Annotated in this window: 229 protein-coding genes, 3 tRNA genes and 1 pseudogene (1 of these 233 cut by a window edge); 131 read left to right on the top strand and 102 right to left on the bottom strand. The window is 64.8% G+C overall.

Going from position 1 to position 224,451, the window contains the following annotated elements; genetic code table 11:
- Positions 1-44 precede the first annotated feature (44 nt).
- Positions 45-1,355, bottom strand: a complete 1,311-nt coding sequence (locus EJ067_RS15045; protein WP_126086441.1) for a sugar ABC transporter substrate-binding protein — start codon at positions 1,353-1,355, stop codon at positions 45-47.
- A 172-nt stretch (positions 1,356-1,527) separates the two neighbouring features.
- On the bottom strand, positions 1,528-2,436 hold the full coding sequence (gcvA, locus tag EJ067_RS15050) for a transcriptional regulator GcvA (RefSeq protein ID WP_126086442.1): 909 nt from the start codon (positions 2,434-2,436) through the stop codon (positions 1,528-1,530).
- A 110-nt stretch (positions 2,437-2,546) separates the two neighbouring features.
- Here gcvA and EJ067_RS15055 point away from each other — a divergent pair, with 110 nt between their 5' ends.
- Positions 2,547-2,732: a hypothetical protein gene (locus EJ067_RS15055; protein ID WP_126086443.1), complete on the top strand. Its 186-nt coding sequence runs from the start codon at positions 2,547-2,549 to the stop codon at positions 2,730-2,732.
- A 61-nt stretch (positions 2,733-2,793) separates the two neighbouring features.
- Here the strand turns inward: EJ067_RS15055 and EJ067_RS15060 are convergent, their stop codons facing one another.
- Complete coding sequence (locus tag EJ067_RS15060) at positions 2,794-3,753, bottom strand: sugar-binding transcriptional regulator (RefSeq protein WP_126086444.1); 960 nt, start codon at positions 3,751-3,753, stop codon at positions 2,794-2,796.
- A 203-nt stretch (positions 3,754-3,956) separates the two neighbouring features.
- On the opposite strand from EJ067_RS15060, the gene EJ067_RS15065 reads away from it, so the two are divergent.
- Positions 3,957-4,589 carry an HAD family phosphatase gene (locus EJ067_RS15065; protein ID WP_126086445.1) on the top strand — a complete coding sequence of 211 codons (633 nt, stop codon included), beginning with the start codon at positions 3,957-3,959 and terminating at the stop codon, positions 4,587-4,589.
- Between the two features lie 3 nt (positions 4,590-4,592).
- On the opposite strand, the gene EJ067_RS15070 is transcribed toward EJ067_RS15065, so the two are convergent.
- From EJ067_RS15070 to ureC, 9 genes are all read right to left on the bottom strand, one after another.
- The gene (locus tag EJ067_RS15070; RefSeq protein ID WP_126086446.1) at positions 4,593-5,360 is read right to left on the bottom strand and encodes a class II aldolase and adducin N-terminal domain-containing protein; all 768 of its coding nucleotides are present in this window, start codon (positions 5,358-5,360) and stop codon (positions 4,593-4,595) included.
- Positions 5,361-5,443: 83 nt separating this feature from the next.
- Entirely contained in the window at positions 5,444-6,076 is a 633-nt protein-coding gene (gene ureG, locus EJ067_RS15075; RefSeq protein WP_126086447.1) for an urease accessory protein UreG, read from the bottom strand.
- A complete protein-coding gene (locus EJ067_RS15080) occupies positions 6,073-6,513 on the bottom strand; it encodes a DUF3995 domain-containing protein (protein WP_126086448.1) in 441 nt (146 codons plus the stop codon). The genes ureG and EJ067_RS15080 overlap by 4 nt, the downstream gene beginning before the upstream one ends.
- Entirely contained in the window at positions 6,510-7,181 is a 672-nt protein-coding gene (locus EJ067_RS15085) for an urease accessory protein UreF (RefSeq protein ID WP_126089624.1), read from the bottom strand. Before EJ067_RS15085 ends, EJ067_RS15080 begins: the two co-directional genes overlap by 4 nt.
- Complete coding sequence (locus tag EJ067_RS15090) at positions 7,174-7,737, bottom strand: urease accessory protein UreE (protein WP_126086449.1); 564 nt, start codon at positions 7,735-7,737, stop codon at positions 7,174-7,176. The genes EJ067_RS15085 and EJ067_RS15090 overlap by 8 nt, the downstream gene beginning before the upstream one ends.
- 70 nt (positions 7,738-7,807) lie before the next feature.
- On the bottom strand, positions 7,808-8,443 hold the full coding sequence (locus EJ067_RS15095) for a glutathione S-transferase family protein (RefSeq protein ID WP_126086450.1): 636 nt from the start codon (positions 8,441-8,443) through the stop codon (positions 7,808-7,810).
- 45 nt (positions 8,444-8,488) lie between these two features.
- Positions 8,489-9,082, bottom strand: coding sequence for a hypothetical protein (locus tag EJ067_RS15100; RefSeq protein WP_126086451.1), 594 nt, complete (start codon positions 9,080-9,082; stop codon positions 8,489-8,491).
- Between the two features lie 25 nt (positions 9,083-9,107).
- Complete coding sequence (locus EJ067_RS15105) at positions 9,108-9,506, bottom strand: hypothetical protein (protein ID WP_126086452.1); 399 nt, start codon at positions 9,504-9,506, stop codon at positions 9,108-9,110.
- A 68-nt stretch (positions 9,507-9,574) separates the two neighbouring features.
- Complete coding sequence (ureC, locus tag EJ067_RS15110; RefSeq protein ID WP_189510763.1) at positions 9,575-11,290, bottom strand: urease subunit alpha; 1,716 nt, start codon at positions 11,288-11,290, stop codon at positions 9,575-9,577.
- Positions 11,291-11,466: 176 nt separating this feature from the next.
- On the opposite strand from ureC, the gene EJ067_RS15115 reads away from it, so the two are divergent.
- Together EJ067_RS15115 and EJ067_RS15120 are read left to right on the top strand one after the other, a co-directional pair.
- A complete protein-coding gene (locus EJ067_RS15115; protein ID WP_126086454.1) occupies positions 11,467-11,847 on the top strand; it encodes a hypothetical protein in 381 nt (126 codons plus the stop codon).
- Between the two features lie 132 nt (positions 11,848-11,979).
- Positions 11,980-12,471 (top strand): hypothetical protein, encoded by a 492-nt coding sequence (locus tag EJ067_RS15120; RefSeq protein WP_126086455.1) that lies wholly within the window; start codon positions 11,980-11,982, stop codon positions 12,469-12,471.
- Between the two features lie 20 nt (positions 12,472-12,491).
- On the opposite strand, the gene EJ067_RS15125 is transcribed toward EJ067_RS15120, so the two are convergent.
- The 5 genes from EJ067_RS15125 to EJ067_RS15145 are packed head-to-tail and all read right to left on the bottom strand — an operon-like array spanning position 12,492 to position 14,897.
- On the bottom strand, positions 12,492-12,797 hold the full coding sequence (locus EJ067_RS15125) for an urease subunit beta (RefSeq protein WP_095799089.1): 306 nt from the start codon (positions 12,795-12,797) through the stop codon (positions 12,492-12,494).
- 8 nt (positions 12,798-12,805) lie between these two features.
- Positions 12,806-13,399 carry a HupE/UreJ family protein gene (locus tag EJ067_RS15130; protein ID WP_126086456.1) on the bottom strand — a complete coding sequence of 198 codons (594 nt, stop codon included), beginning with the start codon at positions 13,397-13,399 and terminating at the stop codon, positions 12,806-12,808.
- A 31-nt stretch (positions 13,400-13,430) separates the two neighbouring features.
- Positions 13,431-13,685, bottom strand: a complete 255-nt coding sequence (locus EJ067_RS15135) for a DUF1272 domain-containing protein (protein ID WP_126086457.1) — start codon at positions 13,683-13,685, stop codon at positions 13,431-13,433.
- Between the two features lie 40 nt (positions 13,686-13,725).
- Positions 13,726-14,028: an urease subunit gamma gene (locus EJ067_RS15140; protein ID WP_059188709.1), complete on the bottom strand. Its 303-nt coding sequence runs from the start codon at positions 14,026-14,028 to the stop codon at positions 13,726-13,728.
- Positions 14,029-14,063: 35 nt separating this feature from the next.
- Positions 14,064-14,897, bottom strand: a complete 834-nt coding sequence (locus EJ067_RS15145) for an urease accessory protein UreD (RefSeq protein ID WP_189510766.1) — start codon at positions 14,895-14,897, stop codon at positions 14,064-14,066.
- 195 nt (positions 14,898-15,092) lie between these two features.
- Here EJ067_RS15145 and EJ067_RS15150 point away from each other — a divergent pair, with 195 nt between their 5' ends.
- The 3 genes from EJ067_RS15150 (at position 15,093) to EJ067_RS15160 (ending at position 17,481) form a co-directional block, all read left to right on the top strand.
- The gene (locus tag EJ067_RS15150) at positions 15,093-15,347 is read left to right on the top strand and encodes an acyl carrier protein (protein WP_126086459.1); all 255 of its coding nucleotides are present in this window, start codon (positions 15,093-15,095) and stop codon (positions 15,345-15,347) included.
- 4 nt (positions 15,348-15,351) lie between these two features.
- A complete protein-coding gene (locus tag EJ067_RS15155; RefSeq protein ID WP_126086460.1) occupies positions 15,352-16,560 on the top strand; it encodes a beta-ketoacyl-[acyl-carrier-protein] synthase family protein in 1,209 nt (402 codons plus the stop codon).
- A 216-nt stretch (positions 16,561-16,776) separates the two neighbouring features.
- A complete protein-coding gene (locus EJ067_RS15160; protein ID WP_126086461.1) occupies positions 16,777-17,481 on the top strand; it encodes a glutathione binding-like protein in 705 nt (234 codons plus the stop codon).
- Positions 17,482-17,487: 6 nt separating this feature from the next.
- Here EJ067_RS15160 and EJ067_RS15165 read toward each other — a convergent pair whose 3' ends face one another.
- The 4 genes from EJ067_RS15165 to EJ067_RS15180 form a co-directional block, all read right to left on the bottom strand.
- On the bottom strand, positions 17,488-17,811 hold the full coding sequence (locus EJ067_RS15165) for a hypothetical protein (protein WP_126086462.1): 324 nt from the start codon (positions 17,809-17,811) through the stop codon (positions 17,488-17,490).
- A 153-nt stretch (positions 17,812-17,964) separates the two neighbouring features.
- Positions 17,965-18,576, bottom strand: coding sequence for a nucleoside triphosphate hydrolase (locus EJ067_RS15170; protein WP_126086463.1), 612 nt, complete (start codon positions 18,574-18,576; stop codon positions 17,965-17,967).
- A 78-nt stretch (positions 18,577-18,654) separates the two neighbouring features.
- A complete protein-coding gene (locus EJ067_RS15175; protein ID WP_126086464.1) occupies positions 18,655-19,761 on the bottom strand; it encodes a hypothetical protein in 1,107 nt (368 codons plus the stop codon).
- A 245-nt stretch (positions 19,762-20,006) separates the two neighbouring features.
- Positions 20,007-21,815, bottom strand: coding sequence for a methyl-accepting chemotaxis protein (locus EJ067_RS15180; protein WP_126086465.1), 1,809 nt, complete (start codon positions 21,813-21,815; stop codon positions 20,007-20,009).
- A 169-nt stretch (positions 21,816-21,984) separates the two neighbouring features.
- Here EJ067_RS15180 and EJ067_RS15185 point away from each other — a divergent pair, with 169 nt between their 5' ends.
- Positions 21,985-23,037 (top strand): D-alanyl-D-alanine carboxypeptidase family protein, encoded by a 1,053-nt coding sequence (locus EJ067_RS15185; protein ID WP_126086466.1) that lies wholly within the window; start codon positions 21,985-21,987, stop codon positions 23,035-23,037.
- A 301-nt stretch (positions 23,038-23,338) separates the two neighbouring features.
- On the opposite strand, the gene EJ067_RS15190 is transcribed toward EJ067_RS15185, so the two are convergent.
- Positions 23,339-23,788, bottom strand: a complete 450-nt coding sequence (locus tag EJ067_RS15190; protein WP_126086467.1) for a universal stress protein — start codon at positions 23,786-23,788, stop codon at positions 23,339-23,341.
- A 337-nt stretch (positions 23,789-24,125) separates the two neighbouring features.
- On the opposite strand from EJ067_RS15190, the gene EJ067_RS15195 reads away from it, so the two are divergent.
- From EJ067_RS15195 to EJ067_RS15235, 8 genes are all read left to right on the top strand, one after another.
- Positions 24,126-25,046, top strand: coding sequence for a DUF1003 domain-containing protein (locus EJ067_RS15195; protein ID WP_126086468.1), 921 nt, complete (start codon positions 24,126-24,128; stop codon positions 25,044-25,046).
- 263 nt (positions 25,047-25,309) lie between these two features.
- Positions 25,310-25,386 (top strand) — tRNA-Arg (locus EJ067_RS15200).
- A gap of 101 nt (positions 25,387-25,487) precedes the next feature.
- Positions 25,488-26,513 carry a site-specific integrase gene (locus EJ067_RS15205; protein WP_126086469.1) on the top strand — a complete coding sequence of 342 codons (1,026 nt, stop codon included), beginning with the start codon at positions 25,488-25,490 and terminating at the stop codon, positions 26,511-26,513.
- On the top strand, positions 26,510-26,914 hold the full coding sequence (locus tag EJ067_RS15210) for a hypothetical protein (protein WP_126086470.1): 405 nt from the start codon (positions 26,510-26,512) through the stop codon (positions 26,912-26,914). Before EJ067_RS15205 ends, EJ067_RS15210 begins: the two co-directional genes overlap by 4 nt.
- Positions 26,915-27,140: 226 nt before the next feature.
- Positions 27,141-29,009: a hypothetical protein gene (locus tag EJ067_RS15215; RefSeq protein WP_126086471.1), complete on the top strand. Its 1,869-nt coding sequence runs from the start codon at positions 27,141-27,143 to the stop codon at positions 29,007-29,009.
- Positions 29,010-29,689: 680 nt separating this feature from the next.
- Positions 29,690-29,772: transfer RNA gene (locus EJ067_RS34315), tRNA-Ser, on the top strand.
- A gap of 489 nt (positions 29,773-30,261) precedes the next feature.
- Positions 30,262-30,573: a metalloregulator ArsR/SmtB family transcription factor gene (locus EJ067_RS15230; protein WP_126086473.1), complete on the top strand. Its 312-nt coding sequence runs from the start codon at positions 30,262-30,264 to the stop codon at positions 30,571-30,573.
- A 3-nt stretch (positions 30,574-30,576) separates the two neighbouring features.
- Positions 30,577-31,062 (top strand): SRPBCC family protein, encoded by a 486-nt coding sequence (locus tag EJ067_RS15235; protein WP_126086474.1) that lies wholly within the window; start codon positions 30,577-30,579, stop codon positions 31,060-31,062.
- Positions 31,063-31,193: 131 nt separating this feature from the next.
- On the opposite strand, the gene EJ067_RS15240 is transcribed toward EJ067_RS15235, so the two are convergent.
- The gene (locus EJ067_RS15240; protein WP_245468270.1) at positions 31,194-32,669 is read right to left on the bottom strand and encodes a PLP-dependent aminotransferase family protein; all 1,476 of its coding nucleotides are present in this window, start codon (positions 32,667-32,669) and stop codon (positions 31,194-31,196) included.
- 522 nt (positions 32,670-33,191) lie between these two features.
- On the opposite strand from EJ067_RS15240, the gene iolE (EJ067_RS15250) reads away from it, so the two are divergent.
- The 9 genes from iolE (EJ067_RS15250) (at position 33,192) to EJ067_RS15290 (ending at position 41,502) form a co-directional block, all read left to right on the top strand.
- Positions 33,192-34,103 carry a myo-inosose-2 dehydratase gene (gene iolE, locus EJ067_RS15250; protein WP_126086475.1) on the top strand — a complete coding sequence of 304 codons (912 nt, stop codon included), beginning with the start codon at positions 33,192-33,194 and terminating at the stop codon, positions 34,101-34,103.
- A gap of 27 nt (positions 34,104-34,130) precedes the next feature.
- Entirely contained in the window at positions 34,131-35,228 is a 1,098-nt protein-coding gene (locus EJ067_RS15255; RefSeq protein WP_126086476.1) for an ABC transporter ATP-binding protein, read from the top strand.
- Positions 35,225-36,538 carry an extracellular solute-binding protein gene (locus tag EJ067_RS15260; protein WP_126086477.1) on the top strand — a complete coding sequence of 438 codons (1,314 nt, stop codon included), beginning with the start codon at positions 35,225-35,227 and terminating at the stop codon, positions 36,536-36,538. Before EJ067_RS15255 ends, EJ067_RS15260 begins: the two co-directional genes overlap by 4 nt.
- Entirely contained in the window at positions 36,538-37,443 is a 906-nt protein-coding gene (locus tag EJ067_RS15265; RefSeq protein ID WP_189510622.1) for a sugar ABC transporter permease, read from the top strand. The genes EJ067_RS15260 and EJ067_RS15265 overlap by 1 nt, the downstream gene beginning before the upstream one ends.
- Positions 37,440-38,258 (top strand): carbohydrate ABC transporter permease, encoded by an 819-nt coding sequence (locus EJ067_RS15270; RefSeq protein WP_126086479.1) that lies wholly within the window; start codon positions 37,440-37,442, stop codon positions 38,256-38,258. The genes EJ067_RS15265 and EJ067_RS15270 overlap by 4 nt, the downstream gene beginning before the upstream one ends.
- Positions 38,259-38,323: 65 nt before the next feature.
- Positions 38,324-39,316 carry an inositol 2-dehydrogenase gene (gene iolG, locus EJ067_RS15275; RefSeq protein ID WP_126086480.1) on the top strand — a complete coding sequence of 331 codons (993 nt, stop codon included), beginning with the start codon at positions 38,324-38,326 and terminating at the stop codon, positions 39,314-39,316.
- 30 nt (positions 39,317-39,346) lie between these two features.
- Complete coding sequence (locus EJ067_RS15280; protein WP_126086481.1) at positions 39,347-40,285, top strand: sugar phosphate isomerase/epimerase; 939 nt, start codon at positions 39,347-39,349, stop codon at positions 40,283-40,285.
- Positions 40,282-40,479 carry a hypothetical protein gene (locus EJ067_RS15285; RefSeq protein WP_126086482.1) on the top strand — a complete coding sequence of 66 codons (198 nt, stop codon included), beginning with the start codon at positions 40,282-40,284 and terminating at the stop codon, positions 40,477-40,479. The genes EJ067_RS15280 and EJ067_RS15285 overlap by 4 nt, the downstream gene beginning before the upstream one ends.
- A gap of 74 nt (positions 40,480-40,553) precedes the next feature.
- A protein-coding gene (locus EJ067_RS15290) for an IS630 family transposase (RefSeq protein ID WP_126086483.1) occupies positions 40,554-41,502 on the top strand; the annotation gives its coding sequence in 2 pieces (ribosomal slippage) (positions 40,554-40,889 and positions 40,891-41,502; 948 coding nt in all).
- Between the two features lie 89 nt (positions 41,503-41,591).
- Here the strand turns inward: EJ067_RS15290 and EJ067_RS15295 are convergent.
- Both EJ067_RS15295 and EJ067_RS15300 read right to left on the bottom strand, forming a co-directional pair.
- A complete protein-coding gene (locus EJ067_RS15295) occupies positions 41,592-42,392 on the bottom strand; it encodes a class I SAM-dependent methyltransferase (RefSeq protein WP_126086484.1) in 801 nt (266 codons plus the stop codon).
- Between the two features lie 140 nt (positions 42,393-42,532).
- Positions 42,533-43,648, bottom strand: a complete 1,116-nt coding sequence (locus EJ067_RS15300; protein WP_189510625.1) for a LacI family DNA-binding transcriptional regulator — start codon at positions 43,646-43,648, stop codon at positions 42,533-42,535.
- A 598-nt stretch (positions 43,649-44,246) separates the two neighbouring features.
- On the opposite strand from EJ067_RS15300, the gene EJ067_RS15305 reads away from it, so the two are divergent.
- From EJ067_RS15305 to EJ067_RS15315, 3 genes are all read left to right on the top strand, one after another.
- The gene (locus tag EJ067_RS15305) at positions 44,247-45,209 is read left to right on the top strand and encodes a sugar-binding protein (RefSeq protein WP_126086485.1); all 963 of its coding nucleotides are present in this window, start codon (positions 44,247-44,249) and stop codon (positions 45,207-45,209) included.
- Between the two features lie 123 nt (positions 45,210-45,332).
- Positions 45,333-46,898: a sugar ABC transporter ATP-binding protein gene (locus tag EJ067_RS15310; protein WP_126086486.1), complete on the top strand. Its 1,566-nt coding sequence runs from the start codon at positions 45,333-45,335 to the stop codon at positions 46,896-46,898.
- A complete protein-coding gene (locus tag EJ067_RS15315) occupies positions 46,895-47,890 on the top strand; it encodes an ABC transporter permease (RefSeq protein ID WP_126086487.1) in 996 nt (331 codons plus the stop codon). The genes EJ067_RS15310 and EJ067_RS15315 overlap by 4 nt, the downstream gene beginning before the upstream one ends.
- 153 nt (positions 47,891-48,043) lie before the next feature.
- On the opposite strand, the gene EJ067_RS15320 is transcribed toward EJ067_RS15315, so the two are convergent.
- From EJ067_RS15320 to EJ067_RS15365, 10 genes are all read right to left on the bottom strand, one after another.
- Positions 48,044-48,997 (bottom strand): IS5 family transposase, encoded by a 954-nt coding sequence (locus tag EJ067_RS15320; RefSeq protein ID WP_126086488.1) that lies wholly within the window; start codon positions 48,995-48,997, stop codon positions 48,044-48,046.
- 206 nt (positions 48,998-49,203) lie between these two features.
- Positions 49,204-49,830, bottom strand: coding sequence for a phosphonate metabolism protein/1,5-bisphosphokinase (PRPP-forming) PhnN (phnN, locus tag EJ067_RS15325; RefSeq protein ID WP_189510628.1), 627 nt, complete (start codon positions 49,828-49,830; stop codon positions 49,204-49,206).
- Positions 49,827-50,966, bottom strand: a complete 1,140-nt coding sequence (locus EJ067_RS15330) for an alpha-D-ribose 1-methylphosphonate 5-triphosphate diphosphatase (protein WP_126086489.1) — start codon at positions 50,964-50,966, stop codon at positions 49,827-49,829. The genes phnN and EJ067_RS15330 overlap by 4 nt, the downstream gene beginning before the upstream one ends.
- A 51-nt stretch (positions 50,967-51,017) precedes the next feature.
- Positions 51,018-51,725, bottom strand: coding sequence for a DUF1045 domain-containing protein (locus EJ067_RS15335; RefSeq protein ID WP_126086490.1), 708 nt, complete (start codon positions 51,723-51,725; stop codon positions 51,018-51,020).
- A 148-nt stretch (positions 51,726-51,873) separates the two neighbouring features.
- Positions 51,874-52,686 carry a 5-deoxy-glucuronate isomerase gene (iolB, locus tag EJ067_RS15340; protein WP_126086491.1) on the bottom strand — a complete coding sequence of 271 codons (813 nt, stop codon included), beginning with the start codon at positions 52,684-52,686 and terminating at the stop codon, positions 51,874-51,876.
- Between the two features lie 15 nt (positions 52,687-52,701).
- Positions 52,702-52,914: a DUF3329 domain-containing protein gene (locus EJ067_RS15345; protein ID WP_126086492.1), complete on the bottom strand. Its 213-nt coding sequence runs from the start codon at positions 52,912-52,914 to the stop codon at positions 52,702-52,704.
- Positions 52,915-52,978: 64 nt separating this feature from the next.
- Positions 52,979-53,896: a myo-inosose-2 dehydratase gene (gene iolE, locus EJ067_RS15350; protein ID WP_126086493.1), complete on the bottom strand. Its 918-nt coding sequence runs from the start codon at positions 53,894-53,896 to the stop codon at positions 52,979-52,981.
- 42 nt (positions 53,897-53,938) lie between these two features.
- Positions 53,939-55,783 carry a 3D-(3,5/4)-trihydroxycyclohexane-1,2-dione acylhydrolase (decyclizing) gene (gene iolD / locus EJ067_RS15355; protein ID WP_126086494.1) on the bottom strand — a complete coding sequence of 615 codons (1,845 nt, stop codon included), beginning with the start codon at positions 55,781-55,783 and terminating at the stop codon, positions 53,939-53,941.
- 49 nt (positions 55,784-55,832) lie between these two features.
- Entirely contained in the window at positions 55,833-57,761 is a 1,929-nt protein-coding gene (iolC, locus tag EJ067_RS15360; RefSeq protein WP_126086495.1) for a 5-dehydro-2-deoxygluconokinase, read from the bottom strand.
- Positions 57,762-57,917: 156 nt separating this feature from the next.
- Positions 57,918-58,763, bottom strand: coding sequence for a MurR/RpiR family transcriptional regulator (locus EJ067_RS15365; RefSeq protein WP_189510768.1), 846 nt, complete (start codon positions 58,761-58,763; stop codon positions 57,918-57,920).
- A gap of 158 nt (positions 58,764-58,921) precedes the next feature.
- On the opposite strand from EJ067_RS15365, the gene EJ067_RS15370 reads away from it, so the two are divergent.
- A complete protein-coding gene (locus tag EJ067_RS15370) occupies positions 58,922-60,031 on the top strand; it encodes a Gfo/Idh/MocA family oxidoreductase (protein WP_126086497.1) in 1,110 nt (369 codons plus the stop codon).
- A 12-nt stretch (positions 60,032-60,043) separates the two neighbouring features.
- Here EJ067_RS15370 and EJ067_RS15375 read toward each other — a convergent pair whose 3' ends face one another.
- The gene (locus EJ067_RS15375; RefSeq protein WP_126086498.1) at positions 60,044-60,745 is read right to left on the bottom strand and encodes a YafY family protein; all 702 of its coding nucleotides are present in this window, start codon (positions 60,743-60,745) and stop codon (positions 60,044-60,046) included.
- Positions 60,746-60,872: 127 nt separating this feature from the next.
- Between EJ067_RS15375 and EJ067_RS15380 the strand changes: the two genes are divergently transcribed.
- Entirely contained in the window at positions 60,873-61,508 is a 636-nt protein-coding gene (locus EJ067_RS15380) for a LysE family translocator (protein WP_126086499.1), read from the top strand.
- Positions 61,509-61,530: 22 nt separating this feature from the next.
- Here the strand turns inward: EJ067_RS15380 and EJ067_RS15385 are convergent, their stop codons facing one another.
- From EJ067_RS15385 to EJ067_RS15415, 7 genes are all read right to left on the bottom strand, one after another.
- A complete protein-coding gene (locus tag EJ067_RS15385; RefSeq protein ID WP_126086500.1) occupies positions 61,531-62,622 on the bottom strand; it encodes a 3-deoxy-7-phosphoheptulonate synthase in 1,092 nt (363 codons plus the stop codon).
- A 201-nt stretch (positions 62,623-62,823) separates the two neighbouring features.
- Entirely contained in the window at positions 62,824-63,618 is a 795-nt protein-coding gene (locus EJ067_RS15390; protein ID WP_126086501.1) for an SDR family oxidoreductase, read from the bottom strand.
- Between the two features lie 26 nt (positions 63,619-63,644).
- Positions 63,645-64,637, bottom strand: coding sequence for an inositol 2-dehydrogenase (gene iolG, locus EJ067_RS15395; protein ID WP_126086502.1), 993 nt, complete (start codon positions 64,635-64,637; stop codon positions 63,645-63,647).
- Between the two features lie 80 nt (positions 64,638-64,717).
- Positions 64,718-65,488, bottom strand: coding sequence for an ATP-binding cassette domain-containing protein (locus EJ067_RS15400; RefSeq protein WP_126086503.1), 771 nt, complete (start codon positions 65,486-65,488; stop codon positions 64,718-64,720).
- 2 nt (positions 65,489-65,490) lie between these two features.
- Positions 65,491-66,567 carry an ABC transporter permease gene (locus EJ067_RS15405; protein WP_126086504.1) on the bottom strand — a complete coding sequence of 359 codons (1,077 nt, stop codon included), beginning with the start codon at positions 66,565-66,567 and terminating at the stop codon, positions 65,491-65,493.
- Positions 66,568-66,758: 191 nt separating this feature from the next.
- Positions 66,759-67,700 (bottom strand): sugar ABC transporter substrate-binding protein, encoded by a 942-nt coding sequence (locus tag EJ067_RS15410; RefSeq protein ID WP_126086505.1) that lies wholly within the window; start codon positions 67,698-67,700, stop codon positions 66,759-66,761.
- Between the two features lie 373 nt (positions 67,701-68,073).
- Positions 68,074-69,105, bottom strand: a complete 1,032-nt coding sequence (locus tag EJ067_RS15415; RefSeq protein ID WP_126086506.1) for a LacI family DNA-binding transcriptional regulator — start codon at positions 69,103-69,105, stop codon at positions 68,074-68,076.
- Positions 69,106-69,279: 174 nt separating this feature from the next.
- On the opposite strand from EJ067_RS15415, the gene EJ067_RS15420 reads away from it, so the two are divergent.
- From EJ067_RS15420 to EJ067_RS15435, 4 genes are read left to right on the top strand one after another with little or no spacing between them, the layout of a single operon-like run.
- Complete coding sequence (locus EJ067_RS15420; protein ID WP_126089628.1) at positions 69,280-70,386, top strand: fatty acid desaturase family protein; 1,107 nt, start codon at positions 69,280-69,282, stop codon at positions 70,384-70,386.
- Positions 70,387-70,427: 41 nt separating this feature from the next.
- Positions 70,428-70,742, top strand: coding sequence for a MocE family 2Fe-2S type ferredoxin (locus EJ067_RS15425; protein WP_126089629.1), 315 nt, complete (start codon positions 70,428-70,430; stop codon positions 70,740-70,742).
- A gap of 5 nt (positions 70,743-70,747) precedes the next feature.
- On the top strand, positions 70,748-71,977 hold the full coding sequence (locus EJ067_RS15430; RefSeq protein ID WP_126086507.1) for an FAD-dependent oxidoreductase: 1,230 nt from the start codon (positions 70,748-70,750) through the stop codon (positions 71,975-71,977).
- A 36-nt stretch (positions 71,978-72,013) separates the two neighbouring features.
- Complete coding sequence (locus EJ067_RS15435) at positions 72,014-72,823, top strand: 3-methyl-2-oxobutanoate hydroxymethyltransferase (RefSeq protein WP_126086508.1); 810 nt, start codon at positions 72,014-72,016, stop codon at positions 72,821-72,823.
- A gap of 14 nt (positions 72,824-72,837) precedes the next feature.
- On the opposite strand, the gene EJ067_RS15440 is transcribed toward EJ067_RS15435, so the two are convergent.
- The 5 genes from EJ067_RS15440 to hslV form a co-directional block, all read right to left on the bottom strand.
- Positions 72,838-73,797 (bottom strand): DUF1402 family protein, encoded by a 960-nt coding sequence (locus EJ067_RS15440; protein ID WP_126086509.1) that lies wholly within the window; start codon positions 73,795-73,797, stop codon positions 72,838-72,840.
- Positions 73,798-74,050: 253 nt separating this feature from the next.
- A complete protein-coding gene (gene hslU / locus EJ067_RS15445; RefSeq protein WP_126086510.1) occupies positions 74,051-75,364 on the bottom strand; it encodes an ATP-dependent protease ATPase subunit HslU in 1,314 nt (437 codons plus the stop codon).
- 5 nt (positions 75,365-75,369) lie between these two features.
- Positions 75,370-75,969 carry a DUF2585 domain-containing protein gene (locus EJ067_RS15450; protein ID WP_126086511.1) on the bottom strand — a complete coding sequence of 200 codons (600 nt, stop codon included), beginning with the start codon at positions 75,967-75,969 and terminating at the stop codon, positions 75,370-75,372.
- 4 nt (positions 75,970-75,973) lie between these two features.
- Positions 75,974-76,498, bottom strand: coding sequence for a GNAT family N-acetyltransferase (locus tag EJ067_RS15455; RefSeq protein WP_126086512.1), 525 nt, complete (start codon positions 76,496-76,498; stop codon positions 75,974-75,976).
- 50 nt (positions 76,499-76,548) lie between these two features.
- Complete coding sequence (gene hslV / locus EJ067_RS15460) at positions 76,549-77,100, bottom strand: ATP-dependent protease subunit HslV (protein WP_126086513.1); 552 nt, start codon at positions 77,098-77,100, stop codon at positions 76,549-76,551.
- Between the two features lie 205 nt (positions 77,101-77,305).
- On the opposite strand from hslV, the gene hisB reads away from it, so the two are divergent.
- The 9 genes from hisB (at position 77,306) to coaA (ending at position 83,147) form a co-directional block, all read left to right on the top strand.
- A complete protein-coding gene (gene hisB, locus EJ067_RS15465; RefSeq protein ID WP_126086514.1) occupies positions 77,306-77,905 on the top strand; it encodes an imidazoleglycerol-phosphate dehydratase HisB in 600 nt (199 codons plus the stop codon).
- A gap of 4 nt (positions 77,906-77,909) precedes the next feature.
- Positions 77,910-78,386 carry a DUF2628 domain-containing protein gene (locus EJ067_RS15470; RefSeq protein ID WP_126086515.1) on the top strand — a complete coding sequence of 159 codons (477 nt, stop codon included), beginning with the start codon at positions 77,910-77,912 and terminating at the stop codon, positions 78,384-78,386.
- A gap of 1 nt (position 78,387) precedes the next feature.
- A complete protein-coding gene (gene hisH / locus EJ067_RS15475) occupies positions 78,388-79,038 on the top strand; it encodes an imidazole glycerol phosphate synthase subunit HisH (protein ID WP_126086516.1) in 651 nt (216 codons plus the stop codon).
- Between the two features lie 2 nt (positions 79,039-79,040).
- Positions 79,041-79,331, top strand: coding sequence for a DUF1330 domain-containing protein (locus EJ067_RS15480; RefSeq protein WP_126086517.1), 291 nt, complete (start codon positions 79,041-79,043; stop codon positions 79,329-79,331).
- Positions 79,332-79,333: 2 nt separating this feature from the next.
- On the top strand, positions 79,334-80,080 hold the full coding sequence (hisA, locus tag EJ067_RS15485) for a 1-(5-phosphoribosyl)-5-[(5-phosphoribosylamino)methylideneamino]imidazole-4-carboxamide isomerase (RefSeq protein WP_126086518.1): 747 nt from the start codon (positions 79,334-79,336) through the stop codon (positions 80,078-80,080).
- Positions 80,077-80,916: an arginase family protein gene (locus tag EJ067_RS15490; RefSeq protein WP_126086519.1), complete on the top strand. Its 840-nt coding sequence runs from the start codon at positions 80,077-80,079 to the stop codon at positions 80,914-80,916. The genes hisA and EJ067_RS15490 overlap by 4 nt, the downstream gene beginning before the upstream one ends.
- The gene (gene hisF, locus EJ067_RS15495) at positions 80,913-81,707 is read left to right on the top strand and encodes an imidazole glycerol phosphate synthase subunit HisF (protein ID WP_189510772.1); all 795 of its coding nucleotides are present in this window, start codon (positions 80,913-80,915) and stop codon (positions 81,705-81,707) included. The genes EJ067_RS15490 and hisF overlap by 4 nt, the downstream gene beginning before the upstream one ends.
- 72 nt (positions 81,708-81,779) lie before the next feature.
- Positions 81,780-82,103, top strand: coding sequence for a phosphoribosyl-ATP diphosphatase (locus tag EJ067_RS15500; RefSeq protein ID WP_126086521.1), 324 nt, complete (start codon positions 81,780-81,782; stop codon positions 82,101-82,103).
- Positions 82,104-82,187: 84 nt separating this feature from the next.
- Positions 82,188-83,147, top strand: a complete 960-nt coding sequence (gene coaA, locus EJ067_RS15505) for a type I pantothenate kinase (protein WP_126086522.1) — start codon at positions 82,188-82,190, stop codon at positions 83,145-83,147.
- A gap of 115 nt (positions 83,148-83,262) precedes the next feature.
- Here coaA and EJ067_RS15510 read toward each other — a convergent pair whose 3' ends face one another.
- The 4 genes from EJ067_RS15510 to EJ067_RS15525 all read right to left on the bottom strand — a co-directional run bounded on the left by EJ067_RS15510 (position 83,263) and on the right by EJ067_RS15525 (position 87,296).
- Positions 83,263-84,357, bottom strand: a complete 1,095-nt coding sequence (locus EJ067_RS15510) for a phosphatase PAP2 family protein (protein ID WP_189510631.1) — start codon at positions 84,355-84,357, stop codon at positions 83,263-83,265.
- An 89-nt stretch (positions 84,358-84,446) separates the two neighbouring features.
- The gene (locus tag EJ067_RS15515) at positions 84,447-85,067 is read right to left on the bottom strand and encodes an alpha-ketoglutarate-dependent dioxygenase AlkB (protein WP_126086524.1); all 621 of its coding nucleotides are present in this window, start codon (positions 85,065-85,067) and stop codon (positions 84,447-84,449) included.
- A gap of 87 nt (positions 85,068-85,154) precedes the next feature.
- Positions 85,155-85,592, bottom strand: a complete 438-nt coding sequence (arfB, locus tag EJ067_RS15520; RefSeq protein ID WP_126086525.1) for an alternative ribosome rescue aminoacyl-tRNA hydrolase ArfB — start codon at positions 85,590-85,592, stop codon at positions 85,155-85,157.
- Positions 85,593-85,685: 93 nt separating this feature from the next.
- Positions 85,686-87,296, bottom strand: coding sequence for a phosphoenolpyruvate carboxykinase (locus EJ067_RS15525; protein ID WP_126086526.1), 1,611 nt, complete (start codon positions 87,294-87,296; stop codon positions 85,686-85,688).
- 342 nt (positions 87,297-87,638) lie between these two features.
- Between EJ067_RS15525 and EJ067_RS15530 the strand changes: the two genes are divergently transcribed.
- The 13 genes from EJ067_RS15530 to EJ067_RS15595 all read left to right on the top strand — a co-directional run bounded on the left by EJ067_RS15530 (position 87,639) and on the right by EJ067_RS15595 (position 105,669).
- Positions 87,639-88,340 carry a response regulator transcription factor gene (locus tag EJ067_RS15530; protein ID WP_006201274.1) on the top strand — a complete coding sequence of 234 codons (702 nt, stop codon included), beginning with the start codon at positions 87,639-87,641 and terminating at the stop codon, positions 88,338-88,340.
- Between the two features lie 146 nt (positions 88,341-88,486).
- On the top strand, positions 88,487-90,271 hold the full coding sequence (locus tag EJ067_RS15535; RefSeq protein ID WP_126086527.1) for a sensor histidine kinase: 1,785 nt from the start codon (positions 88,487-88,489) through the stop codon (positions 90,269-90,271).
- A gap of 33 nt (positions 90,272-90,304) precedes the next feature.
- Positions 90,305-90,766, top strand: a complete 462-nt coding sequence (locus EJ067_RS15540; RefSeq protein WP_126086528.1) for an HPr kinase/phosphorylase — start codon at positions 90,305-90,307, stop codon at positions 90,764-90,766.
- 163 nt (positions 90,767-90,929) lie between these two features.
- On the top strand, positions 90,930-91,331 hold the full coding sequence (locus EJ067_RS15550) for a PTS sugar transporter subunit IIA (RefSeq protein ID WP_126086530.1): 402 nt from the start codon (positions 90,930-90,932) through the stop codon (positions 91,329-91,331).
- Positions 91,328-91,624, top strand: a complete 297-nt coding sequence (locus EJ067_RS15555) for an HPr family phosphocarrier protein (protein ID WP_067323867.1) — start codon at positions 91,328-91,330, stop codon at positions 91,622-91,624. The genes EJ067_RS15550 and EJ067_RS15555 overlap by 4 nt, the downstream gene beginning before the upstream one ends.
- A gap of 211 nt (positions 91,625-91,835) precedes the next feature.
- Positions 91,836-93,236, top strand: coding sequence for an adenosylhomocysteinase (gene ahcY / locus EJ067_RS15560; RefSeq protein ID WP_126086531.1), 1,401 nt, complete (start codon positions 91,836-91,838; stop codon positions 93,234-93,236).
- Between the two features lie 188 nt (positions 93,237-93,424).
- Positions 93,425-95,989: a PAS domain-containing sensor histidine kinase gene (locus EJ067_RS15565; RefSeq protein ID WP_126086532.1), complete on the top strand. Its 2,565-nt coding sequence runs from the start codon at positions 93,425-93,427 to the stop codon at positions 95,987-95,989.
- 6 nt (positions 95,990-95,995) lie between these two features.
- A complete protein-coding gene (gene tsaE / locus EJ067_RS15570) occupies positions 95,996-97,507 on the top strand; it encodes a tRNA (adenosine(37)-N6)-threonylcarbamoyltransferase complex ATPase subunit type 1 TsaE (RefSeq protein ID WP_126086533.1) in 1,512 nt (503 codons plus the stop codon).
- Positions 97,504-98,226: a nucleotidyltransferase family protein gene (locus EJ067_RS15575; RefSeq protein WP_126086534.1), complete on the top strand. Its 723-nt coding sequence runs from the start codon at positions 97,504-97,506 to the stop codon at positions 98,224-98,226. The genes tsaE and EJ067_RS15575 overlap by 4 nt, the downstream gene beginning before the upstream one ends.
- On the top strand, positions 98,223-101,342 hold the full coding sequence (gene addB, locus EJ067_RS15580; protein WP_126086535.1) for a double-strand break repair protein AddB: 3,120 nt from the start codon (positions 98,223-98,225) through the stop codon (positions 101,340-101,342). Before EJ067_RS15575 ends, addB begins: the two co-directional genes overlap by 4 nt.
- Positions 101,339-104,851 carry a double-strand break repair helicase AddA gene (addA, locus tag EJ067_RS15585; RefSeq protein ID WP_126086536.1) on the top strand — a complete coding sequence of 1,171 codons (3,513 nt, stop codon included), beginning with the start codon at positions 101,339-101,341 and terminating at the stop codon, positions 104,849-104,851. Before addB ends, addA begins: the two co-directional genes overlap by 4 nt.
- Before the next feature lie 74 nt (positions 104,852-104,925).
- Positions 104,926-105,249 (top strand): thioredoxin, encoded by a 324-nt coding sequence (gene trxA, locus EJ067_RS15590; protein WP_126086537.1) that lies wholly within the window; start codon positions 104,926-104,928, stop codon positions 105,247-105,249.
- Positions 105,250-105,387: 138 nt separating this feature from the next.
- Positions 105,388-105,669, top strand: coding sequence for a cupin domain-containing protein (locus EJ067_RS15595; protein WP_126086538.1), 282 nt, complete (start codon positions 105,388-105,390; stop codon positions 105,667-105,669).
- A 6-nt stretch (positions 105,670-105,675) separates the two neighbouring features.
- Here the strand turns inward: EJ067_RS15595 and EJ067_RS15600 are convergent, their stop codons facing one another.
- From EJ067_RS15600 to EJ067_RS15625, 6 genes are all read right to left on the bottom strand, one after another.
- The gene (locus EJ067_RS15600) at positions 105,676-106,095 is read right to left on the bottom strand and encodes a VOC family protein (RefSeq protein ID WP_126086539.1); all 420 of its coding nucleotides are present in this window, start codon (positions 106,093-106,095) and stop codon (positions 105,676-105,678) included.
- Positions 106,096-106,263: 168 nt separating this feature from the next.
- Positions 106,264-107,589 carry a folylpolyglutamate synthase/dihydrofolate synthase family protein gene (locus tag EJ067_RS15605; protein ID WP_126086540.1) on the bottom strand — a complete coding sequence of 442 codons (1,326 nt, stop codon included), beginning with the start codon at positions 107,587-107,589 and terminating at the stop codon, positions 106,264-106,266.
- Between the two features lie 125 nt (positions 107,590-107,714).
- A complete protein-coding gene (gene accD, locus EJ067_RS15610) occupies positions 107,715-108,641 on the bottom strand; it encodes an acetyl-CoA carboxylase, carboxyltransferase subunit beta (RefSeq protein WP_126086541.1) in 927 nt (308 codons plus the stop codon).
- Positions 108,642-108,677: 36 nt separating this feature from the next.
- A complete protein-coding gene (gene trpA / locus EJ067_RS15615; RefSeq protein ID WP_126086542.1) occupies positions 108,678-109,517 on the bottom strand; it encodes a tryptophan synthase subunit alpha in 840 nt (279 codons plus the stop codon).
- Between the two features lie 2 nt (positions 109,518-109,519).
- Entirely contained in the window at positions 109,520-110,740 is a 1,221-nt protein-coding gene (gene trpB / locus EJ067_RS15620) for a tryptophan synthase subunit beta (protein WP_126086543.1), read from the bottom strand.
- 33 nt (positions 110,741-110,773) lie between these two features.
- Complete coding sequence (locus EJ067_RS15625; protein WP_126089630.1) at positions 110,774-111,433, bottom strand: phosphoribosylanthranilate isomerase; 660 nt, start codon at positions 111,431-111,433, stop codon at positions 110,774-110,776.
- Positions 111,434-111,544: 111 nt separating this feature from the next.
- Between EJ067_RS15625 and EJ067_RS15630 the strand changes: the two genes are divergently transcribed.
- Entirely contained in the window at positions 111,545-111,763 is a 219-nt protein-coding gene (locus tag EJ067_RS15630) for a hypothetical protein (protein WP_126086544.1), read from the top strand.
- Positions 111,764-111,793: 30 nt separating this feature from the next.
- Here EJ067_RS15630 and EJ067_RS15635 read toward each other — a convergent pair whose 3' ends face one another.
- From EJ067_RS15635 to EJ067_RS15650, 4 genes are all read right to left on the bottom strand, one after another.
- On the bottom strand, positions 111,794-112,552 hold the full coding sequence (locus EJ067_RS15635; protein WP_126086545.1) for a M48 family metallopeptidase: 759 nt from the start codon (positions 112,550-112,552) through the stop codon (positions 111,794-111,796).
- 119 nt (positions 112,553-112,671) lie between these two features.
- Positions 112,672-113,154 (bottom strand): DUF2852 domain-containing protein, encoded by a 483-nt coding sequence (locus EJ067_RS15640; protein ID WP_126086546.1) that lies wholly within the window; start codon positions 113,152-113,154, stop codon positions 112,672-112,674.
- A 116-nt stretch (positions 113,155-113,270) separates the two neighbouring features.
- A complete protein-coding gene (locus EJ067_RS15645) occupies positions 113,271-114,413 on the bottom strand; it encodes a benzoate/H(+) symporter BenE family transporter (protein WP_126086547.1) in 1,143 nt (380 codons plus the stop codon).
- A 2-nt stretch (positions 114,414-114,415) separates the two neighbouring features.
- Complete coding sequence (locus tag EJ067_RS15650) at positions 114,416-115,186, bottom strand: alpha/beta hydrolase (RefSeq protein WP_126086548.1); 771 nt, start codon at positions 115,184-115,186, stop codon at positions 114,416-114,418.
- A 214-nt stretch (positions 115,187-115,400) separates the two neighbouring features.
- Between EJ067_RS15650 and infC the strand changes: the two genes are divergently transcribed.
- From infC to EJ067_RS15690, 8 genes are all read left to right on the top strand, one after another.
- Complete coding sequence (infC, locus tag EJ067_RS15655) at positions 115,401-115,937, top strand: translation initiation factor IF-3 (protein ID WP_081482097.1); 537 nt, start codon at positions 115,401-115,403, stop codon at positions 115,935-115,937.
- Positions 115,938-116,146: 209 nt separating this feature from the next.
- Positions 116,147-116,794, top strand: coding sequence for an isoprenylcysteine carboxylmethyltransferase family protein (locus tag EJ067_RS15660; RefSeq protein WP_126086549.1), 648 nt, complete (start codon positions 116,147-116,149; stop codon positions 116,792-116,794).
- A 411-nt stretch (positions 116,795-117,205) separates the two neighbouring features.
- A complete protein-coding gene (rpmI, locus tag EJ067_RS15665) occupies positions 117,206-117,409 on the top strand; it encodes a 50S ribosomal protein L35 (protein ID WP_027166935.1) in 204 nt (67 codons plus the stop codon).
- A 39-nt stretch (positions 117,410-117,448) separates the two neighbouring features.
- A complete protein-coding gene (gene rplT / locus EJ067_RS15670) occupies positions 117,449-117,850 on the top strand; it encodes a 50S ribosomal protein L20 (RefSeq protein WP_042637600.1) in 402 nt (133 codons plus the stop codon).
- 97 nt (positions 117,851-117,947) lie between these two features.
- Positions 117,948-119,033: a phenylalanine--tRNA ligase subunit alpha gene (gene pheS / locus EJ067_RS15675; protein WP_126086550.1), complete on the top strand. Its 1,086-nt coding sequence runs from the start codon at positions 117,948-117,950 to the stop codon at positions 119,031-119,033.
- Positions 119,030-119,482 carry a GFA family protein gene (locus EJ067_RS15680; protein ID WP_126086551.1) on the top strand — a complete coding sequence of 151 codons (453 nt, stop codon included), beginning with the start codon at positions 119,030-119,032 and terminating at the stop codon, positions 119,480-119,482. Before pheS ends, EJ067_RS15680 begins: the two co-directional genes overlap by 4 nt.
- Positions 119,479-121,887, top strand: coding sequence for a phenylalanine--tRNA ligase subunit beta (pheT, locus tag EJ067_RS15685; protein ID WP_126086552.1), 2,409 nt, complete (start codon positions 119,479-119,481; stop codon positions 121,885-121,887). The genes EJ067_RS15680 and pheT overlap by 4 nt, the downstream gene beginning before the upstream one ends.
- Before the next feature lie 45 nt (positions 121,888-121,932).
- A complete protein-coding gene (locus EJ067_RS15690; protein WP_126086553.1) occupies positions 121,933-122,535 on the top strand; it encodes a nucleotidyltransferase family protein in 603 nt (200 codons plus the stop codon).
- 209 nt (positions 122,536-122,744) lie between these two features.
- Here EJ067_RS15690 and EJ067_RS15700 read toward each other — a convergent pair whose 3' ends face one another.
- Positions 122,745-123,740, bottom strand: a complete 996-nt coding sequence (locus EJ067_RS15700; protein WP_126086554.1) for an aldo/keto reductase — start codon at positions 123,738-123,740, stop codon at positions 122,745-122,747.
- 97 nt (positions 123,741-123,837) lie between these two features.
- Between EJ067_RS15700 and EJ067_RS15705 the strand changes: the two genes are divergently transcribed.
- The 9 genes from EJ067_RS15705 to EJ067_RS15750 all read left to right on the top strand — a co-directional run bounded on the left by EJ067_RS15705 (position 123,838) and on the right by EJ067_RS15750 (position 135,700).
- A complete protein-coding gene (locus EJ067_RS15705) occupies positions 123,838-124,728 on the top strand; it encodes a LysR family transcriptional regulator (RefSeq protein ID WP_126086555.1) in 891 nt (296 codons plus the stop codon).
- Between the two features lie 184 nt (positions 124,729-124,912).
- The gene (locus EJ067_RS15710) at positions 124,913-125,485 is read left to right on the top strand and encodes a cytochrome b (RefSeq protein WP_126086556.1); all 573 of its coding nucleotides are present in this window, start codon (positions 124,913-124,915) and stop codon (positions 125,483-125,485) included.
- A gap of 67 nt (positions 125,486-125,552) precedes the next feature.
- Positions 125,553-126,128, top strand: coding sequence for a YceI family protein (locus EJ067_RS15715; RefSeq protein ID WP_126086557.1), 576 nt, complete (start codon positions 125,553-125,555; stop codon positions 126,126-126,128).
- Between the two features lie 278 nt (positions 126,129-126,406).
- On the top strand, positions 126,407-127,393 hold the full coding sequence (locus EJ067_RS15720) for a Gfo/Idh/MocA family oxidoreductase (protein WP_126086558.1): 987 nt from the start codon (positions 126,407-126,409) through the stop codon (positions 127,391-127,393).
- Between the two features lie 37 nt (positions 127,394-127,430).
- On the top strand, positions 127,431-129,086 hold the full coding sequence (locus tag EJ067_RS15725) for an FAD-binding dehydrogenase (RefSeq protein ID WP_126086559.1): 1,656 nt from the start codon (positions 127,431-127,433) through the stop codon (positions 129,084-129,086).
- A 304-nt stretch (positions 129,087-129,390) separates the two neighbouring features.
- Complete coding sequence (locus EJ067_RS15730) at positions 129,391-133,431, top strand: Pls/PosA family non-ribosomal peptide synthetase (protein WP_245468323.1); 4,041 nt, start codon at positions 129,391-129,393, stop codon at positions 133,429-133,431.
- Between the two features lie 135 nt (positions 133,432-133,566).
- Positions 133,567-134,214, top strand: coding sequence for a 4'-phosphopantetheinyl transferase superfamily protein (locus tag EJ067_RS15740; RefSeq protein WP_126086561.1), 648 nt, complete (start codon positions 133,567-133,569; stop codon positions 134,212-134,214).
- Positions 134,215-134,266: 52 nt separating this feature from the next.
- Positions 134,267-134,476: a hypothetical protein gene (locus EJ067_RS15745; RefSeq protein WP_189510636.1), complete on the top strand. Its 210-nt coding sequence runs from the start codon at positions 134,267-134,269 to the stop codon at positions 134,474-134,476.
- A gap of 27 nt (positions 134,477-134,503) precedes the next feature.
- Entirely contained in the window at positions 134,504-135,700 is a 1,197-nt protein-coding gene (locus EJ067_RS15750) for a caspase domain-containing protein (RefSeq protein WP_126086563.1), read from the top strand.
- Positions 135,701-135,899: 199 nt separating this feature from the next.
- Here the strand turns inward: EJ067_RS15750 and EJ067_RS15755 are convergent, their stop codons facing one another.
- Positions 135,900-136,265 (bottom strand): VOC family protein, encoded by a 366-nt coding sequence (locus EJ067_RS15755; RefSeq protein ID WP_126086564.1) that lies wholly within the window; start codon positions 136,263-136,265, stop codon positions 135,900-135,902.
- A gap of 146 nt (positions 136,266-136,411) precedes the next feature.
- Here EJ067_RS15755 and EJ067_RS15760 point away from each other — a divergent pair, with 146 nt between their 5' ends.
- From EJ067_RS15760 to EJ067_RS15810, 11 genes are all read left to right on the top strand, one after another.
- The gene (locus EJ067_RS15760; protein WP_245468271.1) at positions 136,412-136,732 is read left to right on the top strand and encodes a hypothetical protein; all 321 of its coding nucleotides are present in this window, start codon (positions 136,412-136,414) and stop codon (positions 136,730-136,732) included.
- 46 nt (positions 136,733-136,778) lie between these two features.
- The gene (locus tag EJ067_RS15765; protein WP_126086565.1) at positions 136,779-137,666 is read left to right on the top strand and encodes a sigma-70 family RNA polymerase sigma factor; all 888 of its coding nucleotides are present in this window, start codon (positions 136,779-136,781) and stop codon (positions 137,664-137,666) included.
- Positions 137,667-137,826: 160 nt separating this feature from the next.
- On the top strand, positions 137,827-138,414 hold the full coding sequence (locus EJ067_RS15770) for a TMEM175 family protein (RefSeq protein WP_126086566.1): 588 nt from the start codon (positions 137,827-137,829) through the stop codon (positions 138,412-138,414).
- Positions 138,415-138,555: 141 nt separating this feature from the next.
- A complete protein-coding gene (locus EJ067_RS15775) occupies positions 138,556-138,861 on the top strand; it encodes a helix-turn-helix transcriptional regulator (RefSeq protein ID WP_168247432.1) in 306 nt (101 codons plus the stop codon).
- The gene (gene hyfB / locus EJ067_RS15780; RefSeq protein WP_189510780.1) at positions 138,861-140,876 is read left to right on the top strand and encodes a hydrogenase 4 subunit B; all 2,016 of its coding nucleotides are present in this window, start codon (positions 138,861-138,863) and stop codon (positions 140,874-140,876) included. Before EJ067_RS15775 ends, hyfB begins: the two co-directional genes overlap by 1 nt.
- The gene (locus tag EJ067_RS15785; protein ID WP_126086568.1) at positions 140,867-141,823 is read left to right on the top strand and encodes an NADH-quinone oxidoreductase subunit H; all 957 of its coding nucleotides are present in this window, start codon (positions 140,867-140,869) and stop codon (positions 141,821-141,823) included. Before hyfB ends, EJ067_RS15785 begins: the two co-directional genes overlap by 10 nt.
- On the top strand, positions 141,823-142,485 hold the full coding sequence (locus EJ067_RS15790; protein WP_126086569.1) for a hydrogenase-4 component E: 663 nt from the start codon (positions 141,823-141,825) through the stop codon (positions 142,483-142,485). Before EJ067_RS15785 ends, EJ067_RS15790 begins: the two co-directional genes overlap by 1 nt.
- The gene (locus EJ067_RS15795; protein WP_126086570.1) at positions 142,482-143,927 is read left to right on the top strand and encodes a hydrogenase 4 subunit F; all 1,446 of its coding nucleotides are present in this window, start codon (positions 142,482-142,484) and stop codon (positions 143,925-143,927) included. Before EJ067_RS15790 ends, EJ067_RS15795 begins: the two co-directional genes overlap by 4 nt.
- 20 nt (positions 143,928-143,947) lie before the next feature.
- The gene (locus EJ067_RS15800; RefSeq protein ID WP_126089633.1) at positions 143,948-145,459 is read left to right on the top strand and encodes an NADH-quinone oxidoreductase subunit C; all 1,512 of its coding nucleotides are present in this window, start codon (positions 143,948-143,950) and stop codon (positions 145,457-145,459) included.
- Positions 145,460-145,471: 12 nt separating this feature from the next.
- Positions 145,472-146,011 carry an NADH-quinone oxidoreductase subunit B family protein gene (locus EJ067_RS15805; RefSeq protein WP_126086571.1) on the top strand — a complete coding sequence of 180 codons (540 nt, stop codon included), beginning with the start codon at positions 145,472-145,474 and terminating at the stop codon, positions 146,009-146,011.
- A 113-nt stretch (positions 146,012-146,124) separates the two neighbouring features.
- Positions 146,125-146,484: a VOC family protein gene (locus tag EJ067_RS15810; RefSeq protein WP_126086572.1), complete on the top strand. Its 360-nt coding sequence runs from the start codon at positions 146,125-146,127 to the stop codon at positions 146,482-146,484.
- Between the two features lie 109 nt (positions 146,485-146,593).
- Here EJ067_RS15810 and EJ067_RS34585 read toward each other — a convergent pair whose 3' ends face one another.
- The 3 genes from EJ067_RS34585 to EJ067_RS15825 all read right to left on the bottom strand — a co-directional run bounded on the left by EJ067_RS34585 (position 146,594) and on the right by EJ067_RS15825 (position 148,999).
- A complete protein-coding gene (locus EJ067_RS34585; protein ID WP_189510639.1) occupies positions 146,594-146,908 on the bottom strand; it encodes a hypothetical protein in 315 nt (104 codons plus the stop codon).
- Between the two features lie 159 nt (positions 146,909-147,067).
- Positions 147,068-147,499, bottom strand: coding sequence for a hypothetical protein (locus tag EJ067_RS15820; protein WP_126086573.1), 432 nt, complete (start codon positions 147,497-147,499; stop codon positions 147,068-147,070).
- Positions 147,500-148,093: 594 nt separating this feature from the next.
- Entirely contained in the window at positions 148,094-148,999 is a 906-nt protein-coding gene (locus tag EJ067_RS15825) for a LysR substrate-binding domain-containing protein (protein WP_126086574.1), read from the bottom strand.
- 106 nt (positions 149,000-149,105) lie between these two features.
- On the opposite strand from EJ067_RS15825, the gene EJ067_RS15830 reads away from it, so the two are divergent.
- Positions 149,106-150,503, top strand: coding sequence for an FAD-binding oxidoreductase (locus EJ067_RS15830; protein WP_245468272.1), 1,398 nt, complete (start codon positions 149,106-149,108; stop codon positions 150,501-150,503).
- Positions 150,504-150,513: 10 nt separating this feature from the next.
- Complete coding sequence (locus EJ067_RS15835; protein ID WP_245468273.1) at positions 150,514-151,704, top strand: MFS transporter; 1,191 nt, start codon at positions 150,514-150,516, stop codon at positions 151,702-151,704.
- Between the two features lie 129 nt (positions 151,705-151,833).
- Here the strand turns inward: EJ067_RS15835 and EJ067_RS15840 are convergent, their stop codons facing one another.
- Positions 151,834-154,659: a winged helix-turn-helix domain-containing protein gene (locus tag EJ067_RS15840; protein ID WP_245468274.1), complete on the bottom strand. Its 2,826-nt coding sequence runs from the start codon at positions 154,657-154,659 to the stop codon at positions 151,834-151,836.
- Positions 154,660-154,910: 251 nt separating this feature from the next.
- On the opposite strand from EJ067_RS15840, the gene EJ067_RS15845 reads away from it, so the two are divergent.
- From EJ067_RS15845 to EJ067_RS15855, 3 genes are all read left to right on the top strand, one after another.
- Positions 154,911-155,327 carry an organic hydroperoxide resistance protein gene (locus EJ067_RS15845; RefSeq protein ID WP_126086576.1) on the top strand — a complete coding sequence of 139 codons (417 nt, stop codon included), beginning with the start codon at positions 154,911-154,913 and terminating at the stop codon, positions 155,325-155,327.
- A gap of 72 nt (positions 155,328-155,399) precedes the next feature.
- Positions 155,400-156,446 (top strand): alpha/beta hydrolase, encoded by a 1,047-nt coding sequence (locus tag EJ067_RS15850; protein ID WP_126089636.1) that lies wholly within the window; start codon positions 155,400-155,402, stop codon positions 156,444-156,446.
- A gap of 97 nt (positions 156,447-156,543) precedes the next feature.
- Positions 156,544-157,320: an alpha/beta hydrolase gene (locus EJ067_RS15855; protein ID WP_126086577.1), complete on the top strand. Its 777-nt coding sequence runs from the start codon at positions 156,544-156,546 to the stop codon at positions 157,318-157,320.
- 332 nt (positions 157,321-157,652) lie between these two features.
- Here the strand turns inward: EJ067_RS15855 and EJ067_RS15865 are convergent, their stop codons facing one another.
- The 3 genes from EJ067_RS15865 to EJ067_RS15875 all read right to left on the bottom strand — a co-directional run bounded on the left by EJ067_RS15865 (position 157,653) and on the right by EJ067_RS15875 (position 160,126).
- Positions 157,653-157,925, bottom strand: a complete 273-nt coding sequence (locus tag EJ067_RS15865; RefSeq protein ID WP_126086578.1) for a hypothetical protein — start codon at positions 157,923-157,925, stop codon at positions 157,653-157,655.
- A 351-nt stretch (positions 157,926-158,276) separates the two neighbouring features.
- A tRNA-Arg gene (locus EJ067_RS15870) sits at positions 158,277-158,353 on the bottom strand.
- 279 nt (positions 158,354-158,632) lie between these two features.
- Positions 158,633-160,126, bottom strand: coding sequence for a HAMP domain-containing sensor histidine kinase (locus EJ067_RS15875; RefSeq protein WP_126086579.1), 1,494 nt, complete (start codon positions 160,124-160,126; stop codon positions 158,633-158,635).
- A 255-nt stretch (positions 160,127-160,381) separates the two neighbouring features.
- Here EJ067_RS15875 and rpmH point away from each other — a divergent pair, with 255 nt between their 5' ends.
- The 5 genes and pseudogenes from rpmH (at position 160,382) to yihA (ending at position 164,298) form a co-directional block, all read left to right on the top strand.
- Positions 160,382-160,516 carry a 50S ribosomal protein L34 gene (gene rpmH, locus EJ067_RS15880; protein ID WP_008833937.1) on the top strand — a complete coding sequence of 45 codons (135 nt, stop codon included), beginning with the start codon at positions 160,382-160,384 and terminating at the stop codon, positions 160,514-160,516.
- A 16-nt stretch (positions 160,517-160,532) separates the two neighbouring features.
- Complete coding sequence (gene rnpA / locus EJ067_RS15885) at positions 160,533-160,886, top strand: ribonuclease P protein component (protein ID WP_126086580.1); 354 nt, start codon at positions 160,533-160,535, stop codon at positions 160,884-160,886.
- Between the two features lie 14 nt (positions 160,887-160,900).
- On the top strand, positions 160,901-162,721 hold the full coding sequence (yidC, locus tag EJ067_RS15890) for a membrane protein insertase YidC (RefSeq protein WP_126086581.1): 1,821 nt from the start codon (positions 160,901-160,903) through the stop codon (positions 162,719-162,721).
- Between the two features lie 271 nt (positions 162,722-162,992).
- Positions 162,993-163,630: pseudogene (locus EJ067_RS15895) on the top strand (CatB-related O-acetyltransferase).
- Positions 163,631-163,716: 86 nt separating this feature from the next.
- The gene (gene yihA, locus EJ067_RS15900; RefSeq protein ID WP_245468325.1) at positions 163,717-164,298 is read left to right on the top strand and encodes a ribosome biogenesis GTP-binding protein YihA/YsxC; all 582 of its coding nucleotides are present in this window, start codon (positions 163,717-163,719) and stop codon (positions 164,296-164,298) included.
- A gap of 68 nt (positions 164,299-164,366) precedes the next feature.
- Here the strand turns inward: yihA and EJ067_RS15905 are convergent, their stop codons facing one another.
- Both EJ067_RS15905 and EJ067_RS15910 read right to left on the bottom strand, forming a co-directional pair.
- Positions 164,367-166,760 (bottom strand): DNA translocase FtsK, encoded by a 2,394-nt coding sequence (locus EJ067_RS15905; protein ID WP_126086583.1) that lies wholly within the window; start codon positions 166,758-166,760, stop codon positions 164,367-164,369.
- A gap of 216 nt (positions 166,761-166,976) precedes the next feature.
- Positions 166,977-167,675 (bottom strand): TetR/AcrR family transcriptional regulator, encoded by a 699-nt coding sequence (locus EJ067_RS15910; protein ID WP_126086584.1) that lies wholly within the window; start codon positions 167,673-167,675, stop codon positions 166,977-166,979.
- 135 nt (positions 167,676-167,810) lie between these two features.
- Between EJ067_RS15910 and EJ067_RS15915 the strand changes: the two genes are divergently transcribed.
- Positions 167,811-168,995: an HlyD family secretion protein gene (locus tag EJ067_RS15915; protein WP_126086585.1), complete on the top strand. Its 1,185-nt coding sequence runs from the start codon at positions 167,811-167,813 to the stop codon at positions 168,993-168,995.
- Positions 168,996-169,127: 132 nt separating this feature from the next.
- Complete coding sequence (locus EJ067_RS15920; protein ID WP_126086586.1) at positions 169,128-170,732, top strand: DHA2 family efflux MFS transporter permease subunit; 1,605 nt, start codon at positions 169,128-169,130, stop codon at positions 170,730-170,732.
- Between the two features lie 190 nt (positions 170,733-170,922).
- Here the strand turns inward: EJ067_RS15920 and msrB are convergent, their stop codons facing one another.
- The 4 genes from msrB to EJ067_RS15940 form a co-directional block, all read right to left on the bottom strand.
- Positions 170,923-171,426 (bottom strand): peptide-methionine (R)-S-oxide reductase MsrB, encoded by a 504-nt coding sequence (gene msrB / locus EJ067_RS15925; RefSeq protein ID WP_126086587.1) that lies wholly within the window; start codon positions 171,424-171,426, stop codon positions 170,923-170,925.
- 195 nt (positions 171,427-171,621) lie between these two features.
- Positions 171,622-172,179 carry a fasciclin domain-containing protein gene (locus EJ067_RS15930; RefSeq protein WP_126086588.1) on the bottom strand — a complete coding sequence of 186 codons (558 nt, stop codon included), beginning with the start codon at positions 172,177-172,179 and terminating at the stop codon, positions 171,622-171,624.
- A gap of 195 nt (positions 172,180-172,374) precedes the next feature.
- On the bottom strand, positions 172,375-173,097 hold the full coding sequence (locus EJ067_RS15935) for an anti-sigma factor (protein WP_126089637.1): 723 nt from the start codon (positions 173,095-173,097) through the stop codon (positions 172,375-172,377).
- Positions 173,094-173,633, bottom strand: a complete 540-nt coding sequence (locus EJ067_RS15940; RefSeq protein ID WP_126086589.1) for a sigma-70 family RNA polymerase sigma factor — start codon at positions 173,631-173,633, stop codon at positions 173,094-173,096. The genes EJ067_RS15935 and EJ067_RS15940 overlap by 4 nt, the downstream gene beginning before the upstream one ends.
- 164 nt (positions 173,634-173,797) lie before the next feature.
- Between EJ067_RS15940 and EJ067_RS15945 the strand changes: the two genes are divergently transcribed.
- From EJ067_RS15945 to EJ067_RS15955, 3 genes are all read left to right on the top strand, one after another.
- Positions 173,798-175,294 (top strand): amidase, encoded by a 1,497-nt coding sequence (locus tag EJ067_RS15945; RefSeq protein WP_126086590.1) that lies wholly within the window; start codon positions 173,798-173,800, stop codon positions 175,292-175,294.
- A gap of 87 nt (positions 175,295-175,381) precedes the next feature.
- Positions 175,382-176,275, top strand: a complete 894-nt coding sequence (gene argB, locus EJ067_RS15950; RefSeq protein ID WP_126086591.1) for an acetylglutamate kinase — start codon at positions 175,382-175,384, stop codon at positions 176,273-176,275.
- A gap of 377 nt (positions 176,276-176,652) precedes the next feature.
- Positions 176,653-177,714 carry a class I SAM-dependent methyltransferase gene (locus tag EJ067_RS15955; RefSeq protein ID WP_126086592.1) on the top strand — a complete coding sequence of 354 codons (1,062 nt, stop codon included), beginning with the start codon at positions 176,653-176,655 and terminating at the stop codon, positions 177,712-177,714.
- A 269-nt stretch (positions 177,715-177,983) separates the two neighbouring features.
- On the opposite strand, the gene EJ067_RS15960 is transcribed toward EJ067_RS15955, so the two are convergent.
- Together EJ067_RS15960 and EJ067_RS15965 are read right to left on the bottom strand one after the other, a co-directional pair.
- On the bottom strand, positions 177,984-179,963 hold the full coding sequence (locus EJ067_RS15960) for a GGDEF and EAL domain-containing protein (RefSeq protein WP_126086593.1): 1,980 nt from the start codon (positions 179,961-179,963) through the stop codon (positions 177,984-177,986).
- Positions 179,964-180,313: 350 nt separating this feature from the next.
- Positions 180,314-180,787, bottom strand: coding sequence for an Lrp/AsnC family transcriptional regulator (locus tag EJ067_RS15965; RefSeq protein ID WP_126086594.1), 474 nt, complete (start codon positions 180,785-180,787; stop codon positions 180,314-180,316).
- A 139-nt stretch (positions 180,788-180,926) separates the two neighbouring features.
- Between EJ067_RS15965 and phhA the strand changes: the two genes are divergently transcribed.
- Positions 180,927-181,760 (top strand): phenylalanine 4-monooxygenase, encoded by an 834-nt coding sequence (gene phhA, locus EJ067_RS15970; RefSeq protein ID WP_126086595.1) that lies wholly within the window; start codon positions 180,927-180,929, stop codon positions 181,758-181,760.
- Between the two features lie 102 nt (positions 181,761-181,862).
- Here the strand turns inward: phhA and EJ067_RS15975 are convergent, their stop codons facing one another.
- The gene (locus EJ067_RS15975; protein ID WP_126086596.1) at positions 181,863-182,354 is read right to left on the bottom strand and encodes a MarR family transcriptional regulator; all 492 of its coding nucleotides are present in this window, start codon (positions 182,352-182,354) and stop codon (positions 181,863-181,865) included.
- A 95-nt stretch (positions 182,355-182,449) separates the two neighbouring features.
- On the opposite strand from EJ067_RS15975, the gene EJ067_RS34590 reads away from it, so the two are divergent.
- The gene (locus EJ067_RS34590) at positions 182,450-182,617 is read left to right on the top strand and encodes a hypothetical protein (RefSeq protein WP_189510642.1); all 168 of its coding nucleotides are present in this window, start codon (positions 182,450-182,452) and stop codon (positions 182,615-182,617) included.
- Positions 182,618-182,698: 81 nt separating this feature from the next.
- Here the strand turns inward: EJ067_RS34590 and EJ067_RS15980 are convergent, their stop codons facing one another.
- From EJ067_RS15980 to EJ067_RS15985, 3 genes are all read right to left on the bottom strand, one after another.
- The gene (locus EJ067_RS15980) at positions 182,699-184,138 is read right to left on the bottom strand and encodes a GMC family oxidoreductase (RefSeq protein WP_126086597.1); all 1,440 of its coding nucleotides are present in this window, start codon (positions 184,136-184,138) and stop codon (positions 182,699-182,701) included.
- Positions 184,135-184,308: a hypothetical protein gene (locus EJ067_RS34595; RefSeq protein ID WP_168247429.1), complete on the bottom strand. Its 174-nt coding sequence runs from the start codon at positions 184,306-184,308 to the stop codon at positions 184,135-184,137. Before EJ067_RS34595 ends, EJ067_RS15980 begins: the two co-directional genes overlap by 4 nt.
- Positions 184,309-184,474: 166 nt before the next feature.
- Positions 184,475-185,236: a GGDEF domain-containing protein gene (locus EJ067_RS15985; RefSeq protein WP_126086598.1), complete on the bottom strand. Its 762-nt coding sequence runs from the start codon at positions 185,234-185,236 to the stop codon at positions 184,475-184,477.
- Between the two features lie 150 nt (positions 185,237-185,386).
- On the opposite strand from EJ067_RS15985, the gene EJ067_RS15990 reads away from it, so the two are divergent.
- Positions 185,387-186,094 carry a pyrimidine 5'-nucleotidase gene (locus tag EJ067_RS15990; protein ID WP_126086599.1) on the top strand — a complete coding sequence of 236 codons (708 nt, stop codon included), beginning with the start codon at positions 185,387-185,389 and terminating at the stop codon, positions 186,092-186,094.
- Between the two features lie 61 nt (positions 186,095-186,155).
- On the opposite strand, the gene EJ067_RS15995 is transcribed toward EJ067_RS15990, so the two are convergent.
- The 3 genes from EJ067_RS15995 to EJ067_RS16005 all read right to left on the bottom strand — a co-directional run bounded on the left by EJ067_RS15995 (position 186,156) and on the right by EJ067_RS16005 (position 187,716).
- Complete coding sequence (locus EJ067_RS15995; protein ID WP_126086600.1) at positions 186,156-186,674, bottom strand: hypothetical protein; 519 nt, start codon at positions 186,672-186,674, stop codon at positions 186,156-186,158.
- Positions 186,674-187,126 (bottom strand): hypothetical protein, encoded by a 453-nt coding sequence (locus EJ067_RS16000; protein ID WP_126086601.1) that lies wholly within the window; start codon positions 187,124-187,126, stop codon positions 186,674-186,676. Before EJ067_RS16000 ends, EJ067_RS15995 begins: the two co-directional genes overlap by 1 nt.
- A gap of 173 nt (positions 187,127-187,299) precedes the next feature.
- Positions 187,300-187,716, bottom strand: coding sequence for a hypothetical protein (locus EJ067_RS16005; protein WP_189394111.1), 417 nt, complete (start codon positions 187,714-187,716; stop codon positions 187,300-187,302).
- A 281-nt stretch (positions 187,717-187,997) separates the two neighbouring features.
- On the opposite strand from EJ067_RS16005, the gene EJ067_RS16010 reads away from it, so the two are divergent.
- Positions 187,998-188,672, top strand: coding sequence for a sensor histidine kinase (locus EJ067_RS16010; RefSeq protein ID WP_126086602.1), 675 nt, complete (start codon positions 187,998-188,000; stop codon positions 188,670-188,672).
- Positions 188,673-189,142: 470 nt separating this feature from the next.
- A complete protein-coding gene (locus tag EJ067_RS16015; protein ID WP_245468275.1) occupies positions 189,143-189,763 on the top strand; it encodes a response regulator transcription factor in 621 nt (206 codons plus the stop codon).
- 15 nt (positions 189,764-189,778) lie between these two features.
- Here EJ067_RS16015 and EJ067_RS16020 read toward each other — a convergent pair whose 3' ends face one another.
- On the bottom strand, positions 189,779-190,618 hold the full coding sequence (locus EJ067_RS16020; protein WP_126086604.1) for an LOG family protein: 840 nt from the start codon (positions 190,616-190,618) through the stop codon (positions 189,779-189,781).
- A gap of 143 nt (positions 190,619-190,761) precedes the next feature.
- Here EJ067_RS16020 and dapD point away from each other — a divergent pair, with 143 nt between their 5' ends.
- From dapD to EJ067_RS35820, 5 genes are all read left to right on the top strand, one after another.
- Entirely contained in the window at positions 190,762-191,616 is an 855-nt protein-coding gene (dapD, locus tag EJ067_RS16025; protein ID WP_126086605.1) for a 2,3,4,5-tetrahydropyridine-2,6-dicarboxylate N-succinyltransferase, read from the top strand.
- A gap of 73 nt (positions 191,617-191,689) precedes the next feature.
- Positions 191,690-192,052 carry a DUF805 domain-containing protein gene (locus EJ067_RS16030; protein ID WP_126086606.1) on the top strand — a complete coding sequence of 121 codons (363 nt, stop codon included), beginning with the start codon at positions 191,690-191,692 and terminating at the stop codon, positions 192,050-192,052.
- Positions 192,045-192,422 carry a DUF805 domain-containing protein gene (locus EJ067_RS16035; protein WP_126086607.1) on the top strand — a complete coding sequence of 126 codons (378 nt, stop codon included), beginning with the start codon at positions 192,045-192,047 and terminating at the stop codon, positions 192,420-192,422. Before EJ067_RS16030 ends, EJ067_RS16035 begins: the two co-directional genes overlap by 8 nt.
- 9 nt (positions 192,423-192,431) lie before the next feature.
- The gene (locus EJ067_RS35815; protein WP_348639537.1) at positions 192,432-192,809 is read left to right on the top strand and encodes a hypothetical protein; all 378 of its coding nucleotides are present in this window, start codon (positions 192,432-192,434) and stop codon (positions 192,807-192,809) included.
- 3 nt (positions 192,810-192,812) lie between these two features.
- Entirely contained in the window at positions 192,813-193,115 is a 303-nt protein-coding gene (locus EJ067_RS35820) for a hypothetical protein (protein WP_348639538.1), read from the top strand.
- Here the strand turns inward: EJ067_RS35820 and EJ067_RS16045 are convergent.
- Entirely contained in the window at positions 193,107-194,141 is a 1,035-nt protein-coding gene (locus EJ067_RS16045) for a 2-dehydropantoate 2-reductase (RefSeq protein WP_126086608.1), read from the bottom strand. The genes EJ067_RS35820 and EJ067_RS16045 overlap by 9 nt on opposite strands.
- Before the next feature lie 116 nt (positions 194,142-194,257).
- Here EJ067_RS16045 and dapE point away from each other — a divergent pair, with 116 nt between their 5' ends.
- From dapE to EJ067_RS16065, 4 genes are all read left to right on the top strand, one after another.
- Complete coding sequence (gene dapE, locus EJ067_RS16050; RefSeq protein ID WP_126086609.1) at positions 194,258-195,457, top strand: succinyl-diaminopimelate desuccinylase; 1,200 nt, start codon at positions 194,258-194,260, stop codon at positions 195,455-195,457.
- A gap of 2 nt (positions 195,458-195,459) precedes the next feature.
- Entirely contained in the window at positions 195,460-196,065 is a 606-nt protein-coding gene (locus EJ067_RS16055) for a transporter (RefSeq protein ID WP_126089638.1), read from the top strand.
- A gap of 83 nt (positions 196,066-196,148) precedes the next feature.
- Positions 196,149-196,430, top strand: a complete 282-nt coding sequence (locus EJ067_RS16060) for a type II toxin-antitoxin system ParD family antitoxin (protein ID WP_126086610.1) — start codon at positions 196,149-196,151, stop codon at positions 196,428-196,430.
- A complete protein-coding gene (locus EJ067_RS16065) occupies positions 196,427-196,744 on the top strand; it encodes a type II toxin-antitoxin system RelE/ParE family toxin (protein ID WP_126086611.1) in 318 nt (105 codons plus the stop codon). The genes EJ067_RS16060 and EJ067_RS16065 overlap by 4 nt, the downstream gene beginning before the upstream one ends.
- Here the strand turns inward: EJ067_RS16065 and truA are convergent.
- The 4 genes from truA to def all read right to left on the bottom strand — a co-directional run bounded on the left by truA (position 196,714) and on the right by def (position 199,575).
- Complete coding sequence (gene truA, locus EJ067_RS16070) at positions 196,714-197,508, bottom strand: tRNA pseudouridine(38-40) synthase TruA (protein WP_126086612.1); 795 nt, start codon at positions 197,506-197,508, stop codon at positions 196,714-196,716. The two genes, EJ067_RS16065 and truA, sit on opposite strands and share 31 nt — an antisense overlap.
- Before the next feature lie 92 nt (positions 197,509-197,600).
- Positions 197,601-198,107, bottom strand: coding sequence for an N-acetyltransferase (locus EJ067_RS16075; protein WP_126086613.1), 507 nt, complete (start codon positions 198,105-198,107; stop codon positions 197,601-197,603).
- Entirely contained in the window at positions 198,104-199,039 is a 936-nt protein-coding gene (fmt, locus tag EJ067_RS16080; protein WP_126086614.1) for a methionyl-tRNA formyltransferase, read from the bottom strand. Before fmt ends, EJ067_RS16075 begins: the two co-directional genes overlap by 4 nt.
- Before the next feature lie 5 nt (positions 199,040-199,044).
- Entirely contained in the window at positions 199,045-199,575 is a 531-nt protein-coding gene (def, locus tag EJ067_RS16085; RefSeq protein ID WP_126086615.1) for a peptide deformylase, read from the bottom strand.
- A 103-nt stretch (positions 199,576-199,678) separates the two neighbouring features.
- On the opposite strand from def, the gene EJ067_RS16090 reads away from it, so the two are divergent.
- Positions 199,679-200,929 (top strand): DNA recombination protein RmuC, encoded by a 1,251-nt coding sequence (locus tag EJ067_RS16090; RefSeq protein WP_126086616.1) that lies wholly within the window; start codon positions 199,679-199,681, stop codon positions 200,927-200,929.
- A 12-nt stretch (positions 200,930-200,941) separates the two neighbouring features.
- Here the strand turns inward: EJ067_RS16090 and EJ067_RS16095 are convergent, their stop codons facing one another.
- Positions 200,942-201,346 carry a GFA family protein gene (locus EJ067_RS16095; protein ID WP_126086617.1) on the bottom strand — a complete coding sequence of 135 codons (405 nt, stop codon included), beginning with the start codon at positions 201,344-201,346 and terminating at the stop codon, positions 200,942-200,944.
- Between the two features lie 33 nt (positions 201,347-201,379).
- Positions 201,380-202,339 (bottom strand): cation diffusion facilitator family transporter, encoded by a 960-nt coding sequence (locus EJ067_RS16100; RefSeq protein ID WP_126086618.1) that lies wholly within the window; start codon positions 202,337-202,339, stop codon positions 201,380-201,382.
- A gap of 255 nt (positions 202,340-202,594) precedes the next feature.
- Here EJ067_RS16100 and EJ067_RS35675 point away from each other — a divergent pair, with 255 nt between their 5' ends.
- Together EJ067_RS35675 and sugE are read left to right on the top strand one after the other, a co-directional pair.
- Positions 202,595-202,720 carry a hypothetical protein gene (locus tag EJ067_RS35675; protein WP_082953831.1) on the top strand — a complete coding sequence of 42 codons (126 nt, stop codon included), beginning with the start codon at positions 202,595-202,597 and terminating at the stop codon, positions 202,718-202,720.
- 289 nt (positions 202,721-203,009) lie between these two features.
- Positions 203,010-203,324: a quaternary ammonium compound efflux SMR transporter SugE gene (gene sugE / locus EJ067_RS16110; RefSeq protein ID WP_126086619.1), complete on the top strand. Its 315-nt coding sequence runs from the start codon at positions 203,010-203,012 to the stop codon at positions 203,322-203,324.
- Positions 203,325-203,389: 65 nt separating this feature from the next.
- Here sugE and EJ067_RS16115 read toward each other — a convergent pair whose 3' ends face one another.
- Positions 203,390-203,818 (bottom strand): DUF6481 family protein, encoded by a 429-nt coding sequence (locus tag EJ067_RS16115; RefSeq protein ID WP_126086620.1) that lies wholly within the window; start codon positions 203,816-203,818, stop codon positions 203,390-203,392.
- A 226-nt stretch (positions 203,819-204,044) separates the two neighbouring features.
- Here EJ067_RS16115 and EJ067_RS16120 point away from each other — a divergent pair, with 226 nt between their 5' ends.
- The 5 genes from EJ067_RS16120 to EJ067_RS16140 all read left to right on the top strand — a co-directional run bounded on the left by EJ067_RS16120 (position 204,045) and on the right by EJ067_RS16140 (position 209,182).
- The gene (locus EJ067_RS16120; protein WP_126086621.1) at positions 204,045-205,106 is read left to right on the top strand and encodes an LLM class flavin-dependent oxidoreductase; all 1,062 of its coding nucleotides are present in this window, start codon (positions 204,045-204,047) and stop codon (positions 205,104-205,106) included.
- A gap of 108 nt (positions 205,107-205,214) precedes the next feature.
- Positions 205,215-206,381, top strand: coding sequence for an AI-2E family transporter (locus EJ067_RS16125; RefSeq protein ID WP_126086622.1), 1,167 nt, complete (start codon positions 205,215-205,217; stop codon positions 206,379-206,381).
- Positions 206,382-206,398: 17 nt separating this feature from the next.
- On the top strand, positions 206,399-207,313 hold the full coding sequence (locus EJ067_RS16130; protein WP_245468276.1) for an arylamine N-acetyltransferase: 915 nt from the start codon (positions 206,399-206,401) through the stop codon (positions 207,311-207,313).
- A 3-nt stretch (positions 207,314-207,316) separates the two neighbouring features.
- Positions 207,317-208,315: an LLM class flavin-dependent oxidoreductase gene (locus EJ067_RS16135; protein ID WP_126086623.1), complete on the top strand. Its 999-nt coding sequence runs from the start codon at positions 207,317-207,319 to the stop codon at positions 208,313-208,315.
- 72 nt (positions 208,316-208,387) lie between these two features.
- Positions 208,388-209,182, top strand: coding sequence for an inositol monophosphatase family protein (locus tag EJ067_RS16140; protein ID WP_126086624.1), 795 nt, complete (start codon positions 208,388-208,390; stop codon positions 209,180-209,182).
- Positions 209,183-209,227: 45 nt separating this feature from the next.
- Here the strand turns inward: EJ067_RS16140 and EJ067_RS16145 are convergent, their stop codons facing one another.
- The gene (locus EJ067_RS16145) at positions 209,228-209,848 is read right to left on the bottom strand and encodes a L,D-transpeptidase (protein ID WP_126086625.1); all 621 of its coding nucleotides are present in this window, start codon (positions 209,846-209,848) and stop codon (positions 209,228-209,230) included.
- 568 nt (positions 209,849-210,416) lie between these two features.
- Here EJ067_RS16145 and dnaK point away from each other — a divergent pair.
- From dnaK to EJ067_RS16175, 6 genes are all read left to right on the top strand, one after another.
- Positions 210,417-212,333, top strand: a complete 1,917-nt coding sequence (gene dnaK / locus EJ067_RS16150; RefSeq protein ID WP_126086626.1) for a molecular chaperone DnaK — start codon at positions 210,417-210,419, stop codon at positions 212,331-212,333.
- A 221-nt stretch (positions 212,334-212,554) separates the two neighbouring features.
- Positions 212,555-213,685: a molecular chaperone DnaJ gene (gene dnaJ, locus EJ067_RS16155; protein ID WP_126086627.1), complete on the top strand. Its 1,131-nt coding sequence runs from the start codon at positions 212,555-212,557 to the stop codon at positions 213,683-213,685.
- Positions 213,686-213,798: 113 nt separating this feature from the next.
- A complete protein-coding gene (gene pmtA / locus EJ067_RS16160; protein WP_126086628.1) occupies positions 213,799-214,404 on the top strand; it encodes a phospholipid N-methyltransferase PmtA in 606 nt (201 codons plus the stop codon).
- 139 nt (positions 214,405-214,543) lie between these two features.
- A complete protein-coding gene (locus EJ067_RS16165; protein ID WP_126086629.1) occupies positions 214,544-215,140 on the top strand; it encodes an NADPH-dependent FMN reductase in 597 nt (198 codons plus the stop codon).
- On the top strand, positions 215,140-215,853 hold the full coding sequence (gene pyrF, locus EJ067_RS16170) for an orotidine-5'-phosphate decarboxylase (protein ID WP_126086630.1): 714 nt from the start codon (positions 215,140-215,142) through the stop codon (positions 215,851-215,853). The genes EJ067_RS16165 and pyrF overlap by 1 nt, the downstream gene beginning before the upstream one ends.
- Before the next feature lie 22 nt (positions 215,854-215,875).
- A complete protein-coding gene (locus tag EJ067_RS16175) occupies positions 215,876-216,163 on the top strand; it encodes a DUF1330 domain-containing protein (protein ID WP_126089640.1) in 288 nt (95 codons plus the stop codon).
- Positions 216,164-216,412: 249 nt separating this feature from the next.
- Here the strand turns inward: EJ067_RS16175 and EJ067_RS16180 are convergent, their stop codons facing one another.
- The 6 genes from EJ067_RS16180 to EJ067_RS16205 form a co-directional block, all read right to left on the bottom strand.
- Positions 216,413-217,471 (bottom strand): D-alanine:D-lactate ligase-like protein, encoded by a 1,059-nt coding sequence (locus EJ067_RS16180; RefSeq protein ID WP_126086631.1) that lies wholly within the window; start codon positions 217,469-217,471, stop codon positions 216,413-216,415.
- A gap of 94 nt (positions 217,472-217,565) precedes the next feature.
- A complete protein-coding gene (locus EJ067_RS16185) occupies positions 217,566-218,441 on the bottom strand; it encodes an SMP-30/gluconolactonase/LRE family protein (protein WP_126086632.1) in 876 nt (291 codons plus the stop codon).
- Entirely contained in the window at positions 218,438-219,076 is a 639-nt protein-coding gene (locus EJ067_RS16190) for a 2-dehydro-3-deoxy-6-phosphogalactonate aldolase (RefSeq protein ID WP_126086633.1), read from the bottom strand. Before EJ067_RS16190 ends, EJ067_RS16185 begins: the two co-directional genes overlap by 4 nt.
- On the bottom strand, positions 219,073-219,999 hold the full coding sequence (locus EJ067_RS16195) for a 2-dehydro-3-deoxygalactonokinase (RefSeq protein WP_126089641.1): 927 nt from the start codon (positions 219,997-219,999) through the stop codon (positions 219,073-219,075). The genes EJ067_RS16190 and EJ067_RS16195 overlap by 4 nt, the downstream gene beginning before the upstream one ends.
- A gap of 5 nt (positions 220,000-220,004) precedes the next feature.
- Positions 220,005-220,772, bottom strand: a complete 768-nt coding sequence (locus tag EJ067_RS16200; protein ID WP_126086634.1) for an SDR family oxidoreductase — start codon at positions 220,770-220,772, stop codon at positions 220,005-220,007.
- Between the two features lie 151 nt (positions 220,773-220,923).
- Positions 220,924-222,273, bottom strand: a complete 1,350-nt coding sequence (locus EJ067_RS16205; protein WP_126089642.1) for an EAL domain-containing protein — start codon at positions 222,271-222,273, stop codon at positions 220,924-220,926.
- A 238-nt stretch (positions 222,274-222,511) separates the two neighbouring features.
- Here EJ067_RS16205 and EJ067_RS16210 point away from each other — a divergent pair, with 238 nt between their 5' ends.
- The 3 genes from EJ067_RS16210 to gshB form a co-directional block, all read left to right on the top strand.
- Positions 222,512-223,519 (top strand): glycosyltransferase, encoded by a 1,008-nt coding sequence (locus EJ067_RS16210; protein ID WP_126086635.1) that lies wholly within the window; start codon positions 222,512-222,514, stop codon positions 223,517-223,519.
- Positions 223,519-223,893, top strand: coding sequence for a GtrA family protein (locus EJ067_RS16215; RefSeq protein ID WP_126086636.1), 375 nt, complete (start codon positions 223,519-223,521; stop codon positions 223,891-223,893). Before EJ067_RS16210 ends, EJ067_RS16215 begins: the two co-directional genes overlap by 1 nt.
- A 132-nt stretch (positions 223,894-224,025) precedes the next feature.
- On the top strand, positions 224,026-224,451 hold the 5' portion of the coding sequence (gshB, locus tag EJ067_RS16220) for a glutathione synthase (protein ID WP_126086637.1). 516 nt of this gene lie beyond the right edge of the window; the window shows 426 of its 942 coding nt (coding positions 1-426); the start codon lies at positions 224,026-224,028; its stop codon lies off the right edge, out of view.

Raw genomic sequence — 224,451 nt, forward strand, 5'->3', positions numbered from 1 at the left:
TGCCGGTCATGATGCGCTACCGGCGTTCGGCACCGGGAGGAGCCTTACTTGATGTAGCCGCCTTCGGTCATCGCCGCGGTGGCGGCGTCCTGGGCCTGCTTCAGCGCGTCGTCGACGCTCGACTGGCCGGCAAGAGCGGCAGAGAAGAGCTGGCCGACGGTGGTGCCGAGGCCCTGGAATTCAGGAATGGCTACGAACTGCACGCCGACATAGGGCACCGGCTTGACGGTCGGATGCGTCGGATCGGCGGCGTTGATGGAGTCCAGCGTCATCTTCGCGAAGGGCGCCGCCTTCTGGTACTCCGGATTGGCGTAGAGCGAGGAGCGCGTGCCCGGAGGAACGTTGGCCCAGCCCTCCTTCGAGGCGACCAGGTCGGCATAGTGCTTGCTGGTTGCCCATGACACGAACTTCTCGGCGGCGTCCGCCTTCTTGGTGCCGGCGGGGATGGCCAGCGACCAGGCCCACAGCCAGTTGCCGCGCTTGCCGAGGCCGGTGTCCGGCGCAAGCGCATAGCCGACCTTGTCGGCCACCTGCGAGGCCTTCGGGTCCGAGACGAAGGAAGCGGCGACCGTGGCGTCGATCCACATGCCGCACTTGCCCTGCTGGAACAGCGCCAGGTTCTCGTTGAAGCCGTTGGACGAAGCGCCTTCCGGACCGTCGGCCTTCATCAGGTCGACATAGAACTGCAGCGTGTTCTTCCATTCCGGCTGATCGAACTGCGGCTTCCAGTTCTCGTCGAACCAGCGGGCGCCGAAGGAGTTCGACATGGCGGTGAGGAAGGCCATGTTCTCGCCCCAGCCGGCCTTGCCGCGCAGGCACACGCCGTTCACGCCGTTGGCGCGGTCGGTCATCTTGTCGGCGGCCTGCTTGATGAAGTCCCAGGTCGGCGCGTCGGGCATCTTGAGGCCGGCCTTCTCCATCAGGTCCTTGCGGTACATGACGAAGGAGCTTTCGCCGTAGAAGGGCGCGGCATAGAGCTTGCCGTCGACCGAGAGGCCGCCGGCGATGGCCGGGATGATGTCCTTGACGTCGTACTCGTCGCCGAGCTTGTCGAGCGGCAAGAGCCAGCTCTGCTTGGCCCAGATCGGTACCTCGTAGGTGCCGATGGTCATGACGTCGTACTGGCCGCCCTTGGTGGCGATGTCGGTGGTGACGCGCTCGCGCAGCACGTTCTCTTCGAGCGTGACCCAGTTGAGCTGGATATCGGGGTTAGCCTTGGTGAAGTCGTCCGTCAGCTTCTGCATGCGGACCATGTCGCCATTGTTGACGGTGGCGATGGTGATGGATTCGGCATGCGCGGCGAGCGCAAGGGCGCTGGCCGACAACATGCCCAGGGTGAGCGTGCGAAGTTTCATCAATTCCTCCCTAAAACCAAGATGAGCATTTGCCTTGGCTGTGGGCAATTACTCACTAAGTGTGAATTATGTCAAGCGGAATCGATGCTGCAACGCAGCACAAATCCGCGCCGCACCCGGTCGGGGCGGCGCGGCGAAGCTCCGGCCTGGAGGTTGCTTTGCCGTGTCCCGGCTACTGGCAGGCGATCTCGGCGAGGATCCAGTCGCGGAAGGCGCGGATCTTCGGCACGTTGCGCCGGGCCGTGGGATAGACCAGCCAGTAGGCATGGCCGTCGTCGCCGACCAGGTCGAAGGGCTGGACGAGGCGGCCATCGGCGAGCTCGTCCTTGAACAGCGCCCTGGTCAGGATCGCCACGCCGTGGCCGGCCATCGCGGCATTCGCCTCGTAGGCCTGCGCGCCCATGCTGGAGCCGGGCCGGCTGGCGAGGTCATGCCTGGCGACACCGGCCGCCTCGAACCATTGCGTCCACCAGACATCGCCGGGATCGAGGATCGGCAGCCGCAAGAGATCCGCCGGCTGCTTGACCCCGCCAATGCTCGCCGCAAGCTTCGGGCTCAGCATCGGCGTGAAATCGGCGTCGAGCAGTTTGTGCGCCTCCAGGCCCGGCCATTTGCCGCCGCCCGAGCGAATGGCGAGATCGACATCCTCGCGCGCGAAATCGGTCAGGCGGCTCGAGGTATCGAGCCGCACGGCAAGCGCGGGATGGGCAAGCTGGAAGGAGCCCAGATGCTGCGCCAGCCAGTTCGAGGCAAAGGTCAGCACGGTGGTTACGCACAGCAAGCCGTCGGCGCCGCCACGCGCGGCGGCGTAGGCCTGCCCCAGGATGGCAAAGGCCTCGCTGACTGCGGGCGCCAGGCGCCGGCCGGGCTCGGTCAGCTCGATCTGCTTGGGACGGCGCAGGAACAGCGGCGCGCCGATGCGTTCCTCGAGCAGCTTGATCTGGTAGCTCGCGGCGGCCTGGGTCATGCCGAGTTCCTGCGCTGCCCTGGTGAAGGAGAGATGCCGGGCCACGGCTTCGAACACCCGGATCGCCTGCAGAGGCGGTAGCGGCGCAAGCTGCGGGGAGCTCAGATCGGGCATAAAACCTCCTTATGGGTCATGATCGAGGTTTAATTGGAAGCGCGAAGCCGCCAACCCGATATTTGGGGTCGACGATCAATCCAGTTCAAGCATGGCGAAGGCTGACGATCATGACCACGATGCAGGAAAAATTCGTTTCGACCCCGGCACGTAGTTGGATTTCGCTGCTGGCGCGTGAATTTTCATGGTTCGCCAGCCGCAAGCGCGGTTATGTCGATATCCGGGAATTGTCGCCGCATCTGCAGCGCGACATGGGTTTCCTCGACGGTAACGATCCGCGCGATCGCTACGAATAGCCGGCTCTCTTTTTATCAGTAAGCGCACCGATCATGGCGGATGGGCCCGGCGTGCCTCTGGTCATGTGCCGCCGAGCAGTGCCGCGGCCGTCCGCTCATCGGTGATCAGGCCGTTGACCAGCCGCCGGTTCGCGGCGGCCAGGATGCCCGGCAGCTTGCGCTCGCCCATGGCCAAAGCAATGACCAGCGATTTCTCGCGCGACGGCAAGGCGGCGGACGACACGCGGTCGTTGGTGATGCCTTCGATCATGCGGCCCTCGCGGTCGAACACCCAGCCGACGATCTCGGCGACGCCGCCGGCCTTCTGCAATGCCTTGAGCTCCACTTCCGAAATGAAGCCGTCCTCATAGAGCGGCGCCTTCGGGCCGAGATCGCCGATGCCGACGAAGGTGACGTCGGCCTCGGCGGCAAGCGCCAGCGTCGGCTGGATCATCGGCTGGCTGAGCAGCATGTCGCGCTCTTCCGGCGAGGAGGCGATGACCGGCAGCGGCATCGGGAAGGAGCGCGCCTTGACGCGGTCGGCCATGGTGAAGATGACGTTGTAGAAGGCCGCCGAGCCGTCGGGCGAGATGTTGCCGGTCAAGGACACGACCTTGTGCTGCGGACACTCCATCGGCGGCAACTGCTCGATCGCCGCCTTCAGCGTGCGCCCGGTGCCGATCGCCATGACGATCGGCGCGGCCGAACGCAGCCGCCGCTCGATCTCGGCCGCGGCCGCCTCGGCGACGCCGATCGTCGTCGAGGACGAGGTCGGGTCGCTCGGCACAACTTCGACCAGGTCGAGCGCGAAGCGCGACTTCAGCCGCGCGGCAAGGTCGAGGCAATTGGCGATCGGATGATCGACGCGGACCTTGATCAGGCCTTCCGACATCGCCAGCGACACCAGCCGCTGCGCCGTCTGCCTGGAAATGCCGAGCTTGGCGGCGATCTGGTCCTGCGTGTTGCCGGCAACATAGTAGAGCCAGCCGGCGCGCGCGGCGTCGTCCAACCTGGTGCTGCCGGTTTCCTGTCGCGAGTTCACATCCTGCCTCCCCAGCCCGCGCTTTGGCGGGCGCTCTAGATTACAGCGAATGCGTCGACGCGCAATTGCCAAATGAAAGGGCAATTGCTTGCGGCGAGCACTCGTCCCGGGCGGACCGATCAGCGCTTGCTTCAACCATTTGCCGGCGGGGCGGTTTATCTCGGCGGGGAAAGGCATTATGGGATCGGCGAAAGGAGCCTTGCATGACGCCGAAAGCGGTTTTCTGGGACATGGACGGAACGCTGGTCGACAGCGAGCCCCTGCATGAGGCGGCGCTGGTGGCCGCGTTGCGCAGCGTGGGCATCGCGCCGCCGACCGACCTGCATGAGCGGGTGCTTGGCGTCGCGGCATGGCCGGTCTACGAAATGCTGCGCGACCAGTTCGGCCTTGCGCTACCCTTCGACGACTGGATCGTGCGCAAATACGACCATTACCTGCCGATGGCCGAGACGCTGAGGCCGCGCCACGGCGCGATCGAGGTGTTCAACGAATTGCGGGCGCGGGGGGTCGAGCAGGCCGTGGTGTCCAATTCCGACCGGCTGATCGTCGACGCCAATCTGAGCGCCGTCGGTCTCGTCTATCCCGGCATGCACACGGTGAGCCGCAACGACGTGCGCCAAGGCAAGCCGCATGCGGAGCCCTTCCTGCGCGCCGCCTATCTCGCCGGCGTCGATCCGGCCGATGCGGTCGCGGTCGACGACAGCGTGACCGGCGCCATGGCCGGGCTGGCTGCGGGCATGAAGACGATCTTCTGGCCGGAGGCGCCGATGGAGGGGCCGCCCGGCGCGATCGTCATCAGCAGCGCCGATGAGCTGCGGGAAAAGCTGGGGCTGTAGGTCTCAGCTCCGGTAGACCGGCTCTTCCTCGTCGAGGATCGCCTTGAGTTCGGCGAGATGGCGCTCGGCCTGGCCGGGATAGTGGTCCATCTCGCTGGCCGTCTTTTCCGCGATCTCGTCGGAGAGCGTGCGCAGCGGCCGGCCGGTCCACAGCGCCTTGATATAGGTTTCGGCGGCGCGTTCGAAATAGAACATGCGGTTGAAGGCGTCGGCGACGGTGTCGCCGATGACCATGACGCCGTGATTGCCCATGACCATCACCTTGACCTTGGGATCGGTCAGAAGCTGCGAGCAGCGCTCGCCCTCTTCCTCGAAGGCGAGCCCGCCATAGTGCGCATCGACGACATGGCGGTTGAAGAACATGGCCGAGTTCTGGTCGATCGGCGGCAGCGTCGAGTCGGCCAGCGAAGCGAGCACCGTGGCGTGGATCGAATGCACATGCATGGCGCAGCGCGCGTGCGGCACGTTGCGATGGATGGCGCCGTGCAGGCCCCAGGCGGTCGGGTCGGGCGCGTTGGGGCCTGATAGCGTGTCGGGATCGTTGGCGTCGATCAGGAGCAGGTCGCTCGCTTTGATGCGCGAGAAATGCACCTGGTTCGGGTTCATCAGGAACTTCGTGCCGTCCTCGTTGACCGACAGCGAGAAGTGATTGGCCACCGCCTCGTGCATGTTGAGCCGCGCCGTCCAGCGGAAGGCGGCGGCGAGATCGACGCGCTCCTCGTAGTAAGGCAGGTTGGTCAACGTTTCCTTCTGCAGGCGGGCGATACTCATCGGCAATCCTCCGGTTTTCCAAAGAATGCCGCGCATGGCGGCGGCCAGCAACCGCAAACTGGTGGGTCAGGCGGCCCGGTGGATCAGGCCGCAGGCCGCGCCGACTGCAGCCCGCCCTGCTCGACGATGAAGTCGATCACCTCCTGCAGGCCCTTGCCGCGCGACAGGTCGGTAAAGCCGAAAGGCCGCTTGCCGCGCATGCGGGCGGCATCGCTTTCCATCACGTCGAGATTGACGTTCACATAGGGCGCGAGGTCGCTCTTGTTGATGATGAGGAAATCGGAGCGGGTGATGGCCGGTCCACCTTTCCTCGGGATCTCCTCGCCCTGGCAGACCGAGATGACATAGAGGGTGAGATCGGCGAGATCGGGCGAGAAGGTGGCGGCAAGATTGTCGCCGCCGGATTCGATGAAGATCACGTCGAGGTCGGGGAATTTGCGGTTCAGCTCGGCGATCGCCCGCAAATTGATCGAGGCGTCCTCGCGAATAGCCGTATGCGGGCAGCCACCGGTCTCGACGCCGACGATGCGTTCTTCCGGCAGCGCCTGCAGCCGGGCCAGCATCATGGCGTCTTCCCTGGTGTAGATGTCGTTGGTGACGACGGCGATCGAGAAGTGGTCGCGCAGCGCCTTGCAGAGCTTTTCGGTGAGCGTCGTCTTGCCGGAGCCGACGGGACCGCCGATGCCGATGCGCAAGGGACCGTTGGGCTGGGTCATGCCGGAAACTCCGTGATGGCTAGGATGGCGAAGCTCAGCCCGATCAGCAGGCAGAGCGGCGAATAGAGGCGCCGGTCCAGCCGCGCGAAAGGCTGCTCCGGCGTCAGCCGGCGCCACCAGGGCGTGAAGCCGGCAATGCCGCGGCCGAGGAAGACGAGGCCGATGAGCAAAGCGGTGGCCGCCAGCCCCTCTTTCGGGAAAGGCGCAGCGAAGACGCCGGCGAGCGCCAGCGGCCACAGTGTGGCGAGCGCCAGGCAGGCGGCGACGGCAAAGCTCGCAAAGGCCGAGGGCATTTCGTCGACGCCGCGAAAACCGACGACCGCACGCGCGCAGGATGCCTGATCGGTGCCGGGCCAGATGCCGCCGATGCCCCAATAGACATGCAGCGTGGTGATCAGCAGCAGGACGAAGGAGAGGATGAAGGCGAGGAGTATCATGTGCGGAATAGCCGCGAATACTGGGTTTCGTGCTTCATCGCCACGACGTCGGACATGAGGGCGCATCCGCCGAGGTCGTCGAGCGTGGACGTCGCGGCACGAGCGGCCGTCGCCAATGCCAAGGATTCGAAGCCGGCTAACAACGCGGTGGTATCGACCTGCCCCACAATGCCGAGCCGGATCGCGGCCTGCACGAGGTTGGAGAAGAAGGCCTGCATGAAGGCGGACAGCGCCTCCGCCAGGCCGATGCCGTGGCTGCCGGCAATCGCGCCGACGGCAACGCAATAGGGGCAATCGGCAGGCAGGCGCTGCAACGCCAGACACGGCCAGGCGGACGCCGCCTTGAGGAAAGCCGCGCCCTGCAGCATGGTTTCCATATGCCGCTCCCGCGAGCCGGCAAGCGCCTCGGCAAGTGCCGCAACCTCGCTGAGATCGCCGCCGTCATGCGCTCGGCGCCAGCTCTCGGCGAACAGCACCGCATCGTTCCAGCCCGAGCCCATCTCGACCAGCGTCTCCAGCCATTCGGCGAGTGTCTCGCGATCGGCGACAAGCCCGTCATGCACGGCGCGTTCGAGGCCGTGGCTGTAGGAGAAGCCGCCGACCGGAAAGGATGGCGACAGCCAAGCCATCAGGCGCAGAAGCGCTATGGACGACGGCTGGTCAGTCATGGTGGTGGTGTTGATGGTGGTCATGGTCATGGTGGTGATGATCATGATGGCCGTGGTGATCATGCGCATGGTGATCGTGGCCATGCCCATGGCCGGAATAGGCGCCGCGCACCGGGTTGAACGGTTCCGACACCTCGCTCACTCTTGCGTCGAGCCCTTCCAGCATCGCCTTGATGACATCGTCGCGCAGGATGAGGATGCGGTCCGCCTCGATCGCCGCCGCGAGATGACGGTTGCCGATATGCCAGGCAAGCTCGGTGAGATGCACGGCATCACGGGCGCGAATGTCGTAGACCTCTTCCGGCGCCGCGACGATTTCGAGCTGACGGCCATCCTCCAGCACCAGCCGATCGCCATTGCCGAGCGCCACCGGCTCGGGCAGATCGACCAGAACCTTGTCGCCGGCCGCCGTTTCGATGGCGCGGCGGCGCAAGTGCCGCTCGTCGTGCGGCAACACCGCCTTGTCGAAAGGTGTCGCCGCTCCGGCCCCTCCGGCTGGCAGCACCGAGACGGCGCGGGGGAATTTGGTGAAATCGGTATTGATGTTGAGCTTCATCTCATGGCTCCGCCATTAGAGCGCCGCGCGTCCCCTTGGACGCGCAAAGGACGCTCTAACACTTTTGAATCTATGCATCGTGCTTTCCGAAAATCGATTCCGATTTTCGGGCCGATGCATTGGCCTGCGCCCGCGCACGGGCAGGACGCTGCAACACACGATCGAAATAGGCATTGACCCGCTCGGATTCGATCGGGAACCGTCCGGCGCGGGCCCAGCCGCCCATGTCGCCGAGCAGCACGTCGACGGCTGAAAAGCGTTCGCCCAGAGCAAAGGACCGGTCGCCCAGCCGGCGATCCAGCGCCTTCACCTCCGAAGCGAAATCATGCGCCGCGGCACGGCCAACATCGACGCGCACCTCCTTGGGCAAGAGGAAGCGGTGGCGCAGCTTGTTCCACAGCGGCGCTTCGAGCTCGCTCTGGGCGAAATGCATCCAGGAATCCATCTCGGCGCGGCCGGCGAGGCCGGGATTGGCCCCCATGCCCTTATCGGCATGCTTGTCGGCCAGGTAGACGCAGATCGCCGCCGAATCCGTGATTTTCAGATCGCCGTCGATCAGGATCGGCACCTTGCCGGAAGGGTTCAGCGCATAGGCCTCCGGCGAGCGCAGCTTGACCTCGACGAACTCATAGGGCTGCCCGAGTTCCTCGAGCATCCAGAGCACCCGGCTGACCCGGGAACCTCGCGATCCGACGGCCTTGTACATGGTTGAACCTTGCCTTTCCCGAGGACCCTAGACCATAGCGCTCGCTCAGACGATGGTGTCGAAGAGCCGCAGGATGAACGAAACCTGGTAGATCAGCACGACCGCGACGAAGGCGATGTGGAAGCGTTTGTCGCGCACCAGGATCGCGGCGATGCAGAGCGCGACGAAGACCGGCGTGCGGAACAGATACTCGTTGCCGAAGCGGGCAAAATGCTCCGGCCCCTTGAGCAGCGTGTCGATGACGTCGAGCAGATAGGTCGCCGCCAAGAGGCCGAAGAACCAGGCGCGGCGCGAGTAGAAATAGTCCTCGTAGCTGGTGTAATCGAGCATCGAATCCGGGAACAGCAGCGCGCACATCAAAAACAGCGTGATGGCGTAGAAGATGATGAAAAGATATTTGCCGAAGGTCCATGATTCGATGGCGTAGAGCCCGAACTCCCACCACCAGAAATGCACCAGCATCAGAAGCACCGAGCCGACCCAGGCGACGTGCACGGGATAGAGCTTGTATTGGCCGGGATGCTGGACGATGCGGGCAACCCCGGACAGCAGCCGGGTGACGCCAAGCCCAATCACCATGCCCATGACGATGCGGATATGCGGGAAGATGTCGTGCGGAGAGGCGATTTCGGTGGCCATCTACGAACAGACTCGATCGTTGCCGTCAGTCATACCAGAGCCATAGCTTTCGGTAGCCCGCCGGAATCTCGACCTGTTCGGCCGGCAGATGATCTACGTCGCCTTCCCAGGTTTCGTCCGGCTCAAACCCGGGCGGCAGCCAATCCATGACATCTTCTTCGCCGGCGCGCGTTGTGATGACGACCTTGTCCGAGAACGGCCATTCTCCATCATCGCACTGAACAATCGCTATCCGAACGTCATGGACGGCAGGCCTTTTTCGTATCGCCTGGAATGTGGCCAGAATTGCATCATTGTCCGGCGCCTCAGGACTGTTGCACAACAATCCTGCCTCGCCTTCGGCCCCATCGAAATACTCTTCCAGCGTGACAAGCGGCATAGTAAGCGGTGCGACGCCACCATTGTATTTCTTCAGCGCGCCCATCCTGGATATCAGGGTCTGTCTCTTTTGTTGATCCATGGTGGGTCCAATGCTTTGCGGGCGCACCGACTCTAGAACAGAAAATACCTCTGCGCCATCGGCAGCACGGTCGCCGGTTCGCAGGTCAGCAACTCGCCGTCGGCGCGCACCTCGTAGGTTTCCGGATCGACCTCGACGTGAGGCGTGGCATCGTTGAGCACCATGGAGTGCTTGCCAATGCCGCCGCGCGTGTTCTCGACCGCGACCATCGCCTTGTCGACGCGCAGCCGGTCCTGCAGGCCGGCATCGAAGGCGGCCTTCGAGACGAAGGTTACCGACGAGTTGGTCAGCGCCTTGCCGTAGGCGCCGAACATCGGCCGGAAGTGCATCGGCTGCGGCGTCGGGATCGAAGCGTTGGGATCGCCCATCGGGGCGGCGGCGATCGAGCCGCCGACCAGCACCATCTCCGGCTTGACGCCGAAGAAGGCCGGATTCCACAGCACGAGATCGGCGCGCTTTCCCGCCGTCACCGAGCCGATCTCCCTCGACAGGCCGTGCGCGATGGCCGGATTGATGGTGTATTTGGCGATGTAGCGGCGAACGCGGAAGTTGTCGTTGTCGCCGCTCTCCTGCGGCAGCGCGCCGCGCTGGCGCTTCATCTTGTCGGCGGTCTGCCAGCAGCGAATCGCCACCTCGCCGACGCGGCCCATCGCCTGGCTGTCGGAAGAGATGATCGAGAAGGCGCCGATGTCGTGGAGGATGTCCTCGGCCGCGATCGTTTCCTTGCGGATGCGGCTTTCGGCGAAGGCGATGTCCTCGGGGATCGACGGCGACAGATGATGGCAGACCATCAGCATATCGAGATGCTCGGCGAGCGTGTTGACGGTGTAGGGCCTTGTCGGGTTGGTCGAGGACGGGATGACGTTGGGCAGGCCGCAGACCTTGATGATGTCGGGCGCATGGCCGCCGCCGGCGCCCTCGGTGTGGAAGGCATGGATGGTGCGGCCCTTGATGGCTGCCACCGTGTTCTCGACGAAGCCGGATTCGTTCAGCGTGTCGGTGTGGATCATCACCTGCACGTCATAGTCGTCGGCGACCGACAGGCAGCAGTCTATGGCGGCCGGCGTCGTGCCCCAGTCCTCATGCAGCTTCAGCGAACAGGCGCCCGCAAGCACCATTTCCTCCAGCGCCGCCGGCCGCGAGGCATTGCCCTTGCCGGACAGGCCGATATTCATCGGGAAGGCGTCGAAGGACTGGATCATGCGCGCCATGTGCCAGGGGCCCGGCGTGCAGGTGGTGGCCAGCGTGCCATGCGCCGGACCGGTGCCACCGCCGAGCATGGTGGTGATGCCGCTCATCAGCGCTTCCTCGATCTGCTGCGGGCAGATGAAGTGGATATGCGCATCGAAGCCGCCGGCGGTAAGGATCTTGCCCTCGCCGGCGATGATCTCGGTGCCGGGGCCGATTATGATGGTGACGCCGCCTTGCGTGTCCGGGTTGCCGGCCTTGCCGATGGCCGCGATGCGGCCGTCCTTCAGGCCGATATCGGCCTTGACGATGCCGGCCAGCGCATCGACGACCAGCGCGTTGGTGATGACGGTATCGACGGCGCCCTCGGCCCGCGCGACCTGGCTCTGGCCCATGCCGTCGCGGATGACCTTGCCGCCGCCGAACTTCACCTCCTCGCCATGGACGGTGAAATCCTTCTCGACCTCGATGAAAAGCTCGGTGTCGGCCAGCCGCACCTTGTCGCCGACCGTCGGGCCATACATCTGGGCATAGGCGGCACGGGTAATTCTGGCCATCAGCGATTGCTCCCGAAAGTGAGGTTGCCGAAAGTGGGGATTGGGCGTGGGGCGCACATTCTCGCCATCCAATGGTCACGCAATGACCCGCCCGGCGACACCTTCCGATCCCATTTGGCGGTTGAGGTGGCCGAGTCAGCCCAAAACCACCGTTTGCCAAACCGATGGAAGGAATATCCATGCGTAAAGCGATATTTTTCGCCGTGACCGCCACCTTGATAATGGCGGGCGCTGCGAGCGCCCAGCAGCAGCCCCAGCCAAGCCCGGCGCCGGCCGCACCTGCTCCCGCCGCGCCCCAAGGCCAGACGCCCAAGCCGCCGACGATCGAGAGCGTCAGCATCGTCGACATCACGGAACTGCCGAAGGACACGCAGACGCAGGTCAACCAGATCGTGGCGCAGCGCGGCGACGCCGGCCTGCAGACATTGCGCAAATCGATCGACGCGACGCCCAAGGTGAAGTCGGCGCTCGAAGCCAAGGGCATAACCTCGGCGCAGGTGATTGCCGCCAGCCTGCAGCCCAACGGCGCGCTGACCCTGATCACCAAGAAGGCAAGCTGATCGGGACATTTCGTCCGGGAGGCGCTGGCGAGCCGACTCCGGGCCTGCCGGCGCCAAGCCTGAGGGAACCTCCGCCCAATAAGAGTCGTTTCGCCTTTTTCGCCCCGCCGGAAGTTCAGTCAGGAGCGATCGATGACGGACACTGTGGGCATTAAAATCGCGATCCGTGCCATGACAGCGGCGGCGCTTCTGATGGCCGCCGTCCCGCAGTCCGCGTTCCCGGCGCAGCCCCTCGAGAGCAACAAGCCGGGTACGATGATCGTCGATTCCGACATCCGGCAGGAGGAAGCGCTGTCGAAGACGGAAGCGGGCAAGGTCATCACCGCGATAGACCGCACGCGCGAGAACATCGGCACGGTGCGCAAGACGACCAAGCTCGACAGCGTCGACATCGTCTTCCTGACCGATGCCGCGCGCAGCGAGGGCGGACCGCCGCCTGCGATCGAGAACAAGGTGAAGCAGCATCAGGACGATGTCGCGGAACTGCGCCAGGAGATCGAGGCCAACGCGCTGCTCTTCAATGCCATCGATTCGCGACGCGTGCTCGCCGAGGACGTGCTCGCCGTCGAGTTCGACAATCCGGGCAAGATCGTCATCTACGCCGCCGCCAAGCCGCCGAAGTGATTTGAGCCGGGCGCCGGACCTCACAGCTTGCCCATCACCTTCTGCTGGAATCCATAGACCTCGCGCTTGCCGCCGAGCGGCACCAGCGTGACGTCGCGTTCCTGGCCCGGCTCGAAGCGCATGGCCGTGCCGGCGGCGATGTCGAGCCGCATGCCGCGGGCGCGCTCGCGGTCGAATTTCAGGCCTTCGTTGGTCTCGAAGAAATGATAGTGGCTGCCGACCTGGATCGGCCGGTCACCGCTGTTGGCGACCTTGAGCGTCACCGTCGGCAGGCCCTTGTTCAGCTCGATATCGCCTTTGGCGGTGATGACTTCGCCGGGGATCATCGTCGTCCTCACAGCATGCCGAAGGCAAGGCCGACGCCGACCGCGGCGCAGGCGGCGCCGGCAGCACGCGCCAGGCCGCGGAAACGCAGGCCAAGGCCGAGCGCGGCGGCGATGCCGATGGCATGAAGGAGCGCCGTCGCAACAGCGAAACCCGCCATATATTCGAGGCCGCCGGCATTCTCCGGCACTTCGGCGCCGTGCGCGTGGCCGTGGAACAAAGCAAACAGGCCGATGATGGCCACACCCGCGGAGACCGGCAGGTCGACCGCCAGCGCGACCAGCAAGCCGAGCGCCACGACCGAGGCAAGGATGGCCGGCTCGACGAAGGGCACCGGCACATACAGCATGCCGAGCGCGCCGCCGACCAGCATCACGCCGACAAAGGCGAGCGGCCATGCCCACACCGCCCGGCCGCCCTTCATCGCCGCCCACAGGCCGACGGCGATCATCACCGCCAAATGGTCGAGGCCGGACAGCGGATGCGCGAAACCGGCAGCGAAGGAAGAGGTGGTGCCGATGCCGACATGGGCGTAGGCCGGCATGGCGGCTGCCAGGAAGAGGATCGCGGCGAGCGTGGTGCGTTTCGTCGAAGCGGAAATCATGTGCGCGTCTTTCCTTCTGTAAATTGCCGGGTCAGGCGACCTTGCGGGGGCCGCAGCCTTCCGCCTTGAGCACGCGCTTGGCCGAGGCCCGGTATTTCCTCAGCATTGCCGCGGGCCGGACCGGCCGCGGCGCAAAATTGCCGCCGCAGTTCGGGCACACGCCGGCAAGCAAGCCCTCCGCGCAACTGATGCAGAACGTGCATTCGAAGGTGCATATCCGCGCATCCGTCGCCTCGGGCGGCAGATCCCTGTCGCAGCATTCGCAATTGGGCCTGAGCTCCAGCATCGGTCCTCCCTTCGCCTGATGGCCCTCACCTGATCGGCCCTCACCTGATCGGCTCGTGCACGGTCACCAGCTTGGTGCCGTCGGGAAACGTCGCCTCGACCTGGACGTCGTGGATCATCTCGGCGATGCCGTCCATGACCTGGGCGCGGGTGACGACATGCGCGCCAGCCTCCATCAGCTCGGCCACCGAGCGGCCGTCGCGGGCGCCCTCGACGACGAAGTCGGTGATCAGCGCGATCGCCTCCGGATGGTTGAGCTTGACGCCGCGCTCCAGCCGCTTGCGCGCCACGATCGCCGCCATGGCGATCAGCAGCTTGTCTTTTTCACGCGGCGTCAGATTCATGCGTCTTCCCGGTATTCAAGATCAACCATTCGAGGTCAGAGTGACCATAATTTGGGCAGGCCCGCCCGTCCGTTGAGCAGTTCGACGAGCGGAACCAGCCGCTTGCGGAGCTGGTAGCCGTCGCCGGCGGTGAGCCTCGCAAGAAGCTTGCCAGATTGCCCGACGCTCCAAAAGCTGGCGCCGCCCTGATCAGCGATGATCGCGCGCGCCGGCTCCAGCAGGGCTTCCGCCCGCGGGGACACGAGAAGCAGCGTTGCGATTGCGCGCGCACCGCCGGCCACCGCCCGGCGCTGAAGGCCGGCCGCGATATCCGGCCCGATGCGAAAATCCTCGGCATGGATGAGCCTGCCGTCCTGGCGGACCCGCCAGCGGTCGTGGAAATTGCCCAGAACCGCCTGCTCGCCCATCGCCAGCCGGCCGAACAATGTCGCCTCCAACAGCAGCACCTCGGCGCTTCCCGCAAGCGTCACATCGAGCGTCCTCGCAAAGGCCGCCCGGTCGAAGACGATCGTCTCCTGCGGCAGCCAGGCAATCCCGCCGCCGGCGCCGACATCCAGGCTGACTGTCGTCTCGGCGCGATCGGAGGCGGCGCGATAGATTTTCTCACAGGCCTGGGTGGTGATGGAGGCCGAAGCACCATCGCCGACCTCGATCTCCCAGCCAAGCCGGTCGCCGCCGGTCAATCCGCCGGCCGTGTTGATGAGCACCGCCTCCAGCGGGTCGCCTTGCACCGCGGGCATGCGAATCTTGGCCGATCCGTCCTGGTAGAGACGTTGAAGGCGGGTCCGGCCGCCGCTTTTGCCGCAGAAAAGCCTGCCTCGCCCGGCAACACGTTGGGCGGCAAGCGGAGTATCGTCGATCATGTCCACGACGCCAACGTTAAGCACTCCGGCGGCTTTGTCGATATATAGCTTGTTGCTTGACATCGTTTCGGTTTCTATAGAGGGAGCCACCTTGGAGCGGTCACGCGATGCCTGGCGAGGTAGGGGCGACGACGTCAGTGACTCCAGGGACTAAGGGGCGCTGATCAGTTGGCGTCGGAAAACGACAGGGGAAGGAACCGAATGGCTGACCAGCTGACGACCGAAATCATCGAAAAGATCAAGGCCCATGCCGAGCCCGGCGGCGAGGAAATCACCGCCAGCACCGATCTCAACACGCTGGGGATCCATTCGCTGGAGCTGACCGAGATCATCTTCGATCTCGAGGAGAAATACGGCATCGAGATCGAGATGAACACGGTCGACGCCTGGAGCAACCTCAAGAACGTCGGCGACATGGTCGAGGCGGTTCGCGAATTGATTGCGAAAAAAGCCTGACTGCATGCTCAAGCGCGTCGTCATCACCGGCATTGGTGGAATATGCGGGCTCGGCAACGATGTGCCGGCCATATGGAGCGCCATGCGCGAGGGCCGCTCGGCAATCGGCCCGATCGACAACCCTTCGCTGCATGACCTGAAGGTCAAGGTCGGCAGCGAAATCAAAACGTTGCCCGATCACGGCATCGACCGCAAGCAAGTGGTGTCGATGGACCGCTTCAGCCTGCTGGCGGTGATCGCGGCGCGGGAGGCGATGCAACAGTCCGGGCTCACCGCCCATGCCGACAACACCTACCGGATGGGCGCCGTCGTCGGCGTCGGCGTCGCAGGGTTCGAGACTATCGAGGAAAATTACCGCGCGATCTTGATCGAGGGGCGCAACCGCGCCGCAATCTTCACCGTGCCGAAAGTGATGCCGGGCGCGGCGGCCGGCCAGGTCAGCATGAGTCTCGGCCTGCGCGGGCCGGTGTTCGGCGTCACCTCGGCCTGCTCGTCGGCCAATCATGCCATCGCCTCGGCCGTCGACCAGATCCGGCTTGGCCGTGCCGACGTCATGGTCGCTGGCGGCACCGAGGCGCCGCTGGTCTGGGGCGTGCTCAAGGGCTGGGAAGCGCTGAGGGTGCTTTCGCCCGACACCTGCCGGCCCTTCTCGGCCGACCGCCAGGGCCTGTCGCTGGGCGAGGGCGCCGGCATGGCGGTGCTGGAGAGCTACGACCACGCCATGGCGCGCGGCGCCACCATCCTGGCCGAGATCGCCGGCGCGGGCCTGTCGGCCGACGCCTCCGACATCGTCGCGCCGACAGTCGAGGGACCGGAAGCGGCGATGCGCTTCTGCCTGGTGGATGCCGGGCTCAATCCCGAGGATGTCGACTATCTCAACGCGCATGGCACCGGCACCAAGGCCAACGACCAGATCGAGACCGCGGCGATCAAGCGCGTCTTCGGCGAGCATGTGGGTGCGCTCTCGGTCTCCTCCACCAAGTCGATGCATGCGCATTGCCTCGGCGCATCGGGCGGGCTGGAGATGATCGCCTGCGTCATGGCGATCCGCGACGGCATCGTCCCGCCGACCGCCAATTTCCGCGAGCCCGATCCCGAATGCGACCTCGACGTGACGCCGAACACGGCGCGCGAGCGCAAGGTGCGGGCGGCACTGAGCAACAGCTTCGCTTTCGGCGGCACCAATGCGGTACTGGCTTTCAAGGCGATCTGATAGGGGCGATCCGATAGGGGCGATCTGATGCGGGCGGTCTGACAGGGGCGCCGGCCAGCCGCCGGAACGCGCCCGCGTCCCGGCGGACTGCCTTGATTGACTGTCCGTGCACGGCAAGGCCTATTGCCGGCATATTGATCCCGAAGGGCCGGGATCCTAATTCTTGCCCACCCGCCACGAGCGCCGCCCGGCGCCAATCCGCATCCGGAGCCCCCGATGACCGACCTGTCCGCCTTTCCGATCGCCCAGCGCTGGCCGGCCAAGCACCCCGACCGGCTGCAGCTCTATTCCGCTCCGACCCCCAATGGCGTGAAGATCTCGATCGCGCTGGAGGAGATCGGCCTGCCCTATGAGCCGCACTACGTCGACATCGGCAAGAATGAGAGCTGGACGCCGGAATTCCTGTCGCTCAACCCGAACGGCAAGATACCGGCGATCATCGACCCGAACGGGCCCGACGGGAAGCCGATCGGGCTGTTCGAGTCCGGCGCCATCCTGCTCTACCTCTCGGACAAGACCGGCAAGCTGATCCCGGCCGATCCGATCCGGCGCTACGAGACGATCCAATGGGTGTTCTTCCAGATGGCCGCGATCGGCCCGATCTTCGGCCAGGTCGGCTTCTTCAACAAATTCGCGGGGCGCGAGATCGCCGACAAGCGGCCGCTGGAGCGCTATCGCGACGAGTCGCGGCGGCTGATCGGCGTTTTGGAAACGCGGCTCAAGGGCCGGCAGTGGATCATGGATGATGAGTTCACCATCGCCGATGTCGCGACGCTCGGCTGGGTGCGAAACCTGATCGGCTTCTACGAAGCGCGCGACCTCGTCGGCTTCGACGATTTCCCGACCGTGGCGGCATGGCTGGAGCGTGGCCTCGCCCGGCCGGCCGTGCAGCGCGGCCTCGCTATCCCGGCGAGGAGCTAGTTCGCACTATTTGGCCTTGGATTTAGCGCCGCCCCGGCCGAGCACCGACGCGGCAAGCCGGGCGGTGGCGACCACCGCGCCGGTCGCAACGCTTGCGACGGTGCGGATCGGGCCCGACTTCGCCGCCGCCTTATGCGGCTTCGCGGGCTTTGCGGCGGCCTTGTGCGCAGCGCCGGGCACGACTTTCTTTGGCGCGGCCTTGCCGAAAGCCGGCTTGGTGTCCCTGGTGCGCTCGGCCATCGCCTCGGTGGCGCCGGCCTTCGATTGCGTTGTCCTGGATTGATTGGCCCTGCTTCTCGCGGGCGCGGGTTTTCTGGTTCTGGTTGCCATCAGACGGTTCCCTGTTGATTGCTTGTGCAATTCCGGACGGAAAACCGTCACGCACTTTCCCTGGAATTGCTTCTGCGCCGGACAATTCGCGATAGGGCATAACGGCGTGAAACTCTTAAGGTTCCCGTCAAAAAATAGTGAAAATTGAGCTGGTTAACCAATCACCAGATCTGCCTGTCGGCGGCGCGCCAGCACCCGCTCGATGTTGGGCATGTCGTTGGAGGCGATCCAGGCGCGGGCTTCCTCGTCAGACTTGCCATGGCCGCGCCAGCGTTCCATCAGGCGGCGCTCGAGCTCGTTGCGCGGCACGTCGACGAAGATGGTGAAATCGAACAAAGGCGCCAGCCGCGACCACGGCTCCTCGTCGAGCAGCAGATAGTTGCCCTCGACCAGGATGAACTTGGTGTCGGCGGAAATGATCTCGGCCGCGGCGCGCGACAGTTCGATGCTGCGGTCGAAGACCGGAATGGCGATGTCGGGCTCGCCGGAGCGGATGCGCTTCAGAAGCGTCTCGAAGCCGGCGAAGTCGAAGGTTTCCGGCGCGCCCTTGCGCGCGCGCAGGCCCCGCCGATTGAGCACGATGTCGTCAAAATGGAAGCCGTCCATCGGCACGACTTCGGCTGAGCCCTCGGGCAGCAGCTCATGCAGCCTGCCCGATATGGTCGACTTGCCGGCTCCCGGCGGGCCGGCGATGGCGACGACGAAGCGCTTGGCCTTGCCGGCGCGCTTGAAGATGGCGGCGGTGATATGGGCTAAGTCGGACATCAACGCCTCTCCGTTAGCTATTGCGGTCCCATCTTGGCGGCTGTCGGCGGAAATTTCAAACCGCGATTGCTGCCGGCCTCAGGCCGGAACCGAGCGGCCGATGCGCAGGAAATCGCTGTCAAAGGCGATGTCCCTTGCCGAACCGTCTGTCGCCACGAGACGTACGCGCCCGTCCCCCGATTCCAAGCCGCTGGGAGGTTCGGTATCGGCGAACGGAACGGCGCCGATGACATGGCGGAAGGAGACGCTGCGCCCCTCGGCCAGCGCGAAAGCGGTCGCCACGCCTTCGTGCTTCAGCCAGTTGTCGCCGAGCGAGGCGGCGTGGCCGACCGCGGCGCGGCCGTCCTCGATGCCGAGCACGCCAATGTGGCGGCCGCTCCAGGGCGCATAGTCGCGCCCGCCATTGCTGAACCACAGCATCGTGACCGGCAGCTCGGCCGGGTTCTTCAGCACCAGCACCAGATCCTGCTCGGCGCGACGGGCGAGCGCCGTCCAGCCCGGCCCGCCATGATCGGCCTCGACCAGGGTAATGAAATCCTCGCGGCGGTCTTCCATGCGGTAGTCGGTGAGATCGGCGGTGCCGCCGGCAGCGATCGGGAAATGGGTCAGATCGGTGGCGCGGGCGGGATAGGCGAGGCGAAACCGGCCGCGCGCCGGATCGGGCTCCAGCGGGGTGGCCGGCGTGACCGCCAGGCGCTTCGGCGAGAAGGCGAGCCTGCCGCCGCCCTGCATCGCCGTCATCGGATGATGGGCGACGGAAATGGCGCCGGAGCCGCCGGAAAAGATATGCTCCTGGTAGAGGAAGGGGTGGTTGTCGCGCAGCGTGAGGATCTTGTCGACGGCGGCGCCCATAACCTTGCGGCGCAGCCGGAAGACGGCGCGCCAGCCGCCGGCGATGGCGCCGTTTTCGACGACATCCCATTCGCTGTTGGCCGTCCAGCCGTGCAGGGGTGCGGCCTCGACATCGCTGGTGGAAAAAGGCGCGCAGAGGAAATCGCCGGACAGGCGCACGGTGCCTTCGGGAAGGTTTTCCGGCAGCGTCTCGCGCGGCGAACCGACCCAGGGCGCGCGGTGCAGCGGCTTCAGGACGCGACCGCCGGCCTCGACCTCCATGGCGGCGATGTGCCCGACCGCGAGGTCGAGCGAAACCGAGATGCCCTTTGCGCTGATGGTGACCGTGTTCATTGCTCTATCCCGCGAATCTTTATGCAGGGCGGCAGCAAAGCCTGCCTGGTGTTGGATACGCAAGCTCGGTGATGGGCATTTTGCATCACCGTCTACCCTCCCCCTTGTGGGGAGGGTCGGCGAGCGGTCGGAGCAACGCGGAGATCGCTCGACGGGATGGGGTTCAACCAAAAGAATCTTTTTCGACCCCCACCCCGATCCGCTATGCGGATCGACCCTCCCCACAAAGGGGAGGGTAGGCGTTCCTACTGCCTTTTATACTCCCTGACCGGGGACTTCGTGCCGTCGGTGTAGGTCACCTGCACCGCCATCGACTTCACATCGTCGGCAACCGTGAAATAGGGCTGGTAGTCGGGAGGGATGGCGTAGGGGTCCTTGGCGTCGCAGGGCGGCATCTTGATCTCCTTGTCGAGCGTGGTGCCGTTCAGGCTGTAATGCACCGCCTTGATGGCGCAGCGGTAGGACAGCATCTGGGTGAAATAGACCAGGCCGTGATTGCCGCTGGCATCGAAGGCGATCCAAGAGGTCCAGAACTGGTCGAGAGTCTGCTTGTCGCCCTGCTGCAGCGCTGAATCCGGGTCGAAGCTTATGTCGAACGGGCCGGTCTCGCGGCCCCGGATGTCGAGATACTTTATCGCGATGGTGGTGGCCGCGGTGCTGTCGGGCAGCTCGAAGCTCGGGTTCGGCATCGGCTTGCCGGTGCGCTGGTCGTTGGTCGCGAGCATGCCGGTATCGGAGAACGGGCCGCTGTCGCCGAGCCGCCAGGAAATCGCCGTCGCCGGCTCGGGCAGCGAAATCGTCATCGACCAGCCGGCATTGGAGCGCATCGGCGTCAGCGTCGGCACGAAGCGAGATGGGTCGAGCACATCGCCAAGCGCGGCCAGGCGGCTGCGGCTGCGGTCCAGCCAGTCGGCCAGTTGCGTCTGGTCGACGAAATATTTGAGCAGCCCGCCATCCTTCTCATAGGAAACGAACTTGGTCAGCGCCTCGGCTTCGCTGCGCTTGTCGGCCAGCGTCTGGCTGCCGAGGCGGTCCTCGGAGAATTCCTGCGCCTCGAGGAAGTAGGCCGGCGCGTAGTCCGGATTGGCCGATATGAAGGCGTTGAGCTTGTCGAGCCGCTGGGCATCGTCGAACTGGAGCAGATGGACGAGCTTGATCGCCGGCGCCTTGACCTTGTCGGCGAGCGTGCCGAACACTTCGCGTGCGCCGGCCTTGCCGTCCTGGACCCTCAGCAGCGTGGCAAAGCGTGTATAGGGGTCGATGGCGTCGACATCGAAGCCGGCAAAGGCGAGATAGGCGCGGCGGGCGTTGAGCATGTCGCCGGCAAGCTCATAGACGCGGGCGTTGTGATAGAACTCGTCGGGACGCTTGGGGTCGGCGATCGCCCCGCCCTGGGCTGAAAGCTGGGCAAAACCCTTGGCGATCGCGTCGATCGAGGCGGCGATCTGCTCGGTCGTCGCCTGCAGTTTTTCGGCCTGGGCCTGCTGCTGTTTTTGGCCGGCGGCCAGTGTGTCGGTGGTCTGCTTGACCGCCTCGACGGCCTTCTGCGTCTCGGCGCCCTGCGCCGTCTGCTGTTGCTGGGCGGAGACGATCTGGTCGGTCTTCGCAGCCACCGTGTCGGTGGATTTCTTGACTTCCTCGACCGTCTTCTGCGTCTCGGTGACCGTCTTTTCGATCTTCGCCACCTTCTCGGAGACGATGCCGAGAGACTGCTGCAGCCCGGCCACCGCCGGCACCAGCGCAGCGATAACGCCGTTCTGCGAATTGGTTTCCTGCTGGACGCCGTAGACGCCGCCGGCGATCGCCGCCGCACTTGTGGCGAAGATCAGCGCCGGCATGGCTTTCGCGGCCAGCACCAGGCGCAGCACCATGGCGACGGCGATGATCGCCGCGGCGACGGCGGCGATGAGCGCGATATAGGCGGCAAAGGGCCCGAGCGGGTTGAGCACGTCCGACACCGCGCCGCTGAGGAAGGCGACGCTGCCCGCCCATTTGCCGGTGCGGCTGAGCGAAGCCCGCAGCAGCGAGGTCGAACCCGTGGCGATTTCCGACATGCCGATCCCCCCGATTCCAAGCCGCAAACATCATAGCGGCAAGGGGGTGCGGATGGCAAAGCGGGCGCGAAAACCTGGGCAAATGCCTTATTGTCGCCGTTAACCAGTTGGACGCGGCGGTGCGTTACGTTAGCTTCGCCGCATCTCAGCAACAGTTTTAGAACACATCTTGTCCCATCAGCGTCCCTTTTCGCTCCTCCACACATTGGCCGCCGCCTTGGCGCTGCTCGTACTGATCGCCGGCTGCACCACCGTGGCGCCGCCGGAAAGCGTGCTGGCCGTGCCGGCCGCGCCGCAGAAATATGCGGCGATCGTGGTCGATGCCTCGAGCGGCAAGACGCTGTTTGAGGTCAATTCGACGGCGCAGCGCTATCCTGCGTCGCTGACCAAGATGATGACGCTCTACATGCTGTTCGAGGCGATGCAGAGCGGCCGGGTGACCAAGCAGACACAGATCCCGGTTTCCGACCACGCTGCCTCGCAGCCGCCGACCAAGCTGCGCTTCCGGCGCGGCGAGACGATCGACGTCGATTCCGCCATCCGTGCCATGGTGGTGAAGTCGGCCAACGACGTGGCGGTGGCGGTGGGCGAATATCTGGGCGGCGGCTCAGAGGACCAGTTCGCCGCCATGATGACCGCCAAGGCGCGCCAGCTCGGCATGACCAGCACCAGTTTCCGCAACGCCTGCGGCCTGCCCGACGGCGGCCAGGTGACTTCAGCGCGCGACATGGCGGTGCTGGGACTGGCGCTCGAACACCGCTTCCCGCAGCATTTCCACTATTTCTCCGAAAGCGACTTCATGTTCCGCGGCCGGCTGGTGCGCGGCCACAACGACATGCTGGGACGGGTGCGCGGCGTCGACGGCATCAAGACCGGCTACATCCGCGCCTCCGGCTACAACATCGTCACCTCCTACAATGCCGACGGCAGGCATCTGATCGTGGTGGTGATGGGTGCCCAAAGCGCGCGCCAGCGCAACGACCATGTCGAGGCGCTGATCCAGCGAAGCCTGGGGCCGATGACGGCGGACGCGCAGCCAAGGCTGATGTATGCCGGCCAGCAGCCGGCCTCGCCGCCGCCCGGATTGTCGTCGGACTCGGCATTGCCCGGCCTGTCGCCGCCGCCGGCCACGCCTGCGTCGCCGCTGCCGGGCCAGCCGGCGTCCGATTTGCCGTCGCCGGATCTGGCGTCGCCTACTTCGCCGCTGCTGCCGACGCAATAGAGCGGCGCGAAGGCTGCGGCCTGCACGGCGTTGACCGATCGCGGCCTCGCGCCTCTCAGCGCGTCGTCATTCTAGGGCGGAGCAAGGAGCGAAGCGACGCGCGCAGACCCTGGAATCCATGCCGCGACCTATGATCGATGCCACGGTCCAGATCCTGGCACCCGAACATCGGCGTAGACAGCCTCCTTCCGCACCGCTGCATTCTTGCGCCGGCGTAACGGCATGGATTCCAGGGTCTGCGCGCCGCTTCGCATCGCTCCGCCCTGGAATGACGAAGCGCGGAGGCGCGCCTCCCTTAGCCCTACCGCACCACCAGCACCGGGATCTGCGTCAGCGACACCACTTCCGCGGTCTGGCTGCCGAGCACCAGCCGGCCGATGCCCCGGCGGCCATGCGAGGCCATGACGATCAGGTCGCAGCCTTCCGCGCGGGCCGTGTCGAGGATCGCCTCGGCGGGCGTCTTGTTCTCGATATGCAGGGTCTTCGCGCCGACGCTGAGCTTATCCGCCTCGGCCTTGCACTTCTCCAGCACCTCGCGGGCGTATTTGCGCGCGCTTTGTTCGTAGTTGGTGAGTTCCTCGGCGGCGACGTAGCCGGCCATGGCGCCGCCCCAGGCAAGCGTCGGGAACGGCTCGGAGACCGTGACGAAGGTGACGGTGGCGCCGAGGCCCTTGGCCAGTTCCAGGCCGTGGGCGACGCCCTTGCCGGCGAGTTCCGAACCGTCGGTGGCGATGAGGATGTGCTTGTACATGGTGGCGATCCCTCGTTTTCGGGGCGATGCGGGCCCCCAGGTGGCGGGAGCCTGAGCGGGCAGGCCTGATCTGGATATAATCAGCCTATCAGGCCCGCCACAGGGGCCGGCTTGACGTGGATCAAGGCCAGCCTGCGGAGACGATTGCGCCAGCGCGCCTCTCGGCAGCGGGGCGGGGGCCGGCGCTGCCCTCTGCGACGGCAGGTGCCAGCCGCGCGAAGCGCGCCACCCGTCAATCACAACAACTTGTTCGGTCACACGCCCTTCACACTCACCATGGATATGCCGCGCCGGCTTGGCGTATCGTATCGGAAGCCTAACGACAGGAGCACTGACCATGGCCGGCGATCCCAAGGCGCAGAACAAAGCCGACGACGAAAACGAAAGCGGCGGCGAATATTTCGAGGCGGCCACCGTGGCGGAGGAAGCGCATGAAGCGGCGGACGAGATCCTCGAAGCGCCGGAGGTGCCTGATTCCGAGCCGCACGTGCCCGGCACGACAAGGGTCAAGCCCAAGAAGAAACCGTCGGCGATCAGCGGCCGGAAATTCCGCAAGCGCGACCTGGTGCGCATCGATGATCTGAGGCCCAGCCTCGCCGATCGCATCCGCGCCGACCATCCCGACCTGCCGCGCGGCGCCCGCGTCAGCCGCGCCGAGCTCGCCCGCTACCGCATGCGCTACATGGAGGAGCTGCTGCAGCAGGAGCACGGCGAATTCTCCGAGCTCGACCGCCAGGTGGTGGAATCGATCGCCAGGCAGGACACGATCTCGGAAAACTCGGAAGAGGAGTTCGAGGAGCACCGCTCCTTCGCCGACCGCGTCTCCGACAACATGGCCGAGTTCGGCGGCAGCTGGTGGTTCCTGATCTCGTTCGCGGCCGTGCTTTTGATCTGGATCGGCATCAATTTGTTCGAAGGCACTGTGGGGGCGTTCGACCCCTACCCGTTCATCCTGCTCAACCTGATGCTCTCCTGCATCGCCGCCATCCAGGCGCCGGTGATCATGATGAGCCAGAAGCGCCAGGAAGCGAAGGACCGGCTGCGCTCCTTCAACGACTACCGGGTGAACCTCAAGGCGGAGCTCGAAGTGCGGCACCTGCACGAAAAGCTCGACTACCTGATCTCGCGCCAATGGCAGCGGCTGGCCGAAATGCAGCAGATGCAGCTCGACGCCATGCACGAGCTGACCGCGAAGAAGCAGAAGCGCGCGGCACGAGGGGTGCGGCGGAGGACGGCGAAGGTCGAGGCGGAGGGGTGAGGAGCTAGGAGTTTGGGTTCCTCGCCCCACAATGTGGGGGGTCCGCAGGACGGGCGAGACCGGCGGCTCGCCCCGGAATGGTGGCTCGGCGAAGCCGAGACGAAGAGGGGAGCGCCATCTCCGATTGCTCTATCGATAAGACAATCAGCCATCACAGGCCGACCGCACAATCGCCAATTGGCCGTTGAAGCCCGGAGCGGCTTCCGCTAAGAAGCCGTGGCTGGCCGGCTTACCGGCCGGTTCGTTTTCCGGTTTCCCGGGAAGCACCCGTAGCTCAGCTGGATAGAGCGCTGCCCTCCGAAGGCAGAGGTCACAAGTTCGAATCTTGTCGGGTGCGCCATCTCAAACCCTTATACAGCAAGGGTTTCGAGCGACTGCTTCATTCCTCGAAATGCTCCTCAAAGCAACCAGTCACAATCTGGTCACAAAGGAGCAGCGCCGATGGCGTCTCTACGCAAGCGAAACGACAAGTGGCAGGCACAGGTCCGCCGCACTGGGCATACCCCGATAAGCAAAACCTTCATCAACCGTGCTGATGCACTGCGATGGATACGCCAGACCGAACAGGAGCTAGACCGCTCAGCGCTAGCTTATGATCCGTCCGCTTTGCAGCGCATGACCGTTGCAGACTTGCTAAGGCGCTATGAGCGCGATGTAACACCGAGCAAGCGCGGCCACGCTTCGGAAGCCAAACGGATAGAAGTTTTCCTACGGTACGACTGGGCCAACCTGACCTTAGCTCGGATTACGCCTCAGGCATTCACCCGGCACCGAGACAAAAGGCTAAGGGAGGTCGAAGCCGGGACGGTCCTAAGGGAACTGGGCTTGCTGCGCACCATATTTGAGGTCGCACGGCGTGAATGGGACATACCCTTGCAGGCAAATCCAGTTGCCAACGTTCGCAAGCCCAAGGCCGCTAACGGACGGAACAGGCGGCTTCATGCAGATGAGTTTGCGGCGCTGTTGGCTGCTTGTGCAGATGGCCGAACCGATTGGCTGGAGCCCGGTATCAAACTGGCAATCGAAACCGGAATGCGGCGCGGCGAGCTGCTAAACATACGTCGTTCGGACCTTGACCTAGCCAATGGCCTGCTGTCGATACCGGAAACGAAGACGGACATTCCGCGCACCATTCCGCTGTCAGAGAAAGCAGTTCTGATACTGCGCAGCCTACAAGGTACGGCAACTGACGACCGGCTGTTTCCCGTCTCAGCAAATGCGTTCCGCCTTGCATGGGAAAGGTGCAAACGCAGAGCAGCAAAGCACAAGCCGGGCATTGCAGACCTTAGATTCCACGACCTCAGGCATGAAGCTGTCAGCCGGTTCTTTGAATTGGGTTTGAATGTACCGGAGGTCGCGGCCATCAGCGGACATAGGGACCCGAGAATGCTGTTCCGGTACACCCACCTTAAGCCGGAAGATATCGTTGCGAAACTCAGGAAAACTGGCCGGCAGGTGGCAGCATGACGAACAGAGCACTGGTAATGCCGAACTACGTTGCCGAGTTGGTAAAGCTATGTTTAGCGCAGCTTGGGTTGGTCCCATCGACCGAACACAAGGACATCATAACCGCGTCGGTTCGTTACCAAGATGGGACCGAGCTTTCCGTTGTCGTTATGTGCTTGGCCCAAAGAAACTGGTTTCGTGAAAAGCCAATTGTGGCTGTTTCGATAGCGAAGCTGGATGCCAGCATGAGGGCGACGAACATCTACCTGCGAGAGGTGATGCCAGTTCCCTACGGTCCAAGCGACTTGCAGTTTCTGCTTGCGCTAAACACCAATATTCGGGCCATGGCTTGGACCGTTGCAGCGACTACCGAAATGGGAGAATGCGTCAGCCTGCCAGATCGTCCGCTCGCACCCGGATGACTCAGAAGCCCCTAATCTGCTCCCTTTTTGGAATAAAGGGTCACGGAGGCCAAATGTGAGACGGTTTCACCCTCCAAAATTGCGGCTTTGCCGCCTAGCTCATTTACTCCATAAACCCCGCATTTCTCCCAATAGTTTTACTTAGGATATCTGCGGGATTTTCACTGTAGGGCCTGCCGGCTTCAAAACCGGTGGGCCTTTCTGTTTTCAACACAGAGGAGAAAGCATGACATTCATCAATCGCATGATTGAACACTGGACTTCCAATTTGGAATTGACGCACTCCGAGCCTCTTGTGAAAGGCTGGCTCCAGCTTGAACAAGCTACAGGACGGATAGCCGACGGTGCCAAGCAGTGGCAGGTCGTACAGCTACCAACGGGGTCGGGAAAGACCGAGGCTCTTAAGGTCCTGTGTTCTGTACAACACCCGATATTGCATCCGCACATTCTCATCGTTACCCGGTTTAATGATGAAGCAGATCAAATCGCTCACGGCATCAATAAGTTATCTGGCCGGGTCATGGCTCGATCACTGCACAGTGAAGCCCCCTATTCGTATGATTTACTCGGCTCCATTCCAGTACTGATCATAACTCATTCAGCATATAGATCCGCTCTCCGAGAGAAGGCTATTACTGGAAGTAGTCCACGACTGGATCACTATTATGCCGGCCCAAACAGTCGTGAGTGGGTTATCATAGACGAAGCCTTCGATTGGGTTGACGCATATGACATTGACCTTGGCGACATGCGTTCCATGTGTGGAGACCTTGTGGGATTGCTCAAGGGACCGGCTCGTTCCGATGTTGAACGGCTGCATGGCCTCGCAACCACGTTGACCGAAGACGCTCACTCAAAGTCTGATAAGATGCTGAGCAGTGAGCAGTTCGATTTGCTAGATCGCGTTGAATTCCAAAGGCTTAAAGAAGCCGTCGAGAGCTTACCAAAGGAAGCCTTTGCGGCATGGAAAGATATGCAGGATTGCATTGATACCGAACTTGTATTTGGTCAAACTCAAATCCGCACCCCATTTAGAACCCGGTATATCGACCTACTGTCGAGCTTGGAAATTATCTCGCTGATTGGCTTTGGTTGGACCACCAACAGGCGCGGTAAGGCCTTGTTGCACAGCTCCAGGTCACTTCTTGGAGAAGCCGGCAAACATGGTGTCATCCTCGATGCTACTGCCGGCATCGACCCCACCTATTTGGTAATGGGGACGCGGGTGCGAGTGCTTCCTCGTCCTGAGGGCATTCGTTCTTATGCCAACGTGAGGCTGAACCTATCGTACGGACATCGCGTCGGCAAAGAGCATCTTGTCCAGAATGCCGCCAAGGAATGGCCGGTCATCTGGGGCCAGCTCTCGCAAACATTGAACGCCAAGCGGCCCCTGGTCTGCACCCACAAGGACGTAAAGGCCGTGGTGAAGCACTTTGGCACGAGCACTTCCTTGGAATTTGCCCACTGGGGCAACCTCGATGGGAAGAATGAATGGAGCGGTTGTGACGCTGCCGTTTTCTTCGGACTCCCTTACATCGACGATATCGCACCTGCACACGTCTATTTTGCCCATCAAGGGCCGCAGAGTGACGATTGGTTCGCCGGCAATCGCAGCTTCGATGCTTATGCTGACATACGGCGGTCACTTCAAGACGGCTTCATAGCCAGAAGCGTAGTGCAAGCCGTCAATCGCACGAGATGTAGGAAGCCCATCGATAACGCCGGCAACTGCGATCCTACAGACCTCTACCTGCTTCTTCCTGCAAGGGGCACGACAAGCGACCTAGTCACCAGCTCCTTACGGCGCCAGATGCCGGGCGTAGTGGCAACAGAATGGGAAGCGGGCGCCACAAAACGTAAGGCACGTAAGGCATCGGCAGAGACCCGGCTACTTGAATATTTCAAGAGCGCTCCTAAGGGCATCCACTTCAAATCAGCCGTAGTGAGCGGCCTAGGAACCAATGCGCGTAGCTTCGAACGCATGACCGCCGAATTGCGCAAACCTACCCCAATCGCAGAACAACTGGCCGCACTCAAAGTCGGCTATTGCTCGACCGCAGGCCGAGGAAAGGAGGCGTATTTCATCAAACAATAAGGAAACTCAAATGTCACTACACAGTGTCAGCACGCCAGACGTGCTGGGCAGAAAAGAGGCCGCCGCGAGCGGCCTTTCTCGTTTCTATACGGGGCAATCGTGCAGGGAAGGCCACCACGCCGAACGCTTTGTCGGCAATCGGCAGTGCGTAGTCTGCAATGCTGAAAAAGCCCGCAATCGTGAGCTTCAAAGAGGGTCTAGAGACCCGTCGTTCAGAATGTACAGGAATACCCTGCGTCGCACTGGAATGGCTCTCGGAAGGCGTGCCAGTCCATCCTATGCGCTTGGCTGCAATCATTCCAAACTGCGGGACCATATCGCGGCACAGTTCCGAATGGGCATGTCATGGGACAGGTACCGGCAGTGGGAAGTTGACCACATAGAGCCCTTGGCAAGCGCCAGGGACTTAAATCACCTCATCCAGCTTTGTTACTATACAAACCTACAACCGCTCTGGCGGCGGGAGAACCGAATGAAAGGCGGGGCCTAGTGCCCCGTCCCATCAAACAATGCTGAAAACACGTTGCCCCCGTACACCCTACCTCTCGACCGTGTGTGGTCACAAACTGGTCACGCCTGTCACAAATCTTCGAGCCTGTCGGACTTGACTAAGGGGCCAGGGTGGGGGTAGGTCTGTCGCGTTAACCGGTTGTAGCGACAGAGTTATTTCCGGGATGCAAGCAGTTATATATCCGGTTGCAACCGCTTCCTAGCTGCCCTCCGAAGGCAGAGGTCACAAGTTCGAATCTTGTCGGGTGCGCCAATGAAATCAATGGTTTGGCTCCAACCAGGCGATGACGCTGGGCAAGATGCGGTAGCCGGGCCGGGCCATTCACCTAAATCTGCCGAGAAATTGGCTAACGTACATATCCACCAAGCTGCTTACGCGCCAACGGTATAATCGCGCGGCCACTCTTTCGCGCCCCATAATCATCTCTGCATGTTCTATTGCGAGTTTGAGTAGCGTTTCGGAGACTTCCTGCGCCGACCAGCCTTTAACAAGAGAGGCCTTCACCAGAGCTTCAAAGGCGGGCTCGAGGGCAACCTCGCAGTTAATGGGGCGGTTGGGACTGCCTTCAGAAAGCAGGGGCGGTTCGATTGGTGACATCGGGGCCATGCATCCAAAAAGCAAAAACGTGTAAATCGTTCCGCCTCTCATTGGCACAGCTTCCCATAGCACGGCACTGCGCGCGCTTTCGGCGCCCATCCTTCGCCGCTTGACTCAATCATCAGTTTACACTAATCATAAGTCATGACTGTTGATAGCGTCCAACTCGCGGCCCTTGGTGACACCACTCGCAGGCAGATTTTCGAGCTGATCGCGGAGCGGCCGCGGTCGGTGGTGGAGATCACGCGGCAGGTCGCCGTGTCGCAGTCGGCGGTTTCGCAGCATCTCAAGGTGCTCAAGGATTCGCGGCTGGTGCGCGCGGAGCCGAAGGGCGCAAGCAACGTCTACCACATCGACCCGCACGGGCTTGGCCAGATGCGCGCCTGGCTCGACCGGTTCTGGAGCCAGACGCTCGCGGCCTACAAGCTGGCCGTCGAGACCCCACCAGAGGATTGATCAATGAACACCCAAGTCCCCATCGCATCCGTGAAAAAATCCGTCGTGGTCGAGGCGCCGATCGAGCGCGCCTTCAAGGTTTTCACGCAAGATTTCGGCAGCTTCAAACCGGCCGAGCACAATCTGCTGCCGGTCAAGATCGCCGAGACGGTGTTCGAGCCCCGGGTCGGCGGCCATGTCTATGACCGCGGCGTCGACGGCAGCGAGTGCCGCTGGGCACGGGTCCTGGCCTATGAGCCGCCCAACCGGGTGCTGCTCAGCTGGGACATCAGTCCGCAATGGCGGATCGAGACCGACCCGGCCAAGACCAGCGAATGGGAGGTGCGGTTCATCGCCGAAACCACGGAGCGCACCCGCGTCGAGCTCGAGCACCGCAATCTCGAGCGCCACGGCCAGGGCTGGGAAAGCGTGCGCGACGGCGTCGACGGCGATCAGGGCTGGCCGCTTTATCTGCAGCGGTATGCGGAGGTTGTGGCGCGGCGGGGCTGATGGCGTACGGCGCGCAGTCGCATAGGGCGCACCCCCGCTCCGTCTCGGCTTCGCCGAGCCACCTCTCCCCACATTCGTGGGGGCGAGGAACCTATGCGGTTGGCCTGCGACCAGTTGCAGGCAGCATTCCCTCACCCCAGCGTCTCGCGTATCGCCGCCGCCAACCTCTCCACCCCCTCCCTCATCTGCGCCGCATCGCAGGCCGCATAGCCCAGCACCAGCCCTTGCGTGGCCGCCGTGTTCTGGAAATATTTCGACAGCGGCGAGACGTTGATCGCCCTCCTGGCCGCCGCCTGGCTGACCTTGATGTCGTCGATGCCCTCCCTCAGATAGCCCACCACCTGGATGCCGGCTTCGGCGGGGGAGAGCGTGATCTCGTCGCGCAGGCGCTCGGTCACGATGTCGCGGAAAAGCTGGCGGCGCTGGGCGTAGATGCGGCGCATGCGTTTCAAATGCCGGCTCATATGGCCTTCGGTGATGAAATCCGCCAAGGCAGCCTGCAGCAGGAGGGGCGCGAACTGGCCGGTGGTGGAGATCGCGTTGACGATGCGCCCGGCGAGCTCGACCGGCAGCACCATGAAGCCGATGCGCAGCGCCGGGAACAAAAGCTTGGCGAAGGTGCCGACATAGATGACGCGGCCGGAGCGGTCCATGCTCTGGATCGCCGGCACGGGGCGGCCCTGAAACCGGTATTCGCCGTCGAAATCGTCCTCGATCACCCAAGCATTCGCGGTCTCGGCGATGTCGAGCAGGCGCAGCCGCTCCTCCATGCGCATGGTGATGCCGAGCGGATGCTGGCAGGCCGGCGTCACATAGATGAGGCGGGGCGAAGGGGCCGGCGCATCGAGACGCCAGCCGCGCTCCTGGTCGACCGGGATGGGAAGGATCCTTGCGCCGGCCACGGTGAAGGCGGCCTTGGCGCCGTAATAGCCGGGCTCCTCCATCCACACCGTGTCGCCGGGGTCGAGCAACAGGCGCGCGAGAAGATCGAAGGCGGCCTGCGCGCCGGTGGTGACGACGATCTGCTCGGGACGGCAGCGCACGCCGCGCGCGGAATAGAGATAGCCGACGATCGCCTCCTTCAGCGCCGGATGGCCGGTCACGTCATAAGTGCCGAACAGCGTCTCGCCGCCATGGCTGGCGCGGCGCGCCACCAGCCGGCCCCAGACGCCGAACGGAAAGCTCGACGCATCCGGCATGCCGGGGTGGAAGGCGACATGCCCAGGCCTGCCGTGGTGGCAGGGCTGGCTGAGCAATTCCTCGCCTCGCCGCGAAGGCGCGCGCAGCGGCACGGGCGGTTCCTCGCGCGGTGACTCACGCGGGCCGTCGGGCAGGTCGACGATGACGGGCCGCGCGCCCTGGCGGTTGGCAAGATAGCCTTCGGTGACGAGCTGGTCGTAAGCCGAGACGATGGTGTTGCGGCCAAGGCCGAGCTCGGCGGCTAAAGCGCGGGTGGAAGGCAGCTCCGAGCCCGGCGGCAGCGCGCGGTTGCGGATGATGGCGACGAGGCCGTGATAGAGCTGGCGGGAGAGGTGCTCGGAGCTGGCGCGGTTCACCGCCAGCATGTCGAGCGGGAAGGCCTGGGGTTTGGCGTGGAGGGGGCGCACGGGCTACACCCGCCCACCAGAGCAATGGCCGTGGACACGCCTGTCCTGCGAGGGCGAGTTCCTTCGCCCCCCTCTCTGTCCTGCCGGACATCTCCCCCTCAAGGGGGGAGATCGGATGTCACGCCGGCTTTCGCCAATCGCCAACGCCGCAAAAGGGCGCGCGACGGCGGAGCTGCCAATCTCCCCCCTTGAGGGGGAGATGCCCGGCAGGGCAGAGAGGGGGGCCTCGCGCCGACGCCCGATGATTTCCAGATTGTCCATCCCCCATCCTGCCACAGCCGCCGGCGCGCACAACTGGTTCCTTCATTTTCCGGAAAACTGGCCCTCGCGATGGGGACAGAGCGGCGTAGACTTGGCGCAGTGACGTTGGGGTAAGACGTCGACGCAAGGCAAGTTTGGGCAGGGCACTGGGAGGGCGTCTGGCCAAACGAAAACGGCAGGGCTTTGCATCCTGCCGATGCAGCCATTTTCCTCCCGACATGAACACCCCGCAGCCTTGCGGCCGCGGGTGGAAGGCGGGCAATGGGCACAGTTCGACTTGGCATCAACCCGATCACCTGGACCAATGACGACGTGCCGGAATTGGGCGGCGACACGCCGCTCGAGACGTGCCTCAGCGAAACCGCTGAAGCCGGCTATGCCGGCACCGAGCTCGGCGGCAAGTTCCCGCGCGAGGCCCGCACGCTAGGGCCGATCCTCAACCATTACGGGCTGGCGCTGGTCTCCGGCTGGTATGACGGCCGCATCTGCGAGAAGGAGGTGGAGGAAGAGTTCGAGGCGATCCGCCCGCATCTGACGCTGCTCAGGGAGCTTGGCGCTAGACATGTCGTCTATGCCGACACCTCGCGTGGCCGCCACGGCGCGATCCATGATCCGATCTCGCAGCGGCCAAAACTTTCGGCCGAGGAGTGGAAGCCCTACGGCGAAAAGATCACGCGGCTGGCCGAACGTTTTGCTGATTTCGGCGTCGGCATGGCCTTTCATCATCACATGGGCACGATCGTCGAGACCGATGCCGAGATCGACATGCTGATGAAGGTGACCGGCGAGGCGGTCGGGCTGCTCTACGACACGGGCCACTGCGCCTTCTCCGGCGGGGACCCGGAACAATTGCTGCGCCGGCACGTCGGCCGGGTCGTCCATGTCCATTGCAAGGATGTGCGCCCGGCCATCTTAAGGAAGGCGCGCGCGGCCGATATGAGCTTCATGGGCGCGGTGATGGAGGGTATTTTCACCGTGCCCGGCGACGGCGCGATCGACTATCCGAGCCTGCTCAAGATCCTGGCCGACGAGGGCTATGCCGGCTGGCTGGTGGTGGAGGCCGAGCAGGACCCGGCCAAGGCGCATCCGCTGACCTATGCCACGATGGGCCACCGCAATTTGAAGGCGCTGGCGCAAGGCGCAGGCTTCAGCGTGGACGAGCGCAAGGGGTGAAGGCAGAATGAGGCGCCGGGGAAGGCGATGAGTTCGGTCCTGTACAGAAGCGTGGTCAAGAATTTCGGCGCGCTCAACGTGCTGCGATCGCTCGACCTTGCCGTGCCGGACCACAAGTTCCTCGCGCTGCTCGGCCCGTCGGGCTGCGGCAAGACGACGGCGCTGCGCATCCTGGCCGGATTGGACATGCCGACCGCCGGCAAGGTCTTCATCGGCGAGCGCGACGTCACTCGCCTCCAGCCGCGCGACCGCGACATCGCCATGGTCTTCCAGAGCTACGCGCTCTATCCGCAGATGACGGTCGCCGAAAACATCGGCTATCCGCTGTGGATCCGCGGCACGCCGGAGGCCGGGCGCAAGGCCAAGATCGGCGAGGTCGCCGCCATCCTCGAAATCGGCCATCTGCTCGACCGCCGGCCGCGCCAGCTCTCCGGCGGCCAGCGCCAGCGCGTGGCGCTGGCCCGCGCGATCGTGCGCGATCCGGCGGCCTTCCTCATGGACGAACCGCTATCCAATCTCGACGCGCGGCTGCGGCTCACCATGCGCGGCGAGATCAAGCGGCTCTGCCAGCGCCTCAGCGCCACCACCATCTATGTCACCCACGACCAGGTCGAGGCCTTGACCATGGCCGACCTGGTCGCCGTCATGCATGGCGGCGAGTTGCAGCAGATGGCGCCGCCCATCGACATCTACGACCGTCCGGCGAACCGCTTCGTCGCCACTTTCGTCGGCAATCCGCCGATGAACATCCTGCCGGCAGCGCCAGGCGAGCAAGGTGTGATGGTCGGTGCCAAGATCGTGCCGTTGGAGCGAACGCGGCTTACCGCGTGCCGCCTTGCCGAGATCGTCGAGATCGGGCTCAGACCGGAAGACTGCAGCGTCGCCGAGCCAGACGAACCGGGCGCGCTGCGCGGCGAAATCTATGTCGTCGAGCCGATGGGCAACGAGACGCTGGTCAATGTGCGGCTCGACGGCGGCAACGTCTCGGTACGGGCGGGCCGCGATTTCAGGGGCGCGGTCGGTGAAGGCATCGGCGTCGCCTTCGACCCGGCGAACGCCTGTTTCTTCAATTCGGCAGGCCTTACCGCCGTCCACAGGGTCAACAACAATGGGAGAGTGAAATGATGCATTCCAGCAGACTTACTCGCCGCTCCGTCGTCAAGGGCGGGCTCGGCCTGGCTTTGGCCACCACGGCCCTCACCACGCTCGGCCTGCCCATGCCCGCCAGGGCCGCCGGCAAGAAGGTGATCATCGGCGCCTTCGCCGATGGCGGGCTGACGCCGTTCAAGCAGAAGATCATCCCGCTGGCGAAGGAACAGGGCTTCGACGTCGAGTTCCTCGAGGATGAATATGGCGTGACGCTGGAGAAGTGGTTCGCCGACGCCCAGAGCGGCGCCGGCCAGTATGACCTCTACCTGCTCGACGATCCATGGGTGCCGCAGTTCGGCGCCGCCAATGTGCTCGAGGATCTCGGCGCCGGCGGCATCGACGGCTCCGACAAGGACTGGATCGGCTCGATGATCGACATGGGTTACTGGCCGCCGCAGCAGGGGCCGCGCGTCAAGGGCTTCGAAAGCGCCAAGCCGACGCTGATCTGCGTGCCTTTCGTCGGCGACCTGCAGACGCTCACCTACCGCAACGACGTCTTCAGCGGCGGCGCGCCGAAGACCTGGGACGAGGTGATCGCCAAGGGCAAGGAAGGGGTGGCGGCCGGAAAGATCAAGTACCCGGTCGTCTTCCGCGGCGTCTCCGGCAACCCGATCGTCACCAGCTGGTATCCGATCTTCCTGTCGTTTGGCGGCTCCTTCTTCGACGACAAGTGGAACCCGATCTTCAACTCGGCGGAGGGCAAGGCATCGGCCGATTTCTTCGTCGGCACGATGAAGCAGAACGCGCCGAGCGGCGTGGTCGAGTTCGACTCCGACCAGGAGGGCGCGGCGATCCTCGGCGGCGATGCCGGCGCCATCATCCAGTACTCGGGCAACGCATTGAAGGCCGACGATCCCGCCCAGACCAAGGTCGCCGGCAAGCTCGATTTCGGCGTCGTGCCGAAGCAGGAGAAGGCGATCGCGCAGATGGGCATCTTCATCGCCGGCGTGCCGAAATCGGCGCCCAACAAGGCGAACGCGATCGAGTTCCTGAAATGGTACGTCAGTGCCGAAACGCAGGCCAAGCTGTCGGAAGCGGGCTCGATCCCGGTCAAGCGCACCGCCTTCGGCGTCGCCAAGCCCGGCAATCGGCTGATCCCGGTCGCCCTGCAGCAGCTCGACGCCGGCGCGCTGCCAAGGCCGCGCACGCCGGACTGGGCGAAGGTCGAGGAACTGCTCGGCATCGAGCTCAACAAGGCGCTGCAGGCAGGCTCCGGCGGCGGCGCGGCATTGGACACGGCGGCCAAACAGGTCAAGGACTACCTGACCACGGCCGGCTACTACTGATGCAAGGCGCGAGGCAGGCACGCAAGTATCGCCTGCAGGGGGCGGGGCTCGACCTCGCCCTCCCGTACCTCATGCTGGCACCGGGCCTGATGATCGTGCTCGGCGTGCTGGTCTATCCGCTCTGGGATGGTCTCAGGGCCAGCACCAGGGCCTACCGCTACGGCTCGCCGGTGTCCGATGTCGGATTGCAGAACTATGTACGCCTGTGGAGCGACGCCCAGTTCCTGAATTCGCTCTGGGTCACGGTGAAGTTCGTCGCGCTGTCGGTGTCGCTCGAGGCGGTGCTCGGCTTCGCGCTGGCGCTGTTTTGCCTGCACGAGTTTCGCGGCATCCGCCTGCTCAGGACGGTGCTCATCATCCCGATGGTGATCACGCCGGTCGTCGTCGCCATCGTCTTCCGCCTGATCTACGCCAGCGATGCCGGCATGCTGACGGCGCTGTCCGAAGCAATCGGCGGCGGCCCGGTGCAGATCCTCGGCAATCCGCTCAACGCCTTCATCGGGCTTGTCGTCCTCGACGTCTGGGAATGGACGCCGCTGATGTTCCTGATCCTGCTCGCCGGGCTGCAGTCGCTGCCGCACGAGCCGTTCGAGGCGGCGCGCGTCGACGGCGCGGGCGCGTGGCGGGTGTTTGCCGATCTCACCTTCCCGATGATGCGGCCGGTGCTGGCGGTGGCGATCGTGCTGAGGACCATCGACGTCTTCGGCACCTTCGACCAGGTCTTTGTGCTGACGCGCGGCGGGCCGGGCGAGGCGACCAGGCTGGTTTCAATCTACGGCTATGACACCGCCTTCAAATTCCAGCAGACCGGGTATGCGGCGGCGCTGTTCGTGACCATCGGCCTCGTCGTGCTCGCGCTCGCCTTCAGCGCCATCAGGCTTCTGCGCAGGGTCGACGCGTCATGAGCACCCGTCTGGCGCGCATCCTGACGACGATCTTCGTGCTGGCCGTCGTCCTTTTGCCGATCTACTGGCTGGTCTCCACCTCGCTCAAGCCCAACCGCGAGATCACGCAGGAAGGCACGCTCTACCCGCATGTGCCGACGCTCGACAATTACGTCCGGCTGTTCACCGAAAAGCAGTTCGGTTCCTACCTGACGAACTCGCTGGTGGTGACCTTCTTCTCCGTCGCCATCGCGCTGGTCGTCGGCGCGATGGGCGCTTACGCGATCGTCAGGTTCCGCTTGCCTTTCGCCATGGAGGGCAAGGTCGGCCTGTTCCTTTTGACGCTGCGCATCATCCCGCCGGTGGTCATCCTGATCCCCGTCTATCTCTTGATGCTGAGCCTCGGCCTGCTCGACACCTGGCTTGGGCTGATCGCCACCTATACCGCCTTCAACGTCACCTTCTGCGTCTGGATGATGGAGAGCTTCTTCCGCGAGATCCCCGTCGATCTCGAGGAGGCCGCGATGGTCGACGGCGATTCGCGCTTCGGCGCCTTCCGCCGCATCACGCTGCCGCTGGCAGCACCCGGGCTGGCGGCAACCGCGATTTTCGCGGTGCTGGTCACCTTCAACGAATTTCTTTTTGCGCTGGCGCTGACGGCGACGCCGAGGGCGATGACCATGCCGCGCGGCACGGCCACGCTCATCGGACGCATCGACACCGACTGGGCCTCGATGGCGGCGGCCGGCGTCATCGGCGCGCTGCCGATCGTCTTTTTCGCGCTCCTGGTGCAGCGCCATCTGGTGCGCGGGCTCACCATGGGCGCGGTGAAATGAATGCCGGCCGGGCAGCATGAACCGGCCGTTCCGCCAAGGCGCGACCCAATAGGAAAGTCGAACACATGATGGATGTTTGTCTGTTCGGGGTGGGACTGATCGGAAGGGTGCATGCCGGCAACCTCGCGCGTCACCCGAAGGTGCGGCTGCGCTACATCGTCGATCCCAATCGCGAGGCCGCCGAGAAGGTCGCCGCCGTCGTCGGCGCCGAGATCACCGACACCGAGGCCGTGATGGACGATCCGTCGGTGAAGATGGTGTTCATCGCCTCGGCGACGCGCACGCATGCCGAGCTTGCCATGGCCGCGGCCGCGCATGGCAAGGCGATCTTCTGCGAGAAGCCGATCGATCTCGACCTCAAGCGCACGGACGAGTGCCTGGCCGCAGTCGAGAAGGCCGGCGTGCCGTTCCAGATCGGCTTCAACCGCCGCTTCGATCCGAGCTTCCGGGCGCTGAAGGAACGCATCGATGCCGGCGAGATCGGCGCCGTCGAGCAGGTCATCATCACCAGCCGCGACCCCGAGCCCGAAACCGAGGAAGCGCTGGCCGGCGGCGGGGGCGTCTTTCGCGAAATGACCATCCACGACTTCGACATGGCGCGCAACCTGCTCGGCGAGGAGCCGGTCGAGCTCTTTGCCACCGGTTCATCGCTGGTGGCGCCGCAATACAAGAAGCTCGGCGACTACGATACCGCGATGTTCATCCTGCGCACTGCGTCCGGCCGGCAGTGCCACATCAACAACAGCGTCAGGGCCGCCTATGGCTACGACCAGCGCATCGAGGTGCATGGTGCCGACGGCATGCTGCTTGCCGGAAACCGGCTGCCGACCTCCGTAGAGATGTCCGGCGGCAAAGGCATCTCGCGCGACAAGCCCTACTACTTCTTCGTCGAACGCTATTCGGAGTCCTACGCCGCCGAGATCGATGATTTCATCACGTCCGTCGAAACCGGTAGGAAGCCTGCCGTCACCGCCAGCGACGGCCGCAAGGCCATGATCCTTTGCGAGGCGGCGCTTGCGTCAGCCAGATCCGGCAGGTTCGAGCCTGTGAAGCTCTGAGCGGATGGTCTCAACCCGGGAGTCCCGAAAATGAAGATTGGCATGATCACCGACAGCCTGGGCAACCTTTCGTTCGACGAGATGCTGAATGCCTCCGCCGAACTCGGCCTGGAGACGCTGGAGTTCGCCTGCGGCAACTGGTCGTCGGCGCCGCACATCGATCTCGCAGCCATGCTGGACAGTGCTGCGACCCGCGCCGAATTCGCCGCCAATGTCCGCGACCACGGGCTGACGATCGCGGCGCTCAACTGCTCGGGCAACCCGCTGCATCCGGGACCGCAGGGCAAGAAGCACCGTCAGGTGACCGAGGACACGATCCGGCTGGCAAGCCTGATGGGCATCGACCGCGTGGTGATGATGTCCGGGCTGCCCGGCGGCCCGGGCGATGCCAACCCCAACTGGATCATCACCGACTGGCCGCCCGAATGCGCCGACATCCTGCGCTACCAATGGGACGACTGCATCGTTCCCTACTGGCGCGATCTCGTTGCATTCGCGAACAATCTCGGCATAGGCAAATTGTGCCTGGAACTGCACGGCCATCAGGCCGTGTACAACGTCCAGACACTGTTGCGGCTTCGCGATGCCGTCGGCGAAACGGTCGGCGCGAACTATGATCCGAGCCACCCGCTGTGGATGGGCGCGGACCCCATTGCCGCCGTGCGCAAGCTCGGCTCGGCGATCTACTATGTGCACGCCAAGGATACGCGCATCGAACCGATACCGGCGGCCATCGACGGCGTACTCGATGCGCGTCCGCCAAACCACTATGCCGATCGAGCCTGGAATTACATCACGCTGGGCTATGGTCACGGAGAGACCTGGTGGCGGCAGTTCTGCATAGCGCTGAAGCAGGTCGGCTACGACGACGTGCTCTCCATCGAGCACGAGGACATGATGCTGTCGCCGCTGGAAGGCATGCGCAAATCCGTGGCGTTGCTGCGCAACGCCGCCATCAATCTGGCTTGATGCAGGCGGATCGACCCGGAAAGCCCACGCCGCCGCCGACACTGGTCGCCGCGCTGGCCAGCGAGCCGAAACTGGCCGCCAAGCATCCCTCGCTCGGCGATTTCCTGCGCAGCCGCTGGGCCGATGCTGCCTTCATGACGGCGGCCGGCATGGCCGAAGCCACCGGGCTTCCCATAGAGCGGTTCAGCTTTTGACAGAATCGAAGAGGGATTCCGGAGAGGCTGATTTTGTGATTCAAGATGCTGGCTGGATCGGAGGCCAGCATCGGATGACGCGACCTCTTTCGAATGATCTTCGTGAGCGTGTTGTTGTGGCGATCGCGGCTGGTGAGAGCTGCCGCACGGTTGCGGCTCGTTTTGGCATAGCGGTGTCGTCGGCGGTGAAGTGGTCGCAGCGCTATCGAGCGAGTGGGTCGGTCGCGCCCGGCAAGATGGGCGGCCATCGCAAGCGGGTTCTGGAGCCGCACCGGGCCTTCATCGTGGAGAGGATCAATCAGACGCCGCATCTGTCGCTGCATCGGCTAAAGGACGAACTTGCGGCGCGCGGTGTGAAGGTATCGCACGATACGGTGTGGCAGTTCCTGCGGCGCGAGGGTTTGCGGTTCAAAAAAAACTCTGTTGGCCCTTGAGCAAGCCCGCGCTGACATCGCGCGACGGCGACAACGCTGGCGTTCCTGGCAGTCCGGTCTCGACCCACGGCAGTTGGTCTTCATCGACGAAACCTGGATCAAGACCAACATGGCGCCGCTGCGCGGTTGGGGGCCGAAGGGCAAACGCCTGCGCGGCTTGGCTCCATACGGCCACTGGCGCACGCTGACCTTCCTCGGCGCGCTGCGCTGCGACCGGCTGACTGCACCTTGCGTCTTCGACGGGCCGATCAACGGCCAGTGTTTCCGCGCCTATGTCGAGCAGCAGCTCGTGCCAGTGCTTGAGCCGGGCGACATCGTCGTCATGGACAATCTCGGCTCCCACAAGTCGGCAGCCATCCGGCAGATGATCCGCGCCGCAGGCGCCAGGCTCTGGTACCTGCCGCCATACTCGCCAGATCTCAACCCGATCGAGCAGGCCTTCGCCAAGATCAAGCACTGGATGCGAACTGCCCAGAAGCGAACCATCGACGACACCTGGCGACACATCGGACACCTCGTCGCCACCATAGAACCCGACGAATGCTCAAACTACTTCAACAACGCCGGATACGCTTCCGTCAAAACCTGAAACGCTCTAGGTTGCTGGTGCTTCTCGGCTATCCGAACTTCCGTCGTTTGCGCGCCGCTGTGCTCGCGCAGGTCAGATCGGGCTGAAGGTCAGGGCACGATCCCCCTGCAGGCCCAGGCCACATTGGCGAACGACCTCGCCCCATCCGGCCGCCCCGCCTGATAGGCATCGCGGACCGCCGCTTCGACGCGCGCCCGTTCCGCCCCGTCGAGCGTGGTCACGTATTTGCCGAGCGGGCCTTCGCCGGCGCCGATCGGCGCCCAGTAGTCGTCGAAATTCTCATAATCCATGCGGATCATCAGCTCGGTTTCGGTGACGTCTGCCAGGCCCTGTTCGACAAAGGTCCGTTTCATCTCGCCGGGCTGCATCATCGGCTGGAAGCAGTAGCGGCTGCGCATTTGGCGTCCGCCTTCGCTGAGCGCCGCGACCGTGTCGATCATCATGCGCATGCCCGGCATGCCGCCGAGATGATCCCACACCACCGCCGCGACCACGCCGCCCGGCCGCACCACGCGGCGCATCTCGGCCACGGCCTTGCCGGCCTCCGGCACGAAGTGAAGCACCAGCAGCGCCAGCGCGCGATCGAACGCCTTGTCGGCGAAAGGCAGGGCGGTGGCGTCCGCCTGGCTGAAGGTGATGCGCGGATCGGTATTCTTCTCCTTCGCCGCCGCGACGAAGACCGGAGAGAAGTCGATGGCCTGGATTTCGGCGAGGCCGGCGGACTTCGCCAGCTCGAAGGTCAGGCTGCCGGTGCCGCATCCGACGTCGAGGATCTTTTCGCCGCCGGCCAAGCCGGCGAAATCGATGAACTTGGGCGCCAGCCTGCGGCTCCAGCGGCCCATCAGCTGCTCATAACCGGACGCTTCGTGAACGGTGAAGATCGATGTCATCAAGGCCTCCCTGCTTATAAGCCCAAGCTAAGCCTCGACGGCATTGCTGCCAAGGCGCGAAGCAATCGCATCGGACAAGGATAGCGGCGCACGCGCCGGCGCCTGTCAATACAGAGCCTCGCGGCGATCCTTGCGGGATTTCATCCTGGAGCGTCCCGCACTGCCGCCACGCTCTCCCTTTCCACCAGCGGGCATTCCAGCTTGGTGATGGGGTAGCGGCCGTGGCCGGATGTCATCGGCGTCTCCAACTGCTCGATTGCCCATTGGCCCATCGCCAGATGCGGCAGGATCGAGGTCGTCAGCGGCGGGAAGAGGTGGCGGGCGATCTCCTCGTCGTCATAGCCGACCACGGAAATATCCTCGGGGATATGCAGGCCGGCTTCCTTCAGCGCCTCGTAGCAGCCGATCGCGGTGCGGTCGTTCTGGCAGAAGATGGCGGTCGGGCGGTCCTTCAGGGCAAGCAACTTGACGGTCGCGGCATAGCCGGCGCTGGCCGACCAGTCGCCCTCGACCACCAGCTCGGGATCGAAGGGGATGTCGGCGGTGGCCAAGGCGCGGCGATAGCCTTTCAGCCGGTCTTGCGCCGCCTGCATCCACGGCTCGCCGGTGATGGTGGCGATGCGGCGGTGGCCGTGGCTGATGAGATGCCGGGTGGAACTCTGGCCACCGGCGATCTCGGAAGGCACGACGGCCGGGAAGGCATAGTCGGCGGTGTAGCAGTTGAGCAGGATGACCGGGATATCGAGGCTGTAGAGGAACTCGGGCGCGACGATCTCGCGGGTGAAGATGGTCATGTAGATCAGCGCCGAGATGCCGCGGCGTGTCAGCGCTGAAATAGCGCGCGGCTCCATGACGGCATCGCCCATGGTCTGCGCGACCAGCAGCACGTTGCCGGCGTTCCACGAGGCCTGGCGCGCGCCCTCGATGGCGACCACCGCCTCCGGGCTGGTGGCGAGCTGGTCGACGGCAAAGCCGATGACGCCGTCCAGGCCTTCGAACGGCGTCACCGGCGGACGCAGGGCGGAGAAGACCGGCGGCGAGTAGCCGAGCGCTCTGGCCGCTTCGATCACCCGATCGCGCGTCTGCTGCGACAGCCTGATGCCGGGCGAATTGTTGAGCACGAACGAGACAGTCGCCTGCGAGCAGCCGGCGGCCCGAGCGATGTCGGTCATGGTGACACGACCCTTGGGCTTGGCGGACGGCTTGCGGCGCCTGGAGGCTTCCGGGGGATCGCGCAGTTCCGTCGGTTCACTCATGTTCGTTTCCCAAACCTTGTCGGCTGTTAAGCAAAGGCCGGCGACAACAACAAGATGCTCCGGCGCGGCGTGTTTATGGGAACCGCGCCCTGATTATAACGATTATCATGCCCGACAGCGTCGGCGCCAGCCACATCACATGTCGACGAAACAGCCTGAAAAGGTCAGCAAAGCTGACAATTTCGCCGAATTTTGGCACGATGCCGCCGCTGCCATTCCTCCCTTGCCAACTGGCGGCTTGTCTCTTCGCGCTCTGTGAAAACGCGCGCCTGGGCGCCCGCAACTAATACTCTTTACTAATATCCCTAAGCGTTCTATTGTCAACTCGCCGCAGCGTGGCCGGGCCTTCCGGCCGATCGCGGCGGTGGAGCGGGCGAGCGCCGGTCGGAGGAATGCCGTCGAAAGGGCAGTCTCGTTTTCACGAAAATGTCAGACAAATCGGACTATTTACGAACGCCAAATCTGTGTCTAGTGTCTTGGTCGCGGCTGGATTGGCGCCGTTCTTAAGTTGCCAGACCTTGGGCAAGCCCCTTGAGGAGGAGGGCGTCCAGGCCGCAGCCGACACATCAGCGATGAGTTTCAAAAGGGAGGTTGAACCATGAAATCCATGATCCGTAACGCATCCGTCGCCGCGGCGGCCCTGGCCCTCGGCCTGTCGGCGAGCGCGACCGTGCGCGCCGACGACAAGCCGACGCTGGCCTTTGTCGTCAACGGCGCGTCAGACTTCTGGAAGGCGGCGGAAGCCGGCGTGAAGAAGGCGCAGGGCGAACTGCCCGACTACAATCTCGAGCTGAAATACCCTGAGCAGTCGTCGGTCGCCATCCAGCAGCGACTGATGGACGATCTGGTGACGGCCGGCGTCAAGGGCATCATGGTGTCGGCCGTCGACCCCAAGACCTCGACCGACGGGCTCAACAAGATCGCTTCCCAGACGGCGCTGTTCACCACCGACAGCGACGCGCCGCAGACCAAGCGCGTCGCCTATATCGGCTCATCCAACGTCGACGCCGGCAAGCAGGCGGCCGAGATCGCCAAGAAGGCGATGCCGGACGGCGGCAAATGCCTGGGCTTCGTCGGCCTGCTCGGCGCCGACAACGCCAAGGAACGCATCCAGGGCATGAAGGACGGGCTCGCCGGCAGCAAGATCGAGCTGGTCGACGTGCGCGGCGACGACATCGACCAGGCGCGCGCCAAGAAGAATGTCGAGGACGCGCTGGTCGCCAGCCCCGACATCACCTGCATGGTCGGCTTCTACTCCTACAACACGCCGCGCATCTATGAAGCGCTGCGCGACGCCGGCAAGCTGGGCTCGATCACCGTCGTCGGCTTCGACGACGATCCGATCACGCTGGGCGGCGTCAAGGAAGGCACGGTCGCCGCGACGGTCGTGCAGCAGCCGTTCGAATGGGCCTATCAGGGCATGAAGCTGATGGCTTCCTATCTCAAGGGCGACAAGTCGGGCATTCCGGAGAACGGCCTGATCATCGTGCCGACCAAGATCATCGGCAAGGACGATGTCGACGCCTATGCCGCCGATCTGAAGGCGATGGCCGGCAAGTAAGCGCGAGATCAGTTGCGCCGGCTCAGGGATCCACCTTGAGCCGGCGCCCGTATTGACGGGCCGCACGCGGCCCGCCAGTCTGTTGCCCACCGGCCGCTGCCAAGCTTGATCAACCATGGCGTGATGAACTATTCCGACCCATCCATTGTTCAATCCGCTCCGTTCCTGAGCCTCGAGGCCGTGCGCAAGACATATCCGGGCGTCGTGGCGCTGGACGGGTTCTCCATTGAGGTCAGGCCCGGCGAGGTAATCGGCCTGGTCGGCGAGAACGGCGCCGGCAAATCGACCCTGATGAAGATCCTCGGCGGCGTGACGCGGCCGGACAGCGGTACCGTGACGGTCGACGGCATCGCGCATGACGGGCTGACCGTGGAAGCCAGCATCGGCTCCGGCATCGCCTTCGTGCATCAGGAGCTCAACCTGTTCGAAAACCTCGATGTCGCCGCCAACATCTTCTTCGGCCGCGAGCCGCTGAAGGCCGGCCCGCTGCGGCTGGTCGACCGCGCGAAGCTGCGGCAGATGGCGGCCCCGCTGTTGAAGCGCGTCGGCGCCAATTTCTCGGCCGATGCGCCGGTCGCATCACTGTCGCTCGCGCAGCAGCAGATGGTCGAGATCGCCAAGGCGCTGTCGATCAGGGCGCGGCTGGTGATCCTCGACGAGCCCACCTCCAGCCTGCCGATCGCCGAAACCGAAAAGCTGCTCGACGTCATCAAGGGGCTGCGGTCGGAAGGCATCAGCGTCATCTTCATCTCGCACCGCCTGCACGAAGTCGAGCGCGTCGCCGACCGCGTCGTGGTGCTGCGCGACGGCATGCTTGCCGGCACGCTGCCCAAGAGCGAGATCAACCACGACCAGATGGTCAAGCTGATGATCGGGCGCATGCTGAAGGAGCGTGAGAAAGCCGCTGAGGCCGGGCGCGCGCCGGGCGGCGTCGCGCTCTCCGCAAATGCCGTGCGCACCGCAGCCTATCCTGATCATCCGGTCAGCCTGGACCTTCGACGCGGCGAGATCCTCGGCCTCGCCGGGCTCGTCGGCTCCGGCCGCACGGAGCTCGCGCGCGTGCTGTTCGGCATCGACGAACGGCTCGGCGGCAGCGTTGCGCTGGACGGCAAGGCGCTCGATGTCGGATCGGCCGCCGATGCGGTGGCGAGCGGCATCTTCCTGGTGCCGGAAGACCGCAAGCTGACCGGCATCCTGCTCGACCTCTCGATTGCCGAGAACATTTCGCTGCCCAATCTGCCGGCGCATGCGAAGCGCTCGCTGGTGTCGGTCAGCGCCGAACTCGCCACCGCGGAGAAGCAGAAGAAAGACCTCGGCATCAAGGCGCCGTCGGTCCTGACCCGCACCGGCACGCTGTCAGGCGGCAATCAGCAGAAAGTGGTTTTGGCCAAGTGGCTGGCGATGAACCCCAAGGTGATGATCCTCGACGAGCCGACGCGCGGCATCGATATCGGCGCCAAGGCCGAGATCTACGGGCTGATGCGGTCGCTTGCCGACGCAGGCGTCGCGGTGCTGATGATCTCCAGCGACATGGAAGAGGTGATCGGCGTCTCGGACCGTATCGCGGTCATGCATGAGGGGCAGATCTCCGGCATTCTCGACCGGGACGATTTCAGCCAGGAGAACGTGCTTTTGCTGGCGGTGGGCAAGAAGCCGAAGCTGGCGCATGCCGCTGGAGGAGCGCAATGAGCAAGAAAGACCTCGGCCTGCTGATCCTGATCCTGGTGGTCGGCGCGGTGGTGACGGCCATCAACCCGCGCTTCCTTTTGCCGATCAACCTTGCCAACACCTCCAACCTGATCGGCCTGTTCGGCATCCTCTCCATCGGCCAGGCCTTCGTCATCATCACCGGCGGCATCGAGCTTTCGGTCGGTTCGCTGGTGGCGCTGCTCGGCACGCTGTTCATCGACTTCATCGCCGTGCGCGAGATGGACTGGCCGCTGGCCTTCGCGCTGATCATCGTGCTCGGCGCCATCATCGGCTTCGTGCATGGCTGGCTGATCACGCGGCTGAAGATGCAGCCCTTCGTGGTGACGCTCTGCGGCCTCTTGATCTATCGCGGCGTGGCGCGCTTCTACACCGCCGACGGCACGGCGGGCTTCGCCTTCGGCCAGAATTTCCCCGAGCTCGAATTCCTGACCGCGGGCCGTTCCTGGGGCGTGCCGAACAGCTTCATCGCGCTGATCGTCATCGCCATCGTCATGTGGGTGGTGCTGCACCGCTCGGTGTTCGGCCGCTATCTCTATGCCATCGGCAAGAACGAGGAAGCGGCGAAATATTCGGGCATCCGCACCGGGCGCGTCGTGATCGCGGCCTATGTCATCTGCGGCGTGCTGACGGCGCTGTCGGCGATCTATTTCGCCATGTATACGCGCTCGATCTCGCCGGCCAGCCACGGCCAGTTCTACGAGCTCTACGCGATCGCCGCGGCGGTGCTCGGCGGCTTCTCGCTGCGCGGCGGCGAGGGCTCGCTGGTCGGCGTCCTCTTAGGCACCGTGCTGCTGCAGGAGCTGCAGAACCTGGTCAACCTGCTCGGCATCCCCTCCTCGCTCAACTTCGCGGTGATGGGCGGGGTGATCCTGATCGGCGTGCTGGTCGACCAGCAATGGAGCGTGTTCCGCGCCCGGCGCCGGATGCTGGAAGCGACGCGCCGGAACGTCGCCGGCGCACCGGCGGAGTAGCCAATGACCTCCCCTTCTCCCCTTGTGGGCCTGTTGCGCAGTTAGCGCGAACAGACCCGCGAGGCGGTTTGGCCCGTGAGGTCTCGCTCATTTTTGGCTTTTGGGGTGGAGTTTGATGGTGGCGGGCGGCCTTAGGCTGGATGCTAGGCGCACCTATCCTGTGATTGCCGCCCATCGGCGCATGTTGAAAGCGATCGCGGCAAGTGTCACCTGGGCTGCGGCCTTGGCCAATCCGACATAGCGGATTGTGGTCAGTTTCATGCGGTTCTTAAGCGTGGCGAAGGTCGTCTCCACCGCCGCCCGCCGTCGTGCGATCAGGCGATTGTAGCGCTTGAGCCGCTCGGGCAGCGAATGGTGCTTATTGGGGCGGCGGGCAATGCGCGGCTTCCTGCCCTCGGCCTTGAGCCGAGCACGCCGGGCATGCGTGTCATAGGCGGCATCCGCCCACACCGTCTTCTCGTCGCCTCGGATCAAGTGATCGGCCATTACCGTGTCGTTGACGTTGGCCGGCGTGGTGATCACCGTGCGGATCAGACCAGAGCCCTCGTCGACCCCAACATGGGCCTTGTAGCCGAAGGTAAAGCCGCCCTTGCCCCGCCACACGGGACGGGCATCGGCATCCTTCGAGGGCCGCTCGGCTGTCGGCGGCGCCGAGACCGCATCGATCAGCGTCGCATCCAGCATCGTGCCGCGCTTCAGGATTACGCCGACCTTCTCCAACTGCCGGTCCAGTTCGCCAAACAGCCTTTCCATCAGCCCTTCGCCGACAAGCAGGTTGCGGAAGCGCGACAGCACTGAGTGATCGGGAATGCTCTCCTCAAGGCCAAGCCCGACAAAGCGCCGGAATGACAGCCGGTCGCCGAGCGCCTCCTCCAGCTCGCGATCCGACAAGCCATAGAGCGATTGCAGCAGCAGTGCTTTGAACAGAACCAGCGGAGGCCAAGCCGCACGTCCCGGGCCGCCATCGCGTAGCGGGTTGAGCAGCTTCTCGAAGCGATACCACTTCACCAGACCGGACAGCCGATCGAGCGGCGAGGATCCACCAGCAAGCTTCTGGCCCAGAAATGCTTCCGCCAGGCTCAACTGACCCGTCCGCTTCACCGCCATCGCGATTCCCTCCGAGTTCCAACTCAGAGAATCACAACCAGCCAATTACGCAACAGGCCCCTTGTGGGAGAAGGTGTCGCCGAAGGCGACGGATGAGGGGTGCTCCAGCTTGGCAACGACGGCGATCCGTCCAACACCCCTCATCCGTCTCGGCGCTGCGCGCCGATCCACCTTCTCCCACAAGGGGAGAAGGAGAAAGAGAGACGCTAAATCATGCTCGACAGGTCCGAAAACGCCATCGCCTTGCGCAGCACATCCACGAAGCGCTCGCCGGCAATCTCCCTGGCGCCGCTGTTGTCGATCGAGGTGACGTCCGGCCCGGAAAGCGTCACGCTGGTGCTGCGCGCCAGACGCGCCAGCACCTCGCCGCGCGATTCGCGGCCGCGCGCCGCCAGCCGCTCGGCGAGGATTTCCGGCGTCGCGGTGATCTCGACCACCGCCAGATTGGCATAGCGCTCGCGCAGCCCCGGGATGACCGCGCGCGAGACATTCGCCACGGCCACATGACCGTTGGCGACCGCCCAGTCGACGTCGGCCGGCAGGCCATAGCGCAGGCCATGGGCGTCCCAGCAAATGGCGAAGGCGCCGTCGGCCTCCGCCTCGGCGAAGGCGGCATCGGCCAGCGTGTCGTGGTCCTCGCTCGCCGAATCGCTCGGCCGGGTGATGACGCGACGCACGAATTCCAGGCGCGTCTCGTCGGCAAAGCGCGCCTTGGCATAGCCGATCACCGTGTCCTTGCCGGCGCCGCTTGGGCCGACAACCGCGACGAAGACGCCGTTGCGGATCGGAAGGGTCTCGGTCAGCTCGCGTTCGATCAACGCCGAAACCATCATGCGACACGCTTGCCCTGGCGCCAGACGGTGCGCACGACCGGCACGTGCTCGTCGACGCGCACGCGCACGAGGTCGGCGCGCCGGCCGGGCTCGATGACGCCGCGATCGGTGAGGCCGACGGCGTCGGCCGGGTTCTTCGAGACCATGGCGACCGCCTGCGGCAGCGAGATGCCTTCGACGACGTCGCCGAGGAAGAAGGCCGACTGGATCAGGCTGAAGGGGATGTAGTCGGACGACAGGATGTCGAGCAGGCCGTCGCCTGCCAGCGCCCTGGCCGAGACATTGCCCGAATGCGAGGAACCGCGCATGACGTTGGGCGCACCCATGAGCACGCCGAGGCCGGCCGCCTTCGAGGCCCTTGCCGCCTCCTCGGTGGTCGGGAATTCGGCGACGCGCACGCCCTGCTCCACGGCTTCGTCGACGTGGCCGGCGGTCGCATCGTCATGGCTGGCAAGGACGATGCCGCGCTCCTGGCAGGCGGCGGCGATGAAGACGCGGTTGGGGCCTGAATTCCTTGCCGATTCCGCCATCCGCTTCTCGCAGAATTTCTGGAAGTCGCGGTCGGTCAGCTTGAGCTTGCGCTGGTAGTAATAGGCATAGGTCTCGAGGTTGACGAACTGGCGCTGTCCGGGCGCATGGTCCATCAGCGAGGCGAGCTTCACGCGGTCGTCGGTCTCGAAATTGGCGAAGGCCTCGAGACAGTCCGGGGCCGAGACCTCGCAGCGCAGATGGATGAAATGGTCGGCCCTCAGCCGATCCTGCCTGACGCTGTCCTCGATGGCGTCGGCGAGCTTGCGGACGTCGTCGGACTTCAGGTCGGCATCCTCGTCCATGCCGACGCGCAAGGCATCGAGCACCGTGGTGATGCCGGCGGTCGCGACCTGCGCATCGTGGGCGAGCACGGCGGCGATCGGGTTCCAGCGCACTTTCGGACGCGGCGCATAGTGGCCTTCGAGATGGTCGGTGTGGAGCTCGACGAGGCCCGGGATGATGTAGTCGCCGCCCATGTCCTTGCCGCCGCGCGCCGCGCCCGGCTCGATCGCGGCGATCAGGCCATCGCGCAGCAGCAGCGAGCCCTCGACGATTTCATCGGGCAGCACGATGCGGGCATTCGTGAGGACGGTTTCGGCGGTCATTTCAGGCAGTCCTGTCTCAAGCGATCATACGTTGGGCGGTACATAGGGCGGTCACGCGGTTTTTCTGGCCGGGCGGCGGCCAAGCGCATGGTGGGAGAGCACCATGAACGGGGCGCCCGGTTCGGTTTCGACAAACAAAGTCAGCGCATCCACCGGCACCGGACGCTGCAGCACGTCGGCGAACAGGCTGTCGATCGCGGCACGAAGACGCGGGCTTTCCTGTGGCCCGACGCGCCCGGAGAGCGTCATGTGGAAGCGGAACGTCTCGAAGACGTAAGGATAGCCCCACTGGCACAGATTGCGGAATTCCTGCGGCTTCAGCGAGTCGGGGCTGCGCCGCTCGATCTCGGCTTCCGTCAATGGCGCCCGAAAGCGGTCGAAGGCCAGCACGACATCGCCGGCGAAGCGGTTGAGCGCCGGCACCGGCGCTTCCGGCACCAGCGCGAAAAAACCGTCGATCTGGCCGACGACGAGGCGCGGGATGATGACGGGCTGGGTCGCTTCGGCAAAGCTGTCGAGCGCGGCACGCAGCGAGGCTTCCGTCTCGCTCCCAGCCAGCCGGAACGGCGCCTTCAGCGTCGCATGAAACCCGTAGCGCCGCGCCGAGGCCGTGTGGAAGGCAACTTCCGCCGCCGACAGCTCGGCCACCGCCTCGACCGGCCGCGTCGCCGCGCCGAACGGGTCGCGGCCCAGCCAATTGGCGGCGATGCGCGCCAGCGGCTCGTCCTGCCGTGGGGTGTAGTAGATGGCGTAGCGCATGAGAAAACCTCGTCAGCCCGCTGCCATAGGTGATTTCCATGACGGATTGACGAAGCTTTCATGGGTTTTCGAAGGCAAACAGACCCTGCCGGTCCTTAGCCGACGATTTTTCCGAACTGGACCAACGGGTTGAGCGCGCCGGGAAACCTCAGGCCTTCATCAGCCACTCATGCTCGGCCGCGTTGTGGAATTTCCAGGTCCGCTTCGGGCCGGCCATGACGTTGAGATAGTAGAGATCATAGCCGTGGCAGGCCGCGCAGGGGTGGTAGCCCTTGGGCACCAGCACGACATCGCCATCCTCGATCGCCATAGCCTCGTCGAGGTCGCGCACACCGTTCCTGTCGGCGTCCGTGTAGACGCGTTGGAAGGCAAAACCTTGCGGCGGGTTGAGGCGATGGTAGTAGGTCTCCTCGAGATAGGATTCGGCGGGGAGATTGTCCTGGTCGTGCTTGTGCGGCGGATAGCTGGAGGTATGGCCGCCGGGCGTGATGACCTCGACCACCAGCAGCGAGTCGGCCGGCTTGCCCTCGGGCAGGATGTTGGTGACGTAGCGCGTGTTGGTGCCCTTGCCGCGCACTTCCTGGCCGAGATCGTCCGGACCGATGACGCGAACCGGCAGGCCGCCGCCAAGGCCGGGCGCCGAGCAGACGGCGAGCTCCAGCCCGGTGTCGGCGGTCACCGACCAGTCGGAGCCTTGCGGTACGTAGACCGACCAGGGCTTGCCCTCGAAGGGCGACATGCGCTCGCCAAGCAGGCCGAGATCCTTGCCGCCGGCCGACGCCTTGCCCTTGCCGGTGACGAAGACCAGGCAGACCTCGCGCTCGCCCGTCTTGCCGGACGCCGTCTCGCCCGGCCGCAAGCGGTGGAGATCGAAACCCACATAAGTCCAGCCGGCGCTTTGCGGCGTGACGTGGGCGACATGGCCGTGGCCCCTGTCGGCCTTGACGAGCAGTTTCGACATTCGGATCTCCTTAGATCATTCCTTCGGCTCGGCCGGCGGTTTGTTCTCCTCAGCCGGCTTGTAGAGGTAGAAAAACTGCCACACGGCGTAACCGGCGAAGCCGAGCGCGATGACGCCCCAGAACGGCGTGCCGGAGGCGAACTCGATCACCGACCAGACAAGGCAGACGGCGACGACAGCGATGCGTCGCCACAACGGCCGGAAGAAGGGATGCTCATAGTCTTTCATCGCGCCAATCCAGGATTTGCCCAAAGCGCATCAGATAACCCGAGCGCCCAGGCTAATCCACCGTTCAGGCATTCGGAAAACCTTGCGTCTCCACCGTGTAGCCGGCGGCCGTCATCACCCGCATCAGCTCCTTGTGACCGACCTGCGCCATCTTCAGAGGCGGGTTCTTCTTCGGATCCTGCTCGGCCTCGACCACGAACCAGCCTTCATAGCCGTAGTCGGCGAAGCGCTGGACGATGGCGCCGAAATCGAGCGAGCCGTCGCCAGGCACGGTGAAGGCGCCGAGCGCCACGGCATCGAGGAAGGACTGTTTGGTGCGGTCGAGACCGTCGATCACGCCCATGCGCACGTCCTTCACATGGACGTGGTTGATGCGCTTGTGGTGGTTGTCGATGGCGCGCAGCACATCGCCGCCGGCGAAAGCGAGATGGCCGGCATCGAGCAGCAGCGGGATGCCTTCGCCGGAATGGCGCATGAAGGCGTCGAGCTCGGGCTCGGTCTCGACGACAGCGGCCATGTGATGGTGGTAGGAGAGCGGCATGCCCTGGTCGGCGCACCATTCGCCGAATTCGGTGACGCGCCGGCCATAGGCCTTCATCTCGTCCTCGGCGAGCTTCGGCTTGGTGGCCAGAGGCTTGGAGCGGTCGCCCTGGATGGAGCGGCCGACCTCGCCATAGACGATGCAGGGCGCGTTGACCGCCTTGAACAGGTCGATCATCGGCTGGATGCGATCCTTGTTCTTCGCCAGGTCCTCATTGACCAGCGTGCCGGAGAACCAGCCACCGCAGAGCGTAACGTCGGCCTCCTTCAGGATCGGCAGCATCACCTTCGGGTCGTTGGGGAAGCGGCGGCCCATCTCCATGCCGGTGAAGCCGGCCGACCGCGACTGTCGAAGACACTCCTCCAGCGACACGTCATCGCTCAATTCCACGAGATCGTCGTTCCACCACGCGATGGGGGACATGCCCAGTTTGGCTTTCAAGTCGTCACTCCAGCTGTTGTTCGTTGCGAGGCGGATGCCGGCTCAGCCCTGACGACTGCCAACGGCTTCCTCGTATTTCTTGCGCGCGGCGTTGACCTGCGGCCGCGAGGAGACTTCCGGCACGGCGACGTCCCACCAATGTCCGCCGGCCTCGGTCGACACAAGCGGATCGGTGTCGATGACCAGCACGGTGGTCTTGCTGTTTTGCTTCGCCTTGGCCAGCGCCGTCTCCAGCTCGGCGATCGACGCCACCTTCTCGGCAACGGCGCCGAGGCTTGCGGCATGAGCGGCGAAGTCGACATCGGGCATCACCTCGTGGCGCGCGTCCTTGAGCAGATTGTTGAAGTTGGCGCCGCCGGTCGCCATCTGCAGCCGGTTGATGCAGCCGTAACCGCGGTTGTCGAGCAGCACGATGGTGAGCTTCAGCCCCAGCATCACCGAGGTGGCGATCTCGGAATTGAGCATCAGGTAGGAGCCGTCGCCGACCATGACGACCACCTCCTGGTCGGGCTTCGCCATCTTGACGCCGAGACCGCCGGCGATCTCGTAACCCATGGTCGAGAAACCGTATTCGGCATGGTAGGAGCCGGGCGCGCCGGCCTGCCAAAGCTTGTGCAATTCGCCCGGCAGGCCGCCGGCAGCGTGAAGAAGGGTGACGCCGGAGCCCATGGCGCGCTGCACGGCGCCGATCACCTGCGCATCCGAAGGGTAGGCGGCATTGGTCGAGGCGGTCACCTTGGCGGCCGCGGCCTGCCACTCCGTCTTGCCCTTCATCGCATTGTCGGTCCAGGCGCTAGGAGCCTTCCAGCCCTTCAGCGCAGCGGAAAGCTCGGCAAGGCCTTCGGCGGCGTCGGCGACCAGCGGCAGCGCCCAGTGCTTGCCGGCGTCAAAACCTTGCGTGTTCAAGCCGATGATCGTGCGGCCGGCATTCTTGAACAGCGCCCAGGAGCCGGTGGTGAAATCCTGCAGCCTGGTGCCGACGGCAAGCACGACATCGGCCTCTTCCGCCAGCCGGTTGGCAGCGGAAGTGCCGGTGACGCCGACCGCCGCCATGTTGAGCGGATGATCGTCGGGGAGCGAAGATTTGCCGCCTTGCGTCTCGCAGACCGGAATGCCGGCGCCTTGGACCAGCTTGGCCAGCTCTGCCGATGCCTGCGAATAGAGGACGCCGCCGCCGGCGATCACCAGCGGCTTCCTGGCGCCTTTCAGCGCCGCGACGGCGGCCGCCAATTCGTGGCGGTCGGGGCGAACCCTGCGCGGCGTCCAGACGCGTTCGGCAAACAGGGTTTCCGGATAGTCATAGGCCTCGGCCTGCACGTCCTGGCAGAGCGAGAGCGTCACCGGGCCGCATTCGGCCGGATCGGTCAGCACCTGCATGGCGCGGTTGAGCGCCGGAATGATCTGTTCCGGCCGCGTGATGCGGTCGAAATAGCGCGAGACGGGGCGGAAGCAGTCGTTGACGCTCGCCGTGCCGTCGGAGAAATCCTCGGCCTGCTGCAGCACCGGATCGGGCAGGCGGTTGGCGAAGACGTCGCCGGGCAAAAACAGGACAGGCAACCGGTTTACATGGGCGAGCGCGGCGGCCGTCACCATGTTCAGCGCGCCGGGGCCAATCGAGGTGGTCGCGGCCATGAAGCGGCGCCGGAAATTCGCCTTGCCGTAAGCAATCGCCGCATGCGCCATCGCCTGCTCGTTATGGGCGCGATAAGTCGGCAGCTCGTCGCGCACCTGGTAGAGCGCCTCGCCGACGCCGGCGACATTGCCATGGCCGAAGATCGCCCAGACGCCGCCGAAGATCGGCACCTTCTTGCCGTCGATCTCGGTCATCTGCCGGCTGAGAAAGCGGGTCAGCGCCTGCGCCATCGTCAGGCGAACGGTCTTGGTCATTGTCGTTTCCTCCGGCTTCCTTGTGCCGTCTTGTTATGCTGCCGCCTTCTTATGCTGCTTTGCGGCCGCGCGCGGCAAGCCATGCCTCGGTCAGCTGCTCGAAGCGTGAGGCCATGTCGGCGACAGCCTCGTCGTCCGACATCCGCCCGGCCAGCCATTGTTCGGCGGCATTGATGAAGATGGTGCGACCGACGGCGAACCCCTTGACGATGGGCGCGTTGGCGGTCGCCGCGAAGGCGGCGACCAGCTCGTCCTGCGGCGCCTCGAGCCCCAGCAGCACGATGCCGCGGCACCATGGGTCGTTCGTGACGATCACCTGCTCGATCCTGGCCCAGGCGTTGGCCGAAGCCTGCGGCTCGAGCTTCCACCAGTCAGGCTTGATGCCGAGCGCATAGAGCTCTTCAAGCGCGCGCGGAATGGTGGTGTCGTCGAGCTTGCCATGCTTGCCGGCGATGATCTCGACCAGAAGTTCCCTGCCGACTTTCCGCGCGGCCTCGAACAGGGCCCGCAGCTTCTGCTGCTGCTCCAGTTTCAGCGCCTCGGGGTCGTCCGGATGGTAGAAGCACAGGCATTTGATGCAGTGGTCGACCGGCCAGTCGATAAGCTGCGAGCCGATGTCCTGCGAGAATTCGAAGCGCAGCGGCCGCGATCCCGGCAATTCGACCGGGCGGCCGAGCCAGGCGAAGTGGTGATGGGCGAATTCGAACATCGCGTCGCGGCCATATTTCTCGTCGATCAGCATGCCGTAGCCGTCACGGCCGGCGGCAACCTTGGCCGCCGCCTTGACGGTGAGCACCTTGAAATCCGGAATGCGCGAGGCGTCGGCGCCGACCCTGGCAGCGACATCCTCCAGCTGCACGCGATGGTCGCAGGCCAAAGCCATCAGCGAAGGAATGTCGCGCCGCCGCGTCGTCGCCCAGTGGACGTGGTTGATCGCCTCGTCCTTGCGCAGAGCGAGGTGCTTGCTGCCGTGCTTGAGGAAGAACTGCAGCTCCTCGAAGGTCGGATATTCCGGCGCGCAAAGCAGGCGCGACACGGCGAAGGCGCCGCAGGCATTGGCCCAGGTCGCGGCAGTGGCAAAGCTTTCGCCGCCGAGCCAGCCGCGCAGGAAGCCCGACATGAAGGCGTCGCCGGCGCCGAGGACATTGTAGACCTCGATCGGAAAGCCATCACCGACGATGCCGTCCTCGAGGTCGTCGCTGATCGGGCCGTCGTAGACGATGCAGCCCTTGGCGCCTCGCTTCAGCACGATGGTGGCCGGGGACAAGGAGCGGATCGTCTTCAGCGCGCTGAGGCAATCGTCGGCGCCGGAGGCGATCATGATCTCCTCCTCGGTGCCGACGATGAGGTCGCAGTCGGGCAGCACCGTCTTCAGCTGCGCCGAGACGCGGTCCGACTTGACGTAGCGCTCGAAGCCTTCGGCATGGCCGGCCAGACCCCAGAGGTTCGGGCGGTAGTCGATGTCGAACACCACCTTGCCGCCCTTGGCCTTCATTATACGGATCGCCTTGCGCTGTGCGGCGTCCGAGTTGGGGCGGGAGAAATGCGTGCCGGTGACGACCACCGAACGGGCCGAGGCGATGAAGGCCTCGTCAATGTCTTCCTCGGCCAGCGCCATGTCGGCGCAGTCGGAACGGTAGAAGATCATCGGCGAGACGCCTTCGTCCTCTACCGAGAGCAGCACAAGCGCGGTCAGCCGTTCCTTGTCGGTCTTCAGGCCGTCGACCGAGACGCCCTCACGCTTGAGCTGCTCGCGGATGAAGCGACCCATCTGCTCGTCGCCGACGCGGGTGAGCAGCGCAGAGCGCAGGCCGAGCCTTGCCGTGCCGACTGAAATATTGGCCGGGCAGCCGCCGACCGACTTGGCGAAAGAGGTGATGTCCTCCAGCCGCGAGCCGATCTGCTGGCCATAGAGATCAACCGAGGCGCGGCCGATGGTGATGACGTCGAGCGGTTTCGCTTCCACGGCTTCGCCCATTCGAACCTCCCATCGGCCTGTTATAGTGAGCATCGTCGTTTTTGGGCAGCACACACGAGCGGCCGCGCGGTGCCGTCAATATGAAATATTAATTCCAATCCATAGTCAATATGGAATAAGCATTCCCGGATTGAAAAAGACGGTCGAAGGACCCGCTCAGACCTTGCGTTTGCGGCCGGCGTCACGCCGCTTCTCGCCGACGGCAACGGTCAACGCCATGGCAAGCGCCATGGTTGCCGAGAGCGAGCGGAAGCCGCCGAAATCGGCCTCGGCGACCTCGAACCAGATCTTGGCGAACTGGGCGAGCGGCGAGAACGAGCTGTCGGTGATGGCGACGATCGGCACGCCTTGTTCCGCGATCGAGCGCGTCTCTTCAATGGTCGCCGGCGCGTAAGGCGAGAAGCTGATGGCGATGACGGCGTCGCGCGACGTGGCGAAGCCGATCATCTCGGCGTTCAGCCCGGCGGCCGACTCCACCAGCTGGTTGCGGATCTTGAGCTTGCCGAGCGCGTAGGCGATGTAGGAGGCGACCGGATAGGAGCGGCGCTTTGCCAGCACATAGATGGTGTCGGCCTTCGCCAGCAGGGTGACGGCCTCTTCGAAATGCGCGTCGTTCAACGCGCGCGAAATGTCGCTGAGCGAGGTGCTGGCGGCGGCGACGAAGCCGTCGAAGATCGCCCGGTGACCAGCGCCTTCCTCAGCCTTGGCGCGCAGTGCCGCCAGCCTTTCGTCATAGGAGGAGTTGCGCTCGCGCAGCCGCTCGCGGAACACAAGCTGCAGGCTGGTGAAGCCGTCGAAGCCGAGCTGCTGGGCAAAGCGGATCAGCGTCGAGGGCTGCACGCCGGCCGAGGCGGCGATGCTCGCCGCTGTGCCGAAAGCGATGTCGTCGGGGTTGTCGAGCGCATAGGCGGCGATCTGGGCGATACGCTTGGGCAGGCTCGCGCGCCTGTCCAGGATCGTCGTGCGCAGCGTCTCGAAATCGCGAGGCACCCGTTCGTCCATCGTCGCTCCGCCCGCGGCCATATTGATCGTTCCCTCTCCTGCCTCATCATAGCGAGTTCGCGCAAGAACACCATAAAAAATGATTTGGACGTTCCATTCTCAATGGAAATGGATTAATTCATCCATGCTTCTCTTTCACTTCAGTGGAGACAATCGACATGGTCGGAGTGGGCCTCATCGGCACAGGTTTCATGGGCAAATGCCACGCCATCGCCTGGAACGCGGTCGGCACCGTCTTTCCCGATGTCGACAAGCCGAAGCTGGTGCATCTGGGCGAGGTCAATGACGAACTGGCCAGGCGCAAGGCGAGCGAGTTCGGCTTCGCCAAGGCATCCGGCGACTGGCGCGCCGTGGTCGCCGATCCGGAGGTCGATGTCGTCTCGCTGACCACGCCCAACCAGTTCCATCCCGAAATGGCGATCGCCATCCTGGAAGCGGGCAAGCATCTGTGGTGCGAGAAGCCGATGGCGCCGAGTTTTGCCGAGGCCGAGGCCATGGCTAAGGCGGCCACGAAATCCGGCAAGGCCGCCGTGCTCGGCTACAACTACATCCAGAATCCGGCCATCCGCCATATCGGCGCGCTGCTCGAGGAAAAGATCATCGGCGACGTCAACCTCGTGCGCATCGAGATGGACGAGGATTTCATGGCCGACCCCGAGGCGCTGTTCTTCTGGAAGCACGAGGCGGCTTCCGGCTACGGCGCGCTCGACGATTTCGCGGTGCATCCGCTGTCGCTGATCAAGGTGCTGTTCGGCCGTGTCGCCCGCGTCATGTGCGACATGGTGAAACCCTATGCCGACCGCAAGGTCGCCACCGGCGGCCGCCGCGCGGTCGAGACCTACGACATCGCCAGCGTCCTGATGCATCTGGAGAACGGCGTCGCCGGCACGCTGCTGGTCAACCGTTCCGCCTGGGGCCGCAAGGGCCGCATCGCCATCCAGATCTTCGGCTCGAAGGGCTCGATTCTCTACGACCAGGAGCGGATGAACGAGTTCCAGCTCTACCTCACCGCCGACCGGCCGACCGAGCAGGGCTACCGCACCGTCCTTGTTGCGCCGCACCACAAGCCCTACGATTCCTTCCTCCCGGCGCCGGGCCATGGCCTTGGCTTCAACGACCTCAAGATGATCGAATGCCGCGAATTGCTGATGCGCATCGCCGGCAAGCCGGCGCGGATCATCGACTTCGACGAAGGGCTGGAGATCGAGCGCACCGTGCATGCGATGGCCCGGTCGTTCCAGGAACAACGCTGGATGGATGTGAGGTAAGGCCGCATCGCATCAGGTGGCAGTCGCCGAGCTGTTGATCTCCCAGCCTTCTACCCAGATCTGCCGCAACCCGTCGCCTTCGCCCTTGAACCACAAGCCGGTCGCCCGGCAGTCCTCGATGCGGTCGCTGCGGAAGTTGCGGATCGCCTGGCGTAGCTCACACCAGGCGACGATGTTGGCGGTCTCGGCATAGTAGATGAGCGCGATCGGGCGGATGATGCGCTGGGTGTCGCGGCCGGCCTCGTCGCGATAGGCAAGATCGAGCTTCTCCTCATCGCGGATGGTTCGGCGCACCAGGGCAAGATCGACCGCCGAAGCCGACGGCGCGGCAAAACCCCAGGCATGCAGCGCGTTGGCGTCGAGCGTCTGGCGCAAAGGCGGCGGCACCGCGCCGGCGATCTTGGCGCCGACGCGCTTCGCCGCCTGCTTGAGCTCGTCGTCGCCTGTGCGCTCAAGCATGGCCAGCGACAGCACGATCGCCTCCATCTCCTCGATCGAAAACATCAGCGGCGGCAGGTCGAAGCCGGGGCGCAGGATATAGCCGATGCCGCGCCCGCCCTCGATCGGCACGCGCATTGCCTGCAGGGCGGCGATGTCGCGATAGACCGAGCGCACCGTCACTTCCAATTGCTCGGCGATCGTCGCCGCGGTGACCGGCTTTTTGGCCAGCCGCAGGATCTGGATGATCTCGAACAGGCGCGAGGCCTTGCGCATTTCCTCACCCGGCTGCAACGCAACTGACACACCCCCGTCAGTTGGGGTGACCTATAGGGCCGCCTACCGGCTTGAAAATCAACAGATTCCTTTTTGCGCCCCGTCGGCGCGGCAACAGGCAACTGACATGAGTTACACGGAAAATCTCTGGCTCTTCTTCGTGCTTTTGTTCGGCATCATCGCCGTTCCGGGCATGGACATGCTGTTCGTGCTGGCCAATGCGCTGACCGGCGGACGCGACAGGGGGCTGGCGGCGACCGGCGGCATCATGCTGGGCGGCGCGGTGCACACGCTGAACGGCGCGATCGGCGTCGGCCTGCTGATGCATTTCGTGCCGGTCCTGTTCAAGCCGCTGCTGGTCGCCGGCGCCGCCTACATGGCCTATATCGGCATCGTTCTGATGCGCAGCTCGATCACCGTCGGCCATGATGGGCCCACCGGCAGCCGCTCTTCGTGGAAAGCCTTTCGCCAAGGGTTGGTCACCTGCCTGATCAATCCGAAGGCCTATCTCTTCATCATTGCCGTCTATCCGCAGTTCCTGAAGCCGGCTTACGGTCCGATCTGGATGCAGGCGACCGTGATGGGGCTGCTGACGGTCGCCACCCAGGCAGGCATCTATGGCGGGCTCGCCATCACCGCCGGCCGCAGCCGGGAGCTTTTGGTGGACAATCCACGAGCCACCATCCTTGCCGGACGGGCGGCCGGGCTGCTTTTGTTCGCGGTCTCGGTGTTCACGGCATGGGAAGGGCTGAGGGCGGCGTAGACGCCGCCCCCGTCCATGGAGATCAGGCGGCGCCCTGGCGGCTGGCGAGCATCTCACGCTTGACCGACCGGCGCCATTCGACGGCGCCGGCAAGGCCGTGCAGCACCGTCTCGGTGGTTGCCCAATCGATGCAGCCATCGGTGATGCTCTGGCCGTAGACGAGCGGCTTGCCGGGCACGACGTCCTGGCGGCCGGCGACGAGATTGCTCTCGATCATCACGCCGATGATGCGCTCGTCGCCTGCCGCCACCTGGCCCGCCACGTCGTGCGCGACTTTCGGCTGGTTCTCCGGCTTCTTGGCCGAGTTGGCGTGGCTGACGTCGATCATCAGGCGCGGCGCGACGCCGATGCGGGCGAGTTCCGCAGCGGCGGCATCGACGCTTGCCGCATCGAAGTTGGGCACAACGCCGCCGCGCAGGATGACGTGGCAGTCCTCGTTGCCGGTGGTCGCCGCAATGGCGCTGCGTCCGCCCTTGGTCACCGCCATGAAATGATGCGGCTGGGCGGCCGACTTCACCGCCTCGGCAGCGATTCTCAGATTGCCGTCGGTGCCGTTCTTGAAGCCGACCGGGCAGGAGAGCCCCGACGCCAGCTCGCGGTGGATCTGGCTTTCGGTGGTGCGCGCGCCGATGGCGCCCCAGGCGACGAGGTCGGCGATGTATTGCGGGATGGTCATGTCGAGGAACTCGGTCGCCGCCGGCAGGCCGAGATTGTTGACCGCCGACAGGACGTTGCGCGCCATGCGCAAGCCCTTCTCGATGTTGAAGCTACCGTCGAGTTCGGGATCGTTGATCAGGCCTTTCCAGCCGACCGTCGTGCGCGGTTTCTCAAAATAGACGCGCATGACGATCTCGAGCCGGTCGGCCAGGGCTTCGCGCAGCGCCGCCAGACGGCTGGCATAGTCAACGGCCGCGACCGGATCGTGGATGGAACAAGGGCCGACGATGACAAGCAGTCGATCGTCGGCCCCGGTCAGGATGGAATGGATGGCGTTGCGTGACGCTGCAACGGTGCGCGTCGCCGTGAGTGAGCGCGGTATCTCGCGCATCACCTCGTCCGGCGTGCTCAAGGCTCTGATTTCGGTGACCCGAAGGTCGTCTGTGGTGGTCAACACGGCTTTCTGCTCCTGGGTTAGGAGACCTGCCGGCTAAAACGAAAAAGCCGCCAGGTCTGGCGGCTTTTCGGATTTAGATGCTGCAATCTTCAGATCGAGCGCAATCCTCCCGCCGCCAGCGAGTTACCGTAGCTAAAGTACCAAAACGAGGCGGTCAGGTGGATCATGCGGCTCATATAGTCGATGCGAAGGCGCTTGTCACTACTCCCCGATCACGCCGGCTATGTTCTGGTCGTAGTCGACCAGCGAACCGGTCATCACGCCGGCTTGCGGGCTCAGCATGTAGGTGATCAGCCGGGCGAGCTGGGCCGGCTTCACCAGTTGGCCCATAGGTTGCGCGGCCTCGGCCTTTGCCAGCCAATCGTCGGGCGCGTCGTGCCACTTCTTCTGCACGATCGCCTCGCCCTCGGTGTCCATCCAGCCGGGCAGCACGGCGTTGCAGCGGATGCGGTTGCGCCGGTACGAGCTGGCGACATTCTTGGTCAGCGTCATCAGCGCGCCCTTGCTGGTCGAGTAGGGCGTGAGAAAGGACTGGCCGGCATGGGCCGACATCGACAGCACATTGACGATCGAGCCCGGCGCCTTGCGCTCCAAGAGATGCGCGACAAGACCCTGCATCAGGAAGAAGGGACCGCGCACATTGGTATCGAAGATCTGGTCGAACACCTCTTCGGTGGTTTCGACCAGCGAGCCGCGTGCCGAGGTGGCGGCGGCGTTGACCAGCGCGTTCAGCGTGCCGAAATGGGCGAGCGCGGTCGCAACGGCGCGCTTGCAGTCGGCGACCTTGGCGACGTCGGCGCCGATGAAGATGGCGTCGACGCCGTTCTTCTTCAGCGCAGCAGCCGCCTTGTCGCCCTTCTCCTGCGAGCGGCCGATCAGCGCCAGCGCGCGGCAGCCCTCGTCGGCCAAGGCTTCGGCGACGGCGAAGCCGATGCCCTGCGCGCCGCCGGTGACGATGGCGCGCGTTTCTGAATTGCGACCGGCCAAACCGTTCATCGCTCTGCTCCTGTAATCGAATTCGTTCAATCGACGCGGACGGTTTTGCCGGTCTTGGCCGACTGCAAGGCTGCGTCCGCGAGCTTCAGCGCAACGAGACCATCCTTGCCGCTCGGCGCCGCCTTCTTGCCCGCGGTTGCAGCGGCGATGAAAGCCGCGATCTCGTTGGCGTAGGCGTCGATGTAGCGGGTCATGAAGAAGTCGTGCAGCGGCGGGCGCGTGTAGCCCTTGTCGTTGGCGAGCTCGATCGAGACCGGCCGCTGGTTCTCGGCGGCGACCATGCCCTTCGAGCCATGCACCTCGATGCGCTGGTCGTAGCCATAGGTGGCGCGGCGCGAGTTGGAGATAACGGCCTGCTTGCCGGACGCGGTCTCGAGAATGACGCTGACGGAGTCGAAATCGCCGGCTTCGCCGATCTTCTTGTCCACCAGCACTGAAGCGTGCGCGCTGACGGCAACCGGCTCCTCACCGAGCAGGAAGCGCGCCATGTCGAAATCATGGATGGTCATGTCGCGAAAAATGCCGCCGGAGCGGGCGATGTAGTCGAGCGGCGGGGCGCCCGGATCGCGCGAGGTGATGGTGACCATCTCGACCGCGCCGATGGCGCCGTCATCGATCGCCTTGCGAACCGCGGCGAAATGCGGGTCGAAGCGGCGGTTGAAGCCGACCATCAGCGTCGCGCCGGCCTTCTCGACCACGGCCAGGCACTGCTCGACGCGCTTGACGTCGAGGTCGATCGGCTTCTCGCAGAAGATCGCCTTGCCGGCCTTGGCGAAGCGCTCGATGAGATCGGCATGGGTGTCGGTCGGGGTGCAGATGATGACGGCATCGATGTCCTTGGCCTGCTCGATGGCGTCGATGGTGCGCACGTCGGCGCCGTAGGCGGAGGCAAGCTCCGTTGCCGCTTTCTCGAAGGCGTCGGCCACGGCCACCAGTCTGGCCTGCGGGTTGGAGGCGACGGCGCGGGCATGCACCTTGCCGATACGGCCGGCGCCGAGAAGAGCGAAGCGGAGTGTCATGGAATGTCCTTTGAGGTGGTTCAGAAAGCTGTCCGCGCCTTCCGGCGCGGACGATTGGTCTTATCCCGTCGTGACGCCCGTCAGGCGGCCTGCAACTCGGCCTGTCCGGTCTTGGCGCCGGTGATATAGGCGACGATGTCGTTGCCGTCGGTTTCCTGCTTGCGCAGATTGGCGACGATGCGGCCCCGGCGGAAGACGACGATGCGGTCGACCAGGTCGAACACCTGGCGCATGTTGTGGCTGATCAGGATCAGCGGCTCGCCGCTTTCCTTGAGCGTGCGGATGATGTTCTCGACCTGCGCCGTCTCCTGCACGCCAAGCGCTGCCGTCGGCTCGTCCATGATGATCAGCTTGGAGGCGAAGGTCGCGGTGCGGGCGATCGCCACGCACTGGCGCTGGCCGCCGGACATGTGGCGGATGGTGCTGGAGAGGTTGGGGATCTTCACCGCCGTGCGGACCAGCGCTGCCTCCGTCGCCTTGCGCATGGCCTTGCGGTCGAGGATCGAGAAGGGGCCGAGGTTGAACAGCACCTTCTCGCGGCCGAGGAAGAGGTTCGACGGCACGTCGAGATCGTCGGCCAGAGCAAGGTTCTGGAACACGGTCTCGATGCCCGCCTCGCGCGCCTCGATCGGACCGGCGAAGTTCACTTCCTTGCCGTCGAACCAGATCTTGCCGTCGGTGCGCTGCTCGACGCCGGTGATCTGGCGCACGAAGGTCGACTTGCCGGCGCCGTTGTCGCCCATGATGGCGACATGCTCGCCCTTGCGCAGCTCGAAATTCGCCTCCTGCAGCGCGTGCACGCCGCCATAGTGCTTGGTGAGGTTTTCGGTCTTCAGAACGATGTCGGACATGGTCAAGCTCCTATCGCCCGGCGGCGCTGGCGCCATTGATCGAGAACGACTGCGCCGACGATGATCACGCCCTTGACCATCTCCTGGTAGTAGGCGTCGAGGCGCAGGAAGGTGAAGCCGGAGATGATGACGCCGAAGATCAGCGAGCCGATCACGGTGCCGATGATAGACCCGCGGCCGCCCGAGAGCGAGACGCCGCCGATGACCGCCATGGCGATGGCGTCGAGCTCGTACATGACACCCATGCCGGCCTGGGCGGTGAGGTTCTTGGAGGAGAGCACCACCGCGGCGATCGAGGCGAGGATGCCGGCAATCACATAGACCAGCACCTTGTGGTTGGCGATCTTGATGCCGGACATGCGCGCGGCATCCTCGTTGGAGCCGATGGCGTAGCAGTGCTTGCCGTATCGGGTGTAGCTCAAGATGAGCTGGAACAGGATCGCCAGCGAGATGAAGATGATGACCGGCATCAGCCCCTTGCCGATGGCCGCGAAGCTGTCGGTCGGGAACGAGATCGGCTGGCCTTTCGACCACCATTTGGCGATGCCGCGCGCCGTCACCATCATGCCGAGCGTGGCGATGAAGGGCGGGATGCGCGTATAGGCGATCAGCGCGCCATTGACCAGGCCGGCGATGAGGCCGCAAGAGATGGCGACGAGCAGCGGCACGATCACCGGCAGGTCGGTCCAGCCCTGCGCCAGGAACATCGCCTTGGGGTTGGGGTTGCCGTTGACCGTCGCTACCTGGGCAAAGCTCATGGCGATCATCGCCGTCGCGCCGACGATCGAGCCCGAGGACAGGTCGATGCCGCCGCTGATGATCACCTGCGTCACGCCGATGGCGATGATGCCGACGATCGAAACCTGCAGGATGATGATCTGCAGGCGGGCCTCGTTGAAGATCGCGTCGACGTTTTCGCGGGTGTTGAACAGAAAGCTGTCGCCGAGGAAGACACGGCCGATCAGCTCGAACGCGCCGACCAGAATGACGAGCGCCAGGAACACGTTGAACTCGGCCGGCCATGGGCGCTTCTTGGCGTCATAGCTCAGCCCGCCAATGCCATGCGATGTCTGTGACACGTCTTCTTCCTCCGAATGACCGCGCCCGTCCTTCTCCCGCCCGGTGGGGCGGGAGAAGGACGGGAGCGACGCCGCTTTGCCAGCGGCCGATTTCAGCCAGTCCGATGCATCGGAGCGCCGCTCCTTGCTTTGACGCAATTCCGTACGGAAAACCGCTGCGCACTTTTTCCTGGAATTGCTTCGGCGCAGCCTCAGTTCTTCTTCAGGAACTTGTCGATGTTGGCCGGCGTGACGAGCTGGAAGGGGATGTAGACCTTGTGCTCCACCTTCTCGCCCTTGGCGAGCTTCAGCGCCGCGTCGAGCGCGCCGGCGCCCTGGCCGGCCGCGTCCTGGAAGACCGTCACGTCGAGATCGCCCGCCTGCATCGCGGCCAGCGCGTCCTGGGTGGCGTCGACGCCGCCGACCACGACCGACTTCATGTCGATATTGGCGGCCTTCATCGCCTGGATGGCGCCGATGGCGCTTTCGTCGTTGTTGGCGATGACGCCGTCGAACGCCTTGCCGGACGACAGCCAGTTGGTCATCAGGTTCTGCGCCTCGTCGCGCTTCCAGTTCGAGGTCTGCTTGTCGATGATCTTGATGAAGTTGCAGTCCGGCGTGGCGATCACTTCCTCGATGTCCTTGGTGCGCTGCACCGCGGCCTGGTTGGAAAGCTCGCCCATGATCACATAGACATTGACTTCCTTCTTGCCGGCTTCCTTGAACAGGCGGCAGGCCTCCTTGGTCTCGAGCGTGCCGGATTCGGCCTCGTTCGAGGCGACAAAGGCCTGGTTGTCGGGCAGCTTGTCGACATTGACCGGCTCGCGGTTGACGTAGACCAGCGGAATCTTGGCCGCGGCCGCCGCATCCGACATCGCCTGGGTGGCCGAGGTGTCGACCGGATTGACGATGATGGCGTCGACGCCCGAAGCGGCGAAGTTCTTGATCTGGTCGAGCTGCTTGGCGACGTCGTTCTGCGCATCCTCGACCTGCAGCTCGACTCCGTCCATGCCCTTGGCCTGCGCGATCATGCCGTTGCGCAGCACGGTCAGGAAGTTGTCGTCGAAAAGAGCCATCGAAACGCCGATCTTGGCGGCGAAGGCGGACGAACTCATCAGCGCCGATAGCGCGACGCCCAAAAGCAGTTTCTTCATTTTAGTTTCTCCTCCACTTGGTGTCCGGCTGCACCGAATTGAACCGGAATCCCCGATCTGTCCGGGGAAACTCTCCCTATGGCCGTTCCGGAGGCGTTTTGCTTGCGCAAATGGAACGCCTGGCCTTCTGTTTGAAACAGTTGTTCCGGAACGAAAGAACCAAAACACCTAGTTGGTGAAATATTTATTCCATTTCGCTTGGCGACGTCAAGGGAGATTCGGAGTGGACATGCCGGTTTTTCGATCCCGACAGGGCTGCGGCGCCCTCCGCGGCGGGGCACCAGCGCGTTCTATGGCGGAATCCCGGGCGAAATTCCGCCGCGAAAGAATCCCATCAGTCTGATGGATCACATCATTCCCGCGGGCGGGCGGCTCAAATGTTTTCCGGCAGATAGATGTCGAAGGGCAGGAAGGTCTGTCCGGGCGCATTGGCGGCGCCGCTCTCGATGGCATGCGCCATCAGCCCGACAAGCTCGCGGCAAAGCGCGGCGAGCGGCGTCGAGATGACCATGGTGAGGATGTTGTCGGCGAGTGCCGCGCGCGACTCGGCGTTGATCTCGTTGCAGATGACCACAGGCATGTTTGCCGGCTTTGCCGCCCTGAGCGCCGCGACCGCGCCTTCCATGCCGCCGCCGGCGACATAGCAGCCGGCGAGGTCCGGATACCGGGCCAGAAGATCGAGCATCGCATCATGCGTCACCTGGTTGGCTTCCAGATTGACCAGAGTCTCCATCACGCTGAAGTCCGGCGCGTGCTCGCGAAAATAGGAGCGGAAGCCGATCTCGCGCAACTCATGGCCGTGGAAGCGGTGACTGCCGACGAACAGCGCGACCTTGCCGGGTTTTTTCGCGGCCTTGGCGATCATCCAGGCCGCGGTGCGCCCGACCTTGCGGTTGTCCAGCCCGACATAGCCCTCGCGGATGCCGGCAGCGAAGTCGGACAGCAGCGAGAAGACCGGCTGCCCCCTCGCCTTCAGCGCTTCCACCGCCGCCGTCAGCGTCGGATGATCCGGGCCGACGACGGCGATGGCCCTGGATTTCGCCGCCAGCCTGCGCATCTGGGCGGCGATCTCGTCGGGCGCCAGCGAGGCCGCGAAGTCGATGGTCGCGGTGCCGCGGAAGCGCTGCGACTGCGAGACCGCAAGTTCCAGCTCGCGCGCGAAGTCGCCGTAGAAGACATCATTGCCCCTGAGCAGCAGGAAGCCGAGGCGGTACTCCGGCAATTCCTGGCGCATGCGCTGCTTGATGAGGCCGGCGGCGTGATAGCCGATGTCGGTCGCGGCCTCGTAAACCCGGCGCGCCGTTTCCTCGCGTACCGGCAGACGGTTGTTCAGCACCCTGTCGACGGTGGCGACGCTGAAACCGGAAACGCGCGCGAGATCGGTGATTGTCGGCCGCTTTGCCATGAATGCTCCATCGTCTGCCCGACTCAGGATAGCTCACTGTGATAGAAAATGATAGAAACTATCTTCATGATGTTGAGACTATCATGAGGTAGCGCTATGGTGAAGTGGAAGCCAGCCATGCGCGAGCCCGGCACCGCCGAGGGCCATCCGCCAGGGCTGATGGAGGAACCCGCAATGACGGCAATCACGTCTCCGGCATCGTCCGGACGCGACTACAGCCTGACCGGCCGCGACGCCAGGCTCGCGGTCGAGAACGGGCTTGCGGCGGCCGAGTGGTATCACACCGAGATCCCGCGCAAAAAGATGAAGGAGCTGATGCAGCGCTCCGACCAGCCGGCGATCCGCGACACCGTCATCTGGCTCGCCGCGCTGATCCTCAGCGGCGCGGGCAGCGCCTGGTTCTGGGGCAGCTGGTGGTGCGTGCCGTTCTTCTTCGTCTACGGCACACTCTACGGCTCCTCGACCGATTCCCGCTGGCACGAATGCGGCCACGGCACGGCCTTCCGCACCCAGTGGATGAACGATGCCGTCTACCAGCTCGCCTGCTTCATGATCATGCGCAATCCGGTGACCTGGCGCTGGAGCCATACGCGCCACCACACCGACACCATCATCGTCGGCCGCGACCCGGAGATCGCAGTCATGCGGCCGCCGGAACTTCTGTGCGTGGCGTTGAACTTCTTCGGCATTGTCGACGCCTGGCACGCGATGGTCGACATGGTGCGCAATGCCGCCGGCGTCGTCAGCGCCGCGGAAAAGACCTTCATCCCGGAACAGGAGCAGCCGAAGGCGATCCGCGCCGCCCGCGTCTGGCTCGCCGTCTACATCGCGACCATCGCGCTGGCGCTCTACCTGCATTCCTGGCTGCCGCTGATGCTGGTCGGCCTGCCGCGCCTCTACGGCGCCTGGCATCACGTCATGACCGGACTGCTGCAGCATGGCGGCCTCGCCGACAATGTCATCGACCACCGCCTGAACAGCCGCACGGTGCTGATGAACCCGATCAGCCGGTTCATCTACTGGAACATGAACTACCATGTGGAGCACCACATGTTCCCGATGGTGCCTTATCACGCGCTGCCCAGGCTGCACGAAATGATCAAGCACGACCTGCCGGCGCCGACGCCGTCGATCCTCGCCGGCTATCGCGAGATGATCCCGGCCTTCCTGCGCCAGCTGCGCAACGAGGAGTATTTCCTCAGGCGCGAGCTGCCGCCGACGGCAAAGCCTTACCGGGAAGAGCTGCACAACGACAATCCGGTGGCGGCTGCGGCCGAGTGACCGGTTCACAAACGCTGACCATCCATTTGCCGGAGGACGACATGAGCGACTGGGTCGAGGCCTGCGCGGCCGGAGACATCGACGAAGAGGACGTGATCCGGTTCGACCATGCCGGCCGCACCTATGCCATCTACCGCAGCCCGGACGACGAGTATTTCGCGACCGACGGCCTGTGCTCGCATGAGAAGGTGCATCTGGCCGACGGGCTGGTGATGGACGACATCATCGAATGCCCCAAGCACAATGGCCGATTCAACTACAAGACCGGCGACGCACGCGGCGCACCGGTCTGCGTCAACCTCAGGACCTACCCGGTCAAGGTCGACGCCGGCAAAGTCCTCATTCAGCTCGGTTGACGGCGATGACGGGAGGAATGGTGATCATCGGCGCCGGCGAATGCGGCGGGCGCGCAGCGCTTACGCTGCGCGATCTCGGCTATGAAGGGCCGGTGACGCTGGTGGGCGACGAGCCGCATCTGCCCTACGAGCGGCCGCCGCTGTCGAAGGATGCGATGACCAGCGAGGCGCCGCTCATCAAGGCGATCGCCAGCGACGAGCTCCTGGCCGAGCGTTCCATCCGCCACATCCACTCCGTCCGCGCCGTTGCGGTCGATCGCGCCGGGCATAGGGTGAGCCTGTCCGACGGCTCTTCCCTTTCTTACGACAAGCTGCTGCTCGCGACCGGATCCCTGCCGCGCAAGCTGCCGATGCCGGGCCTTGGCGGGCGCTGCGTTTATCTCAGGACCTTCAACGACGCGCTCGCCATCCGCGCCCATCTTAAGCCCGAGAACCGCGTCGCCATCATCGGCGGCGGCTTCATCGGCCTCGAGCTCGCCGCCTCGGCGCGCAAGCTTGGCGCCGCGGTCACCGTCATCGAAGCGCAGCCGCGCATCCTGATGCGCGGCGTGCCGGCCGAGATCGCCGAGGTCATCCACAAGGCGCATGAGGCCGAAGCCGTGAACGTCCTCACCGGCCAGGGCATCACGGCGATCGAAGATGGCGGCACGGAGGTACGCATCACGCTTGCCGATGGCAGCGGGGTCGTGGCCGACCTGGTCGTGATCGGGATCGGCGCGGTACCGGTGACGGCGCTCGCCGCCGAGGCAGGGCTTGCCATCGACAACGGAATCGCCGTCGACGCCGAGCTGCGCACCGCCGATCCGGACATCTTCGCCGCCGGCGACTGCTGCTCGTTTCCGCTCGCCATCTATGGCGGCCGGCGCGTGCGGCTGGAAGCCTGGCGCAACGCACAGGAGCAGGGCGCGCTCGCGGCGACGAACATGCTCGGCGCCAACGAGGCGCATGCCGCCGTGCCGTGGTTCTGGTCGGATCAGTATTGGCTGACGCTGCAGATAGCCGGGCTTTCCGACGAGGGCCGCTCGATCGTGCGGCGCGACCTCGACGACGGCGCCTTCATCCTGTTCCACCTGGCCGAGGACGGACGGCTGGTTGCGGCCAGCGGCATCGGCCCGGGCAATGCGGTGGCGCGCGACATCCGGCTGGCCGAGATGCTGATCGCGAAACGGGCGGCGCCGGCGCCGGAGGCGCTCGGCTCGCAAACAGTCAAGCTGAAGTCACTGCTGGCGGCGTGAGCGGCGCTATCAGCCAGTCAAAGGTGAGAGACAAAGATGGCACGCAACAGACCGACCGTCGCCGATCTGCAGGCGCTGAAGGGCAAGCGCCAGCTTTCCAAGCTGCGCGTCTTCTCGCTGGAGGAGGCGGAGGCAGCCGAGCGCGCAGGCATCGACCTCATCTCGGTCCCTTACGACGTGATGTTCGACCCGCGCTTTCGCGATGCCGCGCCGACCTGCTTTGCCATTCCGGGCGACGAACGCATGAAGCTCGGCGCAACCACAAACGAGATCCTGCGCATGGCGGTAAAGCTGCGCGCGGCCGGTGCGGACGCCATGTATTGCTCGGCCAGCCTGCAGACCATCCGCCGCCTGCGCGACGAGCACATTCCAGTCTGCGGCCATGTCGGCCTGATCCCGGCGCATGCGACCTGGACAGGCGGCTTCAAGGCCGTCGGCAAGACCGCCGAGAGCGCTGCCTTGGTGTGGAAGCAGGTCAAGGACCTCGAAGCCGCCGGCGCCTTCGCGGCCGAGATCGAAGTGGTGCCGGCGGCCGTCGCCGGCGCCATCTCGCGGCGTACGCCGCTGATCATGATCTCGATGGGCGCGGGTGCCGGCTGCGACGCGCAATACCTGTTCTCGGAAGACGTGCTCGGCACCAATCGCGGCCATTATCCGCGGCATGCCAAGCGCTATCGCGACTTCGCGGCGGAATTCGACCGCCTCCAGAACGAACGCATCGCCGCCTTCCGCGAATATGCCGACGACATCCAGTCCGGCGCCTATCCGGGACCGCGCCACATGGTCGAGGCTGATGCCGAGGAAATGCACAAGTTCGAGGCGTATCTCGCCTCGGAAGGGTACTGAGGCCCCTCGGGCCCCTAGAACAGCGCCTTCAGTTCGTCCAGCTTGTCGTTGACCAGCCAGCCGTAATAGTTCTCCTCGGGCAGCTTTTCCGCTTCGCCAGCGGCGCGGCGCTTCTCGTTCTCCTCCTTCAGCGCATAGGCGCGCTGCTCGGGATTGCCGACATTGTAGAGCGTCGCAGTCAGGCCCGGATTGTGCGAGATGTCGAAGCCGGCGATGCTTCTATAGGCGTCGATCGACTTCCTGATGGTCGCGGCGACGTAAGGCAGCGTCAGGTCCGGATCCATGATGGTCTTGTAGACCGTGTTCGGATCGTTGACGTCGAGCTCGGGCAGGCCGGAGACCTTGTGCACAAGATCGCTCATCTGCAGCGCCGTCAGCGGGTTGAGCTGGCCGAGCCCAAATGTCTGGCCGGCATAGTAGGGCTGGAAAAAGGTGGCGCCGAAGCGGTCGTTGGGGAAGCTGGTTCCGCCGACGGTCTTGCCGCGGAAGGAATGGTTCCACACCTGCTCGCGGCATTCCCAAAGATCGTAGCTGTCGTCCGTGCCCGAGCATTTCCTGAATTCCGGACGCTGGACGAAATCGCTGACGTCCTCGCCGTCATAGGCGAAGGTGAGCTTGCTCGACAGATAGGACATCGCCTTGACGTAATAGGTCTGCAGCCGGTCGTAGGCGTCGACATTGTAGGTGTGCTCGCCGACGATGGCGCCGACGATATGCATCGGATCGATACCGTAGGTGGCCGCCACTTTCGTGATCTTGGCGCGAAGCTCGGCATCGTTCCGCAAGAGCGCGTAGACCTTGCGATACTTGGCCTGGAAGGTGGTGTTGGTGGCCTGGGTGCGCCGGCTGGAAGCGCCCGGGATATCCGGCTGCACGCCGTTGCGATTGCCCGGCGGCACCATGGTTGCGGCATCGGCTATCGATATGGCCGATGCCAAAGCCAGGCCGAGAAAGAGGAGGATAAGCTTCTTCATGCGCCGCCGCCCTGGACCGGCTCAGCTGTCGCCGATCCGTTCCAACCACTTATTTTTACACAATTTCAGACGGAAAACCGCTGCGCACTTTTCCTGAAATTGCCTTCGAAATCGGCGGCAACCTAGGTAAAGGCGGCAGGAGAGTCGAGAGAAGGCAACAGCATGTCACCAAGAATGGTGGCCAGTTGCTTCCATTTGGCCACACTTTGGATTTCGGGCCGGCACATATGCCGGCCCGAAATGAACTCGGCGGTCAGAGGATGAACCGCGACAGATCGGTATTGCGCGACAGGTCGCCGACATGCTTCTGCACGTAGTCGGCATCGATGGTGACCTTCGTGCCGTTGCGGTCCGGCGCGTCGTAGGAGATTTCGTCCAGCACCCGCTCCATCACCGTCTGCAGGCGCCTGGCGCCGATGTTCTCGACGCTGGCGTTGAGGTCGACGGCGATGCCGGCGAGCGAATCGATGGCATTGTCGGTGAAGGTGAGATCGACGCCTTCGGTCTTCATCAGCGCGATATACTGCTTGATGAGGCTGGCCTCGGTCTCGGTGAGGATGCGGACGAAATCCTCTTTCTCCAGCGCGCGCAATTCGACGCGGATCGGCAGGCGGCCCTGCAGCTCGGGCAGCAGGTCCGACGGCTTGGAGACGTGGAACGCGCCCGAGGCGATGAACAGGATGTGGTCCGTCTTGATCGGCCCGTATTTGGTCGCAACCGTCGTGCCTTCGACCAGCGGCAGCAGGTCGCGCTGCACGCCTTCACGTGAAACGCCGGCGCCGATGCCGCCTTCGCGCGAGGCGATCTTGTCGATCTCGTCGATGAAGACGATGCCGTCGTTCTCGGCCGATTCCAGCGCCCGCCGCACCACCTCGTCCTGATCGAGCAGCTTGTCGGACTCGTCATTGACCAGAAGCGCATAGGAATCGCGCACCGTGGTCTTGCGGCTCTTGGTCCTGCGGCCGCCCATCGCCTTCGACAGCATGTCGTTGATGTTGAGCACGCCGATGTTGGCGCCGGGCATGCCGGGGATCTCGAAGCCGGGCATGCCGCCGGAGCCGGTGTCGGCCACCTCGATCTCGATCTCCTTGTCGTCGAGCTCGCCGTCGCGCAGCCTCTTGCGGAAACTATCGCGGGTGGCCGGGCTCGCCGTCTTGCCGACGAGCGCCTCCAGCACGCGCTCCTCGGCGTTAACCTGGGCGCGCGCGCTGACGTCCTCGCGCATCTTCTCGCGCGTCAGGCCGATGGCGACCTCGACCAGGTCGCGCACGATCTGCTCGACGTCGCGGCCGACATAGCCGACCTCGGTGAACTTGGTGGCCTCGACCTTGACGAAGGGCGCGCCGGCGAGCCGCGCCAGGCGGCGCGAGATCTCGGTCTTGCCGACGCCGGTCGGGCCGATCATCAGGATGTTCTTCGGCATCACCTCTTCGCGCATCTGGCCTTCCAGCTGCTGGCGGCGCCAGCGGTTGCGCAGGGCGATCGCCACGGCGCGCTTGGCGTCCTTCTGGCCGATGATGAAGCGGTCGAGTTCGGAAACGATTTCGCGGGGGGAGAAGGTGCTCATAATACTCAAATTCCACTTTGCCACTGCTTGATGGACTCGAACGGATGCAGCAGCATGATCACGTTGAGCGTCAGATTGTCCCGGATGATGTAGCCCGTGCCGAACTCGAAAATGAGCGCCAGGGCCACGATCACCCATATAGGGAGCTTTCGCGCCATCACAAATCCCAGCACCATGAACAGCGTGTCGGACACCGAGTTGATGACGCTGTCGCCGTAGTAGTTGAGAGAGATAGTGCCGGCGCGGTAGCGGTCGATGATGAAGGGGCTGTTTTCCAGGAGTTCCCAGCCGCCCTCGATGAGGACGGCGAAGGCCAGCCTCAGCCCGACCGGCGAGCGCGGGAACAGGAACGTTGCCAGCGCGTAGAACAGGAAGCCGTGGATGACGTGCGAGAAGGTGTACCAGTCGGCGATGTGCTGGGAATTCTCCGAGCTGTTCACCACGCCATGCCAGAGCTTGACGTAGCCGCAGGTGCAGATCGGCGGATGGCCCATGCCGTAGAGGACGCCGGCCTGGAAAACGACCAGGGCGAGCACGAGCAGCAGCCCCATGCGCCAGCTGTCCTCATAGGCCGAGAGCGTCTTGTCTTCGCCAAGCGTGTTCATCCGGTCATTCCCCCTCTTCTTCGTCGCTTTCGGCCGCATCGACGGCCATCAGCACGACGTCCCCATATTGGGATTGCCTGCGGCCGATCGGCCTGAAGCCGGCCTTTTCATAGGCGCGGATGGCGCGGCCGTTGTCGGGATGCGGATCGATGATGACGCGCGGCGCGCCTTCCTCGAACAGCGCTTCCACGAACTGGCGCACGATTGCCGAGCCGTGGCCGATGCCGACCAGGTCCGGCGGGCCGATCGACAGATCGATGCCGAGCGTGCCGAATGGCTGGTCGGCGTAAGGATGGTCGTCCTCAAGATGCGGATCGTAGCTCTGCAGGTAGGCGATCGGCCTGCCGTTCAGCTCGACGATCAGCGGCTCGCACGAAACCGAATCGATGTGCTCGCGGATCTCGGCGATCTCCTTTTGCGGATCGTCCCACCACTGGGCGACATGCGGCTCGGCAAGCCAGCGGGCGATCATCGGCAGGTCCTTTTCGGTGACCGGCCGGAAATCGTAGCTATCGTCCTGTTCGACCATGATCTTTTCCAAAAACCGGTTCCCACTTTTTGGGATCATGGCCGGTTGCCTCAGGCGGCATCGAGCGTTTCGACGACGAAGTTGCTGTTGGTGTAGACGCAGATATCGGCCGCGATCTGCATCGCCTTGCGGGCGATCTCCTCGGCGTCCTTGTCGGTGTCCATCAGCGCGCGGGCAGCGGCCAGCGCATAGTTGCCGCCGGAGCCGATGGCCATGACGCCATGTTCCGGCTCGAGCACGTCGCCGGTGCCGGTCAGGGCCAGCGAGACCGACTTGTCGGCGACCAGCATCATCGCTTCCAGGCGGCGCAGATAGCGGTCGGTGCGCCAGTCCTTGGCGAGCTCGACGCAGGCGCGCGTCAGCTGGTCGGGATATTGTTCGAGCTTGGCCTCAAGGCGCTCGAGCAGGGTGAAGGCGTCGGCGGTGGCGCCGGCAAAACCGGCAATGACGCTGCCGGCCTTGCCGATGCGGCGCACCTTGCGGGCGTTGCCCTTCATGATGGTCTGGCCAAGGCTGACCTGGCCGTCGCCGGCGATCACAACCTTGTTGCCCTTACGCACGGTGACGATGGTCGTGGCGTGCATGGTGAGTTCATTCGACATTTCCGGCTCCGATTCGCGCTATCCCTTCTAAATGGCGATTGGCGCGGTACGAGTGACTTTGATCGCCATATGTATGCACCGGGCGAGTGATTGCAAACCGCCTGCGGCAACGCCGATACCGCCTGGATTGGCAACTGGCAATCGCCGGATCATGCTGATAGAAGGCTCTCGTTTTCAAGCCCGCGCCTCCGAACAGGACAGACTGATGCCGCCCCGGTCCGCAGAAATCAGCCGCAAGACCAAGGAAACCGAGATTACCGTGTCGGTCCATGTCGACGGCAAAGGCAAATCCGACATTTCGACGGGCGTCGGCTTCTTCGACCATATGCTCGACCAGCTGTCGCGCCATTCGCTGGTCGATATGACGATCAAGGCCAAGGGCGATCTGCACATCGACGACCACCACACGGTCGAGGATACCGGCATCGCGATCGGCCAGGCGCTGAGCAAGGCTTTGGGCGAGCGACGCGGCATCATGCGCTATGCCTCGATCGACCTGGCGATGGACGAGACGCTGACAAGGGCGGCGATCGATGTTTCCGGCCGGCCGTTCCTGGTCTGGAACGTCGTCTTCTCGTCGCCGAAGATCGGCACCTTCGACACCGAGCTGGTGCGCGAATTCTTCCAGGCGCTGGCCCAGAATGCCGGCATCACGCTGCATGTGACCAATCATTACGGCGCCAACAACCACCATATCGCCGAGACCTGCTTCAAGGCAGTGGCCAGGGTTCTGCGCGCGGCGCTGGAGCCCGATCCGCGCCAGCCCGAAGCGGTGCCGTCCACCAAGGGATCCCTGAAAGGATAGCCCTATGGCCATCTATGTCGTGATGGAGCCTCCGACAGGCGGCAACAAGGCCGAGGATGCGACCCTGGTGCGCGACGGCTTCACCTGGCTCGGCTTCCTGTTCTCGCCGGTCTGGCTCGCCTGGCACCGGCTGTGGATCGAGGCCCTGCTCACCTTCGTCGTCATGGCGGTACTGTCGGTGCTCGGCGAAAAGCTCGGCCTCGAATGGGCCGGATCGGCCCTGTCGCTCTTGGTGTCGCTCTATATCGGGCTCGAAGGTCAAGGCCTGCGGATATCGGCGCTGCGCCGCCGCGGCTGGCGGGAATGGGGGGTGGTCGAGGCCGGCACGCTCGGTGACGCGGAGGTCCGCCACGCGCTGGAAACCGACGAGCGCACCGAAGAGCAGGCGCCGATGCCGCGCATCGTTCCCGATACGAGCCTGGCGCGCCCGGCGCAGACGGGCATGGCGCTGGGGCTGACCCATACGCCCGGAAGGCCCTGACATGCGGGTAGCGATCATCGATTACGGGTCGGGCAATCTGCGCTCGGCCACCAAGGCCTTCGAGCGCGCCGCGCATGAGGCGGGCATTGCGGCGACCATCGATCTCACCGCCGATGCCGAGCGGGTGCGCAGCGCCGACCGCATCGTGCTGCCGGGCGTCGGCGCCTATGCCGACTGCGCCGCCGGCCTTCATGCCGTTGCCGGCATGTGGGAAGCGGTGGAAGAGGCGGCCCTTCGCAAGGCGCGGCCTTTCCTCGGCATCTGCGTCGGCATGCAGCTGATGTCGGAACGCGGGCTGGAAAAGACGATCACCAAAGGGTTTGGCTGGATCGCCGGCGACGTCAAGGAAATCAAGCCGGCCGATCCGGCGCTGAAAATCCCGCAGATCGGCTGGAACACGATCGAGCTTCAACGCAAGCATCCGCTGTTTTCGGGCATCGAGACCGGCCCGAAGGGGCTGCATGCCTATTTCGTCCACTCCTACCACCTGGAAACGAGGAACCCTGCCGAAGTGCTGGCGACGGCCGAATATGGCGGCCCGGTGACGGCGGCGGTTGCCCGCGACAACCTTGCCGGCACGCAGTTCCATCCCGAGAAAAGCCAGGCGCTCGGCTTGGCGCTGATCGCCAATTTCCTGAAGTGGAGGCCTTAGCCATGGGCAAGAAGGGCTATTGGATCGCCATGATCGATGTTCGCGACACGGGCGCGTACAAGAACTACATCGAGGCCAATGCGAAGGCCTTCGCCAAATATGGCGCCAAGTTTCCGGTCCGGGCAGGACGCTACACGAGCCCGGAAGGGCCGACGGGGAACCGCCATGTGGTGGTGGAGTTTTCATCCTACGAAACGGCGCTCGCCTGCTACGAGTCGCCGGAATACCAGGAAGCCTTGAAGTTCCGGCTGGCGTCGTCGACCGGCCATTTCGTCATCGTCGAGGGCGCCTGACCGTGATCCTCTTTCCAGCTATCGACCTCAAGGACGGCAAATGCGTGCGCCTCAAGCATGGCGACATGGCCACCGCCACCATCTACAACGATGATCCGGCAGCCCAGGCGAGAGCCTTCGAGGAGCAGGGTTTCGAATGGTTGCACGTGGTCGACCTCAACGGTGCCTTCAAGGGCCATAGCGTCAATTCCGCCGCGGTCGGCGCCATCCTCAAGGCGACGAAAAACCCGGTGCAGCTCGGCGGCGGCATCCGCACGCTGGCGCAGATCGAGGACTGGCTGGACCGCGGCCTGACGCGCGTCATCCTTGGCACGATCGCGGTGCGCGAGCCCGAGCTGGTGAAGCAAGCCTGCAAGGCCTTTCCCGGCAAGATCGCCGTCGGCATCGATGCCAAGGACGACAAGGTCGCTGTCGAGGGGTGGGCCGAAGCCTCGGAGCTCGGCGTCATCGAGCTGGCGAAGAAGTTCGAGGGCGCGGGCGTCGCCGCCATCATCTACACCGATATCGATCGCGACGGCGTGCTTTCCGGCATCAACTGGGACGCCACCATCGATCTCGCCGAGGCGGTGTCGATCCCGGTGATCGCGTCCGGCGGGCTGGCCTCGATCGCCGACATTGTGCGCATGACCATGCCCGACGCGCAAAAACTCGAAGGCGCGATCTCCGGCCGGGCGCTTTATGACGGCCGCATCGATCCGGCGGAGGCGCTGGCGATCCTGCGCGGCGAGACGATGGAGGCAAGGCCGTGAACGTCTCGATCATCCTGGCATCCTATGACAGCGGCCACTATCACGGCGGTTGCGGCCAGGGTCCGGACGCGCTGATGGCCGGCGGCCTGGCCGAGGCGCTCAAGCTTGCCGGCCACGACATCGACGTCCACGACATCGGCAGGGTTAGCGAGGACGAGCAGGCGCGCGAGATCGCAACCGGCTTCGCGGTCTGCAACGCCGTTTCCGGCGAGGTTCGGATTGCCCGCGACAACGGCCGGTTTCCCATCGTGCTCGCCGGCAACTGCCTGACCAGCGCCGGCGCGGTGGCCGGCGAAGGCGCCGACGCCATCATCTGGGCCGACCAGCACGGCGACATCAACACGCCGGATACCTCGACGTCGGGCTTTCTCGACGGCATGGCGCTGGCGACGGTGCTCGGCCTCTGCTGGCGGCCGATGGCGGGGCAGATTCCGGGCTTCAAGGCGATCGATCCCGCCCGCTCGGTGCTCGTCAATGCACGCGACCTCGACACAGCGGAAAGGGAACTGCTGGAAAAGCTCCCTGTCATCCGCGCGGAATGCCCCGACTGGTCGCGCGCGGGCGAGAGGCTGAAGGCGGCCGGCGCGGAGCTGGTGCACATGCATATCGACCTCGACGTCCACGACCCGGAAGAATTGCAGGCCAACCGCTACGCGACGCCCGGCGGTCCCGGACCGGACGAGTTGCGGCAAGCCATGTGCGGCATTGCCGGCGCACTGCCCGTCGCCGGCCTCACCATCTCCGCCTATGATCCTGCCTTCGATGCCAAGGGCGAGGTGCCGCCGCTGGTCGGCGAGCTGCTGGTCGACCTGCTCGCGACACTTGGGAGAAGCTGATGCTGAAGGCCCGCGTCATTCCTTGCCTCGACGTCAAGAACGGCCGTGTGGTCAAGGGCGTCAATTTCGTCGACCTCATCGATGCCGGCGATCCGGTCGAGGCCGCCAAGGCCTATGACGCGGCCGGCGCCGACGAGCTCTGCTTCCTCGACATCACCGCATCGTCCGACAATCGCGAGACGATCTTCGACGTCGTCGCCCGCACCGCGGAGCAATGCTTCATGCCGCTGACCGTCGGCGGCGGCGTGCGCCAGGTGGCCGACATCAGGAAGCTGCTTCTGGCCGGCGCCGACAAGGTGTCGATCAACACGGCGGCGGTGAAGAACCCGGACTTCGTCACGGAAGCCGCCGACAAGTTCGGCAACCAGTGCATCGTGGTGGCGATCGACGCCAAGAAGGTGTCGGCGGCCGGCGAGGCCGACCGATGGGAGATCTTCACCCATGGCGGGCGCGAGAAGACCGGTATCGACGCGGTCGAATTCGCCAGGAAAATGGTCGATCGCGGCGCCGGCGAGATCCTGCTTACCTCGATGGACCGCGACGGCACCAAGGCCGGCTACGACATCGGGCTCACCCGCGCCGTTGCCGACGCGGTACGCGTGCCGGTGATCGCTTCGGGCGGCGTCGGCACGCTCGACCACATGGTCGAGGGCATCCGCGACGGCCATGCCGGCGCGGTGCTTGCCGCCTCGATCTTCCATTTCGGCACCTACACCATCGCGCAAGCCAAGGCGCATATGGCCAAGGCCGGCCTGCCGATGCGGCTGGACTCGCCGGTTCAACGGGCTTAAAGCATGATCCCGAAAAGCGGGACCCCGTTTTTCGGAAAAGATCATGCTTAAACAAGCAGATAGATGACTGTCATGGCTCAATTTTCGCTCGCCGAGCTAGAAACGATCATCCACCAACGCGCCCATTCCGGCGACCCGGACTCGTGGACGGCGAAGCTGTTCGCCAAGGGCATGGACAAGGCGGCGCAGAAGCTCGGCGAGGAAGCCGTCGAGACCGTGATCGCCGCCGTGCGCGGCGACCGGCAGAGCCTCGTTTCGGAAAGTGCTGATCTTATATATCATTGGCTGGTCGTTCTCGGCATCGCCGGCGTGCCGCTGGACGAGGTTGTGAAGGAGCTCGAGGGCCGCAGCGGCCGCTCGGGCGTTGCCGAAAAGGCGTCGCGGCCCAAGGGCTGACCGAAAGAGACGGACAGAGCATGATGTCGCCCGAAAACCGCTTCGCACTTTTCGGCAGCATGCTCTAGGAGGGCAGGAGGCTCGATGGACCAGCTCGCTCCGACCGAGAAATATTCCCCCTATCGTTTCTTCTCGGCCGAGCAATGGTCACAGTTCCGCGCCGATACGCCGCTGACCCTCACCGAGGACGAGATCGACCGGCTGCGGTCGCTGAACGACCCGGTCGACCTCGAGGAGGTCAAGCGCATCTATTTGTCGCTTTCCCGCCTGCTTTCCGCGCATGTCGAGGCGAGCCAGCTGCTGTTCCGGCAGCGGCAGGCCTTCTTCAACGCGCCGGATGTGGTCAAGACACCGTTCATCATCGGCATCGCCGGCTCGGTGGCGGTCGGCAAATCGACCACGGCGCGCGTGCTGAAGGAACTCCTGGCGCGCTGGCCGTCGAGCCCCAAGGTCGATCTCATCACCACCGACGGCTTCCTGCTGCCCAACGAGGTTCTGCGCCGCGACAACCTGATGGAGCGCAAGGGCTTTCCCGACAGCTACGACGTCGGCGCGCTGCTGAGATTCCTGTCCGGCATCAAGTCGGCGCAGCGCGACGTCCGCGCGCCGGTCTATTCGCACCTGACCTATGACGTCATCCCCGGCGAGTTCGTCACCATCGACAGGCCGGACATTCTGATCTTCGAAGGCATCAACGTCTTGCAGCCGGGCAAGCTGCCCAAGGACGGCAAGATCGTGCCGTTCCTGTCCGATTTCTTCGACTTCGCCATCTATATCGACGCCGACGAGAAGCTGATCCACCAGTGGTACATCCAGCGCTTCATGCGCCTGCGCGAGACCGCCTTCCGCAATCCGGACTCCTTCTTCCACCGCTATTCGCAGCTTTCGGAGGATGCCGCGCGCGCCATCGCCGAAGGCCTGTGGAGCAACATCAACCTGAAGAACCTGCGCGAGAACATCCTGCCGACCAGGGCGCGCGCCGATCTCATCCTGCGCAAAGGCGCCAATCACCTGGTCGAAGAGGTGGCGCTGCGGAAACTCTGATCGAATGCGGCGGCGTGGAGTGCCGCGGACTGGCGCGTCGCCCTGATGCGGTTCAGCGACGTGCTTCAGGTGTTGGTTTGATGCATGTCGTTCCCCCGAAACAAGGAGACGAGCCTCAGAAAACCGCGGCGGCCGCCACGGGACGATCGACGGTTCGGGCCGGCAGGCTCGGCACTGGCCGGCGGTCCGCGGGGATCAGCTGGCGGGCCACGACGTAAATCGCAAGCACGACGATGGCCGCGACATAGCCATCAATGGCGTAGTGCCACGCCAGATAGACCGAACTGAACGCGACAAAGGCCACATAGAGCAAAGCGACGGCGCCGAGCCGGCGGCTATATTCGCGCACGAACAATGCGTTGAGCATCGCAAGACCGACGTGGACACTGGGGAACGCCGAGATGCCTGTAGCGAACCCGGTCTGCTTGGCCTCATACAGCGACCATAGATATTGCTGATAGAAAGCAGCCGAGTTGCTCGATGCGGCACCGCGGGCGAGGAATGCAAGCTGCTCGCCAAACCGCGCCGTGTCTCCCGTGACCGCGCCGTAAAATGCCGGACCTGCCGACAGGAACAGCGCCGCCAGGATGTTCCCGACGACAATCCAGACCGCCATGAAGCAGGCGAGATAGCGCGTTCGGACCGATGCCACCATCGGCGATGTCGCGACGAAGAACAAGGCGCCGAAATTCAGCAGAAACCAGAAGACGTTGTAGTTCCACTCTATTACGGCGCGCACCCGATCGCTTTCGGCCACGGCGTAGAGCCAGCGCCACGGATCGGTGCCAAAATGGAGGAAAGCGTCGATGTTGGCTTGCACGACGTCGTATCGAAAGCCGCCCTGCCAGACCGACATCCCGTTTTTCACAGAGGTGAAGTTGCCCTGGAAGATCATGAGCGCCGTGAGAAGGCACAACCCCGATAGCGAATATGCCAGCCGCTCGGTGGAAAACACCCTTTTCACGACCAGACGCCGCCGGGAATTGAAACGATGTATGATGAAAATCGCGTCGGCAAGAACGGCCATTGTGGGCAATACGAAGCCGTTGAGCGAAATCCACGACCCGAAATATATCGAGAACGCGAGGCGATCGGCGGCGCCTATCGCGTTCAGAAAGATCAGCCCGGCCAGAACATAGATGACGATGGCCAGATAGAGACCCGAATCCCTGCGAACGAGCTGGACCGCCTCCCTGACGATCGCCCACACGCCGCGCGGGACCGAACAGCTTTCCGTCATTGCCAGACCCCAGGCTGCAACAGCTGACCCGTCTTTATGAGAGAAAATTATAGATTTGGTTAGCTTTCGGGCACCGTCACCCGCCGCACCGTCAGATTAATGCGGCCGCCATTCTTCAGCAGCGCCGACGTCGCGGGGTAGATGCGGTCGACGCCGTGGTACGAGAGACGCCCCTCGCCGCCCAGCACGACGACATCGCCGCTCTTCAGCCTGAACGACTTCGTGCCGCCTTCGCGCGTGGTCTGGCCGACCCGGAACAGGCAGTCGTCGCCCAGCGACACCGACACGACCGGTGCTTTGAAATCCTGCTCGTCCCGGTCCTGGTGCAGGCCCATCCTGGCGTCCGCCGAATAGAAATTGACCAGGCAGGCCTCCGGCGGATGCGCATAGGCCGAAACCTCGCGCCACAGTTTCAGCAGGGCTTCGGGGATCGGCGGCCACGGCTGGCTCGTCACCGGATGCGTCGGCTGGTAGCGATAGCCGCGCTCGCGGTCGGTCACCCAGCCGAGCGTGCCGCAATTGGTCATGCGCACGCTCATCTCCTTGCCGGTGCGCGGCATGGCCGGCACGTAAAGCGGCGCGGCCTGCACGACGCGCCTGATCTCCTCGACCAGCGCTTCCTGCGCCGCGCGCGGCAGATAGCCCGGCATGTGCCGAACGCCCTTGGGCAGAACGAGCATGAGATTCGATCCGATCAATTCGCCCGAGCATGCCATCGATAAGATGGCTCCGCGACCCGAAAGCGGATCCGCCGCCGGATCTCGGCCTCAGTCGTTCTCCACCCGGCCGCGCAGCTTCTTCACCGTCGCGCGCCCGGCCTTGGTCTTGAGGCGCCGCTCGACGGCGCCCTTCGAGGGTTTCGTCTTCTTGCGCGGCGGCGGCGGCGGCTCGGCCGCCTTGCCGACCAGTGCCGTCAGCCGCGCCCGCGCGTCGGCGCGATTCTGCTCCTGGGTGCGGAAACGCCCGGCTTCGATGACGATGACGCCATCCTTGGTGGCGCGCTGGCCGGCAAGCTTGATGGCGCGCGCCCGTACCCGCTCCGACAGGCCCGGCGCGTTTGCCGCGTCGAAGCGCAACTGCACGGCGGTCGCCACCTTGTTGACGTTCTGGCCGCCCGGACCGGAAGAGCGGATGAAATCCTCGTGCAGGTCGCCCGGATGGATGACCGCGTCGCTGGCAATGATGATCCTGTCGTCGGCACTCATGCGCGCAGTCATGGCGCGGCGGCGAAAAAAAGAAAAGGCCCGGCAGAAGCCGGGCCCGAAGGAAAGGATGCGGGGAAGGATGCCGCGAAGCGGCTATTCGGCCGCTTCCTGCAGATGCGGCGCAGCGCCCAAGATGGTCGCGTCGACATGCTTCTCGAACTTCTCGAAGTTGACCGCGAACATGCCGACCAGCTTCGCGGCCTGGCGGTCGTAGGCCGGCTTGTCGGCCCAGGTCGAGCGCGGATCGAGGATGGCGCCGTCGACGCCCGGAACCGCCACCGGCACCTCGAAGCCGAAATTGGCGTCGGTGCGGAATTCGGCGTCGTTGAGCGAGCCCTCGAGCGCCGCACCCAGCAGCGCGCGCGTCACCTTGATCGGCATGCGGCGGCCGGTGCCGTAGGCGCCGCCGGTCCAACCGGTGTTGACCAGCCAGCAGTCGACGCCGTGGCCCGCGATCAGCTGGCGCAGCAGATTGCCGTATTCGGACGGATGGCGCGGCATGAAGGGCGCGCCGAAGCAGGTCGAGAACGTCGCCTCGGGCTCGGTGACGCCCTTCTCGGTACCTGCGACCTTCGCGGTGTAGCCGGAGAGGAAGTGATACATAGCCTGAGCCGGCGTCAGCCTGGCGATCGGCGGCATGACGCCGAAGGCATCGGCCGTCAGCATGATGATGTTCTTCGGATGACCGGCGCGACCGGTCTTGCTGGCGTTGGGTATGTAATCGAGCGGATAGGCGCAGCGCGTGTTTTCGGTGAGGCTGCCGTCGTTGAAGTCCGGCACGCGGACGGCGTCGAGCACGACATTCTCCAGCACCGTGCCGAAGCGCTGCGTGGTGGCGAAGATCTCGGGCTCCGCCTCGGCCGACAGCCGGATCGTCTTGGCGTAGCAGCCGCCCTCGAAGTTGAAGATGCCATGCGGACCCCAGCCGTGCTCGTCGTCGCCGATCAGCGTCCGCGACGGATCGGCCGACAGCGTCGTCTTGCCGGTTCCGGACAGGCCGAAGAAGACGGCCGCGTCGCCGGCGGGCCCTTCATTGGCCGAGCAATGCATCGGCATCACGCCTTTCTCCGGCAGCAGGTAGTTCAGCATGGTGAACACCGACTTCTTCATCTCGCCGGCATAGGACGTGCCGCCGATCAGCACGATCTTGCGGGTCAGATCGACCGCGATCACCGTCTCCGTGCGAGTGCCGTGGCGGGCGGGATCGGCGCGGAAGGACGGCAGGTCGATGATCGTCATCTCCGGCACGAAGCGGTCGAGCTCCGAAGCTTCCGGGCGGATCAGGAGATTGCGGATGAACAGCGAGTGCCAGGCGAATTCGGTGACGACCCGGACCGGCAACCGGAACTCGGTGTCGGCGCCGCCGACCAGATCCTGCACATAGAGGTCCCTGGCCATCGCATGGGCGCGGAAATCGGCATGGAGCGCCTCGAACTCGGCCGGTGAGATCGCCTTGTTGTTGTCCCACCAGACATGCGGCCCGGTATTGTCGTCGCGCACGACGAACTTGTCCTTCGGCGAGCGTCCGGTGTGCTGGCCGGTCTCGGCAACCAGCGCGCCCTGCGCCGTCAATTTCGCCTCGCCGCGGCGGATCGCTTCCTCGTAGAGCTCGGCGGCGCCGAAATTGTATCGCACCGTGCCCGTAGTCTTCAGGCCGATCGCGTCAATGGCGTAGTCGGGGTTGCGTTTGCCGGCTTCCGACATCAAATTTCCTCTCTGGATTTTGGCCGCGTTTGACAGATGAATTGCCGGAACGCGCAAGGGGCTAGATAGGCTCAGAACCAGAAAAGGCGAATGATATCAAATCTTTAATCGATTTAAAAAATTTGAAAGTTGTTTAAATCGTTTAGATGTGCAAAAAATCACAGAGATTGCCCAAAGGATTGGCAGGTTTCGTTCGTCCAATCCCGTTGCGGGTGCGATCGTGTGTAGCGGCAGGCCGCCCGTGACTTCGGACTGGGCCCGTGCCACATTTTGTACCCAATTTGTCCTGCAAAAGCCCTTTCTCGACGACAGAAGGGACAGCTCATGAGGGAGCCGCTTGAAATGGCAACAATCGCGCTTGTCGACGACGACCGCAATATTTTGACTTCGGTGTCGATCGCGCTCGAATCCGAGGGCTACCGCGTCGAAACCTACACCGACGGCGCGTCGGCGCTGGAAGGCCTGGCGGCGCGGCCGCCGAACCTCGCCATTCTCGACATCAAGATGCCGCGCATGGACGGCATGGAGCTGCTGCGCCGGATGCGGCAGAAATCCGACCTGCCGGTCATCTTCCTGACCTCGAAGGACGACGAGATCGACGAATTGTTCGGCCTCAAGATGGGTGCCGACGACTTCATCCGCAAACCGTTCTCGCAACGCCTCCTGGTCGAGCGGGTACGCGCGGTGCTGCGCCGCACCAGCGCCCGCGAGGCGGCCGCAAAGGCGCCCAGCCAGCAGGCGCGCTCGCTCGAGCGCGGCCAGCTGGTGATGGACCAGGAGCGGCACACCTGCACCTGGAAGGGCGAGCCGGTGACGCTGACGGTGACCGAGTTCCTGATCCTGCATTCGCTGGCGCAGCGCCCCGGTGTGGTAAAAAGCCGTGATGCGCTGATGGATTCGGCCTATGATGAGCAGGTCTATGTCGACGACCGCACCATCGACAGCCACATCAAGCGGCTGCGCAAGAAGTTCAAGGCCGTCGATGACGACTTCGAGATGATCGAAACCCTCTACGGAGTCGGGTACCGCTTCCGCGAAGCATGAATAGGCAGTAGGCAGTAGTGAATAGTCGGTAGTCAGTTTTGAATGGTGCTAGCGGCCACTCATGCTAGCCGCGGTCTCAGCCAATCATTTCTCTATTCCCTACTGCCTACTCACTACTCACTAATTTAACCAGGGACTGCTAGTCGATGGCAGTGGACGTAGAGCGAGGCAGGCGGGCGGGCGCGACGAAGCGCCCGTCGCGGATCGTGCCCGCATTCCTGTCGAAGATCACCGTGCCGATGCGCCGGTTTCTCGGCCACCACATCTTCTCCAGCCTGACGCGGCGCATCCTGTTCCTCAACCTGGCCGGCCTTGCCGTGCTGGTCACCGGCATCCTCTACCTAAACACCTTCCGCGACGGGCTGATCGACGCCCGCGTCGAAAGCCTGATGACGCAGGGCGAGATCATTGCCGGCGCCATCGCGGCGTCGGCGACGGTCGAGACCGACTCGATCAGCATCGATCCGGAAAAGCTGCTCGAGCTGCAGGCCGGGGAAAGCCTGGGACCGGGTTCCGACCAGCTCGACAACCTCGACTTCCCGATCAATCCCGAACGCGTGGCGCCGGTGTTGAGAAGGCTGATCTCGCCGACCCGCACGCGCGCCCGCATCTATGACCGCGACGCCAACCTTCTGCTCGATTCGCGGCATCTCTATTCGCGCGGCCAGATCCTGCGCTACGACCTGCCGCCTGTCGACGACGAGCAGCCGGACCTTCTGGAGCGCGTCGAGAAATTCGTCTTCGACTTCTTCCGCAACAAGGACCTGCCCGTCTATCACGAGCAGCCCGGCGGCAACGGCGCGGCCTTCCCCGAAGTGGTCAAGGCGCTGACCGGCGGCCCCTCGACCATCGTGCGGGTGAGCGAGCAGGGCGAGCAGATCGTCTCGGTCGCGGTGCCGATCCAGCGCTTCCGCGCCGTGCTCGGTGTCTTGATGCTGTCCACCGAAGGCGGCGACATCGACAAGATCGTCGCGGCCGAGCGCAAGGCGATCCTGCGCGTGTTCGGCATCGCGGCGCTCGTCACCGCGATCCTGTCGCTGCTCTTGGCCTCCACCATCGCCAATCCGCTGCGGCGGCTGTCAGCCGCCGCGGTACGGGTGCGGCGCGGCGTCAAGAACCGGGAGGAGATCCCGGACTTCTCAGACCGCCAGGACGAGATCGGCAATCTGTCGATCGCGGTGCGCGACATGACCAACGCGCTCTATGCGCGCATCGAGGCGATCGAAAGCTTCGCCGCCGACGTCTCGCACGAGCTCAAGAACCCGCTGACCTCGCTGCGCAGCGCGGTCGAAACGCTGCCGCTGGCCAAGAACGACACCTCCCGCGCGCGTCTGATGGAGATCATCCAGCATGACGTGAAGCGGCTCGACCGGCTGATCACCGACATCTCCGATGCGTCGCGCCTCGACGCCGAATTGGCGCGCGAGGATGCCTCGACGGTCGACCTGAAGAAGTTCATCACCGATCTCGTCGCGGTCTCGCGCGAGACGACGCGCAACAAGAAGACGGTCGAGATCGAGCTCAAGGTCGCCAAGCTGCCGCAGGGCGTCAAAGGCTATGTCGTCGTCGGCCACGACCTCAGGATCGGCCAGGTCATCACCAACCTGATCGAGAATGCGCGTTCCTTCGTTCCCGAGGAGCACGGCCACATCGCCATCTCGCTGGCGCGCGCCGGCAAGTTCAACATTGTAACCGTCGACGACAACGGTCCTGGCATCAGGGCCGAAAAGATCGACCGCATCTTCGAGCGCTTCTACACCGACCGGCCGGCCGGCGAGGCCTTCGGCCAGAATTCCGGCCTCGGACTGTCGATCAGCCGCCAGATCGTCGAAGCGCATGGCGGCACGCTGACGGCGGAAAACATCCCCGGCACCAAGCCCGGCGAGATCAAGGGCGCGCGTTTCGTGGTGACGCTGCCGGCCGAAGGCTGATCTCCGGTCCAGACAGGATAGCAAGACACGACCATGTCCGATCCTGCCGCAAAGCCTGAAAATATCCACGCAACGGCGATCCTGATCGGCGAGCGCGGCGTGCTCATCACCGGGCCGTCCGGCGCCGGCAAGACGACGCTGGCGCTGACGCTCATCGACCATTGCCGGGCGCGCGGTCTGTTTTCGCGGCTGATCGGCGACGACAGGCTGCTTGCCGCCGCGCATGGCGGGCGGCTGGTCTGCCGCGCGCCGCCCATCATCGCCGGCCTCGCCGAAGTGCCGGGCTTCATGCCGCGCCCGCTGCCGTTCGAACCGGGCGGCGTGATCGACCTCCATATCCGGCTGGTGCCGAAGGCAGAAATGGCCCGTTTTCAGGAAGAAATCAGCGAGCCGGTCGCGGGCTGCCCGGTGCCGCGCATCGATCTTGCCGAGCGCAATGCCGTCACAGCCTTGCCGGCCGTGATGGCGCGGCTGTCGATCCTGCCCTTCTCGTGATCCGGCCGGGTTTTTTGCTGCAATGCGTCAAAATGGCCCAGGCCGTCGCAATTTTGGGCTTGTCAACCGGCCGTGCGTCGACAAGATAGCGCTCCCGCCGCCTGGAATGGCCGGCGAACATAAGATACGCCTGTAAAGCGGCGATGACGGGAGCCACCAAAGAATGATCGGACTCGTGCTCGTGACGCACGGTCAACTCGCCACCGAGTTCCGGCATGCCGTAGAACATGTGGTGGGGCCACAAGACAATTTCGAAACGGTCGCGATCGGCGCCGACGACGACATGGAGAAGCGCCGCGCCGACATCGTCGACGCGGTGGCGCGCGTCGACAGCGGCGCCGGCGTCATCGTGCTTACCGACATGTTCGGCGGCACGCCGTCCAACCTCGCCATCTCGGTGATGGAATCGGGCCGCACCGAGGTGATCGCCGGCATGAACCTGCCGATGCTGATCAAGCTCTCCTCGGTCCGCAAGGGCGACAACATGGCCGCCGCGCTCGACGAGGCGCAGGCCGCGGGACGCAAGTACATCAACGTCGCCAGCCAGCTTCTGAGCAGCAAATGAACGCCCATGCGCCGGAAAAGGACGAGGTGGTGCGAGAATTCCCGATCGTCAACCAGCGCGGCCTGCATGCCCGCGCCTCGGCCAAGTTCGTCCAGGTCGCCAGCGGCTTCGACGCCACCATCCATGTCGAGAAGGACGGCGTGAAGGTCGGCGGCACCTCGATCATGGGCCTGATGATGCTGGCGGCAAGCCCCGGCTATTCGATCCGCGTCACCGCCACCGGCCCGCAAGCGGGCCCGGCGATGGACGCGCTGGAGCAGCTGGTCGCCTCGCGCTTCGGCGAGGAAATCTGACTTTTGTTTCGGTGCATGCCGTTGTCCCAAAACCGCAACACAGTTTTGGGCGACATGAACCGCGCTACGAAAGACATGCACGAATAAAGATTTCTTTATATCCCATTGTCGTTTGGCGGCCGATCTGCTAGTCAGGCCGGCAAATCCGCGCCCTCCATGCGCCGTCCCGGCGCCGGCGCGCTTTCGAAGACAATCACACCGGAGCACTGCCATGACGGGTAGCAAGGACTATGTGGTCGCCGACATCTCGCTTGCCGGCTGGGGCCGCAAGGAGATCGAGATCGCCGAAACCGAAATGCCGGGCCTGATGGCCTGCCGCGAGGAATTCGGCGACAGGAAGCCGCTCAAGGGCGCGCGCATCACCGGCTCGCTGCATATGACGATCCAGACGGCGGTGCTGATCGAGACTCTGAAGGCGCTGGGCGCCGACATCCGCTGGGCCTCCTGCAACATCTTCTCGACCCAGGACCATGCCGCCGCGGCGATCGCCGAGGCCGGCATTCCGGTGTTCGCCATCAAGGGCGAGTCGCTCGAGGACTATTGGGACTACACCGACCGGATCTTCCAGTGGGCCGACGGCGGCACCTCCAACATGATCCTCGACGACGGCGGCGACGCCACCATGTACATCTTGCTCGGCGCCCGCGCCGAGGCCGGCGAGGACGTGCTGTCCAATCCCGGCAGCGAAGAGGAGGAGATCCTGTTCGCCCAGATCAAGAAGCGCATGAAGGCCTCGCCCGGCTTCTTCGCCAAGCAGAAGGAAGCGATCCGCGGCGTCACCGAGGAGACCACCACCGGCGTCAACCGGCTCTACCAGCTGCAGAAGAAGGGCCTGCTGCCCTTCCCGGCGATCAATGTCAACGATTCCGTCACCAAGTCGAAGTTCGACAACAAATATGGCTGCAAGGAATCGCTGGTCGACGGCATCCGCCGCGGCACCGACACCATGATGGCCGGCAAGGTCGCGGTGGTCTGCGGCTACGGCGACGTCGGCAAGGGCTCGTCGGCTTCGCTGCGCGGCGCCGGCGCCCGCGTCAAGGTGACCGAGGTCGACCCGATCTGCGCGCTGCAGGCGGCGATGGACGGCTATGAGGTGGTGACGCTGGAAGACGCGGCCCCCACCGCCGACATCGTCATCACCACCACCGGCAATAAGGACGTCGTCACGCTCGACCACATGCGGGCGATGAAGGACATGGTGATCGTCGGCAATATCGGCCACTTCGACAACGAGATCCAGGTGGCGTCGCTGCGCAACCTGAAATGGACCAACGTCAAGCCGCAGGTGGACATGATCACCTTCCCGGACGGCAAGCGGATGATCCTTCTGTCCGAAGGCCGGCTGCTCAACCTCGGCAACGCCACCGGGCATCCGAGCTTCGTCATGTCGGCCTCGTTCACCAACCAGGTGCTGGCGCAGATCGAGCTCTTCACCAAGCACGGCCGGTACCAGAACCAGGTCTATGTGCTGCCCAAGCACCTCGACGAGAAGGTGGCGCGGCTGCATCTCGACAAGCTTGGCGCCAAACTCACCGCGCTATCGGGCGAGCAGGCCGCCTATATCGGCGTGACGCCGCAGGGTCCGTACAAGCCGGAACACTACCGCTATTAACCAAAGCGAAGTTTCCTACAATATATTGAAGCCGGGTGTTGACATTCCGCCCGGCTTCATTTTTTGCGCCGGTGATTCTTCACGCCGATTCCAGCAGGCGTTATTGTTGTGATTCGCGGTCCGGGGACGTAAGGGCCGGAACGCATTCAGGGCGGTCTTGCATTCAAGCGGCGAAAGAGGACCAAGACATGCCGGGGGATAACCCGCCACGCGCGGGAAAGGCCGTTTCCGGCGGCCACGAGGATTCGATCACGACCGGCTCCGCCGCGACGGGCGGCGGTCTGCCGTGGCGCGCCGGCGCCCGCCTCGGCTCGCTTCTTGCCGCCGCCACGCTTGCCGGCCCATTGCTTGTCCTTGCCGCGCGTGCCGACACCGGCATCGCGCAGGCGGCACCGGCGGTCGGCACGGTCGAGGTGATGCAGCTTGCCATGTTTGCCGGCGTCATGGGGGCGGCGCTCGTCTCCGCCATCTTCCTGATCCGCGAGCGGGCGCGGACGGCGTCGCAAAACGTCCAGCTCAGGGCGCGTATCGCCGACGTGAACGCGGCCCTGCAGCGCTCCGAGGCGCTGCTCAATTTGCGCGACCAGCGTGTCGTCGTGTGGAGTGCCGAGAACAAGAAGCCGGAGCTGATCGGCAGCCTGCCGCTCGAAAGCGGCGCGCCGGACGATCGGTCCGCCTTTCTCGCCTTCGGCCGCTGGCTGATGCCGCGCTCCGCCGCGGCGCTCGAGAACGCCATAGCGGCGCTGCGCGACCAGGCGAAGGCCTTCGACCTGGTCATCGAGACGCAGGCGGGCATGCCGCTCGAGGTGCATGGCCGCAAGAGCGCCATGCACGTGCTGGTCCGCTTCATCTCGCTGTCGGAAACCCTGCGCAGCCAGGCCCGGCTGAAGATCGAGAACCAGCGGCTCGGCGCCGACTACGACACCTTGCTCGGCCTGCTCGACGCGCTGAAGATGCCGACATGGCTGCGCGCGGCCGACGGGCGGCTGAAATGGGTCAACCGGGCCTATGCCGAGGCGGTGGAAGCGGAAAGCGCGGAGGCGGCCGTGCGCGAGGCCAAGGAGTTCCTCGGCGGACAGGCGCGCGAGCAGATCGCCGAGCAGCACAAGTCGCGCCCCGTCTTCGAGCAGACTTTGTCGACGGTGATCGAAGGCGATCGCCACATGTTTTCGGTCACCGACTTCGCCAGCGCCGACGGCTCGGCGGGGCTCGCCTGCGACATCAGCGCCATCGAGACGATCCGCGCCGAATATGAGCGCACCGTGCGCAGCCATGCCGACACGCTGGACCAGCTCAACACGGCTGTGGCGATCTTCGATACGGACGAGAACCTGCGCTTCTTCAACCAGGCGTTCCAGAAACTGTGGGGCCTGGACGGCGGCTTCCTGCACAGCGCCCCCTCCAATGCGCTGCTGCTCGACCGGCTGCGCAGCGAAGGCAAGATCGCCGAGCAGCCGGAATGGCGGCGCTGGAAGGAAAACCTGCTCGGCGCCTATCGCGCCGTCGAATCGCAGGAGCACTGGTGGCACCTGCCGGACGGCAAGACGATCCGCGTGGTGGCCAACCCGCAGCCCAAGGGCGGCGTCACCTGGGTGTTCGAGAACCTGACCGAGAAGATGGACCTCGAAAGCCGCTACCAGACGGCGGTGCGCGTGCAGGGCGAGACGCTGGACAATCTGGCGGAAGGCGTTGCGGTGTTCGGCCCGGACGGACGGCTTCGCCTGTCCAACCCCGCCTTCATAGCGCTGTGGGGGCTGACGCCGGACGCGATCAAGCCGAACGTGCATGTCTCGGCGATCCGCGACCTTTGCGACCGGCGCGCGGCGGAAAGTCCGTGGGGCGGCTTCGCCGCCGCCATCACCGGCTTCGACGACGAGCGCCGCGACCGCCACGGCCAGACCGAGCTCGTCAACGGCACGGTGCTGAGCTATGCCGTGATCCACCTGCCCAACGGGCAGGTGATGATGACCTTCGTCGACGTCACCGACACCGTCAATGTCGAGCGGGCGCTGAAGGACAGGAACGAGGCGCTGGAGAAGTCCGATCAGTTGAAGAACGAGTTCGTGCAGCACGTCTCCTATGAACTGCGCTCGCCGCTGACCAACATCATCGGCTTCACCGAGCTGTTGTCGCTGCCCGCTACCGGACCGCTGACGCCGAAGCAGCGCGAATATGTCGAGCATGTCGGCTCGTCGTCCTCGGTGCTGCTCACCATCGTCAACGACATACTGGACCTGGCGACGGTTGACGCCGGCATCATGCAGCTCGACATTTCAGAGATGAGCATCGACAGGACCATCGCGGCTGCGGCCGAGCTGGTCGCCGACCGCCTGGAGGAGCACCGGATCAAGCTCCGGGTCGACGCGGCGGCGGCGCCAAAGAGCTTCCACGGCGACGAGATCCGTGTCCGCCAGATCCTCTACAATCTCTTGAGCAATGCCGCGAACTACGCGCCGGAGGCGAGCACGATCACGCTCGCCTGCCGCCAGCTTGCGGAAGGGGTCGAATTCTCAGTCCATGACGACGGGCCCGGCATGCCGCCGGACGTGCTGGAATCGGTCTTCCGCCGCTTCGAGCCGCGCGCCAATGGCGGCCGCCGGCGCGGCGCCGGGCTGGGGCTGTCGATCGTCAAGAGCTTCGTCGAATTGCATGGCGGAACGGTGCGCATCGAAACCGGCATGGACAAGGGCACGACGGTCATCTGCACCTTCCCCGACACGCCCTCCGGCGGCATCCGCGAAGCGGCCGAGTAACGCGCTTTGGCAGAGACTGTTCTGGAACGTTTTCTCGCCGACGAGGCGGCGACGGCAAGGCTTGGCGAAGACCTCGCCATGGCTCTGCGCGCCGGCGACGCGATTGCGCTCAAAGGCGATCTCGGCGCCGGCAAGTCGACCTTGGCCCGTGCCCTGATCCGGGCGCTTGCCGATGACGCCAGCCTCGAAGTGCCGAGCCCGACCTTCACGCTGGTGCAGAGCTACGAGACGCGGGTCCCGGTCCATCATTTCGATCTCTACCGCCTGTCCTCGCCGGACGAGCTCGACGAGCTCGGCCTCGACGACGCGCTGGTGCAAGGCGCGGCGCTGATCGAATGGCCGGAACGGGCCGGGGACCGGCTGCCGCAGAATGCGCTTTGGGTCGAACTCGCCGAACATGGCGAAGGCCGGATCGCGAAACTGTCCGGGCAGGGAGCGGCATTCGAGCGCGTGGCGCGCTCGCTGGCAATGCGCGATTTCCTGGCCGCCGCCGGCTGGGGCGAGGCGAGCCGCCGTCATTTCGTCGGCGATGCGTCGGCCCGCTCCTACGAGATCGTCTCGCTGCCCGTCCAGGCGCCGCGCGTGCTGATGAACTCGCCGCGCCTGGTGCTCGGCCCGCCGGTGCGCGACGGCAAGCCCTATGCGGTGATCGCCCACACGGCCCAATCCGTCACCGCCTTCGTCGCTATCGACCGGGCGCTGCTTGCCGCCGGCGTCAGCGTGCCGGTGATCCATGCGCAGGATCTCGACCAGGGCTTTTTGCTGCTCGAGCATCTCGGCTCGGAAGGATTTTTGGGCGGCGACGGCGAGCCCATCGTCGAACGCTACGAGGCAGCGGCTGAGCTGCTCGCCATGATGCACGGCAAGGCGTGGCCGAGCCGCATGGAGGCCGCGCCCGGCGTGTTCCACGATGTGCCGCCCTTCGACCGCGACGCCATGCTGATCGAGGCCGACCTTCTGGTCGACTGGTATGTGCCGTGGATTTCGGGCAAGCCGGCAAGCGATGCACTGCGCGCCGGCTACCACAAGCAGTGGAACGCACTGCTCGATCGACTCTCGGGCGGCGAATACACGCTGATGCTGCGCGACTTCCATTCGCCCAACATCATCTGGCGCGGCGAGCGCTCCGGCCCCGGCCGGCTCGGCATCGTCGACGTCCAGGACGCGCTGATCGGCCCGGCGGCTTACGACGTCGCCTCGCTTGCAATGGATGCGCGCGTCACCGTTTCGCCCGCGATCGAGCGGCGGACGGTCGCGGCCTATGTGGCGGCGCGGCGCGCCGCGGGCGCCTTCGACGAAGCGGCCTTCGCCGAGGCCTACGCGATCATGGCGGCGCAGCGCAGTTCGAAGATCCTCGGCATCTTCGTGCGGCTCGAAAAGCGCGACGGCAAGCCTTACTATCTGAAACACCTGCCGCGCATCCGCGACTATCTGAGGCGGGCGCTGGCGCATCCGGCGCTTGGCCATTTGAAGGAATTCTACATGGCCCACGGCCTTCTCGAGGAACGCTCGCCATGACGCCGAAGACCGCGATGGTGCTTGCGGCCGGCCTCGGCAAGCGCATGCGGCCGATCACCGACACGATACCGAAGCCGCTGGTGAAGATCGCCGGCAAGACCTTGCTCGACTGGGGGCTGGACAGCCTGGAAGCCGCCGGGGTCAGCGAGGCGGTCGTCAACGTGCATTATCTGCCGGAGCAGATCATCGCCCATGTCGCCGCTCGCCCGGCGCCGCGGATCGTCATCTCCGATGAGCGCGAGGCCCTGCTGGAATCGGCGGGCGGCATCGTCAAGGCGCTGCCGCTTTTGGGCAGTGAGCCCTTCTACATCATCAATGCCGACACCTTCTGGATCGACAGTGGTGAGCCAAGCCTCGAGCGGCTTGCCCTTGCATGGGACGCCGCCAGAATGGATATTCTGCTGATGCTCACCGATCTCGACTCAGCGACCGGGCATTGCGTCGGCACCGATTTCCTGGTGGCTTCGGACGGCGCGTTGCGGCGCTCGAAGGGGGATCCAGCCGGCCTGATCTATGCCGGCGCGGCAATCGTCCATCCGCGCATCTTCAAGGACGCGCCGACGGGTTCGCATTCGCTCAACGTCTATTTCGACAGGGCAATCGCCGCCGGGCGCCTGTTCGGGATGGCGATGAGAGGCCGCTGGATCACCGTCGGCACGCCCGACGCCATTCCGGCGGCGGAAGCGGCGGTCGCCGACGTCCTCGCGAAAGCGGTATGAGCGGCTCGCGCCGCGTCTTCTCCATCCCGCCCGGAGCGCCGTTCCTGCCGACGCTGGCGGAGGCCTTGCTCGACGGCCGCCTGATCCCCGGCTTCCGCTTCGACGGCGATCCGCTGGCGCTCACCGACGCCACCATCTACGTGCCGACGCGGCGCGCGGCGCGCGCGCTGCGCGGTGTCTTCGTCGATATGCTTGGTCAGCGCTCGGCTATCCTGCCGACGGTACGGCCGCTCGGCGAGTTCGACGAGGACGAGGCGGCCTTCGATGCCGAGACGGCACCGGCAATCGATCTTGCGCCGCCGATCGCCGCGCAGGAGCGGCTATTGCTGCTGGCGCCTCTGGTGCGTGCCTGGAAGGAAAGCCTGCCGGCGCATGTCGCAGCACGCTTCAACGAGGAATTCGTCGTGCCGACCTCGGCCGCCGACGCCATCTGGCTTTCGCGCGATCTTGCCCGGCTGATGGACGAGATCGAAACCGAAGGCACGGACTGGGCCAAGCTCGCCACGCTTGTGACCGGCAACCTCGCCGGCTGGTGGCAGGTGACGCTCGATTTCCTCGGCATCGTCACCGACAACTGGCCGCGGCTGCTTGAAGAACGCAACCGATCCAATCCGGCCGCGCATCGCAGCGCGCTGATCCGGCTGGAAGCAGCGCGGCTGAAGCACAATCCGCCGGGCGGACCGGTGATAGCCGCCGGTTCGACCGGCTCGATTCCCGCGACCGCCGAGCTGCTCGCCGTGATCGCCGGCCTGCCCAATGGCGCCGTCGTGCTGCCCGGGCTCGACCGCGAGTTGGACGATGCGTCCTTTTCGGCCATTACGGCGCCCGGCGCGCGGCCGGCAACGCTCGGCCACCCGCAATACGGTCTCGCAAAGCTGATTGGCGGCATGCGCGTCCAGCGCCGCGATGTCGAGGCGATCGGCGCCGCCGCCCCGCATCTTGCGCTGCGCGCGGCTCTTGTCGGCGAGGCGCTGCGGCCGGCCGAGACCACCGAGCGCTGGACCGAGACGCGGCCACGTTTCGCGGCAAACGACGTCGAGCGGGCGCTGGCCGGCGTAACGCTGGTGGAAGCGGCCAACGAACGCGACGAAGCGGTGGCGATCGCGATCGCGCTGAAGCGCGCGGTCGAAGCGCCGGGCAGGCGCGCGGCGCTCGTCACCGGCGATCGGGCGCTGGCGCGACGCGTCTCGGCGGAACTGCTGCGCTTTGGGGTCGTTGCCGATGATTCCGGCGGCGCGCCGCTCAGCAATACGCCGGCGGCCAGCCTGCTCCGGCTGGCGCTCAACGCCGCGTTCCGGCCCGGCGATCCGGTAGGTCTGCTGTCGCTGCTCAAGCATCCGCTGCTTGGCTTCGGCCTCGAACGCCGGATCGTCCGCAAGGCGGCCGAGCTGATAGAGCTGGTTGCCTTGCGCGGCGGCACCGGCCGGCCGGACATCGCGTCGCTGGGCGAGCTTTTCGAGACGCGGCTCGCCGGTCTCAGTGGCGAGAGCCGTCCGCCATTCTGGTTCCCGCGCCTTACCGTGCGCGGCATCGAGCAGGCGCGGGACGTGCTTAGCCGTCTTACCGACGCGCTCTCGCCGCTCACGACCGTGCGCGGCGAGCAGCATGCCGGCATCGCGACGCTGACGCGGGCGAGCGTCGTGGCACTGGAAGGCCTTGGCCGCGCGGCCGACGGCAACCTGACCGACCTCTATGCCGGCGACGCGGGCGAGAAACTCGCCGCGCTGCTGCGCGGGCTGGTCGCGGCATCCTCGCCTTTCGCCCTCGCGGCGAGCGAATGGCCGGACGTGATGGAAGCGCTGATCGCGCCGGAAACGGTCAAGCCGGCGCAAGGCGCCGACCGCAACATCGCCATCTGGGGCGCGCTGGAAGCCCGATTGCAGAACGTCGACACGCTCGTCATCGGCGGGCTCAACGAAGGCGTGTGGCCGCGCAAGCCCGAGAGCGACCGCTTCATGTCGCGGCTGATGAAGACCGGCATCGACCTTGAACCGCCCGAGCGGCGCATCGGCCTTGCCGCACATGACTTCCAGATGGCGATGGGCACTGAAACGGTGCTGCTGACGCGCTCGGCGCGATCCGGCGACGCGCCGGCGGTGCCGTCGCGCTGGCTGCAGCGCATCCTCACCTTCATCGGCAGGGACCAGGCGACGGTGCTTGGCCGGCGCGGCGACACGCTGCTTGCCTGGGCACGGGCGCTCGACGCCGGCGAAAGGAAGGATTTCGCGGCCCGCCCGCAGCCGAAGCCGCCGCTGCACCTGCGGCCGCAGCATTTCTCGGTCACCGAGATCGAGACGCTGCGCCGCGACCCCTATGCGATCTATGCCCGGCGCATTCTCGGCCTGATGCCGCTCGACCCGGTGATCCGCGACCCGGGCGCTGCCGAACGTGGCACACTGTTCCACGAAATCCTGCATCTGTTCTCACGGCGGGTGGAGGATCCAAGGGCGCCGGGCGCACTGGCGAGCCTCATCGAAGCCGGGCGTATCGCATTTGCCGCAGCAGCGCTTCCGCCAGACATCGAGGCGGTGTGGTGGCCGCGCTTCCAAAAGCTCGCCGAAAACATCATCGAATGGGAGCATACCCGCGCCGACGCCGTCGCCAGACGCCATGCCGAGGAGCGCGCCGAAAGGACCGTCGTCGGCCGCACCGGCGTCACGCTCTCCGGCTATGCCGACCGCGTCGACCTGCTGGCAGGCGGCATGGCCGACATCCTCGATTATAAGACCGGCTCCTCGCCCTCGAAGGCGCAGGCGCACACGCTTCTGTCGCCGCAACTCGCGCTCGAGGGCGCGCTGCTGCGGCGCGGCGCCTTCAAGGAGCTCGGCATCTGCGAACCTTCGCAGCTTGCCTTCGTGCGGCTGAAGCCGAACGGCGAGGTGTTCGAGGAATCGATCCTCGAATACAACCGCAAGCCGAAGACCGCCAACGAGCTTGCCGAGGAGGCCTGGGCGCGGCTGGAGCGATTGCTCTTACACTATGCCGACCCGCAGACGGGCTATCTGTCTCGCGCGCTGCCTTTCCGCGAGGGCGAGGCCGATGGCGATTACGACCATCTCGCCCGTGTGCTCGAATGGTCGGCCGGCGGCGCAAGCGAGGACGAGGCGGAAGGATGAAATATCCGATCCCCTCCGATACCGCCGCCAGCCAGGCACGGGCCTCCGACCCGCAAAATTCCGCCTGGGTTTCGGCCAATGCCGGCTCGGGCAAGACGCATGTGCTGGCGCAGCGCGTCATCCGGCTTCTGCTCAACGGCACCGATCCATCGAAGATCCTGTGCCTGACCTATACGCGCGCCGCCGCGGCCAACATGTCGAACCGGGTGTTCTCGACGCTGTCGGAATGGACCGCCCTGCCCGATCCTGAGCTTGCGTCGCGGATCGCGGCGCTCGACGGGCGCGGCGCCGACCGCAACACCATGCGGCGCGCGCGCCGATTGTTCGCCGAGGCGCTTGAGACGCCGGGCGGGCTGAAAATCCAGACCATCCACGCCTTCTGCGAATCGGTGCTGCACCAGTTTCCGCTCGAGGCCAACATCCCGGCGCATTTCGAGATGCTCGATCCGCAGATGGAGGCCTCGCTGTTCGCCGATGCCCGCCGCGACATGATTTCGGGCGCGGGCGCCGGCGTCGAGGGTCTGGCGGGAGCCTTTGCAACGGTGCTGGAGCGCGGCGGCGAATTCGGGCTCGACATGCTGCTTTCCGAGATCGTCGGCAAGCGCGACGAATTGCGCGGCTTCATCGCCAAGATCGGCAAGGGCCGTGATTTCCGGCCGCTATTTGCCGAATTCGGCTTCAGGCCTGGGCAGACGGCCGAGGACATCGCCGCTTCCGTCTGGCCGCTGCCGGGCTTTGCGCCCGGCCAGTTCGCCGAGTTCGCGCGCGCCGCTGAAGCCGCCGACGCACGGCAGGTGCTGAACAACGTGCTGCCTTACGCGCAGGGCGCCTTTGCCGAGGCCGACCCGATCCGGCGGCTGGGCCTGCTTGCCAAGGGGTTTCTGCGCTCCGACGGCGACCCCTACGATCCGCCGAAGATCTTCAAGAAGGCCCTGGTCGACCGGCTGCCCGACCTGCCCGAGCGCTACCTGACGGCGGCCAAGGCGATCCTCGACGTGTCGGACCGGCTGGCGCTGTTCCGCATGCTCGAAGGCACGGCCGCCGCGCTCACCGTCGCCGGCTGGCTGATCGCCCGCTACGAGCAGCTGAAGCGAAGCCGCGGCTTCCTCGACTTCAACGACCTGATCACCCGCACGGTCAGTCTTTTGTCTCGGCCCGATGCCGGCCCCTGGGTGCAGTTCAAGCTCGACCAGGGCATCGACCACATCCTGCTCGACGAGGCGCAGGACACCAGCCCCGACCAGTGGGAGGTGGTGAAGAAGCTGACGGAAGAGTTCTTTGCCGGGCTCGGGCAGCGCGAAGCGGTCAAGCGCACGGTATTCGCCGTCGGCGACGAAAAGCAGTCGATCTATTCCTTCCAGGGCGCGGCGCCGGATTCCTTTGCCGAGAGCCGGCTTTTGTTTGCCGGCCGGGTGCGCGACGCCGAAGCCGCCTTCGCCGACCTGAAGCTTACCTGGTCGTTCCGCTCCAGCGACGACGTGCTGGCCGCCGTCGACCGCGTCTTTGCCGAGCCTGCTGTGCGGCGCGGCATCAGCCACGATCCCGATCCGCTCAGCCACAAGGCGATCCGCAACGACGCGCCGGGCTATGTCGAGCTGTGGCCTTCGATCGGCGCCGAAATGGTCGAGGAGCCGGACGACTGGACCTTGCCGGTCAACCATGCCAGCGCGCCCGCCGTGCGCGTGGCGGAGCATGTGGCAACGACCATCCAGAACTGGCTGCGCAATGGCGAAATCATCGAGGGCAAGGGCCGGAAGCTGACCGCCGGCGACATCCTTGTCCTGGTGCGCAAGCGCGACCGCTTCGTGCACGCGTTGTCGCGCAGCCTCAAGAACCGGCAGATCCCGGTCGCCGGCGCCGACAGGCTGAGGCTGCCCGGCCATATCGCCGTGCAGGACCTGATCGCGCTTGGCCATTTCCTGATCCAGCCGGAGGACGACCTGTCCCTGGCCGCGGTGCTGCGCAGCCCGATCTTCGAGGTTTCGGAAGAGACCTTGCTTGCGCTCGCCGGCGAGAGACCGAAAGGCCAGTCGCTGATCGCCTCGCTGAGGCAGAATGCTGTCGGAGACGAGGCCCTTGCCGCTATCGTCAGCCGCCTCGACGCCTGGGCGAACGAGGTCGCCTTCAAGCCGGTGTTCGAGTTCTATGCCGCGGCGCTTTCGCGCGATGGCCTGCGGCGCAGGATGACGGCCCGGCTCGGGCCGGAAGCCGGCGACATTCTCGACGAATTCCTGAGCTTCTGCCTGGCCGAGGAGCGCACCGGCCTGCCGGGGCTGGAATCCTTCCTCTCGACGCTCGAAAACGCGGGCCCCGAGATCAAGCGCGAGATGGACCAGACCCGCGACGAGGTGCGCGTCATGACCGTGCATGCCGCGAAAGGCCTGGAAGCGCCTGTCGTTTTCCTGGTCGATGGCGGCTCGGCGCCGTTCAGCGACCAGCATCTGCCGCGGCTGATGGCCTTCGAAGGCTCGGGCGCTGAGTGGAAGGGCAAGGGCTATCTCTGGCGCTCGGCCAGCGACGTCGCCAATGGGGTTTCGCGGGCGGCCTCGGCGCGGGCGCGCGAGCTTGCCGACGACGAATACCGGCGGCTGCTCTATGTCGGCATGACGCGCGCCGAGGACCGGCTGATCGTCTGCGGCTATCACGGCAAGCGGGCGCCGAGCACCGGAACCTGGCATTCGATCGTCAGCCGGGCGCTGCTGGGTGCGCCCGAAAGCGCAGAGCGCCGGCACCCGGCGGCGGCCGAGGTGGCCGTGCATCGCTTCCACATGACCAAGCTGCCGCCGGTGGCTTTCGCGCGGGCCGACGAGACAACGCCATTCGATCACGCGGCGCCGCTGCCGGACGGCCTGTTCCGGCCTGTGCCGCCTTATGAGGAGCTGCCGCGACCGCTGTCGCCCTCCGGCGCCTCGGCGCTGATCGAGGAGACGACGCAAAGCTTGCCCGACACACGCTCGCCGGTGCTCGACGCCGTGGCCGAGCCCGGCTTTGCCGTGATGCGCGGGCTGGCCCTGCACAAATTGCTGCAGATGCTGCCCGGCATCGGCGAGGATGAAAGGCCTAACGCCGCGGAACGCTATCTGGCGCGCGCCGGCGCCGATTGGCCGGCCGAGGAGCGCGACAAGGCGTTGGAAGCGGTGCTTTCGATCCTGTCCGACAGCCGCTTCGGCGCGCTGTTCTCGCCGTCCTCGCGGGCCGAGGTCGCGGTCATGGGCAGCCTGGACGTGAAAGGCACGCTGCGCTCCATCTCCGGCAAGATCGACCGGCTGGCCGTCACGCCGGAAAAAGTCTCGATCGTCGACTACAAGACCAACCGGCCGGCGCCCGCGAGCCTGGCCGAGGTGCCGCCGGCTTACGTGCTGCAGCTCGCGCTCTACCGCGCGCTGCTCAAGCCGCTCTATCCCGGCCGCGAGGTGTCGGCTGCACTGCTCTTCACCGAGGCGCCACGCCTGATCGAGCTGCCGGCAAAGGCCATGGACGATGCCCTTGCCCGACTCACGGGAGCGTGACACAAGAACTGCTTGAAGATCGCCGCCACAACCACCACATTTGGTGCAACCCGAGTTTTCGAAAGGATTTCAGCATGGCCACCGTCAAGGTTGACAAGGGCAATTTCCAGGCCGATGTGCTCAACGCCAAGGAGCCGGTCGTGGTGGATTTCTGGGCGGAATGGTGCGGCCCGTGCAAGATGATCGGCCCGTCGCTGGAAGAGATCGCCAACGAGCTGGGCTCCAAGGTCAAGGTCGCCAAGCTCAACATCGACGAGAACCCCGAGTTGGCCGCGCAGTATGGCGTGCGCTCGATCCCGACGCTGATGATCTTCAAGGGCGGCGAAGTGGCCGACATGAAGGTGGGCGCGGCGCCGAAGACCGCGCTGTCGCACTGGATCAACGGCAGCCTCGCCTGAGCCAAGCCAAAGATTCGACTGATGAGCCCGGCCATCGTGCCGGGCTTTTTCCTGACCTTCTTGGCGCCATCGCTGACGGCGCTCTGGCCCTGACGCCGAGACCTGCCATCTCCTCTCTTACAAGAAAAGGAGGAGTTCATGACCGGAACAGCCAAGGCCACAGTCTTCGTCGACAATGAGCGGGTCATCGTCACCGAATACCGCTTCGCGCCCGGCGCCAACACCGGCTGGCACCGCCACGGCCACGATTATGTCGTCGTGCCGCTGATGGACGGCAAGGTGAAGCTGGTGACCAAGGACGGCACCACCTTCGCCGAGATGAAGAAAGGCGCGCCCTATTTCCGCAGGGAAGGCGTCGAGCACGACGTCATCAACGCGAATGACGGCGAATACGCGTTCATCGAAATCGAGCTGAAGTAAACGCCGTCACCAGTCGGCGACGCGGTCGCCCCCGGCGAATTGCGCGCTTTTGGCGGTATATTCGAACAGCTCGATCCGCACGCCGTTCGGGTCGGTGATCCAGGCTTGAAAAGTGTCGTCGCAGGCGAGCTTCTTCGGCGTCACATCGAAGCCTTTCGACCGGATATGGGCGATTGCCGCCTCGATATCCTCCACCTCCAGGCACAAGTGGTTGATCTGGTTCATCCCGCTGTAGCTGGCCTCGATTTTCTCGAACACCTCGACATGGCTGCGGCCGCCGCAATCGAGATAGAAGCCGAAGACCTTGCCGTCGCGCAGGAAGCTGAACCGCGTGTCCATGCCGAGCACGTCGCGGTAGAAGCTGCGCGTCGCCTCCAGGTCGTGCGCGAAGATGCAGACATGGGCGAGTTGTTTCACTCTGATCACGACCGGTTCCTTTCGGCCCCCGCCGAAATGTCCCAGGCTCTTTTCCTGAGTTGTTTTGTCACGTTGCGCAATTCCGGACGGAAAACCGCTACGCACTTTTCCTGGAATTGCTGTTTTTGTTTGCGCAATTCCGGACGGAAAACCGCTACGCACTTTTCCTGGAATTGCTTAAGTCGGCGGCGTGCCGTTCTCGTCCAGCACCGCGCCGGCGAAATAGAGCGAGCCGCCGATCAGGATGCGCGGCGCCGGGCCGTCCCAGCTGTCGCGCAACAGCATCAGCGCGTTGGCGACCGAGCCGACCGGCTCGGCGGACAGGCCGGCCTCGGTGGCGCGCAGCGCCAGCTCGTCGTTCGGCACGCCGGCATCGCTCGTACTCACCGGCACGGTGTAGACATGCCGGGCGAGCCCCTTGAAGGCGCTGAAATAGCCGGTCTGGTCCTTGGTGTTGATCATGCCGGAGATGAGGATCAGCGGCCGCGGGTTCCTTTCCTCCTGCTCGGCCAACGCCTCGGCGATGACGACGCCGGCGCCTGGATTGTGGCCGCCGTCGAGCCAGATCTCGGCGCCCTTGGGCGCCAGGTCCACCAGGCTGCCCTGCGACAATTTCTGCATCCGGGCCGGCCAGGCGACTTTGGCCATCGCCTTTTCGGCGGCGCGGTGACCGATCTCGAAGCCGGCCGCCTTGACCGCGGCGATCGCCGCGGCGGCATTGGCGAACTGGTGCCGCCCCGGCAGGCGCGGCAGCGGCAGGTCCATCAGGCCGTCCTCGTCCTGATAGACCAGGCGGCCATTTTCCTCGAAGGCCAGGAAATCCTGGCCGTAGACGACGGTCGGGCAGTCGAGCCGCTCGGCGGTCTCGATCAGCACCTCGAGCGCCGTCTCGCTTTCCTGCGCGCCGATCACCACCGGGCAGCCGCGCTTCATGATGCCGGCCTTTTCAGCGGCGATCAGTTCGACGCGATCGCCGAGATAGGCTTCATGATCCATCGATATCGGCATGATCACCGAGACAGCGGGCCGCCCGATGACATTGGTGGCATCGAACCGGCCGCCGAGACCGACCTCGATGATCGCGGCTTCGGCCGAATGCTCGGAAAACAAAATGAACGTGACGGCGGTCAGTATCTCGAAGACGGTGATCTTCTGGCCTCCATTGGCCTTCGCCACGCGCGCGATCGCCTCGGCAAAGACCTGATCGTCGACCAGCTTGCCGCCGCCCTCGGCCGCCAGCCGGTAGCGCTCGTGCCAGTTCACCAGATGCGGCGAGGTGTGCACGTGGACAAGGTGGCCGGCCGCCTCCAGCAGCGCGCGCGCGAAGGCGGCGCAGGAGCCCTTGCCGTTGGTGCCGGCGATATGGATGACCGGCGGCAGCCGGTCCTGCGGATCGCCAAGACGCTCTAGCAGGCGGGTGATGCGGTCCAGCGAAAGGTCGAAGCCTTTCGGGTGGAGCGTCATCAGATGTTCGATTTCGCGGTCGGCGGCGAGCGTTGTCATGGCGGAATCCTAGCGCATGACCCCGAAAACCGGAAATCGGTTTTCGGAAAGGATCATGCGCCATCTAGTAGCTACTGCGCACCGCGGCTGGCGCGCAATCGCGGTTCGCAGCGAACGATGTCGCGTCAGGCGTGCGGCCGCGCTTCCGGCTGGGGCAGCGCCGGCGGCAGGATCTCAGGCTCCACCGGCTTCTCGGCGGCCGGCACCTTGAGCAGCATCCTCAGCAGCCGCGCGATGGTCTGGCGCATCTCCAGACGCGAGACCACCATGTCGACCATGCCGTGCTCCATCAGATACTCGGCGCGCTGGAAGCCGTCGGGCAGCTTCTCGCGGATGGTCTGCTCGATGACGCGCGGCCCGGCAAAGCCGATCAGCGCGCCGGGCTCGGCAATGTGGACGTCGCCCAGCATGGCGTAGGACGCGGTGACGCCGCCGGTGGTCGGGTTGGTGAGCACGACGATGTAGGGCAGGCCGGCTTCCTTCAGCCGGTCGACGCCCACCGTGGTGCGCGGCAACTGCATCAGCGACAGGATGCCTTCCTGCATGCGGGCGCCGCCGGAGGCAGCAAACAGGATCAGCGGGCGCCTGCGCTGCAGGGCAACCTCGAAAGCATGCACGATGGCATCGCCCGCCGCCATGCCGAGCGAGCCGCCCATGAAGGCGAAATCCTGCACGGTGACGATGACCGGCAGGCCATCGATGGTGCCGGCGGCGTTGAGGATCGCATCTTCGAGGCCGGTCTTGGCCTTCGCCTCCTTCAGGCGGTCAGTGTAGCGCTTCTCGTCACGGAACTTCAGCGGGTCCTGGACGACCTTGGGGTTTTCCAGCGTCTCGTATTTGCCGTCGTCGAAGAAGTATTTCAGCCGCTCCTTGGCCGAGATCTTCATGTGATGGCCGGAGGACGGGATGACGAACTGGTTGGATTCGAGATCCTTGTGGAAGATCATCTCGCCGGTCTCGGGATCCTTGATCCAGAGGTTTTCCGGCATGTCGGTGCGCCGGCCGAGCATCGAATTGATCTTCGGGCGAACGTAGTTCGTGATCCAGTTCATCGCTTCGGCTCCTGTCCTGACGAAGAGGTAGGAAAACTATTCGGCGGCAGCAAGGCGGGCCGTACGGACGCCCTGGGCAAGGCCGCTGACCAGCGTGGCGACGGCTTCGGCCGGATCGGCGGTCTTCTCGCCCTTGGGTCCGAGCACATTGGCGACCGCGTTGACGATGGCGGTTCCGACGACGACGCCGTCGGCCGAGGCGCCGATCACCCGCGCCTGCTCGGCGGTCTTGACGCCGAAGCCGACGCAGACCGGCAGCGCGGTGTGGCCCTTGATGCGCTTGACCGCCGCCGCAACCTTGGCAGTGTCGGCAAGGGCGGAGCCGGTGATGCCGGTCATCGAGACGTAATAGACGAAGCCGGAGGTGTTCTCCAAAACCTTGGGCAGGCGCTTGTCGTCGGTGGTCGGCGTCGCCAGGCGGATGAAGTTGATGCCGGCCTTCAGCGCCGGGATGCAAAGCTCCTCGTCCATCTCGGGCGGCAGGTCGACGACGATCAGGCCGTCGATGCCGCTCGCCTTGGCATCGACGAGGAAGCGATCGACGCCGTAGATGTAGATCGGATTGTAGTAGCCCATCAAAACGATCGGCGTCTCGTCGTCGCCGGCGCGGAATTCGGACGCCATCTTCAACGTCTTGACCAGCGTCTGGCCGCCTTTCAGCGCCCTGAGACCCGCCGCCTGGATGGCCGGGCCGTCGGCCATCGGATCGGAGAAGGGCATGCCGAGCTCAATGACGTCGGCGCCCGAGGTGGGCAGTGCCTTCATGATGGACAGCGAGGTATCGTAATCAGGATCGCCGCCCATGATGTAGGTGACGAGAGCCGGGCGGCCTTCGGACTTCAATTTCGCCATGCGGCGGTCGATGCGGGTGGTCATTGTCAGATCTCCATGCCCAGCATCTTGGCCACCGTGTGCACGTCCTTGTCGCCGCGGCCAGACAGGTTGACGATGACGATCTGATCCTTGTCCATTGACGGCACGATCTTCATCGCATGCGCGATGGCGTGCGCCGATTCCAGCGCCGGGATGATGCCTTCGACGCGGGTGGTCAGCTGGAAGGCTTCCAGCGCCTCGTCGTCGAGGATCGGCTCATACTGGACGCGGCCCGTGTCGCGCAGCCAGGAATGCTCGGGCCCGACACCAGGATAATCGAGGCCGGCCGAGATCGAATGACCGTCGAGGATCTGGCCGTCCGAATTCTGCAACAGATAGGTGCGGTTGCCGTGCAGCACGCCTGGCTTGCCGGCATTCATCGAGGCGCAGTGCTCGACGCCGTCGAGGCCGCGGCCGCCGGCCTCGATGCCGATGATGCGGACCTGGCTGTCGTCGAGGAAGGGATGGAACAGGCCGATGGCGTTGGAGCCGCCGCCGACGGCGGCGATGAGGACGTCCGGCAGCCGGCCTTCCTGCTCCAGTATCTGGGCGCGGGCTTCCGTGCCGATCACCGACTGGAACTCGCGCACCAGTTCCGGATAGGGATGCGGGCCGGCGGCGGTGCCGATCAGGTAATAGGTATCCTCGACATTGGTGACCCAGTCGCGCAGGGCCTCGTTCATTGCATCCTTCAGCGTGCCGTGGCCGGCGGTGACCGGCCGCACCTCGGCACCGAGCAGCTTCATGCGGAAGACGTTGGGGCTCTGGCGGGCGACGTCGGTGGCGCCCATGTAGACGACGCAAGGATAGCCGAAGCGGGCCGCCACGGTCGCCGAGGCGACGCCGTGCTGGCCGGCGCCGGTCTCGGCGATGATGCGCTTCTTGCCCATGCGCTTGGCGAGCAGGATCTGGCCGAGGCAGTTGTTGATCTTGTGCGAGCCGGTGTGGTTCAGGTCCTCGCGCTTGAAGTAGACCTTGGCGCCGCCGAGATGTTTCGTCAGGCCTTCGGCGAAATAGAGTTTCGAGGGCCGCCCGGCATAGTGGGTGGACAGGTTCTGCAGCTCGGCCTTGAACTCCGGATCGTTCTTGGCCTTGTTCCACTGCTCTTCGAGATCGAGGATCAGCGGCATCAGCGTCTCGGCGACGAAGCGGCCGCCGAAAATGCCGAACATGCCCTGCTCGTCGGGCCCGGTTCGGAAGGAATTGGGCATGGCCGGCTTGTTCATCGCCGATCTCCTAAATATTGGCCTTTGAGTTGTTCAGGCGGCGCGATCGTCGCGCGCGGCCCTGACGGCCCGGAAAAACTGCTCGATCAGCGCCGGATCCTTGACGCCCGAAGCGCTTTCCACGCCCGACGAGATGTCTATCGCGGGCGGATTGGCCAGTCTCAGGGCATCGCCGACATTGGCGGCGTTGAGCCCTCCGGAAAGCATGTAATCGAGGCCGGCGTCAAGGCCGGCAAGGATGCGCCAGTCGAAGGCGACGCCGTTGCCGCCCGGCAATTGCGACCCCTTGGGCGGCTTGGCGTCGAACATCAGGCGGTCGGCGATGCCGATATAGGGTTTGATCCGTTCGAGATCGGCCGCTTCGCTGACCGACAGCACCTTCATGACCGGCAGGCCGTAGCGCGCCTTCAGCTCCGCCACCCGCGCGGGGGTTTCGGATCCATGCAGCTGCAGCATGTCGGGGCGCATTTTGGCGACGATCTCGTCCAGGAAGGCATCGTCGGCATCGACGGTGACGGCGACCGCCTTGGCCTTTCCGGTTGCCGCCTGGCGCAGCCGACCGGCGTCCGCAGGTTCGATGAAGCGCGGGCTTTTGGCGAAGAAGATGAAGCCGACATGGCTGGCGCCGCCGGCAAGGGCGGCGGACATCGCGGCATCGGTCTTCAACCCGCAGATCTTGATGTCGAGCGTCATGGCGCGGGATTGGCACGAAACGGCCGAAGAGTCGAGAAAAAGCATGCTGTTGCCGGGCGATCAGAAAGCGCTAACTTGAATCTAAGGCAATGCAGGCGGGAGCAGACGACCATGGCCGACCAGACCGTCGCCGAACTCAGGCAGAAGATCGCGCAGGCGCGCGAGGTGATCGTCCATCTGATGGCGAAGTCCGACTTCAACGGCGCCGAGGCGCACCGGGCGCTCGACTATTTCGGCAGCGATGCCTTCGACAGCAATTTCCTGCCCTGGCCGCATCCGAGCGAGGAAGGGTTGCGGCCGGAGGAGCTCAACGCGGCGAACGATGATTGAGCATCCTATCGCCCGCCGCAGCTTCACCGCCTACTCGAACACGATCGCCTGCAGGGCGCCGCCGTTGCGCTTCAGCCAGTCCTTGCAACGCTCGGTGTCGGGACAGAGCTTTTCGCACAGCTTCCAGAATTTCGGGCCGTGGTTCATCTCCTTCAGATGCGCGACCTCATGCGCCACCAGGTAGTTTATCACCGGCGGCGGCGCCATCATGATGCGCCACGAGAAGGAGAGATTGCCCTCCGAGGTGCATGATCCCCAGCGGCTGGAGGTATCCTTGTACCGGATCGCCTTGGCGCGCTTGCCGATCGCTTCGGTGTGCTTGACCACCAGCTTCTCGATCTCGCGCTTGGCCTCGCGTTTCAGGTAGTCGGCGATTCGGCGCGGCAGGTGCACGCGCTCGCCATGGACGATCAGCAGCGGGCCGCGATCATCGCGCGCGATGGTGACGGTGCCGCGTTTCGCCGGCTCATGGACGATGCGATGCGGCACGCCGCGAATCGGGACCTTGATGCCGGGCCTGACCTGCGGGCGCGTCGGCACCTTGGCCAGGCGCTGCTCCAGCCAGTCCTGATGACGGTCGAGGAACTTCTCCACCTCGCCGCGGCGCAAGCCGGGCGGCACGGTGATGCGCAGGCCCTGGCCGCCCGAATCGATGCGCAGCGTCAGCCGCCGGGCCCTGGCGCTCTCGACGATCTTGAGCGGCAGCGTGCGGCCGGCGACGCAGTGCTCGCGCTCCACGACGGGAGCGGGCTTGGGCTTGGTCAGGTTGCGAAAGAAGCCGATGGACATGGCTGGACGATACGCGATTCGAGGAAAACGGCCAGAGGAGGGAAGCCACAAAGAGAACAAAAAAGAAACGGCGCCGCTTGCGCGACGCCGCATATCATACCGGGGCCTGTCGCCTAGCCTCAGTCGTCAAGCAGGTTGGTACCCTTGTCGTGATTTGGGGCAGTCTTTCCGGCCGTATCGTTCGTGGCGGTCGGCGCAGTCCGCTTGTTGCGTTCAGCCATGAAGCGGTCGAACTCTTCCTGATCCTTGGCGCGGCGCAGCTCGCGGGCATACTCGTCGAACTCGTTCAGCATTTCGTCAAGCTTGCGGCGCTCCTCGGCGAGGCGCTCCAGCTCCTTCTCGCGCCAGTCGTCGAAAGCGACGTTGCCGGTGCGGGACGAGCCATGGCCCCAGCGGGCAGCTTTGTCGGAGCTGCGGCGGCAGCCGGCGAAGATGCCGTCGGTGGCGCGGTTGACGTCACGCTTGAAGCCGTCGAGCCGGTCGCCCCAGATGATGTAGGCGAGCATGGCGAAGCCGAGCGGCCAGAACACCATGAAGCCGATCACCATCAGCGCGATGGTCGCCGGCGTCCAGGCCGGACGGATCAATGCGGTTGTGTTCATTTTCTCCCAATCCTTCCGTTGGAAACAGCCAAACCGGCTGCGTGGAATCGAAATGGGAAGGCGAAATCGGCGATTCAAGGCAAAGCCGCCCAAAACCGGCGAAACCGCTGAAATGATTATCGCTTTTTGAGCTTTTCGAGGAAAAGCACGGCCATTCCGGCAACTAGCCCCCAAAACGCCGCGCCGACGCCGAAGAGCGTGAGCCCCGAGGCCGTTACCGCGAAGGTGACGGTGGCCGGCATGCGCTCGCCCGTGTCGTGGAGCGCAATCGACAGCGCGTTGGCTAAAGGCGCCATCAGCGCCAGGCCGGCGACCAGCACGATCAGGCTCTGCGGCAGGACGGCGAAGATCGCCACCAGCGAGGCGCCGAAGATGGCGAAGACCAGGTAGGCGAGCGCATAGAACGGGCCGGTCTTCCAGCGCTCGCCGGGGTCGGGATGGACATCCGGGCCGGTGCAGATGGCGGCCGAGATCGCCGCCAGATTGGTGGTCGAAGCGCCGAACGGCGCCGAAAGCAGCGAAAAAAAGCCGGTGACGCCGATCAGCGGGCCGGGTTCGGGATGGTAGCCTGCCGCCTTCAGCACGGCGAGGCCGGACAGGTTCTGCGAGGCCATGGTGACGAGGTAGAGCGGCAGGGCCAGGCCGACGATTGCCGAGGCGCTGAACTGCGGCGCAATCAGCGTCAGCGTCGACAGTTCCGGCGCCGGCAGGCCGCCGACGCGGCCGGTGAGGAAGGCGGCAAGGCCGCCGCCGATCAGCACCACCAGCACCGACACCGCCGGGTTGAACAGCCGGATGACGAAGAAAGCGGCGATCAGCGGCAGGATCAGCCAGGGATCGGTCGGAATGGCCTTCACCGCATTGATGCCGAAGCCGACCAGGATGCCGGCCAGCATGCCGGAAGCCACCGAGGCGGGAATCATGGCGATCAGCCGGGTCAGCGGCTTGAACAGGCCGGTGGCGATCAACAGGACGCCGGTAACAATGAAGGCGCCGACGGCTTGCGGCATGGTGAAGCCGCTGGAGGCGGCGATCAGCGCCAGGCCGGGCGTCGACCAGGCGGTGATGACCGGCATCCTGGTGCGCCAGGACAGCCACAGGCATTCGACGGCCATGGCCAGGCAGATCGCCGTGACCCCGCTCGCGGTCTCGATCTGGGTGGCGCCTATCGCCTTGGCGGCGGCAATGACGATGGCCAGCGTGCCGCCGAAGCCGACGATCGCCGCGACGAAGGCCGATATCGGGATGGAAATTCGCATCGTCAGGCGACCCGCTGGACCATGTCGCCGACGGCGCGCTTGAGCATGTCGAGATCCTCGGGGCGGGACAGGCGATGGTCGCCGTCGGGGATCAGCGACAGCGTGACGTCGTCCGCCGGCAGAAGGGCCGCGAGCTTCAGCGCATGGCCGGACGGCACGTCGGAATCGGCCAGGCCCTGCAGGATATGCACGGGGCAATGGGTGTCGATCGGTCCGGTCATCACCCGGTTGGCGCGGCCGTCCTCTATCAGCGCGCGCGTGTAGATGTAGGGCTCGGCCGAATAGTCGGACGGCTCCTCAAAATATCCCTTTTTCGAAAGGTCGCGCTTCTGTGCCTTGGTCAGCACCGGTTCGATCAATTCGACAGTAAAGTCCGGCGCCGGCGCAAGCAGCACAAGGCCGGCGACGCTGGTGTCGCCCGCCTTGCGCAATTCCTCCACCATGCGCAGCGCGATCCATGCCCCCATCGAGGAGCCGACCAGGATCTGCTTGCCCTTGCCGAAGCGCCGGAAGACGGCGAGGCTTTCGGCCAGCCATTTCGAGATCGTGCCGGCGGCGAAATCGCCGCCCGACTCACCATGCCCGGAATAATCGTGGCGCAGACAGGCGCGGCCTTCGCTACCCGTCCAGGCCGACAGCGCCTCGGCCTTGGTGCCCAGCATGTCGGATTTGTAGCCGCCCAGCCAGACGATGCCCGGCGCTGAACCCGGTACGTGCCTGACGGCGATCTCCGACCCGTCGACGTCGATGAAAACTGGTGTGCTGGCGTTCATGACCTTGTCCTTCCAGGCCGGTCTTTTGGCACAACCGGCGGTTCGCCGGAAAGTGCTCGGGCCGTTTCTTCGCTTGGTGCAGGCGATGGCACACTTGCAGGTGATTTCCTGGCGAGGCTGTGCTATTGACTCCGGCCGCGCGCTCACCACATAGGCGCGTCCAAGCAATTGAACTCAAAGAACCCTGAACGAAACGGCCGAGGAGACCACGACCATTCGCAGACCTTTCAAAGCAGCGGCCCCCACTAAGGACGGTCCGCGCTCCAACCGAGACATCCGGGTCCCCCGGGTCCAGCTTATCGACGCCGAAGGCCAGAACCGAGGCGATGTTTCCATCAACGACGCATTGCTGCTGGCCGAAGAGGCCGGGCTCGATCTCGTCGAGATATCGCCCAATGCCGTGCCGCCCGTCGTCAAGATCCTCGATCTCGGCAAGCTGAAATACGCCAACCAGAAGAAGGCGGCCGAAGCGCGCAAGAACCAGAAGGTCATCGAGATCAAGGAGATCAAGATGCGCCCGAACATCGACAGCCATGACTACGAAACCAAGATGAAGGCCGTGCGGCGCTTCTTCGAGGAAGGCGACAAGGTCAAGCTGACGCTCCGCTTCCGCGGCCGCGAGATGGCGCATATGGAGCTCGGCATGCAGCTCCTGAACAAGGTGCGCGAGGAAGTGGCGCCGATCGCCAAGGTAGAGGCCGAGCCGAAGCTCGAAGGCCGCCAGATGATGATGGTGCTGGCGCCCCGCTGACCGGCGGGCGCCTTCGCCTTTCCTTGCCTGTTCCGATAGGAGCGGTTCCCGAACAGGTCGCATCCATCACGGTTTCGGGAAATAGAGTTGACCGGCTCCTACGGCATCGTGCTCCAAAATCCGCCTGAATTGCGGAGCACGGCGTCCCGACGATCGGCCGGGCGCCTTATCCGATCGCCGCCAACCCCTCGACGATCGGACTGCAAATCATGGTCGATGACGTGAAATTCGCCAACGACAACCCGCCTGCCGGACTGGGCGGCTACCAGCAGATGCGCAGGCTGGTGCTGGCGGTGCTGGTGGTCATGCTGTTCGCGGCATTGCTGTTCGGCCAGTCGACTTTCCCCCCGGACACGCCGATGCACGAGTCGATCGAGATGTTCGGCGTGCTCTTGATCTTCCTCGGTGTCGTCGGGCGCTTGTGGTCCACGCTCTATATCGGTGGGCGCAAGTCCTCCGAGGTGGTCAGCGGCGGGCCCTATTCGATCACCCGCAACCCGCTCTATGTGTTCTCGACCGTGGCCGCCGCCGGCGTCGGCGCGCAGATCGGCTCGTTCAGCGGCATCGTCCTGTTCGCGCTTCTGTGCGCGGGCGCATTCCATATCGTCATCCTGCGCGAGGAGAAGTTCCTCAGGCAGGCGCTCGGCGCTCCTTACGAGGCCTATCTGGCGCGCGTGCCGCGCTTCTTTCCGAAGCTCTCGCTCTACCAGGAAGGCGACACCGGCAGCTTCAGGCCGCGCCTTTTGTTGAACACGCTGCTCGACGGGCTGGTGTTCCTGGTGGCGCTGCCGGCCTTCGAGCTGATCGACGGCGCGCAGCAGTCGGGGATGCTGCCGGTGTGGTTCAGGCTGCCGTAGGAACGGGTCGAGCTTCAGGTGAGGCCGGTCTGCAAACGGCGGCTTCCTGCGCTTCCGGTGCTCACGTACCTTAAGTACGCTCCGCTCCGGCCTTTGCCGGCCGAAGCCCTCATAAGTCTCTTCGCTCTGTGAAGGCTACGGCCGGCGTAGGCCGGTTCTCGGAACCCGCAATTTTCGACTCGGCCTGACCTGAAGCTCGACGCGTTCCCGCCGGCCGCAGTTTGTATCCGGCAGGACAGACCGTCGCATCGGTTGAGGTGTTGCGCGCGCGCCCTGTTTGATCTATAGGACCGCCGTTCCAAGAAAACCGCCCGGCAGGGCATGCCGTGGCGGTTTCATTTGCTTTTCGGGCTTTGGTCGCCCCGAAGCGAACAAGAAGCGCAATGGTGCGCCACATTACGGAGTAGCAAAATGCCCAAGATGAAGACCAAATCGGCCGCCAAGAAGCGGTTCAAGATTACTGCCACCGGCAAGGTGCTGTCGGCTGCCGCCGGCAAGCGCCACGGCATGATCAAGCGTTCCAACAAGTTCATTCGCGATGCCCGCGGCACGATGGTTCTGGCTGAACCGGACGGCAAGAAGGTCATCAAGAATTTTCTGCCGAACGGCCTTTAAGCATTTCGGTCCGGAACAGCGTTTTAAGGAGATCATGACATGGCACGCGTAAAGAGAGGCGTCACCGCCCACGCCAAGCACAAGAAGGTCCTGAAAGCCGCCAAGGGTTTCTACGGCCGCCGCAAGAACACCATCCGCATCGCCAAGCAGGCGGTGGAGAAGTCGCTGCAGTACGCCTACCGCGACCGCAAGAACCGCAAGCGCTCGTTCCGCGCGCTGTGGATCCAGCGCATCAACGCGGCGACCCACGAGCACGGCCTGACCTATGGCCGCTTCATCGACGGCCTCAACAAGGCCGGCATCGAGATCGACCGCAAGGTCCTGTCGGACATGGCCATCCATGAGCCGCAGGCTTTCGCTGCACTGGTCGCCAAGGCCAAGGTCGCGCTCGAATACCTGAAGAACACGACGCCGAATGCGTTTGAGAGCGCTGTAGCCTAACCAGCGCCTTCCCAAGCATATTCGACACTTGATTTGGGAAACCCGCGCTGGCAGGGCTGGCGCGGGTTTTTCTTTGCTTCCAATCGGGTTCCGGAACATGAGCGACATGGAAACTCTCGAAAATTCCCTGATGGCCGATATCGCTTCGGCAGCCGACGAGCAGGCGATCGAGGCGGTGCGCGTCTCGGCGCTGGGCAAGAAGGGCTCGGTCTCCGAAATGCTGAAGACGCTCGGCGCCATGAGCGCCGAGGAGCGGCAGGTGAAGGGCCCGGCGATCAATGGGCTGAAGAATCGCGTCACCGAAGCGCTGACGGCGCGCAAGGCGGAACTGAAGGACGTGGCGATCGCCGCCAGGCTCGCGGCCGAGACCCTCGACGTGACGCTGCCGGTGCGGCAGTCGCCGGCCGAGCGCGGCCGCATCCACCCGATCAGCCAGGTCATCGACGAGATCGCGGCGATCTTCGGCGATCTCGGCTTCGCCATCGCCGAGGGTCCCGATGTCGAGACCGACTACTACAATTTCACCGCGCTGAACTTCCCGGAAGGCCACCCGGCCCGCGAGATGCATGACACCTTCTTCTTCCAGCCGGACGAGAAGGGCGAGCGCAAGCTTTTGCGCACCCACACCTCGCCGGTGCAGATCCGCACCATGGAGCGGCAGAAGCCGCCGATCCGCATCGTCATCCCCGGCAAGACCTACCGGCAGGATTCGGACGCCACGCATTCGCCGATGTTCCACCAGGTCGAGGGGCTGGTGATCGACAAAACCGCCAACATCGCCAACATGAAGTGGGTGCTCGAGGAGTTCTGCAAGGCCTTCTTCGAGGTGCCGAGCGTCAAGATGCGCTTCCGGCCGTCCTTCTTCCCGTTCACCGAGCCGAGCCTCGAGGTCGACATCCAGTGCGACCGTTCGCGGCCCGGCGAAGTGCGCTTCGGCGAGGGCTCCGACTGGATGGAGATCCTGGGCTGCGGCATGGTGCATCCCAACGTGCTTCGTCACGGCGGGCTCGATCCCGACGAGTACCAGGGCTTCGCCTGGGGCATGGGCATCGACCGCATCGCCATGCTGAAATACGGCATGCCGGACCTGCGCGCCTTCTTCGACGCCGATGTACGCTGGCTCGCGCATTACGGCTTCCGCCCGCTCGACCTGCCGACGCTGTTCGGGGGGCTGTCGACATGACTGCCCCGCACACCGGCGGCTGCCGCTGCGGCGCGGTGCGGTTCGAAGCGTCAGCCGAGCCGCACCACATCAGCTATTGCCATTGCAGCGATTGCCGGCGCGCCAGCGGCGCGCCGGTGTCGGCCTTTGTCGGCTTCATGACCGACCAGGTCGCGTTGGACGGCAAGGCGCTGAAGACGTTCGAGAACGGCCCGGTGACGCGCTCGTTCTGCGGCATCTGCGGCTCGCCGATCGCCTATGTCGACGAGCGGCTGGCGGGCCACATCTATTTCACGCTCGGTTCGATGGACATGCCGGCCTATTTCAAGCCGACGCTGCATGCCCATGTGCGCGAGCAACTGCCCTTCCTGCACATGCCGGACGACCTGCCGCGCCATCTCAGGACCAGCGTGCCCCGGCCAGACGGACAATGGCCCAACGGGCAAAGACCAGACGGAACACAACCATGAAATTCACCCTCTCCTGGCTCAAGGATCATCTCGAGACCGACGCCTCGCTCGCCGAGATCGTCGGGCGGCTGACCGCGATCGGTCTCGAAGTCGAGCATGTCGACGACAAGGCGAGCCTGAAGCCCTTCGTCATCGCGAGGGTGCTGACGGCGGTCCAGCATCCCGACGCCGACCGGCTGCGCGTGCTGACCGTCGATACCGGCGACGGCAAGCCGCCGGTGCAGGTCGTGTGCGGCGCGCCGAACGCCCGCGCCGGCCTGATCGGCGCCTTCGCCGCGCCCGGCACCTATGTTCCCGGCATCGACGTGACGCTTTCCGTCGGCAAGATCCGCGGCGTCGAAAGCCACGGCATGATGTGCTCGGAGCGCGAGCTGGAAATCTCCGACGAGCACAACGGCATCATCGACCTGCCCGAGGACGCGCCGGTCGGCACCAGCTTCGCGGCTTACGCGCATCTCGACGATCCGGTCATCGAGATCAATCTGACGCCGAACCGGCCGGACGCGACCAGCGTCTACGGCATCGCCCGCGATCTCGCGGCGAGCGGGCTCGGCCGCCTCACCGGCGGCGCGATCATGCCGCATGCCGGCGAAGGCATGTGCCCGGTCAAGGTCAAGATCGAGGCGCCGGAGCTCTGCCCCGGCTTCGCGCTGACGCTGGTGAGGGGCGTGAAGAACGGCCCGTCGCCGAAATGGCTGCAGCAACGGCTGCTCGCCATCGGCTTGCGCCCGATCAGCGCGCTGGTCGACATCACCAACTACGTCACCTTCGACCGCGGCCGGCCGCTGCACGTCTTCGACGCCAACAAGGTCGCCGGCAATCTCGTCGTGCGCCGCGCCAAGGACGGCGAGAAGGTGCTGGCGCTCGACGGGCGCGAATACACGCTGACGCCGGAGATGTGCGTGATCGCCGACGACAATGGCGTCGAATCGATCGCCGGCATCATGGGCGGCGAGCATTCGGGCTGCGACGAGAACACCACGGACGTGCTGATCGAATCGGCGCTCTGGGACCCGATCACGACGGCGCGCACCGGCCGCACGCTCGGCATCATCAGCGATGCCCGCTACCGCTTCGAGCGCGGCGTCGATCCCGAATTCATGGTGCCCGGCGTCGAGCTCGCGACCAAGCTGGTGCTCGATTTCTGCGGCGGCACGCCGACGGAAATCGAAGTGGCTGGCTATGCCGGCCACAAGCCGAAGATCATCTTCTTCCCGCTTTCGGAAGTGAAGCGGCTGACCGGCATCGAGGTGCCGAGAGAGGAAGCGCTCGGCATCCTGACGCGGCTCGGCTTCGAGCCGCGCAGCTCCGGCGACGCCGTCGAGGTGAAGGTGCCGTCCTGGCGGCCGGATGTCGAGGGCAAGGCCGACCTCGTCGAGGAAGTGATGCGCATCCACGGCGTCGACAACATCCTGGCCCAGCCGCTGACCTCGCATGATGCGGTCAACGGCAGGATCCTGACCACGCTGCAGGTGCGCACCCGCGCCGCCAAGCGCGCGCTTGCCGTGCGCGGCATGATGGAGGCGGTCACCTGGTCGTTCATTCCGGCGAAGCACGCCGAGCTGTTCGGTGGCGGCCAGAACGGGCTGAAGCTCGCCAACCCGATCGCCGCCGACATGTCCGACATGCGGCCTTCGCTGCTGCCGGGGCTGATCGCTGCCGCGCAGCGCAATGCCGACCGCGGCATCGGCGATGTGGCGCTGTTCGAGGTATCCGGCACCTACGAAGGCGACCTGCCCGACCAGCAGCGCCGCGTTGCCGCCGGCGTGCGGCGCGGCACGGCCAAGCTCGACGGCTCCGGCCGCAGCTGGTCCGGCAATGCCACTCCGGTCGGCGTGTTCGATGCCAAGGCCGACGCGATCGCGGCGCTCGAGGCCTGCGGCGCGCCGGTCGACCGGCTGCAGATCGAGCCCGGCGGCCCGGCCTGGTACCATCCCGGGCGCTCAGGCACAATCAAGCTCGGGCCGAAGACCGTGCTCGGCACCTTCGGCGAGTTCCATCCGAAGACGCTCGAAACGCTCGACGCTGGCGGGTCGCTCTGCGGCTTCGAGGTCTTTGTCGACGCCGTGCCGGAGCCGAAGGCCAAGCCGACGCGCACCAAGCCGAAGCTGGAGCTGTCGCCCTTCCAGGCGGTGAAGCGCGACTTCGCCTTCGTCGTCGACAGGGCGGTCGAGGCCGGCGCGCTGGTGAGGGCGGCGTTGGCCGCCGACAAGAAGCTGGTCACCGGCGTTTCGGTGTTCGACGTCTTCGAGGGCGCCTCGCTCGGCGCGGCCAAGAAGTCGATCGCCATCGAAGTGTCGATCCAGCCGGTCGAAAAGACGCTGACCGACGAGGATTTCGAGGCGCTCGCAAAACGCATCGTCGAGAACGTCAACAAGCAGACGGGCGGCGTGCTGCGGGCGTAGGACATAGCCATTGCGGAGCGATGGCGAATCGCCCTCCAAAGGGCGATGCACCATCTCCGCTATTCCGGGCTTGCCTTCGACGAGCAGCGCGCGGCCTTCCTTGGCATCGTCGCGGCAGACCCGCTGCTCAACGAAACGCTGGCGCGAGTACGTGACCTTGCGCTGCCGGACTGGCTGGTGGTTTCGGGCGCTCTCTACAACAGCGTCTGGAACCATCTGACCGGCAAGCCGCCAGGCTATGGCATCAAGGATGTCGACCTGTTCTATTTCGACGACGCCGACCTCTCCTACGAGGCCGAGGACGCGGTGATACGCAGGGCAGCGCGGCATTTCGATGGCCTGACGCTGCCGGTCGAGGTGCGCAACCAGGCGCGCGTGCATCTGTGGTATCCGGAGAAGTTCGGGCAGGACTGTCCGAAATATCGCAACGCAAGCGAGTCCATCAGCTTCTTCGCATCGAAGACGCATGCGGTCGGGGTGCGGTTCGATGACGGCGGCGAGCTGGATTTGGTGGCGCCGTTCGGGCTCGACGACATTTTCTCGTTCCGGATCACGCCGAACCGGGCGATGGACAATCGGCGGACGCATGAGGCGAAGGGGGCGCGTGCGAGGGAGTGTTGGCCGGAGATTAGCGTCGTGCCTTGGTAGGATATGTAAGCGCGAGGCGCCCCCCTTTGCCCTGCCGGGCATCTCCCCCACAAGGGGGGAGATCAGCAGCTTTGGCGCCGCGCCTTTCCTTCAAACGGTCGTAATTGGCGAAAGCGGCGGTGACAGCCAATCTCCCCCCAAGTGGGGGAGATGTCCGGCAGGACAGAGGGTGCGCTGTCCCGCCGGCGTCTCAAAGCAAGCTGAACCGTCTAACCATTCACCAGCGCCAGCAGCTCTTCGGTGTAGCGCTTGCCGACCACCTTGTCGGGCGACAGCGCGTCGCCGATTGCCGCAGCCTCGGCGGCGCTCAGCTCGATCCCGGCCGCGGCCGTGTTCTGCTCCAGGTGGCGGATTTTCCGCGCACCCGGGATCGGCACGATGAAATCGCCCTGGTGCAGCACCCAGGCGAGCGCCAGCTGCGCCGATGTCACGCCCTTCTCCGCCGCCAGCTTCTCCAGCACCGCGATGACGGCGTTGTTGGCTGCCATGGCTTCGGCCTGGAAGCGCGGCAGGCCGAGGCGCCAGTCGCCGGCGCCGAGAGCGTCCGGCTTGGCGATCGTGCCGGTGAGCAGGCCGCGGCCGAGCGGGCTGTAGGGCACAAAGCCGATGCCGAGCTCGCGGCAGACGGCAAAGACCTCGTCCTCGGGATCGCGGCTCCACAGCGAATATTCGCTCTGCACGGCGGCGATCGGATGCACGGCATGCGCCCGGCGGATGGTTGCCGCACTTGCCTCCGAGAGGCCGAGAGCGCGCACCTTGCCCGCGCGTACCAGCTCGGCCATGGCGCCGACCGTATCCTCGATCGGCACGTTCGGGTCGACCCGGTGCTGGTAGTAGAGATCGATGACGTCGGTGTTCAAGCGCTTCAGCGAGGCTTCCGCCACGGCCTTGACGTGCTCGGGGCGGCTGTCGACGCCGGCCATGCGGTCGGTGCCGGTGCCTTCCTCCAGGATCTTGAAGCCGAATTTGGTGGCGATCGTCACCTGGTCACGTACCGGCTTCAGCGCCTTGCCGAGCAGGATCTCGTTTTCATAAGGGCCATAGACTTCGGCGGTGTCGAAGAACGTGACGCCGATCTCGACGGCACGGCGCAGCGTGGCGATCGCCTCGGCTTCCGGCTGGCCGCCATAGCCGAAGCTCATGCCCATGCAGCCGAGGCCGACGGGGAAGACTTCGAGTTCAGTTCCAAGTTTGCGGTTTTGCATGGCGCATCTCCTTGTTGCGATGGGAGGGAGATAAGCGCCTTGCATCTCGTTCGATAATCCGGCTACTTTCGTACGGCTTGTTCTAAAAGATAGATCAATGAACCGAACGAACCTTTCCCAGCTCGCGGTGCTCGCGACCGTCGCCCAGTGCGCCAGCTTTCGCGGCGCCGCGCGCGAGCTCGGCATCGCGCCATCGGCGGTCAGCCATGCGGTGTCGAGCCTGGAAGCCCGGCTCGGCGTGCGGCTCTTGGCCCGCAGCACGCGCAGCGTCGCGCCGACGGAGGAAGGTGCGCAGCTCCTGGAACGGCTCCGGCCGGCGCTTTCCGAGATCGACCTGGCGCTGGAGACGGCGGTCGAGGCGCGCGACCGGCCGGCCGGCAATCTCAGGCTCAGCCTGCCGCGCACCGCCGCGCATCTGGTGCTGACGCCGCGGCTCGCCGCCTTCGCAGCCGCCTATCCCGATATCGTGCTGGAGATCGTCATCGAGGACCGCTTCACCGATGTGGTCGAGGGCGGCTTCGACGCCGGGGTGCGGCTCGGCGAAAGCCTGCAGCGCGACATGATCGCGGTGCGCATCGGGCCCGACCTTCGCGGCGCCGTCGTCGGCGCGCCGTCCTATTTCGAGGTCATGCCGAAGCCGCGACACCCGCACGAGCTGGCCGACCACCGCTGCATCCGCTTCCGCTTTTCCAGCGGCATCCTCTATCGCTGGGAATTCGAGAAGGACGGCAAGGAAATAGAAATCGCCGCGCAAGGGCCGCTGATCCTCGACGAGGACCATCTGATCGCCCAGGCGGCGGTCGACGGCGCAGGCCTCGCCTTCGTCTTCGAGCCCTACGTGCGGGCCCCGCTCGCCGACGGCCGGCTGATCCGCGTGCTGGAGGACTGGTGCCCGTCCTTCGACGGCTTCTTCGTCTATTATCCGAGCCGGCGCCAGATGCGGCCGGCGCTGCGGGCCTTCGTCGATTTCTTCAAGGTGGGCGGGTAGGGTCCACCCTCCCCCTTGTGGGGAGGGTCGGCTCGCAAGCGCAGCGAAGCGGAGATTGCGAGACGGGGCGGGGGGTAGCGCCTACGAGGACCCCCACCCCGATCCGCGATGCGGATCGACCCTCCCCACAAGGGGGAGGGTAAGGAGCCCGGAAGAAAGCCGGAAGCAGGAGCGTTTGCGCACCATGCAGGCATCCATCACCAACACCACAACCCGCTATGGCTGGGCGATGATCATCCTCCACTGGCTGATCGGCATCATCTTCATAGGCCAGTTCGTGCTCGGCTTCGTCATGATGCGGATCGAAAGCCAGCGGACGTCCTTCGAGCTGATCCAGCTGCACAAATCCTTCGGCTTCCTGCTGCTTGGGCTGATCATCCTGCGCGTCGCCTGGCGGCTCGGCAATCGAGCGCCGGCGCTTCCGCCTTCGGTCGGCACATTGGAACGCAGGGCAGCGCCGCTGGCGCATTTCACGCTCTATGCGTTCCAGGTCGCCTTGCCAGTCTCCGGCTGGGCGCTGGTTTCGGTCTCGACGCTGGAAATCCCGACCATGCCGTTCAACCTGTTCGTCATGCCCGACCTGCCGCTCAGCGAATCCGACGCGGCGGAAAGCTTCTGGACGGCGGCGCACTGGTACCTCGCCTATGCCGGCATCGCGCTGGTGGCGCTGCATGTCGCGGCCGCACTTCGCCACCATTTCCTGCTGCGCGACACCGTGCTGGCGCGCATAATCACGCCTTCGTCAGGACGGGAATAGAGCGGGCAGCCCGTTCGTTGGTGGCGGGAAGACAGCAATGCGCTGGCTCAGGATAGGACAGATTTCCATGCATGCGCGCATCCTCGGATTTGCGGCTTTTGCCGCTTGCCTTGCCGTGCCCGCCGTCGCGGCAGTGGCCCTCAGCGACGCCGCCGGCAGCTACACGATCAGCCCGGCGGGCTCCAGCATCCACTTCACCATCGGCAAGGCGGGCGGCGGCGGCTTCGACGGCGCCTTCGGCCGCTTCAAGGGCACGATCCGCATCGACAATGCCGATGTCGGCCGCTCGAAGGTCGACCTCACCATCTATCCGGAAAGCGTCGGCACCGGACAGGGCCGCATCGACGCCTTCCTGCGCTCAGACGCGGTGTTCGACAGCGCCAACAATCCGGAGATCCAGTTCCGCTCGACAAACGTGACCCGCACCGGCGACACGACCGCGCTGGTGACCGGCAGGCTGACCGCGCGCGGCAAGACGTTCTCGGAGAAATTCACCGCCGAGCTCGACGCGCTTAAGTCCGGCACGATCAAATTCCATGTCACAGGCAAGGTGCTGCGATCGCGCTACGGCATGGATGTCGGTACGCCGCTCTATTCCAACGTCGTCGACTTCGACATGACGCTGATGGGGAGAAGGGGCTAGTTCTAAGCCCCGCCTCCTCGGGTTCGTCATCCTAGGGCGAAGCAAGGAGCGAAGCGACGCGCGCAGACCCTAGGATCCATTCCGTGACGCTAAAGCGTTGCAACGGTTACAGAATTCTGACCGTTGCACTTTACGTCACAGGTCACGGAATGGATCCTCGGGTCAAGCCTGGTCAAGCCTGAGGATGACGATGGCGCTTTGCGACCAGCGTCTCGCATTGGCTTTTCCGCCGATTTCGGGCAAACCTCGTCGCCTGTAAATCGACATGGAGAAGCACAATGTTCCGATGGGGTGTTCTGTCGACGGCCAAGATCGGCCGCGAGCAGCTTTTGCCGGCAATTGTGGACTCGGAAAACGGCGTGCTGTCGGCGATCGCCAGCCGCGACCTGTCGAAGGCGAGCGCGCTGGCCGACCGCTTCGGCGCCCGCCATGCCTTCGGCTCCTATGAGGAGCTGCTTGCCTCCAAGGAGGTCGACGGCGTCTACATCCCGCTGCCCACCTCGCAGCATGTCGAGTGGACGGCCAAGGCGATCGAAGCCGGAAAACATGTGCTGGTCGAGAAGCCGCTGGCGCTCGACGCCAGGGACATCGCGCCGCTGATCAAGCTGCGCGACGAAAAGAAGGTGCAGGTCTGCGAGGCCTTCATGGTCGTCTATCACCCGCAATGGATCAAGGTGCGCGACCTTATCGCCGGCGGCGCCATCGGCCGGCTCCGCCATGTGCAGGGCGCGTTCTCCTATTACAATGTCGACCCCAACAACATGCGCAACAAGCTCGACCTCGGCGGCGGCGCGCTGCCCGACATCGGCGTCTATCCGACGGTGTCGACGCGATTCTCGACCGGCAAGGAGCCGCGCCGCGTGCAGGCGACGATCGAGCGCGACAAGACCTTCGGCACCGACATCTTTTCCTCGATCCGCGCCGATTTCGGCGACTTCGAGCTGTCCTTCTATCTCTCGACGCAGATGGCGGCGCGCCAGGTGATGGTCTTCCACGGCGAGAAAGGCTTCATCGAGGTGTTTTCGCCCTTCAACGCCGGGCTCTACGACCACCACCGCGTCGAGCTGCACAACCAGAACCATACCGAGGCGCAGGTGTTCCGCTTCCCCGGCACGCAGCAGTACCGGCTGGAATGCGAGGCCTTCGTGCGCGCCGCCCAGGGCGGCAAGGAACGCGTCTTCACGCTGGAGGAATCGGTGCTCAACCAGAAAGTCATCGACGCCATCTTCCGCGCCGGCGAGAAAGACGGCTGGGAGCCCGTCTGAGACAGTCGCCGAACGGCGGATTTTGGCGGAGGAAAACATGGCTGACGCGGACGTCATCATTGTCGGCGCCGGGCTTGCGGGCCTCGTGGCCGCGGCAGAACTTGCCGACGCCGGCAAGAAGATCATCATCGTCGACCAGGAGCCGGAACAATCGCTGGGCGGCCAGGCCTTCTGGTCGTTCGGCGGACTCTTTCTCGTCGATTCCCCCGAGCAGCGGCGCATGCGCATTCGCGATTCGCATGACCTGGCGCTCGAGGACTGGATGGGCACCGCCGCCTTCGACCGTCCGGAGGATTTCTGGCCGCGCAAATGGGCGGAAGCCTATGTCGGCTTCGCCGCCGGCGAGAAGCGCTCCTGGCTGATCCAGCGCGGGATAAAGTTCTTCCCGGTCGTCGGCTGGGCCGAGCGCGGCGGCGGCAATGCGACCGGCCACGGCAATTCGGTGCCGCGTTTCCACGTCACCTGGGGCACCGGCCCCGGCGTGCTCGAGCCTTTCGTGCTGCGTGTGCGCGAAGCGCAAAAGCGCGGGCTCGTCCAATTCAGGTTCCGCCACCGGGTCAATGAAATCACGCGGACCGGTAAGACCGTGACCGGCGTGCGCGGCGACATTCTCAAGCCAAGCAGCGTCGAGCGCGGGCATAAAAGCTCGCGCGAGATCGTCAGCGATTTCGAGCTGCGGGCGCAGGCGGTGATCGTCGCCTCCGGCGGCATCGGCGGCAATCACGAATTGGTGCGCAAGAACTGGCCGGCGCGGCTGGGCGCGCCGCCGAAGCGGATGATCGCCGGTGTGCCGGACCATGTCGACGGCCGCATGCTGGCCATCACCGAACAGGCCGGCGGGTCGATCATCAACCGCGACCGCATGTGGCACTATGTCGAGGGCATCAAGAACTGGGCGCCGATCTGGAGCGAGCACGCGATCCGCATCCTGCCCGGCCCGTCATCGCTCTGGCTCGACGCGCGCGGAAAACGGCTGCCGGTGCCGCTTTATCCCGGCTTCGACACACTTGCCACGCTCAGCCACATCATGGGCACCGGCTTCGATTATTCCTGGTTCATCCTGACCAAGAAGATCATCCAGAAGGAGTTCGCGCTGTCGGGCTCGGAGCAGAACCCGGACCTCACCGGCAAAAGCTGGCGGCAGGTGCTGGGCCGCGCCACGTCGGGCATTCCCGGTCCGGTGAAAGCCTTCATGGAAAAGGGCGAGGATTTCATAGTCGAGCCCGACCTTTCGAAGCTGGTAGCGCGCATGAACGCGCTGGCCGGCGGCGAGCCGCTGCTCGAGGTCGCCCAGGTCGAGCGCGAGATCCGCGCCCGAGACATGCAGCTCGACAACCCGTTCTCCAAGGATGCGCAGGTCACTGCGCTGCGCGGCGCGCGCGCCTATCTCGGCGACAAGCTGATCCGCACGGCCAGGCCGCACAAGATGCTCGATCCGGCGAACGGCCCGCTGATCGCGGTGCGCCTCAATATCCTGACCCGCAAGACGCTTGGCGGCCTGCAGACCGACCTCGACAGCCGCGTGCTCGACGCCGAGGGCCAGCCGGTGCCGGGGCTTTATGCGGTGGGCGAAGCGGCGGGCTTCGGCGGCGGCGGCGTGCACGGCTATGCGGCGCTGGAAGGCACTTTCCTTGGCGGCTGCATCTTCTCCGGCCGCAGCGCCGGGCGGGCCGCGGCAAAGGCGGCCGGCTGAGGACGAAGTCCGGCAATCGATCGCCGCATGAGACACGACCTCATCAAATGATCGTGAGGTCGCCTGATCGTCATGGATCGGCCATCAGAGCAGCAGCATAGCGCTCGCGGAAATCGGTCCAGCTCCGTTCCGAGACGCCCGGCCAAGCCGGTCGGCCACGAGGGGACAACTGGTCCTACCTCACCAATTTATTGTCATTTTGCCAATCACCGCATGTGCGAGCGAACACGAGCTCGCGGGGTCCCCAATGTCTCTCACCGACGCAACCAAGCCCACCCGGCAAAACTCCCGCCAGGCCAATGCAATGGCGGGATCGCCCGCCCGCCGCCAGATCCTCATCGGCGCCGATTTCATCCAAAAGGGCGAGCCGCATGAGCGGCTCGACCGCTTCTTCGGCGATCTGGCGAGCCGTTTCGATGCCGTACCGGCGGTCATTTCCGACGGCCGGCCCTGGTCCTATCGTGAGTTGAACAACCGCGCCAACCAGTTTGCGCACCTGTTGATCGAGCGCGGCGTGAGGCCGGGCGACAGGATCGGCCTGCTGCTGGACCGCTCCGCCGAAACCTATATCGCCATGCTGGCGGTGATGAAGGCCGGGGCGGCTTTCGTCCCGCTCGCCACCGCGTTCCCCGAAGATCGCATGGTGATGATCATCGAGGACGCCAATGTCACGATGGTGATCAGCGTCTCCGGCTATGCGGCGCGCGTGGCGCGCCTGCCGGTTCCGCATATCTCGATCGACTCCGCGGAGTCCGAAATCGCGCTTCAGCCGGAAACGGCGCCCTTGCCGGACACCAGCCAGGATCAGACCTGCTACATCCTCTACACGTCGGGCACCACGGGCAAGCCGAAGGGCGTCGTCATCACCCATCAGAGCTTCTGCAACTTCATCCGTGTCGCCGCGGCGTCCTACGGCTATCAGCCCGGCGACCGCGTGTACCAGGGCATGACCATTGCCTTCGACTTCTCCTCGGAAGAGATCTGGGTGCCGTTCGCCGCCGGCGCCACCGTCGTGCCGGCGCCCGGCCAGCAGCCGCTCGTGGGCGAGGAGCTGGCCGGCTTCCTGCGCGATCATGACATCACGTGCATGGCGTGCAGCCCGACGCTGCTCTCCTCGATCGACAGCGACGCGCCGAGCCTGCGCGCGATCCTGGTCGGCGGCGAGGCCTGCTCGCACAAGCTCGTGGTCCGCTGGGCCAGGCCCGGCCGCCAGATCCTGAACACCTATGGCCCGACGGAAGCGACCGTCACCGCGACCATGGCGTTGCTGACGCCGGACGAGCCGGTGACGATCGGCAGGCCGCTGCCAACCTATTCGATAGCCATTCTCGACCCGAAAAGGCCGCAGGTGCTGAGCGGCGACGAGCTCGGCGAAATCTGCATCGGCGGCATGGGTGTGGCGGTCGGCTATCTCAACCGGCCGGAACTGACCGACGAGAAATTCATCCCTGATTTCATCGGTCTGTCGAACAACCCCAGTGGCCGTCTCTATCGAACGGGAGACCTTGGCCGCATCAACGACAAGGGCGAGATCGAATATCACGGCCGCATCGACACCCAGGTGAAGATCCGCGGCTATCGCATCGAGCTGGGCGAGATCGAGGCCGTGCTGCTGGATCAGCCGGACATCGCGCAAGCGGCGGTCACGACATGGGAGATCGAACCCGAACGCACGGAGCTGGTCGGCTACTACGCGCCCAAGAGCGGTGCGGAGGACTACGCGCCCAAGAGCGGTGCGGAGGGAGTGGATCGCACACTGCTCGTGCAGGAGCTGAAGCGACGGCTGCCCGACTACATGGTTCCAGCCTATCTGGAACAGTTGCCCGCCATCCCGATGACGGTCTCCAACAAGGTCGACCTGCGGAAATTGCCGAAGCCGACCAGCGCGCGCGTCGCCGCCGGCCATGCGATGATCGACCCTCGGAACGAAGACGAGAAGTTTCTCGTCGACACGCTGGCGGACGTGCTGAAATTCGAGGACATTTCCATCGAGGACCACTTCTTCGACGATCTCGGCGCGAACTCGCTTTTGATGGCCCGGTTCTGCGCGCGCATCCGTTCCCGCAAGGACTGGTCGACGACCTCGATGCGCGACATCTACCTGCATCCGACGGTCGCGAAGCTCGCCGATCACCTGCGCGCGCCGCAGATGGCCGCGGTTGCCGCGAGCGAGCCGATGCTGACGCATCGCGCCTCCAACCTTGCCTATTGGGGGACAGGGTTCGGGCAGCTGCTGTTCTACGCGCTCTACAGCTATGTCGCGCTTTGGGTGATCAATGACGGCCTCAACTGGGTCTATGACGCGCTGGACGACCCGCAGCTCCTCTATCTGCGCTGCGTCCTTCTGTCGGCCGGCGTGTTCTTCGGGCTCAGCGGCTTCGCCATCGTCGCCAAATGGCTGCTGGTCGGCCGCTGGAAGGCCGAGACGTTCCCGATCTGGGGCTGGCGGTACTATCGTTTCTGGATCGTCAAGACACTGGTCCGCTCGGCGCCGGTCGTCCTGTTCCGCGGCAGCCCGCTCTACAGCCTCTATCTGCGCCTGCTCGGCGCGCGGCTCGGCAATCGCACGGTCATCGAATGCCGCTCGGTTCCGGTCTGCACCGACCTGATCACGATCGGCGACAACTCGGTCCTGCGCAAGGATTCGATGATCCTCGGCTTCCGCGCCCAGGCCGGCTACATCCATACCGGCGCCGTCGACATCGGCAACGACGCTTTCATCGGCGTCGGCTCGACCCTGGACATCGACACGCGCATGGGCGACGGCGCGCAGCTCGGCCACGCCTCCTCGCTGCATCGCGGACAGGTCATTCCGGCCGGCGAGCGTTGGCACGGATCGCCGGCGATCCCGACCGAGGCGAACTATTGCACGGTCCCCAACGTGCCGCTTTCGAGGGTGCGCCGGTTCATCTACGAGGCGATCCAGCTCTTCATCCTCTTCGCGGTCGTCACGCCGTTCCCGCTCCTGTTCCACACCTACTGGGAAAATGTCGGCGACGATTATCAGGAGACCATCGGCATCGTGGCGATCGGCACCACGGTCACGGTGGCGGGCTTCATCGTCGGCGGCGTGCTGTTGGCGGCGATCGTGCCGCGGCTGTTCAACCTCATGCTGAAGCCCGGCCGAAACTATTCGCTCTACGGCTTTCACTATTGGCTGCAATCGATGCTGGAACTGGTCAGCAACGTGCGATTGCTGAACGTCCTGTTCGGCGACAGCTCGGCCATCGTCTACTATCTGCGCGCCATCGGCTGGCGGCTGAACAAGGTGGATCAGACCGGCTCGAACTTCGGCACCAACCAGCGGCACGAGAACCCGCAGCTGAGCGAGATCGGCTCGCACACGATGGTGTCCGACGGCCTGTTCATGGTCAACATGCAGAAGTCGGCCAACTCCTTCCGCCTCGAGCACACGCGGGTCGGCGAGCGCAACTTCTTCGGCAACAACATCATCTATTCACCGGATTCCCGCACCGGCGACAATGTCCTGCTCGGCACGAAAGTCCACATCCCGGTGGACGGCCCCCTCCGGGAAAATGTCGGGCTGCTGGGCTCACCGCCCTTCGAGATCCCGCGGATGGTCAATCGCGACAAGGAGCTTCTCGGATTGATCTCCGACAAGGAGCGCCATCGCCGCCTGCCGCTGAAGAACCTCCACAATCTGGTGACCGCGGTGCTGTTCGTGGCCGCGCAGTGGCTGATCCTGTTCCTGACGCTCGCGATCTGGGATCGGGCGCTGAACTACTACACCGAGTGGGCTCAGACCGCCCTGTTCGTGGCGGTGGTGCTGACCTCGGCCATTGCAATTCCGTTCTACATCTTCCTCGAACGCGTCAGCCTCGGTTTCCGCCGGCTGAAGCCGCGAATGGCCACGATCTACGATCCTGTCTTCTGGCGGCACGAACGCCATTGGAAATTGTCGGATTCGCCGATCATGGGCCTGTTCACCGGCACCCCGTTTCGGCCGATCATCCTGCGCCTGATCGGCGTGAAGGTCGGGCGGCGCCTCTATGACGGGGGCAGCGTCATAACTGAGCGGTCGCTGGTCGAGATCGGCGACGACGTGACGCTCAACGAGGGCTGCGTCATCCAGGCGCACTCGCTGGAGGAGGGCGCGTTCAAGTCCGACTACATCCGCATCGGCGATGGCTGCACCCTGGCGCCGGCCGCCTTCGTCCACTACGCGGTGGTGATGGGCAAGGGATCCGTGGCGGATGTCGACTGCTTCGTGATGAAGGGCGAGGTGCTGGAACCGAACACGGTCTGGCGGGGCAACCCGGCGAAGCTCTATGGCGTCGTGACACCGATCGATCCCCGCGCGGCGGAAACCGGACACGCCCCGTGACGAGAGAGCCGGCGTGGGCGATCGATCTGCTACGAGCCGGACAATGCGGCAGCTCGTGGCCTTTATGCCGGCTTCGGTTTCGTGGAGCAGGATTGGACGACGAGATGATCGCCGTGCTTGAATTGGGCCGATAGCGTGCACGCCCGGTCGGACAGCACACCGCCTGCCATCGCCGTGGATCGGGCGCTGGTCAGCCTTGCGCCACCCGGCGTGCTGACCGGCTGCCGCCGCATCCAGATGGAGGATGAACGATATCTCCTGCCGGCGGAACGCGCTTCGATCGCCACACGCGGGCACAAAGCCCGCGCAGCCAGCGGAGCGGGCCGCCGGATCGCGCATGAATTGCTGAGACGTTTGGGATCCGTCGACATCGCGGTGACGCGAGGCAGTTTGGGAAATCCGATTTGGCCGCCGGGTACCGTCGGTTCAATCGCGCATGACGACGAGATGGCCGTGGCGGTCGCCGCGCGGACGGATGCGATGAGAAGCGTCGGCGTCGACGTCGAGCCCGCCCTGCCATTGCCTGCCGACCTGCTGCCCATAGTGGCCGCGCCGCAAGACCGCCTTGGCGATCTCGACCCGGGCATGGGCGGCCGCGTTCTGTTTGCCGTCAAGGAAGCGGTCTACAAGGCGTCGTTTCGGCTCGACGGCCGCGTGCTGGGCTTCGAGGACATCGCCGTCGATTTCGAAACGGGCGAAGCTGTGACGTCATCCGGCCTGCGGCTGACGGTGCGTTTCGCCATCTCCCCAAGAATCCTGGCGCTGGCTTATCCGGCGCGGTAGCGCTGAGGGTTTCCGCTTGGGCGCGTCGCCCTGTCGGGCTCCGAGCGAGCCGTTGCTCGATGCGGCGCAGGTCGAACGTGAGATCCGCGCCCGCGACATGCAGCTCGACGATCCGTTCTCGAAGGACATGCAGGTGACGGCGCTGCGTGGCGCGCGCACCTATCTCGGCGACAAGCTGATCCGCACGGCCAAGCGGTGCGCCTCAATATCCAAGCAAGACCGCCTCATGCGGTGGGTACCCACGCGCTTTAACGGATGCTAATATTCTCCGTTACTCGGGAACGTCGCAATGTCCAAGATTTGCTTGTTGTGCGCGTGCCTTCTTTTTCTGGCCGGCTTGTCGATACCGGCTGTCTCTGAAGCCCAAATAGGTCAACGCAGTCACAGATATGCACTTGTGATAGGCAACTCCGCCTACCGCTATGCGCCACCGCTCCCAAACGGGGTGAATGATGCCAATGCGATCGCTCAGGTTTTGCGAGAGACAGGTTTTGAGGTCACCCTCGGATTGGACGCTGACGCATCAACGTTGAGGCAACTCATCGGAAAATTCAGGCGAAACTTGCAGCCGGGTGACGTCTCCCTTTTTTACTACGCAGGACACGGGCTCCAGGCGAACGGCGAAAACTACTTGTTGCCTGTTGATGCCGCCCTTCAACGTCCGGCCGACTTGGCTCTGGAGGCTGAGCGCCTGCAAGACATTATCGCCGCCATGACGGCCGAGGAAAATACCGCGATCGTCCTTCTCGATGCCTGTCGCGACAATCCTTTCGTCAAGCAATTGAGTGGACAGGCTCAAAGTCGCGGCCTCGCCATAGGAAAGGGGCTGGGAGCCTTGGACGCTGGCAGGGGAGTCTTTATCGGCTTTGCAACACAGCCTGGCAACGTCGCCCTCGATGGGGCTGTCGATCATAGCCCGTTTGCAGACTCTCTCGTGAAGCGCATAAAAACTCCTTCGATCGACATCGAAATCCTTATGCGCCGCGTCCGGTTGGACGTCATGAACGCGACTGCTGGGAGGCAGGTCCCCTGGAGCAACTCATCCCTGGTGGAGCCGGGGTTCTCATTCAACCCAGATGCCGCGTCTCGTCAGTCTCCGGCCGAACCCTATCAGCCAGACATTAACACGGCGACGGAGCTCGAATTTTGGAAATCGATCAAGGATACATCCGATGTCTCCATGTATCGTGCTTATCTAGCGGCATTTCCGAATGGTGCATTCATCGAAATTGCAAAGAGCCGAATTGCCAAGTTCAAAGCACCCACGCCGCCACGCAAAAAGATCCTGCCGAAGAAAGTCAGTCGCACGCCGCTACCCTCGTTGCCTATCAATGAACCCTCTGCCAATCGTTCGGCGGAAACGACCGCACCGGCTAAACCGGAGTCCATTGGGCGATGCAGAGATGGCAACAAGGAGAGATGCCGCCAAAGATGCCGTGAGGGTGCAAGGCGTGCCTGTCGTAAGCTGCAACAGCTAGGGGGTTAGCAACGCAGATGACTGCCTCGCGCGGCGACTTGATGCGTTTCACCGTTTCACGGAAACGGCGAAACGCCCTATCTCCTTGTTTTTACGCACTTCCGGACGGAAAACCGCTCACACTTTTCCTGGAATTGCTCTAAGGCGCGTCGCGGCGGGCGTGGTTGACCGGCGATCCGACGACACCATGTGACGGTATGCCGCCAGACTATCGGCTGGCAAGCACCATACGATTGCCTTCGCTGTCGCGGAACTCGGCGACGGTGCGGCCCGGCTGCCATGGCGCTTCTTGCGGCTCCGTCACGATCTCGACGCCTTTGGCCTTGAGCGATGCGACCGTTGCCTCGACATCATCGTCGACCAGGACGAGTACCGGCTCAGCGCTCGGCGCTGCATCGGCGCGCCTGATGAAATGCAGGTTGGTGACCGCGTGCGGGAAGGCCAGCTCCACCCAGCGCCAGCCGCCATCGCCCATCGACTGGTCGGCAATGACCTGGCACGCAAGATTGTCGGTATAGAACGCCTTGGCGCGGTCCTGGTCAGCTACGGGCAATTCGGCAAACTGTATATGCATGATGTCTCTCCTCATCGCGACCGCGGGCGCGGCCTCTACGCGTGAAAGACGTTTGCCCCGGGCGAAAAGATTCGCGAGCCGATGAGAATCCTTTCGGCGGCACGAAACGTCTTGCTCACGCAGACACGTCAAACAGGAGACGACAAATGAACTACAACCTCATCCGCTACGGCGTGAAGGACGCCAGCATCGCCGAGAACCGGGCGCTGGTGGCAAAGGTGTTCGAGGCGCTGGACGAAGCCAAGCCGCAATCCGTGCGCTATCTCGTGCTCGAATTGGAGGATGGTGAATTCGTCCATCTCGTCGGCTACGACAAAGACAGTTCGGCGCTTACCGAGCTTGCTGCCTTCAAGGCTTTCGGAGCCGATCACGCCGAGAGGCGCTCGACGCCGCTGGCCAGGTCGCCGGCGAAGATCATCGGCAATTATCATATGCTGGCGAGTGCCGACGAGGCGGTGCCGGCCTGATCGGCACTGCATGGCCCAACGAGCCGGCAATGCGAGAGTGAAAAGGATGAGCACAGCAAAATTCGACCGCGCGGCGCTTGAGGCCATGCTCGTCGGCCTGCGGCCGAAACTGCACCGCTATGCGGCCCGCATGGCCGGCTCGACGATCGAGGGCGAGGACATCGTGCAGGAGGCGGTGGTGAAGGCGCTTGCCGCGCATGACGGCGGCACCACGGTCGAGCGCCCCGAGCAATGGCTGTTCCGCATCGCCCACAACGCGGCGCAGGATCATCTGCGCCGCCGCCAGCGGGAGCGCTCGCGCATGACCGAGGCCGACATGACTGGAATAGAGGACCTCTCCGCCAGCGCGGAGGCAAGGCTGGCGACCGCGACGAGCCTGCGCAGCTTCATGCAGCTTACGCTGGCGCAGCGCAGCGCGGTGATCCTGGTCGATGTGCTCGGCCTCACCCTGTTCGAGACCTGCGAGGTGACGGGCGCCACGTTAGCCGCCACCAAGGCGGCGCTGCATCGCGGCCGCGCCGAGTTGAAGGCGCTGGCAGCAGCGCCGGACGACATGCCGGTACCAAAGCTCGATCCGCAAGACGAGCGCCGGTTGCGCCACTACATCGACCTCTTCAACGCGCGCGACTTCGACGCCGTCAGGGCGCTGATTGCCGAAGACATCGAACTTGAGGTCGTCAACCGCACCCGCCTCAGTGGCAAGAAAGAGGCCTCGACCTATTTCGGCAATTACGACCGCGTCAGCGACTGGGCGCTCTCGCTCGGCTTCGTCGATCGCCTGCCGGCGATCCTGATCCGCAACCCGCAGGCGGGCAACGCGGTGCGCGGTTTCATACTGATCGACTGGCGCGACGACGAGGTCGTCCGCATCCGAGATTTCCGCTACGCAGCTTATTGTATTGCGGATGCGGATATCCGCTTCGTCGCTGAATAGCCAGGACCAGTCTCCAAACAGGTTCGGCCAGACAGGTCCGGCCATGTCTCGTTGAGCCGCAGCTCCTCGCGCAGATGCATAATCACGCGCTGGCTCGTTTCGCGCCGTCGGCCGGTGAAGCTATACTTCGCCTCAGCGACATCAGCGACGAACGGTCCACATGCTCCCTTCCGCAGGACTCGAACGACTGAATGCGTTTTCCGACGGCGTGTTTGCCGTGCTCATCACCGTGCTGGTGCTGGAATTGCGGCCGCCGGAAATCCCGACCTTCGCGGCGCTGCTTGGGCTGTGGCCGACATGGCTGAGCTATGGCGTAAGCTACCTGTTTATCGCCATTGTCTGGGCGAACCACCACCACCTGCTGCGCCACGCGACCGAGATGTCGGCACGCTTGATGTGGCACAATTTCGCGCATCTGTTCTCGGTCTCGCTGCTGCCGCTGGCCACCGCCTGGATGGCTGTCAGCGAGTTGTCGCCGCAGCCTGTCGCCTTCTATGCCGGCGTCTTTTTCCTGGTGAATCTAACCTACATCTTCCTCATTCGCGAGCTGATCGAACCGTTGTCGGCGGACAGGGTTCCGCTGAGCGTACGCAAGGTGATGCGCATTCGTGCGTTCGTAACGCTGTGCCTCTTCGGGTTGGCCGCTGTCGTCGCCCTGAAATTCCCGATCATCGGATTGGCCGTCTGTTGCTGCTGTCTGGCCGTCTATCTGAGGCCGGCGGCGCCGGGCTCGCGGAGTCAGGGCTGACATTCCGTGGCGCGTCCCTGGGGCCGCCGACGTCAACATCAATATCGATGTTTGAAACATCAATGCTTGACGATAAAACCTTTTAATGTAGGCTATAGCACCGAGACCTCATATCTGAGAACTGACCAAGAGGGGTCATCGGTGATAACCGCACCGCAATTGCGCGCCGCCAGATCGCTGCTCGGCATCGATCAGCGACGGCTTGCCGAATTGTCCGGCCTGTCGGTGCCGACCATCCAGCGCATGGAAGCCAGCGGCGCGATCATCCGGGGCAATGTCGATTCGCTGATGAAGCTGATCGCCGCGCTCGAGGTCGCAGGCATCGAATTGATCGGCGAGGGCGCGGTCAGCCAGGGTGGCGGACGCGGCGTGCGGCTGAAGGCCGGTTTCGGCCCGGCCAGGGCGCCCGGCGCCGACGATGCCGAGCTCGGCGGGAGCCTGCCGTGATTTCGACCGTTGCCCTTCTGTTGTGCGGTCCCGCTGCGCTTCTGGGAACGGCCTTGCTGGCCGCAGTGGTCAGCCGGCGCGCCTCGGCGACGCGTCTGGTCTATGGCTCGGCGCTTGTCATTTCGGTCGCCTTGCTCGTAACCGTCGCGGGCCATCTCGCGGGCAGTCCCGGCGAGGTGTCGGCCATAACACTGCCGATCGGGCTGCCATGGACCGGCGCCCGGTTCCGTCTCGACGGCCTGTCGGCGTTCTTTCTCGTCGTCGTCAACCTGGGCGGCGCCATCACCAGCCTCTATGCCCTCGGCTACGGCCGGCACGAATCCCTGCGGCATCGCGTGCTGCCGTTCTATCCGGCCTTCCTCGCCGGCATGAACCTCGTGGCGCTCGCCAACGACGCCTTCAGCTTCCTGTTGTCGTGGGAATTCATGTCGCTCGCCTCCTGGGCGCTGGTCATGGCGCACCACCGCGACGAAGCGAACAGGCGGGCCGGCTACATCTATCTGGTGATGGCAAGCTTCGGCACGCTGGCGCTGCTGCTTGCCTTCGGCCTGCTGGCGGGACCGGCGGGAACCTATGCGTTCGACTCTATGCGGGCGGCGCAACCCGGCCCGCTCGCCGCCGGCGCGGTGCTCGCCCTCATGCTGCTCGGCGCCGGCTCCAAGGCCGGCATCGTGCCGCTGCACGCCTGGCTGCCTCTTGCCCATCCGGCAGCACCCAGCCACGTCTCGGCGCTGATGAGCGGCATCATGACGAAAGTCGCCATCTACGGCTTCATCCGCGTGGTGTTCGACCTGCTTGGCGCGCCGGCATGGTGGTCTGGCGTCGCAGTTCTCTTCATCGGGGGGGTGACGGCGGTCCTTGGCATCCTCCACGCGCTGATGGAGAAGGACCTCAAGCGGCTGCTGGCCTACTCGACCATCGAGAATATCGGCGTCGTCTTCGCAAGCCTCGGCCTGGCGCTTGCATTCAAGGCGAACGCCATGCCGTCGGCCGCGGCGCTTGCCTTCACCGCGGCGCTGTTCCACGTGCTGAACCATTCCTTCTTCAAGAGCCTGCTGTTTTTCGGCGCCGGCGCGGTGCTGACGGCGACCGGCGAGCGCGACATGGAGAGGCTTGGCGGCCTCATCCATCGCCTGCCGGTGACCAGCTTCGTCTTCCTCGTCGGCTGCGTCTCGATCTCGGCGCTGCCGCCGTTCAATGGCTTCGCCTCCGAATGGCTGGTCTTCCAGGCCATCTTGCAAAGTCCCGACCTGCCGCAATGGGGCCTGAAGGTCATCGTGCCGGCCGTCGGCGGCATGCTGGCGCTGGCGGCGGCGCTTGCCGCGGCCTGCTTCGTCAAGGCATTCGGCATCACCTTCCTCGGCCGGGCGCGGTCGGCGGTGGTGGAACAGGCGCATGAGGTCGACCGCTGGTCGCTCGCGGCGATGGCCGTGCTTGCCTTCCTCTGCCTGCTCGGCGGCATTCTGCCGGGCTTCGTCATCGACTGGCTCTCGCCGGTGACGCTTTCGCTCATCGGCGAGAGCATGCCGGTGCAGACGGCGCAGCCATGGTTGTCGATCGTGCCGATCGCCGAGAGCCGCAGCTCCTATAACGGCCTGCTGGTGTTTGTCTTCATCACCATCGCGGCCTCGCTCGCGGCCTTCTTCATCCACCGCTTCGCCTCGCACGCGCTGCGCCGCGGCCCGGCTTGGGGATGCGGCTTCGCCGACGCGGTGCCCGCCGCGCAATACACGGCAGTCAGCTTCGCGCAGCCCATTCGCCGGGTGTTCGGCGGCTTCGCGTTCCGCGCCCGGGAAACGGTGGAAATGCCGGCACCCGGTGCCCTGGAACCCGCGCGCCTCAAGCTGGACATGCACGATGTGGCCTGGGAGACGTTCTACCAGCCGATCACCGGCGCGATCGACTACGCCACCGAGCGGCTGAACCACCTGCAGTTCCTGACCATCCGCCGCTACCTGACGCTGGTCTTCCTCTACCTCGTCATCCTGCTTCTGGTGCTCGCGCTATGGCCGTGATTTTCGAGCTGGCCGGGCAGGGCGCGCAGATGTTCTTGGTGCTTTTGCTGGCGCCGCTGCTGATCGGCTTCGTGCGCAAGGTCAAGGCGAGGCTGGTCAGACGGCAGGGACCTTCGCTGATCCAGCCCTATCGTGATCTCATCCGGCTGATGCGCAAGGAGGTCGTGCTCGCGGATAACGCATCCTGGCTGTTCCGGGTGACGCCCTACCTGATCTTTGCCGCCACCTGGGTTGCCGCGGCGCTGGTGCCGACCTTCGCCGCCGGCCTCCAGTTCAGCTGGACCGCCGATCTCATCGTCATCGTGGCGCTGCTCGGCAGCGCGCGCTTCTTCCAGGGGCTGGCCGGCATGGATGTCGGCACCAGCTTCGGCGGCATCGGCGCCAGCCGCGAGGTGATGATCGCCTCGCTCGCCGAACCGGCGATGCTGCTCATCGTGTTCAGCCTGGCGCTGGTGGCCGGCGCCACGCAGCTTTCGACGGTCGCCGCCTTCATGGGCTCGCCCGAGGTCGGGCTGCGCGTGTCGCTCGGCATGTCGCTGATCGCCCTGGTGATAGTGGCGATCGCCGAGAACGCGCGCATTCCGGTCGACAACCCCGCCACGCATCTGGAACTCACCATGGTGCATGAGGCGATGATCCTGGAATATTCCGGCCGCCATCTGGCGATGATCGAGCTCGCCACCTTCCTCAAGCTGCTGCTCTATGTGTCGCTGATCTCCTGCGTCTTCCTGCCGTGGGGGCTGGCGCATGCCGGGGCGGGGCCGAAAGCGCTGGCTGTTGGAGCAGCCGCCTATCTGGTCAAGCTCGGGGCGCTTACCATCCTGCTTGCCGTGTTCGAGACGGCGATCGCCAAGATGCGCGTCTTCCGCGTGCCGGATTTCCTCGGTGCTGCGCTGATGCTGGCGCTGCTCGGCACGCTCCTGCTGTTCGTGTCGCGGAGCCTGTGATGAACAGTCTCACCTTCGACATCGCCCATCTGCTCGCCGGCAGCCTGGTGCTGGTCTCCTTCATGATGCTCTACCAGGACCGGCTGTTCGCGCTGATCAACGTCTTTGCGCTGCATGCGGTCGTGCTCGCGCTGTCGGTAGCCTGGCAGGCCTATATCCAGGACGCGCATCACCTCTACATCACCGCCGCGATCGCGCTGGTCTTCAAGGCGGTCGTCATCCCGGTCGGGCTGCATCGCATCATCCAGCGGCTCGGCATCCACCGGGACATCGAGACCGCCGTCGGCATCGGTCCGACCATGCTCGCGGGGATCGGGCTGGTGACGCTCTCCATGGTGCTGATGCTTCGCGTGACGCCCGAGGCCGACCCGCTCGCCCGCGAGGATCTCGCCTTCGCGCTGTCGATCATCCTGCTCGGGCTGCTGGTGATGGTCACTCGGCGCAACGCCGTCAGCCAGGTCGTCGGCTTCATGTCGCTGGAAAACGGCCTGGTGCTGGCCGCAACCGGCGCCAAGGGCATGCCGCTGGTGGTCGAGATCAGCGTCGCCTTCTCGATCCTGATCGCCTTCATCGTCATCGGCGTCTTCCTGTTCCGCATCCGGGAGCGGTTCGATTCGGTCGATGTCGGCGCGCTCGACGACTACCGGGGAGAGCGCCGGTGATCTCCTTCGATGCCGTGGCCGCCATACTTCTCATTCCCGCGGGCGCCGCGGCCATTCTGGCGGCACTGCCGAACTACAAGATGACGGCGATCGTGAACGTCATCGCCAGCCTGCTCACCTTGCTCGCCGCGCTGTCGCTGTTCGTCACCGATCGGCCGGCGCCGGGGCAATATCTCATCGTCGACGACCTCAACATCGTCTTCATCGTGCTCAACACATTCGTCGGCTTCACCACCAGCGTGTTCAGCGCCTCCTATATCGCGCATGAGCTGGATACCGGCCGGCTGACGGCGCCGAACCTCAGATTCTATCACGCGATGTACCAGATCATGATGTTCGGCATGAACCTGGCCTTCGTGTCGAACAATATCGGGTTGATGTGGGTGGCGGTGGAGCTAGCCACGCTGACCACCGTGCTGATGGTCGGCATCTACCGCACGCATGAGGCGCTGGAGGCGGCCTGGAAGTATTTCATCCTGGGAAGCGTCGGCATCGCGCTCGCCTTGTTCGGCACCATCCTCGTCTACATGGCGGCCCAGCCGGTGGTCGGCGAGGGCACCAACGCCATGGTCTGGTCGGTGCTGATCGAAAAGGCGGCCCATTTCGACCCGGCCCTGCTCAGCGTCGCCTTCATCTTCCTGCTGCTCGGCTACGGAACCAAGGTGGGCCTCGCGCCGCTGCATGCCTGGCTGCCCGATGCGCATGCTGAGGGCCCGACGCCGATCTCGGCGGTGCTGTCGGGCCTTCTGCTCAACGTCGCGCTCTACGCCGTGCTGCGCTTCAAGCTGCTGCTCGCCGCCAGCCCGGAGGCGATCGGCCCGGGACCGCTGATGGCCACGATGGGGCTGACCTCGCTGATCTTCGCGGCCTTCATGCTCTACCGGCGCCGCGACATCAAACGCCTGTTCGCCTATTCCTCGATCGAGCACATGGGCATCATCGTCTTCGCCTTCGGCATGGGCGGCCCGCTCGCCAACTTCGCCGGCCTGCTGCACATGGTCATGCACAGCCTGACCAAGTCGGCGATCTTCTTCGCGGTCGGCCATATCGCGCAGGTCAAGGGCACGCAGAAGATCTCCGAGATCAGGGGGCTGACCGAAAGCCATCCCGGGCTCGGCTGGGCGCTGGTCATCGGCGTCGTGGCAATCGCCGGCCTGCCGCCGCTCGGCATCTTCATGAGCGAATTCCTGGTCGTCAGCTCGACCTTCGCCAGGCATCCGTGGCTGGCTATCCCGCTGGTGTTCGGGCTGCTGATTGCCTTCGGCGCGCTTCTGCTGCGGCTGACCGGACTCGCCTTCGGCGAGCCGCGCGGCGGCACGGCGCCGGTCGAGGCCTCCTACGTGCCGATGTACTCGCACCTCGCTCTGGTGTTTGCCGCCGGCGTCTATCTGCCGGCGCCGCTGGTCGCGTGGTTCCAGCATGTCGCCGGTATCCTGGGGTGAGCCTGATGAGCAGGAAAACCATGCCCGTCCTCAGCGATCTCATCGACGCCGGCCGCCGGATCGAGCATCACGCCCCCTGGCCGCGGGCGCTGGTGACGCCTAAGGCCTGGAGCCTTGCCGTCGAGCAGCTTGCCGCTGGCCGCTGGAGCCTGCTCGGCCTTTGGGGAGAGCCGGACAGGGTGCACATGGCGCTTCTCGACGAGGCGCTAAACGTCGGCGTGGTGAGCCTGGACTGCCGCGGCGGCCGCTATCCGTCGGTCGGTCAGCACCATCCGTCGGCCCTGCGGCTGGAACGCGCCGCGGCCGATCTCTTCGGACTGGCGCCGCAAGGCCTCCCCGACACCCGCCGCTGGCTCGACCATGGCCAATGGGGCGTCAGCCATCCGCTGGCGGCGCGGCCCGGCAGGCCGGCGGCCGCGTCCTCCTACCGATTCCTGTCGGCGGAGGGCGAAAGCCTCCACCAGATCCCAGTCGGGCCGGTGCATGCCGGCATCATCGAGCCGGGACATTTCCGCTTCACGGCAGGCGGCGAGACGGTGGTGCGGCTGGAGGAGCGGCTGGGCTATGTGCACAAGGGCATGGAAGGCCTGATGGCAGGCGCGCCCATCGATCGTGCAGCGAAACTCGCGGGCAGGACGTCGGGCGACAGCACGGTCGCCTATTCGCTTGCCTTTGCCCGCGCGGTGGAAGCGGCGCTTGGGGCTGCGGTGCCATTACGCGCGGTCTGGCTGCGGGCGCTGATGGCCGAGCTGGAGCGCCTGGCCAATCACCTCGGCGATATCGGCGCCATCTGCAACGACGCCGCCTTCGCGATCATGCACGCGCATTGCGGCGTGCTGCGCGAGCGCGTGCTGCGCGCCGCCGATGCGGCCTTCGGCCATCGCCTGATGCGCGATCGCATCGTGCCCGGCGGCGCGGCAAGCGATCTGGACGACGCCGGGGTGAACGCCATTCGATCGCTGGTCACGGAAATCAGGCAGCGCTTTCCGCATCTGGTCGAGCTCTACGACAACACGGCCTCGCTGCAGGACCGGACGGTGGCGACCGGCCGGCTCCAGGTCGAGCTTGCCCGGCAATATGCCGCCGGCGGCTATGTCGGCCGCGCCTCCGGCCGACATTTCGACGCGCGGCGCGACCTTGCCTATGCGCCCTATGACGAGCTCACCTTCGATGTGCCGGTCCTCCAGGAGGGCGATGTCAACGCGCGCGTCTGGATCCGCGTGCGGGAGGTCGAGCAGAGCCTGTCGCTCGTCGACCAGATTCTCGGGCGGCTGCCCGCCGGCCCAATCCGCGTGGACATTGCTCTCGCCGATGGACCGCGAGAAGGCATGGCGCTGGTCGAAGGTTTTCGCGGCGACATCCTGGCCTGGCTGCGCATCGGCGCGGACGGCTTGGTCGAGCGCTGCCACCTGCGCGACCCGTCTTGGTTCCAGTGGCCGCTGCTGGAAGCGGCGATCGAAGGCAACATCGTCGCCGACTTCCCGCTCTGCAACAAATCCTTCAACTGCTCCTATTCCGGCCATGATCTTTGAAGGCCTGCCGTCATGCGCAAGCTCCTCTTCGAAAGCCTGATCCGCCCACCCCTGACCGAGCGCCCGCCGCGGTCGAGCGACGCGGCGGCCGACGAGCTGGCGCGCGTGCTCGATGGCGCTGCCCGCAGGAGGCTCGGCCGGAGCCTCTCGATCCGCGCGGTCGACGCCGGCTCCTGCAACGGCTGCGAGCTCGAGATGCACGCGTTGAGCAACGCCTTCTACGACATCGAGCGCTTCGGCCTCCGCTTCGTCGCCTCGCCGCGCCACGCCGACGTGCTGATGGTCACCGGGCCGGTCACCAAGAACATGCGCGAGGCGCTGAAGCGGACCTGGGACGCGACGCCCAACCCGAAATGGGTGGTCGCGCTCGGCGGTTGCGCCAAGGACGGCGGCTGCTTCGCCGGCAGCTATGCGGTCGTCGGCGGCGTGTCGGAGGTGGTGCCCGTCGACCTGCACATCCCGGGCTGCCCGCCGCCGCCGATCGAGATCCTCAAGGGGCTGATCGCGCTGCTGGAGGGGGCGAACGGGAGGGCCGGCGCTTCCAGGGGCTGAACCCATAGAGCGTTTCACCGTTTGATGGAAACGGCGAACCGCGCTCGTTGGAACGCCACGCAGGTCCGTGCGTTTGACACATGACCTGTCCGGCGAAGACGGAGCGCGCGCGCATGGCCTCCATTCGATACATTGTGAAGAACGTCGATAGTGCGGTGGAATTCTACCGCGACAAACTCGAGTTCTCGGTGAACATGCACAATCCCGGCAAGTTCGCAGCGCTCGTCCGTGATGACCTGACGCTCTACCTGAGCGCTCCAGGAGCGGGTAGCGGGGGAACTGCCGGCGGCGATCCGGAGCCCGGGGGATGGAACCGATTCATGATTGTTACGAAGGATTTGGACAGTCTCATCAACCGGTTGAACACCGACGGGGCCGAATTCAAGGGAGCAATCAGCGAAGCGGGGGCCGGTCGGGCCAGGCTGCTGAAAGATCCATCGGGTAACCTGATTGAGCTGTTTGAATTCAAATAGGACAAGCAAGCCGCCGGTTCCTGCGAGGGCGCGACAGCAGCACAGAAGGATCGCTCTCCGTGTCCGGCTCATTCAAGGGTCGAACCCGGCGCGGCCAGGTTCGACAGCCTCATAGGACGGTCCTCATCCACGCCAGGAACGTCTCCATCATCGCTGATCGCGGATTGTGGTGCATCCAGACGACGTAGAAGCTGTAGCCCGGCAAGGACAATGGATGCGCCTTGACGAGCGAACCGTTTCCCAGCTCGCGGCCGACCACGACGTCGCTCAGGATCCGTACGCCATGCGGCAGTTCACTGATCGATGACGAGCCGCAGCACCTTGGACGCGGCGACAGCCGCACCTGCCTGCCCCAGTGGCAGGCGATGAAATCCTGCTTGCTGCCGTCGGCGAAATGACGATTCCAGGCGTACGCCCGTGGCACTTCGGACCGGCATGGGCTTCTTGCCCAGACAGGACGCGAAGATGCTTTGCCTATCTGCTAGTGCAATTCCAGGAAAAGTGTGTAACGGTTTTCCGTTCGGAATTGCGTAAAAACAAATACTTAGAGCGGTTCGGCGATTCTATGAATCGCTGAAACGCTCTAAGCGCCCTTAGCAGCGTCCTCGATCAGCTTGACAACCAAATTGCGAAACCTCTCGGCAGACCTATCCCCTATGTTTCCCACATCCTCCGCCACCATCCCGGGCGAAGAAACCGACGCCTCCCCACTCAGTTGAACCCTGACTGTGAACGTCTTTCTGGCCTTCTTTTCCAATCCTTCTCTGTAGATCTGGAACCGGAGGGAGGGTGTTAACGCTTTGATTTCGCGGCGTGACGTGGTGTCTATGTATATGGTCACCTCGCCCGCCACCTCGGCCCTGGCCGCTTCCAGCGATGCGACGACGATATCGCCTAACCAGGCCCTGGCTTGAGCACCGAAGTCCGCTATTTGGGCATCCGCCTTGTCATTGCGCTTCCCTTGCTGACGGTGAGCTTCCTTGCCGCGTTCAAGGGCTTCTTTGAATTTAGACATCCTATTCGCCTCCGATTTTTGTCAGCACATGAGGCTGGCCATTAAATCGGCCACGGTTCCTCCCAACAGATAGAACGCGTGCAATCGACGTCCGTTGCGTACCCCCGAATTTTCGGCCGGCATCGCGCCCCCCGCTCGCGGCGGATCATGTGGGCCGCTAGGGCCCGGGTTGAGGCCACGCAAGCAAAGCGCTTAAAACAAACGCGCCGCGGTTAACCACGTTCGTATTTTAAGCCGAACTCAATGGGGTATTGGCCGTTTTGGGGCCATGGAAGACCGCCAGCCCAGATTCCGCTGTCATCCTGAGCCGTCTGGAACCTGGACCGTCTGGGATGATGCAGCCGATGAGCCAGCAACCTTGGGAGGACGCAAGCTGGTTGGCCGCACATGGGAGCGCGCCAAGGCTGCCCGCGACTTGCTCAGACGGATTTACGACAATCGGCTCGACGCTCGATCCGTTAGACAAGAGTCACCGATCACTTCTGCCAGTCGCGTCGATGATCTCATTTCATCAATTCGGAGGGCTAGATTTCGATAGAGGCACAAACATAGGCGGGGGGCTTCTGCGCTCATGCGCCGCCCGGTTCGACAGCCTCATAGGACGGTCCTCATCCACGCCAGGAACGTCTCCATCACCGCGTATCGCGGATTGTGGTGCATCCAGACGACATAGAAGCTGTAGCCCGGCAAGGACAATGGATGCGCTTTGACGAGCGAACCGTTTTCCAGCTCGCGGCCGACCACGACGTCACTCAGGATCGCAATGCCCTGCCCGGCGACAACCGCGTCGATCGCGTGCAGCTCCTCGCGAAAGCTCAGATCCCAGGCTTTGTCCGGGATCAGCTCCGGATCGATCGAACGGGCCATCGCCACCCATCGAAGCCAGGTGGGAGCGTCCGGATCCCGGTTCATCCAGTCGAAATGGATCAGCGGATAGCACAACAGATCGGCGGCACGCTCAATCGCCCGCCCGTCGCTTGCCAACAGTCGCGGACTGCAGATGGGAAAGAAGGAATCGCGGCACAGCTCCTGCCCGGCAAAGCCCAAAGGCGGGCGACGCGTGTAGCGGATCGCCACATCCGCGGCGCCGGCGCGCAGATCGAGCAGCGCGTCCGTTCCGATGATCTCCAGCGGCACGGCCGGGTTGGCCTCGCGCCATTTCGGCAGCCGGGGCACCAGCCATCGGCTCGCGAAGGCGTTCGGGCTCGTCACCCGCAAGGGCGCTTGAAAATCCGGCTCGGCGATGGCGGCAAGGGAGCCGGCAAGAAGGTCAAAGCCGTTGCGCAGGATGGGAAACAGCCGCGCTCCCGCGCTCGTCAGCACGAGCGGCCGCGGCCGGCGCTGGAACAGCTTCAAACCGCATACCTCTTCCAGCAGCCGCACCTGGTGGCTGATCGCTGTCGGCGTCACGCCGAGCTCCGCCGCCGCGGCCTTGAAGCTGCCGTGCCGGGCGGCGGCCTCGAAGGCGTGCAAGGCGCGGAGCGGCGGGCGATTTCCCATGCCGGCAGCCTAGATGAATTCTTCTCATCCAGCAGCCGAGAATTTCGCTTTTGCGGAAGGTTGCGTTCCTGTGAGACCATGGTCCCTGCAGGAACCGGGGGCGACAATGATGGAGATCCCACGACAGACCGAGGCGCGATCGGGCCGACCCAATCCTCCGGGCGCGGCGATCGAACAGCTGCGGCAGGGCTTGCGAGGCGAATTGGTGTTGCCGACGGACGCTGCCTACGAGCAGGCGCGCAGCGTCTGGAACGGGGCGATCGACAAACGCCCCGCCGCAATCGTCTTTTGCGCCGATCCCGATGACGTCGTCCGTGCCGTCACCTATGCCAGGGCACAAGGCTGTCTCGTGGCGGTTCGTAGCGGCGGCCATAACGTCGCGGGCCTGTCCGTCTGCGACGATGGCATCGTGATCGATCTGTCGCGCATGAAGAAGATCGTCGTCGATCCCGAGCGTCGCGTCGCCAGGGCCGAAGCCGGTCTGAACCTCGGCGAGTTCGACGCCGCCACACAGGCCCACGGCCTCGCGACGACCATGGGTGTCAACAGCGACACCGGCATTGCTGGCCTGACGCTCGGTGGAGGCTTCGGCAAGCTCGGGCGCAAGCACGGCCTGAGCTGCGACAATCTGATCGCGGCCGAAATCGTGACAGCCGACGGACGGCTGTTGCGGACAAGCGCCGGCGAGCACCCCGATCTGTTCTGGGCCTTGCGCGGCGGAGGCGGCAATTTCGGCATCGTGACGGGGTTCGAATACCGGCTGCACCCGCTCGGCCCGGATCTTCTCGTGGGCTCGGTGCTGCACGCCTACGATCAGGCGCGCGCGGCGATGCGGTTCTACGACACATTCTCCCATGATGCCCCCGATGAGGTGAGCGTCGACGCCGCGCTCGTCACACTGCCCTCGGGCGACCGTGCCTTCAGCATCTCGGCCTGCTATGTCGGGCCACCCGAAGCCGGCGAGCCCGTCATCGCGCCGCTGATGAAATTCGGATCCCCCATCGAAAGCCGCCAGCAAGCCGTTCCCTATCTTCAGATTCAATCGGCGGGCGACAGCCTCTTTCCACGCGGACGACGCTATTACTGGAAAGCGCAGTTCCTGCGCGAGATCGGCGACGCTGCGATCGACGCGCTGCTCGACAGCTACGCGCGGGCTCCCAATCGCTCGTCCCTGCTGGTGTTCCAACAGGTCGGCGGAGCGATCGCGCGCGTGCCCGCGTCGCACTCGCCCTACGCCAATCGCGATGCGGCGCTTGACTGTTTCCCGATCGCCATCTGGGACGATCCGGCCGATGACGAGGCAAACATAAGCTGGGCGCGCGACCTGTGGAATGCGGTCAGGCCATTCTCCACCGGCGGCGTCTATGCCAACAATCTCGGCGACGAGGGTGACGAGCGCGTTCGTGATGCATACGGCGCAAATTATGCGCGCCTCGCCGCCGTCAAGAAGCGATACGATCCGACCAATTTCTTCCGGTTGAACCAGAATATCAGGCCTGGATAATTCGCGATCGGTGAGGAAAGCCGTGCGCAGCCGATGGACGATCCTTGCTGTCCTGTTTGTCGCCCGGGCGGCGATGGCGGTGCAGTTCCAGAGCATCGCGGCCATTGCGCCGGAACTGGGCAAGGACCTCCACGCCAACCTCGCCGATATCGGCGTGCTCATCGGCCTCTACTTCGCGCCGGGCGTTGCGCTTGCGCTTCCCGGCGGCGCGATCGGCAAGCGCTTCGGCGACAAGGCGGTCGTGCTCGCCGGCCTGGCGCTGATGTTGGCGGGGGAAATCCTGCTGTTCGCCTCGTCTTCATGGAGCGTGCAGATCACCGGCAGGCTGGTCTCCGGCGTGGGCGGCGTCCTGCTGAACGTGTTGATGACCAAGATGGTCGTCGACTGGTTCGCGGGTCGGCAGATCGCCACGGCGATGGCGATCTTTATCAACTCATGGCCGTTGGGCATTGCCCTCACGCTTCTCGTGCTGCCGCTGATCCAGGCGGAATTCGGCATAGCGGGGACGCAGATCGCGGTGATGGCACTCATCGCAGCGGCGCTTGCATTGGTGGGGCTTTTCTACAGGCGGCCCGGCCAGACCGCCGCCCCGGCTTCGGCGGAAGCCTCGCGGCTGGCAAAGCCGGCCGGCTGGGCCGTGCTGCTGGCAGGCGCGATATGGGCTTTCTACAATGTCGGGTTCGCCATGATCTTCAGTTTCGCGCCGTCAATGCTGGTCGAACGCGGCTGGTCAACCGCCGCGGCCGGCTCCGCGGTCAGCATCGTGCTGTGGCTCGCCGCGCTGTCCGTTCCAATCGGCGGCTACCTCGCGGACCGCACCGGGAGCCGCAATGCCATGCTGGCGGCCGGCTGCCTCGCCTTCGCGGCGCTGGTTCTCGCGCTGTGGCGCGGTTCCGAGACGCTGCCCACCCTGGTTGCTCTCGGCCTGGTCTGCGGCCTGCCGGCCGGAGCGATCATGAGCCTGCCGACACGCGCCCTGACACCGTCGACGCGGGCGCTTGGAATGGGCCTCTTCTACACGGTGTATTACGCCACGATGCTCGTCGCTCCCTGGCTTGGCGGCAAGTTTGCGCTTTGGGCCGGCAGCGCCGGCGCAGCCCTCGGCCTCGGTTCGGTCGCCCTTTTGGCGTGTCCGATCCTGCTGTGGGAGTTCGAACGCCGGCTGCTCCTGCCGGCGCGGACGGCACCGCAGGCCAATTGAACCTCGGCGACAGCCTGTTCCGGCCCTCATAGAGCGTTTCAGCAATTCATAGAATCGCCGAACCACCCTAAGTATTTGTTTTTACGCAATTCCGGGCGGAAAGCCGCTCACACTTTCCCTGGAATTGCTTTAGCGCAGTGTCGCCAGCAGGCGTGCGGCAGACTTCAGATCGGCCGTATCCAGGCCCTCAGAGAAACGCTCGAACAGCGGTTGGAGCAGAGCGCGGGCGCTTTCGTGCTGGCTGCGGGCGGCCAGAAGGGTCGCCAGGTCGATCGCGGCACGCAGCTCCCAACCGCGCGCGCCCTGATCGCGGCTCATTTCGAGCGACCGCCGAAGATACAATTGCGCTTCGTCATCGGCACCGGGCTTCGTTGCGCGAACAAGGTTTCCCTTTACGCGCAGCAACTCCGGCATATAGCAGAGATCCCCATTCGCCTCGACCGATCGGATCGTCTCGTCGATCGGCGCGAGGGCTTCGGCGGACCGGTCCGTCGCGGCGAGGCCCTGAACGAGCGCAATGCTGAGCGGGGTTGTCAGCAGTTCGTACGGGGCGGCGTGAAGGTCCTGGAGAGCGCCTTGCAGGCTCCGAACCCCGCTTTCCGCATCGCCTCGACGAATGGCGAGTTCTCCTTGGAGGCCGCGCCCGACGACGAGGTAAGGCCTGAGAGCATGCAGCTCGGCGCAGGAGAAAAGACGATTCAGGTGCTCCTCCGCGCGGTCGAGATCGCCGACCCAAACGAACACGGTGACAGCCCAGACCAGGGCGATGGCGAGCGTTAAGGGATTGTCCAAGGCTTCCGCGTCCTTGACGGTCAGCAGCGCGCGCTCGACGGCCCGATCGGGATGGCCTTGCAGCCAGAGCGTCCTTGCCAGGATCGCGCCGGCGAGAATTCCGCCATCGAAGCCGAGATAGTTCGTCGTGGTCCGGTCAGAACGTGGCCCGTACCGCAACGCCTCCTCGAGCGCCGTCCGCGCACGGCCATGCTCTCCGTTCAGATGGAGCGAAATCCCCATCAACGAATGCGCCAGTGTCGTGGAGACGGAATCTTCGAGGGTGCCGGCGATGACGGAACAGCGCTCCGCGTAGCCAAGGGCCGTCCTGAACCCTCCGGTGCGGAGGTGGAACATCTGCAATGGGCCCAAAACCTGTAGCTGATCGAGCGCATTGCCGCGTTCCTCGGCAATGGCCAGGCTTCTGTTCAATGCCACACGCGCCGCGTCCTGTCCTCCGCGCGTGAACATCAGGGACACACCCGAGGCCGCCTGAAGACGCATCTCGTCGGGCCCGCCATGCGTGCCGTCCAGGGCAAGAATTGCCTGGGCAGTCCAGCGGCGGCATTCGGTGAGCAGGGACATCGAAAGGAGGACCGGAGCCGCGGCAGTGGCAAGCCGGATGCCGAGCCGGGTGTTCCCGCCGGGCCCGAAGCACCATTCCAGGGCCGCTCGCACATTCGCAAGGCCGGCGAGATGAAGAGCCCGCTGTGCCGCACTCGACAAGGTCGGCCACTCGGTTCCAGTCTCCTCCAGCCATCGCAGGTAGTAGGTGGCGTGGCGGGCGGCCAGCTCCGTGAGCTCGGCATCGTGGACGTCGAGCTGGAGGGCATAGGCCCGCGTGGTATCGAGCAGCCTATACCGCATCGTTGCGCCGGCCGGCCGTGCCGCGACCATCGACTTGGCCACGAGGCTGTCGATGGCACCAAACACCAAAGCCTCGTCGACGGCGGGGCTCGTCACGATCGCCAGGGCGGCCTCGATCGAAAAGTGGCCGACGAACACGGCAAGCCGGCGAAGCACCAGACGCTCGAACTCGGACAGAAGCCCGAAGCTCCAGTCCAAAGTGGCCTGCAGGGTCTTCTGGCGCGGCGGGGCGGTGCGCTTGCCCGGCCACAGCAGGGTCAGCCGTTCCTCGAGAAGGGCCGCGGTCTGCTGAAGGCCGTAGCTTGCAACCCGTCCGGCGGCCAGCTCGATCGCGAGCGGCACGCCGTCAAGCTTCCGGCACATCTTGGCCACGACCATGGCATCCGCGTCGTCGAGATCGAGGCGAGCGCCGCTCGCCGCGGCGCGTTCCACGAACAGCTGGGTCGCGGGGAAGCCCTGCGCAACCGATACCGTGAGCTCGGGATCGTCCGGCGGGCATGCCAGCGGCGCCAGCTTGTAGACGTGCTCCCCTTCGACAAGAAGCGGCTCGCGGCTGGTCGCGAGGATGTGAGCCTGCGGCGTCGCGGCGAAGATGCGGGTTGCCAGCTCTGCGGCCGCGTCGATGACATGCTCGCAGGTATCGAGGATCAGCAGGATCCGCCGCCCCGCGAGATAGGCGATCAACTCGGAGATGGCGTCGTCGGACTGCGGCGACAGCCCGAGTGTCGCGGCCACCGTCGCCGCAACCAGGTTTGGATCGCCGAGCGCGCCCAGATCGACGAAATGCACGGCGCCGGCGAAGGCCTCGACCAGATCATGCCCCACTGCCACCGCAGCAGTGGTCTTGCCGACCCCACCCGTGCCAACGATTGTGACGAAGCGCGTTGCAATGAGCCGGGTTGACAGCGCGACAGCATCATCGGTCCGCCCCACCATGCGGACGAGCCGGTTTGGCAGACTGGCGTGCGGATAGCTGTCGACGACCTCGCTGGGCACATCTTTCCGACCGCCCGATCGCGAGACCGGCGCCACAAAGCAGTAGCCTCGTCCGGCCAGGGTCGCGATGTAGCGCGCGCCGTCCTTGCCGTCGCCCAACGCTTTTCGCAGGTTGGCCATGTGAAATCGCAGGCTGCCCTCCTCCACGGTGACATCGGGCCAGACATGAGCCAGCAGATCCTTCTTGCTGACGACCTCGTTCGGGCGGGCAGCCAAAGTGGTCAGGATGTCGAAGGCACGTGCGCCAAGATCAACCGGCACGCCCTGGCGCAGCAGGAGCCGTTCGTTCACAACCAGGGTGAAAGGACCAAACGAAATCATGTCGGTTGTCCGCGGCTCCGACCGTATCATGGAGTCATCCTTCGCCTGACTGAGGACTGTCCCGGCTCGCAGATCCCTCGGGACAGACCCGTCGCGCCAAGCGGCGATCCGCGGCGGGACATGACGGTAACTCTGCTCTGAGAGGTGCTGCTGGCGAGCACTAACACTTCCTCATAACGCATAACGGGCCAGCGGGGCGACCTCTCTCTATGTGTCGAAGCAGCAAGGCTGTCGACCAACGGAGAATGATCATGCTCGCACAAACAAAACGACTCTACACCGGCAAAGTCCGCACCACCGGCGGTCGGGACGGGGCATCCCGGAGCTCCGACGGGAGGCTGGACATCCGGCTCTCGCCGCCCGGAGGCCCGGGCAGCGGCACCAATCCGGAACAGCTGTTTGCCGCGGGCTGGTCGGCCTGCTTCGAGGGCGCGATGGCGATCGCCGCCCGCAAGATGAATGTCGCGCTGCCTGCCGGAACGGCAATCGACGCGGAGGTGGACCTCAACGTCGACGAAGGCGCCTACTCCCTCGGCGCGCGCCTCAATGTGAGCCTGCCGGGTCTCGACCGCAACGTCGCGCGAGCGGTGGTCGATGCAGCCCATCAGACCTGTCCCTACTCGAAGGCCACACGCGGCAACATCGTGGTCGAAATCAACCTCATCTAATGTCATCCCGACCCTCGGGGTCGGTCCTGGCCAAACCTCACAGCAAGGCGTGCACCAATGAACGCAACCAAAATCCCGGAAGAAATCGACCATTCCCGCCGGCGCCTGTTCGGCATCGCCGCCGCGACCTTCGCGGCTGCGCAACTCGGCGCGATCGGCGGCGCGAGCGCGCAAGGCGACCGGACGGACGCCACCGGCTCCGGCACCACACAGCCCAGGACCTCGTTCGCCTCCCTGAAGCAAATCGACGCGGGCCTGCTGAACGTCGGATATGCCGAGGACGGGCCCGCGAGCGGCCCTCCGGTCATCCTTTTGCACGGCTGGCCCTATGACATCTACAGCTATGTCGATGTCGCGCCGTTGCTGGCGGACGCAGGATACCGTGTGATCATTCCCTATCTGCGCGGCTATGGCACGACACGCTTTCTGTCGGACGCCACCGTCCGAAACGGCCAGCCGGCGGCGCTCGCCTCCGACGTCATCGCCTTGATGGATGCGCTCGGCATCCAGACGGCGGTCGTCGCGGGCTATGACTGGGGCGGGCGGACCGCCAATATCGTCGCCGCGCTGTGGCCGGAGCGCTGCAAGGCCATGGTGTCGGTCAGCGGATATCTGATCGGCAGCCAGGCGGCCAACATGGCGCCGCTGCCGCCGCAGGCCGAGCTGCAATGGTGGTATCAGTTCTATTTCGCCACCGAGCGCGGCCGTGCGGGCTACGCGAAAAACACCGACGACTTCGCCAAGCTGATCTGGCGGCTCGCGTCCCCGCAATGGACATTCGACGACGCCACTTTCGCGCGCAGCGCGGCTGCCTTCGCCAATCCGGATCATGTCGACGTCGTCATCCACAATTACCGGTGGCGCCTTGACCTGGCCTCAGGCGAAGCCAAATACGACGACCTGGAAAAACAGCTCGCCATGTTTCCGACGATCGGTGTGCCGACGATTACGATGGAAGGTGACGCCAATGGCGCGCCGCATCCGGACCCCAGCGCCTACGCCAAGAGATTTTCGGGCAAGTATGAGCACCGGTTGATCACGGGCGGCATCGGGCACAACCTGCCGCAGGAGGCGCCACAGGCCTTCGCCCAGGCGGTCATCGACGTCGACCGGTTCTAGCCGCTCGCGCGATCAGGGTCACGACTACGTCTTCACGCGGCTTGCGCCGTAGTTCAACCAAGACATTCAAACGAACACGCTCTTAAAGGACACCCAGATGAAAACACTGCTTGCAGCCCTGGCGATCGCCAGCGCCTCTCTCAGCAATGCGTACGCGCAGGCCGGCAAACCCACCATCGTTCTGGTTCACGGCGCGTTCGCGGATTCGTCGAGCTGGAACGGCGTCGTCAAAATCCTGGAGAAGGATGGCTATCCCGTCGTAGCTGTCGCCAATCCGTTGCGTGGCGTCAAAAATGACGCCGGCTACGTCGCCGACGTCCTTGGCTCCATCAAATCGCCTGTGGTCCTCGTCGGGCATTCCTACGGCGGCTCGGTTATCAGCGAAGCGGCTGACGGCCATGCGACCGTCAAGGCGCTGGTCTATGTCGCGGCCTTCGCGCCGGATGCGGGCGAGACAGCCGCGCAGCTGGCCGGCAAATTTCCCGGCAGCTCGCTCGGCCCGACCCTCGCGCCGCCGGTCGCCCTTTCAAGCGGTGGGAAGGACCTCTACATCCAGCAGGACAAGTTCCACGAGCAGTTCGCCGCCGACGTCCCCGAAGCCGAGGCCAGGCTGATGGCCGCGGCGCAGAGGCCCATCGAGGAAGCCGCGCTGAACGAAATCCAAACCGAAGCGGCGTGGAAGAAGCTTCCGGCCTGGTTCATCTACGGAGACGGCGACAAGAACATACCGGCCGAAGCCTTGGCATTCATGGCTGCCCGGGCCCACTCACGGGATACCGTGGTCATCAAGGGCGCCTCGCATGTGGTGATGGTGTCGCACCCTGAACCGGTTGCGCGGCTGATCGAGAAGGCCGCTGCGAAGGCATCGCAATGACGCGGTCGTGATGACCGCCCCAAGGCGGGTCGGAAGTGATTGAAACCGTTCCCGGAAGTTGTTCCCGATCCAGGCGATGGCGCGGCCGACCTGGGCCACCCGACACTGGCTGGAGGTGATGTGGCGCATCCTGGCGCCGCCTCATCTGCGCCGGTCATCCGCGAATAGCCGACCACGTCCGCGGCGAGGATTGCCGCCAGCCTTCGGTTGGACTGCACCCTTTCAGCCATGTGCCAATTCGTAATCGGATCATCATGGCAGATGCCAGCGAACCGCCGCCGCAATTCCGCGGTCAGCGAAGTTTGAACAGCAGGAGCCTACCGGCGGAGCGATTACCCGTTCGATTCCACAAGGATCACCAGGGACTCCGGAACAACACCGTCGAAGGCCATCGCTTCGGCGGCCGCCTTGCTCTGCATCGCCGCCTGCAAGGCATTCATATCCGGAACGTCCATCATCACCGCCACACGAGTGGGATCTTCAGGATCAACAAACGTTCGAATGTTGGTCACCCCCAGCGGACCGAAAAGCTCCTCGCGCTTCGGTGACGTAAGCCAGTGTCTCGCGCCCTTTGTGATGTTGTGATGGCCGATGATCGTTGGCATGGCATCCTCCCTGCGACGACGCCGACGGCCGTATCAGAGGCCGCGCTCCATCTCGCAAGGCCCAAGGTGCTCCGTTTGTGCTGGGCTGTAAATTGGCAACGAGCTCTTCCGCTTAGTGCGTTTCACCGTTTCACGGAAACGGCGAAACGCCCTATCTCCTTGTTTTTACGTAATTCCGGACGGAAAACCGCTCACACTTTTCCTGGAATTGCTCTAGGGTCAAAACTGCGCGTTCCCCCTCACGCGGGCCGATATTCGCCATCGAACCCGAATTGGCTACTGCAAACAGGTCTATCTTTTGTTCGGGCCGCCGCGCTCGAGGAGCCTTATGGATCAGCTGCTTAGGCTGAATGGCGCGCCCGAAGAGATTCGAACTCCTGACCCCCAGATTCGTAGTCTGGTGCTCTATCCAGCTGAGCTACGGGCGCGCAACAGGCCGTGTGTGACACAAGCCCCGCGATCCGGTCGAGACGGCCGGCCGCGATGTGGAGTGTTCCCTAACGACTGAATTTCGGAAAAGCAAGCCGATCCGGCAAAAGTTTTGTCGCAGGTGTTTCGCCAATCTTGAGGTGTGTCGAGATTCAGGTCAGGCCGAGTCGAGAATGGTGGCTTCCGAGAACCGGAGCGGAGCGTACTTGAAGTACGTGAGCACCGGAAGCGCAGGAAGCCGCCATTCGCAGGCCGGCCTCACTTGAATTGCGGCAAACCTAGGCGGGGCGGCGCAGGCCGTTGCGCGCCTGGTCGAGCCGCACCGGCTGGTCGGGGATGGTGACGGCGAAGACGGTGCGGCCGCCGATCGATTCGACCAGCTCCACCGTGCCGCCATGGGCGCGGATCAGCTCATGGGCGATCGCCAGGCCAAGGCCGGTGCCGCCGCTGCGCGCCGAGCCGCGGAAGGCGGCGAACAGGTTCTCGCGCGCCTTGGGCGGCAGGCCGGGGCCGGTGTCCGTCACCGTGATGCGGCTGACGCTGCCAAGCCGCTCGGCCGAGACGGCGAGCCGGCGCACCACCGCGCTCTCGGTATCGGCGGCCATGGCCTGCACCGCGTTGCGGCAGAGATTGGTGAGCACGCGGAACAGCTGGTCGGAATCGGCATCGACCTCGAAGGTGAGCTCGACGGCATTGATGAACTCGATGCCTTCCTCGATGTCGAGCAGGCCGTGCACGTCGTCGACCAGCTGACGCAGCCTGAGGCGCCGGCGCGACGGCGCCGGCTCCTGCGTGCGGCCATAGGCGAGCACGCCTTCCGAATAGGCGACGGCGCGGTCGAGGGCGCGCAGGAGCTTCGGCGCGAAGGCCTGCACGGTCGGGTCCTTCACCTGGCGCAGGCGGTCCGACATCAGTTGCGCGGAGGCGAGGATGTTGCGCATGTCATGGTTGATCTTCGAGACGGCGAGGCCGAGGTCGGCGAGGTGCTTCTGCTCGGAAAGCATTTTTTGCAGCCGATCCTGCATCTGCGCCAGCTCGCGCTCGGCCACCCCGATCTCGTCGGCGCGCTCGGTCGGGCAGATGATGCGACCGGGATCGTCGGGCGCTTCGGAGAAGGACAGGATCGAGCGCGTCATGGTGCGGATCGGGCCGATCATGATGAGGTCGATCGCCGCATAGACGAGCATGGCCGTGAACAGCGAGATCAGCAGCGAGACGACGGCGACGTTGCGCGAATAGCGCAGCATCGCGTTGCGCAGGCTGCGATCCGGCATGATCAGCTCGAATTCCTTGTCGCTGTCGCCTACCGGACCGAAGACGCGCAGCATGCGGTTGCCGCCGGCGAACAGCGTTTCCAGCGCGCCTGTCATGCCGTTGACCAGGCCGACATTGGCGATGTCGACATGCTCGTCGACCTTCGGCGGCATGTCGGCCACGACCAGCAGCCGCGAGACGCCGCCGTCGCGCACCGCGATCGCCTTGGCGCCGATCGCCATCAGCACGTCGTTCTGGGCGGCATGCGACAGCGAGTTGGGCTCGCCCTGCAACAGAACGATCGAGACGGCGGCGGCGGTGCTCAGCCGCTCCTTCAGCCAGTTCACGCGGTAGCTGGCGATCCAGGGCAGGAAGATCAGGATTTCGGCGAGCAGCACGAAGACGATGGTGAGAAGCAAAAGCTTTGTCGACAGGCCGCGCGACAGCGGCACCCGCCGCGGAGAACTCGCTTCCGCCGGGCGTGCCTTTTCATCCGTGGACAGGACTTCACTCGTCATGACGCGGTTTTCACGAAGGCTTGATCGGACAAGGTTATGCGATTTGCGGCTTTTTTGCCAATTTCACCCTTGGCCTCATGAAAAATGCCTCTGGGCAGGCCGGATTGACTTCCAAAATCCTTCTTTCTATAAGCCCGCTCACGCTCGGGCCATCCGTCCCGGCGCGGTTTCGATCGCGCCTAAAACCGGCCCGGCAAAGCTCCTGTTACAGAGTGACAGAATCAAGAAGGGCCGCACGCCGCGGTATTAAAACAAATGAAGCGTACCTACCAACCGTCCAAACTCGTCCGCAAGCGCCGGCACGGTTTCCGTGCCCGCATGGCCACCAAGGGTGGCCGCGGCGTCGTCGCAGCCCGCCGCAATCGCGGCCGCAAGCGGCTCAGCGCCTGAACGAAAGACGAGATCGTTGCCCGCAACCGGCAAGCCAAAAGGGAAAACTCCCGGGCGGCTTCTGAAACGCGCGGATTTCCTGGCTGTGCGCGGCGGCGAGAAGCGCCGCGGGCGGCTTTTTCTCGTCGAGGTTCTCGACCGTGGCGACGACCTTTCGCCGCGCGTCGGCTACACCGTCACCAAGAAGGTCGGCAACGCCGTGGTGCGCAACCGCGTCCGGCGGCGGCTCAGAGAAGCCGTGCGCACGCATGCCGCCGATGACATGGCGCCCGGCAATGACTATGTCATCGTCGGGCGCGAAGATGTGCTTGCCGTTCCGTTCGGCCAGTTGAAGGCCGAGCTCTCCCGCCGGCTGCGCGGAACACGATAGGCCAAGGGCTTTCGATGGAAAACAACCGCAATTTCTTCATCACGATCGCGCTTTCGGTGCTGGTCCTGACGCTGTGGCAGGTGTTCTACATGAACCCGCGCATGGAGCAGCAGCGCGAGCAGGCCCGCATCGAGCAGCAGCGCGCCGAGGCGCAGAAGAAGGAAGCGGGCGGCGCCGCCAATTCCGGCGCGGCTGGCACTCAGGCTCCGGCGCCGGGCAGCGTTCCGAGCGTGCCGGGCAGCGAGGCCGTCACGGCGGCCGGCCGCGATCAGGCTGTTGCGGCGTCGAAGCGCATCAAGATCGACACGCCGAGCCTCGAAGGCTCGATCAACCTCACCGGCGCGCGCCTCGACGACCTGAGGCTGAAACACTATCGCGAGACGGTCGACAAGAACTCGCCCGAGATCGAGCTGCTCAACCCCTCGTCACTGCCCAACGGCTATTTCGCCGAGATCGGCTTCGTCGGCAACGACAAGACCGGAGCGGTGCCGGGCGCGGAGACGGTGTGGACGGTGGACGGCAATCCGACGCTGACGCCGACGACGCCGGTGACGCTCACCTACACCAACGACAAGGGCCTGACCTTCAAGCGCGCCATCTCGGTCGACAACGACTATATGTTCACCGTCTCCGATACCGTGCAGAATTCGGGCAGCGTCCCCGTCTCGCTGTTCAACTACGGCCGCGTCACCCGCTACGACAAGCCGGCCGTCGCCAGCACCTATGTGCTGCACGAGGGCCTGATAGGCTATACCGGCACAGAAGGCCTGCAGGAACACAAATACGCGTCGATCGAGAAGGACAAGCAGTTCCAGCCTGGCAAGTCGACCGACGGCTGGCTCGGCATCACCGACAAATACTGGGCGGTGACGCTGGTGCCGACCGAAAAGCAGCCGTTCCAGCCGCGCTATGCCTATTTCGAGGACGGCCGCCACCGCTATCAGTCCGATTTCCTGACCGATGCGATCAACGTCGATGCCGGCCAGTCCGCGACGGTCGAGACTGAAGTGTTCGCTGGTGCCAAGGAAGTCGCCAAGATCAACGCTTACGAGGAAGACCGCCACATCAAGCGCTTCGACCTCCTGATCGACTGGGGCTGGTTCCACTTCATCACCAAGCCGATGTTCTGGCTGATCGACACGCTCTACAAATTCTTCGGCAATTTCGGGCTGGCGATCCTGGCCACCACCATCATCGTCAAGGCCATCTTCTTCCCTCTGGCCAACAAGTCCTACGCTTCGATGGCAAACATGAAGAAGGTGCAGCCGAAGATGCTGGAAATCCGCGAGAAATACGCGGACGACAAGATGAAGCAGCAGCAGGCGATGATGGAGCTCTACAAGACCGAGAAGATCAATCCGCTGGCCGGTTGCTGGCCGGTGGCGCTGCAGATCCCGGTGTTCTTCTCGCTCTACAAGGTGCTCTACATCACCATCGAGATGCGGCATGCGCCGTTCTTCGGCTGGATCCACGACCTTGCGGCGCCCGATCCGACCTCGGTGTTCAACCTGTTCGGCCTGCTGCCTTTCGCGCCGCCGGCTTTCCTGCCGCATCTCGGCGCCTGGGCGGTGGTGATGGGCATCACCATGTTCCTGCAGATGCGCATGAACCCGGCGCCGCCGGACCCGACGCAGGCCGCGGTGTTCACCTGGATGCCGGTGATCTTCACCTTCATGATGGGCAGCTTCCCCGCCGGCCTCGTCATCTACTGGGCCTGGAACAACCTGCTCTCGATCCTGCAGCAGGGCGTGATCATGAAGCGCCAGGGCGCCAAGATCGAATTGTGGGACAATCTGGCAGCGATGTTCCGCAAGAAACCATCGCCGGCGGAGTAGCCGGCGTCACATCACCGACAACGAAAACCCCGGGCTTGCCCGGGGTTTTTTTGTCGTCGCCGGAAACTCAGGCCGGGCGTTCCTCGTAGATTCTTTCGGTCCTCCCCAATAAGGCCGGGACGGCTTCCGGCGCGACGACGCCGGTGTTTGGGAGGCCGTCCGGCAGGCCGGGGTCCCGCGCTGCTTCGCGGGATCCCGGTTGCGCGGGTAGACCGCACAGCCGCATGTCCATATAAGCTGCGCTATCGCTGCAAGGCGGACGGAGCAGCCCATGACCGGACCCAATCCCCACATCAAGCATCCGATTGCGATGCATCCGCGCGTCGGCTTCCTGAAGCCGCTGGTCACCGCGCCGAACATCGAGATCGGCGACTTCACCTATTACGACGACCCCGACGGTCCCGACAAATTCGCCGAGAAATGCGTGCTGCACCACTATCCCTTCATCGGCGACAGGCTGATCATCGGCAAGTTCTGCGCCATCGCCGAGGGCGCGCGCTTCATCATGAACGGGGCCAACCACGCGATGTCGGGCTTCTCGACCTACCGTTCAACATTTTCGGCCATGGCTGGGAGGAAGGCTTCGACCCTGAGACATGGTCCAGGGAGATCCGTGGCGACACGGTGGTCGGCAACGATGTCTGGATCGGCATGGACGCGGTGATCATGCCCGGCGTGAAGATCGGCCATGGCGCCATCGTCGCGGCGAAATCGGTTGTCACGCACGACGTGCCGCCCTATGCGATCGTCGCCGGCAACGCGGCCAAGGTGGTGAAGATGCGCTTCGACGAGTTCACGGCGCGGCGGCTGTTGAAGGCGGCCTGGTGGGATTGGCCGGTCGACAGGATCGGCCGCAACCTCGACGCCATTCGTGGCGCCGACATTTCAAAGCTGGAGGCCGCGGTTTGAACGCGCCGAATAGAACCACGAACGAAACCGCGATAAGTCCGGAGCTGTTCACCCGAGCGTGGATCTTCATCCGCGGCGTGCCGTCGATGAAGTTCCTGCCGCCGGAGGGACCGCCGGAGATCGCCTTTGCCGGCCGCTCCAATGTCGGCAAGTCGTCGCTGATCAACGCGCTGGTCGGCCAGAATGGGCTGGCGCGCACCTCCAACACGCCGGGACGCACGCAGGAGCTCAATTATTTCGTGCCGGACGGCTTCTCCGGCGAGGGCGCCGACCTGCCGCCGATGGCGCTGGTCGACATGCCGGGCTACGGCTACGCCAGCGCGCCGAAGGACAAGGTCGACGCCTGGACGAAGCTGATCTTCGAATATCTGCAGGGACGCGTCACGCTGAAGCGCGTCTATGTGCTGATCGATGCTCGCCACGGCATCAAGGCCAAGGACGAGGAAGTGCTGTCGCTTCTCGACAAGGCGGCGGTGTCCTACCAGATCGTGCTGACCAAGACCGACAAGATCAAGGCGGCCGGCGTGCCGAAGCTGATCGAGGAGACGCTGGCCAGGATCAAGAAACGGCCTGCGGCCTTTCCCGCGGTCCTGGCGACATCGTCGGAAAAGGCCGCGGGGCTCGACGAGCTGCGCGCGGCGATCGCGCTGGTGGCGAACGGCGGCTGACGTCCGCCGGAACGTCGCAGCCAGACAAGTCAGGACGAAAGCCGCATCCGCCGGCTTGACGATCCTGCTCAGGCCGTTTCGTCGCGTTCCGGCGCGTGGTCCCGCCGGCCGGCCAGGATTTCGCGCTTGCCGACGTGGTTGGGGACGCCGACCAGGCCCTCCTTCTCCATGCGTTCGACCAGCGAGGCGGCGCGGTTGTAGCCGATGCCGAGGCGGCGCTGGATGTAGGAGGTCGAGCATTTCTTGTCGCGCTTGACCACCTTGACGGCTTCCTCGTAGAGGGCGTCGCCATCCTCGGCGTCGATCGAGCCCTTGTCGAAGACCGGACCCGCGTCGGCCTGGTCTTCCTCCGCTTCCTCGTCGGCGGTGACGGTGTCGAGATACTCCGGGCGCCCCTGCGCCTTCAGATGCGCCACGACGTGTTCTACCTCCAGGTCGGAGACGAAGGGGCCATGCACGCGCACGATGCGCCCGCCGCCGGCCATGTGCAGCATGTCGCCCTGGCCGAGCAGCTGCTCGGCGCCCTGCTCACCGAGGATGGTGCGGCTGTCGATCTTGGACGTCACCTGGAAGGAGATGCGGGTGGGGAAATTGGCCTTGATGGTGCCGGTGATGACATCGACCGACGGGCGCTGCGTGGCCATGATCAGGTGGATGCCGGCGGCGCGGGCCATCTGCGCCAGCCGCTGGATGGCGCCTTCGATCTCCTTGCCGGCCACCATCATCAGGTCGGCCATCTCGTCGACGATGATGACGATGTAGGGCATCGGCGCGAGGTCGATCTCCCGTTCCTCGAACAGCGGTTCGCCCGTGCCCTTCTCGAAGCCTGTCTGCACCTGCATGACCACGACCTCGCCCTTGTCGCGGGCGCTTGCGGCGCGCTGGTTGTAACCGTCGATGTTGCGCACGCCGAGGCGCGCCATCTTGCGGTAGCGCTCCTCCATCTCGCGCACCGCCCATTTGAGCGCGGTGACCGCCTTCTTGGAATCGGTGACGACGGGCGTGAGCAGATGCGGGATGCCGTCATAGACGGACAGTTCCAGCATCTTGGGGTCGACCATGATCAGGCGGCATTCCTCCGGCTTCATCCGGTAGAGCAGCGAAAGGATCATGGTGTTGATGGCGACCGACTTGCCCGAGCCGGTGGTGCCCGCGACCAGCAGATGCGGCATCTTGGCCAGGTCGGCGATGACCGGCTCGCCGCCGATCGTCTTGCCGAGGCCGAGCGCCAGCTTGCAGGACGTGTTGCGGAAGCCGCCCGATTCGATCAGCTCGCGGAAATAGACCGTCTCCCGGGTTTCGTTGGGCAGTTCGATGCCGATGACGTTGCGACCTGGCACGACGGCGACGCGCGCCGAGATGGCCGACATGGAGCGGGCGATGTCGTCGGCCAGCCCGATGACGCGGCTGGATTTCACGCCCGGCGCCGGCTCGAACTCGTAGAGGGTGACGACCGGACCCGGCCGTACGTGGATGATCTCGCCCTTGACGCCGAAATCCTCCAGCACGCTTTCGAGCAGGTCGGCGTTCTGCTCCATCCGCTCCTGCGACATGTAGAAGCCCTGGCCCTCCGGCGGCATCTGCAGCAGATCCTCGGCGGGAAGCGCGTAGCCGGCCGAAGCTGCCGGCGACGTGACCTTGCCGGCGACAGGCAGGGACGGCGCCGTCCGGTCGCTCCTTGGCTTGGAAACCGGCGCGGCGACCGCTGCTTCCGGCACGCGCTGTTCGATCTCCATTGGGGCGGGCTGGACGGCGGGCGGGCCGGCCGGTGCCGTCACCGGGGCCAAGCCCGCGGAGTGCCCGTTCGAGCGCCATTCGATGACGCGGTAGAACGACGTTGCCTCGCCGATGGGGCGGGACTGTCTCGGCTGCGCCTTCGGAGCAACGTGTGCCAGTAAAGGAACGGCCGGCTGCGCCGGCTCGTTCAGGCGTGCCCGCGCCAGGCGCTCGGCGAGCAAGGGCATGCTGAACTCGAAAAACGCATCGTCGGAAAGATAGGACCAGCGAAATTTCGGCGGCTGCGGCTTTTGCGCCGAAGGCGCTGCCGCCCGCGGCGCGGCGACGGCCTGCGGCGGCTTGGCAGAGGCTGCAGTGGGAATTGCCCTGACCGGGTTGGCCGCCGAGGGGGCCGGCGGCGCAGGGCGGATGGAATCGCCGATGGGGGCCGCCTTGGCCGGCGCTTCATCATCCGGCTGCGGTGCGGGCCGCTTGTCGGCATCCGGCGTGCGGGTGAACCGCACATTGGGCGCGAGGAAGAAATATTGCTGCCAGGCCGGAGGGCCGAATTCGTCGCCGGCCGAATCGGCGGCGGTCGATTCAACGGCGGCTCGCAGCGTGACGACCTGGCCCGTTTGCCCCTGCGGTACTGGAGCCGCGCCATGGTGCTGCGCGTCTTCCGGACGGCTGTCGTCGTTGTCGCCATAGGCAGAGACGCCGGAAGGATTGGCACGGGAGAAACGCATGGATGTCACACTCGAGATTCGCCGAACAAACGTGTCCCGAGACATAGGAACCGATGGTTAACAACCTCTTCCGGAGGTTCCGCGAAAGTGCCGATCGACGGGTCGATTCGGGCTGGAAGAAGGACGTGCCCGGCGGGCATGGAGGCCTGTCCAGGCGATGCGCGCGCAGCGTCGGTGAACGCACGCCGCGATCCTTCGCCATCGCGCTTCGAGCTTTCACGCCGGTTCCGACACCTGCTCTTCCGCCTCAAGCTTTTCAGTGCCGTAGGCCTTGAGGAAGACGTTCACGCCGGAGCGGACGACATGCTCGATCTCGGCCTGGCTCGGCGCCTTGGTGCGATAGGAGAAGATACATTGGCGGAACAGGCCGGCCAAGCACAGCTCGGTGAACTGGTAGGCGGCGAGGTCGACATCGTCGATCTTCAAGAGGCCGCGTTCGACGGCTTCGTTGAGGAAGACCATGACCTTGTCGTGGCCGCGCTTCGGCCCACGCTCGTAGAAGCGGGCACCAAGCTCGGGAATCCTGTCGGAGGCGCCGACCACCGTGCGCTGCGCCTGGATGACCTTGGCCGAGGTGATCTTTGCCGACAGCACCATGCCGAACTTCACCAGCGTCTTGCGCAGGTCGTCGAAATGGTCGAGCACTTCGTACATGTTCTTGAAGATGGTGCCGCGCTCTTCCTCGATGAGGGCCTCGAACAGCTCTTCCTTGTTGGCGAAATAGACGTAGATCGTGCCCTTCGACACGCCGGCCTCGCGCGTGATGTCGTTCATCGACGCGGCTTCGAAACCCTTGTCTATGAAGACGCGGCGCGCGCCTTCGATGATCTGGGCCCGCTTGACCGGATCCTGCCCTGCCGCCGGACGGCCTTTGCGCAGGTCGAGCAGATCGCTATCCGCTGTCGTTTCGACCATTAAAGTCACACCTCACGAAATATTTCGAACCAAGCGGTTCGATTTGCACTTGATATGGGCCTCTTTCCGTACTATGTCAATGACCAATTCGAACCGAACGGTTCAGTCTGACTGACTTTACCCAGAGAGATTATCATGTCCTCGAACGCGCCCGCTACCGCCGAAGTCCGCACGTTTCCCAACGCCAAGGTCCAGCCGTCGACCGAAGCGCCGGAGGTGCCCGTCCAGCCCGCTCCCGTCGCGCCTGTCGAGGCGCCGGCCAAGAAGAAGCGCTCGGTCCGCTCGTTCCTGTTGCCGATCATCGGGCTTGCCCTCCTCGGCGCCGGCTCCTGGTATGGCTACAACTACTGGACCGACGGCCGGTTCATGATCTCCACCGACGATGCCTATGTCCAGGCCGACATGTCGTTCGTGTCGCCGAAAATCTCCGGCTATGTGGATAAGGTGCTGGTGAGCGAGAACCAGAGGGTCAAGGCCGGCGATCCGCTGTTCGTCATCGACGACGGCGACTACAAGATAGCGGTTGCCCAGGCCGAGGCGCAGATCGCCACGCTGGCGAAGACGCTCGACCGCATCGACGCGCAGACCAAGGCGGCGCAGGCCTCGCTGGCGCAGGCCGCGGCGCAGAAGATCGCGGACCAGGCGGCGGCCGACAATGCGGCGCGCGCGCAGGTTCGCGCGGCGCAGCTGGTCAAGACCCATGTCGGCACGCAGGCGCAGTTGGACGACGCCCAGACGGCGCTCGACCAGGCCAAGGCCGCGCTTGCCGGCGCCGACGCGCAGATCACCGCGGCGCAGGCCAATATCGGCGTGCTCGAAGCGCAGCGCGCGGAGCAGGCGAGCACGCTCGCCTCGCTGCAGCTGACCCGCGACAAGGCCCAGCGCGACCTTTCCTTCACCGTGCTCAAGGCGCCTTATGACGGCGTCGTCGGCAACCGCTCGGTCGAGCAGGGCGACCTCGTCAGCCCCGGCCAGAAGCTCGCCGTCGTCGTGCCGATGGACAAGCTCTACATCGTCGGCAATTTCAAGGAGACGCAGCTTGGCCGGCTGGTGCCCGGCGAGAAGGTCCGCATCACGGTCGACGCGATCGACGGCCAGACCTTCGAGGGCACGGTCTCGTCGCTGGCGCCGGCTTCGGGCGCGGTGTTCTCGCTGCTGCCGCCCGAAAATGCCACCGGCAACTTCACCAAGGTCGTGCAGCGCGTGCCCGTGCGCATCGACGTGCCGGCCGACGTGCTGAAGACCGGCAAGCTGCGGGCCGGCCTGAGCGTCGTCGTCGCCGCCGACAGCCGCACCGCGCCGGCCTCGACGACCAACTAAGCAGTTTTGGGGGGCGGCCCGGTGGCCGATCGAGCGCCGAGCCGCCCCGCCTGCCTGGTATTTGTCTCGACGCAATTGCGTACGGAAGACCGCTACGCGCGTTTCCTGGAATTGCCTTAGGGAGGCCATGACATGGCAACCGCAACCATCACCGCAGGATCGGCGCCGGCACGGCCGGCCGCCGCCGCACCGGCCGACCACATGCCGGTGCGCCGCGTCATCGCCTTCCTGGCGATGGTGTTCGGCATGTTCATGGCGATCCTCGACATCCAGATCGTCTCGGCATCGCTGGCCGAGATCCAGGCGGGCCTCAGCGCCAGCTCCGACGAGATCCCGTGGGTGCAGACCGCCTACCTGATCGCCGAGGTGGTGATGATCCCGCTGTCGGGCTTCCTCAGCCGCATGCTGTCGACGCGCGTGCTGTTCACCATCGCCGCCGCCGGCTTCACCGCGGCAAGCGCGCTTGCGGCGACCGCCACCAACATCGACCAGATGATCGTCTACCGCGCCATCCAGGGCTTTATCGGCGGCGGCATGATCCCGAGCGTGTTCGCGGCCGCCTTCACCATCTTCCCGCCGTCGCGCCGCGCCGTCGTCTCGCCGATGATCGGCCTGGTCGCGACCCTGGCGCCGACCATCGGCCCGACGGTCGGCGGCTACATCAGCCACGCCATGTCCTGGCACTGGCTGTTCCTGATCAACGTCGTGCCCGGGATACTGGTGGCGACCGCGGCCTGGGCGCTGATCGATTTCGACAAGCCCAACCTCAAGCTGTTCTCGAAGTTCGACTGGTGGGGCCTGGTCGGCATGGCCGCCTTCCTCGGCTGCATGGAGTATGTGCTGGAGGAAGGCCCGAACCACGACTGGCTGCAGGAGCCGGCGGTGTTCGCCTGCGCCATCATCATGACCATCGGCGCGGTCATATTCTTCTGGCGCGTCTTCACCGCCGAGGAGCCGATCGTCGACCTCAGGGCCTTCAGCAATGTCAACTTCGCCTTCGGCTCGCTGTTCTCGTTCGTCGTCGGCATCGGCCTTTACGGGCTCACCTATCTCTATCCGGTGTTCCTGGGGCGCATCCGCGGCTACGATTCGATGATGATCGGCGAGGCGCTGTTCGTCAGCGGCCTGGCGATGTTCTTCACCGCGCCCATCTCCGGCATCCTGTCGAGCAAGATGGACCTGCGGGTGATGATGATGGTCGGCTTCTTCGGCTTCGCCACCGGCACCTGGTGGATGACGCATCTCAACGCCGACTGGGATTTTTATGAGCTGCTCATCCCGCAGATCCTGCGCGGCTGCTCGATGATGCTGTGCATGGTGCCGATCAACAACATCGCGCTCGGCACGCTGCCGCCGGAGCGGCTGAAGAACGCGTCCGGGCTGTTCAACCTGACCCGCAACCTGGGCGGCGCCGTCGGCCTGGCGATCATCAACACGGTGCTGATCAATCGCAACGCCTTCCACTATGCGCGGCTGTCCGAGCACGTGCAGTGGGGCAGCGAGGCCGCGCAGACGAAGCTGCAGAACATGACGCTGAACTTCGAGCAGACCGCGGGCCTCGACGCCACGAGCGCGGCGATCTCGAAACTGTCCGGAATGGTGCAGCAGCAGGCGGCGCTGCTGTCCTTCATGGACGTGTTCATGCTGCTGACGGCGCTATTCGCGACGCTCGGCTTCTTCGTTCTGTTCATCAGCAAGCCGGCCCAGCAGGGCGGCGGTGGCGGCGGAGGCCATTGAGGAGCCGGAACCCCCGCCTGGCGTCCTCAACGTGTGACCCCGGAAATCGTCGTCGATTTCCGGGGTCATTTCTTTGGAGCAATCCCAGGAAAAGTGCGTGGCAGTTTTCCGTCCGGAATTGCGCAAACACAAATGTTTAGAGCGGATCAGCGATCCTGCGAAAAGCTGAACCGCTCTGGGAGCGACGGCTTCAGGCCGCAGCCGGCTTGAAGCTCAGCGCCACGCCGTTGATGCAGTGGCGCAGGCCGGTGGGCGGCGGGCCGTCGTCGAAGACATGGCCGAGATGGCCGCCGCAGCGCCGGCAGTGGACCTCGGTGCGGGTCATGCCGAGCGAGCGGTCCGCGGTCTTGCCGATGGCGTTGGGGATCTCCTGCCAGAAGCTCGGCCAGCCGGTGCCGGAATCGAACTTCGTCTCCGACGGATAGACCGGCAGGTCGCAGCCGGCGCAGGCGAAGATGCCCTTGCGGTGCTCGTTGAGCAGCGGGCTGGTGCCGGGATATTCGGTGCCCTCCCTGCGCAGCACGTCGAAGGCGGCATCCGAAAGGATGGCGTGCCATTCGGCGTCGGTCTTGACGACCTCGAATGTCTCGGCGGCCAGAGCCGGCTTGGCGCCGCCCACGCGCAACGCCGCTCCGGTTCCTATGATGAGGGCAGTGGCGGCGGCACCGCTCCAGAGAAAGTCGCGACGGTTCATGGCCTTTGCTCCTGACGTCTTGTTACAAACTATGGCGCCGCCGGAAAATCAAAAGCCGGTGACGGTCCCCGCGCCACTCCGCGTCGACCCAAGCCCTGGCGATACGGAGCGGCGCTTGACGGCAGCACGGAATGTGGGAGGGAGAACCGTGCGGCCGGCGGGACACATCTCACTTCGCCGGCCGCACGCGCTTTGTTACATCTTCGGCAGAAGAACCTTGTCGATGACGTGGATGACGCCGTTCGACTGGCGCACGTCGGCGATCGTGACATGAGCGACATTGCCGTTCTCGTCGGTCACCGTGACCTTGCCCTTCTCCGACTTCAGCGTCAGCGCGCAGCCGCCGACGGTCTTGACCTCATGCGCGCCGCCATCGGCCTTGGCCATCTTGGCGACGTCGGCGGCCATCGCCTTGGCGGCGATGACATGGCAGGTGAGGATCTTGGTGAGCTTGTCCTTGTTCTCGGGCTTGAGCAGCGTCTCGACCGTGCCGGCCGGAAGCGCCGCGAAGGCTTCGTTGGTCGGTGCGAAGACGGTGAACGGACCGGGCGTCTGGAGGGTGTCGACGAGGCCGGCGGCCTTGACGGCGGCAACCAGCGTGGTGTGGTCCTTCGAATTCACGGCATTCTCGATGATGTTCTTCTTGGCATACATCGGCGCGCCGCCGACCATCGGATTGGCGGCATAGGCAACGGCGCCGAGCGCGGAAAGACCGATCGTCGAGGCAAGCAAAAGGGTGGCGAGTTTACGCATGGTGTCAGTCTCCTCGGGTTGTTTTTCCCGTTTGTGGGAACGCGAAGAGATACGGGCGGGGAAAAACTTAGTTTCGCAACCATCGAAGATTTTTTGTTTGTCGAGAAGAATTCAGATGCGCCGCAGTTGACCGCATGAAAGTGCACCGTCCGACGCATCGCCGGCAGATAGACTTCTACTAACCTTTGAGAACGATCAGATGCCCTTCAGGTCGCCAGCGGCGACGACGGGGCCGGTCGGCTGGCCGGTCGGCGATCCGCCGGCCGGCTCGAGGCTGACGGCGAGCACGGCGCCTTGCGCCAGCTTCTGCTGGACCGACGGCGAAACAGTCATGCGCGCGGTCTGGCCGGCAGGGATGACGCCCATCGATACCGGCGCGTTCTTGCCCTCGATCATCCACAGCTCGAAGTCCTTGCCGGCGCCGCGCTCGCCGGAAACCAGCGACAGGCCGACCTCCTGGCGGGCGGCGTCGTAGACGGCGAGGTATTTGACGCTGCTGTTGTCGGCGGCGAGCGAGGCGACCAGCCTGGTCTCGGGCGGCGGCAACGGCGGATTTGCGAAAGGCAGGGCGACAAAGACGGCCAAAGCAGCAAGCGCGGCGGCGGCAAGTCCGCGCCAGAAGGCGAGGCTCCCCAGCAGGCCGGCGCTGGGGGCTGCAGACGCGGCCGCCGAAGAGGCAAACAGCCGCCGGTCGATCGCCGCCTTGACCGAAGCCGGCGGCTCGACCGCGGCATAGGCGGCCGCCATCGGCGCGAAGCGGACCTCCCAGACATCGACCAGGCGGGCGAACGCCGTCTCGGTGTCGATGCGGCGGGACGCGATCTGGCGTTCGTCGGCGGCCAGAACGCCGAGAGCGTATTCGGCGGCGAGCAGGTCGTCGCCTCCGCGTTCCGGTCCGTTGTCTTCCGCCAGCGTCATCTTTCCAGACATTCTCTCAGTTTGAGCAGGCTTCGCCGCAGCCAAGTCCGCATCGTGTTCAGCGGAACCTTGTGGCGCTCCGCCAGCTCGGCATAGCTCTCGCCGTTGAGATAGGCGCCCCGGACGGCCGCCGCCCGGTCTTTCTCGAGTTCGTCGAGACAATGGTAGATGCGTTCGGCCTCGCCGCCCGCGACAGCCATGGCCTCAGGTCCCGGCGTCGGGTCGGCGACGTCGAGGGCTGCGTCGATGTTGGCAGAAGGACCGCGCCGCGCCCTGATGCGATCGATCGCATGGTTGCGCGCAATGGCCACCAGCCAGGAAATCGGGCTCAGATCGGAAACCGCGAAACGGTCCGCCTTCGTCCATATCTTGACGAAGACCTCCTGCAGCGCTTCTTCCGCATCTCCCCTGTCCCTCAAGACACGCAGGCAGACGCCGAAAAGTTTCCCGCTGGTCTGCTTGTACAGCAGATCGAACGCAGCCCGGTCCTTCATCGAAGTCCGGACGATCAGCTTGCTGATGTCCTGAGGCCCCATGTAGGCAAATTAGAAGATTGCGATTTATTTGCAACGGGCCGCCTGATCTTACTGAGTCAGAAAGGAGGCTTTATCCGCCAAAGACCGTCGGGCCGTTGGTCTGTCGATTCCCGATTTCGATTTGCGGCTTCATGCGATAGCCTTCGCCAAAAGAGGGGAGCGGCATGTCGATCGAACGCGTGCTTTGGGAACAGGATGCGACCGGACTTGCCGAGCTTGTGCGCAACGGGGAGATCTCGCCGCAGGAACTGGTCGACGCGGCGATCGCGCGCGCCGAGGCGACAAGGCCCGACATCAACGCCATTGCCACGCCGCTCTACGACGCCGCCAGGGCCCGGGCGAAAGCGGTCGACCGCAACCTGCCGCTTGCCGGCGTGCCTTTCGCGCTGAAGGATCTCGGCATCGGCATCAAGGGCGTGCCGATCCATGGCGGCAGCCGCATCCCGGCCTTCACGGCGGATTACAACTCGGTGATGGTCGAGCGTTATCTGGCAGCGGGCTTGATCCCGATCGCCACCAGCACCTCGCCCGAGCACGGGCTGCGGCTGATGACGGAATCGGCCCGCTTCGGCATCACCCGCAACCCCTGGAATACCGGCCACACCAGCGGCGGCTCGTCGGGCGGATCGGCGGCGCTTGTGGCGGCGGGCGTGGTGCCGGCCGCGCATGCCTCCGACGGCGGCGGCTCGATCCGCGTGCCTTCGGCCTGCAGCGGCCTCGTTGGATTGAAGACGTCGCGCGGCCGCGTGCCGCTGACGCCGTTTGTCAGCGAGAGCTGGTACGGCATGGTCGTCGACCACGCCGTCAGCCGCTCGGTGCGCGACACGGCGCTTCTGCTCGACCTGACGCACGGCGCCGATCCATTGTCGCCCTATGCGGCACGGGCACCGAAAGGCTCATTTGCCGCCGCCGCGGCGCGCGATCCGGGCAAGCTCAGCCTCGCCGTCTACCGCAGGTCGCCGCTCGGCCTGCCGATCTCGGCCGAGACGCTTCAAGCGCTCGACACGGCAGTGGCGCTGGCGCGCGAGGGCGGGCACACGGTGGAGGAGATTGGCCTGCCCTATATCGGCCGCGACTTCATCGCCGATTTCTGCCGGAGCGTCGCCTTGGCGGTCGCAGGCATGATGCGGGCCGAAGCGGTGCGCGTCGGCCGCCCCGTCAGCGGCGAGGTCGAGCGCGCGACGCGCGTGCTCGGCCGCCTCGGCGAAATGCTGTCCGCGGGCGAAGTCTATGACGCGGTACAGCGTCTCAACGCCACCTCGCGACGGATGATCGAAGAGACCGCGCGCTTCGATGCCGTGCTGATGCCGATCATCGCCCACCCGCCGCTCGCCTGCGGCGCGATGGACCCTAAGGGCGCCGACGAGCTCGTCGAAAACCTGCTCGACAAATTGCACCTCACCGGGCTGCTCAAGATCAAATCATTTTTCGGCCAGCTGATGGACAAGAGCCTGTGGTTCACCCACTGGCCGGCGATCCACAATGTCAGCGGCCAGCCCTCGATCGCAATGCCGGTGCATGTCACCGAAGCCGGCCTGCCGCTCGGCATCCAGGCCGCCGGGCGGCCCGGCGACGAGGAGACGCTTTTGTCCTTCGCCGCGCAGATGGAGAAGATTTCGGGGTGGCTCAAGCGGCGGGCGCCGCTCAAGGCGCCCGGCTGATTTCGTAATTGTGACAGCAAAGCCGTTTGCGGCCTGCGGCAATTCCCGCTAAGACGCCGCCATTCACGCCAGCTGGGATCGATACCGATGACGGACATCGCCGCCACCGCCGAAATGCAGGCCGCGCTGCTCTCCAGGGCGCTGCCCTACATGCAGCGCTACGAGAACAAGACCGTGGTGGTGAAGTATGGCGGCCATGCCATGGGCGACAACGAGCTCGGCAAGGCCTTCGCCCGCGACATCGCGCTGTTGAAGCAATCGGGCGTCAACCCGATCGTCGTGCATGGCGGCGGACCGCAGATCGGCGCCATGCTCAACAAGATGGGCATCGAATCCAAATTCGAGGGCGGCCTGCGCGTCACCGACCAGAAGACGGTCGAGATCGTCGAGATGGTGCTGGCCGGCTCGATCAACAAGGAGATCGTGGCGCTGATCAACGCCGAGGGCGAATGGGCGATCGGGCTCTGCGGCAAGGACGGCAACATGGTGTTCGCCGAAAAGGCGCGCAAGACGATGATTGACCCGGATTCCAACATCGAGCGGGTGCTCGATCTCGGCTTCGTAGGCGAGCCCGTCGAGGTCGACCGCACGCTGCTCGATCTGCTCGCGCGCTCGGAGATGATCCCGGTGCTGGCGCCGGTAGCGCCGGGCCGCGACGGCCATACCTACAACATCAACGCCGACACCTTTGCCGGGGCGATCGCCGGCGCCTGCCGCGCCTCGCGCCTCTTGTTCCTCACCGACGTGCCCGGCGTGCTCGACAAGAACAAGAAGCTGATCGACGAGCTGACGGTCGCCGAGGCCAGGGCGCTGATCAAGGACGGCACCGTGTCGGGCGGCATGATCCCGAAGGTCGAGACCTGCATCGAGGCGATCGAGCGCGGCGTCGAAGGCGTCGTCATCCTCAACGGCAAGACGCCGCATTCGGTGCTGCTCGAACTCTTCACCGAGCACGGCGCCGGCACGCTGATCGTGCCGTAACGGTTCCAGCCAATTTTCTTTCGCTTGGCACGCGCGTCTTCGATGACGGACGCGGCGGACCTCCGTTGCGTCGGTCCGCAGGTCGTCTTCGCCGAAGTCGAAGCCGCCTTGGCGCGGTCCAGCAGTTTCGCGCAGCTTTGCCACAGATTTGACCGGCGCGCAGTTAACCTCGCGCATGCCGCGAAGACGCGTCCGCCAATGCAACACGAAGGCGTTGAGGTCGTACGCATCGCCTAGGTCGACGGCGCCGTGGCTCTCGGCGGTCGAAACCTTCGGATGATCGTACTTTAGCTATAACTAATGCAGCCTCTCCTAAACTTTTATTAAAACTCTGTGCATCTATAATTGTCGCCGGGGGACCACAAGGGAATGGCCATATGGCGCTCAATCCGGACTTGAAAATCGATGAAGCAAGCCTCATCACGTCGACATTGATCAAGAAGCACAAGGCGGCGTCCGCGGAGACCGTCGACGCCGTCGAGCTCAAGGCGCGGGCGGCCCAGCTCGCCCTCGTGCTGGACCTCGCCCACCAGGCTTTCACGCGCCAGGAGCCTGCAGGGCAAATCGTCGAACGCCTGGCGGGTCGACTGCACGAATTGCGCCGCGACGTCGCTCCGGACCTGTGGCAGGAACTGATCCCGCTGGCCCAGCAGCACCGCGTGGCTGCATATCTGAGACAGGATCCGTTCACGCGCTGGTCCTTCGAGAAGCCGCGCGGCTATTCGGGCGACGCGACGCTGTTGGACATCTACTACAAGCATCCGAGCGCCGACGAGATCGTGGCGTCATCGAGCGACCTTGGCCGCGAGATCTTTGCCTATACGAGCGAGGCGGCAAGCTCGATGGCGGGGCGCGAGCGCCGCGAGATACTGGCCAAAACGGTCGACGAGACGGCTGCGCGGGTGGAAAATGCCGAGGTGCTGGCAATCGCTTGCGGCCATTTGCGGGAAGCCGAGCTCTCGAAGGCGCTGGCCGGCAAAAGACTGAAGCGCTGGATCGGCCTCGACCAGGACCCGGTTAGCGTCGGCACGGTCAACCGCGACCTCGCCGGCACGGTCGTGGAAGCCATGGACGGGTCCGTGCGCGGCCTGCTGCGGCGCGCCTACCCGCTCGGCACGTTCGATCTCGTCTATGCGTCCGGCCTGTACGATTACCTGCCGCTGCCCGTCGGCGCGCGCCTGCTTCAGCGGGCCATGGAACTGGTCAAGCCGGACGGCGAATTCCTGTTCGCCAATTTCAGCGACGAGATCACGACCGACGGCTACATGGAGACCTTCATGGACTGGCCGCTCATCCTGCGTTCGGCGAGCGACATGTGGGACATCATCAATGCCGCGGTGGACAAGAACCACGCCGACGCCGAGGTCTACTACGGATCGAACAGGAACATCGTCTACGGCAAGATCCGCAAGCGCGGGGATCTCGGGGCGCCGGCTTAAGGCGGCAGTGGAGCCGCCTCACAATCCATTTTGATTTCAAGTCGGGCCGTGCGGCGGCCCGGCTTGAAGCATGTCTCCCGAAAGTGGAAACCGGTTTCGGGACAAAGACATGCGTAAAATCAAAAACCTAGAGCAATTCCAGGAAAAGCGTGTAACGGTTTTCCGTCCGGAATTGCGTAAAAACAAATACTTAGAGCGGTTCGGCGAATCCATGAATCGCTGACCCGCTCTAAAGCGCATGGAGCGAAACCGAAAGATCGCGACGCGCTTCAGGCGACCAGGTCCCGCCTGGCCTGCTGAATCTCTTCGATCGGAACGGGGCGCCCGGTGAGGAAGCCCTGGACCGACTGAATGCCCATATGCTGCAGCAAATTCTGCTGCTCTTTCGTCTCGACACCCTCGACAAGGACCGTGTGGCCCAGGTTGCGCAGAAGCCGGACCATGTCCTGCAGCAGGCTCAGGCCGCGAACCGTCTGGCAGTCGTGCAGGAAACTCCGGTCGACCTTGACGACGTCGAACTTGAAACGGCGCAGCCACGCCAAACCGGCAAATCCGGTTCCGAAATCATCCAGCCAGATTTGCACGCCAAGGGCCCGAAGCTGCTCGATGCTTCTGGCCGCCTGCGCCTCCAGGGAAATATCGCTGCCCTCGGTGACCTCCAGCGCCAGCTTATGCGGCGCCATGCCGTGCCGGCCAAGGATCTCGGTGATGTGCAGCGGGAAATTCGGAGCCTTGAGCTGGACGACCGATACGTTGGCGGACACGACCGCCCCCAACCCATGCTCGACCATGTCGCCGCAGGCCCGATCGATCAGCCACAGCCCAAGCTCCTCGATCCCGCCGGTCTGCTCGGCGACGGGTATGAACACCGACGGGCTGATCACGCTGCCGTCGAAGTCGCGCAGCCGCATCAGCGATTCATGGCCAAGCACTTGGCCGGACGTCGCATCGCAGATCGGCTGATAGACAACGGAGACAAGTCCTTCCGAAACGGCATGCTTGAGCAGTTCCGAGAGATTCTGGCTGGCGCGCTTCTGGTCGATGGCCTGCGCGTCATAGATCGTGAAGGTCGCGCGACCCGAGAACTTGGAAGCATAGAGCGCGCGATCGGCCTCCTGCAGCAGGATGCGAAGCTCTATGCTTTGATCGGCGCGGGTCAACGAGGCGCCGGCGCTGATCGTCACGATGTTGAGTTTGTCGTCCCGGTCGGGGTGGGAGATTTTCAGATCCTCGACGGCCCGGCAGAATTGGTGGGTCACCTCGCGCAGATGATCCTGTCCGGCGACCTTGCAGAGCACGACGAATTCCTCGCCGCCATAGCGCCCCGCGATGGCGTGGTTGGACGCCGCCGTCTCGTCGAAGGCGCGGGCAAGCTCGATAAGGCAGTCGTCGCCGGCCTGATGGCCGAGCCGGTCGTTGAACCGCTTGAAGTAGTCCACATCCATGAGGATGACGCCTATTTCGTCATTGTCCCTGGCCCATTCCTTGCACAGCTCCGCGAATTCGCGCGTGATTGCCCTGCGGTTCTTGAGCCCGGTAAGCGGGTCCGTATCCGCGATCTCGATGAGCTTTTGACCGTTCTCGATGGCGACCTGCTCCTGGATCTGCGCCTGAAGCGCATGCACGAAGGTATGGTACCGCTCCATGCTGAGACGCCATGAAAGATAGAGCGACAAAACAAGGCAATTGGCGAAATAGGTCGCAAGCACCAGGCGGGCGGCTAGGTCGGCTTGAAGCACGAACAGCGTGGCGCCGGTGAAGGCGACTGTTACGGTCGCGGACGACAGCGCCGAGAGCCATAGCCGGAAATTGAAGAAAAGGTTGGCGCCAAGGATGAACACCGTGCCGAAGATGATGAAGTGAGACAGCGCCTCCTGATGCGACGTGCCGAGCGCCGACAGCAGCCACCCGATCGCGCCCGCCACGATCGCCAGGGCAGCCACGTAGTGCAGTGTGGTGATGGCAAAACCGCGTCGGGCAACGAGTTCGACAAGCACCAGGAAGGTCAGCCCCAACGACAGCCGCGTCAGGATCAAACGGTCCGCGACGTCCGGGAAAAGGAACAAGTCGAAGGCGCCGTAGGATATGTAGCTCAACACGGCCGCCGCTATGCCCCAGCGCACGACCTTGCGATTCTGGTCCGCATTCTTCTGCAGCAGCATCGCATAGAGCGTCGGATCGGCTGATTTCCACGACGGACGTGAAATCGCTTCGGTGACCCTTCGAGCCACATCCTCCGTCAACTGCATGCAACGCTCCTTTGCGATCGTCCTCCGCATGAACGGTTCGAGCAAGCGAAATCCGTCAAGTCCTTGCGGAAGGGCGAAGGCAAGCCTGATCCATTATAAGACACTAATGTTGCTAACCGGCGGTAAACGGATCGTGCAAACATTCCGGCCTGGCGTCCCGGCAATGGCTCCATACAGCAATCTCGAATTACCGGGTAATGCATGTTCGCACATCCTCCGGACTGCAAGAGAAGACGCGCACAGCATCGAGGCTGCCGAAAATCACCAATCGTGCCTTTTCTTGGGATTGTTCAGCCATAACTTCGACTGATCCTGGGAAATAGCCCAGACTTCTGTTCGAGCACGATCTATCAGCGCAAATGGCTGAGCGGCACGTGGCCCGGTCCCTTGATATTCTGCAGCACGAGCTGGGTATGGACGTCGCGCACGCCGGGCAGCCGCATCAGCCGGTGCATGACGAAGGCGTTGAGATCGTCCACCGACGGCACCATCACATGCAGCAGGAAATCGTGGTCGCCGGTCATCGTCCAGCAGGACGAGACCTCGTCCATGCGCTGCACGGCGGCGATGAAGTTTTCCGGCGAGCCGTCGCTGTGGCTCACCAGGCGGACCTGGATGAACACCTCGACCGTCAGGCCGAGCGCGCGCCGGCTGAGCACGGCAGCAAAGCCCTTGATGATGCCGGCGCCCTGCAGCGCCTCGAAGCGGCGCGCGCAAGGCGTGGTCGACAAGCCGATCTCCTGCGCGATCTCCGACACGGCCTTGCGCCCGTCGCGCTGCAGGATGTCGAGCATTCTTATTTCGAACTCATCCAACTGAGGCATTTTCACTCCTACGCATCTAAAATCGAGCGAAGTTTACCTCGAAATCCGTCGCACGGCTACAAACAAGGCTGAATTGCCTCGCCGGTCGCGGCTACGATGACGTCACGACCCGAGGATCACGATTTTTGAGGAGGAATAGATGACGATCAGCGTTGCCGACTATGCCCGCGAATGCGCGGCGCAAGGCCTTCGCGGCGACTATTCGGTGTGCCGCGCCGACTTCACCGTGGCGCAGGGCTACGAGTATTCGGCCGAGGAGCAGGCGGTATGGCGCACGCTCTGCGACCGCCAGACGAAGCTGACGCGCAAGCTCGCGCACCGTTCCTATCTCGATGGCGTCTCGGCGCTTGGGCTGCTCGACCGGATTCCGGATTTCGACGCCGTCAGCGAGAAGCTGCGCAAGGCGACCGGCTGGGAGATCGTGGCGGTGCCCGGGCTGATCCCCGCGGGCCCCTTCTTCGACCATCTCGCCAACCGCCGTTTCCCCGTCACCAACTGGCTGCGCAGCCGCAAGGAGCTCGACTACATCGTCGAGCCGGACATGTTCCACGACTTCTTCGGCCATGTGCCGATCCTGACGCAGCCGGTGTTCGCCGATTTCATGCAGATGTACGGTGAGAAGGCCGAGGACATGATCGAGCTCGGCGGCGACGAGATGATCACCCGGCTCTACTGGTACAGCGCCGAATACGGCCTCATCCAGGAAGCCGGCCAGCCGGTGAAAGCCTTCGGCGCCGGGCTGATGTCGTCCTTCACCGAGCTGCAGTTCGCGGTCGAGAGCAAGGACGCCCACCACGTGCCGTTCGACCTCGAGACGGTGATGCGCACCGGTTACGAGATCGACAAGTTCCAGCGCGCCTATTTCGTGCTGCCGTCCTTCGACGCGCTGCGCGACGCATTCGCCGGCGGCGACCTTGCCGGCATCGTCAAGCGGTTCAAGGGCCAGCCGGCGCTCGACCCGGCCACGGTCTAGAGCGCGCTCAAGGGTCCGGCTTTCGCCCAGCCGGGTGTCAGAGCGGTTCGGTCGCCGACAAAGCGGCCGAACCGCTCTGGTTCGTTCCCGGTCGCGCCGGCGTCAGCCAGCCGAAGCCGGCTCAGCCTTGAGCCTCGCCAACTGCTCGCTCTGCAGCTCGAGCGCGGCGTTGATGAAGCGCAGCACGGTCGCAAGCTCAGCATCGCTGAAGCTCGCCACCACCTTCTCGCCCTCCCGCGCGATCGCGCCATAATAACGTTCCGACAGCTCTCTGGTCAGTTCGGTCGCCTCGATCACCACCTTGCGCCTGTCCTCCAGGCTGCGGGTCCGGGTGACGAGCCCACGCGCCTCCAGGCGGTCGATCAACGCCGTCACGGCCGCCGGCGTCAGTCCCGTTGCCGTGGCCACGGCGCCCGCCGATTGCGGTCCGGCGTAAAGCAGGCCCAGACAATGCCGCTCGGCCGCGATCAGTCCGAGCCGCGCGCCCACCGCCTCGTCATAGGCCTGCGTCGCGTCCTGCCAGCGCATGACGGCGAGGCTGACAGCCGCTGTCATTTCAGCGCGATCCGTGCTTGACGAATTTATTTTGATCATCTAACTATCAATCTGTCTAACATTCAGACTATCGTATCAATATGCGACACCGGCCTTTGCACGGCAAGGGCAAAGTCGGCGACAAGGAGTGAACAATGAGCATGATTCAACAGCGCACCCCGCTCTCGAACGACGAGGAGTACAGATACGCCAAGCTGGCGATGGAATGGTATGGCTGGGGCTCGCCCATCGGCCTCGGCATTCTGCTGGTGGCGCTTGCCGCCGCGGCCGTGCTGGTGCGCGTCGCCGTGTACGGACTGTAGCGAGTCGCCATTTCCGCAAAAGGCGTGCCAAGGCGGCGCCGGTTGCCGTTCCCCGGCGCCGGCGTCGCTGCCTTTCGCCGTTCAGACCGTGATCACCTTGCTGAGATGATCCCCCAGCCGGCAGGCGAGCGCGGTGATGGTGGTCGTCGGATTACACTGTCCGGAGGTGCAGAACACGGAGGAGCCGCCGACATAGAGGTTGTCCATGCCATGCACCTTGCAGTTGGCGTCGACGACGCTCTTCAGGACATCGGTGCCCATGCGGGTGCCGCCCATGTGGTGGTGACCGGCCGTCTCCTCATTCGTCGGGTAGTCGCCGCCATTGCTGATCCAGTCGGCGATGCGCACACGGCCGAGATTCTTCTGCGCCAATGTGGTGCCGAAAAGCCTCAGGCCTTCGAGCAGCGTGCGGCGCTCGAGCGGCGACTTCTGCCAGTGCAATTCGATGCGCGGCACGCCGGCGCGGTCGACATCGGTCTTCGACAGCTCGATCTGGTTCGAGGCGAGCGGCGCCTGTTCCCAGGCGACGTAGAGCTGGGCGGCGCAACGCAGGCGCTGGCTGAGCTGGTCGGACATCCATTCCGCCATGGCGGGCGCGGTACAGGCCAGGTCCGCGATCAGCCGCTTGACGTGCGGGTAAGGCATCTCGATCAGCCTGATGCCGAAATTCAGGATCTGCAGACGCTCCATCGCGGCGAGCGTCGGCGAGAAGAAGGCTTCGTTTGAGGCGTCGACCTCGAAATCGTCGTAGCTGGCAAGGATGGCATTGCCGCCCTCGAAGGTCGGGTGCTCCATCCAGTAGCGGCCGAGCGCGGCGGCGTTCGGCACGACGCCGCCATTCGAGCGCTGGTTCGACCACAGAAGCAGCCTGGAATTCTCCAGCCCGCCGGTGCAGGTGATGAAATAATCGGCCGCGAAGGCGCCGGCATCCTGGCCGTTCGACCACAATCTGGCGCCGGTGACGCGCCTGCCGTCGCCGGCGAGCTCGGTCGCGTAGGTGTTGAGCACGACGGCGATGTTCCTGCTCCGGTCGAGCTCGTCGGCGAATTTCTCGCCGAAGCGCACGGCGCCGCTCTTGATCAGCTGCACCCAGCGTATGTCGTCCGAAATCGGCACATCCGGCCGGAAATCGGGCAGTTCGAGAATGTCGCGGACCTCGGACAGATGGGGTTCGATATCGGCGCGGCTGATCGGCCAGGCGGTGTCCGGCGCCCAGGCCTTCGGCTCGAAGTCCTGCTTGTCGAGCACGCGGCACCAGCCTGCCCAGTGGTTGGAGGAGCCGCCCATGAAGCGCAGCCTGGTGATGTCGAGGTCGAAATAGTAGTCGCCGACCGTGGTGCCGCGATAGAAATCCTGCGACTCGTCGCTGAATTCGCGCGAGCCGGCCTCAAGGATAACCACCGGGATGCCGGCGGCGCCAAGTTTCCTGGCGATCGTGGTGCCGGCGGGGCCGGAGCCGAGGATGCAGACCTTGGGCTTGAAGCTCGCCTGCTTGTAAGCCTCGTAGCTGTCGAAGATCATGCAAGATCGCTCCGCCTCAGGATCCAGCCATTGACCTCCACGATCTCGTCAGGGTCGAACCCGTTTGGCTCGGGGACGGCGGACTGGTTGCGGAACAGCGACAGCGCGGGCAGCGCGATCAGCGCCTGCAGCATCACGCGGCGCGACATCCTCTTTATGAAATAGCTCATGACACGTCTCTCGATAGGGGCTCGATGCGCATGCCGTTCCCAGGCGGCACACATGCCGCTCGGAAGCTAATTCCGTGCCAAGTTTAGGTGAAAACCCCGTTACAACCGCTCAATCGCCGCGGTTGAATTTGCAGAAGGTTAACAATTGCCAACCCCGCCCAGAACCTCAGGCGGCTTCCGAAATGTCGTGATCGAGAATGGACAGGTTGCGGCCGCGATGCTTGGCCTCATAGAGCCTGCGGTCGGCGGCGCGCATCAGCTCCGACACGGTGGCGCTCTCGCCACAGGTGATGCCGCCGATCGAGACGGTCAACGGCACGGTCCGCTCGTCGACGGGGCGGAAGCGGATCAGTTCGACCTCGCGGCGGATGCGCTCGGCCACGCGCCTTGCCTCCGGCTCGGTGGCGCCGATCAGGAAGGCGGCGAACTCCTCGCCGCCGATGCGGCCGAGCACGTCGCCGCTGCGCACGCCGCGCTCGATGGCGCCGGCGATCAGAAGCAATGCATCGTCGCCGGTCAGGTGACCGAAGTTGTCGTTGATGGTCTTGAAGTGATCGGCATCGATGATCAGCAGGGCGCCGCGATCGGTCTTGCGCCGGGAACCGTCGAGCGCGGCAAAGAAGGTCTCGCGGTTGAGCATCCCGGTCATGTCGTCGCGGCTTGCCTTCTCCGACAGGCGCCTGTGGGCGGCGGCAAGCTGCGCATGCGCACGGGCAAGCTCGCGATGCGCGTTCTTCAGGCGGTCGCTTTGCCAGAAGGTGCCAGCGCTGGCGATCCAGGCGAGCATCAAAGGGCAAATCGTGGCCGTCAACCAGACGGTGCGGCTGACCGGAAAGCCCATCGCCGGGACCACAACCAGCGTCAGCAAGAGCGAGGCGGCGACCGAAGCGAACGCGACGACTGCGGACTTCAAAATTATGCGACTCATCGCTGTCTCCCAACGGAATGCCTCTGTGCCAGCAAGCGCTGAAGGCGACCTTTCCGGGACGGTTAAAATTTGAAGCGAGGGGCTATTTTCACCATGCGCGACGCGCATAAGTTGTGGATAAAGTCGGCGTCCGCATGCCATAAGGAGGCCATGACAACGACCCCCGACCCTGCCCGTTTTGCCCATGTCACGGATTGGGTGTTCGACCTCGACAACACGCTCTATCCGCACCATTCGAATCTGTTCGCGCAGATCGACGTGAAGATGACCGCCTATGTCGGCGAGCTGCTGACGCTCTCGCGCGAGGAGGCGCGCAAGCTGCAGAAAGAGCTCTACCTGGAGTACGGCACGACGCTGAACGGGCTGATGACGCGCCACGGCATCGACCCCGACGACTTCCTCGAGAAGGTGCACGACATCGACTATTCCTGGCTGGTGCCCGATCCGGTGCTCGGCGCCGCGATCCGGCAGCTGCCGGGCCGCAAGTTCATCTTCACCAATGGCGACCGCAGGCATGCGGAGCGCACGGCGCGCCAGCTGGGCATATTGGACCATTTCGACGACATCTTCGACATCGTCGCGGCGGGCCTCAACCCCAAGCCGGCGCGCCAGACCTATGAGAGGTTCGCCGAGCTGCATTCCGTCACCGGCCACAACGCGGTGATGTTCGAGGATCTGGCACGCAACCTCTCGGTGCCGAAATCGCTCGGCATGACGACGGTGCTGGTCGTGCCGCGCAATTTCGAGCCGACTTTCTCGGAGATCTGGGAGCGCGACCCGGCCAACGAGGACGACGTCGATTTCGTGACCGACGATCTCGCCAGTTTCCTGACGGCAATCGTCGAAGTCCCGGCCTGAACCAACCCCAGATTGCTGATACGCCGTTAGAAAGGCAGCCGCCCGCGGCCGGCAGGCGTGACTAGTCGAAGTCCGGGATCGTGCCCGGCGGCAGGCCCAGTTGGCCGTTCAGGTTTTTCAGGAACCGGCACCATTCGGGCGTGTCCCGGCGCTTCCCGTTGCCGTTGCCGTCGGACGAAAACCCGTTGCCGAAGCCGCTGCCGCAATTGGCGTTGCCGTTGAAGCTGCCCGCGTTGCCATTGCCGTTGAAGCTGCCGGCATTGCCGTTGCCGTTGAAATTACCGATGTTGCCGTTGCCGTTGAAGCTGCCGCGGTTGCCGTTGCCGTTGAAATTGCCGGAGTTCCACTTGCCGTTCGAGGCGACGGCGTCGCCCAGACCGAGACCGGCAAGCGCGACACCTCGGTGGTCGATGGAGCCGCGGCCGATGGGAAGATCGGCGATCCTGACCACCGTCGAGGCGTCGGCAGCCACGATCGCGGCAAGCAGCGCGCAGACCGCGAGGCCGTTACCGTCGCGCGGCCGCGCCGGCGCCGGCTTTTCGCCACGCCGGACAGATGCGGATGGTCCGGGCCCGCCCATCAGCGGTTTCCCCGGCCGTTGAAATTGCCGTTGAACGCGCCGGCATTGCCGTTGCCGTTGAACGAGCCGCCGTTGAAGTTGCCGTTGAAGGCGCCGACATTGGTGTTGCCGTCATATTCGCCGGTGTTGCCGTTGCCGTTGAAGGCGCCGATGTTGTGGTTTCCGCTCGTCGGCGAGGTGTTCTCGTTGCCGTTGAAGGCGCCGACATTGCCGCTGCCGCTGTTGAAGGCGCCGATATTGCCGCTGCCGGTGTTCTTGTAGCCGACATTGCCGCCCGAGAAGCCGAGCGGATCCATGCCCCTGACATTCGAACCGATATACTGGCCGTATTGACCGGCGGTTTGAGCGATCCGGGACGTGCTGAAGGCCTGGCTGCCTGTCGTGCCGTCGGCCTTCGCGCCGGTCGCGCTCAGCAGGCCCAGCCATAGCACCAATAGGACGCGGGGTTTCATGAGCGAACTCCTTCCATAGCCGCGATTGAAAAGGGACTGGGACCGCCGGCGACATGTCGCGATAGCCTGGCGTGGGGGACGGGCGCGAGGCTCGGCGATCCCAGAAGCGTGAGCGTCTTTCGACGCTGGTGATTGGCGACGCCGGTGGTTGGCGACGCTAACAGGTGGCGAGGCTAGTGGTTGCCGTTGCCGTTTCCGTTGCCGTTGCCGGCGCCCCAGTTGCCGTTGCCGTTGGCATTGCCGTTGCCCAGGCCGAAGTTGGCGTTGCCGTTCAGGTTGCCGTTGCCGAGGCCGAAGTTGCCGTTGCCGTTTCCGTTGCCGTTGGCGATGCCGGCATTGAGGTTGCCGTTGAAGTTGCCGTTGAAGGCGCCCATGTTGGCATTGCCGTTTCCGTTGCCGTTGCCGATACCGAAATTGCCGTTGCCGTTGAAGTTGCCGTTGAAGGCGCCGGTGTTGGCATTGCCGTTGCCGTTGCCGTTGCCGACCCCGACGTTGCCGTTGCCGTTGCCGTTCCCGCTGCCGATCGAGACAGCGGATGCCGTACCAGTCAGCGCCGACAGGACAGCCGCGGCCAGAATGATCTTCCTCATGACGTTCTCCTTGGTTTGCGTTGAACATCCCGGCCAGCACAAGATGACCGGAACCACGCAAAAAGGATGCGCGCAGAAGAGGCGGCGAAACATCGGGGCTGATCGGCAAGGTCTGCCGGTTTTTCAGCTGAGGCGCTTGTCAGGAAAAAATGAAGGCATCGGGAAAAAACTGACAGGCATGGAGGCTTGTGCCGGGTGTATATTGCCGGGACATTCATGCCTTTTCTCGTTGGCCCCGAACGGCTTGCGCCCCGCGACGGCAAAGAGAACAGAAGGGGTCGATGCAGGCGGGTATCGCAACAGGCAAGGACGACAGGGCCCGGCGCCGGCGACTGGCGCGACGCCTGATTGCCGTGCAGGAGGAACAGCGCCTGCGCCTGTCACGCGAGCTGCACGACGATCTGGGCCAGATGCTGGCGAGCGTCGCGCTGGAACTGCACAGCATCCGCGCGGACTCGGCGGAACTCGATGCCCGCCTCGCGCGCGCCGCTCAATTGATCGACCAGCTGAGCGCCCGGGTGCACGACGCTGCCTGGAGCCTGCGGCCCGCGGACCTCGATCGCCTCGGACTTCGCGCCTGCCTCGAGGATCTGGTCAGCATGCTGTGCGCTCAGCTCGGCGTCCCCGGCGACGTGGATCTCGAAGCCCTGGCGCGGCCGCTCGAGCCCGAAATCGCCCTGACGCTTTATCGCATCGCGCAGGAAGCCCTCACCAACATCGGCAAGCATGCCCGGCCGGGCCGGGTCAGCGTTACGGCCCACATATGGGACAACAAACTGCGGCTCGCGGTCGAGGACAACGGCCAAGGCTTCGACGGCACCGTCGCGCCCGGCCCCCACCATCTGGGGCTTGCGGGGATGAAGGAGCGCCTTGCCTTGATCGGAGGCGAGCTGACAGTCGAAACCGCCAGGGGCAAGGGGACCGCCATCTATGCCGATGTGCGCTTGAGCGACTGAGCGCTCCGACAAATTGCCGCACGCGCCCGATCGGGATGATCGTTTCGTCGAATCGCCATCCTGATCCAAACCTTTGTTGGAGTATGATCTTCTCCGAAAACCGGTCCCCACTTTTTGCCTTCGCTGAGCTTCGGTTCGGGGTCATGCCCTAGAAGGGTCGGCGTTCCGAACCGCTCTAAATATTTGTTTTTACGCAATTCCGGACGGAAAACCGTTACACACTTTTCCTGGAATTGCTCTAAGTGAAGCGTTCCACATCCGAAATCGTCGGCAGCGGCTTACAATCCGCGGCATGGGTCAGGCGGGGGATGGCTTACCCGTTGCGGCCGCGTTGCGGCTTTGCTGAAACAGACGGGCGTCCCGCGCCAGGCGGGGCAGTTGCCTAGACCATCAAGCACAGGGGGGCCGCACTGCGTGACGGGTCCTTCGACAGACTGATGGAGGTTAAGGTGTGCTGCAGGCGCATATTCGTGGTCGACGACCATCCGATCATCCTGTCCGGCGTGGGCGCGATGATCAACAGCCAGGACGATCTGACGATCGTCGGACTGGCGGCGAATGCCGACGAGGCCCTCGAGGGCATCGGCAAGACCCTTCCCGACGTCGCCGTGGTCGACATCTCGCTGCCCGGCGTCAACGGGGTCACGTTGATCGAGCGGCTCGCCGAACGGTTCCCTGAACTCGGCTGCATTGCGCTGACGGCGCATGAGGACCCCGGCTGCCTGCGCCAGGTGCTGGCCGCCGGGGCGCGCGGTTTCGTGGTCAAACGGTCGACCGCGACGGATCTGCTGCAGGCCATCCGATGCGTGCTGGCCGGCGACAATTACGTCGATCCGGCGCTTGCCGCGCGGATCTTGAGCCCCCGTCACGGCACACAATGCGATCCGGGGAATCTCAGCCAGCGGGAGCGGTCGGTGATCCAGCTGGTCGCGCTCGGCTACAGCAACAAGGAGATATCCTCGCGGCTGAATCTCAGCATAAAGACCATCGAAACCTACCGGACCCGGGCTACCGACAAGCTGGAGCTCCACTCCCGCGCGGCCATCGTGCGCTTCGCGCAATCGAATGGCTGGCTGGCCGAGCTGGTGTAGCGGCGGTCCGCGGCTTTAGAGACTATAGAAGCGGCGGACGATGTCCCAGGCTTCGTCGGCGGTGTCGACGAAATCGATGATGTCCTGGTCGCCGGGCGAGATCGTGCCCTGCTCGGCCAGGAAATCGAGGTCGATCGCCCTTTGCCAGAACGCTTTGCCGAACAGGATCACCGGCACGCGCTCCATGCGCCCGGTCTGGATCAACGTCAGCGTCTCGAAGAATTCGTCCATCGTGCCGAAGCCGCCCGGGAACACGGCGACAGCCTTGGCGCGCATGACGAAATGCATCTTGCGGATCGCGAAATAGTGGAAGTTGAAGCAGAGCTCCGGCGTCACATAGGCGTTCGGCGCCTGCTCGTGCGGCAGCACGATGTTGAGGCCGATCGACGGCGCGCCGACATCGTCGGCGCCGCGGTTTCCGGCTTCCATGACGCCGGGGCCGCCGCCGGTGACGACGACGAATTCGCGGTAGTACGACGTGGCCGACTGCTGCGAGCAGAGCCGGGCGAACTTGCGCGCCTCCTCGTAATATTTGCTGTTCAGCTCGAGGTTCTGCTTCTGCGTCTCGTTCTTCGCCGCCCAGGCGACGCCGCCCGGCTCCGGCAGCCTGGCGCCGCCGAACAGGATGACGGTCGAGCGGATGCCGCGTTCGGCGAGGATCATCTCCGGCTTCAAGAGCTCGAGCTGGAGGCGCACCGGGCGCAATTCGCGCCGCGTCATGAAGTCGGGATCATTCCAGGCCAGGCGATAGGTCTCGGCCCGCGTCTGCGGCGTGTCCGGCACGCTTTTCGACCGCTCCAGATCCTCGTCCGAATGCGGCAGTGGCGTCCAGCCGGCCTTTTCCATGGGTGTCATCGAATCCACCGTCCTAATTCCCTTACTTGCGCCGTCCCATGACGCAGCCGCGATTGACCCCCATCAAGGCTTCACATAGGGTCCGCGCGATTTCAAAACAGGTTAAGGCGCAGCCCTTAACAGCTTTGTAATGGAGCAATTTCATGTCGAAGCCCGATCTGGCGAGCCTCGAAAACACCATCGAGAAGGCCTTCGAGGAGCGCGACACGATTTCGACCGCGACGCGCGGCGAAACGCGCGACGCCATCCAGTCGGCGCTCGACCTGCTCGATCGCGGCGTGGCCCGCGTCGCCGAGCGCCAGGACGACGGCAAATGGCATGTCAATCAGTGGCTGAAGAAGGCGGTGCTGCTCTCCTTCCGGCTGAACCCGATGGAGATCATCAAGGGCGGTCCGGGCCAGGCGGTGTGGTGGGACAAGGTGCCGTCGAAGTTCGACGGCTGGAGCGCCGTAGACTTCGAGAAGGCCGGCTTCCGCGCCGTGCCGTCCTCGGTCGTGCGCCGCTCGGCCTATGTCGCGCCGGGCGCGGTGCTGATGCCGTCCTTCGTCAATGTCGGCGCCTATGTCGACACCGGCACCATGGTCGACACCTGGGCCTCGGTCGGCTCCTGCGCGCAGATCGGCAAGAACGTGCATCTTTCGGGCGGCGTCGGCATCGGCGGCGTGCTGGAGCCGATGCAGGCCGGCCCGACCATCATCGAGGACAATTGCTTCATCGGCGCCCGCTCCGAGGTGGTCGAGGGCTGCATCGTGCGCGAAGGCTCGGTGCTTGGCATGGGCGTGTTCATCGGACAGTCGACCAAGATCGTCGATCGCGCCACCGGCGAGGTCTTCTACGGCGAGGTGCCGGCGAATTCGGTGGTGGTCGCCGGATCGCTGCCCGGCAAGCCGCTGCCCAATGGCGAGCCGGGGCCGAGCCTCTACTGCGCCGTCATCGTCAAGCGCGTCGACGCCAGGACCCGCTCCAAGACGTCTATCAACGAATTGCTGCGCGATTGATCTTTTCCGGAAACGGACGCACCTTCCGCCGGCGCGACATTCGGTCGCGCTGGTTTCAATACGGAGGGGCGTCATGGACTGGAAGTATCTGCTGACGAGTTTCGACGGCCGCATCAACCGCGCCAAGTTCTGGGCCGGCATCGGTATATTCATCGTCATCGCCATCGTTGCGTTCATTCTCGATTCGATCCTCGGTACGCGTTTCACCACCAACAGCGGCGCCCAGGTCGGCGTCATCGGCATCCTCGTCACGCTGGCCTCGATCTATTTCGCGATTGCTCTCTATGCCAAACGCTGGCACGACCGTAACAAATCGGGCTGGTGGACACTGATCGGCCTGATCCCCATCATCGGCGGCATCTGGCTGCTCATCGAACTGGGCATCCTCGAAGGCACCAGGGGCGCCAATCAATACGGACCGGACCCGCTTGCCTGAAAAAGCAGACTTCATCTGGCTCTTCTTCAAAACCTCGGGCCGCGTCAGCCGCGCGGCCTATTTCCTCGGCGGGTTGCTGGTGGCCCTAGCGCAGGCTTTTCCGCTCTACCGCTTCACGCTGGTGCCGGAGGGCTCGGCCGAGAGCAACATGTGGTCATTCGTCTTCTTCCTGACCTTCCTCGCCTCGCTTTGGTCGAACATCGTGCTGGCGGTGAAGCGGCTGCATGATCTCGACAAGCCCGGCGTCGCGGCGCTGGTGCTGTTCGTGCCCGTCGTATCGATCGTCGCCTTCCTGGTGCTCTGCCTGTTTCCGGGACAGGCCGGATCCAATCGCTACGGCAGCCGCACGAATGCGCCTGCCGACCGCTGAACAGCCGCCATGCGCTACCGCACGCTCGACCCGAAGCTGATCATCGAGACCGCCGAAAGGCTTGAGGAGCGGGTCGCCGAGCGCTTCCCGGACGCCGGCCTGCGCGGCGTCGCCGCCGAGCTGGTGTCGCTGTCGCGCGACCTGGCGCAATCGGCCAAGGCCCTGGAGGCGCCGATCTGGTGGCTGCGCGGCGTCATCGTCGCCGCCGTCGTCGCCGGCGCGCTGATCTTCCTGTTCGTCGGCACCATCCTGCCGCTCGGCCGCTTTTCCGGACCCGGCGACGCCGTTCAGTCGGTGCAAGGCATCGAATCCGCCCTCAACGTGCTCATCCTCGCCGTCGTCGGCTTCCTGGCGCTGATGCGGGCCGAGGAGCGCATCAAGCGCTAGAAGGTGTTCCGCGAGCTGCATGGCCTCCGGTCGCTGATCCATGTCATCGACATGCACCAGCTGACCAAGGACCCAGCGACGCTGTCGGCCAACTTCAAGCCGACCGCGCATTCGCCGGCGCGCATCACCAACGCCGCCGACCTCGCGCGCTATCTCGACTATTGCTCGGAGATGCTGTCGATCGCCGGCAAGATCGCGGCGCTGTTCGCCCAGTCGGTCAATGACGACGTGGTCGTCGACGGGTCAACGACATCGAAAACCTGGCCTCCAACCTGTCGCGCAAGATCTGGCAGAAGATCACGCTGATCGAGGAACGCCGCTGACGGCATCCGGGCGCAAGCCTGGCGGGCCGCGCTTTTCCGCTTCCGCCTGACGCACCAGCGCCGCGACGCGCCTGGTCAGGGGCACGGGCACGCCGGTCTTTTCGGCGAGCCGCAGGATCGCGCCCTGCAGTTCGTCGATCTCCGTCGGCCGGCCGCGCTTCAGATCGTCCCACATCGAGGCCCGCGCCCTGGGGTCGATGGCCAGCAGCCGACGCGCCAGGAGACCGAACAGCCAGTCCGGCAGTCTGAGCACCTTCGGCAGCAGCCATGGCGGCGGGCCAGCGATACGCGCCGGCTCGATGCCGGCGGCCTTCATGGCTGCCAGCGCCTCTTCGATCTGGCCCGCCAGGATAACCCGCCAGTTGCGGTCGGCCAGCTCGGCCGCCAGCGGCAGGTTGGACAACGCCACCAGCGCATTGTTGAGATTCATCAATAGCTTGCTCCACTGCACCGCCTTCATGTCGGCGTGGGTTTCAACGCCGAGTCCTTCGACATCGAGCAGTGCGGCTAGGCCGGGCACGGCATCCTCGATCATCACCATGCCGTCGCTGGCGCGGCGCACGCTGAACGGCACCTCGCCGTCCGGCGATTGCACGACATTGAACGCCACCATGCCGGCGAGCACGCGATGCGCCGGAAGCGCGGCGCGCAGCTTGTCCGGATTGTCGACGCCATTCTGCAGGCTGACCACGATGGCATCGGGGCGGGCATGGGTCGCAATGAGCGTCGCCATCTCCCCGGTCGCGCCGCTCTTTACCGTCACCAGAATGATGTCCGCGTTGCGCAGCGCCATCACGGGATCATCGGTGACGGCAAGCGCCTCAGGCCCGATGCTGCGGTCGCGGCCGTCGAGATCGCTGACCCGCAGCCCGTCCTTGCGCATGGCCTCGACGATGCGGCCACGGCCCAGGAAGACCACCTTTCGCCCGGCGAGCGCCAAGCAGCCGCCGACATAGCAGCCGATGCTGCCGGCACCGGCGACGGCGATGGTTTTGTCTGCATTGGCCATGCAATCGTCCCGACTTGGCCCGCAACTATACGACATGAAAACCATAATGTCGGCGGCGTGTTCGCCCACCATGTCCGACCGTGACAGGCCCGTTGCTTTCGACTATCGCTTTGCCCATGAAATTGCCGACCGATCCCGCCCAGAACCTTGCCGCCCTGATCCGCTGCCCTTCCGTGACGCCCGCCGAGGGCGGCGCGCTGCAGGCACTGGAAGGCATGCTGAAGCCGCTCGGCTTCTCGGTCGAGCGGCCGGTGTTCTCGGAGGATGGCACGCCGGACATCGAGAACCTCTATGCGCGCCGCTCGGGCAATGGCCCGCATCTGATGTTTGCCGGCCACACCGACGTCGTGCCGGTCGGCGATGAGGCGGCCTGGACGCATCCGCCCTTTGCCGCCGAGATCGCCAATGGCGAGATGTATGGCCGCGGCGCCGTCGACATGAAGGGCGGCATCGCCTGCTTCATTGCCGCGGTGGCGCGCCATATCGAGAAGACTGGCGGTCCCAAGGGCTCGGTCTCGCTGCTGATCACCGGCGACGAGGAAGGACCGGCCATCAACGGGACGGTAAAGCTGCTCGACTGGGCGGCCGCCCAGGGCGAGAAATGGGACGCCTCGATCGTCGGCGAGCCGACCAATCCGGACGCGCTCGGCGACATGATCAAGATCGGCCGGCGCGGTTCGCTCTCCGGCAGCGTCGTCGTCAACGGACGCCAGGGCCATGCCGCCTATCCGCAGCTTGCCGACAACCCGGTGCGCGGTCTCATCAGCCTGGTTGACGCGTTGCTCCATCCGGTGTTCGACAAGGGAACGAAGGATTTCCAGCCGACCAATCTTGAAGTGACATCGATCGATGTCGGCAACCCGGCGACCAATGTCATCCCGGCCAAGGCGACGGCCACCTTCAACATCCGCTTCAACGACACTTGGGATGCCGAGACCATCCAGGCCGAGATCCACAACCGGCTTGACCAGGCGGCCGGCCGCAAGAAATACCGGCCCGGCAAGACGACCGCGGTCGACTACGAGCTTGTCTGGCGTGACCGGCCGAGCCATGTCTTTCTCACCCGCGACGACAAGCTGATCGACACGCTGAGCGCATCGGTTGCAGCGGTGGTCGGCAGGACGCCGGCGCTCTCGACCTCCGGCGGCACGTCGGATGCGCGCTTCATCAAGGATTTTTGCCCGGTGGTCGAGTTCGGGTTGGTCGGCAAGACAATGCACATGGTGGATGAACGCGTGGCGGTCGCCGATCTCGAGACGCTGACGCGCATCTACGAGCGTTTTATCGAGGACTGGTTCGGAAAAGGTCTCACGTGACCATGCTTTCCGCGGACGAAACCTTCGCTTCGCTGGCCGGGGCCTGGCGGCTGATGTTCGGCAAGGCCGACGGTCTGCGCATGCTCGACCTTTCGGCGGACGGTTTCTGGAACTCCTTCTTCGCCATCGTCGTGGCACTGCCGGCGCTGATCGTCGGCTGGGTCGGCATCGCCAACGAGATTGGCGATCCGAACGCATTCGCCGGGCGGCTCAGCATGCTGATCCGGCTGGCAACCGTCGACATCGGCTCCTGGGTGCTGCCGCTGGTGGCGCTGGCGCTGGTGGCGCCGCGCGCCGGCATCGGCGGACGCTTCGTCCACTATGTCGTCGCCTCCAACTGGGCCTCCGCGATCATCGCCTGGCTGATGCTGCCATCGGCGCTGCTGAGGCTGTTCCTGTCCCCGACCGACGAGATCAGCGGGCTGGTCTCGCTCATTCTGTTCGCGCTGTCGATGGTGCTGACCTGGCGCATGACCAACGCGACGATCGGCAAGGGTGCCGCCGTCGGCACCGCGGTGTTTGCCGGCATGTTCGTGGCCTCGCTGCTGGTCCTGTTCGGGCTGCAGGCGCTGCTCGGCATCGACATCCCGGACGGTGCGAGGGGCTAGGTTTCGGATCGGGAGCGGCGGTCTTCCAAGCCGCCGCCGGAGCAGGTATGATATTTTCATACCGACTTCCGAGGAGGAAGCACATGTCCGCCATCGAAAAACGCACATTCAGCCTGCCGGCGGAGCAAGCCGCCTTTATCGATCAACTAGTTCAGTCGGGCGCCTATGCCACAAGCAGTGAGGTCATCCGCGCCGGACTGCGCGCCTTGCAGGAGCGCGATGCCGCCGTGGAGCGCTGGCTGCGTGAGGAAGTCGCTCTTACCTTTGATGCCTGGAAGGCAAACCCTGGAAAGGGAATTTCGCCGGAAGAAATGGCCGAACGGGCGCGCAGACGTCATGAGCTCCATCCGCAGAAAAAACCGTGAAGCGTCGGACGATCGTCTACACGTCTGATGGTGGCGACGACCTCGATCGTATCTACAGCCTCATCGCGGAAGCCAGCAGCGCGACCACGGCCAACCGCTACGACACTCGTATACGGGCGTTCTGCGAGCGTCTCGAATACGGTTCCGAGCGCGGCGTGCGCCGTGACGACGTACGGCCGGACCTTCGTGTCGTCGGCTTTGAGCGTCGCATAACGGTCGCCTTCATCGTAGAGCCCGAGCGCGTGGTGATTTTGCGCCTGTTCTACGGCGGCGCGAATTGGTCTTACGATTTGGCCGTGAGCGACGCTGACTGATCGGACTGCCCCACGGATTGCGGATAATCCACCCCGACAAGAAACAGCCCGTCCGGCGGCGCAACCTGTCCGCAGGCGGCGCGGTCGCGCGCTTCGAGCGCCGCCTTGAGATCGGCGGCGCTCCAGGAGCCGTCGCCGACGCGCCGCAAGGAGCCGACCATCGAGCGCACCTGATTGTGCAGGAAGGAGCGCGCGGAGGTCCTGATCTCGATGAGATCGCCCGCGCGGCTGACATCGAGGCGCGCAAGCGTGCGCACCGGGCTTTCGGCCTGGCACTGGGTGGAGCGGAAGGTGGTGAAGTCGTGCCGCCCAAGCAGCACCTTCGCCGCCTCGTGCATGGCCTCGGCGTCGAGGCGCTTCGGCACCCACCAGACCTTGCCCTTTTCCAGCGCCGACGGCGCGCGGCGGTTGAGGATGCGGTAGAGGTAGTGGCGGCCGGTGGCCGAGAAGCGCGCGTCGAAATCGTCGGCGACGACCGCCGCCTTCAAGATGGCGATGCGCGCGCCGGCCGCCTGCAGATGGGCGTTGACGGCATCACGCACCTTGTCGCCCGGCCATTCCTTGCCGAGATCGACATGCGCCACCTGGGCGGTGGCGTGCACGCCGGCATCGGTGCGGCCGGCGGCACGTATTCTTACCTCTTCGCCGCAGAATTTTTCGATCGCCTGCTCGATCGCCTGCTGCACCGATAGCTGGTCTGCCTGGTGCTGCCAGCCGGCGAACTGGCTGCCGTCATATTCGATGTCGAGCCGAAAACGCGGCATGTTCACACGACCGCCCGCGATCGCGACGAGGCCCTTTTTCGATTGAGCATGATCTTTCCCGAAAACCGGTTCCCACTTTTCGGGATCATGCTCTAGGCGGCAAGCGCGGTGAAGGCCGAAGCGTAGACCAGCTTGCCGGCCTCGGGCGCGTCGCCCCAGGCCAGCGCCTGCAGCGCCTCGCCCTGGTACTCGCTCTCGAACTTCTCGGCGCGGGCATGGGTGTAGCCGAAACGGCCGTAATAGGCCGGATCGCCGAGCACCACGGCAAGCCGCTCGCCGGCTTCCTTGAGGCGGATATGCGCCTCGCGGATCAGCGCGCCGCCGATGCCGGTGCCATGGAAGGACGGCTCGACCGCCAGCGGCGCCAGCGCCACGGCTGCAGACCGCTTGGCACCGTTCTGCACAAAAAGCCTGGAAAACAGGATGTGGCCGACGACCTGGCCGTCTTCTTCGGCAACCAGTTCGACGACGGTGTCGCCACCGGCCACCAGGGCGTCGACCAGGCCGGCCTCCGCCTGCTGGCCGAAGGCATGCTCTTCGACGAGGCGGATCGCCTCGCGATCCCGCGGCGTCGCCGCGCGTATCGACATCATGCTCATGTGAGTTTCGTTCCTTTTTCGACCTTGGCCCCGCGCAGAAACTCCTGAGCGGCGGCGGGCCTTCCACCCGCCCGTTGAATTTCGACCAGCCGCACCGCGCCTGACCCGCAGGCGACCGTCAGCCGGTCATCGAGAATACCTCCCGACTCGCCGACGCCGTTGGAAAGCGTCGAGCGAAGCAGTTTCAGCCGCTCCACGCGGCCACCAATTTCGACCTCGCACCACGCGCCCGGGAAGGGCGAAAGGCCGCGAATGTGATTGTGGACTTCGCCGGCAGGCCGCGTCCAGTCTACGCGTGTCTCCGATTTATCGATCTTTCGGGCATAGGTCACCCCTTCCGTCGCCTGTTGGATAAATGTCAGACAATTTATCCCCAGCCGCGTCAGCGCTTCCACCATCAGCGAAGCACCTAAGTCCATCATCCGGTCATGCAATTCGCCGGCGGTCATATCGGGTCCGATGGGCGATTTTTCAACCAATGCCACCGGACCGGTGTCGAGACCTTCTTCCATGCGCATGATCATCATGCCGGTCTCGGCATCGCCGGCCATGATGGCGCGCTGGATGGGAGCAGCACCGCGCCAACGCGGCAAAAGTGAGGCATGGCCGTTGAGGCAGCCCAGTCTGGTGGCCTCCAAGACGGGTTTCGGCAGAAGCAGGCCGTAGGCGACGACCACCGCGACATCGGCCCGCAAGGCGGCGAAGGCCTGCTGCTCGGGCTCGCTTTTCAGCGATGCCGGCGTCCGCACCTCGAGGCCAAGCCGCTCCGCCTCTCGCTGCACCGGCGAGGGCGTCAGTTCCAGCCCGCGCCGGCCAGCGGCGCGCGGCGGCTGCGTGTAGACGGCAGCTATGTCGTGGCCGACCTCGGCTATCGCACGCAGCGTCGGCACGGAAAAATCCGGCGTGCCCATGAAGATGACGCGCAGGGGCATGCCCCCTATCCCACCATCTTGCCCGGCGCCTTGTCCTTGGCGAGCTTCTTGAACTTCCTCACCACCATGTCGCGCTTCAGCTTCGAGATGTGGTCGATGAACAGCACGCCGTTGAGGTGGTCGATCTCGTGCTGCAGACAGGTCGCCATCAGGCCCTCGGCGTCAATCTCCTGCAGCTTGCCGTCGCGGTCGAGATATTTCACCCGCACCGCGGCGGGACGCTCGACCTCGGCATAGTAGTCGGGGATCGACAGGCAGCCTTCCTCATAGACCGAGCGCTGGTCGGAGCTTTCGAGGATCTCCGGATTGATGAAGACATGCGGCGCCGGCTCCTCGCCTTCCTTGGCAAGGTCGATGACCAGCAGGCGCCGCGGCTCGCCGACCTGGATCGCCGCCAGCCCGATGCCCGGCGCGTCATACATGGTTTCCAGCATGTCGTCGGCGAGCTTGCGCAAATCGCCGTCGACGCGCTCCACCGGCTTGGAAACCTGGCGCAGGATGGGATCGGGAAGAATGATGAGCGGCTTGATCGACATGGCGTCTCACCTAAGACGTCGCAGGAAAAGCGTCAACCGGGACATCATCCGCCTGTTCACGTTTTGATCTGTGCCGGCGGGCCGAATCGGTTATGCTGCCGACATGAACGACATGACCTCCATCCTTTCGCAACCGGTCGCGCGGCTCGGCGCCACCACGATCACGCTCGGCGAGGCGCTCGGCTTCGGCGGGCTTCTGCTGCTGGCGTTTTTCCTGGCGCTCGTCATAGCGCTGTGGCGCGCTGCCGGGGCACGCGCGGTTGCCGCGGCCGAAGCGGCCGATCATGCCCGCGATACCGAGGCGCGGATGGCGGACATCCTGCAGGCGCAGGCCGAGATGCAGGGCCGCATGGGCGCGATCGCCGAAGTGTTCGGCGCCAGGCAGGCCGAGCTCACCCAATCGCTCGGACAGCGGCTCGACGCCATGACCGGCCGCCTCGGCCAGACCATGGCCGAGCAGACCAAATCGACGCATGAGAGCCTGGCCAAATTGCAAGAGCGGCTGGCGGTGATCGACACCGCGCAAGGCAACATCCAGTCTTTAGCCGGCCAGGTCGTGCAGCTGCAGGCGATCCTTTCCAACAAGCAGACGCGCGGCGCCTTCGGCCAGTCGCGCATGGAGGCGATCGTCGCCGACGGGCTGCCGCACGGCGCCTACGAGTTTCAGGCGGGCCTGTCGAACGGCAGCCGGCCGGACTGCCTGGTGCGGATGCCGAACGGTGCGCCGATGCTTGCCATCGACGCCAAGTTTCCGCTGGAAGCCTGGAACGCCATCCGCGCCGCCGAGAGCCCCGACCTCAAGAAGGTCGCCGCGCAGGCGTTCCGGCGCGATATCGAGGTGCATATCCGCGATATCGCCGAAAAATACCTGATCCAGGGCGAGACGCAGGACACCGCCTTCATGTTCGTGCCGTCGGAATCGGTGTTCGCCGAGATCCACGAGAATTTCGAGGCCGTGGTGCAGAAGGCGCACCGCGCCCGCGTCGTCATCGTCTCGCCGTCGCTCTTGATGCTGTCGATCCAGGTGATCCAGGCAATCCTGAAAGACGCGCGCATGCGCGAGCAGGCGCATCTGATCCAGGGCGAGGTCATCCGCCTGATGGAGGACGTGGCGCGCGTCGACGAGCGCGTGCGCCGGCTGCAGACGCATTTCGGCCAGGCAAGCAAGGACATAGACGACATCCTCGTTTCGACGTCGAAAGTGACCAAGCGCGGCCAGAAGATCGAAGCGCTGGAGTTCGCCGAAGGGGAAACCGAGCCGCCGCGCGGTCCGGCCAAGGTGGAGGCCGGCGCGCGCGTGGCCGATTCCAAGACCGGCCAGCTCAGGTTGCGCGTCGTCGAAGGCGACGACTGAGCCGCCAAACGACTACTGCTCGTCGACCACCCTGGTGCCCTCGAACTCGGGCAGCCAGTGCAGAGCCGAGCGATGCCAGTATTGCGTCCTCGGCACCAGCTGATCGCGCTGGCGCGCCGTGCCGGTCCTGATGCCGTAGACCTTCGGGCCGTCGGCGACGGAGGTGGCGTAAAGATGCGAGCCGCACTCGCCGCAGAAGCCCTGCGCCCGCTTGGCGCCGGTCGTCCCGGTCTTGATGTAGACCTTGGGCTCGCCCTTGGTGATGCGGTAATCCTCCTCCGGCACCCGCACGGTAACGCGAAACGCGGTGCCGGTCAGTTGCTGGCAGTCCGTGCAGTGGCAGATCGAGGTCTTTTCCGGGTCGACCTCCGCCTCATAGGTGATGGCGCCGCAGTGGCATCCGCCGTCGATTTTCATCGGGCTTGCTCCTAAAAATTGCTTCGCTCAAACCTAGTCTTCTTCGGAGGCTTCGGCGATAGCCTTGCGCCTGCGCTCCCATGTGCCAGTCGCCTGCGGCTTGACGAACAGCCTGGTGATTTCGGGCATGTCGGTTTTCAGCCGCGCTTCCAGGCGTTCAACGCAGGCTTCGATCTCCGGCGCGGTGAGATGGTCCTCGAATTCGATGCTCAGGCCGGCGACGATTTCCTCCGGGCCGATATGGACACTCAGGATCCCGTTCGCCCGCTGCACCGCCGGATCATCCTCGGCGATCGCCAGGACCTTGCGCTGCACCTCGGGGGAGGCGGGCTCGCCCATGAGCAGCCCCTTGCTCTCGCGTGCCAGAAAGGCCGCGGTCGCGCCAAGGATGATCGCGATGCCGATCGAGCCGACGCCGTCGAGCTCCGGGATTTCCAGCAGTCCGGACGCCAGGATGCCGGCGAAGGCGACGATCAGGCCGAGCAGTGCCGCGCTGTCCTCGAACAGCACTGTGTAGACGCTGGGGTCCTTGCTGTGGCGCACCGCCTGGAACCAGCCCTGACTGCCCTTCTCCTGGCGGAACTCCTTCAGCGCCACCAGCCAGGAACTGCCCTCGAACAGGAAGGACAGGCCAAGCACGATGTAGTTGACCCTGGCGTTGACGATGGGCTCGGGCGCCATGATGTGGACGACGCCTTCATAGAAGGAGACGCCGGCGCCCAGGGCGAAAACCAGCAGCGCGACGATGAAGCTCCAGAAATAGAGCTCCCGGCCATGGCCGAGCGGATGCGCGCGGTCGGCCAGGCGCGCGGCCCGGCGCATGCCGTGAAGCAGAAGCCCGCCATTGCCGGTGTCGACGAGCGAATGCACGCCTTCCGACAGCATCGCCGAAGAACCGGTGAAGAAGGCCGCGGCGAATTTGGTCAGCGCGATCGCGAGATTGCCGGCGAGCGCCGCGTAGATCACCCTTTTCGAGCCGGCATGCCCTGCCATTGATCCTGACCCTCGCCGATCGATTCCAGCTTAGCGGCCAGTTGGCCGAAGCTCTACAGACAATGCGCCAGCCGCTCCAAGGTTCAGGAGCACCGACGCGCATCCCGTCCAACCGCCCGACACCTGTTTCACGGCCGGCGGATCAAGGGAAAACGGTTGACATCCGGGAAGCCGGCTTTCGAGGCGGCAAGCGGCCTCTTGCGGTCGGACGCTTCTCTTGTTTCACTTGGCCGCCCACAATCGGAGGAGCGAATCATGGCGAAAGGTGCGATGAAGGCGGGCAAGGAACCCCGCAAGCCGAAGAAGGACGCGAAGAAACCAGCCGCGGCCCCGGCCCCGAAGGCGCCGCCGGTCAAGGCGATGCGCATCAAGGAGAAGTAAGCCGCCGGCGCGGGCGTGCCGCGCTGAAACTCAAGGCGTCACGCTTTTTTTGTTTTGATGCATGTCGTTCTCCCAAAACCGCTTTGCACTTTTGGGCGACATGCATTGTCCGTCTCGATGCGGATTTGAACCGGCGGCATGCCGAATGCTGCCGGTGTTTTGTTGAACGGGGAGCACGTCTCCCTATATCACCAGCGCGAGGACGACCTCGCTTTCCCGAAAACCGGCTGGGACGACCCGCCTCCCTCAAGCGTCGAGCGATCGATGCCCGATCGACGGAGCGTTTGCGATGTCCTGGATTTTTCTCTTTTTCGCCGGCCTGTTCGAGATCGGCTGGGCGATCGGTCTCAAATATACCGATGGTTTCTCGAAGCCGCTGCCGACCGCGCTCACCGTCGCCTCGATGATCGTCAGCCTTGGCCTGCTCGGCCTGGCGCTGAAGGCGCTGCCTGTGGGCACTGCCTATGCGGTGTGGACGGGGATCGGCACCGTCGGCACCGCCCTGCTCGGCATCTGGCTGCTCGGCGAGCCGGCAACTGCGGCGCGGCTTGCCTGCATCGGCCTGATCGTGTGCGGCATCATCGGGCTGAAGCTCGTCGCCTGAAACGGCACAAACGCGTTCAGGGCCGCCACCGGCGACCCTGATTCATTTTTCGAACGAACTCGAACCTAGCGGGCGGAGAAGCCCGGAGGCGTGCGGCCGACACGCGCCTTGCGGGCGGCGTAGCGCGCATCGCGCTTGGCCTTGCGCTCGGCCTCTTCGGCAAGCACACGGGCGATGCGTTCGGTTTCCTCGGCTTCGCGGATCTTGGCCTCGGCCGCCGCCGCTTCTTCAGCAGCGATACGGTCAGCCTCTGCCGCTGCCTCGCGTTCAGCCTTCTCGGCTGCTTCGCGCGCCAGCTTTTCCTGCTTCAGCCTGGCCTTCTCGGCCTCGCGGATCGCGCGGGCCGCGAGGATCGCCTTGCGTTCCGCCTGACGCGCCAGCACCGCTGGATCATCCGCCGCCGGCTTTGCCTTGAAGCGCTCCAGGAGCGCCTTCTTCGCCTCGTTCGCGGCGTTGCGCCGCTCGAATATGTCTTTTTCCCTGTAGATAGCCAAATCCACTTCCCTGCAGTCAATTCGCGACGCTTACATACGCGCGAAAGCGATGAGTTCAAGCGCCAAAACGGTATGCCAGCCATGAAAATCTGCGCTGTTGCCGCCGGGATACGTCCTATCGCGCGATGCACTGTTCACAAACCGTGCCACTGGCGGCCGACCCGGCCGATCGCTACGTCTTGCGCCAGCAATCAACGCTCAACCAGCGCATCGGGATGCAATCGCCATGGAACTCGGCCTCTACACTTTCGCGGATGTCAGCCCGGAACCGGGCCCGGGCGCCATCGGGCCGCATGAACGGCTGCGCAACCTGATTGAGGAGATCGAGCTGGCCGACCAGGTCGGGCTCGACGTGTTCGGCCTCGGCGAACATCACCGCCCCGACTATGCGGCCTCGGTGCCGGTCGTGGCGCTCGCGGCGGCCGCCGAGCGGACCAGGCGCATCAAGCTCACCAGCGCGGTCACCGTGCTCTCTTCCGACGATCCGGTGCGGGTCTTCCAGCAATTCGCGACCCTCGACCTTCTGTCCGGCGGCCGCGCCGAGATCATGGCCGGGCGCGGCTCCTTCATCGAATCCTTCCCGCTTTTCGGCTACAATCTGGAGGACTATGACGAGCTCTTCGCCGAGAAGCTCGACCTGCTGCTCGCCATCCGCGACCAGGTGAAGGTGACGTGGCAGGGACGCTTGCGCGCGCCGATCAACGGCCGCGGCGTCTATCCGCGCCCCTTCCAGGACAAACTGCCGATCTGGATCGCCATCGGCGGGACGCCGCAGTCCGCCGCCCGCGCCGGCGTGCTCGGCCTGCCGTTGGCGCTTGCCATCATCGGCGGCGAGCCGGCCCGCTTCGCGCCGCTGTTCGACATCTATCGCGAGGCGGCAAGGGGCGCCGGCATCGATCGGGCCGCCCTCGCCACCAGCCTCAATGTGCACGGCTTCATCGCCGAGACGACGGAGAAGGCGGCCGACGATTTCTACGCGCCGCAGGCCGAGGTGATGAACCGCATCGGCCGCGAGCGCGGCTGGGGGCCGACCTCGCGGGCGCATTTCGACCACGCGCGGGGTCTCGGCGGCGCCCTGTTCGTCGGCAGTCCTGAAGCCGTAGCGGAAAAGATCGTCGCCCAGCACAAGATCTTCGGCAACGACCGCTTCCTCCTGCAGATGGCGATCGGCACCATGCCGCACGCCAAGACCATGAAGGCGATCGAGCTCTACGGCACCAAGGTGGCGCCGATCGTGCGGCGCGAGACGGCGAAGGCCGAGCCCGCCGCACCGGCGCCCGCCGCCTGAAGATGCCGGCCCGGCAAGGCTCTATCATCACCGCCGGCTAACGGAACCTTGGCGCGGCGGACACGTTTTTCTCGACGATCGCACCGGTAGCGGTGCTCAAGGGGAACGATGAAAGCCGAGACGACCGCTTCGGGCGCGAGCGTTGCCGAAAGCGTTGAACCACGTGCCGAAGCCCACGCCGAATTGCGACTGATGCGATCGCTGCTGATCGGCATCTTCATCCTCATGACGACCGCGGCGCTCTATTTCGCCCGCGCCTTCTTCATGCCCGTGATCCTCGCCTTCCTGCTGGCGCTGACGCTGACGCCGATCGTGCGCTTCCTGCGCAAGCACGGCGTTCCCGACGTGCTGTCCGCGACGCTGCTGGTGCTGCTCTCGGTCTTCCTTGTGGCCAGCGCCGGCTATCTGCTCAGCGGCCCGGTCATCGATCTCATCAACAACAGCTCGTCCATCGGCCTGCAGCTGACCGACAGGCTGGCGCCGTTCAAGCAACCGCTCGAAAGGGTCATGGACATCTCGCACCAGCTCGAGGCGCTGACCGAGACCGCACAGGAGCCGAACGTGCAAAAGGTGGCGGTGGCGCCATCCGGCATGCTCTCCACGGCCGCCAGCAACATAGTGGGGGCCGGCACCAGCATCACCATCGTCTTCGTGCTGTCGCTGTTCCTGCTCGCCTCGGGCACCTTGTTCTACGAGAAGATCGTTCAGTCCTTCGCCAGTCTCAGCGACAAGAAGCGGGCGCTGCGCGTCGTCTATGACGTCGAGCGCGAGATCTCGCACTATCTGCTCACCGTCGCCCTCATCAATACCGGCCTCGGCACGGTGATCGGGCTCGGCCTGTGGGGGCTCGGCATGCCGAACCCGCTGGTCTGGGGCGCGGCCGCGGCGCTGCTCAATTTCCTGCCCTATGTCGGCGCGCTGATAACCATCCTCCTGGTCACGACCATCGCGCTGATCAGCTTCGATACGATCTCCTACGCGCTGCTGGCGCCCGCCTTCGTCCTGTTGTGCGACCTCGTCGAGGGCCAGTTCGTGACCCCGACGGTGGTCGGCCGGCGGCTCGAGATCAACGCCGTGGCGATCTTCATCGCCATCGCCTTCTGGTCCTGGCTGTGGGGCTTCGTCGGCGCGCTGATGGCGGTGCCGCTGCTGGTCGTCATCAAGGTGTTCTGCGACCATTTCGACGGCCTCAGCCATGTCGGCAACTTCCTCGCCGCGCAACAGACCATCGTCGCCGACGAGGTTGCCGAGAGCAACCACAAGCGCGCCGCGTAAAGCCTGGTCCAATGGCCATGTCCGGCCGCCTGTTTGCGGCGCCCATGGCGAGTGCCTATATCGGCCTGGTCAAGCCGGATTTCCCTCTCATGACCAACGCCTCCTTCGACATCGATGGCTATTTCGCCCGCATTGGCTATCGCGGTCCGACGGATGCTTCGCTGGCAGCGCTGAAGGCGCTGCACCGGCAGCATCCGCAGGCGATCCCGTTCGAGAACGTCGACGCGCTGATGGGCGTTTCGGTCGGGCTCGATCCGGCTTCGCTGCAGGACAAGGTCTTCAGCCAAGGCCGCGGCGGATACTGCTTCGAGCACAATCTGATCTTCATGCATGCGCTCGGAGCGCTGGGTTTCAACGTCAGCGGGCTCGCCGCCCGCGTGCTGTGGGGCCAGCCGGACGATGCCATCACGGCGCGCAGCCACATGCTGTTGCGGGTCGAGCTCGATGGAAAGACATACATTGCCGATGTCGGCTTTGGCGGCCTGACGCTGACGGCGCCGCTGTTGCTCGAGCCGGATCTCGAACAGCAGACCCCGCACGAGGCCTTCCGCATCACCGAGACCGGCGATCATTTTCGCCTGCAGGCCGGCATTGGCGGCGCCAATATGAACAACGATTGGCGCACGCTCTACCGCTTCGACATGCAGCGGACCTACGAGGTCGACTACCAGGTGAGCAGCCATTTCCTGTCGACGCATCCGAGCTCGCATTTCCTGTCGACCCTGGTCGCGGCGCGCGCTTTGCCGGACCGGCGCTATGGGCTGCGCAACAACCGGTTGTCGATCCATCATCTCGGCGGCCGCAGCGAGCAGCGCGAGATCGCCTCGGCGACCGAGCTCGCCGACGTGCTGGAGAGCGAGCTCGCCATCGTCATCCCCAACCGCGCCGCCTTCGAGGCAAGGCTGCGGCAGAAGAACATCGTGGAGACCTGATCAATGACTGCACTTTCGGTTCTCGACCTGTCGCCGATCACGCAAGGCAGCAATGCCTCGCAGTCGCTCGCCAATTCGCTCGACCTTGCCCGCCATGCCGAGCGGCTGGGCTACAAGCGCTATTGGCTCGCCGAGCACCACAACATGCCGGGCATCGCCAGCGCGGCGACTTCCGTCGTCATCGCCCATGTCGCGGGCGGTACCAGAACGATCCGCGTCGGCGCCGGCGGCATCATGCTGCCCAACCACGCGCCGCTGGTGATCGCCGAGCAGTTCGGCACGCTCAACGCCCTTTTCCCGGGCCGCATCGACCTCGGCCTCGGCCGCGCGCCGGGCACCGACATGATGACGGCGCGGGCGCTGCGCCGCAACCTGGAGGCCAGCGACAACTTCCCCCAGGACGTGGTCGAGCTGATGGGCTACTTCCGGCCGGCCGAGGAAGGCCAGCGCATCCGCGCGGTGCCGGGCGAAGGGCAGCACGTGCCGGTCTGGATCCTTGGCTCCAGCCTCTACGGTGCGCAGCTCGCGGCGCTGCTCGGCCTGCCCTATGCCTTCGCCTCGCATTTCGCGCCGGCCGAGCTCGATCACGCGCTGGAGGTCTATCGCACCCGTTTCCAGCCGTCGGCTGAGCTCGACAAGCCCTATGTGATGCTCGGCCTCAACGTCTTTGCGGCGCCCACCGACGCCGAGGCGCGGCTTTTGTTCACCTCCCTGCAGCAGGCCTTCGTCAATCTGCGCAGCGGCCGGCCCGGGCAATTGCCGCCGCCGGTCGAAAACTATGACCGCGATCTCGATCCGGTCGCCAAGACCATGCTTGCCCAGGCGCTGTCCTGCGCCGTCGTCGGCTCGCCGGAGACGGTCCGCCAGGGCATCGATGCTTTCGTGCGTCGTACCGGCGCCGACGAATTGATGGTGACGGCGCAGATGTTCGACCACGCGGCGCGGGTGCGCTCCTTCGAGATCCTGGCGGACGTGCATGGATCGATGTCACAAGCGGCCTGAGCAACTCGATGGCTTTTGCCTGACATACTCGTCTGCTATGGGCAGGCCCCTTCCTCAAGCGCGAGCCTTCCCGTGACCGACGACCTCGACCAGCGCATGCATTTCGCCATCGGCCTCGCGCGCCGGGCCGGCGAGCTTGGGCTGAAATATTTTCGCGACCTCGACAACCTCACAATCGAGAGCAAGGGCCATCAGGACCTGGTCTCCAACGGCGACCGCGAGGTCGAGATGTTCATCCGCGCGGCGATCGCCGAGGCCTATCCCGCCGATGGCATCGTCGGCGAGGAGCATGCGCCGGTGACCGGCAGGACCGGCCATGTCTGGGTGATCGACCCGATCGACGGCACCGCCAATTTCGTGCGCGGCATTCCGGCCTGGTGCGTGGTGATCGCCTGCGCCAGGCATGGCGAGACCGTCGTCGGCGTCATCCATGAGCCTTCGACCGGCGAGACCTTCCATGGCCGCCTCGGCGGCGGCGCCTTCGTCAACGGCCAGCCGATCGAGGCGAGCGGCGCCGCAGCACTTTCCGAAGGCTCGGTCGGAACCGGGCTTTCGAACCGCGCGTCGACCGAACATGTCGCAGCATTGATCAGCATGATCATGGCCGAGGGCGGCGTCTTCTACCGCAACGCGTCCGGAGCGCTGATGCTCGCCTATGCCGCGGCCGGGCGGCTGCTCGGCTATGTCGAGGAGCACATGAATGCCTGGGATTGCCTGGCCGGCATGCTACTGGTGGAGGAGGCGGGCGGCACGGTGCTGAAGCCCGATCCCAAGGCGGTTCTCAGCAATGGAACGCAGGTGATCGCCGGCGGAAAGCTGATCTTTCCGAAGCTGCGCACGCTTTGCACGGAAGCGTTCCGACACTGATCCCCCGGCATCTGCAGGCCGGCATCACCTTGAGCTCAACACACCTCAAATCACGATGACCTTTGTGCCGATTTCAGCCCGGTCATAGAGATCGATGATGTCCTGATTCATGAGGCGGATGCAGCCCGCCGACACGGCTTTGCCGATGGACCACCATTCAGGGCTGCCGTGCAGGCGATATCCGGTGTCACCCTTCTCGTTGAAAAGATAGAGCGCCCGCGCGCCGAGCGGGTTCATAAGTCCGCCTTCCATATGGGCCGGTATGATGTGGCCCCGGTTGCGCTCGCGGACGATCATCTGGGACGGCGCGCTCCAATCCGGCCATTCGCGCTTGCGCGCAACATGAGCAGTGCCATGCCACTCGAAGCCCGCCTTGCCGACGCCGATGCCGTAGCGCATCGCCTGGCCGTCTCCCAGCACGTAATAGAGGAACTTCGCCCCTGTATCGACAATGATGGTGCCGGGCGCCTCGTCGGTCGCATAAGCCACCGTCTGCCGGCGGAGCTTTTGGTCGACCTTGTAGATCGGAACCGGCGGAATGCGGAAACCGGCGTCGGTGAGGCCGCCATAGGCCAGTGAGGAAGTCGGCAAAGCGCCGCCGGTGGTGCAGCCGGACAATGCCAGCATCCCGGCAAGTACCCCCATCAGAACCGATTTCGCGCGCATGATCCAAGCCGGCGCTCGTGCCGGCGATCTGCCGCATCTTGTCCTATTCGTAGTCCCGCCTGCCTCGATTGCCAAGCTTCCATCTTCTCCGACCGGCTGGCCGGCGTTTCCTGCGCAGGGTTGGACCGACCGGACGGGCCCGGCGGCCTTTCCCACAACAGCCAGACGTTTTCGCGTCCGCCGGCAGCCGTCAGATGCATGGCGGCAAAGATGTTTTCAGCCTCATTCGCGACCCAAAGTCACGCCCCCAGGGCACAACTTCCCGCGTCCGACATGCAACCGGCGCATGAGGGCGGCGCCCCGTTTTGGAAAAATCCCGTTTGGACAATGAGATAGGGCAAAAATGGATCGACGCTGGCGTCGAGCGTGCCGGTCCGCTCGCCAAACCCCACCGGACAGTTGACGCCGTGCGCAGAATGCTTGCGCGCCGTGCCGCCTGTTCTTATATACGCGCCAGCCGTCCGGCCTTGAAAATCCGGGACCGTGGCGGAATTTCTTGTGAACAGGGGCTTTCGTCGGAACGCCTTATCAGGGTCCTGAGAGCCTGCTTAGAGGAGAGACTAGAACAATGGCAAAAGTTATCGGTATCGATCTCGGAACAACAAACTCCTGCATCGCCATCATGGACGGCAAGGAGCCCAAGGTTATCGAGAATGCGGAAGGCGCGCGCACGACCCCTTCCATCGTCGCCATCAACAGCGACGGAGAACGCCTCGTCGGCCAGCCGGCCAAACGCCAGGCGGTCACCAATCCTGAAAACACCATCTTCGCGGTCAAGCGCCTGATCGGCCGCCGCTATGACGATCCGGTGACGGAGAAGGACAAGAAGCTTGTCCCCTACAAGATCGTCAAAGGCGACAATGGCGATGCCTGGGTCGAGGCCGGCGGCAAGAAGCTGTCGCCCAGCCAGATCTCGGCCATGATCCTGCAGAAGATGAAGGAAACGGCGGAAGCCTATCTCGGCGAGAAGGTCGAGAAGGCGGTCATCACCGTTCCGGCCTATTTCAACGACGCCCAGCGCCAGGCGACCAAGGACGCCGGCAAGATCGCAGGCCTCGAAGTGCTGCGCATCATCAACGAGCCGACGGCTGCCGCGCTCGCCTATGGCCTGGAGAAGAAGGACGGCAAGACCATCGCCGTCTATGACCTTGGCGGCGGCACGTTCGACATTTCGGTGCTCGAGATCGGCGACGGCGTCTTCGAGGTGAAGTCGACCAACGGCGACACCTTCCTCGGCGGCGAGGACTTCGACATGCGCCTGGTCGAGTACCTGGCGGCCGAGTTCAAGAAGGAGCAGGGCATCGACCTCAAGGCCGACAAGCTTGCGCTGCAGCGCCTGAAGGAAGCGGCGGAAAAGGCCAAGATCGAGCTGTCGTCGACGACGCAGACCGAGATCAACCTGCCCTTCATCACCGCCGACGCCACCGGGCCGAAGCACCTGACGATGAAGCTCACCCGGGCGAAGTTCGAAAGCCTGGTCGAGGATCTCGTGCAGCGCACCATCGACCCCTGCAAGGCGGCGCTCAAGGACGCCGGCCTGAAGGCGGGCGAGATCGACGAGGTGGTGCTGGTCGGCGGCATGACCCGCATGCCCAAGATCCAGGAGATCGTGAAGCAGTTCTTCGGCAAGGACCCGCACAAGGGCGTCAACCCCGATGAGGTCGTGGCGCTCGGCGCCGCCATCCAGGCCGGCGTGCTGCAGGGCGACGTCAAGGATGTGCTGCTGCTCGACGTGACGCCGCTGTCGCTCGGCATCGAGACGCTGGGCGGCGTGTTCACCCGGCTGATCGAGCGCAACACCACGATCCCGACCAAGAAGAGCCAGGTGTTCTCGACGGCCGAGGATTCCCAGTCGGCGGTGACGATCCGCGTCTTCCAGGGCGAGCGCGAGATGGCGGCCGACAACAAGATGCTCGGCCAGTTCGACCTGGTCGGCATCCCGCCGGCTCCGCGCGGCGTGCCGCAGATCGAGGTCACCTTCGACATCGACGCCAACGGCATCGTCAATGTCTCGGCCAAGGACAAGGGCACCGGCAAGGAGCACCAGATCCGCATCCAGGCTTCGGGCGGCCTGTCCGACGCCGACATCGAGAAGATGGTGAAGGACGCCGAGGCCAACGCCGACGCCGACAAGAAGCGCCGCGCGCTCGTCGAGGCCCGCAACCAGGCCGAATCCCTGGTGCACTCGTCCGAGAAGTCGCTCAAGGACTATGGCGACAAGGTCTCGGAGGCCGATCGCACCGCGATCGCCGACGCCATCAGCGCGCTGAGGACCGCCGCCGAGGGCGACGACGTGGCCGATATCGAGGCCAAGTCGCAGTCGCTTGCCGAAGCTTCGATGAAGCTTGGCCAGGCCATGTACGAGGCCTCGCAGAAGGAAGCGGCCGAAGCCGACGCCAAGGCGGACGCCGCCAAGGATTCGGACGTGGTCGACGCCGACTTCGAGGAGATCGACGAAGACGACGAGAAGAAGAAGTCGGCCTGAGCCGGCTGACGGCGAATAATGCGAAAAGCCCGGCGCAAAGCCGGGCTTTTTTGCAACCTTGAAACGAAAAAATGCGAGTCTGACCGAAAAAGTGACGGAAAAACACGGGCCGGGCATGTGCCGGCTCTGGCATCCGGGCAGCATCGCTCCTAAATCGAACAACGTGCCGGCGACGACGCAACAATGCCTGAAGACATTGAGCATCCGGACAGCGGGAAAAAATGAAAGCTGATTTCTACGAAACGCTGGGCGTGCACAAAGGTGCCGACGACAAGGAGCTGAAGAGCGCTTTCCGCAAGCTCGCCATGCAGTTCCATCCCGACCGCAACCCAGGCGACCATGCCTGCGAGCACAAATTCAAGGAAATCAACGAGGCCTACGAGACGCTGAAGGACCCGCAGAAGCGCGCGGCCTATGACCGTTTCGGCCACGCCGCCTTCGAGCAGGGCGGCATGAACGGCGCTGCGCACGGCTTCGGCGCCGGCGGCTTCGCCGACATATTCGAGGATATTTTCGGCGACATGATGGGCGGCCGCCAGCGCCGCTCTTCCGGCGGCCGCGAGCGCGGCGCCGACCTGCGCTACAACATGGAAATCTCGCTGGAAGAGGCATTCTCCGGCAAGACGGCGCAGATCCGGGTGCCTGCCTCCATCTCCTGCTCGGAATGCTCGGGCAGCGGCGCCAAGCCCGGCACGCAGCCCGTCACCTGCGCCATGTGCCACGGCCACGGCAAGGTGCGGGCAACGCAGGGCTTCTTCTCGATCGAGCGCACCTGCCCGCAATGCCAGGGCCGCGGCCAGACGATCAAGGACCCTTGCCCGAAATGCGCCGGCCAGGGCCGCGTCACCGAGGAGCGTTCGCTGTCGGTCAACATCCCGGCCGGCATCGAGGACGGCACCCGCATCCGGCTTGCCAATGAGGGTGAGGCCGGCCTGCGCGGCGGCCCTTCGGGCGACCTCTACATCTTCCTCGCGGTCAAGCCGCATGAATTCTTCCAGCGCGACGGCGCCGACCTCTACTGCAAGGTGCCGATCTCGATGACGACCGCCGCCCTCGGCGGCTCGTTCGAGGTCACCACGCTCGACGGCTCGCAGACCAAGGTGAAGGTGCCGGAAGGCACCCAGAACGGCCGCCAGTTCCGGCTGAAGGGCAAGGGCATGCCGGTGCTGCGGCAGGCCAATGTCGGCGACCTCTACATCCAGACGGCGGTCGAGACGCCGCAGAACCTGTCGCGCCGGCAGCGCGAGCTGCTGGAAGAGTTCGAGCAGCTCTCCTCGAAGGACAACTCGCCCCAGTCGAGCGGCTTCTTCGCCCGCATGAAGGACTTTTTCGAGTCCTTCGGCGAGCACTGATCCTTATCCGGCAACATTCCCGAGCGTCATCAACACCTTATGCCAGGTTGACGCCTTGCCTTGTTCCACCTAGCTGATAAGTAGCGGTTCGGGGAGCATTGAGGAGAGCTCACATGGCACGTGGTCCCGGATTGCGCAAAGCGCTGGCGCAAAAATTCGACGACGAGCTGAAGTTCTTCAAAGGCTGGATCGACAAGCCGAAAGCGGTCGGCTCGATCGTTCCCACCAGCTCCATCACCGCCCGCAAGATGGCCTCGATCGTCAATCCGAAATCGGGCCTGCCGGTGCTCGAGATCGGCCCAGGCACCGGCGTCATCACCCGCGCCATCCTGGCGCAGGGCGTGAAGCCGGAAAACCTCTATGCGATCGAATACTCGACCGACTTCGTGCGTCACCTGCGCCGGCTCTATCCCGGCGTCAACGTCATCGAGGGCGACGCCTTCAATCTCAATGCCACGCTCGGCGACAAGCGCGACATGATGTTCGATTCGGTCGTCTCCGGCGTGCCGCTGCTCAACTTCCCGGTCGCCCAGCGCGTCGCCTATGTCGAAAGCCTGCTAGACCGCATCCCCGCCGGCCGGCCGATCGTGCAGCTGACCTACGGCCCGATGTCGCCGATCCCGCCCGGCCGCGGCAACTACACGGTCAAGCATTTCGACTTCATCATCCGCAACATCCCGCCGACGCAGCTGTGGATCTACCGGCGCAAGGCGCACTAGGAGAAGGGAATAGGGGAGTAGGAAATAGTCCGGAATTGGAGCCATTCTTTCCTCTGCCCTACTCCCCTACTCCCTTACTCCCTCCCCCCGTTGATTTGAATGCCCCTTGGCTGTACCTGTCCGGGAACAAGGTTGGCCAATGACCGTCATCCCCAGAATCCTCGTCTTTGCCGGTTCGGTCCGCACCGGCGCCTTCAGCGGCCGAACGGCCGACGTGGCGCAGAAGGAGCTCGCCATGCAGGGCGCCGAGGTGACGCGCATCTCGCTCGGCGACTATCCGCTGCCGATCATGGATGAGGATCTGGAAAAGGAAAAAGGCGTTCCCGAAAACGCCGTGAAGCTCGGCCGGCTGATCGCGGATCACGACGGCCTGCTGATCGCGACGCCCGAATATAACGGCTCGATCCCGCCGCTCCTGAAGAACTCGATCGACTGGGTGAGCCGGATCAGGCGCGACGGCAGCCATTCGTTCCGGCCGCTTTACGGCAAGCCCGCAGGCCTTTGCTCCTCCTCCGAAGGCAAGTTCGCCGGCATACGCTGCATCAACCATCTGCGCGCGGTGCTGGTGCGCTGCCAGATGGAAGTGATCACGCCGGAATGCTCGGTATCCGGCGCCAATGAGGCCTTCGCCGAGGACGGACAATTCCGGGACGAGAGACTACACCAATCGATGGAGCGCCTATGCCGCACACTGATCGAAACCTCGCGCATGCTGTCGGTGCGGATCGAGGCCTGATGCACCCCGGCAGTTCCCAAGGCGAGACCATGCGCGACAGGCTGATCGTCGGCCTCGACGTGCCGACGCTGAAGGACGCCGAAAAGGCGGTGCGCGAGCTCGAAGGCACCGTCTCCTTCTACAAGATCGGCTACCAGCTCGCTTTCGCCGGCGGGCTCGATTTCGCGCGCGAGCTGGCCAGCGGCGGCACCAAGATCTTCCTCGACATGAAGCTGCTCGACATCGACAACACCGTGGCCAAGGGCGTCGAAAACATCGTCAGGATGGGCATGACGATGCTCACCATCCACTCCTATCCGAAGGCGATGCGGGCGGCCGTGGAAGCGGCCAAAGGCAGTGACCTTTGCCTGCTGGCGGTCAGCGTGCTGACCTCCATGGACGAGCAGGACATGATCGACGCCGGCTATGAGTACGACCCGCACACGCTGGTGCTGCGGCGCTCCGAACAGGCGCTGCATGCCGGCATGGGCGGCATTGTCTGCTCGGCCGAGGAGGCCGAGGCGGTGCGCCGGATCGTCGGCCCCGACATGGCCGTCGTCACACCGGGCATACGGCCGAGCGGCAGCGACCACGGCGACCAGAAGCGCGTGGTGACGCCGGCGCAAGCGATCCGCAACGGCTCCAGCCACCTCGTCGTCGGCCGGCCAATCGTCGCCGCTGCCGACAGGCGGGCGGCGGCCGAGGCGATCCTGACCGAGATGCAATCCGCCTGATTTTCAAATCGGAGAAAAAATGATGCCAAAGGGATATTGGGTCGCTCGCGTCGATGTGCGCGATGCCGAGGGCTACAAGGACTATGTCGCGGCCGCCAAGCTCGCCTTCGACCGCTTCGGCGCGAAATTCCTGGCGCGCGGCGGCGAGCACGAAAAAGCCGAAGGGCCTGGCCGCGCGCGCAACGTGATCATCGAATTCGAATCCTTTGCCGCGGCGCATGACTGCTACCACTCGCCGGAATATCAACGCGCCGTCGCCATCCGCCAGAAGGTCGCCGACGGCGAGATCGTGCTGGTCGAGGGGATTTAGGTCGTCTGCATCGGCGTATGTTGGAGATCAGCCGCCTATCTGTCGTCATCCACGGGCGGAGCAAGGAGCGAAGCGACGCAGCGCAGACCCGAGGATCCATGCCGTGACTTCAACGCGCCGCTACGATCAAGAATTCTGCTCCGCTGCACTCCACGGCCGCAGTAACGGCATGGATTCCAGGGTGCGCGCGTCGCTTCGCCCTTTGCTCCGCCCTGGAATGACGAAGTCGTTACGTCTCAGCCAATAAAGTCACGGCGTCAGCCGATTGGCCGCCGTCTCGGCCATTGCGTCGGCCAGGCTCATGCCCCACTGCCTGCGGCAATAGTCGCGGAAATCGAAGCAGGGCAGGCCGGGGCAGACCTCGAACTCGATGAGGTGGATGGTGTCGTCGGCCTCGACCCGAAAATCGACGGAGAAGACGTCCCCAAGGCCAAGTCCGTTAATCAACTTTTGCGCGATGGCGCGGATCGCCCGATCGGCGGCCGGCTGGCTGGCGGCGACCGGCTCGAGCTCCGGCTCGGCGTAGTTTCCGGCGTTCCTGGCGGCCTGGCCGGTGTCGCCATAGAGCGCCATCGAGTCGGCCATGGTCTGGAAATCACCGCCGGACTCGACGAAGGCGATGCCGAGCGCCTCGACGCCGGTTTGAGGCTTCAGCCCAAGGAAGCTCGCCCGCGCATTGCGGCCGGCGACATAGGGCTGGACGACGACATCGTCGCGATAGTGGCCAAAGACACGCCGGCTAAGCTCCAGTGCATGGCCGAGATCGGTGACCCGCGAATCCGGCCAAATGCCGATCTTGGCGCCGAGCCGGTTGGGCTTGACGAACCAACCGGCAGCCGAGGCCGGCGGCTCGACCAGCCACGCGCCGTTGCATGCCAAGCCTGCAGCCGGCGCCGGCAGGCCGAGCGCTCCGAGCACGGCGCCGGAGCGGAACTTGTCCTGGCAGAGCGCGAACAGCGAATCGTCGGCGCCGATCATCTTCAGCCCGTTCAGCCGCGCCAGCGCAGGCGAGGCGCCGCCCCGGAAATAGGCGATGCCGTCGGTCAGCGTCCAGACCAGGGTGGCGGCAGGATCGGCCTTTGCCAGCGCGGTCGCGGCGTCGTCCAGCTCGACGGCCATGAAGGCGAGGCCACGCTTTTCGCAAGCGGCGGCGATCTGGTCGAATTCCGACGCGAGATCGGTCGACTGAGCCAGATAGGAGGAGATCTCCAAAGCACGTTCCGGTGCGAACCCGTCTGCGACGAGCCGGTCGAAGCAAGCCTTCTCCGGCTCATGGACAAGGATCAGCGTCGGCCTGTTGCGCGACATGGTAACTCCCAGCGAAATCAGGCGCTACCATCGCATGGCCATTGCAATCGGCTTGCGGGAAACCGACCGCGCCGGGCGATAATCCGCAAGCCGCTCAGGCGATCAGCACGCGCGGCTCGAAGCGACCCTTGACCGGAATGTCGAGGAGAAACGTCATGCCGGCCTGTGGATCCAGCTTGCGCTGCTTGTCGTCCTTGCCCTTCCAGGCCGACGTCACCGCGATCCTGTCGCCCTTCTGGCCGACAAAGGCGGGGCAAGACGGTTGCGTTACCGGCATCGGAATCTCGCGCAGCAGCGTGCCGTCAGGTGCATAGGCCTTCACCGCCTTGCCGCCCCAGACCGCGTTCCACAGCACGCCGTCGCGGTCGACGACGGAGCCATCGACATAACCCTTTGACGAGCGGTGATCGACGAACACTTTCGGCTCGCCTGCCGGAAGGCCGGTCGTGGGATCGCAAGCGACGCGCATCAGGAGGCCGGTCGCCGTGTCGGTGTAGTAGGCGATCGTTCCGTCCTCGGAAAAGCAGATCGAGTTGGAGACGGTGATGTCGGCAAACAGCCGGCGCAACTCGCCCTTGAAGAACCAGTAGATCGCGCCGGCGCCCTTGCCCTCGTCCTTGCCCATCGTGCCGGTCCAGAAGGCGCCGCAGGGGTGGACGCGGGAATCGTTGGAGCGCGTCGCCGGATTGTCGGCCTCGATCGGCGTGTTGAGCGTCAGCTTGCCGGTCGCGACATCGCGCACATAGAGGCCCTTCTCGGTAGCGATGAGCTGGCGGGCATCGTCGATGACGGCGATGGCGCTGGCCATCAGACCGAGGTCGTGCACCTTCAGCGCGCCGGCGAGCGGCTTTTCCAGAAGCCTGCCGTTGACGATGTCGAACCAGAACAGCGCGTCGGTGGCGGGATCGTAGCTCGGGCCCTCGCCAAGCTGGCAGACATGGTCACTGAAGATCGAAACGCTGTCCATCATTCCCCTCCGAAGGCTTCGTCCCAGGCGGCGACCGCGGCGCGGGCGCGCTGCGCCACGTCCTCGACGCCGGCGCCCGGCCTGTAGAGGCTCGATCCCAGGCCGAAGACGCTGACGCCGACCGCCTTGTAGCCGGCAAAGTCCTTGTCGGAAACGCCGCCGACGGCGCCGATCAGCGTCGTCGCCGGCAGCACCGCGCGGATCGCCGCGATACCAGCGGCGCCAAGCACGCTCGCCGGAAAGAATTTCAGCGCCGAGGCGCCAAGCTTTATGGCCTGGAAGGCTTCGGTCGGCGTGAACACGCCGGGCATCGTCACCATGCCGTGATGCATGGCGCGGCCCATGACCTCGGCATCGATGTTGGGGCTGACCAGCAGCCGGCCGCCGGCCTTGTGCAAGGCATCGACATCGGCGGCCGTCAGCACCGTGCCGGCGCCGACCAGCGCGGTCCTGGGAAGCGCTTCGGCGATGCTGGCGATGGAGGCGAAGGGCTCCGGCGAATTGAGCGGCACCTCGATCGCCTCGATGCCGGCGTCGAAAACCGCCTTGCCGATCGCCACCGCTTCACCGGGCTTCAGCCCGCGCAGGATGGCGACGAGGCCGCGCCTCAGTTTGGGGAAGGGTGCGGTCTGGCTCATCGAGCGCCTCCGATCATGCCGTTCTCGCGGGCGGCCTCGACAAGACCAGCGCGCACTGCTTCATCCGCATCGACGATCCGAAAGGCAAGGCCTGCGAAGCCGAGAGCGGCGGCGTAAAGTGCGGCCAGCGCCCCGGAGGCGATCAGCACTACCGGAGCCTCGCCGGCGCCGTAGCGGCGGTTGGCCGAAGCGATCTCGCCGCCGATCAAGAGCCCGGACAGGCACGCCGCCGCCTCGTCCGCCTTCAAGTCCTGCAGCAGCCCGGCGGCGCGGATCGCAAACAGTTTCGAGGTGACGTCGCCGCCCTCGCCCAGCGCCTGGCTGCACCATTGACGGAAGAACGGGCTGTCCGCCGCAACAGGAGCCGGATGCTCGCCAAGCGAATGCTTCAGGATCGAATGCGCGGCAAGCACCGAAAACAGCTCGCCGGTCGGCCAGGTGCCGAAGCCGGCGACCGCGCCGTCCTCGACCGCAACCCATTTCGAATGCGTGCCCGGCATGCAGACGAGATGCCGTCCCTTTGCCGGCAAACCGGCGCCGGCGAGCTGCGTTTCCTCGCCGCGCATGACATCCGGCGCGTCGGCCAGGCGCTGGGCGAGGCCCGGCACGATGCGGATGTCTCGAGGCTGGTCTTCGATGCGGGCGGCGCCGGCAAGAATGGCGCCGATCGGCGCCGGCACCGTGACATAGGGCGCTTCGATCCAGCCCTGGCGGGAACCCGCCATGCCGCAGATGATGACGGGCAATGCCTCCGGCGCGCCCATGGCGGCGAGGTGGCCTTCCAGCACCGCCGCAAAGCCTTTCTCGCGCGCCGTGATCAGCCCGTCGTCGCCACGCCGTTCGGCGAGCACCTTGCCGGCGCCGTCGAGCAACCAGGCCCGGAGCCTGGTCGTGCCCCAGTCGAGCGCGGCAACCGCAGGCATGCCGCTCACAGGAAACCTCCGTCGACGATCAGCATCTGCGCCGTCAGCATGCGCGAGGCGTCCGATGCCAGGAACAGCACCGTGCCGACGATGTCGTCGGGCTGCATGACCTGCCTGATGCATTGCTTGGCGACATGGGCCGCAAGTCTCTCCTCGGTCACCCAAAGCTCCTTCTGGCGGTCGGTGATCACCCAGCCGGGCGCGACCGCGTTGACGCGGATGCCGTCGGCGCCGAGCTTGCCGGCAAGGCCCTTGGTGAGGCCGAGTATGCCGGCCTTGGCGGCGGTGTAGGCCGGCATGTCGGGATGGTTGATGAGGTAGGAGGTCGAGGTGAGGTTGATGATCGAGCCGCCGCCGGCGCGCTTCATGCCGGGCGCCACCGCCTGTGCGGTGAAGAAATGCGGCCGCAGGTTGATCGCGAGGTTGTTGTCCCAGAACTCGACCGTGACGTCCTTCACCTCATGGCGGTCATCGAGCGCGGCGTTGTTGACCAGCACCGTGACATCGCCATGCGTTTGCGCCGCCCTGGCCGCGGCAGCGCGCAGCGCCTCGACGTCGCGCAGGTCGGTCTTGAGATAGAGCGGGCGCCGGCCGAGCTCCTTTTCCAGGCGGTCGGCGAGCGCCGTGCTTGGCTTATCGGCTATGTCGATGAAGGCAACCTTGGCGCCCTGGCGGAGAAAGCCCTCGGTCAGCGCCGCGCCGATGCCGGAACCGCCGCCGGTGATCAGCACCGAGGCGTCGTCGAGGTCGGCGAAACGCGCCGATGGCATCATGATTTCTTTCTCCCTTTGGCCGGCGCGCATCCTAGCCATGCCGGCCCCGGGGGCAAGGGCGAAAAGGCGTTTTTCGGGCTTATGTCTGACAAAACGGCAGCCGCGCCTCCGCGCGGCGCGGACTGGGCGGCTGAACCGCGGGCTGCTTCGGTCAGATCGCCTTGGCGCGCAGCGCGCCCCGATAGGAATCGCGCAGATAGCCGAGCGTGGCGTCGGCATCGGCCGGCTTGCCGAACAGGTATCCCTGGCCGCCGGCGCAGCCGAACTGGACGAGGCGGTCGGCCTGCGCTTCCTCCTCGATGCCTTCGGCGACAACGTCCATGCCAAGCCCTTCGCACATGGCGAGGATGGCGCGGATGATGTGCTCCGACGGCCGGTCGTCGAGGATGGAGGAGACGAAGGCGCGGTCGATCTTCAGCTTGTCGAAATGGAACTCGCGCAGACGCCCGAGCGAGGACTGGCCGGTGCCGAAATCGTCGAGCGAGACGCGGATGCCGACCCGGCGCAGGTCCTGGACGATCTTCTCGGCCGAAGCCGGATCGGTCATCAGGCCGGTTTCGGTGATCTCGATCTCCAGCCTGCGCGGATCGAAGCCGGTGCGCTCGAGGATGGCGAGAATGTGCAAGCCGGTGTTCTGGTCGACGAGCTGCGACGGCGACAGGTTGAAGGAGAGGAACAGGTCCTTCGGCCAGCTGCGCGCCGCCTCGGTCGCCTTGCGCAGCACCAGCTGCGACAGCGGACCGATGATGCCGCGCTCCTCGGCGATGGGAATGAACACGCTCGGCGGCACCATGCCGAGATCGCGGTCGGTCCAGCGGGCCAGCGTCTCGAAGCCGATGGTGCGGCGGGTGCTGAGATCGACGATGGGCTGGAAATGCGGCTCGACCTCGCCGGCCGAGACGGCGCGCCGAAGCGCCTGCTCGATGCGGGTGACGCGCTTGGCCGCCTCCTCCATCTCGCGGGTGTAGACGACGACGCGGCCGCGGCCCGAGCGCTTGGCGTGGTAGAGCGCTGTCTCGGCCTTGTTGATCAGGATCTCGGTGGTCTCGTCGCCGGAATAGAACAGCGAGCAGCCGACCGAGGCCGACAATCTCGCGGTGCGCTCGCCGACATCATAGGGCGCCGACAGGATTTCGATCAGCATGCGCGACTTCTCGGCCGCCTGCTCTTCGCTGAACACCATCGGATAGAGGAAGGCGAATTCGTCGGCGCCGATGCGGCAGACCGTGGAGTAGCCGTCCATCGAGGCGCGCAGGCGCATCGCCACCTGGATCAAGATGTCGTCGCCGGCCTTGTGGCCGAACAGGTCGTTGATCGGCTTGAAGCCGTCGAGGTCGAGGATGCCGACGGTGAACGGCGCAGGATCGTCGGCGCGGTCGCTGATCAGGCGATCGACCTTGTCGAAGAAGCGACGATGGTTGCCAAGCCCGGTCAGCGGATCGGTGAAGGCCAGATCCGTGTTGTCCCTGCCTGGCAGCCCGGTGCCAAACGTCGTTTGCATCATGTCCCTGTTGTGACGACGGTATTTATCGCCAGACTGGCAGCAAAGCGTTTAGGAAAAGTATCGGGAAAATCGATTTTCCGATTACCTTAGGAGAGCCCCGGGGCCGGTTGGCCGGCTTTGGGGACCGGGGCTTAAACCTGGCCTTAACGGCTTCAATAAATAGTGAAGCGGCCCGGAGACGCCGCCATTGGGGCCGGCATCGGCGCGGCCGGAGGGCCGGGCACCGGAGACAGACATGCCGCACGAAGTCCGCAACGAGCCGGTGATCGCCGTGCTGCTGCCCTGTTACAACGAGGAGCTGACGATCGGCGAGGTCGTGCGGCGCTTCCGCGAAACGCTGCCGGCCGCCGCGATCTATGTCTACGACAACAATTCGAAGGACCTGACCGCGCTCAAGGCCCGCGCCGCCGGCGCCGTCGTCGTGCGCGAACCGCGCCAGGGCAAGGGCAACGTGGTGCGCCGCATGTTCGCCGATATCGAGGCCGACATCTACGTGATGGCCGACGGCGACGGCACCTATGCGCCGGAAGATGCGCCGCAGCTGATCAACACGCTTTTGACCGAGCACTGCGACATGGTGGTGGGCACCAGGCGCGGCGTGACTGACGATGCCGGCCGCTCCGGCCACGCCTTCGGCAACCGCATCTTCAACCGGCTCTATAAGGGTCTGTTCGGCGCCGATTTCACCGACATCTTCTCCGGCTACCGGGTCTTTTCGCGGCGCTTCGTCAAGAGCTTCCCGGCGGTTTCCGGCGGCTTCGAGATCGAGACCGAAATGTCGGTCCATGCCTCGCAGCTCAAGCTGCCGGTGAACGAAATGGCGCTTGACTACGGTCGCCGCCCGGAAGGCTCGTCATCGAAGCTGTCGACCTTGAGGGACGGCGCCAGGATCCTGTGGATGTTCGCCATGCTGGTGAAGGAGACGCAGCCGCAGCGTTTCTTCGGCACGTTCGCGCTGTTCTTCCTGGCGGCCAGCATCGGCCTGACGATCCCCCTGCTGGTCGAGTTCGCCGAGACCGGGCTTGTGCCGCGCATGCCGACCTGGGTGCTGTCGGTCGGCCTGCTCCTCTTGTCCATGCTGGCGATGGTCACCGGCCTGATCCTCGATTCGGTGTCGCGCGGCCGCGCCGAACAGAAGCGCATCTTCTATCTTTCGATCCCTGCCGGCCGCATCGGGCGCGCGGGCGGCAACGAGCAGGCCTCCCCGAAGACGGCGCCGGGCAAGGCCTCGCGGGCGGCCTGATGGGCCGGCTTGGCCGCTTCGTCCTTGCCGGCGGCATCGGCTTTGTCGCCGACGCGGCCGCGCTCTGGCTGCTGCTTGCCGTCACCCCGCTCGGACCGCTGATCGCGCGTATCCTGTCGATCGGCTTCGCGCTCACCGTCACCTGGCAGATCAACCGCCATCTGACCTTCGCGCCATCGAGCCGGGGCATGGCGCGGGAAGGCGCGCGCTATGGCGGCGTCGGCGTCGCCACCAGCATCGCCAATTACCTCATCTACTGCGCCATGCTGTTCGCGCTACCCGCCCTGCCGCCGCTGGCGGCGCTGGCGGTCGCCTCGCTGGTTGCGATGGCGCTGTCCTTCCTCGGCTATTCCCGGCTGGTCTTCGATCGCTGAGCGTCTGCACCAAGCAAGCGCGATTGGCAGAACCCTTCGAGTTCCTTATATCGGCGCCAGAGATACGAGAATTCAAAGTGTTGGAGCGTCGTTTGTGCGTCCAAACGGATGCCGCTCCGATGGAGACCGAAAATGCCGCTGAAGATCGCCGTCCAGATGGACCATGTCTCCACCGTGTCGATCGCCGGCGACACGAGCTTCGCGCTGTCGCTGGAGGCACAGCGGCGCGGCCACAAGCTCTTCCACTACACGCCCGACCGGCTGTCGATGCGCGAGGGCAAGGTGTTCGCGCGCGTCGAGGAGATGCAGCTGCGCGACGAGAAGGGCAGACACTACTCCCTGGGCGAGCCGGTGCGCACCGACCTGTCCGAGATGGACGTGGTGCTGCTCAGGCAGGATCCGCCCTTCGACATGAACTACATCACCACCACGCATATACTGGAACGCATCCACCCGAAGACGCTGGTGGTCAACGACCCGGCCTGGGTGCGCAACAGCCCGGAAAAGATCTTCGTCACCGAATTCCCGGACCTGATGCCGGAGACGCTGATCACCAAG

Source organism: Mesorhizobium sp. M1D.F.Ca.ET.043.01.1.1 (assembly GCF_003952385.1).
Classification (GTDB): domain Bacteria; phylum Pseudomonadota; class Alphaproteobacteria; order Rhizobiales; family Rhizobiaceae; genus Mesorhizobium.

Coding starts and splice junctions, on each gene's coding strand:
- EJ067_RS15045 (WP_126086441.1), bottom strand. CDS start 1,355: ATGAAACTTCGCACGCTCACCCTGGGCATGTTGTCGGCCAGCGCCCTT.
- gcvA (WP_126086442.1), bottom strand. CDS start 2,436: ATGCCCGATCTGAGCTCCCCGCAGCTTGCGCCGCTACCGCCTCTGCAG.
- EJ067_RS15055 (WP_126086443.1), top strand. CDS start 2,547: ATGACCACGATGCAGGAAAAATTCGTTTCGACCCCGGCACGTAGTTGG.
- EJ067_RS15065 (WP_126086445.1), top strand. CDS start 3,957: ATGACGCCGAAAGCGGTTTTCTGGGACATGGACGGAACGCTGGTCGAC.
- EJ067_RS15070 (WP_126086446.1), bottom strand. CDS start 5,360: ATGAGTATCGCCCGCCTGCAGAAGGAAACGTTGACCAACCTGCCTTAC.
- ureG (WP_126086447.1), bottom strand. CDS start 6,076: ATGACCCAGCCCAACGGTCCCTTGCGCATCGGCATCGGCGGTCCCGTC.
- EJ067_RS15080 (WP_126086448.1), bottom strand. CDS start 6,513: ATGATACTCCTCGCCTTCATCCTCTCCTTCGTCCTGCTGCTGATCACC.
- EJ067_RS15085 (WP_126089624.1), bottom strand. CDS start 7,181: ATGACTGACCAGCCGTCGTCCATAGCGCTTCTGCGCCTGATGGCTTGG.
- EJ067_RS15090 (WP_126086449.1), bottom strand. CDS start 7,737: ATGAAGCTCAACATCAATACCGATTTCACCAAATTCCCCCGCGCCGTC.
- EJ067_RS15095 (WP_126086450.1), bottom strand. CDS start 8,443: ATGTACAAGGCCGTCGGATCGCGAGGTTCCCGGGTCAGCCGGGTGCTC.
- EJ067_RS15100 (WP_126086451.1), bottom strand. CDS start 9,082: ATGGCCACCGAAATCGCCTCTCCGCACGACATCTTCCCGCATATCCGC.
- EJ067_RS15105 (WP_126086452.1), bottom strand. CDS start 9,506: ATGGGCGCGCTGAAGAAATACAATGGTGGCGTCGCACCGCTTACTATG.
- EJ067_RS15115 (WP_126086454.1), top strand. CDS start 11,467: ATGCGTAAAGCGATATTTTTCGCCGTGACCGCCACCTTGATAATGGCG.
- EJ067_RS15120 (WP_126086455.1), top strand. CDS start 11,980: ATGACGGACACTGTGGGCATTAAAATCGCGATCCGTGCCATGACAGCG.
- EJ067_RS15125 (WP_095799089.1), bottom strand. CDS start 12,797: ATGATCCCCGGCGAAGTCATCACCGCCAAAGGCGATATCGAGCTGAAC.
- EJ067_RS15130 (WP_126086456.1), bottom strand. CDS start 13,399: ATGATTTCCGCTTCGACGAAACGCACCACGCTCGCCGCGATCCTCTTC.
- EJ067_RS15135 (WP_126086457.1), bottom strand. CDS start 13,685: ATGCTGGAGCTCAGGCCCAATTGCGAATGCTGCGACAGGGATCTGCCG.
- EJ067_RS15140 (WP_059188709.1), bottom strand. CDS start 14,028: ATGAATCTGACGCCGCGTGAAAAAGACAAGCTGCTGATCGCCATGGCG.
- EJ067_RS15150 (WP_126086459.1), top strand. CDS start 15,093: ATGGCTGACCAGCTGACGACCGAAATCATCGAAAAGATCAAGGCCCAT.
- EJ067_RS15155 (WP_126086460.1), top strand. CDS start 15,352: ATGCTCAAGCGCGTCGTCATCACCGGCATTGGTGGAATATGCGGGCTC.
- EJ067_RS15160 (WP_126086461.1), top strand. CDS start 16,777: ATGACCGACCTGTCCGCCTTTCCGATCGCCCAGCGCTGGCCGGCCAAG.
- EJ067_RS15165 (WP_126086462.1), bottom strand. CDS start 17,811: ATGGCAACCAGAACCAGAAAACCCGCGCCCGCGAGAAGCAGGGCCAAT.
- EJ067_RS15170 (WP_126086463.1), bottom strand. CDS start 18,576: ATGTCCGACTTAGCCCATATCACCGCCGCCATCTTCAAGCGCGCCGGC.
- EJ067_RS15175 (WP_126086464.1), bottom strand. CDS start 19,761: ATGAACACGGTCACCATCAGCGCAAAGGGCATCTCGGTTTCGCTCGAC.
- EJ067_RS15180 (WP_126086465.1), bottom strand. CDS start 21,815: ATGTCGGAAATCGCCACGGGTTCGACCTCGCTGCTGCGGGCTTCGCTC.
- EJ067_RS15190 (WP_126086467.1), bottom strand. CDS start 23,788: ATGTACAAGCACATCCTCATCGCCACCGACGGTTCGGAACTCGCCGGC.
- EJ067_RS15195 (WP_126086468.1), top strand. CDS start 24,126: ATGGCCGGCGATCCCAAGGCGCAGAACAAAGCCGACGACGAAAACGAA.
- EJ067_RS15205 (WP_126086469.1), top strand. CDS start 25,488: ATGGCGTCTCTACGCAAGCGAAACGACAAGTGGCAGGCACAGGTCCGC.
- EJ067_RS15210 (WP_126086470.1), top strand. CDS start 26,510: ATGACGAACAGAGCACTGGTAATGCCGAACTACGTTGCCGAGTTGGTA.
- EJ067_RS15215 (WP_126086471.1), top strand. CDS start 27,141: ATGACATTCATCAATCGCATGATTGAACACTGGACTTCCAATTTGGAA.
- EJ067_RS15230 (WP_126086473.1), top strand. CDS start 30,262: ATGACTGTTGATAGCGTCCAACTCGCGGCCCTTGGTGACACCACTCGC.
- EJ067_RS15235 (WP_126086474.1), top strand. CDS start 30,577: ATGAACACCCAAGTCCCCATCGCATCCGTGAAAAAATCCGTCGTGGTC.
- iolE (WP_126086475.1), top strand. CDS start 33,192: ATGGGCACAGTTCGACTTGGCATCAACCCGATCACCTGGACCAATGAC.
- EJ067_RS15255 (WP_126086476.1), top strand. CDS start 34,131: ATGAGTTCGGTCCTGTACAGAAGCGTGGTCAAGAATTTCGGCGCGCTC.
- EJ067_RS15260 (WP_126086477.1), top strand. CDS start 35,225: ATGATGCATTCCAGCAGACTTACTCGCCGCTCCGTCGTCAAGGGCGGG.
- EJ067_RS15265 (WP_189510622.1), top strand. CDS start 36,538: ATGCAAGGCGCGAGGCAGGCACGCAAGTATCGCCTGCAGGGGGCGGGG.
- EJ067_RS15270 (WP_126086479.1), top strand. CDS start 37,440: ATGAGCACCCGTCTGGCGCGCATCCTGACGACGATCTTCGTGCTGGCC.
- iolG (WP_126086480.1), top strand. CDS start 38,324: ATGATGGATGTTTGTCTGTTCGGGGTGGGACTGATCGGAAGGGTGCAT.
- EJ067_RS15280 (WP_126086481.1), top strand. CDS start 39,347: ATGAAGATTGGCATGATCACCGACAGCCTGGGCAACCTTTCGTTCGAC.
- EJ067_RS15295 (WP_126086484.1), bottom strand. CDS start 42,392: ATGACATCGATCTTCACCGTTCACGAAGCGTCCGGTTATGAGCAGCTG.
- EJ067_RS15300 (WP_189510625.1), bottom strand. CDS start 43,648: ATGAGTGAACCGACGGAACTGCGCGATCCCCCGGAAGCCTCCAGGCGC.
- EJ067_RS15305 (WP_126086485.1), top strand. CDS start 44,247: ATGAAATCCATGATCCGTAACGCATCCGTCGCCGCGGCGGCCCTGGCC.
- EJ067_RS15310 (WP_126086486.1), top strand. CDS start 45,333: ATGAACTATTCCGACCCATCCATTGTTCAATCCGCTCCGTTCCTGAGC.
- EJ067_RS15315 (WP_126086487.1), top strand. CDS start 46,895: ATGAGCAAGAAAGACCTCGGCCTGCTGATCCTGATCCTGGTGGTCGGC.
- EJ067_RS15320 (WP_126086488.1), bottom strand. CDS start 48,997: ATGGCGGTGAAGCGGACGGGTCAGTTGAGCCTGGCGGAAGCATTTCTG.
- phnN (WP_189510628.1), bottom strand. CDS start 49,830: ATGATGGTTTCGGCGTTGATCGAACGCGAGCTGACCGAGACCCTTCCG.
- EJ067_RS15330 (WP_126086489.1), bottom strand. CDS start 50,966: ATGACCGCCGAAACCGTCCTCACGAATGCCCGCATCGTGCTGCCCGAT.
- EJ067_RS15335 (WP_126086490.1), bottom strand. CDS start 51,725: ATGCGCTACGCCATCTACTACACCCCACGGCAGGACGAGCCGCTGGCG.
- iolB (WP_126086491.1), bottom strand. CDS start 52,686: ATGTCGAAACTGCTCGTCAAGGCCGACAGGGGCCACGGCCATGTCGCC.
- EJ067_RS15345 (WP_126086492.1), bottom strand. CDS start 52,914: ATGAAAGACTATGAGCATCCCTTCTTCCGGCCGTTGTGGCGACGCATC.
- iolD (WP_126086494.1), bottom strand. CDS start 55,783: ATGACCAAGACCGTTCGCCTGACGATGGCGCAGGCGCTGACCCGCTTT.
- iolC (WP_126086495.1), bottom strand. CDS start 57,761: ATGGGCGAAGCCGTGGAAGCGAAACCGCTCGACGTCATCACCATCGGC.
- EJ067_RS15365 (WP_189510768.1), bottom strand. CDS start 58,763: ATGGACGAACGGGTGCCTCGCGATTTCGAGACGCTGCGCACGACGATC.
- EJ067_RS15370 (WP_126086497.1), top strand. CDS start 58,922: ATGGTCGGAGTGGGCCTCATCGGCACAGGTTTCATGGGCAAATGCCAC.
- EJ067_RS15375 (WP_126086498.1), bottom strand. CDS start 60,745: ATGCGCAAGGCCTCGCGCCTGTTCGAGATCATCCAGATCCTGCGGCTG.
- EJ067_RS15380 (WP_126086499.1), top strand. CDS start 60,873: ATGAGTTACACGGAAAATCTCTGGCTCTTCTTCGTGCTTTTGTTCGGC.
- EJ067_RS15390 (WP_126086501.1), bottom strand. CDS start 63,618: ATGAACGGTTTGGCCGGTCGCAATTCAGAAACGCGCGCCATCGTCACC.
- iolG (WP_126086502.1), bottom strand. CDS start 64,637: ATGACACTCCGCTTCGCTCTTCTCGGCGCCGGCCGTATCGGCAAGGTG.
- EJ067_RS15400 (WP_126086503.1), bottom strand. CDS start 65,488: ATGTCCGACATCGTTCTGAAGACCGAAAACCTCACCAAGCACTATGGC.
- EJ067_RS15410 (WP_126086505.1), bottom strand. CDS start 67,700: ATGAAGAAACTGCTTTTGGGCGTCGCGCTATCGGCGCTGATGAGTTCG.
- EJ067_RS15415 (WP_126086506.1), bottom strand. CDS start 69,105: ATGGCAAAGCGGCCGACAATCACCGATCTCGCGCGCGTTTCCGGTTTC.
- EJ067_RS15420 (WP_126089628.1), top strand. CDS start 69,280: ATGACGGCAATCACGTCTCCGGCATCGTCCGGACGCGACTACAGCCTG.
- EJ067_RS15425 (WP_126089629.1), top strand. CDS start 70,428: ATGAGCGACTGGGTCGAGGCCTGCGCGGCCGGAGACATCGACGAAGAG.
- EJ067_RS15430 (WP_126086507.1), top strand. CDS start 70,748: ATGACGGGAGGAATGGTGATCATCGGCGCCGGCGAATGCGGCGGGCGC.
- EJ067_RS15435 (WP_126086508.1), top strand. CDS start 72,014: ATGGCACGCAACAGACCGACCGTCGCCGATCTGCAGGCGCTGAAGGGC.
- EJ067_RS15440 (WP_126086509.1), bottom strand. CDS start 73,797: ATGAAGAAGCTTATCCTCCTCTTTCTCGGCCTGGCTTTGGCATCGGCC.
- hslU (WP_126086510.1), bottom strand. CDS start 75,364: ATGAGCACCTTCTCCCCCCGCGAAATCGTTTCCGAACTCGACCGCTTC.
- EJ067_RS15450 (WP_126086511.1), bottom strand. CDS start 75,969: ATGAACACGCTTGGCGAAGACAAGACGCTCTCGGCCTATGAGGACAGC.
- EJ067_RS15455 (WP_126086512.1), bottom strand. CDS start 76,498: ATGGTCGAACAGGACGATAGCTACGATTTCCGGCCGGTCACCGAAAAG.
- hslV (WP_126086513.1), bottom strand. CDS start 77,100: ATGTCGAATGAACTCACCATGCACGCCACGACCATCGTCACCGTGCGT.
- hisB (WP_126086514.1), top strand. CDS start 77,306: ATGCCGCCCCGGTCCGCAGAAATCAGCCGCAAGACCAAGGAAACCGAG.
- EJ067_RS15470 (WP_126086515.1), top strand. CDS start 77,910: ATGGCCATCTATGTCGTGATGGAGCCTCCGACAGGCGGCAACAAGGCC.
- hisH (WP_126086516.1), top strand. CDS start 78,388: ATGCGGGTAGCGATCATCGATTACGGGTCGGGCAATCTGCGCTCGGCC.
- EJ067_RS15480 (WP_126086517.1), top strand. CDS start 79,041: ATGGGCAAGAAGGGCTATTGGATCGCCATGATCGATGTTCGCGACACG.
- EJ067_RS15500 (WP_126086521.1), top strand. CDS start 81,780: ATGGCTCAATTTTCGCTCGCCGAGCTAGAAACGATCATCCACCAACGC.
- coaA (WP_126086522.1), top strand. CDS start 82,188: ATGGACCAGCTCGCTCCGACCGAGAAATATTCCCCCTATCGTTTCTTC.
- EJ067_RS15515 (WP_126086524.1), bottom strand. CDS start 85,067: ATGCTCGTTCTGCCCAAGGGCGTTCGGCACATGCCGGGCTATCTGCCG.
- arfB (WP_126086525.1), bottom strand. CDS start 85,592: ATGAGTGCCGACGACAGGATCATCATTGCCAGCGACGCGGTCATCCAT.
- EJ067_RS15525 (WP_126086526.1), bottom strand. CDS start 87,296: ATGTCGGAAGCCGGCAAACGCAACCCCGACTACGCCATTGACGCGATC.
- EJ067_RS15530 (WP_006201274.1), top strand. CDS start 87,639: ATGGCAACAATCGCGCTTGTCGACGACGACCGCAATATTTTGACTTCG.
- EJ067_RS15535 (WP_126086527.1), top strand. CDS start 88,487: ATGGCAGTGGACGTAGAGCGAGGCAGGCGGGCGGGCGCGACGAAGCGC.
- EJ067_RS15540 (WP_126086528.1), top strand. CDS start 90,305: ATGTCCGATCCTGCCGCAAAGCCTGAAAATATCCACGCAACGGCGATC.
- EJ067_RS15550 (WP_126086530.1), top strand. CDS start 90,930: ATGATCGGACTCGTGCTCGTGACGCACGGTCAACTCGCCACCGAGTTC.
- EJ067_RS15555 (WP_067323867.1), top strand. CDS start 91,328: ATGAACGCCCATGCGCCGGAAAAGGACGAGGTGGTGCGAGAATTCCCG.
- ahcY (WP_126086531.1), top strand. CDS start 91,836: ATGACGGGTAGCAAGGACTATGTGGTCGCCGACATCTCGCTTGCCGGC.
- EJ067_RS15565 (WP_126086532.1), top strand. CDS start 93,425: ATGCCGGGGGATAACCCGCCACGCGCGGGAAAGGCCGTTTCCGGCGGC.
- EJ067_RS15575 (WP_126086534.1), top strand. CDS start 97,504: ATGACGCCGAAGACCGCGATGGTGCTTGCGGCCGGCCTCGGCAAGCGC.
- addB (WP_126086535.1), top strand. CDS start 98,223: ATGAGCGGCTCGCGCCGCGTCTTCTCCATCCCGCCCGGAGCGCCGTTC.
- addA (WP_126086536.1), top strand. CDS start 101,339: ATGAAATATCCGATCCCCTCCGATACCGCCGCCAGCCAGGCACGGGCC.
- trxA (WP_126086537.1), top strand. CDS start 104,926: ATGGCCACCGTCAAGGTTGACAAGGGCAATTTCCAGGCCGATGTGCTC.
- EJ067_RS15595 (WP_126086538.1), top strand. CDS start 105,388: ATGACCGGAACAGCCAAGGCCACAGTCTTCGTCGACAATGAGCGGGTC.
- EJ067_RS15605 (WP_126086540.1), bottom strand. CDS start 107,589: ATGACAACGCTCGCCGCCGACCGCGAAATCGAACATCTGATGACGCTC.
- accD (WP_126086541.1), bottom strand. CDS start 108,641: ATGAACTGGATCACGAACTACGTTCGCCCGAAGATCAATTCGATGCTC.
- trpA (WP_126086542.1), bottom strand. CDS start 109,517: ATGACCACCCGCATCGACCGCCGCATGGCGAAATTGAAGTCCGAAGGC.
- trpB (WP_126086543.1), bottom strand. CDS start 110,740: ATGAACAAGCCGGCCATGCCCAATTCCTTCCGAACCGGGCCCGACGAG.
- EJ067_RS15625 (WP_126089630.1), bottom strand. CDS start 111,433: ATGACGCTCGACATCAAGATCTGCGGGTTGAAGACCGATGCCGCGATG.
- EJ067_RS15630 (WP_126086544.1), top strand. CDS start 111,545: ATGGCCGACCAGACCGTCGCCGAACTCAGGCAGAAGATCGCGCAGGCG.
- EJ067_RS15635 (WP_126086545.1), bottom strand. CDS start 112,552: ATGTCCATCGGCTTCTTTCGCAACCTGACCAAGCCCAAGCCCGCTCCC.
- EJ067_RS15640 (WP_126086546.1), bottom strand. CDS start 113,154: ATGAACACAACCGCATTGATCCGTCCGGCCTGGACGCCGGCGACCATC.
- EJ067_RS15645 (WP_126086547.1), bottom strand. CDS start 114,413: ATGCGAATTTCCATCCCGATATCGGCCTTCGTCGCGGCGATCGTCGGC.
- EJ067_RS15650 (WP_126086548.1), bottom strand. CDS start 115,186: ATGAACGCCAGCACACCAGTTTTCATCGACGTCGACGGGTCGGAGATC.
- EJ067_RS15660 (WP_126086549.1), top strand. CDS start 116,147: ATGGTCGATGACGTGAAATTCGCCAACGACAACCCGCCTGCCGGACTG.
- rpmI (WP_027166935.1), top strand. CDS start 117,206: ATGCCCAAGATGAAGACCAAATCGGCCGCCAAGAAGCGGTTCAAGATT.
- rplT (WP_042637600.1), top strand. CDS start 117,449: ATGGCACGCGTAAAGAGAGGCGTCACCGCCCACGCCAAGCACAAGAAG.
- pheS (WP_126086550.1), top strand. CDS start 117,948: ATGAGCGACATGGAAACTCTCGAAAATTCCCTGATGGCCGATATCGCT.
- EJ067_RS15680 (WP_126086551.1), top strand. CDS start 119,030: ATGACTGCCCCGCACACCGGCGGCTGCCGCTGCGGCGCGGTGCGGTTC.
- pheT (WP_126086552.1), top strand. CDS start 119,479: ATGAAATTCACCCTCTCCTGGCTCAAGGATCATCTCGAGACCGACGCC.
- EJ067_RS15690 (WP_126086553.1), top strand. CDS start 121,933: ATGCACCATCTCCGCTATTCCGGGCTTGCCTTCGACGAGCAGCGCGCG.
- EJ067_RS15700 (WP_126086554.1), bottom strand. CDS start 123,740: ATGCAAAACCGCAAACTTGGAACTGAACTCGAAGTCTTCCCCGTCGGC.
- EJ067_RS15705 (WP_126086555.1), top strand. CDS start 123,838: ATGAACCGAACGAACCTTTCCCAGCTCGCGGTGCTCGCGACCGTCGCC.
- EJ067_RS15710 (WP_126086556.1), top strand. CDS start 124,913: ATGCAGGCATCCATCACCAACACCACAACCCGCTATGGCTGGGCGATG.
- EJ067_RS15715 (WP_126086557.1), top strand. CDS start 125,553: ATGCATGCGCGCATCCTCGGATTTGCGGCTTTTGCCGCTTGCCTTGCC.
- EJ067_RS15720 (WP_126086558.1), top strand. CDS start 126,407: ATGTTCCGATGGGGTGTTCTGTCGACGGCCAAGATCGGCCGCGAGCAG.
- EJ067_RS15725 (WP_126086559.1), top strand. CDS start 127,431: ATGGCTGACGCGGACGTCATCATTGTCGGCGCCGGGCTTGCGGGCCTC.
- EJ067_RS15730 (WP_245468323.1), top strand. CDS start 129,391: ATGGCGGGATCGCCCGCCCGCCGCCAGATCCTCATCGGCGCCGATTTC.
- EJ067_RS15750 (WP_126086563.1), top strand. CDS start 134,504: ATGTCCAAGATTTGCTTGTTGTGCGCGTGCCTTCTTTTTCTGGCCGGC.
- EJ067_RS15755 (WP_126086564.1), bottom strand. CDS start 136,265: ATGCATATACAGTTTGCCGAATTGCCCGTAGCTGACCAGGACCGCGCC.
- EJ067_RS15760 (WP_245468271.1), top strand. CDS start 136,412: ATGAACTACAACCTCATCCGCTACGGCGTGAAGGACGCCAGCATCGCC.
- EJ067_RS15765 (WP_126086565.1), top strand. CDS start 136,779: ATGAGCACAGCAAAATTCGACCGCGCGGCGCTTGAGGCCATGCTCGTC.
- EJ067_RS15770 (WP_126086566.1), top strand. CDS start 137,827: ATGCTCCCTTCCGCAGGACTCGAACGACTGAATGCGTTTTCCGACGGC.
- EJ067_RS15785 (WP_126086568.1), top strand. CDS start 140,867: ATGGCCGTGATTTTCGAGCTGGCCGGGCAGGGCGCGCAGATGTTCTTG.
- EJ067_RS15790 (WP_126086569.1), top strand. CDS start 141,823: ATGAACAGTCTCACCTTCGACATCGCCCATCTGCTCGCCGGCAGCCTG.
- EJ067_RS15800 (WP_126089633.1), top strand. CDS start 143,948: ATGCCCGTCCTCAGCGATCTCATCGACGCCGGCCGCCGGATCGAGCAT.
- EJ067_RS15805 (WP_126086571.1), top strand. CDS start 145,472: ATGCGCAAGCTCCTCTTCGAAAGCCTGATCCGCCCACCCCTGACCGAG.
- EJ067_RS15810 (WP_126086572.1), top strand. CDS start 146,125: ATGGCCTCCATTCGATACATTGTGAAGAACGTCGATAGTGCGGTGGAA.
- EJ067_RS15820 (WP_126086573.1), bottom strand. CDS start 147,499: ATGTCTAAATTCAAAGAAGCCCTTGAACGCGGCAAGGAAGCTCACCGT.
- EJ067_RS15825 (WP_126086574.1), bottom strand. CDS start 148,999: ATGGGAAATCGCCCGCCGCTCCGCGCCTTGCACGCCTTCGAGGCCGCC.
- EJ067_RS15830 (WP_245468272.1), top strand. CDS start 149,106: ATGATGGAGATCCCACGACAGACCGAGGCGCGATCGGGCCGACCCAAT.
- EJ067_RS15840 (WP_245468274.1), bottom strand. CDS start 154,659: ATGATTTCGTTTGGTCCTTTCACCCTGGTTGTGAACGAACGGCTCCTG.
- EJ067_RS15845 (WP_126086576.1), top strand. CDS start 154,911: ATGCTCGCACAAACAAAACGACTCTACACCGGCAAAGTCCGCACCACC.
- EJ067_RS15855 (WP_126086577.1), top strand. CDS start 156,544: ATGAAAACACTGCTTGCAGCCCTGGCGATCGCCAGCGCCTCTCTCAGC.
- EJ067_RS15865 (WP_126086578.1), bottom strand. CDS start 157,925: ATGCCAACGATCATCGGCCATCACAACATCACAAAGGGCGCGAGACAC.
- EJ067_RS15875 (WP_126086579.1), bottom strand. CDS start 160,126: ATGACGAGTGAAGTCCTGTCCACGGATGAAAAGGCACGCCCGGCGGAA.
- rpmH (WP_008833937.1), top strand. CDS start 160,382: ATGAAGCGTACCTACCAACCGTCCAAACTCGTCCGCAAGCGCCGGCAC.
- yidC (WP_126086581.1), top strand. CDS start 160,901: ATGGAAAACAACCGCAATTTCTTCATCACGATCGCGCTTTCGGTGCTG.
- yihA (WP_245468325.1), top strand. CDS start 163,717: ATGAAGTTCCTGCCGCCGGAGGGACCGCCGGAGATCGCCTTTGCCGGC.
- EJ067_RS15905 (WP_126086583.1), bottom strand. CDS start 166,760: ATGCGTTTCTCCCGTGCCAATCCTTCCGGCGTCTCTGCCTATGGCGAC.
- EJ067_RS15910 (WP_126086584.1), bottom strand. CDS start 167,675: ATGGTCGAAACGACAGCGGATAGCGATCTGCTCGACCTGCGCAAAGGC.
- EJ067_RS15915 (WP_126086585.1), top strand. CDS start 167,811: ATGTCCTCGAACGCGCCCGCTACCGCCGAAGTCCGCACGTTTCCCAAC.
- EJ067_RS15920 (WP_126086586.1), top strand. CDS start 169,128: ATGGCAACCGCAACCATCACCGCAGGATCGGCGCCGGCACGGCCGGCC.
- msrB (WP_126086587.1), bottom strand. CDS start 171,426: ATGAACCGTCGCGACTTTCTCTGGAGCGGTGCCGCCGCCACTGCCCTC.
- EJ067_RS15930 (WP_126086588.1), bottom strand. CDS start 172,179: ATGCGTAAACTCGCCACCCTTTTGCTTGCCTCGACGATCGGTCTTTCC.
- EJ067_RS15935 (WP_126089637.1), bottom strand. CDS start 173,097: ATGACGCTGGCGGAAGACAACGGACCGGAACGCGGAGGCGACGACCTG.
- EJ067_RS15940 (WP_126086589.1), bottom strand. CDS start 173,633: ATGGGGCCTCAGGACATCAGCAAGCTGATCGTCCGGACTTCGATGAAG.
- EJ067_RS15945 (WP_126086590.1), top strand. CDS start 173,798: ATGTCGATCGAACGCGTGCTTTGGGAACAGGATGCGACCGGACTTGCC.
- argB (WP_126086591.1), top strand. CDS start 175,382: ATGACGGACATCGCCGCCACCGCCGAAATGCAGGCCGCGCTGCTCTCC.
- EJ067_RS15955 (WP_126086592.1), top strand. CDS start 176,653: ATGGCGCTCAATCCGGACTTGAAAATCGATGAAGCAAGCCTCATCACG.
- EJ067_RS15960 (WP_126086593.1), bottom strand. CDS start 179,963: ATGCAGTTGACGGAGGATGTGGCTCGAAGGGTCACCGAAGCGATTTCA.
- EJ067_RS15965 (WP_126086594.1), bottom strand. CDS start 180,787: ATGCCTCAGTTGGATGAGTTCGAAATAAGAATGCTCGACATCCTGCAG.
- phhA (WP_126086595.1), top strand. CDS start 180,927: ATGACGATCAGCGTTGCCGACTATGCCCGCGAATGCGCGGCGCAAGGC.
- EJ067_RS15975 (WP_126086596.1), bottom strand. CDS start 182,354: ATGATCAAAATAAATTCGTCAAGCACGGATCGCGCTGAAATGACAGCG.
- EJ067_RS34590 (WP_189510642.1), top strand. CDS start 182,450: ATGAGCATGATTCAACAGCGCACCCCGCTCTCGAACGACGAGGAGTAC.
- EJ067_RS15980 (WP_126086597.1), bottom strand. CDS start 184,138: ATGATCTTCGACAGCTACGAGGCTTACAAGCAGGCGAGCTTCAAGCCC.
- EJ067_RS34595 (WP_168247429.1), bottom strand. CDS start 184,308: ATGAGCTATTTCATAAAGAGGATGTCGCGCCGCGTGATGCTGCAGGCG.
- EJ067_RS15985 (WP_126086598.1), bottom strand. CDS start 185,236: ATGAGTCGCATAATTTTGAAGTCCGCAGTCGTCGCGTTCGCTTCGGTC.
- EJ067_RS15990 (WP_126086599.1), top strand. CDS start 185,387: ATGACAACGACCCCCGACCCTGCCCGTTTTGCCCATGTCACGGATTGG.
- EJ067_RS15995 (WP_126086600.1), bottom strand. CDS start 186,674: ATGGGCGGGCCCGGACCATCCGCATCTGTCCGGCGTGGCGAAAAGCCG.
- EJ067_RS16000 (WP_126086601.1), bottom strand. CDS start 187,126: ATGAAACCCCGCGTCCTATTGGTGCTATGGCTGGGCCTGCTGAGCGCG.
- EJ067_RS16005 (WP_189394111.1), bottom strand. CDS start 187,716: ATGAGGAAGATCATTCTGGCCGCGGCTGTCCTGTCGGCGCTGACTGGT.
- EJ067_RS16010 (WP_126086602.1), top strand. CDS start 187,998: ATGCAGGCGGGTATCGCAACAGGCAAGGACGACAGGGCCCGGCGCCGG.
- EJ067_RS16020 (WP_126086604.1), bottom strand. CDS start 190,618: ATGACACCCATGGAAAAGGCCGGCTGGACGCCACTGCCGCATTCGGAC.
- dapD (WP_126086605.1), top strand. CDS start 190,762: ATGTCGAAGCCCGATCTGGCGAGCCTCGAAAACACCATCGAGAAGGCC.
- EJ067_RS16030 (WP_126086606.1), top strand. CDS start 191,690: ATGGACTGGAAGTATCTGCTGACGAGTTTCGACGGCCGCATCAACCGC.
- EJ067_RS35815 (WP_348639537.1), top strand. CDS start 192,432: ATGCGCTACCGCACGCTCGACCCGAAGCTGATCATCGAGACCGCCGAA.
- EJ067_RS16045 (WP_126086608.1), bottom strand. CDS start 194,141: ATGGCCAATGCAGACAAAACCATCGCCGTCGCCGGTGCCGGCAGCATC.
- dapE (WP_126086609.1), top strand. CDS start 194,258: ATGAAATTGCCGACCGATCCCGCCCAGAACCTTGCCGCCCTGATCCGC.
- EJ067_RS16055 (WP_126089638.1), top strand. CDS start 195,460: ATGCTTTCCGCGGACGAAACCTTCGCTTCGCTGGCCGGGGCCTGGCGG.
- EJ067_RS16060 (WP_126086610.1), top strand. CDS start 196,149: ATGTCCGCCATCGAAAAACGCACATTCAGCCTGCCGGCGGAGCAAGCC.
- truA (WP_126086612.1), bottom strand. CDS start 197,508: ATGCCGCGTTTTCGGCTCGACATCGAATATGACGGCAGCCAGTTCGCC.
- EJ067_RS16075 (WP_126086613.1), bottom strand. CDS start 198,107: ATGAGCATGATGTCGATACGCGCGGCGACGCCGCGGGATCGCGAGGCG.
- fmt (WP_126086614.1), bottom strand. CDS start 199,039: ATGCCCCTGCGCGTCATCTTCATGGGCACGCCGGATTTTTCCGTGCCG.
- def (WP_126086615.1), bottom strand. CDS start 199,575: ATGTCGATCAAGCCGCTCATCATTCTTCCCGATCCCATCCTGCGCCAG.
- EJ067_RS16090 (WP_126086616.1), top strand. CDS start 199,679: ATGAACGACATGACCTCCATCCTTTCGCAACCGGTCGCGCGGCTCGGC.
- EJ067_RS16095 (WP_126086617.1), bottom strand. CDS start 201,346: ATGAAAATCGACGGCGGATGCCACTGCGGCGCCATCACCTATGAGGCG.
- EJ067_RS16100 (WP_126086618.1), bottom strand. CDS start 202,339: ATGGCAGGGCATGCCGGCTCGAAAAGGGTGATCTACGCGGCGCTCGCC.
- EJ067_RS35675 (WP_082953831.1), top strand. CDS start 202,595: ATGGCGAAAGGTGCGATGAAGGCGGGCAAGGAACCCCGCAAGCCGAAG.
- sugE (WP_126086619.1), top strand. CDS start 203,010: ATGTCCTGGATTTTTCTCTTTTTCGCCGGCCTGTTCGAGATCGGCTGG.
- EJ067_RS16120 (WP_126086621.1), top strand. CDS start 204,045: ATGGAACTCGGCCTCTACACTTTCGCGGATGTCAGCCCGGAACCGGGC.
- EJ067_RS16125 (WP_126086622.1), top strand. CDS start 205,215: ATGAAAGCCGAGACGACCGCTTCGGGCGCGAGCGTTGCCGAAAGCGTT.
- EJ067_RS16130 (WP_245468276.1), top strand. CDS start 206,399: ATGTCCGGCCGCCTGTTTGCGGCGCCCATGGCGAGTGCCTATATCGGC.
- EJ067_RS16135 (WP_126086623.1), top strand. CDS start 207,317: ATGACTGCACTTTCGGTTCTCGACCTGTCGCCGATCACGCAAGGCAGC.
- EJ067_RS16145 (WP_126086625.1), bottom strand. CDS start 209,848: ATGCGCGCGAAATCGGTTCTGATGGGGGTACTTGCCGGGATGCTGGCA.
- dnaK (WP_126086626.1), top strand. CDS start 210,417: ATGGCAAAAGTTATCGGTATCGATCTCGGAACAACAAACTCCTGCATC.
- dnaJ (WP_126086627.1), top strand. CDS start 212,555: ATGAAAGCTGATTTCTACGAAACGCTGGGCGTGCACAAAGGTGCCGAC.
- pmtA (WP_126086628.1), top strand. CDS start 213,799: ATGGCACGTGGTCCCGGATTGCGCAAAGCGCTGGCGCAAAAATTCGAC.
- EJ067_RS16165 (WP_126086629.1), top strand. CDS start 214,544: ATGACCGTCATCCCCAGAATCCTCGTCTTTGCCGGTTCGGTCCGCACC.
- pyrF (WP_126086630.1), top strand. CDS start 215,140: ATGCACCCCGGCAGTTCCCAAGGCGAGACCATGCGCGACAGGCTGATC.
- EJ067_RS16175 (WP_126089640.1), top strand. CDS start 215,876: ATGCCAAAGGGATATTGGGTCGCTCGCGTCGATGTGCGCGATGCCGAG.
- EJ067_RS16180 (WP_126086631.1), bottom strand. CDS start 217,471: ATGTCGCGCAACAGGCCGACGCTGATCCTTGTCCATGAGCCGGAGAAG.
- EJ067_RS16185 (WP_126086632.1), bottom strand. CDS start 218,441: ATGATGGACAGCGTTTCGATCTTCAGTGACCATGTCTGCCAGCTTGGC.
- EJ067_RS16190 (WP_126086633.1), bottom strand. CDS start 219,076: ATGAGCCAGACCGCACCCTTCCCCAAACTGAGGCGCGGCCTCGTCGCC.
- EJ067_RS16195 (WP_126089641.1), bottom strand. CDS start 219,999: ATGCCTGCGGTTGCCGCGCTCGACTGGGGCACGACCAGGCTCCGGGCC.
- EJ067_RS16200 (WP_126086634.1), bottom strand. CDS start 220,772: ATGATGCCATCGGCGCGTTTCGCCGACCTCGACGACGCCTCGGTGCTG.
- EJ067_RS16205 (WP_126089642.1), bottom strand. CDS start 222,273: ATGCAAACGACGTTTGGCACCGGGCTGCCAGGCAGGGACAACACGGAT.
- EJ067_RS16210 (WP_126086635.1), top strand. CDS start 222,512: ATGCCGCACGAAGTCCGCAACGAGCCGGTGATCGCCGTGCTGCTGCCC.
- EJ067_RS16215 (WP_126086636.1), top strand. CDS start 223,519: ATGGGCCGGCTTGGCCGCTTCGTCCTTGCCGGCGGCATCGGCTTTGTC.